This is a genomic window from Delftia sp. DLF01, from assembly GCF_014852125.1.
Lineage (GTDB): Bacteria > Pseudomonadota > Gammaproteobacteria > Burkholderiales > Burkholderiaceae_C > Comamonas > Comamonas acidovorans.
This window is the reverse complement of the sequence record NZ_JACVAZ010000004.1, coordinates 339,320-567,281: the sequence shown is the minus strand read 5'-3', so window position 1 is coordinate 567,281 and position 227,962 is coordinate 339,320. Positions and strand designations below refer to the sequence as shown.

At 66.4% G+C, this 227,962-nt stretch carries 195 protein-coding genes and 1 pseudogene (2 of these 196 cut by a window edge); 84 read left to right on the top strand and 112 right to left on the bottom strand.

Annotated features, from left to right (window positions below):
- Both IB269_RS23555 and IB269_RS23550 read right to left on the bottom strand, forming a co-directional pair.
- Positions 1-433, bottom strand: partial view of a transposase gene (locus IB269_RS23555; protein ID WP_192368470.1) — the 5' portion only. Its footprint begins 278 nt before the window's first position; only the first 433 of its 711 coding nucleotides appear in the window; the start codon lies at positions 431-433; its stop codon lies off the left edge, out of view.
- Positions 434-488: 55 nt separating this feature from the next.
- On the bottom strand, positions 489-1,328 hold the full coding sequence (locus IB269_RS23550) for an IclR family transcriptional regulator C-terminal domain-containing protein (protein WP_043782847.1): 840 nt from the start codon (positions 1,326-1,328) through the stop codon (positions 489-491).
- Between the two features lie 86 nt (positions 1,329-1,414).
- On the opposite strand from IB269_RS23550, the gene IB269_RS23545 reads away from it, so the two are divergent.
- The 5 genes from IB269_RS23545 (at position 1,415) to IB269_RS23525 (ending at position 5,993) form a co-directional block, all read left to right on the top strand.
- On the top strand, positions 1,415-2,116 hold the full coding sequence (locus IB269_RS23545; protein WP_012207359.1) for a 3-oxoacid CoA-transferase subunit A: 702 nt from the start codon (positions 1,415-1,417) through the stop codon (positions 2,114-2,116).
- 26 nt (positions 2,117-2,142) lie between these two features.
- On the top strand, positions 2,143-2,802 hold the full coding sequence (locus IB269_RS23540) for a 3-oxoacid CoA-transferase subunit B (RefSeq protein WP_192368493.1): 660 nt from the start codon (positions 2,143-2,145) through the stop codon (positions 2,800-2,802).
- Positions 2,803-2,874: 72 nt separating this feature from the next.
- Positions 2,875-4,086 carry a 3-oxoadipyl-CoA thiolase gene (pcaF, locus tag IB269_RS23535; protein ID WP_192368469.1) on the top strand — a complete coding sequence of 404 codons (1,212 nt, stop codon included), beginning with the start codon at positions 2,875-2,877 and terminating at the stop codon, positions 4,084-4,086.
- Between the two features lie 7 nt (positions 4,087-4,093).
- Positions 4,094-4,834 carry an SDR family NAD(P)-dependent oxidoreductase gene (locus IB269_RS23530; RefSeq protein ID WP_192368468.1) on the top strand — a complete coding sequence of 247 codons (741 nt, stop codon included), beginning with the start codon at positions 4,094-4,096 and terminating at the stop codon, positions 4,832-4,834.
- A 151-nt stretch (positions 4,835-4,985) separates the two neighbouring features.
- The gene (locus IB269_RS23525) at positions 4,986-5,993 is read left to right on the top strand and encodes a Bug family tripartite tricarboxylate transporter substrate binding protein (protein ID WP_192368467.1); all 1,008 of its coding nucleotides are present in this window, start codon (positions 4,986-4,988) and stop codon (positions 5,991-5,993) included.
- Positions 5,994-6,214: 221 nt separating this feature from the next.
- On the opposite strand, the gene IB269_RS23520 is transcribed toward IB269_RS23525, so the two are convergent.
- The 3 genes from IB269_RS23520 to IB269_RS23510 form a co-directional block, all read right to left on the bottom strand.
- Entirely contained in the window at positions 6,215-7,009 is a 795-nt protein-coding gene (locus tag IB269_RS23520; protein WP_225614266.1) for a hypothetical protein, read from the bottom strand.
- Between the two features lie 99 nt (positions 7,010-7,108).
- Complete coding sequence (locus IB269_RS23515; protein WP_063328266.1) at positions 7,109-8,626, bottom strand: alkaline phosphatase; 1,518 nt, start codon at positions 8,624-8,626, stop codon at positions 7,109-7,111.
- Between the two features lie 206 nt (positions 8,627-8,832).
- Positions 8,833-10,248 carry an alkaline phosphatase gene (locus IB269_RS23510; protein WP_071956756.1) on the bottom strand — a complete coding sequence of 472 codons (1,416 nt, stop codon included), beginning with the start codon at positions 10,246-10,248 and terminating at the stop codon, positions 8,833-8,835.
- Positions 10,249-10,440: 192 nt separating this feature from the next.
- On the opposite strand from IB269_RS23510, the gene IB269_RS23505 reads away from it, so the two are divergent.
- Positions 10,441-11,538: an MBL fold metallo-hydrolase gene (locus tag IB269_RS23505; RefSeq protein WP_192368465.1), complete on the top strand. Its 1,098-nt coding sequence runs from the start codon at positions 10,441-10,443 to the stop codon at positions 11,536-11,538.
- Between the two features lie 20 nt (positions 11,539-11,558).
- Here IB269_RS23505 and IB269_RS23500 read toward each other — a convergent pair whose 3' ends face one another.
- The 11 genes from IB269_RS23500 to IB269_RS23450 form a co-directional block, all read right to left on the bottom strand.
- Complete coding sequence (locus IB269_RS23500) at positions 11,559-12,440, bottom strand: class I SAM-dependent methyltransferase (RefSeq protein ID WP_192368464.1); 882 nt, start codon at positions 12,438-12,440, stop codon at positions 11,559-11,561.
- Positions 12,437-13,057, bottom strand: a complete 621-nt coding sequence (locus IB269_RS23495) for a DUF1415 domain-containing protein (protein WP_012207370.1) — start codon at positions 13,055-13,057, stop codon at positions 12,437-12,439. The genes IB269_RS23500 and IB269_RS23495 overlap by 4 nt, the downstream gene beginning before the upstream one ends.
- A 138-nt stretch (positions 13,058-13,195) precedes the next feature.
- Positions 13,196-14,374 carry a deoxyguanosinetriphosphate triphosphohydrolase gene (locus tag IB269_RS23490; protein WP_123690408.1) on the bottom strand — a complete coding sequence of 393 codons (1,179 nt, stop codon included), beginning with the start codon at positions 14,372-14,374 and terminating at the stop codon, positions 13,196-13,198.
- Positions 14,375-14,438: 64 nt separating this feature from the next.
- Complete coding sequence (gene aroB, locus IB269_RS23485; protein ID WP_192368463.1) at positions 14,439-15,557, bottom strand: 3-dehydroquinate synthase; 1,119 nt, start codon at positions 15,555-15,557, stop codon at positions 14,439-14,441.
- Between the two features lie 130 nt (positions 15,558-15,687).
- On the bottom strand, positions 15,688-16,233 hold the full coding sequence (locus tag IB269_RS23480; protein ID WP_012207373.1) for a shikimate kinase: 546 nt from the start codon (positions 16,231-16,233) through the stop codon (positions 15,688-15,690).
- Positions 16,234-16,241: 8 nt separating this feature from the next.
- Positions 16,242-17,738 (bottom strand): hypothetical protein, encoded by a 1,497-nt coding sequence (locus IB269_RS23475; protein WP_192368462.1) that lies wholly within the window; start codon positions 17,736-17,738, stop codon positions 16,242-16,244.
- Positions 17,739-17,875: 137 nt separating this feature from the next.
- A complete protein-coding gene (pilQ, locus tag IB269_RS23470; protein WP_192368461.1) occupies positions 17,876-20,023 on the bottom strand; it encodes a type IV pilus secretin PilQ in 2,148 nt (715 codons plus the stop codon).
- Positions 20,020-20,568, bottom strand: coding sequence for a pilus assembly protein PilP (locus IB269_RS23465; protein WP_043822226.1), 549 nt, complete (start codon positions 20,566-20,568; stop codon positions 20,020-20,022). Before IB269_RS23465 ends, pilQ begins: the two co-directional genes overlap by 4 nt.
- Positions 20,568-21,245 carry a type 4a pilus biogenesis protein PilO gene (locus IB269_RS23460; RefSeq protein ID WP_192368460.1) on the bottom strand — a complete coding sequence of 226 codons (678 nt, stop codon included), beginning with the start codon at positions 21,243-21,245 and terminating at the stop codon, positions 20,568-20,570. Before IB269_RS23460 ends, IB269_RS23465 begins: the two co-directional genes overlap by 1 nt.
- Positions 21,245-21,856 (bottom strand): PilN domain-containing protein, encoded by a 612-nt coding sequence (locus tag IB269_RS23455; RefSeq protein WP_192368459.1) that lies wholly within the window; start codon positions 21,854-21,856, stop codon positions 21,245-21,247. Before IB269_RS23455 ends, IB269_RS23460 begins: the two co-directional genes overlap by 1 nt.
- Positions 21,853-22,932 carry a pilus assembly protein PilM gene (locus IB269_RS23450; RefSeq protein WP_043795715.1) on the bottom strand — a complete coding sequence of 360 codons (1,080 nt, stop codon included), beginning with the start codon at positions 22,930-22,932 and terminating at the stop codon, positions 21,853-21,855. The genes IB269_RS23455 and IB269_RS23450 overlap by 4 nt, the downstream gene beginning before the upstream one ends.
- A 371-nt stretch (positions 22,933-23,303) precedes the next feature.
- On the opposite strand from IB269_RS23450, the gene IB269_RS23445 reads away from it, so the two are divergent.
- Positions 23,304-25,628 carry a penicillin-binding protein 1A gene (locus tag IB269_RS23445; RefSeq protein ID WP_192368458.1) on the top strand — a complete coding sequence of 775 codons (2,325 nt, stop codon included), beginning with the start codon at positions 23,304-23,306 and terminating at the stop codon, positions 25,626-25,628.
- Between the two features lie 79 nt (positions 25,629-25,707).
- Here the strand turns inward: IB269_RS23445 and cyaY are convergent, their stop codons facing one another.
- The gene (gene cyaY, locus IB269_RS23440; RefSeq protein WP_012207381.1) at positions 25,708-26,046 is read right to left on the bottom strand and encodes an iron donor protein CyaY; all 339 of its coding nucleotides are present in this window, start codon (positions 26,044-26,046) and stop codon (positions 25,708-25,710) included.
- A 12-nt stretch (positions 26,047-26,058) separates the two neighbouring features.
- On the opposite strand from cyaY, the gene lptM reads away from it, so the two are divergent.
- Together lptM and IB269_RS23430 are read left to right on the top strand one after the other, a co-directional pair.
- The gene (gene lptM, locus IB269_RS23435; RefSeq protein ID WP_080518227.1) at positions 26,059-26,340 is read left to right on the top strand and encodes an LPS translocon maturation chaperone LptM; all 282 of its coding nucleotides are present in this window, start codon (positions 26,059-26,061) and stop codon (positions 26,338-26,340) included.
- A 91-nt stretch (positions 26,341-26,431) separates the two neighbouring features.
- Complete coding sequence (locus tag IB269_RS23430) at positions 26,432-27,259, top strand: MBL fold metallo-hydrolase (protein WP_012207382.1); 828 nt, start codon at positions 26,432-26,434, stop codon at positions 27,257-27,259.
- Here IB269_RS23430 and IB269_RS23425 read toward each other — a convergent pair.
- The 12 genes from IB269_RS23425 to IB269_RS23370 all read right to left on the bottom strand — a co-directional run bounded on the left by IB269_RS23425 (position 27,256) and on the right by IB269_RS23370 (position 41,196).
- The gene (locus IB269_RS23425) at positions 27,256-27,876 is read right to left on the bottom strand and encodes a sulfite oxidase heme-binding subunit YedZ (protein ID WP_192368492.1); all 621 of its coding nucleotides are present in this window, start codon (positions 27,874-27,876) and stop codon (positions 27,256-27,258) included. The genes IB269_RS23430 and IB269_RS23425 overlap by 4 nt on opposite strands.
- A gap of 13 nt (positions 27,877-27,889) precedes the next feature.
- A complete protein-coding gene (gene msrP, locus IB269_RS23420) occupies positions 27,890-28,870 on the bottom strand; it encodes a protein-methionine-sulfoxide reductase catalytic subunit MsrP (protein ID WP_192368457.1) in 981 nt (326 codons plus the stop codon).
- A gap of 182 nt (positions 28,871-29,052) precedes the next feature.
- Entirely contained in the window at positions 29,053-30,393 is a 1,341-nt protein-coding gene (gene ccsB, locus IB269_RS23415) for a c-type cytochrome biogenesis protein CcsB (protein WP_012207385.1), read from the bottom strand.
- The gene (locus IB269_RS23410; protein WP_013800755.1) at positions 30,390-32,573 is read right to left on the bottom strand and encodes a cytochrome c biogenesis protein ResB; all 2,184 of its coding nucleotides are present in this window, start codon (positions 32,571-32,573) and stop codon (positions 30,390-30,392) included. The genes ccsB and IB269_RS23410 overlap by 4 nt, the downstream gene beginning before the upstream one ends.
- A 139-nt stretch (positions 32,574-32,712) precedes the next feature.
- On the bottom strand, positions 32,713-33,363 hold the full coding sequence (locus IB269_RS23405) for a c-type cytochrome (protein ID WP_192368456.1): 651 nt from the start codon (positions 33,361-33,363) through the stop codon (positions 32,713-32,715).
- Between the two features lie 276 nt (positions 33,364-33,639).
- Positions 33,640-34,572: an AraC family transcriptional regulator gene (locus tag IB269_RS23400; protein WP_016450966.1), complete on the bottom strand. Its 933-nt coding sequence runs from the start codon at positions 34,570-34,572 to the stop codon at positions 33,640-33,642.
- Positions 34,573-34,626: 54 nt separating this feature from the next.
- The gene (locus tag IB269_RS23395; protein WP_192368455.1) at positions 34,627-35,571 is read right to left on the bottom strand and encodes a carbohydrate kinase family protein; all 945 of its coding nucleotides are present in this window, start codon (positions 35,569-35,571) and stop codon (positions 34,627-34,629) included.
- 5 nt (positions 35,572-35,576) lie between these two features.
- Entirely contained in the window at positions 35,577-37,001 is a 1,425-nt protein-coding gene (gene dalD / locus IB269_RS23390; RefSeq protein WP_192368454.1) for a D-arabinitol 4-dehydrogenase, read from the bottom strand.
- A gap of 64 nt (positions 37,002-37,065) precedes the next feature.
- Positions 37,066-38,124: an ABC transporter ATP-binding protein gene (locus IB269_RS23385; protein ID WP_192368453.1), complete on the bottom strand. Its 1,059-nt coding sequence runs from the start codon at positions 38,122-38,124 to the stop codon at positions 37,066-37,068.
- Positions 38,125-38,169: 45 nt separating this feature from the next.
- Positions 38,170-38,988 carry a carbohydrate ABC transporter permease gene (locus IB269_RS23380; protein WP_012207392.1) on the bottom strand — a complete coding sequence of 273 codons (819 nt, stop codon included), beginning with the start codon at positions 38,986-38,988 and terminating at the stop codon, positions 38,170-38,172.
- A 7-nt stretch (positions 38,989-38,995) separates the two neighbouring features.
- Complete coding sequence (locus IB269_RS23375; protein WP_192368452.1) at positions 38,996-39,889, bottom strand: carbohydrate ABC transporter permease; 894 nt, start codon at positions 39,887-39,889, stop codon at positions 38,996-38,998.
- Complete coding sequence (locus tag IB269_RS23370; protein WP_043822208.1) at positions 39,886-41,196, bottom strand: ABC transporter substrate-binding protein; 1,311 nt, start codon at positions 41,194-41,196, stop codon at positions 39,886-39,888. Before IB269_RS23370 ends, IB269_RS23375 begins: the two co-directional genes overlap by 4 nt.
- 241 nt (positions 41,197-41,437) lie before the next feature.
- Between IB269_RS23370 and IB269_RS23365 the strand changes: the two genes are divergently transcribed.
- Complete coding sequence (locus tag IB269_RS23365; RefSeq protein WP_016450960.1) at positions 41,438-42,340, top strand: SMP-30/gluconolactonase/LRE family protein; 903 nt, start codon at positions 41,438-41,440, stop codon at positions 42,338-42,340.
- A 35-nt stretch (positions 42,341-42,375) separates the two neighbouring features.
- Here the strand turns inward: IB269_RS23365 and pgi (IB269_RS23360) are convergent, their stop codons facing one another.
- On the bottom strand, positions 42,376-43,938 hold the full coding sequence (gene pgi, locus IB269_RS23360; protein WP_192368451.1) for a glucose-6-phosphate isomerase: 1,563 nt from the start codon (positions 43,936-43,938) through the stop codon (positions 42,376-42,378).
- Positions 43,939-44,080: 142 nt separating this feature from the next.
- Between pgi (IB269_RS23360) and zwf the strand changes: the two genes are divergently transcribed.
- The 3 genes from zwf (at position 44,081) to IB269_RS23345 (ending at position 47,458) form a co-directional block, all read left to right on the top strand.
- Entirely contained in the window at positions 44,081-45,535 is a 1,455-nt protein-coding gene (zwf, locus tag IB269_RS23355; RefSeq protein ID WP_192368450.1) for a glucose-6-phosphate dehydrogenase, read from the top strand.
- Positions 45,536-45,748: 213 nt separating this feature from the next.
- Positions 45,749-46,501, top strand: a complete 753-nt coding sequence (yihA, locus tag IB269_RS23350; RefSeq protein WP_013800744.1) for a ribosome biogenesis GTP-binding protein YihA/YsxC — start codon at positions 45,749-45,751, stop codon at positions 46,499-46,501.
- A gap of 45 nt (positions 46,502-46,546) precedes the next feature.
- The gene (locus IB269_RS23345; protein ID WP_180318855.1) at positions 46,547-47,458 is read left to right on the top strand and encodes an alpha/beta fold hydrolase; all 912 of its coding nucleotides are present in this window, start codon (positions 46,547-46,549) and stop codon (positions 47,456-47,458) included.
- Here IB269_RS23345 and IB269_RS23340 read toward each other — a convergent pair.
- Together IB269_RS23340 and IB269_RS23335 are read right to left on the bottom strand one after the other, a co-directional pair.
- Positions 47,452-48,318 carry a lysophospholipid acyltransferase family protein gene (locus IB269_RS23340; protein ID WP_192368449.1) on the bottom strand — a complete coding sequence of 289 codons (867 nt, stop codon included), beginning with the start codon at positions 48,316-48,318 and terminating at the stop codon, positions 47,452-47,454. The genes IB269_RS23345 and IB269_RS23340 overlap by 7 nt on opposite strands.
- Positions 48,315-49,166, bottom strand: a complete 852-nt coding sequence (locus IB269_RS23335) for a lysophospholipid acyltransferase family protein (protein WP_080649839.1) — start codon at positions 49,164-49,166, stop codon at positions 48,315-48,317. Before IB269_RS23335 ends, IB269_RS23340 begins: the two co-directional genes overlap by 4 nt.
- A gap of 136 nt (positions 49,167-49,302) precedes the next feature.
- Here IB269_RS23335 and metK point away from each other — a divergent pair, with 136 nt between their 5' ends.
- The 5 genes from metK to IB269_RS23310 all read left to right on the top strand — a co-directional run bounded on the left by metK (position 49,303) and on the right by IB269_RS23310 (position 57,666).
- A complete protein-coding gene (gene metK, locus IB269_RS23330) occupies positions 49,303-50,484 on the top strand; it encodes a methionine adenosyltransferase (protein WP_012207402.1) in 1,182 nt (393 codons plus the stop codon).
- A 234-nt stretch (positions 50,485-50,718) separates the two neighbouring features.
- Complete coding sequence (locus tag IB269_RS23325; RefSeq protein WP_192368448.1) at positions 50,719-52,725, top strand: tetratricopeptide repeat protein; 2,007 nt, start codon at positions 50,719-50,721, stop codon at positions 52,723-52,725.
- A 12-nt stretch (positions 52,726-52,737) separates the two neighbouring features.
- A complete protein-coding gene (locus tag IB269_RS23320) occupies positions 52,738-54,579 on the top strand; it encodes a glycosyltransferase (RefSeq protein WP_192368447.1) in 1,842 nt (613 codons plus the stop codon).
- A 79-nt stretch (positions 54,580-54,658) separates the two neighbouring features.
- Positions 54,659-55,354 carry an acetyltransferase gene (locus IB269_RS23315; protein ID WP_192368446.1) on the top strand — a complete coding sequence of 232 codons (696 nt, stop codon included), beginning with the start codon at positions 54,659-54,661 and terminating at the stop codon, positions 55,352-55,354.
- Between the two features lie 5 nt (positions 55,355-55,359).
- Positions 55,360-57,666, top strand: coding sequence for a glycosyltransferase (locus IB269_RS23310; protein ID WP_192368445.1), 2,307 nt, complete (start codon positions 55,360-55,362; stop codon positions 57,664-57,666).
- A gap of 108 nt (positions 57,667-57,774) precedes the next feature.
- On the opposite strand, the pseudogene IB269_RS23305 reads toward IB269_RS23310, so the two are convergent.
- The 9 genes and pseudogenes from IB269_RS23305 to IB269_RS23265 form a co-directional block, all read right to left on the bottom strand.
- Positions 57,775-58,538: pseudogene (locus tag IB269_RS23305) on the bottom strand (IS5 family transposase).
- A 178-nt stretch (positions 58,539-58,716) separates the two neighbouring features.
- Entirely contained in the window at positions 58,717-59,361 is a 645-nt protein-coding gene (locus IB269_RS23300) for a NeuD/PglB/VioB family sugar acetyltransferase (RefSeq protein ID WP_192368444.1), read from the bottom strand.
- Positions 59,362-59,384: 23 nt separating this feature from the next.
- Complete coding sequence (locus IB269_RS23295; RefSeq protein WP_016445509.1) at positions 59,385-61,025, bottom strand: glycosyltransferase; 1,641 nt, start codon at positions 61,023-61,025, stop codon at positions 59,385-59,387.
- A gap of 81 nt (positions 61,026-61,106) precedes the next feature.
- Entirely contained in the window at positions 61,107-61,904 is a 798-nt protein-coding gene (locus IB269_RS23290) for an ABC transporter ATP-binding protein (protein WP_225614264.1), read from the bottom strand.
- Positions 61,856-62,638: an ABC transporter permease gene (locus IB269_RS23285; protein WP_016445507.1), complete on the bottom strand. Its 783-nt coding sequence runs from the start codon at positions 62,636-62,638 to the stop codon at positions 61,856-61,858. The genes IB269_RS23290 and IB269_RS23285 overlap by 49 nt, the downstream gene beginning before the upstream one ends.
- Before the next feature lie 175 nt (positions 62,639-62,813).
- Positions 62,814-63,905 carry a DegT/DnrJ/EryC1/StrS family aminotransferase gene (locus IB269_RS23280; RefSeq protein ID WP_016445506.1) on the bottom strand — a complete coding sequence of 364 codons (1,092 nt, stop codon included), beginning with the start codon at positions 63,903-63,905 and terminating at the stop codon, positions 62,814-62,816.
- 9 nt (positions 63,906-63,914) lie between these two features.
- A complete protein-coding gene (gene gmd / locus IB269_RS23275; RefSeq protein WP_016445505.1) occupies positions 63,915-65,006 on the bottom strand; it encodes a GDP-mannose 4,6-dehydratase in 1,092 nt (363 codons plus the stop codon).
- A gap of 150 nt (positions 65,007-65,156) precedes the next feature.
- On the bottom strand, positions 65,157-66,620 hold the full coding sequence (locus IB269_RS23270) for a mannose-1-phosphate guanylyltransferase/mannose-6-phosphate isomerase (protein ID WP_192368443.1): 1,464 nt from the start codon (positions 66,618-66,620) through the stop codon (positions 65,157-65,159).
- On the bottom strand, positions 66,617-66,988 hold the full coding sequence (locus IB269_RS23265; RefSeq protein WP_034399602.1) for a DUF2304 domain-containing protein: 372 nt from the start codon (positions 66,986-66,988) through the stop codon (positions 66,617-66,619). The genes IB269_RS23270 and IB269_RS23265 overlap by 4 nt, the downstream gene beginning before the upstream one ends.
- Positions 66,989-67,283: 295 nt before the next feature.
- Between IB269_RS23265 and IB269_RS23260 the strand changes: the two genes are divergently transcribed.
- From IB269_RS23260 to IB269_RS23240, 5 genes are all read left to right on the top strand, one after another.
- Complete coding sequence (locus tag IB269_RS23260; RefSeq protein WP_192368442.1) at positions 67,284-68,117, top strand: cysteine hydrolase; 834 nt, start codon at positions 67,284-67,286, stop codon at positions 68,115-68,117.
- Positions 68,118-68,173: 56 nt separating this feature from the next.
- The gene (pncB, locus tag IB269_RS23255) at positions 68,174-69,373 is read left to right on the top strand and encodes a nicotinate phosphoribosyltransferase (protein WP_012207404.1); all 1,200 of its coding nucleotides are present in this window, start codon (positions 68,174-68,176) and stop codon (positions 69,371-69,373) included.
- 39 nt (positions 69,374-69,412) lie between these two features.
- Positions 69,413-71,113, top strand: a complete 1,701-nt coding sequence (locus tag IB269_RS23250; RefSeq protein WP_192368441.1) for an NAD+ synthase — start codon at positions 69,413-69,415, stop codon at positions 71,111-71,113.
- A 46-nt stretch (positions 71,114-71,159) separates the two neighbouring features.
- Positions 71,160-72,278, top strand: coding sequence for a bifunctional nicotinamide-nucleotide adenylyltransferase/Nudix hydroxylase (locus tag IB269_RS23245; RefSeq protein ID WP_097204976.1), 1,119 nt, complete (start codon positions 71,160-71,162; stop codon positions 72,276-72,278).
- Positions 72,279-72,342: 64 nt separating this feature from the next.
- A complete protein-coding gene (locus IB269_RS23240; RefSeq protein ID WP_034397032.1) occupies positions 72,343-72,834 on the top strand; it encodes a GNAT family N-acetyltransferase in 492 nt (163 codons plus the stop codon).
- Between the two features lie 20 nt (positions 72,835-72,854).
- Here the strand turns inward: IB269_RS23240 and IB269_RS23235 are convergent, their stop codons facing one another.
- The 7 genes from IB269_RS23235 to IB269_RS23205 form a co-directional block, all read right to left on the bottom strand.
- Positions 72,855-73,793, bottom strand: a complete 939-nt coding sequence (locus IB269_RS23235) for a CysB family HTH-type transcriptional regulator (protein ID WP_043822171.1) — start codon at positions 73,791-73,793, stop codon at positions 72,855-72,857.
- Positions 73,794-73,880: 87 nt separating this feature from the next.
- Positions 73,881-74,369, bottom strand: a complete 489-nt coding sequence (locus tag IB269_RS23230; RefSeq protein ID WP_192368440.1) for a VOC family protein — start codon at positions 74,367-74,369, stop codon at positions 73,881-73,883.
- 111 nt (positions 74,370-74,480) lie between these two features.
- On the bottom strand, positions 74,481-75,146 hold the full coding sequence (locus IB269_RS23225; RefSeq protein ID WP_013800725.1) for a methionine ABC transporter permease: 666 nt from the start codon (positions 75,144-75,146) through the stop codon (positions 74,481-74,483).
- The gene (locus tag IB269_RS23220; protein WP_192368439.1) at positions 75,124-76,260 is read right to left on the bottom strand and encodes a methionine ABC transporter ATP-binding protein; all 1,137 of its coding nucleotides are present in this window, start codon (positions 76,258-76,260) and stop codon (positions 75,124-75,126) included. The genes IB269_RS23225 and IB269_RS23220 overlap by 23 nt, the downstream gene beginning before the upstream one ends.
- 13 nt (positions 76,261-76,273) lie before the next feature.
- Positions 76,274-77,086 carry a MetQ/NlpA family ABC transporter substrate-binding protein gene (locus IB269_RS23215; RefSeq protein ID WP_012207412.1) on the bottom strand — a complete coding sequence of 271 codons (813 nt, stop codon included), beginning with the start codon at positions 77,084-77,086 and terminating at the stop codon, positions 76,274-76,276.
- A 61-nt stretch (positions 77,087-77,147) separates the two neighbouring features.
- A complete protein-coding gene (locus tag IB269_RS23210) occupies positions 77,148-78,251 on the bottom strand; it encodes an isopenicillin N synthase family dioxygenase (RefSeq protein ID WP_192368438.1) in 1,104 nt (367 codons plus the stop codon).
- 35 nt (positions 78,252-78,286) lie between these two features.
- The gene (locus IB269_RS23205; RefSeq protein ID WP_192368437.1) at positions 78,287-79,702 is read right to left on the bottom strand and encodes an O-acetylhomoserine aminocarboxypropyltransferase/cysteine synthase family protein; all 1,416 of its coding nucleotides are present in this window, start codon (positions 79,700-79,702) and stop codon (positions 78,287-78,289) included.
- A 218-nt stretch (positions 79,703-79,920) separates the two neighbouring features.
- Between IB269_RS23205 and IB269_RS23200 the strand changes: the two genes are divergently transcribed.
- The 4 genes from IB269_RS23200 to IB269_RS23185 are packed head-to-tail and all read left to right on the top strand — an operon-like array spanning position 79,921 to position 84,139.
- Positions 79,921-81,027, top strand: a complete 1,107-nt coding sequence (locus IB269_RS23200) for an ABC transporter substrate-binding protein (RefSeq protein WP_099752941.1) — start codon at positions 79,921-79,923, stop codon at positions 81,025-81,027.
- Complete coding sequence (locus IB269_RS23195) at positions 81,024-82,085, top strand: ABC transporter permease (protein WP_192368436.1); 1,062 nt, start codon at positions 81,024-81,026, stop codon at positions 82,083-82,085. Before IB269_RS23200 ends, IB269_RS23195 begins: the two co-directional genes overlap by 4 nt.
- Positions 82,079-82,915 carry an ABC transporter ATP-binding protein gene (locus tag IB269_RS23190; RefSeq protein ID WP_012207417.1) on the top strand — a complete coding sequence of 279 codons (837 nt, stop codon included), beginning with the start codon at positions 82,079-82,081 and terminating at the stop codon, positions 82,913-82,915. Before IB269_RS23195 ends, IB269_RS23190 begins: the two co-directional genes overlap by 7 nt.
- 12 nt (positions 82,916-82,927) lie before the next feature.
- Complete coding sequence (locus IB269_RS23185; protein ID WP_192368435.1) at positions 82,928-84,139, top strand: c-type cytochrome; 1,212 nt, start codon at positions 82,928-82,930, stop codon at positions 84,137-84,139.
- A gap of 4 nt (positions 84,140-84,143) precedes the next feature.
- Here the strand turns inward: IB269_RS23185 and IB269_RS23180 are convergent, their stop codons facing one another.
- From IB269_RS23180 to IB269_RS23140, 9 genes are all read right to left on the bottom strand, one after another.
- On the bottom strand, positions 84,144-85,865 hold the full coding sequence (locus IB269_RS23180) for an ABC transporter ATP-binding protein (RefSeq protein ID WP_192368434.1): 1,722 nt from the start codon (positions 85,863-85,865) through the stop codon (positions 84,144-84,146).
- Positions 85,862-87,604 (bottom strand): ABC transporter ATP-binding protein, encoded by a 1,743-nt coding sequence (locus IB269_RS23175; protein ID WP_192368433.1) that lies wholly within the window; start codon positions 87,602-87,604, stop codon positions 85,862-85,864. Before IB269_RS23175 ends, IB269_RS23180 begins: the two co-directional genes overlap by 4 nt.
- Positions 87,601-88,428 carry an ABC transporter ATP-binding protein gene (locus IB269_RS23170; RefSeq protein ID WP_192368432.1) on the bottom strand — a complete coding sequence of 276 codons (828 nt, stop codon included), beginning with the start codon at positions 88,426-88,428 and terminating at the stop codon, positions 87,601-87,603. The genes IB269_RS23175 and IB269_RS23170 overlap by 4 nt, the downstream gene beginning before the upstream one ends.
- A gap of 2 nt (positions 88,429-88,430) precedes the next feature.
- On the bottom strand, positions 88,431-89,522 hold the full coding sequence (locus IB269_RS23165) for a FecCD family ABC transporter permease (RefSeq protein ID WP_192368431.1): 1,092 nt from the start codon (positions 89,520-89,522) through the stop codon (positions 88,431-88,433).
- Entirely contained in the window at positions 89,519-90,661 is a 1,143-nt protein-coding gene (locus tag IB269_RS23160; protein WP_192368430.1) for an ABC transporter substrate-binding protein, read from the bottom strand. The genes IB269_RS23165 and IB269_RS23160 overlap by 4 nt, the downstream gene beginning before the upstream one ends.
- Positions 90,662-90,812: 151 nt before the next feature.
- On the bottom strand, positions 90,813-93,014 hold the full coding sequence (locus IB269_RS23155; protein WP_192368429.1) for a TonB-dependent siderophore receptor: 2,202 nt from the start codon (positions 93,012-93,014) through the stop codon (positions 90,813-90,815).
- Positions 93,015-93,120: 106 nt separating this feature from the next.
- Complete coding sequence (locus tag IB269_RS29275; RefSeq protein ID WP_051940991.1) at positions 93,121-93,969, bottom strand: helix-turn-helix transcriptional regulator; 849 nt, start codon at positions 93,967-93,969, stop codon at positions 93,121-93,123.
- Between the two features lie 69 nt (positions 93,970-94,038).
- On the bottom strand, positions 94,039-94,323 hold the full coding sequence (locus tag IB269_RS23145) for a type II toxin-antitoxin system RelE/ParE family toxin (RefSeq protein WP_192368428.1): 285 nt from the start codon (positions 94,321-94,323) through the stop codon (positions 94,039-94,041).
- The gene (locus IB269_RS23140) at positions 94,320-94,601 is read right to left on the bottom strand and encodes a CopG family ribbon-helix-helix protein (protein WP_043822143.1); all 282 of its coding nucleotides are present in this window, start codon (positions 94,599-94,601) and stop codon (positions 94,320-94,322) included. Before IB269_RS23140 ends, IB269_RS23145 begins: the two co-directional genes overlap by 4 nt.
- Before the next feature lie 252 nt (positions 94,602-94,853).
- Between IB269_RS23140 and IB269_RS23135 the strand changes: the two genes are divergently transcribed.
- Both IB269_RS23135 and IB269_RS23130 read left to right on the top strand, forming a co-directional pair.
- Positions 94,854-95,327 (top strand): (2Fe-2S)-binding protein, encoded by a 474-nt coding sequence (locus IB269_RS23135; RefSeq protein WP_012207419.1) that lies wholly within the window; start codon positions 94,854-94,856, stop codon positions 95,325-95,327.
- 14 nt (positions 95,328-95,341) lie between these two features.
- The gene (locus IB269_RS23130) at positions 95,342-97,609 is read left to right on the top strand and encodes a xanthine dehydrogenase family protein molybdopterin-binding subunit (RefSeq protein WP_192368427.1); all 2,268 of its coding nucleotides are present in this window, start codon (positions 95,342-95,344) and stop codon (positions 97,607-97,609) included.
- 34 nt (positions 97,610-97,643) lie between these two features.
- Here the strand turns inward: IB269_RS23130 and IB269_RS23125 are convergent, their stop codons facing one another.
- From IB269_RS23125 to IB269_RS23075, 11 genes are all read right to left on the bottom strand, one after another.
- On the bottom strand, positions 97,644-98,615 hold the full coding sequence (locus tag IB269_RS23125; protein ID WP_192368426.1) for a LysR family transcriptional regulator: 972 nt from the start codon (positions 98,613-98,615) through the stop codon (positions 97,644-97,646).
- An 84-nt stretch (positions 98,616-98,699) separates the two neighbouring features.
- Entirely contained in the window at positions 98,700-99,590 is an 891-nt protein-coding gene (locus tag IB269_RS23120; protein ID WP_065345511.1) for a DMT family transporter, read from the bottom strand.
- A complete protein-coding gene (locus IB269_RS23115) occupies positions 99,587-100,594 on the bottom strand; it encodes a LysR family transcriptional regulator (protein ID WP_192368425.1) in 1,008 nt (335 codons plus the stop codon). Before IB269_RS23115 ends, IB269_RS23120 begins: the two co-directional genes overlap by 4 nt.
- Positions 100,591-101,571, bottom strand: a complete 981-nt coding sequence (locus IB269_RS23110; RefSeq protein ID WP_192368424.1) for a quinone oxidoreductase family protein — start codon at positions 101,569-101,571, stop codon at positions 100,591-100,593. The genes IB269_RS23115 and IB269_RS23110 overlap by 4 nt, the downstream gene beginning before the upstream one ends.
- A gap of 130 nt (positions 101,572-101,701) precedes the next feature.
- Complete coding sequence (locus IB269_RS23105) at positions 101,702-102,829, bottom strand: porin (protein ID WP_192368423.1); 1,128 nt, start codon at positions 102,827-102,829, stop codon at positions 101,702-101,704.
- A 78-nt stretch (positions 102,830-102,907) separates the two neighbouring features.
- Positions 102,908-103,906: a tripartite tricarboxylate transporter substrate binding protein gene (locus IB269_RS23100; RefSeq protein ID WP_012207426.1), complete on the bottom strand. Its 999-nt coding sequence runs from the start codon at positions 103,904-103,906 to the stop codon at positions 102,908-102,910.
- Positions 103,907-103,952: 46 nt separating this feature from the next.
- Complete coding sequence (locus tag IB269_RS23095) at positions 103,953-105,041, bottom strand: CobW family GTP-binding protein (protein WP_099752460.1); 1,089 nt, start codon at positions 105,039-105,041, stop codon at positions 103,953-103,955.
- A complete protein-coding gene (locus IB269_RS23090) occupies positions 105,038-105,427 on the bottom strand; it encodes a hypothetical protein (protein WP_192368422.1) in 390 nt (129 codons plus the stop codon). Before IB269_RS23090 ends, IB269_RS23095 begins: the two co-directional genes overlap by 4 nt.
- Before the next feature lie 8 nt (positions 105,428-105,435).
- Complete coding sequence (locus IB269_RS23085; RefSeq protein ID WP_046239863.1) at positions 105,436-107,226, bottom strand: hydantoinase B/oxoprolinase family protein; 1,791 nt, start codon at positions 107,224-107,226, stop codon at positions 105,436-105,438.
- Positions 107,223-109,319: a hydantoinase/oxoprolinase family protein gene (locus IB269_RS23080; RefSeq protein ID WP_192368421.1), complete on the bottom strand. Its 2,097-nt coding sequence runs from the start codon at positions 109,317-109,319 to the stop codon at positions 107,223-107,225. The genes IB269_RS23085 and IB269_RS23080 overlap by 4 nt, the downstream gene beginning before the upstream one ends.
- A 14-nt stretch (positions 109,320-109,333) precedes the next feature.
- On the bottom strand, positions 109,334-110,194 hold the full coding sequence (locus IB269_RS23075; protein ID WP_192368420.1) for a fumarylacetoacetate hydrolase family protein: 861 nt from the start codon (positions 110,192-110,194) through the stop codon (positions 109,334-109,336).
- A 155-nt stretch (positions 110,195-110,349) separates the two neighbouring features.
- On the opposite strand from IB269_RS23075, the gene IB269_RS23070 reads away from it, so the two are divergent.
- Complete coding sequence (locus IB269_RS23070) at positions 110,350-111,294, top strand: LysR family transcriptional regulator (protein WP_192368419.1); 945 nt, start codon at positions 110,350-110,352, stop codon at positions 111,292-111,294.
- An 86-nt stretch (positions 111,295-111,380) separates the two neighbouring features.
- Here IB269_RS23070 and IB269_RS23065 read toward each other — a convergent pair whose 3' ends face one another.
- Positions 111,381-111,776, bottom strand: coding sequence for a RidA family protein (locus tag IB269_RS23065; RefSeq protein ID WP_016445482.1), 396 nt, complete (start codon positions 111,774-111,776; stop codon positions 111,381-111,383).
- Positions 111,777-111,932: 156 nt separating this feature from the next.
- On the opposite strand from IB269_RS23065, the gene IB269_RS23060 reads away from it, so the two are divergent.
- The gene (locus IB269_RS23060; RefSeq protein WP_065345505.1) at positions 111,933-112,823 is read left to right on the top strand and encodes a LysR substrate-binding domain-containing protein; all 891 of its coding nucleotides are present in this window, start codon (positions 111,933-111,935) and stop codon (positions 112,821-112,823) included.
- A gap of 17 nt (positions 112,824-112,840) precedes the next feature.
- Here the strand turns inward: IB269_RS23060 and IB269_RS23055 are convergent, their stop codons facing one another.
- A complete protein-coding gene (locus IB269_RS23055; RefSeq protein WP_192368418.1) occupies positions 112,841-113,821 on the bottom strand; it encodes a 2-hydroxyacid dehydrogenase in 981 nt (326 codons plus the stop codon).
- Positions 113,818-114,231 carry a VOC family protein gene (locus IB269_RS23050; RefSeq protein ID WP_012207434.1) on the bottom strand — a complete coding sequence of 138 codons (414 nt, stop codon included), beginning with the start codon at positions 114,229-114,231 and terminating at the stop codon, positions 113,818-113,820. Before IB269_RS23050 ends, IB269_RS23055 begins: the two co-directional genes overlap by 4 nt.
- Positions 114,232-114,362: 131 nt before the next feature.
- Between IB269_RS23050 and IB269_RS23045 the strand changes: the two genes are divergently transcribed.
- Complete coding sequence (locus IB269_RS23045) at positions 114,363-115,217, top strand: LysR substrate-binding domain-containing protein (RefSeq protein ID WP_192368417.1); 855 nt, start codon at positions 114,363-114,365, stop codon at positions 115,215-115,217.
- A gap of 148 nt (positions 115,218-115,365) precedes the next feature.
- Here IB269_RS23045 and IB269_RS23040 read toward each other — a convergent pair whose 3' ends face one another.
- Positions 115,366-116,274, bottom strand: a complete 909-nt coding sequence (locus IB269_RS23040) for a LysR family transcriptional regulator (RefSeq protein ID WP_192368416.1) — start codon at positions 116,272-116,274, stop codon at positions 115,366-115,368.
- A 125-nt stretch (positions 116,275-116,399) separates the two neighbouring features.
- Between IB269_RS23040 and IB269_RS23035 the strand changes: the two genes are divergently transcribed.
- Positions 116,400-117,152: an SDR family oxidoreductase gene (locus tag IB269_RS23035; protein WP_192368415.1), complete on the top strand. Its 753-nt coding sequence runs from the start codon at positions 116,400-116,402 to the stop codon at positions 117,150-117,152.
- 174 nt (positions 117,153-117,326) lie between these two features.
- Entirely contained in the window at positions 117,327-118,004 is a 678-nt protein-coding gene (locus IB269_RS23030; protein ID WP_225614261.1) for a glutathione S-transferase family protein, read from the top strand.
- Positions 118,005-118,083: 79 nt separating this feature from the next.
- On the opposite strand, the gene IB269_RS23025 is transcribed toward IB269_RS23030, so the two are convergent.
- The gene (locus tag IB269_RS23025) at positions 118,084-118,968 is read right to left on the bottom strand and encodes a LysR substrate-binding domain-containing protein (protein ID WP_192368414.1); all 885 of its coding nucleotides are present in this window, start codon (positions 118,966-118,968) and stop codon (positions 118,084-118,086) included.
- A 133-nt stretch (positions 118,969-119,101) separates the two neighbouring features.
- On the opposite strand from IB269_RS23025, the gene IB269_RS23020 reads away from it, so the two are divergent.
- The 6 genes from IB269_RS23020 (at position 119,102) to IB269_RS22990 (ending at position 127,336) form a co-directional block, all read left to right on the top strand.
- Positions 119,102-120,376, top strand: coding sequence for a ribulose-bisphosphate carboxylase large subunit family protein (locus tag IB269_RS23020; RefSeq protein ID WP_192368413.1), 1,275 nt, complete (start codon positions 119,102-119,104; stop codon positions 120,374-120,376).
- Between the two features lie 8 nt (positions 120,377-120,384).
- Complete coding sequence (locus IB269_RS23015; RefSeq protein ID WP_192368412.1) at positions 120,385-121,794, top strand: four-carbon acid sugar kinase family protein; 1,410 nt, start codon at positions 120,385-120,387, stop codon at positions 121,792-121,794.
- Between the two features lie 18 nt (positions 121,795-121,812).
- Positions 121,813-122,832, top strand: coding sequence for a TRAP transporter substrate-binding protein (locus IB269_RS23010; RefSeq protein WP_012207442.1), 1,020 nt, complete (start codon positions 121,813-121,815; stop codon positions 122,830-122,832).
- 5 nt (positions 122,833-122,837) lie between these two features.
- Entirely contained in the window at positions 122,838-124,709 is a 1,872-nt protein-coding gene (locus IB269_RS23005) for a TRAP transporter large permease subunit (protein ID WP_097201388.1), read from the top strand.
- A 29-nt stretch (positions 124,710-124,738) separates the two neighbouring features.
- Positions 124,739-125,509 (top strand): SDR family NAD(P)-dependent oxidoreductase, encoded by a 771-nt coding sequence (locus IB269_RS23000; protein WP_012207444.1) that lies wholly within the window; start codon positions 124,739-124,741, stop codon positions 125,507-125,509.
- A gap of 408 nt (positions 125,510-125,917) precedes the next feature.
- The gene (locus tag IB269_RS22990) at positions 125,918-127,336 is read left to right on the top strand and encodes an RtcB family protein (RefSeq protein ID WP_192368411.1); all 1,419 of its coding nucleotides are present in this window, start codon (positions 125,918-125,920) and stop codon (positions 127,334-127,336) included.
- Between the two features lie 15 nt (positions 127,337-127,351).
- Here the strand turns inward: IB269_RS22990 and IB269_RS22985 are convergent, their stop codons facing one another.
- Positions 127,352-129,307, bottom strand: coding sequence for a sigma-54-dependent Fis family transcriptional regulator (locus tag IB269_RS22985; RefSeq protein WP_192368410.1), 1,956 nt, complete (start codon positions 129,305-129,307; stop codon positions 127,352-127,354).
- A gap of 322 nt (positions 129,308-129,629) precedes the next feature.
- Between IB269_RS22985 and IB269_RS22980 the strand changes: the two genes are divergently transcribed.
- Entirely contained in the window at positions 129,630-131,153 is a 1,524-nt protein-coding gene (locus tag IB269_RS22980; RefSeq protein WP_012207447.1) for an aldehyde dehydrogenase family protein, read from the top strand.
- 67 nt (positions 131,154-131,220) lie between these two features.
- Complete coding sequence (locus IB269_RS22975; RefSeq protein WP_034398973.1) at positions 131,221-131,595, top strand: DUF779 domain-containing protein; 375 nt, start codon at positions 131,221-131,223, stop codon at positions 131,593-131,595.
- 18 nt (positions 131,596-131,613) lie between these two features.
- On the opposite strand, the gene IB269_RS22970 is transcribed toward IB269_RS22975, so the two are convergent.
- From IB269_RS22970 to IB269_RS22955, 4 genes are all read right to left on the bottom strand, one after another.
- Positions 131,614-132,201 carry a peroxiredoxin gene (locus IB269_RS22970; RefSeq protein WP_141835351.1) on the bottom strand — a complete coding sequence of 196 codons (588 nt, stop codon included), beginning with the start codon at positions 132,199-132,201 and terminating at the stop codon, positions 131,614-131,616.
- A 76-nt stretch (positions 132,202-132,277) separates the two neighbouring features.
- Positions 132,278-135,346, bottom strand: coding sequence for an efflux RND transporter permease subunit (locus IB269_RS22965; protein WP_192368409.1), 3,069 nt, complete (start codon positions 135,344-135,346; stop codon positions 132,278-132,280).
- Complete coding sequence (locus IB269_RS22960; RefSeq protein WP_192368408.1) at positions 135,339-136,508, bottom strand: efflux RND transporter periplasmic adaptor subunit; 1,170 nt, start codon at positions 136,506-136,508, stop codon at positions 135,339-135,341. The genes IB269_RS22965 and IB269_RS22960 overlap by 8 nt, the downstream gene beginning before the upstream one ends.
- Positions 136,509-136,585: 77 nt before the next feature.
- The gene (locus IB269_RS22955) at positions 136,586-137,203 is read right to left on the bottom strand and encodes a TetR/AcrR family transcriptional regulator (protein WP_012207452.1); all 618 of its coding nucleotides are present in this window, start codon (positions 137,201-137,203) and stop codon (positions 136,586-136,588) included.
- An 89-nt stretch (positions 137,204-137,292) separates the two neighbouring features.
- On the opposite strand from IB269_RS22955, the gene IB269_RS22950 reads away from it, so the two are divergent.
- Positions 137,293-138,792 carry an efflux transporter outer membrane subunit gene (locus tag IB269_RS22950; RefSeq protein WP_192368407.1) on the top strand — a complete coding sequence of 500 codons (1,500 nt, stop codon included), beginning with the start codon at positions 137,293-137,295 and terminating at the stop codon, positions 138,790-138,792.
- A gap of 142 nt (positions 138,793-138,934) precedes the next feature.
- Positions 138,935-139,261 (top strand): hypothetical protein, encoded by a 327-nt coding sequence (locus IB269_RS22945; protein ID WP_097201382.1) that lies wholly within the window; start codon positions 138,935-138,937, stop codon positions 139,259-139,261.
- A 71-nt stretch (positions 139,262-139,332) separates the two neighbouring features.
- On the opposite strand, the gene IB269_RS22940 is transcribed toward IB269_RS22945, so the two are convergent.
- Positions 139,333-139,800 carry a DUF1348 family protein gene (locus IB269_RS22940; protein WP_046240238.1) on the bottom strand — a complete coding sequence of 156 codons (468 nt, stop codon included), beginning with the start codon at positions 139,798-139,800 and terminating at the stop codon, positions 139,333-139,335.
- Between the two features lie 85 nt (positions 139,801-139,885).
- Between IB269_RS22940 and IB269_RS22935 the strand changes: the two genes are divergently transcribed.
- Entirely contained in the window at positions 139,886-140,464 is a 579-nt protein-coding gene (locus IB269_RS22935) for a TetR/AcrR family transcriptional regulator (RefSeq protein ID WP_192368406.1), read from the top strand.
- Between the two features lie 31 nt (positions 140,465-140,495).
- On the opposite strand, the gene IB269_RS22930 is transcribed toward IB269_RS22935, so the two are convergent.
- The 5 genes from IB269_RS22930 to IB269_RS22910 all read right to left on the bottom strand — a co-directional run bounded on the left by IB269_RS22930 (position 140,496) and on the right by IB269_RS22910 (position 148,286).
- A complete protein-coding gene (locus tag IB269_RS22930) occupies positions 140,496-142,475 on the bottom strand; it encodes an ABC transporter permease (protein ID WP_318652180.1) in 1,980 nt (659 codons plus the stop codon).
- A complete protein-coding gene (locus tag IB269_RS22925) occupies positions 142,472-143,689 on the bottom strand; it encodes an efflux RND transporter periplasmic adaptor subunit (protein WP_192368404.1) in 1,218 nt (405 codons plus the stop codon). The genes IB269_RS22930 and IB269_RS22925 overlap by 4 nt, the downstream gene beginning before the upstream one ends.
- A 66-nt stretch (positions 143,690-143,755) precedes the next feature.
- Positions 143,756-146,257, bottom strand: coding sequence for a TonB-dependent siderophore receptor (locus tag IB269_RS22920; RefSeq protein ID WP_192368403.1), 2,502 nt, complete (start codon positions 146,255-146,257; stop codon positions 143,756-143,758).
- A 281-nt stretch (positions 146,258-146,538) separates the two neighbouring features.
- Positions 146,539-147,612: a FecR family protein gene (locus tag IB269_RS22915; protein WP_192368402.1), complete on the bottom strand. Its 1,074-nt coding sequence runs from the start codon at positions 147,610-147,612 to the stop codon at positions 146,539-146,541.
- Positions 147,609-148,286, bottom strand: coding sequence for an RNA polymerase sigma factor (locus IB269_RS22910; RefSeq protein ID WP_225614260.1), 678 nt, complete (start codon positions 148,284-148,286; stop codon positions 147,609-147,611). Before IB269_RS22910 ends, IB269_RS22915 begins: the two co-directional genes overlap by 4 nt.
- 552 nt (positions 148,287-148,838) lie before the next feature.
- On the opposite strand from IB269_RS22910, the gene IB269_RS22905 reads away from it, so the two are divergent.
- Complete coding sequence (locus IB269_RS22905; protein ID WP_012207457.1) at positions 148,839-149,129, top strand: co-chaperone GroES; 291 nt, start codon at positions 148,839-148,841, stop codon at positions 149,127-149,129.
- A 46-nt stretch (positions 149,130-149,175) separates the two neighbouring features.
- A complete protein-coding gene (groL, locus tag IB269_RS22900) occupies positions 149,176-150,819 on the top strand; it encodes a chaperonin GroEL (RefSeq protein ID WP_013800679.1) in 1,644 nt (547 codons plus the stop codon).
- Between the two features lie 112 nt (positions 150,820-150,931).
- Here groL and IB269_RS22895 read toward each other — a convergent pair whose 3' ends face one another.
- The gene (locus tag IB269_RS22895) at positions 150,932-152,209 is read right to left on the bottom strand and encodes a PLP-dependent aminotransferase family protein (protein WP_192368400.1); all 1,278 of its coding nucleotides are present in this window, start codon (positions 152,207-152,209) and stop codon (positions 150,932-150,934) included.
- Between the two features lie 112 nt (positions 152,210-152,321).
- Positions 152,322-153,737, bottom strand: coding sequence for a VOC family protein (locus IB269_RS22890; RefSeq protein ID WP_192368399.1), 1,416 nt, complete (start codon positions 153,735-153,737; stop codon positions 152,322-152,324).
- A gap of 166 nt (positions 153,738-153,903) precedes the next feature.
- Here IB269_RS22890 and IB269_RS22885 point away from each other — a divergent pair, with 166 nt between their 5' ends.
- Complete coding sequence (locus IB269_RS22885; protein ID WP_012207461.1) at positions 153,904-154,824, top strand: LysR family transcriptional regulator; 921 nt, start codon at positions 153,904-153,906, stop codon at positions 154,822-154,824.
- Here the strand turns inward: IB269_RS22885 and IB269_RS22880 are convergent.
- From IB269_RS22880 to IB269_RS22850, 7 genes are read right to left on the bottom strand one after another with little or no spacing between them, the layout of a single operon-like run.
- Positions 154,799-155,773 carry a CobW family GTP-binding protein gene (locus IB269_RS22880; protein ID WP_192368398.1) on the bottom strand — a complete coding sequence of 325 codons (975 nt, stop codon included), beginning with the start codon at positions 155,771-155,773 and terminating at the stop codon, positions 154,799-154,801. The two genes, IB269_RS22885 and IB269_RS22880, sit on opposite strands and share 26 nt — an antisense overlap.
- A gap of 1 nt (position 155,774) precedes the next feature.
- On the bottom strand, positions 155,775-157,439 hold the full coding sequence (locus IB269_RS22875) for an amidohydrolase (protein ID WP_192368397.1): 1,665 nt from the start codon (positions 157,437-157,439) through the stop codon (positions 155,775-155,777).
- 19 nt (positions 157,440-157,458) lie between these two features.
- Complete coding sequence (locus IB269_RS22870) at positions 157,459-158,481, bottom strand: ABC transporter ATP-binding protein (protein ID WP_192368396.1); 1,023 nt, start codon at positions 158,479-158,481, stop codon at positions 157,459-157,461.
- Entirely contained in the window at positions 158,478-159,506 is a 1,029-nt protein-coding gene (locus IB269_RS22865; RefSeq protein WP_192368395.1) for an ABC transporter ATP-binding protein, read from the bottom strand. The genes IB269_RS22870 and IB269_RS22865 overlap by 4 nt, the downstream gene beginning before the upstream one ends.
- Entirely contained in the window at positions 159,506-160,414 is a 909-nt protein-coding gene (locus IB269_RS22860) for an ABC transporter permease (RefSeq protein WP_192368394.1), read from the bottom strand. Before IB269_RS22860 ends, IB269_RS22865 begins: the two co-directional genes overlap by 1 nt.
- A 4-nt stretch (positions 160,415-160,418) precedes the next feature.
- Positions 160,419-161,396: an ABC transporter permease gene (locus tag IB269_RS22855; protein WP_099753083.1), complete on the bottom strand. Its 978-nt coding sequence runs from the start codon at positions 161,394-161,396 to the stop codon at positions 160,419-160,421.
- 17 nt (positions 161,397-161,413) lie between these two features.
- Entirely contained in the window at positions 161,414-163,009 is a 1,596-nt protein-coding gene (locus IB269_RS22850) for an ABC transporter substrate-binding protein (protein WP_192368393.1), read from the bottom strand.
- A gap of 242 nt (positions 163,010-163,251) precedes the next feature.
- Here IB269_RS22850 and IB269_RS22845 point away from each other — a divergent pair, with 242 nt between their 5' ends.
- A complete protein-coding gene (locus tag IB269_RS22845) occupies positions 163,252-164,778 on the top strand; it encodes a PLP-dependent aminotransferase family protein (RefSeq protein WP_192368392.1) in 1,527 nt (508 codons plus the stop codon).
- On the opposite strand, the gene IB269_RS22840 is transcribed toward IB269_RS22845, so the two are convergent.
- The 3 genes from IB269_RS22840 to tal all read right to left on the bottom strand — a co-directional run bounded on the left by IB269_RS22840 (position 164,763) and on the right by tal (position 168,474).
- Complete coding sequence (locus IB269_RS22840; protein WP_012207470.1) at positions 164,763-165,662, bottom strand: transporter substrate-binding domain-containing protein; 900 nt, start codon at positions 165,660-165,662, stop codon at positions 164,763-164,765. The genes IB269_RS22845 and IB269_RS22840 overlap by 16 nt on opposite strands.
- A 231-nt stretch (positions 165,663-165,893) precedes the next feature.
- A complete protein-coding gene (gene pgi / locus IB269_RS22835) occupies positions 165,894-167,516 on the bottom strand; it encodes a glucose-6-phosphate isomerase (RefSeq protein WP_192368391.1) in 1,623 nt (540 codons plus the stop codon).
- A gap of 4 nt (positions 167,517-167,520) precedes the next feature.
- Positions 167,521-168,474, bottom strand: a complete 954-nt coding sequence (tal, locus tag IB269_RS22830) for a transaldolase (protein ID WP_034397078.1) — start codon at positions 168,472-168,474, stop codon at positions 167,521-167,523.
- A gap of 208 nt (positions 168,475-168,682) precedes the next feature.
- Here tal and IB269_RS22825 point away from each other — a divergent pair, with 208 nt between their 5' ends.
- Positions 168,683-169,528: a MurR/RpiR family transcriptional regulator gene (locus IB269_RS22825; RefSeq protein WP_016448717.1), complete on the top strand. Its 846-nt coding sequence runs from the start codon at positions 168,683-168,685 to the stop codon at positions 169,526-169,528.
- Between the two features lie 28 nt (positions 169,529-169,556).
- Here IB269_RS22825 and fabF read toward each other — a convergent pair whose 3' ends face one another.
- Positions 169,557-170,882: a beta-ketoacyl-ACP synthase II gene (fabF, locus tag IB269_RS22820; protein WP_192368390.1), complete on the bottom strand. Its 1,326-nt coding sequence runs from the start codon at positions 170,880-170,882 to the stop codon at positions 169,557-169,559.
- A 206-nt stretch (positions 170,883-171,088) separates the two neighbouring features.
- On the opposite strand from fabF, the gene IB269_RS22815 reads away from it, so the two are divergent.
- Positions 171,089-171,691 (top strand): TetR/AcrR family transcriptional regulator, encoded by a 603-nt coding sequence (locus IB269_RS22815; RefSeq protein ID WP_012207475.1) that lies wholly within the window; start codon positions 171,089-171,091, stop codon positions 171,689-171,691.
- A gap of 15 nt (positions 171,692-171,706) precedes the next feature.
- Here IB269_RS22815 and IB269_RS22810 read toward each other — a convergent pair whose 3' ends face one another.
- From IB269_RS22810 to IB269_RS22800, 3 genes are all read right to left on the bottom strand, one after another.
- The gene (locus IB269_RS22810; protein WP_034397080.1) at positions 171,707-172,933 is read right to left on the bottom strand and encodes a M20 aminoacylase family protein; all 1,227 of its coding nucleotides are present in this window, start codon (positions 172,931-172,933) and stop codon (positions 171,707-171,709) included.
- A gap of 134 nt (positions 172,934-173,067) precedes the next feature.
- A complete protein-coding gene (locus IB269_RS22805; RefSeq protein WP_013800664.1) occupies positions 173,068-174,216 on the bottom strand; it encodes a porin in 1,149 nt (382 codons plus the stop codon).
- Positions 174,217-174,398: 182 nt separating this feature from the next.
- Positions 174,399-175,454 (bottom strand): porin, encoded by a 1,056-nt coding sequence (locus IB269_RS22800; protein ID WP_013800663.1) that lies wholly within the window; start codon positions 175,452-175,454, stop codon positions 174,399-174,401.
- Positions 175,455-175,785: 331 nt separating this feature from the next.
- Between IB269_RS22800 and coq7 the strand changes: the two genes are divergently transcribed.
- Positions 175,786-176,403: a 2-polyprenyl-3-methyl-6-methoxy-1,4-benzoquinone monooxygenase gene (gene coq7 / locus IB269_RS22795; protein ID WP_192368389.1), complete on the top strand. Its 618-nt coding sequence runs from the start codon at positions 175,786-175,788 to the stop codon at positions 176,401-176,403.
- Between the two features lie 108 nt (positions 176,404-176,511).
- Here coq7 and IB269_RS22790 read toward each other — a convergent pair whose 3' ends face one another.
- Positions 176,512-176,964 (bottom strand): OsmC family protein, encoded by a 453-nt coding sequence (locus IB269_RS22790; protein WP_012207481.1) that lies wholly within the window; start codon positions 176,962-176,964, stop codon positions 176,512-176,514.
- A 367-nt stretch (positions 176,965-177,331) separates the two neighbouring features.
- Between IB269_RS22790 and ilvA the strand changes: the two genes are divergently transcribed.
- From ilvA to IB269_RS22775, 3 genes are read left to right on the top strand one after another with little or no spacing between them, the layout of a single operon-like run.
- Positions 177,332-178,885, top strand: a complete 1,554-nt coding sequence (gene ilvA / locus IB269_RS22785; RefSeq protein ID WP_013800662.1) for a threonine ammonia-lyase, biosynthetic — start codon at positions 177,332-177,334, stop codon at positions 178,883-178,885.
- A 30-nt stretch (positions 178,886-178,915) separates the two neighbouring features.
- On the top strand, positions 178,916-179,728 hold the full coding sequence (locus IB269_RS22780) for an adenosylcobinamide-GDP ribazoletransferase (RefSeq protein ID WP_192368388.1): 813 nt from the start codon (positions 178,916-178,918) through the stop codon (positions 179,726-179,728).
- Positions 179,725-180,327, top strand: coding sequence for a histidine phosphatase family protein (locus IB269_RS22775; RefSeq protein WP_192368387.1), 603 nt, complete (start codon positions 179,725-179,727; stop codon positions 180,325-180,327). The genes IB269_RS22780 and IB269_RS22775 overlap by 4 nt, the downstream gene beginning before the upstream one ends.
- Positions 180,328-180,333: 6 nt before the next feature.
- Here IB269_RS22775 and IB269_RS22770 read toward each other — a convergent pair whose 3' ends face one another.
- Complete coding sequence (locus tag IB269_RS22770; RefSeq protein ID WP_034397087.1) at positions 180,334-180,807, bottom strand: type II secretion system protein N; 474 nt, start codon at positions 180,805-180,807, stop codon at positions 180,334-180,336.
- Positions 180,808-180,829: 22 nt separating this feature from the next.
- On the opposite strand from IB269_RS22770, the gene gspG reads away from it, so the two are divergent.
- The 17 genes from gspG to IB269_RS22685 all read left to right on the top strand — a co-directional run bounded on the left by gspG (position 180,830) and on the right by IB269_RS22685 (position 196,046).
- Positions 180,830-181,306 carry a type II secretion system major pseudopilin GspG gene (gspG, locus tag IB269_RS22765; RefSeq protein ID WP_012207486.1) on the top strand — a complete coding sequence of 159 codons (477 nt, stop codon included), beginning with the start codon at positions 180,830-180,832 and terminating at the stop codon, positions 181,304-181,306.
- Between the two features lie 82 nt (positions 181,307-181,388).
- The gene (locus tag IB269_RS22760) at positions 181,389-181,844 is read left to right on the top strand and encodes a GspH/FimT family pseudopilin (protein ID WP_192368386.1); all 456 of its coding nucleotides are present in this window, start codon (positions 181,389-181,391) and stop codon (positions 181,842-181,844) included.
- A complete protein-coding gene (gspI, locus tag IB269_RS22755; protein ID WP_063328348.1) occupies positions 181,841-182,239 on the top strand; it encodes a type II secretion system minor pseudopilin GspI in 399 nt (132 codons plus the stop codon). Before IB269_RS22760 ends, gspI begins: the two co-directional genes overlap by 4 nt.
- Positions 182,240-182,947, top strand: coding sequence for a prepilin-type N-terminal cleavage/methylation domain-containing protein (locus IB269_RS22750; protein WP_013800656.1), 708 nt, complete (start codon positions 182,240-182,242; stop codon positions 182,945-182,947).
- Entirely contained in the window at positions 182,944-183,921 is a 978-nt protein-coding gene (gene gspK / locus IB269_RS22745) for a type II secretion system minor pseudopilin GspK (RefSeq protein ID WP_192368385.1), read from the top strand. The genes IB269_RS22750 and gspK overlap by 4 nt, the downstream gene beginning before the upstream one ends.
- 44 nt (positions 183,922-183,965) lie before the next feature.
- Positions 183,966-185,210, top strand: coding sequence for a type II secretion system protein GspL (gspL, locus tag IB269_RS22740; protein WP_192368384.1), 1,245 nt, complete (start codon positions 183,966-183,968; stop codon positions 185,208-185,210).
- Positions 185,207-185,773, top strand: a complete 567-nt coding sequence (gene gspM, locus IB269_RS22735) for a type II secretion system protein GspM (protein WP_192368383.1) — start codon at positions 185,207-185,209, stop codon at positions 185,771-185,773. Before gspL ends, gspM begins: the two co-directional genes overlap by 4 nt.
- A gap of 2 nt (positions 185,774-185,775) precedes the next feature.
- Positions 185,776-186,579 (top strand): type II secretion system protein N, encoded by an 804-nt coding sequence (gene gspN, locus IB269_RS22730; protein ID WP_065346788.1) that lies wholly within the window; start codon positions 185,776-185,778, stop codon positions 186,577-186,579.
- Between the two features lie 3 nt (positions 186,580-186,582).
- Complete coding sequence (gene gspD / locus IB269_RS22725; protein WP_192368382.1) at positions 186,583-188,958, top strand: type II secretion system secretin GspD; 2,376 nt, start codon at positions 186,583-186,585, stop codon at positions 188,956-188,958.
- A 14-nt stretch (positions 188,959-188,972) separates the two neighbouring features.
- Positions 188,973-190,334 carry a GspE/PulE family protein gene (locus tag IB269_RS22720; protein WP_013800651.1) on the top strand — a complete coding sequence of 454 codons (1,362 nt, stop codon included), beginning with the start codon at positions 188,973-188,975 and terminating at the stop codon, positions 190,332-190,334.
- Positions 190,335-190,397: 63 nt separating this feature from the next.
- Complete coding sequence (locus tag IB269_RS22715; RefSeq protein ID WP_223275171.1) at positions 190,398-190,682, top strand: hypothetical protein; 285 nt, start codon at positions 190,398-190,400, stop codon at positions 190,680-190,682.
- 85 nt (positions 190,683-190,767) lie between these two features.
- Positions 190,768-191,769 carry an LLM class flavin-dependent oxidoreductase gene (locus IB269_RS22710; RefSeq protein WP_192368381.1) on the top strand — a complete coding sequence of 334 codons (1,002 nt, stop codon included), beginning with the start codon at positions 190,768-190,770 and terminating at the stop codon, positions 191,767-191,769.
- A gap of 4 nt (positions 191,770-191,773) precedes the next feature.
- On the top strand, positions 191,774-192,463 hold the full coding sequence (locus IB269_RS22705) for a helix-turn-helix transcriptional regulator (RefSeq protein WP_013800648.1): 690 nt from the start codon (positions 191,774-191,776) through the stop codon (positions 192,461-192,463).
- 88 nt (positions 192,464-192,551) lie between these two features.
- Positions 192,552-193,196, top strand: coding sequence for a glutathione S-transferase family protein (locus tag IB269_RS22700; RefSeq protein ID WP_013800647.1), 645 nt, complete (start codon positions 192,552-192,554; stop codon positions 193,194-193,196).
- 144 nt (positions 193,197-193,340) lie between these two features.
- Positions 193,341-194,567, top strand: a complete 1,227-nt coding sequence (gene gspF / locus IB269_RS22695; RefSeq protein WP_013800646.1) for a type II secretion system inner membrane protein GspF — start codon at positions 193,341-193,343, stop codon at positions 194,565-194,567.
- Positions 194,568-194,583: 16 nt separating this feature from the next.
- The gene (locus IB269_RS22690; protein ID WP_012207501.1) at positions 194,584-195,504 is read left to right on the top strand and encodes a 5'-nucleotidase; all 921 of its coding nucleotides are present in this window, start codon (positions 194,584-194,586) and stop codon (positions 195,502-195,504) included.
- A gap of 62 nt (positions 195,505-195,566) precedes the next feature.
- Complete coding sequence (locus IB269_RS22685) at positions 195,567-196,046, top strand: EF-hand domain-containing protein (RefSeq protein ID WP_013800644.1); 480 nt, start codon at positions 195,567-195,569, stop codon at positions 196,044-196,046.
- Positions 196,047-196,070: 24 nt separating this feature from the next.
- Here the strand turns inward: IB269_RS22685 and IB269_RS22680 are convergent, their stop codons facing one another.
- The 3 genes from IB269_RS22680 to IB269_RS22670 form a co-directional block, all read right to left on the bottom strand.
- Positions 196,071-196,505 (bottom strand): hypothetical protein, encoded by a 435-nt coding sequence (locus IB269_RS22680; protein ID WP_012207503.1) that lies wholly within the window; start codon positions 196,503-196,505, stop codon positions 196,071-196,073.
- 155 nt (positions 196,506-196,660) lie between these two features.
- Positions 196,661-197,164 carry a DUF1854 domain-containing protein gene (locus tag IB269_RS22675; RefSeq protein ID WP_063328358.1) on the bottom strand — a complete coding sequence of 168 codons (504 nt, stop codon included), beginning with the start codon at positions 197,162-197,164 and terminating at the stop codon, positions 196,661-196,663.
- 3 nt (positions 197,165-197,167) lie between these two features.
- Positions 197,168-199,462 carry an ABC transporter transmembrane domain-containing protein gene (locus IB269_RS22670; RefSeq protein ID WP_063328359.1) on the bottom strand — a complete coding sequence of 765 codons (2,295 nt, stop codon included), beginning with the start codon at positions 199,460-199,462 and terminating at the stop codon, positions 197,168-197,170.
- A 218-nt stretch (positions 199,463-199,680) separates the two neighbouring features.
- Between IB269_RS22670 and cphA (IB269_RS22665) the strand changes: the two genes are divergently transcribed.
- The 3 genes from cphA (IB269_RS22665) to IB269_RS22655 all read left to right on the top strand — a co-directional run bounded on the left by cphA (IB269_RS22665) (position 199,681) and on the right by IB269_RS22655 (position 205,145).
- Positions 199,681-201,873: a cyanophycin synthetase gene (gene cphA, locus IB269_RS22665; RefSeq protein ID WP_192368380.1), complete on the top strand. Its 2,193-nt coding sequence runs from the start codon at positions 199,681-199,683 to the stop codon at positions 201,871-201,873.
- Positions 201,874-201,939: 66 nt separating this feature from the next.
- Positions 201,940-204,519 (top strand): cyanophycin synthetase, encoded by a 2,580-nt coding sequence (cphA, locus tag IB269_RS22660; protein WP_192368379.1) that lies wholly within the window; start codon positions 201,940-201,942, stop codon positions 204,517-204,519.
- A gap of 116 nt (positions 204,520-204,635) precedes the next feature.
- Positions 204,636-205,145: a CreA family protein gene (locus IB269_RS22655; protein ID WP_225614259.1), complete on the top strand. Its 510-nt coding sequence runs from the start codon at positions 204,636-204,638 to the stop codon at positions 205,143-205,145.
- 6 nt (positions 205,146-205,151) lie between these two features.
- On the opposite strand, the gene IB269_RS22650 is transcribed toward IB269_RS22655, so the two are convergent.
- Positions 205,152-206,057: a LysR family transcriptional regulator gene (locus IB269_RS22650; RefSeq protein ID WP_071956838.1), complete on the bottom strand. Its 906-nt coding sequence runs from the start codon at positions 206,055-206,057 to the stop codon at positions 205,152-205,154.
- Between the two features lie 132 nt (positions 206,058-206,189).
- Between IB269_RS22650 and IB269_RS22645 the strand changes: the two genes are divergently transcribed.
- The 4 genes from IB269_RS22645 to IB269_RS22630 all read left to right on the top strand — a co-directional run bounded on the left by IB269_RS22645 (position 206,190) and on the right by IB269_RS22630 (position 210,489).
- The gene (locus IB269_RS22645) at positions 206,190-207,275 is read left to right on the top strand and encodes a YeiH family protein (protein ID WP_096914032.1); all 1,086 of its coding nucleotides are present in this window, start codon (positions 206,190-206,192) and stop codon (positions 207,273-207,275) included.
- A 155-nt stretch (positions 207,276-207,430) separates the two neighbouring features.
- The gene (locus IB269_RS22640) at positions 207,431-207,892 is read left to right on the top strand and encodes a MarR family winged helix-turn-helix transcriptional regulator (protein WP_012207511.1); all 462 of its coding nucleotides are present in this window, start codon (positions 207,431-207,433) and stop codon (positions 207,890-207,892) included.
- Positions 207,889-209,874 carry an FUSC family protein gene (locus tag IB269_RS22635; RefSeq protein WP_192368378.1) on the top strand — a complete coding sequence of 662 codons (1,986 nt, stop codon included), beginning with the start codon at positions 207,889-207,891 and terminating at the stop codon, positions 209,872-209,874. Before IB269_RS22640 ends, IB269_RS22635 begins: the two co-directional genes overlap by 4 nt.
- A gap of 81 nt (positions 209,875-209,955) precedes the next feature.
- Positions 209,956-210,489 carry a GNAT family N-acetyltransferase gene (locus IB269_RS22630; RefSeq protein ID WP_180318776.1) on the top strand — a complete coding sequence of 178 codons (534 nt, stop codon included), beginning with the start codon at positions 209,956-209,958 and terminating at the stop codon, positions 210,487-210,489.
- A 57-nt stretch (positions 210,490-210,546) separates the two neighbouring features.
- On the opposite strand, the gene IB269_RS22625 is transcribed toward IB269_RS22630, so the two are convergent.
- Entirely contained in the window at positions 210,547-211,989 is a 1,443-nt protein-coding gene (locus IB269_RS22625; protein ID WP_012207514.1) for an NAD-dependent succinate-semialdehyde dehydrogenase, read from the bottom strand.
- Between the two features lie 203 nt (positions 211,990-212,192).
- On the opposite strand from IB269_RS22625, the gene IB269_RS22620 reads away from it, so the two are divergent.
- Entirely contained in the window at positions 212,193-214,121 is a 1,929-nt protein-coding gene (locus IB269_RS22620; protein WP_192368377.1) for a trypsin-like peptidase domain-containing protein, read from the top strand.
- A gap of 76 nt (positions 214,122-214,197) precedes the next feature.
- Here IB269_RS22620 and IB269_RS22615 read toward each other — a convergent pair whose 3' ends face one another.
- Genes IB269_RS22615 through IB269_RS22605 form a run of 3 tightly spaced genes read right to left on the bottom strand, consistent with a single transcriptional unit; the run spans position 214,198 to position 219,660 of the window.
- Positions 214,198-217,050, bottom strand: a complete 2,853-nt coding sequence (locus IB269_RS22615; RefSeq protein ID WP_192368376.1) for an Hsp70 family protein — start codon at positions 217,048-217,050, stop codon at positions 214,198-214,200.
- A 58-nt stretch (positions 217,051-217,108) separates the two neighbouring features.
- Positions 217,109-218,974 (bottom strand): Hsp70 family protein, encoded by a 1,866-nt coding sequence (locus tag IB269_RS22610; RefSeq protein ID WP_192368375.1) that lies wholly within the window; start codon positions 218,972-218,974, stop codon positions 217,109-217,111.
- A 2-nt stretch (positions 218,975-218,976) separates the two neighbouring features.
- A complete protein-coding gene (locus IB269_RS22605; protein ID WP_043782922.1) occupies positions 218,977-219,660 on the bottom strand; it encodes a DUF2760 domain-containing protein in 684 nt (227 codons plus the stop codon).
- Between the two features lie 196 nt (positions 219,661-219,856).
- Here IB269_RS22605 and IB269_RS22600 point away from each other — a divergent pair, with 196 nt between their 5' ends.
- The 3 genes from IB269_RS22600 to IB269_RS22590 all read left to right on the top strand — a co-directional run bounded on the left by IB269_RS22600 (position 219,857) and on the right by IB269_RS22590 (position 221,842).
- Positions 219,857-220,006 carry a hypothetical protein gene (locus IB269_RS22600; RefSeq protein WP_013800628.1) on the top strand — a complete coding sequence of 50 codons (150 nt, stop codon included), beginning with the start codon at positions 219,857-219,859 and terminating at the stop codon, positions 220,004-220,006.
- Between the two features lie 155 nt (positions 220,007-220,161).
- On the top strand, positions 220,162-221,037 hold the full coding sequence (locus IB269_RS22595; RefSeq protein ID WP_026062924.1) for a hypothetical protein: 876 nt from the start codon (positions 220,162-220,164) through the stop codon (positions 221,035-221,037).
- Positions 221,038-221,137: 100 nt separating this feature from the next.
- Positions 221,138-221,842, top strand: coding sequence for a riboflavin synthase subunit alpha (locus IB269_RS22590; protein ID WP_192368374.1), 705 nt, complete (start codon positions 221,138-221,140; stop codon positions 221,840-221,842).
- Positions 221,843-221,855: 13 nt separating this feature from the next.
- Here IB269_RS22590 and IB269_RS22585 read toward each other — a convergent pair whose 3' ends face one another.
- Positions 221,856-224,375 (bottom strand): heavy metal translocating P-type ATPase, encoded by a 2,520-nt coding sequence (locus IB269_RS22585; RefSeq protein ID WP_192368373.1) that lies wholly within the window; start codon positions 224,373-224,375, stop codon positions 221,856-221,858.
- 148 nt (positions 224,376-224,523) lie between these two features.
- Between IB269_RS22585 and IB269_RS22580 the strand changes: the two genes are divergently transcribed.
- Positions 224,524-226,434: a bifunctional metallophosphatase/5'-nucleotidase gene (locus tag IB269_RS22580; protein WP_192368372.1), complete on the top strand. Its 1,911-nt coding sequence runs from the start codon at positions 224,524-224,526 to the stop codon at positions 226,432-226,434.
- Positions 226,435-227,199: 765 nt separating this feature from the next.
- On the opposite strand, the gene IB269_RS22575 is transcribed toward IB269_RS22580, so the two are convergent.
- Positions 227,200-227,962 carry the 3' end of an acetyl/propionyl/methylcrotonyl-CoA carboxylase subunit alpha gene (locus IB269_RS22575; protein ID WP_013800623.1) on the bottom strand. 965 nt of this gene lie beyond the right edge of the window, so only the last 763 of its 1,728 coding nucleotides appear in the window; the start codon falls outside the window, past its right edge; it ends in the stop codon at positions 227,200-227,202.

The following is a 227,962-nucleotide window of genomic DNA, read 5'->3' as shown; positions in this document are numbered from 1 at the left end:
CGTTGTGCGCGTAGCTGGACCAGGGCCAGTCGGCCGGCCGCTGGACCAGGCCGGCGCGCACGGGGCTGTCGTCCATGAAGACCATGGTGGGCAGCAGCCAGCTGGGCTGCAGCACCGTGCCGCGATAGCGGCCTTCCCACAGCGTGCCGCTGCGGCCGTGTCGGTCGTTGAAGTAGCGCACATAGCGCCGGCCCACGGCCTGCATGAACTTCGGCAGGCCATCGCCGGTGCGGGGCGTGGCCAGCAGGTGGAACTGGCTGGGCAGCAGCACGTAGGCATGCACGGCCAGCTCGCAGCTGCGCGCCATCTCGCGCAGCAGCCCCAGCATGGTTTCCCGGTCCTGGGCATCGATGAAGATGTCCCCGCCGTTGTTGCCGAGCTGGATGATGTGGTGCGGCAGATCCGCAAGGGTGAGTCGGGGCAGGCGGGCCATGGTGCGAGTGCGGGGCGTGGATCGGCAATTATGGAGCGCTGCGCCGCCCGCCGCCCTACAGGGAAAGCCGCGATGAGGCCCGCAGCAGCTGGCTCACCAGCTGCGTAGCGGCCAGCAGCCGGGGCAGGAGTTGCCCGCGCATCATCTCGGCGCTGTTGCGGTTGGCCTGGCCGCTGATGTTGAGCGCAGCCACGGTGCGCCCGGCCGCGTTCTTCACGGGCGCCGCGATGGAGATCAGGCCTTCGGCCAGTTCCTGGTCCACCAGGGCCCAGCCCTGGGCGCGCACCTCCAGAATGCGCTGGCGCAGGCGCTCGTCGTCCTGCTCGGTCAGGGCCGTGAACTGCCGGCGCTCGCGCGCATCCAGCAGGGCCTGCAGGGATTCATCGCTCTCGCCAGCCAGCAGCACGCGCCCCATCGAGGTCCAGCAGGCCGGCAGGCGCGAGCCCACGCCGAGGTTGGTGCTCATGATCTTGTGGGTGTGCACGCGCAGCACATAGACGATGTCGCCCCCATCGAGCACGGCGGCCGAGCAGGACTCCTTGACCTCATCGACCAGGTTTTCCATCACGGGCTCGGCCAGGTTCCAGACCGGGGTGGAGCTGAGGTAGGCAAAGCCCAATTCCATGATGCGCGGCGTGAGCTGGAACAGCTTGCCGTCGCTCTTCACATAGCCCAGCGTCTGCAGCGTCAGCAGGATGCGCCGGGCCCCGGCACGCGTGAGCCCCGTGCGCGCCGCCACCTCGCTGAGCGTCTGCGCAGGCGCCTCGGCACTGAACGAGCGGATCACGCCCAGGCCGCGCGCGAAGGACTGCACATAGCTGTCGCCGGGGCGCGGCGTGCCGCCCTCTTCTTCGGCCCCACCTGTGGAAATTACGGAAGCAGCATTTTTTTCCATGGCTCTATAATTCTTTCTGCGAACTTTTGTTCTACATACGAACATTTTAGCGCAGCGCCAGCGGCCTGCATACCGGAGACAAGCAAGTGATCAACAAAATCACCGACACCATCGCCGAGGCGTTGTCGGGCGTCCAGGACGGCTCCACCGTGCTGATCGGGGGCTTCGGCACCTCGGGCAATCCCACCGAACTCATCGACGGCCTGATCGCCCAGGGCGCACGCGAGCTGACCGTGGTCAACAACAACGCGGGCAACGGAGACCAGGGCCTGGCCGCGCTGCTCAAGAGCGGCCAGGTGCGCAAGATCATCTGCAGCTTCCCCCGCCAGGTGGACAGCTGGGTGTTCGACGACCTGTACCGCAGCGGCAAGATCGAGCTGGAACTCGTGCCCCAGGGCAACCTGGCCGAGCGCCTGCGCGCCGCCGGCGCCGGCATCGGCGGCTTCTTCTGCCCCACGGCCTATGGCACGGAGCTGGCCAACGGCAAGGAAACGCGCGAGATCAACGGCAAGCACTATGTGCTGGAGCATCCCATCCACGGCGACGTGGCACTGGTCAAGGCCGAGAAGGGCGACCGCTGGGGCAACCTGACCTACCGCATGTCGGCCCGCAACTTCGGGCCTGTGATGGCCACGGCGGCCAAGCACACGATCGCCACCGTGCACGAGATCGTGGAGCTGGGCGCGCTGGACCCCGAGGCCGTGGTCACGCCCGGCATCTACGTGAGCCAGATCGTGAAGATCGACCGCGTGGCCACCCAGGCCGGCGGCTTCAAGAAAACCGCATGAGCGCCCCAACCGCCGAAAGCAAGAGCATGAGCAGCTACCAGAAACGCAGCAAGCAAGAGCTGGCCCGGCGCGTGGCCGAAGACATCTTCGACGGCGCCTATGTCAACCTGGGCATCGGCATGCCCACCCAGGTGGCCAACCACATCCCGGCCGGCCGCGAGGTCATCCTGCAAAGCGAGAACGGCATCCTGGGCATGGGCCCGGCGCCCGCCGAAGGCCAGGAGGACTATGACCTGACCAATGCCGGCAAGCAGCCCGTCACCCTGCTGCCGGGCGGCTGCTATTTCCACCATGCCGACAGCTTCGCCATGATGCGCGGCGGCCACCTGGACATCTGCGTGCTGGGCGCCTTCCAGGTCTCGGCCACGGGCGACCTGGCCAACTGGAGCACAGGCGAGGCCGGTGCCATTCCCGCCGTGGGCGGCGCCATGGACCTGGCCGTGGGTGCACGCCAGACCTGGGTGATGATGGACCTGCTGACCAAGACCGGCGAATGCAAGGTCGTCGAGGCCTGCAGCTATCCGCTCACGGGCCTGTCCTGCGTCAAGCGGATCTACACCGACCTGTGCACGCTGGAATGCACGCCCGACGGCCTGCGCCTGATCGACACCGTGCCCGGCCTCTCGCACGCCGAGCTGCAGTCCATCGTGGGCCTGCCCATCAAGGACGCGACGGCCACGGCCTGATCCTTCAGCTCCCCCCAGTGGGTGCGCTGCGGCGCACCCCGGCACCTCTTCATTCTTTTCCCAGGAGACACCATGAGCCAGTCCAACCAGGCCTTCATCTGCGACGCCATCCGCACCCCCTTCGGCCGCTACGGCGGCGCCCTGTCCCCGGTGCGTGCCGATGACCTCGGCGCCGTGCCGATCAAGGCGCTGATGGAGCGCAACCCCGGCGTGGACTGGACGGCCGTGGCCGACGTGCTCTACGGCTGCGCCAACCAGGCCGGCGAAGACAACCGCAACGTGGCACGCATGTCCGCCCTGCTGGCCGGCCTGCCCATCGATGTGCCGGGCGCCACCATCAACCGCCTGTGCGGCTCGGGCCTGGACGCCGTGGGCACGGCCGCGCGCGCCATCAAGGCGGGCGAGGCCCGCCTGATGATCGCGGGCGGCGTGGAAAGCATGAGCCGCGCGCCCTTCGTCATGCCCAAGGCCGAAAGCGCCTTCAGCCGCAGCAACGCCGTGTATGACACCACCATCGGCTGGCGCTTCGTCAACAAGCTGATGAAGCAGCAGTACGGCGTGGACTCCATGCCCGAGACGGCCGAGAACGTGGCCGACGACTTCAAGATCGAGCGCGAAGCCCAGGACCGCATGGCCCTGGCCAGCCAGCAAAAGGCCGCCGCCGCCATCGCGGCCGGCTACCTGGCCAAGGAAATCGTGTCCGTCTCCATTGCCCAGAAAAAGGGCGACGCCATCGTGGTGAGCCAGGACGAACATCCGCGCGCCACCACCATCGAGGCGCTGGCCAAGCTCAAGGGCGTGGTGCGCCCGGATGGCACGGTGACGGCCGGCAATGCCAGCGGCGTGAACGACGGCGCCTGCGCCCTGCTGCTAGCCAACGAGGAAGCCACCAGGCAATACAACCTGGTGCCGCGCGCCCGCGTGGTCGGAATGGCCGTGGCCGGCGTGGCCCCGCGCATCATGGGCTTCGGCCCCGCGCCCGCCGTGCGCAAGGTGCTGGCCCTGACCGGCCTGACGCTGGAGCAGATGGACGTGATCGAGCTGAACGAAGCCTTTGCCGCACAGGGCCTGGCCGTGCTGCGCGATCTGGGCATTGCCGACGACGACCGCCGCGTCAACCAATGGGGCGGCGCCATTGCGCTGGGCCATCCGCTGGGTGCCTCCGGTGCCCGCCTGGCCACCACGGCCGTGAACCAGCTGCACACGCTGGGCGGCCGCTACGCGCTGTGCACCATGTGCATCGGCGTGGGCCAGGGCATTGCCGTGATCCTGGAAAAGGTCTGATACTGCGATGAGCACCGTGGATAACAAGACACCCGTCACCGTGGTCAGCGGCGCCAGCAACGGCATCGGCCGCGCCATCGCCGAGGCCCTGCTGGGCCAGGGCCGCGCCGTGGTCAACCTCGACTACGTGCTGCCCGAATGGAGCCACCCTCTGCTGGTGAGCTACCAGGCCGACCTGACCAGCGAGCAGGCCACCGCCGAGGCGGCGGCCCGCATTGCCGCCGCGCACAACGTGGTGGCCCTGGTCAACAACGCGGGCGCCACGCGCCCCGGCACCATCGACAACGCCAGCACCCAGCATCTCGACGACGTGGTGGGACTGCACCTGCGCGCGCCCATGCTGCTGGTGCAGGCCTTCCTGCCCACGCTGCGTGCCTGCGGCGAGGGGCGCATCGTGAACATGTCCTCGCGCGCCGCGCTGGGCAAGCCGGACCGCATCGTCTACTCGGCGACCAAGGCGGGCCTGATCGGCCTGACGCGCACCCTGGCCATGGAACTGGGCCGCGACCGCATCACGGTCAACGCCCTGGGCCCCGGTCCCATCGCCACCGAGCTGTTCACCAAGAGCAACCCCGAAGGCGCGCCGCAGACCCAGCGCATCCTCAACAGCATTGCCGTGGGCCGCATGGGCACACCGGAAGACGTGGCCCGCGCCGCGCTGTTCTTCCTGTCGCCCGACAACGGCTTCGTCACCGGCCAGGTGCTCTACATCTGCGGCGGCACCACGCTGGGCGTGGCGCCCGTCTGACCGAACGCCTTTCCAGGCACAACACCCTTCAAGAAGAACCACTGGAAGCGCCCGCCTGCACAGGCGGGCGCCACACAGGGCCTTGCCCTGGCCCAGCCCGGCGTTGCCGGGCTGGGTCATCCACCTTATTGCCGAATCAGGAGACCTCTCGATGTCCGATCAAACCACCCACTTCACCCGCCGCCGTGGCCTGCAGGCGCTGGCCGCCGCATCCCTGACCGCGCTCGGCGCCCTGTCCGGCACCGCCGCCCTGGCCCAGGACGGCTTCCCCAGCAAGCCCATCACCATCCTCGTGCCCTTCGCCGCTGGCGGCACCACCGACATCCTGGCGCGCATCGTCGCCCAGGCGCTGCAGCAGGAACTGGGCCAGACCGTGATCGTGGACAACAAGCCCGGCGCGGGCGGCAACATCGGCGCCGTGGCCGCCGCGCGTGCACCGGCCGACGGCTACACGCTGTTCATGGGCACCGTGGGCACGCATGCCATCAATGCCGCGCTCTACGCCAAGCCCGGCTTCGACCCCATCAAGGACTTCTCGCCCCTGACGCGCGTGGCCAACGTGCCCAACCTGCTGGTGGCCCACCCCAGCCAGCCGTTCAAGACCGTCAAGGAAATGATCGCCTACGCGCGCGCCAATCCCGGCAAGCTGAACTACGGCTCCTCGGGCAGCGGCAGCTCCATCCACCTGTCGGGCGAGCTGTTCCGCTCCATGACGGGCCTGGACATGGTGCACGTGCCCTACAAGGGCAGCGCCCCGGCCATCACCGACCTGCTGGGCAACCAGATCGCCATCATGTTCGACAACATGCCCTCGGCCATCCAGCATGTGCGCTCGGGCAAGCTGCGTCCCATCGCCGTGACCACGGCCAAGCGCTCGCCCGAACTGCCCGATGTGCCCACCGTGGCCGAAGCCGGCGTGCCCGGCTACGAGGCCACTTCGTGGTTCGGCCTCTGGACCCAGGCCAAGACACCCGCCGCCGTGCAGCAGCGCCTGTACACGGCCATTGCCAAGGTGCTCAAGGACCCGGCCGTGGTCAAGAAGATCAACGACCAGGGCGGTGATGTCGTGATCGACACGCCGGCCGAATTCCTCGCCTATATCAAGGCCGAATCCGCCAAGTGGAGCAAGGTCGTCAAGGACTCCGGGGCGCAAGTCTGACCTTCGTTTCCGTATAAAAGAGCTGCTGCGTGCAGCTCTTTTTCATTGGAGCACCGACCTATTGCTAAGCACCGCCCACATCGCACGAACGAGCGCGGCCCAACTCAGGGACACCGAGGAAGGGCCTGAGCCGGCCGCGCCGCCCCGCACCGAGGGTGTCGTCCCCCTTCAGGGGCGCCGTGCAACGGGGAAGGCGCGAAGCGACTCAGGGGGTAATCATTTCAATCCAGCAGATCGGAGTAGTCGCCCTTGTCGTAGCCTTCGATGGCCTTCCAGGGCTGGGCCAGCGGGGCGGGCAGCTTGGTGGCGGTGACGACGATGCGCTCGATGCCGTGGGAGTCGCTGCGTTCCACGCGGCGGGCGAACTGGTTGGCCACGTCCCAGTCGATGACGGTGGTCTGCTCGCCTGCCGTGCCGCGGTAGCGCTGCACGCCGTTGTGCGGCTTGCCCACGCGTTCCATGCCCTGCAGCGCGGTGGGAGGCACGATCCAGTACACGTTGTCGAAGGAGCCGCCGTAGCCCACGTTGCCGTGGTGGGCCAGGTCCACGCTGATGACGCGCCGCAGCTTGGCCAGGATGACTTCCACGCCGACCTTGCCGTCATCGGCGCGGCGGATGGACAGGGGTGCGGCGCGGGCCTCGTCATGGGCATGGCCGGCGTGCGGGCCATGGGCGTGGTCATGGCCGTGGTCCTGGCTCTGGCGCAGGGCGGCGGGCATTTCGCGCTCTATCCACAGCTGGGCCTTGCGGCGGTAGACGCGGTTGGTATAGACGCTGCTGCGCTGCACGCCGTCGCTGCCCACGCTCATGGCTTCGTAGGTGATGCGCAGGTCGGCTTCGGGCGTGGCCTGCACGGCGGCCGTGGTGCGGGCCACGGAATCAGCGGGGACTGCGGCCGTGGGTACGGATGCCGCCGCCTTGGCCGGCTCGGCGGCCCATGCTGCGGTGACGGAACAGGCCAGCAGCGCGGCCGCGTAGATGTGGCGCGCCGCGCGCGGCGCCGGAAGGGAAAGCATCATGGAATCCAGCCAATGCGAAAAAAACCGGGGCCGGGCACACGCATGTGCCACGGCTCCGGCCAGGGGTTGGCAAGCAGCCAACGAAGGAAGAAACAATTACAGGCCAGCGGCTTCGCGGACCTTGGAGAACACCTTGGTGTTGTCCATCGTGCCCTTGAAGATCTTGGCGCCCGCGCCGCCGGCGAACAGCATCACGTCGCCGCCGCCATGGGTCTCGGAGCCCGGCGTGCCCAGGTTCAGGCCGACTTCCTGCAGGTAGTTGTCGTCCGTGGTGTCCACGGCCGTCACGTCGTCGCGCGAGGCGCCGCGTGTGGGAGCGATCCAGGGCTTGTTGCCATCTTCGGCATTGACCTGGCTGGAGGCCGTGGCGTTGGGACGTCCGCCGTTGCCGAAGGCCAGCGTGGTGTAGGGCTTGCCGTCCTGGGCCTTGGCCATCTGGCCAGTCTGGTAGTCCTGCACCTTGCCCAGGATGGGGTTGCCGATCTTGGAGTAGCCGTTGAACACCATGTTGTGGTCGTGATCGGCCGTGACCACGATCAGCGTGTTCTTCAGGCCCGGGTCCTTCTTTTCCATGTAGGCCATGGCGGTCTCGATGGCGCGGTCGAAGGCCAGCGTGTCTTCCAGCGCGCGCTTGGCATTGGTGCCGTGCAGTGCGTGGTCGATGCGGCCGCCTTCCACCATCAGGAAGAAGCCCTTGTCGTTGCGGCTGAGCACGTCCAGCGCCTTGCCGGTCATGTCGGCCAGGCTGGGCTCATCCAGCTTTTGCTTGACGCGGTCCAGCTCGTAGGCCATTTCGCTTTGCGTGAACAGGCCCAGCAGCTTGGGAGCCTTGGTCGCGTCCAGGGCCGACAGCTCGCTGCCCTTGGCGACATAGGCGTAGCCCTTGGCCTTCATCATGTCCACGAGGTTGGCCGTGTCCGTGCGCTTGCTGCTGGGGTTGACCGACTTGGGCAGGTAGTTGCGCTGGCCGCCCCCCATGAGCACGTCGATGCCGTCGCCCAGCTTGGCGTTGTAGTTGGCATGGCCGGGCACGGACTGCTCGGCAATGCTGTTGTAGCCATTGCGGTTGCAGATGTGGGCGTAGGTGGCCGCAGGCGTCGCATGGCCCACGCGCGTGGTGGAGATGGCGCCCACGGCGCGGCCCTTGGCCTTGGACAGTTCCAGCAGGGTCTGGGCGGGCTGGCCGTTGCCGGCCGGGCAGGTGGTGTCCTCGCCGTTGATGTACTGCTGGCCGTTGGCCGCATAGGCCAGGGTCTCGGCCGACATGGAGATGACTTCGTTGTTCATCTTCACGCCGGTCATGTAGGCCGCCATCGAAGGCGCGCTGTCCGTGGTCTGGCCATCGCGCGAGAAGGTCTTGACGCGGCTGGCGTAAGGCAGGGACTGCATGGTCAGCGTGGCGCGCTCGCTGCTGGTCAGTGCCGTGGGATTGGCAGCCAGCTGCTTCTCACCCTTGTAGATGCGCGCGGCGGTCACGGTGACCGGGCCCATGCCGTCGCCGAGGAAGAAGATGACGTTCTTGGCCTCGCCAGCCGCATGGGCGGCAGGTGCCAGCAGCGCCAGCGCGCCGGCCGCAGCCAGGGCGAGGGAAGTCTTTTGGAGGATCGGATGCATGTGGAATTCCTTGAATACTTTGAATGCCTTGATTGCGGTACAAGACCCTGGTCGTACAGCGTGCTAGGACCGCATGAAACCGGCGTGGCCCAGGCGGCGGACGCCGAGCAAGGGCCGCCCCGCAGCGAGGGCGTCGTCGGCTGCCCGCACGCCCCCCTCCCGCGAAGCGAGAGAGGGGGAAGCGACGCAGTCGCTCAGGGGGTGTTTCATTGCAAGCCGATGCTCTTCTTGATCAGCGTGAAGACGGTGGTGTTGTCGATCACGCCCGAGAACGTATCGGCACCCATGCCTTGCGCGCCCAGGAACACGTCGCCGCCGCCGTGGGTTTCGGAGGCCAGGGGCACCACGGCCTCCTGCAGGTAGTCGGGGCTCTCCAGCGAAGCCGCGTCGATGGGACCCCGCGTGGCCAGGCGCTTGGGACCGTTGCCGAAGCCCAGGATGGTGTAGGGATTGCCATCCACATCGGTGGAGGCCTTGCCGTCCACGTAGTTCTTGACCAGGCCCAGCACGCCGGGCTTGCCGGCCTCGGTCTTGCCGGTGCGCGCGGCATAGCCGTTCAGGTGCAGCGTGTGGTCATGGTCGGCGGTGACGACGATCAGCGTGTTCTTCAGGCCCGGATCAAGCTTGGCCATCTTGTCCAGCGCGGTCTGGATGGCGTTGTCGAAGGCCACGGTGTCCTGCAGCGCGCGGCGCGCGTTGGTGGCGTGCAGCGCATGGTCGATGCGGCCGCCTTCCACCATCAGGAAGAAGCCCTTCTTCTTGGCCGACAGTGCGTCGATGGCCTTGCCCGTCATCTCGGCCAGGCTCGGTTCCTTGGTCGCATCGCGGTCCAGGTCATAGGCCATGTGGTCCTTGGTGAACAGGCCGGCGATCTTGCTGCCGTCCACGGGCAGCTTGTCGAACTCGCTCTTGTTGGCGGCGTAGCTGTACTTTTGCGTCTTGAACTCGGCGATCAGGTTGCGGCTGTCGTTGCGGCGGCCGCCGTCGGCCTTGGGCGTGAAGTAGTAGGAGCCGCCACCCAGGATCACGTCCACGCCGTCACCGAGCTTGCTGTTATAGCCGGAGCCGCCGGGCACCAGGGCCGCGGCAATGGTGTTCTCCGCATCGCGGTGGCAGACGTGCGAGTAGGTGGTTGCCGGCGTGGCATGCGTGATGCGCGCGGTGGAGACCACGCCAGTGCCGTAGCCGGCGGACTTCATCTGCTCGAGCAGCGTGGGAACGGCCTGGCCGTTGCCGCTGGGGCAGGTGCTGTCGTAGTTGGTGTGATAGGCCTTGCCCGCAGCGTCCGTGGCCTTGGTGTCGGGCGTCATGGAGATGACTTCGTTGTTCATCTTCACGCCGGTCATGTAGGCGGCCATCGAGGGCGCGCTGTCCGTCACCTGGGCGTCGTTCGAGAAGGTGTGGACGAAGGCAGTCTCGGGCAGCTTGTCCATGGTGAGCTCACCGTCTTCACCCACGCTGTAGATGCGTGCGGCCGTCATGGTGGTGATGCCCATGCCGTCACCCAGGAAGAACAGCACGTTCTTGGTCGGAGCGGCTGCGGACGAACCGTCGCTGCCGCCACAGGCGCTCAACAGCAGCGAGGCACCAGCCAGCGCGCTGCACAACATCTTCAATTTCATGCGGATATCCCTCTGTAGGCAGGGGACCCCGCAGCACGGCCGCGCCCTCCCCCTGTTGATTGACCCGTGCACTGTAGGAGCGGCCTGTGACGAGCCCGTGACAGCAAGGCAGCAGCGGCAGGCGTATCGTTGCGGGGATGCGCTGCCAGCCGGGGAGCACCCGGCCACCCCAGCGACTGAACAAGGAACCCCATGGACCAGAAAGCCCAAGCCCCGAACGCCTCGCACGCCACGGATGCGCCGCCCAAGCCGGTGCTCGACTACCCGTTCGAGGCGCCACCGCAGCGCGGGCAGACGCTGGAGGTCGCACCCGGCGTGCTCTGGATACGCATGCCCCTGCCCTATGCGCTGGATCACATCAATCTCTGGGCCATCGATGACGGCGAGGGCTGGGCCATCGTCGATACCGGTGCGCGCACCGACGAAGGCGTGGCCACCTGGCGCGCGCTGTTCTCCCAATCCACGGACGGCCGCTCGCTGACACGCGTGCTGGTCACCCACATGCACCCCGACCATGTGGGCCTGGCCGGCTGGCTGACGCGCAAGTTCCATGTGCCGCTGTACATGACGCGCCTGGAATATCTGAACTGCCGCGTCGTGGTCTCGGACTGCAGCCGCGAGGCGCCGCCCGACGCCATCGCCTTCTACCGCCGCGCAGGCTGGAGCGACAGCGCGCTGGAGTCCTACCGCGCCCGCTTCGGCAACTTCGGCAAGCACATCCACGCCCTGCCCGACAGCTACCGCCGCCTGCACGACGGCGAGGAACTGCGCATAGGAAAGCACCTGTGGCGCGTGGTGGTCGGCAGCGGCCACTCGCCCGAGCACGCCAGCCTCTACTGCCCCGATCTCAAGCTGTTGATCTCGGGCGACCAGGTGCTGCCGCGCATCTCGTCCAACGTCTCGGTCCATGCCATGGAGCCCGACGCCAACCCCATGGCCGACTGGATGGATTCTCTGGAAAAGGTCAGGCGCGAAGTGCCCGACGATGTGCTCGTACTGCCCGCGCATGGCGATTGCTTTCGCGGACTGCATGCACGGATCGATTCACTGGCCGCAGGCCAGGAACGCGCCAACGCCCGCTTGCTGGCCGCACTGGCCGAACCGCGTCGCGCCGTCGATGTCTTCGGCGCCCTGTTCTCACGCCCCATCAGCGAATCCAGCCCCGCCCTGCTGGGCATGGCCACGGGCGAAAGCCTGGCCTGCCTCAACCACCTGATGCATGCAGGGCAGGTGGAGCGCAGCATTGATGCCGATGGCATCGCCTGGTACCACGCCGTGGCGGGGGTCTGAGACTGCTGCAGGCAGACGGCTCAGGCCGCCTGCAGCAGCGGATAGCGTTGTGCCATCGCGTCCTGCAGGCCGAACTCCGCCAGGATGGCGCGCATGCGCTCGACCGCACTGCGCTTTTTATGGCCCGTATAACGCGCAATGATCAGCTCGTTCTTCATGCTGTGCTCCCAGCCGACCAGCTCGGTCACGGTGACCTGGTAGCCACAGGCTTCCAGGTACAGGCAGCGCAGCACGTTGGTGAGCTGGCTGCCCATTTCGCGCGTGTGTATGGGATGGCGCCACAGTTCGGCCAGCGGCGTGCGCGTCAGGCTCAGCGCCTTGGTCTGGCGCAGGCAGGCAGCGACCTCGGCCTGGCAGCAGGGCACCAGCACCATGGCCTTGGCCTTTTTCTCCAGGCCGAAGGCGATGGCATCGTCGGTGGCGGTGTCGCAGGCGTGCAGGGCCGTGACCACGTCGAATTGCGCAGGCATGAAGTCGGCATGCGTGGATTCGGCCACCGACATGTTGAGGAAGCCCATGCGGTCGAAGCCCAGCTCGGCGGCCAGCTTCTGCGAGGCTTCCACCAGCGGCGCGCGCGTCTCTATGCCGTAGATGTGGCCGCGTCCCAGCGGCTTGAAATACAGGTCGTAGAGGATGAAGCCCAGGTAGGACTTGCCGGCACCGTGGTCGGCCAGGGTGACCGCATGGTCGTCGGCCGACAGTTCTTCGAGGATGGGGGCGATGAACTGGTACAGGTGGTAGACCTGCTTGAGCTTGCGCCGCGAATCCTGGTTGATCTTGCCTTCGCGTGTGAGGATGTGCAGCGCCTTGAGCAGTTCGATGGACTGGCCGGGCTTGAGGCCCAGCTGCTCGGTCACATCCTGCTCGGGTTTCGCGGCAGGCTTGCCTTGGCGCGCCTTCATTCGGCTGCGCCCGGCTTGGCTGCATGCGCCACGGGGCAGCGCGCGCCCACGCCCATGTCCAGCCAGCCTTCGATGCCGATCTTCTCCAGCGTCTCCATGTTGCGCTCGTAGATGGACTCCGCCTCGGGGAATGCTTCGACCGCCTTGTCTATGCTGTCCTCGCGCAGCAGGTGCAGCGTGGGATAGGGCGAGCGGTTGGTGCAGTTGGTGACGTCGTCGGCTTCGGTGCCCTCGAACTGGAACTGCGGATGGAACGAGGCCACCTGCAGGATGCCTCCCAGGTCCAGCTCTTCGACCATGGCGTCGGCCACTTCGAGGAAGTCGTTGAAGTCCAGGAACTCCTGCAGCGCATGGGGCAGGATCAGCAGCGTGGTGTCGCGCTTCTCGGGCGAGGCCTCGGCCAGCGCCTCCAGCTCGCGGTGCAGATCCGCCGCCACGCCCTCGGCGTCGGTGGCCTGGCTGACCGTGTAGTGGATCTGGCCCTTGATGTGCACGCCCTTGGCGAAGGGGCACAGGTTCAGGCCGATCACGGCCTTTTCGAGCCAGTGCACCGTATCCTCGATCACGGTGACAGGCGGAAACTCGGCCGCGCGAATCTCGTGGTTGGTATCGGTCATGGCTGTGCCCTTCAAAAATGCGAACGGGGGCACTGCGCCCCCAGACATTGCGAAACCGTCCAGGAACCCTTCCCTGCCCTGTCACGCAGGGTCCGCATTCTAGCCGCGCCGCCCGGGCGATGCCGGTGCTCGGATTTCTCAGCCCAGCACGCGCAGGCCTGTCAGCAGCTCATGCTCCCGGGCCGCGTAGCGGTCCGTCATCCCGGCGATGAAGTCGGCCACCACCCGCGCACGCGCCGATACGTCCTCGGCCAGCATGGCCCGCTGAACAAAGCGCGGCTTCATGCGATCGGGCTCCACCATGTAGGCCGCAAACAGCTCGGCCACCACCTGCTGCGCGCCGTCCATGGTCTTCATCACCTGTTCATGGCGATAGAGATTGCGGAACAGGAACTGCTTGAGCTGCAACGACTGCTGCCTCATGGTATCGCTGAAGCCCACCAGGGGGCCAGCCTGTGCGCGCACCTCATCGACCGAACAGGGCCGTGCCTGAGCAATGCGTTGCTGCGTGGCGGCGATCACGTCATAGACCTGGTCGCTGAGCATGCGGCGGATGCTTTCGTACAGCAGGCGCCGCTCGGCCAAAGGCATGCCCAGCTGGGGATGCTCGGCCAGCGTTGCATCGTGATAGCGCGCGAACAAAGGAACGGCCTCGCGCAGCTGGGCCATGGTGATCAGGCCGGAGCGCACGCCATCGTCCACGTCATGGGCGTTGTAGGCAATGGCATCGGCCAGATTGCACAGCTGGGCCTCCAGCGAAGGCTGCCGGCCCAGCAAAAAGCGCTGGGCCACGCCACCGGGCTCCCGCGCTTCCAGGTGCTCGGCATTGGTGCGCGAGCAGTGCTTGAGAATGCCCTCGCGCGTCTCGAAGCTCAGGTTCAGGCCGTCAAAGGCCGGATAGCGCTCCTCCAGCCGATCCACCACGCGCAGGCTTTGCAGGTTGTGCTCGAAGCCGCCGTGCGGCTGCATGCAGGCATTGAGCGCATCCTGGCCCGCATGGCCGAAGGGGGTGTGGCCCAGGTCGTGGGCCAGGCAGATGGCTTCGACCAGATCCTCGTCCAGTTGCAGCGACCGGGCGACCGAGCGGCCCAGCTGGGCGACTTCCAGCGAGTGCGTCAGGCGGGTGCGGAACAGATCGCCTTCATGGTTGACGAAGACCTGGGTCTTGTAGACCAGCCGCCGGAAGGCCGAGGAATGGACAATGCGGTCCCGGTCGCGCTGGTAATCGCTGCGCGTGGGCGCAGGCGCCTCCGGGAAACGCCGCCCCCGGCTGAACGCCGGGTTGCAGGCATAGGGGGCCAGGGCCTGTTTCTGCATTCGATCGCCTCATCATGCTGACAAGGGCACTCTAGCAGTTCCGGCTTGCCCCCGGCGCCGCGCGTCAGGCGCAGCAGGCGTCTATGACTTCGCGCACCAAGGCATCGGGCGCCGAGCGCATGACGGCCTTTCCCGGCCCGTCAATGAGAACGAAGCGGATCTCGCCCGCCTCGGACTTCTTGTCCACGCGCATCAGCTCCAGATAGCGGCCAGCGTTGTCACGCGCATCCAGCACGGCGCCGCGCACCGGCAGGCCCGCACGTTCGATCAGCACGCGCAGCCTTTGCACAAAGGCGGCATCCACCAGGCCAAGGCGCTGCGACAGCTCGGCCGCCATGACCATGCCGGCGCCCACGCCTTCGCCGTGCAGCCAGTTGCCATAGCCCATGCCGGCCTCGATCGCATGCCCGAAGGTGTGGCCGAAATTGAGAATGGCGCGCAGCCCAGCCTCTTTCTCGTCCTGCCCCACCACCCAGGCCTTGATCTCCACGCTGCGCTTGATCGCGTGCGCCAGCGCACTACGGTCGCGGGCGAGCAAGGCATCCATGTTCTCCTCCAGCCAGGCCAGGAAGTCCATGTCGGCGATCGGCCCGTACTTGATGACCTCGGCCAGGCCGGCGCTCAGCTCGCGCACGGGCAGCGTTTCCAGCGAGGCCAGGTCGCAAACCACCAGCTGCGGCTGGTAGAAGGCGCCGATCATGTTCTTGCCCAGCGGATGGTTGATGGCGGTCTTGCCGCCCACCGACGAATCCACCTGCGACAGCAGCGTGGTGGGCACCTGCACGAATGGCACGCCGCGCATGTAGCTGGCGGCGGCAAAGCCGGTCATGTCGCCGATGACGCCACCGCCCAGCGCGAACAGCACGGTCTTGCGGTCGCAGCCGCCGGACAGCAGGTCGTCAAAGATCAGGTTCAGCGTCTGCCAGTCCTTGTGGGCCTCGCCATCGGGCAGCACCACGGTACGCACGCTGCGGTAGCGTTGTTCCAGCACGCGGCGCAGTGCGGGCTCATAGAGCGGTGCGACCACATCATTGCTGACGATCACGGCCTGGGCCGCAGAAGGCAGGGCGGCATAGGTCGCGGCCTGGTCCAGCAGACCGGTGCCGATGGTGATCGGGTAGGAACGGTCGCCCAGGTCGATGGTCACGACCTGGGCGGCAGGCAAGGAGGAAGCGGTGGGCAAGATGGTGTCGCTCCAAGGCAGAAAGAGTGAAAGGAATTGCGCGACACGGCAGCGCGCCCGGCAACCGCCGATCTTAAAGAAAAAGGCCCCGGCAAGTGCCGAGGCCTTTGGTGTTCCAGCGGGCTGCCGCTCAGGCCAGTTCCGCCTGCATGCGTATGCGCTGGGCGGCCTGCGCCACAGACAGACCCGATGTCTGGATCACGAAGTGAGCCGTCTCCAGATAAAGCGGCTCGCGTTGCAGCAGCAGCTCCCGCAGGCGCAGTGCCGGGTCTTCCACCTGCAGCAAGGGCCGCGTCACATCGTTGCGCAGCCGCGCGGCGATGGCCTCTGGCGTGCAATCCAGATAGAAGACCTGGGTGCGCGCATGCAGATGGCGGCGGTTTTGCTCCCGCAGCACCACGCCACCGCCCGTGGACAGCAGCAGGCTGGATGTGGAGGCGGACAGCTCATCAATGACCTGCGACTCCATGTCTCGAAAAGCCTGCTCCCCCTCGCGCTCGAAAAACTCCCGGATGCTGCAGCCCAGGCGCTGCTCGATCACATGGTCCGAATCCACAAAACGCATCGACCACAGGCGCGCCAGCTGGCGCCCTATGGTCGATTTGCCGGAGCCGGGCAGGCCGATCAGGGCCACCACCGGCGCACGGAGCGAGGCAGGACCTTGATCGGAATTCACCGGCGTGTTCACTCGGGCAGGCAGACGGATGTCACTCCGTAAGGCGAGGTCAGGAAGGAGCCGTTCTTCTGGTCACCTTCGACGAACGAGGTAAGGAAGATGCGCTCGGCACGACCTTCGGAGCCGGCAGCATTGGAACTGACGGTCAGCTTGTACAGCAGCCAGGTGGCAACGTTCTGCGGATATTCAGTCTGAACGATCAGACGGCCATTGGCTCCTGTTTTTCGTCCGTTGAAATAGGACACCACAATATCGGCCTTGGGGGGTGTCAAGCGGCCATCTCCATTGGCGTCTTCACCGCTGTCCAGATTTCCATTGCGATTGATGTCCTCATTCAAGCAAAAACCGGATCCAGCGACGTGTGCATTCTTGACGTTGTCATAGCTTCCAAATCCGTATCGCAGAATATCCACACTTACTGAAACATCCGCATCCGCAACTGCCTCACCAGCAGCATTGGCAACGGCCACATCAAACTTCTTGATATAGGTAAGGTTATTGGCGCCTTTTTCCAGCTCATTGTTGTCGCCAATAGTGATGGAGACAGGTTCGCTGGCAACAGTCAGCGTACTGACACGCGAATTGGGGCACTTCCCATTGGACACAGCTGCGTCAGAATTTCCATAGCACATGCGGATGCTGACCCCATCTGTCGGGCTGATACGCGTGCCAGGAATATATTGCGCCAAGGCAACGCCGCTCGCATTGGATATCACGGATTGGCTGCCTGTCGAGATAGCCTCTCCAGAACCCAGTCCAGGCGGAACGATCTCAAAGCGGACCCGCATATTGGAAATGGCGCGGTTGTCCTTGTCCAGGAACAGGGCTCGCAATTGCGCCATATTGGTACGACCGCCATCCAGATTAGGCTTGACGGTATTCGGCACAATGGACAAGCTCGCCGCACTGACCACACCCACCGCGTCTGGGACTTGGGCAGCGCCGCCTGCCACAGTGATCTGCTCGTTTGAGACCACTCCTGAAGCCTTGGCCTGCAAGGAGTAGACCTGGGCAGCGCCTGGTGCATTGAATGCCGCAAACTTGGCTACGCCAGACGTGTCCGTCTGGGCCGTCACCGCAGCACTGAGAACCGATCCGGAAAGCACAACAGGAATGCCAGAAATTCCTGCGCCATTCGCATCCGAGATTTTTGCCGTGACCTCCACTGGTTGCCCCGGAGAAGGAGCAGAGGGAACCACAGTCAATGCGATCTGGCTGCCGGTGACAGCCACAACACCTGTACCCGACTGATTACCAGCCTTCAGATTGAAGCGGATATCCCGGTTGGAACGATCACCACCGATCTCTATCTTTCCGTTAACACGGCCAGAGGCATCCGTCACGTTGGCGTTGGGTGTAAAAACACCTGAATCCAGCACAACGGAGACAGGTGCATTGGCGACAGGATTCCTGCTTGCGGACAGTGCTGTGACCGTCAAGGTGGCGGAGTCGCTTCCCGAATTGGCGACAACAGTCTTGTCAAGAAGGAACTCGACACTGGCCACATCCGGTGTCGTACCACCCCCCGTACCTCCTCCAGGTGTCCCCGGATTCCCGCCTCCCCCCCCGCACCCAACCAGAGCAAAGGCCGTCAAAGTAGCCAACCACATTTTCTTCATCAAATATCTCCCTAAATTTTCACTCAGCGTTTTGCAGCGCTATCAGAAATCATTTTTGGCGTAATGAATACCAGCATTTCTCTCTTGGAAGAGGCCCTGGAGCGGCTCTTGAAAAGATTACCCAGTACAGGCACATCACCCAACAACGGAATCTTGTTCTCCTGATTGGTTTCTTCCAGTTCAAAGATGCCACCAATCACCACGGTGCCGCCGTTTTGCACCAGGATCTGCGTCTTGATATGCTTGGTATCAATAGCTACACCTTGGGTCGTTGTTTCACCGCGAGAATCCTTGTTGATATCCAGATCCAGGATGATATCGCCTTCAGGAGTTATTTGCGGCGTCACTTCCAGCTTCAACACCGCCTTCTTGAAGGCTATGGTGGTCGCTCCGTTAGGTGCAGTGACTGAATATGGGTATTCAGTGCCCTGCTCGATCAGCGCCTTGGTCTGGTCAGCGGTCATGAGACGAGGGCTTGAAATGATCTTGCCTTGCCCATCGGCTTCCATCGCCGAGAGCTCCAACGTAAGGAAGCGATTGGCTGCTGCATTGAAGATGGACATGGCAAACGTGCCAGATCCTGAAACTCCTGACACGGATGCAGGAAGATTCACAAAGCTGCCCGAAGTATTGACGGTACCTCCTGCACCTGCAGAGGCATTTGCGTTATCGAATCCCGTACCGAAGACAACACGATTGTCACCGCCGATACCGTAGCCGCCATCACCACCGCGCTGGGCACGCAAGTCCCCGCCGCCGAGGCGCACACCCAGCGCACGTCCGAACGTGTCACGCGCTTCCACAATACGCGCTTCAATGAGCACTTGACGCACTGGCACATCCAGCGTGGCCAGCAATGCCTTCATCGCCTCAAGCTTGGCGGGAGTGTCCGTCACAAAGAGTTGGTTGGTCCGGGGCTCAGAGATTGCAGATCCACGCTCGGACAGAAATCTCGTCGCATTTCCGCCAACGCCGGCAGAGCTGGTGTTCGTCGTGATTTGCAATAGAATATCGGCCGCCTTCGCATAGTTCAGCTGAAAGCCCTGGGTGCGCAGCGGCTCCAGTTTCTGGATTTCAATCGCGGCTTCATAGTCACGCTTGGTGCGCGCATCGATCTCATCCTTGGGTGCTATCCAGAGCACCGAACCCGACTTGCGCATGCCAAGGCCCTTGGCATCCATGATGATCTGCAGCGCCTGATCCCAGGGAACATCCTTGAGACGCAGGGTCAACGCCCCGGAAACCGTGTCCGAGGTCACGATATTGAAGTTCGTGAAGTCGGCGATCACCTGCAGCAGCGACCGCACTTCGATGTTCTGGAAATTGAGGGAGAGCTTTTCACCGCTGTAGCCGGGTCCCTGCGTGAGCTTGCTCACATCCACCTTTTTCTGGCGGACCTCGATCACAAACTGGCTGTCGCTTTGGTAGGCGCTGTGCTCCCAGTCGCCGACGGGAGCGATGCGCATGCGCACCGACTCACCCTGCTGCACCGAAGAGATTGTCTGCACCGGCGTTCCGAAATCCGCAACATCCAGTTTGCGACGCAATCCTTCAGGCAGGGAGGAACGCAGAAAATCGACCACCAGCTCCTTGCCTTCGCGGCGCAGATCCACGCCGACCTGGCTATTGCTCAGCCCCACGACGATGCGGCCAGAACCATCACTGCCACGACGGAAATCAACATCCCGAATGGGTTGGACATCACTGCCAACAGCTGTCTTGGCTTCAAACACGCCCTGCTGCGTAGAAGGCTTTACTGTGGCAGACGTTGCCACCGGATCCAACAGGATCAGCAGCGCCTTGCCTTGGCGTTCAGTGCGGTAGGACGTCGCAGACTTCAGATTCAGTACCAGGCGGGAGCGGCCGGATGCCTCCACGATATTGATGGAGCGCAGGTTGCCCTGGTTGAGCTCGACCATCGATTTACCCGTGGCATTGGTTGCGCCAGGGAAATCCAGTGCGATTCGTGCAGGCGACTGGATTGCAAATCCGGTCGGGTCCGCAGCCAGCGCTTCGGAAAGCTCGATGCGCACCACCTCAGTGCCTCCTTGAATCGAGCCGGAGACCGACTCTATCGCGGACTGCGCCCATGCCAAGGAGCCAAGCAGCCAACCGCCTACGGCGATTCCCCAGCGAGCCTTGTGCAACATGCTTCGATGTGTGCCCATCATTTTCTTCCCTCCTGCAACTCCAGTGTGCTATTTCTCTCTATCCAGTCGCCGCTGCCGTCCTGGACGATTTCCCGCAACTGGATGGACGTCTCGGTGATCCGGGTAACCTTGCCGTAGTTCTGCCCCAGGTAATTTCCTGCCCGAACCTGGTACAGCAAAGCCCCCACCCTGACAAGCGCCGTAGGCACGCCTTTTTTGTCCAGACTGCCGACCATGGTCATTGCATCCAAAGGCTCGGCCTCCAGCGGTTCCTTGCGGCGATTGAGTTCGGAAGCAATCAGGGTGGTATTGGCGCTAGTCTGTGCAGACTCCCTGCGCAGCACCTGCATCAGCTTCATGGGATTGAAAGGATCCATGCCATCAGAACCAAGATAGGCCTGGGGCGTGAAGATCTTGGGCTCTTCCAAAGGCTTGACACGGGGCCTGGCATTGGCTCTTTCCTGGGCCATCCAGGTCTGCAGCTCTTCCTGATCAGAAGAAGAGCAGCCTGAGACGGCCAAGCAGGCTGCCAGCGTGAGCCAGCCGCTGAAACGCATGTGTCTCATTATTTCTTGCCCTTCCCTGCAGCCGCGCGTTGCGCCTGCACCTCGTCGGCATCCAGGTAGCGGAAGGTCCGTGCCGTCGCCTCCATGCTCAAGACTTCGCTGCCTTCCTTGCCCACGGGGACGATCGAGAGATTGTTCAAGGTCACGATGCGTGACAGGTAGGCCACATCGGACGCAAAGGATCCAATGTCATGGAAGCGGCCCGTGACCTTCAACGCAATGGGCAACTCGGCGTAGTACTCCTTGACCACCATCGCACCAGGCCGGAAGGTTTCAAACTGCAGGCTGCGGCCCAGCCCTGCTTGATTGATATCCGAGAGCAGCGCCGCCATTTCCGCCTTGCTGGGCAATTGCTTTTCCAGTTGCGTCACATACTGCTGGACCTGTTCACGCTGCTTCTTCAGGCCATCCAGGCTGACGGCCTTGGACAGCTTCTGGCTGAAGTCCTGGCGCAGCGTGACTTCGGTATTGCGCTCCTGCTCCAAGGTGTCTTCGTAGTCCTTGATCAGCACATACCAGAGCACGGCGGCCACAGCCAGCGCGATGGCCACACACAAAAGCGCCCGCGGCAACACAGGCCACCGCGACGGGTCATTGGGATCAAGACTACGGAACTGGCGCTGGATGTTCTCCTGCAGTGCGGAGAAGTCGATGTCTTTCTTTTTCTTCTTGGCCATCACTGGGGCTTTCCTGGGTTGGCCGGCGTCGAAAGGCTCTTTTCCGCCACACTGGCGCGCGTCAGTTGAAAGCGCAGATTGAACGCAGCAGCGCGGCGCTGGTCCTTGGGCGTGACATTGACCGTCCTGGCCACGATCTCCACCAGATCCGGCTTGGAGATCCAGGGCGTTCCTTCGGACAGATTGCGCAGCATTTCGGAAACCCGCTCATTGGACTGCGCCGTACCCTGCATGGTCACAGACAGGCCTTCCTGCCTGATGCTGGTGATGTAGACGCCATCGGGCAACTGCGCCACCAGCTCGTTGAGCATGTGCACCGGAAGATTGCGGTCGGACTGCAGATCTTCCACGGCCTTCTGACGTGCACGCAGGGCCGTGATCTCATCCTCCAGCCCGGCAATTTCCTTGATCTGGGACTCCAGTACGGTAATCTCTGCGCGCAGCATGCTGTTCTTTGCCTGCTGGGCCTCGATCATCATCTGATACCACCAGTACACCGCGCCAATGATCAAAAGCCCCACCAGGGCCGACAGGACCATGGTGGCCTGGAATGCCTCCTTGCGGCGCTTTCGCGTTGCTTCTCTGTGAGGAAGCAGATTGATCAGAATCACGAGACAAACCTCCGCATGGCCAGTCCGCAGGCGGTCAGGTAGGCGGGGGCCTCGCGCGACATGCGCTTGAGGCGTACGCCGCTGCCGACTTCCATTCCATCAAAGGGATTGGCAAGGCTGCAGGCAAACCCCGTTTGCTGCGTGATGGCCTCGGACAGGCCGGAAAGTGGGGCCGAGCCGCCTGCCAGCAGGATGTGGTCTATGCGGTTGTGGGGCGTGCTGGTGAAAAAGAACTGCAGTGCGCGAGACACTTCCTGCGTCATGCTTTGCACAAAGGGCTTGAGCACGGCGGACGCGTAGTCCTCCGGAAGTTCACCGCTGCGCTTCTTGGACTCGGCCTCTTCGAGCGAGAAACCATATTGGCGCGCGATCAGTTGCGTCAGCTGTGCGCCGCCAAAAGCCTGGTCCCGGTCATACAGCACCTCGTCGTCGCGCAGTATCTGCATGCTGGTCGTCATGGCGCCCAACTCGAACAAGGCCACAAGGGCGTTGTTGCCCTGATTGGGCAGGCGCTCGATCAGCCGTGCAGCCGCCATGCGGGAGGCGTGGGGCTCGATGTCGATGACCGTCGGCTTGAGGCCAGCCGCCTCGGCCAGTCCCTGGCGGTCCTGGACCTTCTCGCGGCGCGATGCGGCAATGAGCACGTCCACGTCGCCGGGTGAATTCGATGACGGGCCTATCACGCAGAAGTCCAGACTCACTTCATCGAGCGAGAAAGGAATGTACTGATTGGCCTCGGATTCGACCTGGACCTCCAATTCCTGCTCGCTCATGCCGTCCGGCAGCGAAATCTTCTTGGTGATCACGGCCGAGGCCGGCAAGGCCATGGCCACGTTTTTGGTCCGCGTGCCGCTTTTTTTGACCAGTCGCCGTACAGCCTCTGCCACTTCATCGAACTTTTCGATGTTGCCGTCCGTGATCCATCCCCGCTCCAGCGGTTCGATGGCACAGCGCTCCAGCAACAGTTCGCCCGACTTGGCACGAGACAGCTCAACGAGCTTGGCGCTCGAAGAACTGATGTCGATGCCTAGCAAAGGTGCGGGCTGGCGACTGAATAAGGATCCCATAGCAATCAACTTGCCCTCCCTCTTCTTGTGTATGTAAAGAACGCAACAAACCTTCACATATAGGTTGAATGCTATCAGCAAGACTGCGCGCAGCTCACCATGCCAGCCGGAGCACGCTAGGCGCTAGTGGCCAAAAACAGACATTATTGCGGGCCATCAAATGCGACATGAATGCACCCCTGCTTGCATGTCGGCCTGCACGCCTGGCTTAGGATGCGTGGCTTGCGGCCATGCTGGCAACTGTGTGCAGCCGTCTCCTACCGTCCTTCTGGGGCACGCATTTTTATAATGCGGCACTCCTCAGCACTCCCTGCGACATGCCGTCTTCAGACTCCCGAGAACCCCAGGCTGCAAAGCCTCGCTCCGCCCCATCCAAGCCCATGCACTGGTTTCCCAAGGCCTTGCTATGGCTGGCGGGCATCTCCGTTGCCGGCGCGCTGGCTTTGATGCTGACCGTGGCCGTGGCCCTGGCCATGGCCTACCCCAACCTGCCCGACGTGTCCGAGCTGGCCGACTACCGGCCCAAGCTGCCGCTGCGCGTGTATTCCAGCGAAGGCGCCCTGCTGGGTGAATTCGGCGAGGAGCGGCGCACGCTGACCCCCATCCAGGACATCCCCAAGGTGATGACCGACGCCGTGCTGGCCATTGAAGACACGCGCTTTTTCGAGCATGGCGGCGTGGACTACAAGGGAATGGCCCGCGCCGCGCTGGCCAATCTGGGCCGCGTGAAAAGCCAGGGCGCATCGACTATCACCATGCAGGTGGCGCGCAACGTCTATCTGTCTTCCGAGAAAACCTTTACACGCAAAATTTACGAAGTCTTACTGACTTTTAAGCTAGAGCATCTGTTGAGCAAAAACCAGATTCTCGAGATCTACATGAACCAGATTTATCTGGGAAATCGGGCCTATGGCTTTGCTGCTGCCTGTGAAGCCTATTTCGGCAAGCCACTGAAGGACATCACGGTGGCCGAGGCGGCCATGCTGGCAGGCCTGCCCAAGGCACCATCGGCCTACAACCCGATCAGCAACCCCAAGCGCGCCCGCTCGCGCCAGCTCTACATCATCGAGCGCATGGAGGAAAACGGCTTCATCACCTCCGCCCAGGCCACTGAAGCCAAGGCCGAGCCGCTGAAGATCCGCACGGGCTCCTTCAACACCCGCGTGCATGCCGAATACGTGGCCGAGATGGCACGCCAGCTGATCTTTGCCCAGTACGGCAACGAAGCCTATACGCGCGGCCTGAACGTCTACACCACCATCAATGCCGGCGAACAGGAAGCCGCCTACGCCTCGCTGCGCCGCGGCATCATGGACTACGAGCGCCGTCAGAAGTACCGCGGCCCCGAGAAGTTCGTGGCCCTGCCGGCCGACGCCGAAGACCGTGAAGACGCCATCGACGACACCCTGGCCAACCACCCCGACAACGGTGATGTGCTCGCCGCCGTGGTGCTGGATGCCAATCCGCGCAAGATCCTGGCGGCACGCGCCGACGGCGAACAGATCGAGATCACGGGTGAAGGCCTCAAGCCCGCCGAATCGGGCCTGAACCCCAAGGCACCGCCCAACATCAAGATCCGTCCCGGCGCCGTGATCCGCGTGGTCAAGACGCCCAAGAACACCTGGGAAATCACGCAGCTGCCCGAAGTGGAAGGCGCCTTCGTGGCCCTGGTCCCCCAGACAGGCGCCTTGCGCGCCCTGATCGGCGGCTTCGACTTCCAGAAGAACAAGTTCAACCACGTGACCCAGGCCTGGCGCCAGCCCGGCTCGGCCTTCAAGCCCTTCATCTACTCTGCGGCACTGGAAAAAGGCTTCTCGCCTTCCACCATGATCAATGACGCGCCGCTGTTCTTCAGCGCCGGCGTGACGGGTGGCCAGCCATGGGAGCCCAAGAACTATGACAGCCGCTACGACGGGCCGATGACCATGCGCACGGGCTTGAACAAGTCCAAGAACATGATCTCCATCCGCCTGCTGCAGGCCGTGGGACCCAAGCAGGGACAGGAGTGGGTCACGCGCTTCGGCTTTGACGCCGCCAAGCATCCGGCCTACCTGACCATGGCGCTGGGTGCCGGAGCGGTCACGCCGCTGCAGTTGGCTGCCGGCTACTCCGTGTTCGCCAATGGCGGCCACCGCGTCAACCCCTGGCTGATTGCCCGTGTCACCGATCACAAGGGCCGCATCCTGTCCGAATTCACGCCGCCCCCGGTGCAGGAACTGCCCCAGGCCATCGACGCGCGCAACGCCTTCATCATGGACAGCCTGCTGCAGGACGTGGCGCGCGTGGGCACGGCAGCACGCGCGCAGTCCACGCTCAAGCGTCCCGACCTGTACGGCAAGACGGGCACGACCAACGACTCGGTGGATGCCTGGTTCGCAGGCTTTCAGCCCACGCTGGCCGCCGTGTCCTGGATCGGCTACGACACGCCGCGCAACCTGGGCAGCCGCGAGACGGGCGGCGGCCTGAGCCTGCCCATCTGGATCGGCTTCATGCAGCATGCCCTCAAGGGCGTGCCGGTGGCAGAGATGCCTGTGCCCCCTGGCGTCGTGAACATGGGCGGCGAGTGGTATTACGAGGAAAACGCGCGCAACGGCGGCGTCAGCAGCCTGGGCATGGACAGCGCCTCCACGGGCGGCGCTGCAGGCGCCACGCCCCCGCCCGCCACCGAGGAGCGCAACCGCATCCTCGACCTCTTCCGCAACTGACCGCCACACAAGCGGTTGACCACGCAAGAAAGCCCGGCCATGCCGGGCTTTCTTCATGGAGCCTGCCGATAACGGCGGATCAGCGTGCCGAGAACTGCAGCGCCAGGCCCGACTGCTCGGTGGCGTAGCGGCTCAGGTTGGCGAAGAACTCGCCCGCGCCCTTGGTATCGAGCCAGGCGCCCTGCGCCGCGTCGTAGCGGTAGTGAAAGCCACCGGCCTTGGCCGCCAGCCAGATCTCGTGCAGCGGTTTTTGCTGGTTGATCACGATCTGGCTGCGGTTGGCAAAGACCAGGGTCACCATGCCACCCACGCGCTGGGCATCGAGGTCGGCATCGGTTTCATCGTTGATGCGATCGCAGTCCTGCTCCACCGCCAGCAGCAGTCGTTCGGCAAGGTCCAGAAATTCTTGGTCGGTCATTACAATTCGCTTATGTTGAAAGCCTCGCAAATTCTAGTCAGGTGCATTGCCCTTGGCGCCTGTGCGGCGTCCCTGGCCGCCTGCGGCCAGAAAGGCCCGCTGTTTCTGCCCAGCTCGCCTGCGGCCAGCCACCGCGCCACACTGCCGCAGACCCTGGGCATTTCCAGCCCGGCCGAGCGTGCAACGCCCGCGCCTGCACCCACCACCTTGCCCGCAGGCCCGTCAAGTGCCGCCGTCGAGGAAAGCTCGACACCCACCGGCACCACGGACTCCCGCAAGCAGCAGGCCGACTGAGTCGGCAGCCGCGCCGCGGCTTGATGCACATCAACACCGCGGCCAGGCATGGCGCTTAGAGTGACTTTCTCTTGTCCCTCGACAACCCGCCATGCCCGTAGAGCTCTACCGAGACAAAAACCACGCCTGCCTGATGTTCACTGACCTCATCGAGGAAGATGGACAGGCCATACAGGCCAATCAGTTCCTCATCGTCGATGACGACACGGGCGCGATCATCGACCCGGGCGGCAATCTCGCATTCAACGAGCTGTTCATGGGCATGTCGCGGCATTTCGCGCCGCACAAGCTGTCCTATCTGATCGCTTCCCACGCCGATCCCGACATCATTGCCTCGCTGGACCGTTGGATGACCAGCACCAAGGCACAGCTGGTGATCTCGCGCATCTGGGAGCGCTTCGCGCCCCACTTCACCAAGGTCGGCAAGACTGAAAACCGCGTGATCGGCGTGCCGGACGCCGGTGGCCGGCTGCCGTTGGGCCGCCATGAGCTGCACCTGCTGCCCGCCCACTTCCTGCATGCCGAAGGCAACTTCCACTTCTACGACCCGGTCAGCCGCATCCTCTTCACGGGCGATCTGGGCGTGTCCCTGATGAACGGCATCGAGGCGCAGGTGCCCGTGACCGACCTCGTGCCGCACATCGCCCGCATGGAAGGTTTTCACCGCCGATACATGGTCTCCAACAAGATTCTGCGGCTGTGGGTGCAGATGGCGCGCCAGCTGCCCATCGACATGATCGTGCCCCAGCACGGCGCGCCCATCATGGGCGCCAAGGCGATTGCCGACCTGTTCAACTGGCTCGAAGGACTGCAGTGCGGCATCGACCTGTTCGACCAGCGCAACTACCAGCTGCCCATGGCGGACATCGACCCCGTGACCCGCCAGCTGCGCCCTGCCCTGCGCGCCGTCGCGGGCTAGCTCCTGGCGCGCCGGCGGCGCAGTGCATGGACCACGCGCCAGGCCAGCAGCAGCGCAAGAATGGCGGCGTACACGCCGACCTCGGCAAAGTTGTTCTTGCCTGCGCGCATCCAGAAGAAATGCAACAGGGCCAGCGGCGCGACCGCATAGATACAGCGGTGCAGCCACTGCCAGCGCCTGCCGCCCATGGCGCGCATGACACGGTGCGGTGAAGTCACTGCCAGAGCGGTCAGCAAGAGCAGCGCCGCAAAGCCCACCAGGATGAATGGGCGCTTCGGGATGTCGAGCACGATCTCGCCCCAGTCCAGCCCCATGTCGAACCATGCATAGCACAGCAGGTGCAGCAGCGCGTAGAAGAACACGTACAGGCCCAGCATGCGCCTGAAGCGCGCCAGTGCCGTCAGTCCCAGCGCCTGGCGCAGCGGTGTCACGGCCAGCACCACGCACAGAAAGCGCAAGGTCCAGTCGCCGGTGGAGCGCAGCAAGGCCTCGGCCGGATTGGCGCCAAGCGTGTTCAGGATGGCTCCAGCCAGCAGCCACGCAAACGGCAGCAGGCACACAAGAAACACCAGCGGCTTGGCCGTCCGGTGCAGCAAAAAACGCTGCACCGCCGTCATTGCATGGGCCACATCAATAGAACTTCTTGAGGTCCATGCCCGCGTAGAGCTGGCCCACCTGGGCTTCGTAGCCGTTGAACAGCTGCGTCTTGCGCTTCTTGGCGAACAGGCCGTCTTCGCCAATGCGCCGCTCCGTGGCCTGGCTCCAGCGCGGGTGCGGCACGTCGGGGTTCACATTGGAATAAAAGCCGTACTCGTTGCGCGCCGCCTTGTTCCAGGCCGTGCCCGGCTCCTTGTCGGTCAGGCGGATGGCGACGATGCTCTTGGCGCTCTTGAAGCCGTACTTCCACGGCACGACCAGCCGCACGGGCGCGCCATTCTGGTTGGGCAGCACCTCGCCATACATGCCAAAGGCCAGCAGCGTCAGCGGGTGCATGGCTTCATCAAGGCGCAGCCCCTCGGTGTAAGGCCAGTCCAGCACGCCGCTGCGCAGGCCCGGCATCTGCGCCTTGTCGGCCAGGGTCACGAATTCCACATACTTGGCACTGCCCAGCGGCTGCACCTTGCGCAGCAGCTCGGCCAGGGAATAGCCCACCCAGGGAATCACCATGGACCAGCCCTCCACGCAGCGCAGCCGGTAGATGCGCTCTTCCTGTGGCGCGAGCTTGAGCAGCGCATCCAGGTCCAGCGTCTGCGGCTGCTGGACCAGGCCCTCGATCTTCACCGTCCAGGGGCGGGTCTTGAGCGTGTGGGCGTTCTTGGCGGGATCGTCCTTGTCCAGCCCGAATTCGTAGAAGTTGTTGTACTGGGACACATCGGCATAGGCCGTGACACGGTCCATGGTGTTTGCGCCCACTACCTGGGAAGGCACGGAGGCCAGTGCCGCCAGCTTGCCGGGGCGCTGCACGCCCGCCGCCCAGCCGGGCAAGGCCGCGCCCGCCGAGCCTGCGGCCAGGTACTGCAGCCAGGCACGGCGCTGCAGGTAGCCGACCCGGGGCGTGATCTCGCTGCCTTGCGGGTGTTGGAAGCCGTTGTCGTGGGAGCGGATCAGCATGGGAATCTCCTGGTGTGCCGGCGGGCACGGGGCGCTATTGCTGGCGATATGGCGATTGGGAGCCTCGCAGGCGCGCGCAAGTTCCCTGCGGCACCGATGCGATGGTGCACGAAAAAGCGGCATGCGCCTGAACGCATGCCGCTGCCCTTATCTTGCCACTGTCACTCTGCCACTGCCATGGCTCAAAGCTCGCCGTAGCTGTGCAGCCCCGACAGGAACATGTTCACCCCCAGGAAGGCGAAGGTGGTGATGGCCAGTCCACCCAGCGCCCACCAGGCGGACACCGTGCCGCGCAGGCCCTTGACCAGGCGCATGTGCAGCCAGGCCGCGTAGTTGAGCCAGACGATCAGCGCCCAGGTTTCCTTGGGGTCCCAGCTCCAGTAGCCGCCCCAGGCCTCGGCCGCCCACAGCGCGCCCAGCACGGTGGCGATGGTGAAGAAGGCAAAGCCCACGGCGATGGATTTGTACATCACATCGTCCAGCAGCTCGAAGCTGGGCAGGCGCTCGGCGATGCGCTTGCGCGCCAGCAGGATGCCGGCCACGATCAGCGCCGAGATGCCGAAGTAGACCATCCAGTAGCTGCCGCCGTTCTGGGTCGCGCCCTGGCGGAAGACGATGGGCTCGAAGCACAGCACCACACCCAGCATCCACAGCGGCGCGAGCTTGTACCAGCGGGTCTCCGTGGCCTGCTGCTTGATCAGGTAGGCAAAGGAGACCATGGCTGCCAGCGCAAAGGTGCCGTAGCCGATGAAGTTGGCCGGCACGTGCAGCTTCATCCACCAGCTCTTGAGTGCCGGCACCAGCGGCTGGATCTCGTGCGCCTCGCGCACCAGCGTGTACCACAGCAAAAAGCCCACGGCCGCGCTGACCACCAGCATCACGAAGCCGCCCAGGGCGCGCGTGTCGTAGTGCTGTTCGTAATAGAGATAGAAAAGCGCCGTCATCCAGCAGAACATGACGAACACTTCATAGAGATTGCTGACCGGGATGTGGCCCACATCGGGGCCGATCAGGTAGCTCTCGTACCAGCGCACCATGGTGCCCACCAGCGCCAGCGTCACGGCCAGCCAGGCCAGGCGCGAGCCCAGCAGCGACAGCGCCGTGCCCTCGCCCCGCGCAAACATGCCGATCCAGTAGAAGACGGTGCTCATGAAGAACACCATGCTCATCCAGAGGATGGCCGACTGGCTGGACAGGAAGTACTTGAGGCCGAACACCGTGTCCGAGCGCGCCAGTTGCGCCCCTTCAGGCCCCTGGTAGAGCCCGATGGCCAGCAGCGACAGCCCGGCCACCACCAGCATCAGCCCGCGCAGCGGGCGCCAGAACCAGCCCAGCCAGATGGCCGAGGGAATAGTGCCGACCAGGATGCACTTTTCGTAGACATCCATGTACTCGCCATAGCGCTGCAGCGCATACAGCAGTCCCGCCGCCACCAGGGCCGCGAACACCCAGTCGAACCAGTTGCGGCGGGCGAAGAAGCCCTCGTTGAGCGTCAAAGTCGTCGTGGTAGTGGCGGTGTTCATGCGGAACCTCCGGGGGATTTCTTGTGGATGGGCTCGGCGCCTATCAGCTTGCCGGCCAGCATGGCGAATTCTCTATCACCATCGAGTGTCTTGCGATTGGTGGACAAGGCCATTTCGGCATGGCTTTCCCCATCGCGGGGCGTGAGCCAGATCCAGAGGCGGCGGTCGCGCACGTACAGCATGCAGAACACGCCGATGATGAGGAACAGGCAGCCCAGATACACCACGTTCTTGCCCGGGGCGCGCGCCACCTGGAAGACGCTGGCCTGCACCTGCTTGAAGTCCTGCAGCATGAAGACCATGGGCATGGGGTAGAACTGCGCATCGCTGAGCGAGAACACGGCCTGGGTCATGAAGGACTGCGTCTGCTCGCTGGGCTCCAGGGGCGCCTGGCCCGCCTGCGTGCGCACGATCTGGGCCAGCTCGAACAGCACGCCGTTGAGAATGCGCACCAGCACCTCGCCCGCGCGTTCGCGCTCGGCCGCAGGCACATTGCTTTCCATGAAGTCCGAGATGGCCTGCAGCCCGCCCAGCGGCTTGCCGTCCGGCCCCTTCTTGTCGGTCTGGCCCGCGAACAATTCCAGCGCCTTGGTGGCCGACTGCGCCAGCGCGCCACTGAGTTCGGAACGCGAGGCGTCGATGGCCTTGGCCACATAGGCCTTGGCCGCCTGCTCGCGCAGCCTGGGGTCCTGCAGCGCGCTGCGCAGGCGCAGGAAGGTGTCCATCTCGCTTTCGGGATCGGCGGGAATGCGCAGGTAGCGCATGGCATCGGCCTGGTTGTCGCGCACGCCCAGCAGGAACACGCGCTGGCCGTCGCCCGTGTCCACGGGCAGCATGTAGTTCTGGAACTCGCGCGCCTGGCCCGAGGCATCGCGCAGCTTGTAGCGGATGCTGGGACCGATGTTGCGCAGCTCCTTCTTGGTCACGGTCTTGTGGGCCGCGCCCAGGCGCTCGTCGATGGCCTGCTTCAGGTCCACCTTGCGCACATCGGTGCCGCTGCCATTGGCCCCGCCGCCACCGCCGAAGTTCTCCACGTTGATGGTGCGCAGTTCGGCAAACTCCAGCGTCACTGTCTCGTCCTTGCCGTCCGGAAGCTTGCGCACGAACTGGTCCGATCCGCCGATCACGCCCTCGACATCAAAGGGCTTGGCTCCCGCCTCCAGCGGCACGGCGCGCAGCTTCACCGACGAGCCGCCGTCGTCAAAGCTGGACTGGTAGATCTCGATGCCACGGTAGCTGGCCGGGTGGTTGACCTCGATGCGCTTTTCCAGCTTTTCGCCCGTGGCCTTGTCGTGGATGACGACCTCGCTGGCGAACAGCTTGGGCATGCCCGTGGAGTAGTACTCCACGATGAATTTCTTGAGCTCCACCGCAAAGGGCAGCTCCTGCAGCAGCACGCCGTCGGACTGCGACAGGATGGCCGTGCCTGCCGTGCCGCCCTCGGTCACCAGCAGGTTGCCTCGGAAGGTGGGGTTGCGCTCGCTCAGCCGGTGCTGCTCGGACACCTCGGAGATCAGGCCACCGCCGGTATAAGGTGTTTTGCCTCCCAGCCACATCTGCGCGCGCACGATGAGGTCGCCATCGAACAGCCCGCCCAGGCAGATCAGCACGATGGCGCTGTGGGCCGCGATATAGCCCAGCTTGTGGGCCGCGCCCGCCTTGGCCGCCAGCATCCACCCCGTGCCGGGACCGGCCGCCGTATCGCGCTGCTGCAGCCGCACCTTCCAGCCGCCCGACACCAGTTGCTGGCCCAGGCGCCTGGCGGCCTCTTCGGTGCTGCCGGGCACCACGTTCTGCGCACGGTGGCCGAATGCCTTGAGGCTTTGTTCGCGAACGTTTTCCTTGTAGCTGCGCAGATCGGCCAGGTACTTGGGTGCATGGCGTGCCACGCACAGCGAGGTGCTGATCACCAGAAAGGCCAGGATCAGCAGGAACCACCAGGCGCTGTAGACCGCATTGAGCTTGAGCGCGAGGAACAGCTGGGCCCAGAAAGGCCCGAACTGGTTGACGTAGTTGCCCACCGGCTCATGCTGCTTGAGCACGGTGCCGATCACCGAGGCAATGCAGATGACCGTCAGCAGCGAGATCGCGAAGCGCATCGATGCCAGCAGCTCCAGGGTCGCGCGCGCGGCCTGCGGGCGGGAGGGAGCAAGAGCGGCACCGGAAGAGTTGTCTGACATGAAGAACGAAAAGCCAAAACCCGAATGAAAAAAGCGGGACCATCTGCATTCATGCGATGGACCCGCCTGGCTTGGGGTGTCTATAAAGCAATAGGTTCCCGGTGATTACCCTGGGAACCGCGTCGGCCCCGGGATCGCATCAACGCAGGCCAGCGATGTAGTCTGCCACGGCCTTGATTTCGCGATCGTTAAGCTTGGCAGCAACCTGCGTCATCTGAATGCTATTGCCGCGCTTGCCGTCACGGAAGGCCGTGAGCTGGGTCGTTGTGTAGTCGGCATGCTGACCCGCCAGGCGCGGGTACTGGGCTGGAATGCCGGCGCCGTTGGGGCTGTGGCAGCCCGCGCAGGCAGCAATGTTGCGCTCCTGGATGCCGCCGCGGTAGATGCGCTCGCCCATGGCCACCAGATCCTTGTCCTTGGCAAAGCCGTCCTTGGGCTTTTGCGTGTGCAGCCAGGCGGCGATGTTCTTCATGTCAGGCTCGCTGAGCATGCTGGCAAAGCCCTTCATCACGGGGTCCTTGCGCTTGTCGCCCTTGAACTCCAGCAACTGCTTGACCAGGTACTCGGGATGCTGGCCGGCCAGCTTGGGCTGCAGCGGGATGGTGGAATTGCCGTCGGCCGCATGGCATGCCGCGCAGACGGCGGTGTAGCTGGCCTCGCCCTTCGCCAGGTCGGCCTTGGCCGCCTTCGGCTGTGTCGAGGCAGCAGGTGCCTCGCCAGCGGAGAAAGCGGGAAAGGCGGGGGCTGCAGCAAGAATGGCAGCCGTCAGCAAAGAGGCAAGCAACTTCATATCGAGGGCGTGGTTCTGTTGTTGAAAGCGCAAAATTCGGCGGATTCTACAATGGGGTCCCCTGTGATTGATATCGTCAGGAACCCTGGTTTCGCCCCTGCGCACAGAGGAAAACATATTCCTTGATCGTGGTCACAAACTGGCCACGGATTCGGTACTGAACATATGTTTTTCGCAGCCCAGCATATCGATCTGTGCCAGCGCGGCAATAAGGGCTCTACCCATGTGGCGCGCAATACCACACCCGTGCGCGCCAGATTCCGCTTCCCCGTCGCTTCAACCCGCGCCGAAGCGGCTGTCCGCCTGGCGGCGGAACTCCGAGGGCGTCATGCCCTTGATCTCCAGGAAGCGCCTGTTGAAGTTGGCCACGTTGTTGAAGCCCACCTGGTAGCAGATGTCGGCGATGAAGCTGTCGGTCTGCATGAGCAGGTGGCATGCGCTGTTGATGCGTACCCGGCTGACGAAGTCGGTGAAGCTGTTGCCCGTGGCCCGGCGGAAAAAGCGGCTGAAGCGGCTTTCGCTCATGCCCAGCTCGGCCGCCACGTCGGCCAGGCTCAGCGGCTCGCTCACGCGCGCCATGATGCGGTTGACCACCTCGTTGATCTGATCCACCTGAGCCTCGCCCTGGGCGCCCTGCATCTGCACGGCTGACAGCAGCCGGTAATCGGTGCACTCGGCCAGATCGGACAGCAGCGCGCAAAAGGCCGTGAAGCGGCGCATTCCGCGCGCACTCCTGACCGCATCCCAGTGCGCGCGCGCCGTCTGCGCCAAGCCGAAGAACTCGATGCCATGGCGCGCACGGTCCAGCAGTTGAAGCACCTCGCGCATCTCCGGGATCTGCTCGGCCGCACGGGCGATGGGGTCGTGGTTGAAAAGGATCACGTAATCGCGTGCAGGCGAGCCCCCATCGGGCGCATCGAACGAGATCCAGTTGTGCGGCAGGCGCGGGCCGCACAGCACGAGGTGGCCGGGCTCGAAGGGGCCTATCCAGTCTCCCACGAAGGCGCGGCCCGAGGTGTCGGTGATGAGGTGCAGCTCGTACTCCTCATGGAAATGCCAGCGCACCAGGGGGCTTGGGAAACCATGTGCCAGGCAGCGCACCAGGCCGCTGCCCTCCATATCCTCATAGCCCAGCGCGGGCGTCCGCACGAAATCGCGCTCCAGTTCAGGGTGACGCTGGCGGGGTGTGCGGCGGCGTGGGCTGGTCATGGCGGCGTGAAGGTTTCTGGAGAGGCCATGGGCAAACAGTATCACCAGCGGCGGCTATCCACCGCAATGGGCTGCCAGCGCGGCATCGAGTTCCGCGCGCCGGGGCGGCTGGGCACCGGCGCGCGTGCAGTTGAGCGCTGCGGCCGTTGCGGCAAAGCGCAGCACCTGGCGCCACGCGCTCTCGGGCAGTTTCTGCAACTGGCCCGGCTGCTCGACTCCCTGCTCCAGCAGCGCAACCGACAGCGCCGCGCCAAAGGTGTCGCCCGCGCCGATGGTATCCACCAGTTGCACGGCCGGCGGCTGCACCGACACAGGCGCCTGTCCTGCACGCAGCAAGGTCGCGCCGGCCGCTCCGCGCGTGAGCACCACGGCCCGGGGACCCAGCGCCAGCCAGCGCCCGGCGGCCTCCAGCACCGGAACGCCGGGCGCGATAAAGGCCAGGTCCTCATCGCTGAGCTTGACCAGGTCTGCCTGGGCCAGCCAGCCCAGGCAGTCGCGCCGGAAGGCCTGGGCATCGCGGATCAGCGTGGGCCGCACGTTCGGGTCGAAGACGATGATGCGCCGTCCGCGCTCAGCCGCCACCAGGTCCAGGATGCGCGGCCCGACAGGGGTGTGCAGCAATGCGATGGAGCCGAACTGCAGATAGCGGCATTCGGGCGGCAACTCGGGCAGCTCGGCAGGTGCCCACAGCGTGTCCGCCGTTGCCTGCGTGTAGAAGGCATAGCGGTTGGTGCCTTGCGCATGCTCGACAAAGGCCAGCGTGCTGGGCGCATCGCAGCGCTGCACCAGGCGCATGTCCACGCCGTTGCCCTGCAGGTGCGCGAAAAGGCGCTCGCCGAAGAGATCGCGCGACAGTTGCGAGACAAAGCCCGTGGCCTGTCCGAGCCGCGCGGCGGCCACGGCACAGTTGGCGGGCGCGCCTCCTTCATGGCCCTGGAAGGCCAGGCCGCCCGTGGCGGTGAAATCGATCAGGGCTTCGCCCGCGATGGCTATGCGCATGCGTTCTACCTCGCTGCCTGTTGGACAAAAGCATGGACACGGTCTGTGGCACGACGGACCGCCTCCACCAGATGCGGATGGCCCGCGGCCTCACCCCACAAGGGCACTTCGGCACACAGCGCGGCCACGGGGTCGGCGGCGGCGCAGATGGCGTGTGCCACTGCGGGGTCCATGGCCTGATCCTGGTAGGAATAAGGCAGTGTGTCATGGTGCCAGCGCTGCAGAAAAACCAGGAACAGCGCCGGCAGCATGGCCACGGCATCCATGGACGCGCCCTGCGCGATGCGCTCGCGCACCGTGGGCGCGATGAAGCCCGGGATCTTGGCAAAGCCGTCGGCCGCCACGCGCTGGTTGGTGTCGCGTATCGCAGGGTTTCCGAAGCGTTCCAGCACGGTGTCGCGGTAGGCCGGCAGGTCCAGGGCCGATGCCTTGCCGGGTGTTGCAAGGCAGGGAATCACATCCTGGGTCACATAGTCCCATGCCATCTGACGTATCGCCGGCACGGCACTGCCTTCGTGGATGAAGCGCAGGCCCACCAGCGTGCCGGCCCAGGCAATGCAGCTGTGGCTGGCGTTGAGGATGCGGATCTTGGCCTCCTCGTAGGGGGCCACGGAAGACACCATCTCCACGCCCACGCGCTCCCAGGGCGGACGGCCTGCGACGAAGCGGTCCTCTATCACCCACTGTGAAAAGCTTTCAGCCGTCACGGCGGCCGCATCGTCCCAGCCCGTCGCGGCCTGAACGCGCTCGCGCAGCTCCGGCGGCGGGCGCGGGGTGATGCGGTCGACCATGGCATTCGGGCAGCTGATGTTGTGCCCTGCCCACTCGGCCAGTTCCTGCAGTTGCGCCAGTTGCATGAAGGCCAGCAGGCCGGCCAGCAGGCGATCGCCGTTGTGGCGCAGGTTGTCGCAGCTCAGCAGCGTGACCGGGCCGGCATGTGCACAGCGGCGCAACTGCAGGATGGCGCACAGCACGCCATAGATCGTCTCTCCGACCTGCCCCTGTCGCATGCGGCCGATGTCGGCTGCAAGCTCCGGGTTGCCGGTGTCCAGCACGCCGCTGCCATCGAGGTAGTAGCCAGCCTCGGTCACGGTGAGGGAGATGACACGTGTGCAGGGGCTGGCTCCGCGCGCGATCACGGCGGCCAGCCCGGGCGCATGGGGGATCACTTCGCGCAGGGCCTCGATGCGTTGGTAGCGCACCGATCCGCCAGGAGCAATCGTCTCCAGTGTGTAAGCCCCTCCCTGGCGCGCCAGCGCCTCCAGCGTCTGCGCCATGTCGGAGCGCAGGTTGGCCCCCACCAGGTCCCATTGCGTGTCCCCTGCATCGATCAGCCGCTGTTGATAGGCGGCCTGATGCGCACGGTGAAAGGAACCCAGGCCCAGGTGCAGCACCGTGGGTCTGGAAAGATGCGGAACAATCGCGTTCATGGTGACCAGAGGGAGATGAGGAAGAAAGGATGACTGCGCCGGGCAGCCTCTCGGAGCGAAGCGCTCAGGCGCCTGCCAGCGTGCGTCCCTGGCGGTCGAACAGGTGCAGTGCGCACCCGGTGTCCAGCGCGACGGACACCACGTCGCCCACGGCCAGTGGCGTGCGCTCGGCCTGGCGCGCGATGAGCTGCGCCCCGCCCACGCTGACATGGATCAGCGTGTCGGCGCCCAAGGCCTCGATCAGGTCCACGCGGCCCATGACCTGTCTCTGTGCAGCGGCATCGGTTGCGACCTGCGCTCTGGCCACGCGCAAGGCCTCGGGGCGTATGCCCAGCGTGCCGTCGGCGGGCAGTCGGCCCTGCGTGGCCCCGGAGAACACGGGCAGTGCCTCGGCGGCGATCAGGTTCATCGACGGCATGCCGATGAACTGCGCAACGAACTGGTTGGCCGGATGGTCGTAGAGCGCCAGGGGCGCACCCACCTGTTCGATGCAGCCATCGCGCAACACCACCACGCGGTCGGCCAGGGTCATGGCCTCGACCTGGTCATGGGTGACATAGATGGTGGTGGCGCCCAGCGCCTTGTGCAGCTTGTGGATTTCCACCCGCGTGTTGCCCCGCAGCGCCGCATCGAGGTTGGACAGCGGCTCGTCGAACAGGAACACCTTGGGCGCACGCACGATGGCCCGGCCTATGGCCACGCGCTGGCGCTGCCCCCCGGACAGATCGCGCGGCTTGCGTTCCAGATAGGGCGTGAGGTTGAGCGTCTCGGCCGCCTGCCCGACCTTTCGGCGTATCTCCTCTTTCGGCACGCCGGCCAGGCGCAGCGCGAAGGACATGTTGTCGTACACGCTCATGTGCGGATACAGCGCATAGCTCTGGAACACCATTGCCAGGTCGCGCTCGCCCGATGGCGCATGCGTGATGTCGCGCCCGTCGAGCAGCAGCTGCCCCGAAGTGATGCTCTCCAGCCCAGCAATCAGGCGCAGCAGCGTGGACTTGCCGCAGCCCGAAGGCCCGACGAAGACGATGAACTCGCCGCGCTCGATGGCGAGGTCCACGCCGCGGATGATCTGCGCCTCTCCGAAGCGCTTGCGTATGTCCTGAAGTTGCAGATAGGCCATGGTTTTCCTTGTGCAGCACAAAGCCGCGAAATGGATGCCGGACGGCTACTTGACGGCGCCAAAGGTCATGCCCTGCACCAGTTGCTTCTGGCTGAACCAGCCAAACACCACGATGGGGGCGATGGCGATCAGCGAAGCGGCCGAGAGCTTGGCCCAGAACAGCCCTTCAGGGCTGGCATACGAGGCGATCAGCGTGGCCAGCGTGCCGGCCCGGGCGCTGCTCAGGTTCAGCGACCAGAAGGCCTCGTTCCAGCTCAGCACCAGGCACAGCAGCCCGGTGGAGGCAATGCCGCCCACAGCCAGCGGCAGCACCACATGGCGGAACTCGGCCCACAGGCCTGCGCCATCCATGCGCGCCGCTTCCAGGATCTCGTTGGGGATGTCCTTGAGCGCGCTGTAGAGCATCCAGACCATGATGGGCAGGTTGGACAGCGTGAAGACGATGACCAGCACGGTGAGCGAATCCAGCAAGCCCGCCCCTTGCGCCAGCACATAGATGGGCAGCAGGGCCCCCACGGCCGGCATCATCTTGGTCGAGAGCATCCACATGAGCACGTCGCGCGTGTGGCGGCTGCGAAAGAACGCCATGGAGTAGGCAGCAGGCACGGCGATGGCCAGGCCGATCAGGGTCGAGGCCAGACTGGTGATCAGCGAATTGCGCGCATACAGCAGGTAGTCGCTGCGCTGCTGCACTTCGCCAAAGTTGGCCAGCGTGGGCTCGAACACGAACAGCGGCGGCACGGCAATGGCCTGCAGTTCCGTCTTGAAGGCCGTCAGGAACAGCCAGGCCAGCGGAAAGAACAGCAGCAGTGCCACGGCCCATGCCGCAGCGGCGCGCACCAGGGTGGAGGAACTTGTTTTCATCATGCCCTCAGTCCAGGCTCTTGCCCACGATGCGGATCAGGAAGAGGGAGACGATGTTGGCCAGCACCACGGCAAACAGTGCACCGGCCGAGGCCACGCCCACGTCGAAGTTCATCAGCGACTGCTTGTAGATCAGGTAGGTCAGGTTGGTGCTCTCGTTGCCGGGCCCGCCCGCCGTGGTGATGGCGATCTCGGCGAACACGCTGAGCAGGAAGATCATCTCGATCATCACCACCACCGCCATGGGCCGCGCCAGATGGGGCAGCGTGAGGTAGTAAAAGCGCTGCAGGGCGTTGGCGCCATCCATGCGCGCCGCCTCCATCTGCTCGCGGTCCAGCGACTGCAGCGAGGTGATGAAGATCAGGCAGGCGAAGGGCAGCCATTGCCAGGACACCATGACGATGACGGACAGCAGCGGCATCTCGGTGAGCCAGTCCACGGGCTGCAGTCCGACGGCCCTCCACAGGCTGGCCAGCACGCCATAGATCGGGTTCATCATCATGTGTTTCCACAGCAGCGCATTGACCGTGGGCATCACGAAGAACGGCGAGATCAGCAGCACCCGCACGACGCCGCGCCCCGGAAACGGCTCGTTGATCAGCAAAGCGATCAGCACGCCCAGCACCAGGGTGATCAGCACCACGCTGGCCAGGAAGTTCAGCGTGTTCCACACGGCGGGCAGGAAGTCCGGATCGGTGATGAAGAAGGCGTAGTTGCCCCAGCCGGCGAAGCGGTGCTCGCCCGGCTGCATGAGGTTGTAGTTGACGAGCGAGAAATAAATCGTCATCAACAAGGGCACGAGCATCCAGCACAGCAGCACGGCCACGGCGGGCGCCATCAGGGCGCGGGGCAGCAGGCGCCTGGCGGACGCCGCCCTGTCGGGAGTCCTATCGGCCCTCATTTGTAGTAGCCGCTTTTCCTCATCTCGCGTTCGGCCAGCGTCTGCGAGGTACTGAGCGCCTGCTCCACCGTGACCTTGCCCGACAGTGCGGCGCTCATCTGCTGTCCCACGGCAATGCCAATGGCCTGGAACTCTGGAATCGCGACGTACTGCACGCCGGCATAGGGCGACTTGGGCTCGGTCGCATCGGTCAGGCTCACGCTGTCGATGGCCCGCTTCTCGGCTGCGGCAAAGCCCGCCACCTTCTGGAACTCGGCATTGGCATAGGTGGACTGGCGCGTTCCTGTGGGCACGGCACGCCAGCCGTGCTCCTGCGCTACCAACTGCACATACTCCCTGGAGGTGGCCCACTTCACGAAGACCTGGGCCGCATCGGCCTTCTTCGAGCTGGAGGGAATGGCCAGGTTCCAGGTCCACAGCCAGGTCGATCCCTTGGGCGTGCTGGCCACGGGTGCAGCCGCATAGGCCACCTTGTCGGCCACCTTGGATTGCTTGGGGTCGCTCACGAAGGAGGCGGCGATGCTCGCATCCACCCAGGCGCCGCACTTGCCCTCGTTGAACAGGGCCAGGTTCTCATTGAAGCTGTTGGCCGAGGCGCCCGGGGGGCCATAGGCCTTCATCAGGTCCACATAGAAACCCACGGCCTTCTTCCAGGCGGGTGTGTCGATCTGCGGCTTCCACTGCATGTCGAACCATTGGCCGCCGAAGGTATTGGCCATGGTGGTGATCAGGGCCATGTTGTCCCCCCAGCCCGGCTTGCCGCGCAGGCAGATCCCGTAGACCCCGGCCTTGGGATCGTGGACCTTGGAGGCGAACTCCCGGACCTGCTCCCAGGTGGGCTTGTCGGGCATCTGAAAACCCGCCTTGTCGGCCAGGTCCTTGCGGTACATGAGCATGGAGCCTTCGCCATAGAAGGGCGAGGCATAGAGCTTGCCTTCGTAGGATAGGCCTTCGCGGATGGTGGGCAGCAGATCGGCCGCGTCATAGGCGGCATCGGTGGCAATGGGCTGCAGCCAGCCCTTCTTCGACCAGATCGGCACCTCGTAGATGCCCACGGTCATCACATCGAACTGGCCGCCCTTGGTGGCGATGTCGGTGGTCACGCGCTGGCGCAGCACGCCTTCTTCCAGCGTCACCCATTTGAGCGTGATGTCGGGGTGGGCCTTCTCGAACCGGGGGGTGAGCTTTTGCATCTCGATCATGTGGCCGTTGTTCACGGTGGCGATCACGAGTTCGGTGCCGGCGAGTGCGCCCGCTGCGGCAGTGGCCATGGCCCATGTGAGGCTGGCCTTGAGCAAGCTGTGCATTTTTTGTCTCCTTGTTCCCTGGTCTTCGAATGCTGGATCACCGCGCCTCCCATCCCGGCTGCGGATGAGGCATTGTGGCGACGGCCTCGTGCCCGGACTGGTACGACAGATGCGCCTTTCGATACTTTTATGCGCAGCCAATCCGGTGATATCCCTTAGCCGATGCATCAAACCATTTGCCGCTGCTGCGGTGCGTCCCGACCTCCTAGAATTCCGTTCATCCGCATCTCCGAGGCAGACCATGGCCGTGCAGCGCATCCCTGTTCCACCGAGTGCACTCGGCGAGTCCCCCTTCTGGCACCCGCAGGAACACCGGCTCTACTGGTGCGATATCCAGGACCGGCACATCCATTCCTGGGAGCCCGCCACAGGCCTGCACCGCAGCTGGGCCACGCCCAGCGAACCGGGCTGCTGCGCTCCCACGGACCGGGGCCGCATCGTGGTGGGGCTGCGCGATGGCTTCGGCCTGCTGGACACCGCCACGGGACACACCGAAATGATCGCCCGCCTGGACCATGATCCGCAGCAGCTGCGGCTCAACGACGGGCGCTGCGACCGCGCCGGGCGGCTGTGGGCGGGGTCACTGTTCTCGCCCAAGACGGCGCCCGATGCCGCGCTGTGGTGCCTTCGCGCGGACGGCGCCGGAGGCTACGCCGTTCAGCGCATGGCAGGCGACTGCACCACGGCCAACGGCTTGGCCTTCAGCCCCGATGACGCCTGGATGTACTGGGCAGACACGCCAGCCCACCGCATAGACCGCTTTGCCTTCGACCTGGAATCCGGCACGCTGGGCACGCGCTCGCTGTGGAAGGCCTTCGCACCCAAGGCCGAGGGCAGGCTCTATGGCGGCCGCCCCGACGGCGCCAGCGTCGACGTCCGGGGCAACTACTGGGTGGCCATGTACGAAGGCGGCTGCGTGCTGCAACTGAGCCCCGAGGGCGATGTGCTGCAGCGCCTGGACACGCCCGTGCGCTGCCCCACCATGGTCTGCTTTGGGGGGGAGGACCTGCGCACGCTGTACATCACCTCGGCCGGACACGGCCGGCCCGATCCGGAGCGATCGGCGCAGGTGCCTGCCGGCGCACTGATGGAGTGCCGTGTTGATGTGCCGGGCCTGCCGGTGAACAGCTTCCGCGAAGCCTGAGCCTGCACAGCCCCGGCAACGTGTTGCCAGGGGCGTCAGGCCCGCATGCGCTGCAGCAGTCCTGCGGTCGATGCATCGAGCTCCGCCACATCCCCGCTGGCCAGGCGCTGCTGCAGGTCGCGCGCCAGCAGCTTGCCCAGCTCCACCCCCCATTGGTCGAAGCTGTTGAGGCCCCACAGCGCGCCCGCCACGAACACGCGGTGCTCCTGCAAGGCGATCAGCGCACCCAGCGCCGCCGGCGTGAGCGCATCCAGCAGTACGAAGGTACTGGGCCGGTTGCCCGGGAAGTGGCGATGGCCATCATCGCAGGAACGCCCCTGCATCAAGGCCTGGGCCTGGGCCAGGGCGTTGGCCAGCAGTTGCTCATGGTGGCCCTGCAGGCCGTGCGACGGCCGCTGCACGGCGATGATCTCCAGCGGCACGATGTCCGTCCCCTGGTGCAGCATCTGGAAGAAGGCATGCTGCCCATCCGTACCCGGCTCGCCCCAGAGCACGGGGGCTGAGCCCAGCGCCAGCGGCCGGCCCTGGCGGTCCACGCGCTTGCCATTGCTCTCCATCTCCAGTTGCTGCAGATAGGCCGGCAGGCGCCTCAGGCCTGCGTGGTAGGGCGCAATGCAGCGGCTGGCAAAGCCCAGCAGATTGCGGTTCCAGACATCGAGCAGGCCCAGGCGCACGGGCAGATTGGCCTGCAGCGGTGCCGTGCGGAAGTGGTGGTCCATGGCATGCGCGCCGGCCAGCAGGTCGCGGAATGCCGCTACTCCCACGGCGAGGGCCACGGGCAGCCCGATCGCCGACCACAGCGAATAGCGACCGCCCACCCAGTCCCAGAAACCGAAAGTGGTGGTGATGCCCATCTGCGCAGCCGCCGAGGCATTGGTGGTCAACGCCACGAAATGCCGCGCCACATCTTCACCGCCCTGCGCATGGAACCATTGCAGCGCACTGCGCGCATTGGTCAGCGTCTCCTGCGTGTTGAAGACCTTGGAGGCCACGATGAACAGCGTGCTGCGCGGCTGCAGCCCATCGAGCACCGATTGCAGCTCATGCCCATCCACGTTGGAGACGAAGTGCATGCGCCGCCGTGCGTCGCACATTCCCTGCAGCGCCTGCACGGCCATCTGCGGCCCCAGGCCCGATCCGCCGATGCCCATGCACACCACATCGGTGATGCCGGCATCGGCCCTCACGCGCTCGGCATAGGCCAGCATGGCATCCAGCGTTTCGTGCACCTGGGCCAGGGCCCATGCCAGGCCCGGCGGCGACTCGCCGCGCGGGCAGCGCAGTAGCGCGTGCAGCACGGCGCGGCCCTCGCTGCCGTTGACGTGCTCTCCGGCGAACATGGCATCGCGCTGCTGCTCTACTGCGCACTCGCGCGCCAGACGCAACAGCAGCGCCTCGGCTGGTGCATCCCAGAGGTTCTTGGACAGGTCTGCAAAACAGTGTGGCGCCTCCTGGCTGAAGTGCGCGAACCGGCCGGGATCATCGGCAAAGGCGTGGCGCAGATCGAAGCCCTTGCGCAGGGCCAAGGCATGGTGGTGCAGCGCAGGCCAGACAGTGGCATGGTCGCAGCGCGGGGGCTGGGGAATGACGGACAGCATGGGATGAAAGTAATCTGATTACCAAATCGACAACACATCTCTGGAATAAAACCTCAATACCTTCCTATAATTTATCCGATTCCTCAAAATTTTGGTAACCAAGTTACCAAAAAAAATAGACACACCAACTTGTGGAGACAGCATGGGTTTCGATCTGGTTTTGTTCGGTGGCACGGGTGATCTCGCATGGCGCAAGCTGATGCCCGCGCTGTTCCAGGCGTTCCGCCACGGCACCCTCCCCGAGGGGGGACGCATCCTGTGCGTGGGTCGCGATGATCTGAGTGACGACCAGTACCGCGCGCTCATCCAGGGCCGCTTCGAAAAGGTGGAACTGTCCAAGCGCCCCAGTCCGGAGGAGTTCTCGCGTTTCGCGGCCCTGCTGCACTACCTGCGCATGGACCTGTCGCAACCCGCCGACTACGAGCGCCTGGCCACGGCGCTGAACACGCGCGGCGCCGAGACGGTGGTGATGTACCTGGCCACTGCGCCCAGCCTGTTCACCACGGTTTGCGAGCAGATTGCCGCCGTGGGCCTGAATGGCCCGCAGACGCGCGTGGTGCTGGAAAAGCCGCTGGGCCACGACCTGGCCTCCAACCAGGCCATCAACGCCACGCTGCGCAAGGTCCTGTGCGAAGAGCAGGTGTTTCGCATAGACCACTACCTGGGCAAGCCCTCGGTCCAGAACCTGCTGGCCCTGCGCTTCGGCAACGCCCTGTTCGAGCCGCTGTGGCGGCGCGAGACCATTGCCAACATCCAGATCACCATTGCCGAGGAACTGGGCGTGGAAAGCCGTGGCGCCTTCTATGACCAGACCGGCGCGCTGCGCGACATGGTGCAAAACCATGCCCTGCAACTGCTGTGCGCCATCGGCATGGAGCCGCCGATCAACGCCTCGGCCCACGCCATCCGCGACGAAAAGCTCAAGGTGCTGCAGTCGCTCAAGCCCTGGACGCCGGAAACCCTGAGCCAGCACGTGGTGCGCGGCCAGTATCTGGCCGGCGCCAGCCAGGGCCAGCCCGTGCCCGCCTACCAGCAAGAGAAAGGCGTGGCGGCCGGCAGCCAGACCGAGACCTTCGTCGCCCTGCGCACCGAGATCTGCAACTGGCGCTGGGCCGGCGTGCCCTTCTACATCCGCACCGGCAAGCGGCTGGCAGGACGGGATGCGCGCATCGTCGTGAACTTCCGGCCCGTGCCCCATCCCATCTTCCGCTCGCCCCTGTCCGAAGCCAACCGCCTGGTCATCAACCTGCAACCCAAGGACGGCCTGGAGCTGCACCTGCTGGCCCAGGGCGCCACCCAGCAGCAGGCCGAGCCTTCGCTGGCTCCCGTGCACCTGAACCTGGACTTCGACCAGCGCTTCGGCGCCAAGCGCGTGGGCGCCTACGAGCGCCTGCTGCTGGACGTGATCGCCGGGCGGCTGAACCTGTTCGTGCGCAGCGACGAGCAGGAACAGGCCTGGCGCTGGGTGGAACCCATACTGCAGCACTGGCGCAACGATCTCTCGGGGCCGCGCGGCTATGCGGCTGGCAGTTGGGGGCCCAGCGCGGCCAGCGCCATGATTGCGCGGGATGGGTTTTGTTGGAGCGAGGAGGTTTGAGGCTCCCCCTGAGGCGCTGCGCGCCTTCCCCCTCTCTCGCTACGCGGGAGGGGGACGACAGCATCGCTGCGGGGCGGCCCTTGCTCGCTGTCCCTGGCGCTGGGGCGCGCCGGCTTCAGGCGACGCGCTCGGCCTGCAACGCAGCCTATAGCCCGCGGGGGGCGCTGGATCATGGGGGAACCTACAATGAGGCCCCGAGAGACTGACCACACCATGAATCCTGCTGCGCCGGCTGCCGATGCCGCCCCCACTTCCTCCCTGATCGATCCCAAGCTCGCCATGGGATGGATGCACACGACGCGCTTTTTGACGACGGCTGCGCAACTGCACCATCTTCCCAAGGTCGATGTGCCCGAGATCGCGTTCGTGGGCCGCTCCAATGCCGGCAAGTCCACCTGCATCAACACGCTGACGCAGCAAAAGCAGCTGGCCTTCGCCTCGAAGAAGCCCGGCCGCACGCAGCACATCAACCTGTTCTCCCTGGGCAAGCAGGGCGTGACCGACGCCGTGCTGGCCGATCTGCCCGGCTACGGCTACGCCGCCGTGTCGCGCACGGACAAGCAGCGCTGGCAGCGCGTGATGCTGAACTATCTGGTCAGCCGCGAGAGCCTGACGGGCATCGTGCTGCTGTGCGATCCGCGACTGGGCCTGACCGAACTCGACGAAGCCTTGCTCGATGCCCTGCGCCCGCGCGTGCAGGAGGGCCTGAAGTTCCTCGTGCTGCTGACCAAGGCCGACAAGCTCACGCGCGCCGAGCAGGCCAAGGTGCTGTCCATCACGCGGCTCAATGCCGGCGGTGGCGAGGTGCGCATGTTCTCCGCGCTCAAGAAGCAGGGTGTGGACGAGGTGGCCCAGCTGCTGTGGCACTGGAGCCATCCCGAAGGGCTGGCCCAGCCGGCAGCCGCTGCACCGCAGGCGGACGTCGCAGCCGCGACGCCCGGCGAGAGCGACAGCCCCCAAGATTAGCGCCCGGAGGCGCTCGTGTAGCCAGCGCCCCGCAAGGAGCGCAACATGGTGACCACCTGCATTCGTGAGCTGCCTCACGGCATCCATCTGCACTGCCGCGTCAGCGGCGAACCCGGCCGGCCGCTGCTGCTGTTCCTGCACGGCTTTCCCGAGGGCAGCTTCATCTGGGAAGGCATGCTGGAGCAGTTCGGCACGCAATGGCGTTGCGTCGCACCCGATCTGCGGGGCTTTGGCCATTCCAGCCAGCCGGCCGGCGTGGAGCAGTACAAGGCCAAGCACCTGCTGCAGGATCTGGCGGCGCTGATCGCCATCGAAAGCCCTGGCGCACCAGCCGCCTGCGTGATCGCCCACGACTGGGGCGGTGCCCTGGCCTGGGGTCTGGCCAATCGCCATCCCGGGCTGATGCAGCGGCTGATGATCCTCAACGCCCCGCATCCAGGCGCCTTTCTGCGCGAGTTGCTGGACAACCCCGTGCAGCAGGCCGCAAGCCAGTACATGCATTTCCTGCGTCGCCCCGACGCGCCCGCCCTGCTGGCCGACAACGGCTGGCAGCGCATGCTGGGATTTTTCCGCACACCGCAGGGCGAGTTGCCCGGATGGCTCACGCCGCAGTTGCAGCAGCGCTACCGCGAGCACTGGGACCTGGGCGTGCAAGGCTCCTGCCACTACTACGGCGCCAGTCCCCTGGTGCCGCCCCGGCCCGAAGATCCGGACTCAGCCGACGCACTGCGCAACCTGAGGCTGCCGCCCGAGATGCTGGACATCGGCGTGCCCACGCATGTGCTCTGGGGCGACAGCGACCCGGCGCTGCAGCCTGCCCTGGTCGAAGGTCTGGAGCCGTGGGTGCCGCGCCTGACGGTGCAGCACCTGGCAGGCACTTCGCACTGGGTCGTGCACGAGCAGCCCGATGCGGTGCGGCAAGCGCTGGAGCAGTTCCTGTCCCGCCCCGTTCAGTAGACCGAGGTTTCGCCCTCGGGCCGGGTCTTGAAGCGCCTGTGCACCCAGTAGTACTGGTCGGGCATGGTGCGAATCGCCGCTTCCAGCTCGCGGTTCATGCGTGCCGTGTCGGCCTCGGCATCGTCGGTGGGAAAGTCCGTCCAAGCCGGCGTGATCTCGGCCACGTAGCCCGTGGGCGTCATGCGCGTGTACATGCCCAGCACCTTTGCCCGGCCCAGGCGTGCAAAGCGCGACAGCGAGGGGATGGTGGCCGCGTTCACGCCGAAGAAGGGCACGAAGACCGAGTCGTTGCGGCCGAAGTCCATGTCGGGCAAAAGGTACAGTAGCCCACCCTTGCGCAGGCTGGAGATGATGGGCTTGACCCCGTCGGCGCGGTTGAGCATGCGAACGTCGCCAAAGCGCTGGCGCCCTGACATGAACCACTCATCGACCGCAGGGTCCGGGTGGGTGGAGAAGATCGAGGTGAAAGGCCGCGTGGTGTGCAGCGGCAGCGCCAGGCCACCCGCGTCCATGCTGTAGAAATGCGGCGCGAACAGGATGGTGGGCGTATCGCCGTCGAGCTCATGCACGGCGCCCTGCAGCTTCACGCGCTCGGCCACCACCTCGCGCGGCGCGGCCCACAGCCAGCTGCGGTCCAGCCAGGTCTGGCAAAAGACGATGAAGTTGCTGCGCGCCAGGTCCACGCGCTGCGCCTCGGTCAGCTCGGGAAAGCACAGCGCAAGATTGCGCAGCGCCACCTTGCGGCGCGGCGCCGCCAGCACGAACAGCACACGCCCCAGAAACGCACCCAGCCCTCGCAGCCACGGCAGCGGCATCCAAGCCAGCGACCGCATCAGCCACACGCCGATGCGCCCGCTCATGCATGCACCTCGTTGGCAGGTGCTTCACGGCGCGGCTGCTTGTAGCGCGCATAGCCCCACAGGTACTGCTGCGGGCATTGGCGGATGGTGTGTTCCATCGCCTCGTTGATCTGCTGCACCGCAGCTTCCAGATTCTCGGACAAGGGCACGGGCAACTCCTCAAGATACAGCGCATAGCCCCGCCCCCAGGACAAGCGCTCACAACGGGCCACGATCACAGCGGCCCCCGTCTGCAACGCCAGGCGCGCCGCCAGCGTCATCGTATAGGCATCACGGCCGAAGAACGGCGACCAGACACCCTGCCCCTCGGGCGGAACCTGGTCTGGCAGCAGCCCCACAGCCGCGCCCTTGCGCAGCGCCTTGATCATCTGGCGCACGCCGGCCAGCGTGGTCGGCACGGCCTGCACGCCGGGGCGGTTGCGCGCCGTCTCCATGACGCGGGCCAGCCAGGGCTGGCGCGCGGGGCGGTAGAGAATAGTGATCTCGCCATGCTCGGCCGACCATTGCCGCGCCGCATGCTGCACCGACAGCTCGAAGCAGCCCAGGTGCGGCGTCAGAAAGATGATGCCGCGCCCGGCAGCGTAGGCCCGGCGCACGCATTCCTCGTTGTGCATCTCGCAGCTCGGCTGCCTGCCCATCCACATGCGCGGCAGCTCCGCCACCATGCGCCCCGCATGCCCCACGGCCGGCGCCACGGCGCCGAGGCCGTAGCCGGCCTGCCGGGCGTTGGCCAGAAAGCGGCGCCGGTACGTGGCCGAAGCGGCGAACGCCACCCAGCCCATGAGCGCGCCAAGGGGGTGCAATAGCCACAAAGGCAGTGCAGCAAACAGTCGGAACAGGGATGGCATTAAAATGATGGGTGTCGCTGAGTTAACTGAGCAACTTGCAGAGCGACGTTAAACAATTTCTGCTAAAGCGTTCGCCAGAGCTCCTGCAGCTTGGGCAGCGCCCAGCAAAAAAGCTGCAACCAAGGAGTTTATTCATATGGCGAACGACTTTCTTTTCACCTCGGAATCCGTCTCTGAAGGCCATCCGGACAAGGTGGCCGACCAGATCTCTGACGCGATCCTGGACGCCATTTTCGCCCAAGACCCGTACAGCCGCGTTGCGGCCGAGACGCTGACCAACACGGGCCTGGTGGTTTTGGCAGGTGAGATCACCACCGGCGCAAACGTCGACTACATCCAGGTCGCACGCGACACCATCAAGCGCATCGGCTACGACAACACCGACTACGGCATCGACTACAAGGGCTGCGCCGTGCTCGTGGCCTACGACAAGCAAAGCCAGGACATCGCCCAGGGCGTGGACAAGGCCAGCGATGACGAGCTCAACACCGGCGCCGGCGACCAGGGCCTGATGTTCGGCTACGCCTGCGACGAGACGCCCGAGCTGATGCCCGCGCCCATCTACTACGCGCACCGCCTCGTCGAGCGCCAGGCCCAGCTGCGCAAGGACGGGCGCCTGCCCTTCCTGCGCCCCGACGCCAAGAGCCAGGTGACCATGCGCTACGTGGACGGCAAGCCCCACAGCATCGACACCGTGGTGCTGTCCACCCAGCACAGCCCAGATCAGTCGGAAACCGCCACCAAGATGAAGGCCAGCTTCACCGAAGCCATCATCGAGGAAATCATCAAACCCGTGCTGCCCTCCGAGTGGCTGCAGGACACCAAGTACCTGATCAACCCCACGGGCCGCTTCGTTGTCGGCGGCCCCCAGGGCGATTGCGGCCTGACCGGCCGCAAGATCATCGTCGACACCTACGGCGGTGCCTGCCCCCATGGTGGCGGCGCCTTCAGCGGCAAGGACCCGACCAAGGTGGACCGCAGCGCCGCCTACGCCGCGCGCTACGTGGCCAAGAACATCGTGGCCGCCGGCCTGGCACGCCAGTGCCAGATCCAGGTGGCCTACGCCATCGGCGTGGCTCGCCCGATGAACATCACGGTCTACACCGAAGGCACGGGCGTCATCCCCGATGCCGAGATCGCCAAGCTGGTGGCCGCCCACTTCGACCTGCGCCCCAAGGGCATCATCCAGATGCTGGACCTGCTGCGCCCCATCTACAGCAAGACCGCCGCCTACGGCCACTTCGGCCGTGAAGAGCCCGAGTTCACCTGGGAGCGGACGGACAAGGCAGCCGTGCTGCGCGCTGCGGCCGGCCTGTAAGCAAAACGCCAGGGGCACTAGCCCCACCTGATGGCCTCCCGGCCCCATGCCGCGCCTGCCGCGACATGGGGCTTTTTTCATCGCGGGCCTTCTCACAACACTCACATCACTTGACGCAGCAGGTGCAGTAACCGGGTTTCACGGCTGTTAAACTGCCTGCGCTTTTCCCATGAGAGGCCATTTGCAAGGCCAACCCATCCAAGCTCCGCCACATCCGAGACAAGACAAGAAGCAATGGCTGCCTCCCCCAAAGCGATCTACTGGTTCAGTGCCCTTCTTTTGCTGGCCATATTGGGCGTTTACCTGCCCGGCCTGAACAACGGGCTGTTATTCGACGATATGCGCCTGACGGATGGAACGATCTTCGGCAACTATGGCAGCCTGCTGGATTTCAAGCAGCGCACGCTGTCGTATGGCAGCTTCGTCTGGATCGAACAGCTCTTTGGAGCCGGCTGGTGGAAGCAGCGCGTCTTCAATATCGCCTTGCATCTCGCGACCGTGGCGGCTCTGTATGCACTGTTCAAGGCCCTGCTGACGCAGACGCACTTTCCGCATGACATCGAAGAGCAGCCCCATTTCCTCGCGTCGCGCGATGCAGCCCTGCAGTTGGGCCTGATCCTTTTTGCACTGAACCCCGTCGCGGTCTACGCCGTTGGATACCTGCTGCAGCGCTCCATCGTCATGGCAACGCTCTTTGCCGTGCTGGCATGCTGGGCCTTTGTGCGTGGACTTCAGAGCGGGCGCGCCCTCTGGCATGTCGCGGCATTCATCTGCTATGTGCTTGCCGTACTGTCCAAGGAGCATGCTTTTCTGACAGTCGCCATGGTGGTGCCGCTCTATATCTTTGTGCGGCGCCCCGGCCTGAAGGCTGCCATGGTCATTGTGGGAATGGCCTTGCTGCTGCTGGCCGTTGCCTCGGCGGCAGTCTTTCATTTTTTCGGCAGTCTGGTGGGTCAGATTTTCGATGAGCAATCCCAGGGCTATGCAAGGCAATTGGAAGCCCTTCAACCCGGCATCACCTCTCGGATCTATCCCCTGAGCATCCTCAACGAGGCAGCCCTTTTCTTTGCCTATGGCTTTCTGTGGATCGTTCCCTATGCGGGCTGGATGTCCATCGATCTGCGACCGGCATTTCCTCTCGGCTTCGGCTCGATCTGGCACCTAGCCGGCGCGCTCGGTTACCTGGCCCTGCTGGCCTGCTCGATCTGGGCCGTGCTCAGGCGTCCCGGTGTCATTGGCCTGGTCGCGCTCTGCCTCCTGTTTCCCCTGCTCTGGTATGCGACCGAATTCGCCACGGTCTGGCTGCAGGACCCCTTCGTTCTGTATCGCAGCTATCTGTGGGCTGTGGCCATCCCGGGATTGGCGGCCATTGCGCTGACGGGGGTCAAACCACGCACCATCTACATCGTCGGCATCGTCATCGGCGTGGTGTTCGGAGCCCTCGCTTTCGAACGCGTGCTCTCTCTTCAGGATGTAGGCACATCCTGGGCCGATGCCGCTGAGAAAATCGACAAAAAAGCCCCCGCCAATGCCGTGGGACGTGGCCGTGCCTTCCTGAACGTAGGAACAGCACACGCAGACAAGGGCATGCTCGACCAGGCTCTGCAGGACTTCGCCACGGCCAACGCACTTGGAGACTTGGGAGGCAATGCGCTGTTCAATATGGGGGCCGTTCTTTCTCAGCAAAAGAAATTCCCCGAAGCCCTCAATGCCTTTGCCGCGGCCCAGGCCAAGGGTTTCAATGGCCAAGCCTTGTATTACCAGAAAGCCGAAGCGTTGATGGCAACTGGCCAGTTGCGTGCAGCATTCGAGGAATACTCACGCGCCCTGGGCGAGCCCACCGAAGACAGTGCCAACGCCAAGCAAATGGAGCAGACCCTGCGCTTGAAACGCGCAGAGGCAGCCATAGGTGCGCAGCAATACAAAGTTGCAGCCGACGACTTCCGAACTCTGCTGCAGACCTCGCCAAACGCGCCTCGCCTGATCGTCGGATTGGGGCTGGCCCTTGTCGGCCAGGGTGATAGTGCGCAAGCCAAAGAGCTGCTGGAACCACTGGTTGCTCGCAGCCCCAGCGCGCCCGCTTTTTACGGGCGTGCAATGGCCTATCACGGCCTGGGCAATCTGCCGGAGGCGCTGAAGAACCTGGACCAGGCCATACGCCTGGAGCCGCAGAATCCGCAGTACCGGCAAGTCCGCAATCAGCTGAGCCCAGCTACCGCAAAGCCTCAGGCGGCGAAGTAGGTGCTGTCCGCCATGGCCCTGCGCATACTTCACGTCGGCAAATTCTTCCCGCCCTACCGAGGCGGCATGGAAGTCTTTCTTGCCGACCTCATACACGAGCAACGGCGCCAGGGAATAGATGCACATGCCTTGGTCCATGGCGATCCAGAGCTGGATGACCCGCCATGGCTGGAGCGTGTGCCCGTCCAGTTCAATCTGGTCTATGCGCCAATAGCCATGGGCTTCCGCAGTGCCCTTGGCCGGGCCATTGAACGCATCCAGCCCGACGTACTGCACCTGCACCTGCCCAACAACTCGGCCCTGTGGGCGCTCACCCTGCCCATCGCACGGCGCGTGCCCTGGGTCATCCACTGGCACTCCGATGTGGTGGTGTCCAACATCAAGTGGTCCGTGGCATTGGCCTACATGCTGTACCGACCGTTCGAGCAGGCATTACTGGAACGCGCCCAACAGGTATTCGCAACGTCGCCGCCATATCTTGAGGCCAGCAATGCCCTGCGCACCTGGCGCAGCAAATGCGCCATAGTCCCTCTTGGACTGGACCTGCGAAAACTCCCGGCTTCCGTAGCGCTGCGATCTGACCAAGGATGGCGGCCACAGACTGAGCTCCGGCTGCTCTCAATAGGTAGGCTAACCTACTACAAGGGATTTGAGACCCTGATTCATGCCGTATCCGCCCTTCCAGGAGTAGAACTTCTGATTGCCGGCGAGGGCGAATTGAATAAATCCCTGACTGAATTAATCCGGCAACACACTCCTATTGGATCCACCCCTGCCATCCGATTGATAGGGCCTGTTTCGGAAGAGGAAAAGCATGCACTGCTCGCGCAGTGCGACGTCTTCTGCCTAGCCTCCCGTGAACGTACAGAGGCCTTCGGGATAGTACTGCTGGAAGCTATGTTGCATGGCAAGCCCTGCTTGATCACCGACCTGCATGGCTCCGGTATGCCATGGATCGTGGCTCAGGCACACTGCGGCCTGCACATCCCATTTGAAGACATAGATGCATGGCGTACAGGAATTGCCCGTCTTAAACATGACCAATCATTGCGGCAACGCCTAGGACAGGCCGGCCAAAGAGCTCTGCATCGTCACTTCAGCATTGGCCCTTGTGAGCGCGGTATTGCTCGCCACTACAGTGGTCTTGCTCCCCACACGAGACGCCCACAGCTTCGGAACGATTTGCTGGTAGTCATATCCACGCACAACAACGAATCAGATATTGCTCATCTGATACGTCGAGTGCATTCACTAGTTCAGGCACATGTCATTGTTGTAGACAATCGCAGCACAGATGCCACTTGCCATCTCGCCGAGAAAAACGGGGCACGCGTGCTGCGCCCTTTGCTCTCCATGACAAGTTGGGGGAGCCTGCAAACAGGAATTCGCTATGCCCAAATCCAGGGATTCAGCGCTGTAGTGACCATTGACGCCGAAAGCAAATATGAGGTAGAGGAATTACCCAAATTCCTTGAAGCTCGCCACCAAGCCGACATGGTAATCGCCCATTTCAAAATCCCCGAAAGTTTCATTCGGCGCATGACATGGAATTGGTTTCGATGGCTGACTGGTTTCTGGCACGCGGACTTTGTGTCTGGTTTCAGAATATACAATCGTCGCGCCATGGAGGTTGCGGCATCAGCCGAAGCAACTCTTCTGGATTATCAAGACCTAGGCACTTTGCTTCTTATTCGCCGAAAAGGTCTTCGCATAATGGAGGTTTCCTTGTCCATGCATACACCGAAGTTGGACCGATCCAAGATATTTCTATCATGGGCAAATGCCCTGAGATATGTAGTATTCACGTCCTTACTCAGTGTCGCACACATGAAAGACAAGGGCAGGGGAAAATAATAATGGAGAAAATTTTCTCAAAAAAGCCCTCAGCTCCATTTACTTTAAATTAACCATCAACAATCTTATAAAGTATTAAATGAAAATCTACGGAATAGTGGGATATGGCGGATTCGGTCGCGAAGTCATGCCAATAGCTTTTCAGATGTTGAGCACGCAAATCAAAGAAGAACATTTTGAATTGGTTTTCGTCGAGAAAGATCCGACTGAGATTTCCATCAACGGCCACCGCGTCATGTCAGAAGATGATTTTTTATCTTCAAACGCAGAAAAATATTTCAATATAGCTATCGCGGATTTTAATCTGCGCGAAAAAATAGCCAAAAAATTTGAATCTCTTAATATAAAACCTTTCTCTATTATTGCATCGAATATTTCCATTCTTTCAAACAATGAGATTGGAGAAGGAGCAATTCTCTGCCCTTTTTCAACAATTACATCGAATGCAAAAATTGGCCGTCACTTCCATTGCAATATATATTCATATGTTGCGCATGACTGCATTATAGGCGACTACGTCACATTTGCTCCCGACGTGCACTGCAATGGACATGTGGTAATTGAAGACAATGCATACATTGGAACGGGTGCCATCATAAAACATGGAAGCCCTGATAAGCCACTGGTTGTTGGCCGAGGCGCAATCGTTGGGATGGGTGCCGTAGTTACCAAAGATGTACCGCCTAACGTAACTGTCGTTGGAAATCCAGCAAAAATCTTCGAAAGAACGCCTTCTAGCTTTAGCACATTCCCCAAGCTTGGCGAAACCATATAGTTAGTATGAGCAATAAACGTCTTCGGGCCATGTGGTTGCTGAACCACACATCGGCACGCAAGTTTGAAATACCCATGCTGAAACAGGCGGGTATCGACGAGATCTATTTGCCCAAAATAGTGCCATCGTCATTTATGTATCGATCTGCCTCCGTAGACTATTCGGAGGACAAAAATCTCAGCATTCCAGAAGAAGATTTAAAAAAACTAAATGAATTCGACTGGTATGAAGGAATTACACCCGAGGCCATCGAACTCGCAAACAAGTACTTTCAGATGGCTTTTTTCATAGCTACACCGGCTATGACGACAATGCTCGCCAGATACTTCAAAGGAGCAATAATTCTGCGGGCATATGGATTGGATCGGGATAACACGTATCACAATGTCATGAGCCATGTTACCGATGGCGACAGCGAAAAACTCATCAAATCAATGGGAAATCGCTTCTGGTTCGGTCAAGTTTTCCAGAATCTCGCAGAGGTCGAGCCATGGTATATAAAAAACCGAAGATTATTTCTTCCTCTCGGCACGTTCAAACAGATAGAAGAAGGAAAATGGAGAGGCTCTGATAAAACAATCTTCTTTGTTTGTCCGGATATACAGCTCAACGAATACTACAAGAAGACTTACGAAGATTTCAAGACAACATTTAGGAATCTTCCGTATAAAATTGGTGGTATACAGCCCATGATGCCACCGATGGACGCCAACGTCCTTGGTTTTGTATCTCGCGAGCAGCATGAGAGAAACATGCGTGAAATGAGGGTCATGTACTACCACAGTACCGAACCTAGGCATTTACACTACCATCCGGTGGAGGCCATCCAAGCAGGCATGCCACTTGTTTATATGGGCGGAGGCGTGCTCGATGATATGGCAGGAGAAATATTGCCAGGTCGTTGCGAAACACCCAAGGATGCACGGCAAAAAATCACTAAAGTCCTGAATGATGATTGGCGCCTCATTGAAGCAATCAAGGAATCTCAGCCTAAAATACTGAATGCCATCGATCACGAACGATGTGCGGATGCTTGGCGAAAATCTATTGAAATGGTCAGAGAGTCACTGAGCGAAAAAATCCCAGAACGCCCTCAAATAATTCGCAAGAAAATTCATAGAGTTGCTGTGATACTTCCCCACGGATATCGAGGAGGTACACTGCGGGCGGCCAAGCTGGCAGCCACGGCCATTTTCCAAGGCAGCCGGAATGCCCGTCAAAACATCGAGGTGGTCTTCGCTCATCTCGATCACGATGACCTTTATAGCTCAGCAGATTTTGCAGACCTACCGTCTGAAATAAAGCTTCGCTCCTTTCGTTGGAAAATGCTCGACAGCAAGGCAAGTAAGCGGGCAATGACGTACTCGGGTCGGGATGAGGCATCCATCATTGACATGCCGCATTTCGTAATTGATGATGGCATTTGCAACCTCACTGATTGTGATGCTTGGATATTCATAAGCGACAGAGTCCCCGGCGTCATATTACCTCTGCGCAACTATTACTGCATAGTATATGACTACATCCAAAGATATGAGAATAATGTTCCTTTGCATTGGGACGATATTTTCATTGGAATGGTCAATCGCGCAAAGCGCGTAATGGTGACTACGAAGTTTACCGAACGGGATGCCATTCAATATGCAGGCGTACCCAAAGAAAAAATTGTACTTTTACCCAATCTCATGTCCATCAAAAAAAATCTCAGCAGAGATATAATAAAAACGATGGAATCCACACCGTATTTTTTATGGATAACCAATTCTGCGCCTCATAAAAATCACAAGAACGCCATTGCCGCATTACTCAAATACTACGACATTCTCAAGGGAAAATTAGAATGCCACATCATTGGTGTTGATTCACAGAAAATAATATGCTCAACCCTTGATCATCTGAAAAACATAAACTCCATGATCAATGGAAGTCAGCGTGCATCAAGAAATATCAAATGGATGGGAGAACTCCCAGAGGACGATTATGAAAACGAACTTTCCGGCGCAAGCTTCTTGTGGCATCCAGCGCGGATAGACAACGGAACTTATAGTGTTGTCGAAGCTGCCAGCGTAGGCGTGCCGTCACTGGCAAGTGACTACCCACCGATGCGAGAAATTGAAGAGCAATGTGCAATTGGCATGAAATGGATGAACGCAGAAGATCCGGATGACATGGCAAAAAAACTCAAATGGATGGAAGAGAATCATCAAACTCAAAAGAACCACCTGCCATCTTTTGAGAATTTGATGAAGAATAGTGCAGAGCATCATGCAGCAGCATATTGGGAAGTGATAGAAGATACACTTCTTCTGTAATTTTTTGATATACTTGGAAGCGCCATTATGAGATCGGCGTTCTTTCTACAAAGATCGCTGATCAAATACTTCAAGCCAAATTTTCCAGAGCATATCCCCTAAGGGTGGTTAACACCACCTATCCACGATAGCGTACTGCCGCCAATTTCAGCAGTGTTTCGTGGATATCCAGCCGTCATTCAAGGCGGATTCGCAGTTTGCCAAAGCCAGCAAACCATCCGTGCGTCCGCTCCACCACCCGCCGGTGCAGCCGTGCGTTGCTGTCAACGCCTCATCTGGCAATGCGGCCGGGGATACCCCGTCGTCTCAAGTGCGCACGGCAACGCTTGTAGTTATAGCCCTTGCCGGCGTGCAGCTTCGGTGGTCTTTTGCGGGGGTGCCTTGGCAAGCCTGCAATCGTAGGAATAGCGTCCACGCACCTCTCGAACATCTTGGAGTCGTGACTGTTTGCGCCGCTGACCAAGACCACCAGCGGGACGCCTCTGGCATCTACAACGATCTGTCGTTTGGATCCGAGCTTGCCTATGTCCGTCGGATTGGGCCCCGTTTCCTGGCCCCCCAGGGGCTTGGTACCGAAGAGCCATCAATGCTGCCCCGGCACCAATCGATTTGGTCATGTCTACGCAAGCGAGCAGCATGGCCTGGTGCAACTGTTCCCAAACAACAGCGGCGTTCCAGTCGCGCAGGCGCCGCCAGCAGGTCATGCCGCTGCCGTACCCAAGAGATTGGGGAAGGTCTTCCCATGGAATGCCTGTTTGCAGCACGAACAAGATGCCGTTGAGGGTGGCCTCATCGCTGACTACGAGCTTGCGCGCACCGCCTTAGGAAGAAGGCACGAAGGCCGGGATGAGGGGTTGTAGCTGTCGCGACAGTTATTTGCTTACGGGACGTCGTCCCATGAGGGCAGCGAGCATAACCGCTCTGAGGAGCCCTCTGGTGCAGTGGTGTTAGCCACTCTAATAGGGGGCCTGAATAAGCTTCCGAGGCGTTTGGAACGTTACTAAAATTCAGTTAATCTTTGTATATTGGCTGGTAATCAGCTACAGAAAATTAGTCACTTTGCCTTTTTTCTACCAGTGACTTTATCCTTTTGGCTGGGATTCCCACATAAATGCCACTTTCAAGGATTGAACGGTGCACCACGGCTCCAGCGCCAATACTGACATAATCAGTCACCGATATTCCATCAATCACCGACGCACCAATTCCAAGCAGAGAGTATTTCCCTAGAGAGCTTCTGCCTGCAATACTCGAATTAACAGAAACATGAGCATAGGCACCTACGCTTGATTCGTGCTCAACAATGGCTCCGGTATTAACAATTACTCCATCTTCGATGGATGCCATTGGACCGATATGAGCATGGTGACCCACAAAACATCCAATCCCTATGGATGCGCCCAAACCAATGCTTGCATGGGGGGAGATAACATTCACCAAATTCAGGCCTGCTTCCAAAATCATTTGGCATTGCTTGGCACGTCGTAAATTATCTCCAGCTGCCGAAATTGCATCACAACCTAATTCGAAAAACCCTTCCATTGAAGGTATCACTGGATAATTTAGAAATCGCTCACCTGGCTTTGCATTCTTATCAAAAAAAACGAAATCATCATAGCCGCTGGAAAAGGCCACATCGGCCACACTACGAGCATGACCTCCATAATCCATAACTATCAGTTTCTTATGGGTCATCGCCTCATGCTCTGTTGATATATTTATGAAGAAATACGCATCAGAACGTTTAAGTGCTCATTAACCACATCTGACCAGCTCCGATCACTCAGTTTCATGTAGCTTCTACGCTGTATGGTCAAGAGCTCATCCCTGTTCTGGAGCGCCCACTCAATACGATTCGCACAATCGTTCCAATCATAAGGGTCAAAGAAGGTCACTCGCTGTAGTTCTTCGTCAGTAAGTATCTCTTCTGCAACAGATATCCTTGCCATAACAACAGGCGTCTGCACAGAAAGCGCCTCCGTAAAAGTAAAAGGACATCCTCCCTCGCTCAGGCTCGGATTGACGGCCAAGGTAGCGAGGGAATAAACGGCAGCCAACTCTGCAACGCTCAATTTTTCAAGAAATACGATGTCTCTTTCCAAACCATTTTCCGAAACATATGCACCTATCTCAGGCATGACAGAAGGATTTCCGGTCAATACAAGTTTTATACCCAAATGACGGCTCCGCAAAAGATGCTTATATGCCCGCAGAAGGGTCAATACATTTTTGCTGGGCCTAAACTGGCTTGCGTAAAATAGATATTTAAATCCATCATTTTTTAGAGCAGCGCCATATATAGGATTCTTACTTCTTTGCAAAGCAGATCGCATCAAAGACAAACTATATTCGCGAGATATTTCACCGTCTCCTCCCGCTCCACTCAACTCCAACCACGAGTTCAATGCATTTGGAGCATGCGGGATTGTAGTCACGTTATCAGGAGAAATCCCGTAGCCGTCGACCAATGTATTCCACTTAACGGTATCGCTATATGTAACAAAAAACTTGTTATTCAATATTGTTTTTTCTATTTTCTTGAAGCTCATCATAGTCCAGTCACCCCCGATAGTTGAGAATCCAACGGGAAAACTGGACAGGACCACATCGGGTACACAGATCAGCTTGGGAGACTCAATGTTATTTATTGCCGGCCAGAAGGCTGTAGGACAATACCAAGCTTTTATAGAAGGAAGTTGCTCGATAACCTTCTGCATCCTGGTAGCCTCGACCTCTTGCATCTGATCAAAAAGCTTAAGAATCCACCCTTGCTTTTCCGGCTTGGAGATGGATATCGAAGTATGTGAGATCCCGTTTTTAAGCCAGTGAGGTTGTAAGCTGAGCAGCTTTCCAATCACTCGAGTCATCACATTTTTTACATTCTTTATCAGGAGAACTGGTAGCACAAAAAGAGACAGCGGCAACAAAATTGCCACCAATCCTATCCCTTGCAGAATAAATGACAGTAGTGACTGCAAGCTATGCACTGACACGGCACGCAGAATGAATCTATCCCATGATGCTTGAAACAAATTCAAAGCTCCATACATGAGCCGCCGTATCAATTCTCCAAATTTATTTCTTTTTCTCCGGTAACCATTCAGAGCCTCAAAAATTTTTAAAGCATAGGGCTTACCTTTTGGAGAGTCGATGATGAAAGTGTCGGTAGAAACCTGTTCGCTTTCGAAAAGTTCTTGCAGAGTTTTCTGAGACCAACTGGGGCAGACGATCGTAAATTTCAGGTTACCTAATTTTTCTGCCCCTTTAAGAAACATGGCAAGATGACGGCCTAATCCTTCGGCCCGCAGATCCACCGTTGGTGGATAAGCCAAATAGATACCATATTTTATTTCTGACATTTTCTATTTTCTATAGCCAATTTATGAGCCCATACTTACCCAAGGAAACTCCGGACTGCGAAAACCACATAATAAAAATCATCAACCTATATTATTTATTCTTCTATATTCGAAGATGGCTTCACTCATTTCACCATCAAAAACAAGTTCACCCCGGTGTAATACCAAACCACGCTCACAGAGTCGCTTCAAGGAAACAAAATCGTGAGATGCCAAAACAAGAATATCTGCCTGCTCGACCAGATCAGTAATACGTCGTTTGGCTTTCTCCATGAAGTTGGCATCACCTGCTCCAATAACTTCATCAAGCAATAAAATATCTCCACCCACTGTGGTGGATATGGAGAATGCCAATCTAACTTGCATCCCGGCAGAATATGTCTTCATCGGATAATCGATAAATTCCCCGAGTCCTGCAAATTCCACGATTTCAGCCTCTTTCTCCCGCATGAATGCAGGAGAAAGCCCTAGTAAAAGTCCACGGTAGAGAATATTTTCCCGACCTGTCGCATCAGGTTCAAAGCCAAGGCTGAGATCAAAAAGTGATCGGACCTGACCTTCCACTTGAACATTTCCACTGGAGATAGGATACAGGCCAGCTGCAGTTTTTAGAAATGTACTCTTCCCGGCGCCATTATGGCCAAGCAAACCTACACGCTCGCCTTCCTTAATTGTGAGTGAAATATTCTTCAGTGCATGAACGTCTTGAACATCCGCTTGCTTTCTTTTTCCCTGAAGCACATGGGACAACAAAGCTTTCAATGAGCGCTCTTTAAAAGCCACGGAAGAATACTGCAGATTTACAGATTCAAAGACAATACTAGGATGCTTCATAGGTAAAAAATCACTTTCGCTTCGGACTTTCTTCCCATCAGCCATGCGATCAGCGAAAAAGCCAAAGCAAGCAATATAGAATACATATAATTCTCCCAAGTGGGCCATTCTCCCTGAAGCAAAGGAGCTCGAATTAATTGCAATATATGATATACAGGATTGTAATCCACAAGGAAATCCATACCGCCTGAGCGAAACATCTTTGCCTCAAAATAAACAGGCGATACGAACCAAAGTGCCTGAAGAGCCAATCCTGCTGCATGAGGAATATCTCTAAAACGCACACCTATATATGCCAGCAGAGTTGCCATCGGCCAAGCAATAACCAAAACCATGGGAAATATGGTCAAAGATGCCAGCCAAGTCCATCCTATGTTCTCTGGCATGACAATTATGACCCACCCGTAAAGTGCCAGGCTTGCCATAAATAGAACAGCCGAACTACCGAGCACTGTACGCAATGTATAAATAGCTAACGGATGCCTGCATTGCTTTATGTAGGCATCAGCTTGGACAAAAGATAATGATCCACCCGTTACACTGGCTGCAATAAACTCCCAAACAATGATCCCTGACAATACGTAAGGTGCATAGGTCGTGATGTCAGTATTGAACATCTTGCTGAAAACGATAGCCAAAAGCGCCGTCATCCCAAGCGGCTGAATTATTGACCACAATGCACCAAGAAAGGATCTGCGCCAGCGCGATCTCAGATCAGATAACGCCAAATGCATCCAAAAATATCTGGATCGCCAAATTCCCGAAAAATAACGAAACATTTTTGTTCCTATAAAAATTCAGCATTTTCCGCATCAGCTCGATCACATTCAGAAAATTTTAATAAACTCTATATCTATTTAAAAATCCATGTAAAAATACCTGGTTTTCAATATTGAAAATGTCCAGGTATTTTTACGCAATCCACTTTAATGCAAAAATTTGCTGATTAAATTTTTATAAATCCCCACTAAAGAAATCAGAAATTTTATTGCAAATAAATACAACCTCATTCTCTGACAAAGCGGGATAACTTGGCAAATTGATCCCTGACGCAGAAATTGCTTCGGCTATAGGGAAAATATCAGAAGTATGGCAATGAGGCATCGCATTCACCAAATGAAAAACGGGACGCGTCTCAATACCCTCCTGCCTCAAATACTCCCTCAAGGGATTACGATCGCCTGAATTATTCACGGCAATTGAGCACATCCAGAAGGAGTGTCGAGTATTCTTCATTTCAGAATGAAAGCTGACCGGCAGACCCGCTAATCCTGACTCGTACCAAGAAGCAATCTGGCGCTTTTTATACAGAATTTCATCTGCCTTTTCAAGCTGCGCCAAACCTATGGCTGCGCAGATATTAGTCATCCGGTAGTTGTAAGCTACGATATCGTGCCAGTATTCCCGCTCCTTGGAAACACCTTGATTCTTGAGATGGAATGCACGATCTATGAGCTCCGAATTATTCGAAACGACCATGCCTCCTTCGCCAGTGGTGATCGTTTTGTTTCCAAAGAAGGAGAACGTCGCGATATCCCCAAATGTACCGACATGCTGGTCTTTATAAAAAGAGCCAAACGCTTCGGCACAGTCCTCGATCAAAAGCAGATTGTGTTTCTTGCACAATTCAACAATAGGGTCCATATCGCAAGGCAGTCCATATAAATGAACAACCATTACCGCCCTGGTTCTCTCATTTATTTTCCTAGCAATATCCGCCGGATCTACTTGCCAACTACCAGGCAAAGAGTCGACATAGACAGGCGTCGCACCGGTCTGAATAATGGTGTTGACAGAAGCAATATATGTCAATGCCGGAACGATGACTTCATCACCGACTTTCAACCCCAGAGCTTCAAGAGCCAGATGTATTGCCACCGTACCATTATTTACGCTGGTGGCTTTTTTTACGCCGATATACTTCGCAAACTCATTCTCAAATCTACTGATGAATTCACCCTTGGAAGAGATCCAAGTAGAGTCCAGGCACTGATTGACATAGTTTTTTTCTTGGCCTGTCAAATATGGCTGATAAACCGGAATCATCGGCAATCCTTATTCGTTGTAATTAAAATACTTGAATCCGTTCTGCTTGGCCATTTCGTCGCGCTGCGCCTCCTTCAGATCTTCTCGCATCATCTCCGCAACAAGCTCTGGGAATGTAGTACGCGGAACCCAGCCCAATTTTTGCTTTGCCTTGGAAGGATCTCCCAGCAAGGTTTCAACTTCGGCAGGGCGGAAATATCGCGGGTCAACAGCGACGATACATTTACCCGTTGCTATCTCATATCCCTTCTCGTCAATACCCTGCCCCTCCCAGCGGATATGTATATCTACTTCCTTGGCGGCAAGTTCGACGAACTCCCTGACGGAGTGCTGCTCTCCGGTAGCAATAACAAAGTCCTCTGGCCGATCCTGCTGCAACATCAACCATTGCATTTCTATATAGTCGCGTGCATGGCCCCAGTCACGCAAGGCGTTCATATTGCCCAAATACAAGCAATCCTGCAGACCGAGCTTGATCCGTGCCAAAGCCCGCGTGATCTTACGTGTCACGAAGGTTTCACCACGAATGGGCGACTCGTGATTGAACAATATCCCGTTACATGCGTACATACCGTACGCTTCTCTGTAATTGACCGTGATCCAATAGGCATACATCTTGGCCACTGCATACGGAGAGCGCGGATAGAAGGGCGTAGTTTCCTTTTGAGGGATTTCTTGAACTAAGCCATACAGTTCAGATGTGGACGCTTGATAAAATTTTGCAGTATCCTTTAATCCAGCGATACGTATTGCCTCCAGCAATCTGAGTGTCCCCAAGGCATCCGAATTGGCTGTATATTCTGGCTCCTCAAACGAAACTGCAACATGGCTTTGAGCCGCAAGATTGTAAATTTCGTCCGGTTTGACCTCTTGCACTACACGGATAAGACTGGAAGAGTCCGTCAAATCCCCATAATGCAATGTCAAGTCATAACCTTTGTTATGCGGATCATGGTACAGATGATCAATACGATCCGTATTGAACAAAGAAGCCCTGCGGCGTACGCCATGAACCTCATAGTCCTTCTGCAATAAAAACTCGGCCAGATATGCACCATCTTGACCAGTAATTCCAGTAATCAACGCAATTTTCTTTTTCACTTTAAAATCCTACCCAATCAATATAAAACAGCAATGTTATCTATAAAATAATCTACCACAGCTATTATTCAAATTTGTTTTTTATTATTTTTAATAAATTCTTAGATAACTGCTCATAAATAGATCTTATTCATTTCCGATGCTCCTCCATCAAGCCAGCCTTTGGACACGCCCATAGGTATCTTCAAACCTGACGATATCGTCTTCGCCTAGATAGCTCCCCGACTGTACTTCAATGATTTCCAGTGGAACCTTTCCAGGGTTTGCCAGCCTGTGCACATGGCCGAGCGGAATGAAAGTCGATTCATTCTCCCCAAGGAGAAATGTTTTTTCGCCATTGGTCACTTCCGCAGTACCTTTGACCACTACCCAATGCTCGGCTCTGTGGTGGTGCATTTGAAGGCTCAGGCTTGCTCCGGGATTGACCACGATGCGTTTGACCTGAAAGCGCTCTCCATTGTCGATGCTGTCATACCATCCCCAAGGTCGATGCACCTTGCGATGCGAGTGCGCCAGCGCGTGACCGCTCTGGGCAAGATGGCTGACGATTTTCTTGACATCCTGGGTTCGGCTCTTGTCCACAACCAGCACCGCATCCGGCGTTTCCACCACCACCACGTCCTGCAGCCCTACGCCCGCGACAAGCCTGCTGCTGGAAAGCAGCAAGGAATTGGCACAGCCGTGCTGCACAGCATCACCCATGAGCGCGTTGCCCTCATCGTCCTGATCGCGCACATCCCACAGCGCGTCCCAGGCTCCGACATCCGACCAACCGGCTTGCAATGGCACCACTTGCGCAGGGATCCCCAGTTGCGGCATGGCGGGCAGGCGCTCCATCACTGCATAGTCAATCGAGTCCGACGGGCAGGCGGCAAAGGCTGCCGCGCCGGGACGGATGAAATCCAGGTCGCGTTGCGCCGATTGCATGGCACTGCGGCAGGCGTCCAGGATATCCGGCCGGCAGTGTTCCATGGCCTTGATCCAGACACTGGCGCGTACCATGAACAGGCCGCTGTTCCACAGATAGTTGCCCGCCTCCAGGTAGTGCCTTGCACGCTCCACATCGGGCTTTTCCGCAAAGCTTTCCACGCGATGCACGCCTGGCTCGCCAGATTCGCTGAACTGGATATAGCCGTAGCCTGTCTCGGGGCGATCGGCCACGATACCGAAGGTCGCCATGCTTCCCTGGCAGGCCTGCACATAGGCTTTGTGAACAGCACCGTGGAAGGCTTGGCGATCGGCCACCACATGGTCGGCCGGCATGGCCAGAAGGATGGGATCTGCCCCATCCGCGCATGCGTGCAAAGCTGCCAGCGTCAGCGCAGGAGCCGTATTGCGGCCTGCAGGCTCCAGCAGTATTGCAGCATCCCGGATCCCCACGTGCATCAGCTGGCTGGCAGCCAAGAATCGATGCTCCACGTTACACACCAGAAGCGGTGCCAGTGCCTGGGGAACTTGGGCCGTCAGGCCGTGCAACCGCGTCGCCGTCTGCTGGAGCATCGTCTGGCTGTCAGCCAATGCCAGAAATTGCTTGGGATAGGTTTCGCGGGAGAGCGGCCACAGACGGGTGCCGGAACCTCCACACAAAATGACGGGGAGCAAAGGTGAGTTCATGATGAAGAAGCGTTGGAAGAAGCTGTGCTGCGCAAGGTTTCGGTATCCGCCTCCAGCATGGCAAGCCGCTGATTCAGCCGGCGTACGTCGCGCTCAATGCGCGTGTTCATCATGTCGGCATGCAGAGCCTTCAGAAACAGTACGACACAGGCCAGCAGCAGCAGGATGGCTGGCGGATAGCTGATACCCAGCACAGCGGCGATGCGGTCAACCAGCCCCGGCCAGACACCCAGCACCACGGCAGCCACGGCGACGACGACCCAAAAAAGCCCGTGCATGAGGTAGAGATGGTCGCGGCGGATCAAGTACAGAATCAGCGCGGCCAGCCCTATGCCCATGAAAGTCGTCGTTACTTGAAGGGATGCCATATTGATAATCAGAAGCTACCGAATATACCCAGTCGGTTGATGAACGGTATTCCTGAATCCAATCGCATTTTCCCTTGCAAATTTGGCGCGATTCGTCTCAGGAATACGTAAAACTCACTATTGTAAGTTGCGTATCCGCATCTGCGCCGCACCCCATCGGTTCACCGCTTTTTTGCCCCAGGCGCTACGAGACATGCTCTTGATGGATGCTTGCACCCGCGCACTACACTGAGGCCTTCAGCCTATTTCATCAGTAGCCGTACCGCCCGCAGGCTTCACGCCCGGCCGCCTTTCCATGCCAGCATCCTCCACCCACCTCCTGCTCATAGACCCCCAGAATGATTTCTGCGATCTCCCTGATGGATGGTGCCCGGGCAGCCTGCGCCCCCGCCTGCCCGTGGCCAGCGCACATGACGACATGCAGCGCCTGGCCCAGTGGATCCGGCGTGAAGGCGAGCAACTCGACGCCATCACGGTGACGCTGGACTCGCACCAGCGCTACGACATTGCCCATCCGGCTTTCTGGCAACAGGGCGATGGCGACGACAGCGGCGATGTGGCGCCGTTCACCCCTATCACGGCGGCGCAGGTGCGGGCGGGGGTGTTCCGGCCGCGCAACGCCGGGGCGCTGCAGCGCAGCCTGGACTATCTGGATGCACTCGAAGCCAACAGCCGCTACACGCTGATGGTCTGGCCCGTGCACTGCGAGGTGGGCAGCTGGGGCCACGGTATCCACGCCGATGTGCTGGAGGCCTGCGGCGACTGGCAGCAGCAGCGCCAGCGCGCCGTGTACAACGTTTTCAAGGGGCTCAATCCCTGGACCGAGCATTACAGCGCCCTGCAGGCCGAGGTGCCGGACCCTGCCGATCCGGCGACCCTGCTGAACACCGGTTTGCTGGAGCGGCTGGACCGCGCCGGGCTGCTGGTGGTCGCGGGCGAGGCGAGCAGCCACTGCGTGCGCTCCACGGTCGAGCATCTGGTCGAGCACCTTCCCCATCCTGAGCGCATCGTGCTGATGCACGACGCCATGAGCCCGGTGCCGGGCTTCGAGTCCGCGCACCGTGATTTCCTGGCAGCCATGCAGGCCCGCGGATTGCGGCTGGCCTCCAGCCAAGAACTCCACCTGTAGGGGCCGGACCGCCGTCCCGCGCGCAGCCCCCTTTCCTGTTTCCCCAGCATCGCACCATGGCTCCCATCATCACCAGCCTGCTCGACACCGATCTCTACAAATTCACGATGTGGCAGGCCATGCTGCACCGCAATCCCCAGACCGAGGCCGAGTACGAATTCGTCTGCCGCACGAAGACGGCCTTCCCGCTGGCCGAGCTGCTGCCCGAGGTGGAGCGCGAGCTGGACGCCCTGTGCGCGCTGCGCTTCACGCCCGAAGACCTGGCCTACCTGGGCGGGCTGCGCTTCATGAAGAGCGACTTCATCGACTTTCTGCGCATCTTCCAGTTCCAGCGCGCCTTCATCCGTGCCTGGGCCGATGGCGACACCCTGCACATCGAGGCCAAGGGCCCCCAGGTCCATGTGATGGGCTTCGAGATCTATGTGCTGGCCATCGTCAACGAGCTGTATTTCCGGCGCTTCGACGCGGAGGCGGCGCTGGCCGAAGGCCGCAGGCGCCTGGCCGGCAAGATCGAGCGTCTGCGCCACCTGGCCTGCGAGGCCAGGCTGCGCAATCCCTTCGAGCTGTTCGACTTCGGCGTGCGCCGGCGCTTCTCGGGCGCCTGGCAGCGCGAGGTGGTCCAGGCCTTTGCCACGCAGACGGCGCAGTGGTTCAAGGGCACGTCCAACGTGCTGCTGGCGCGCGACTTCGGCATCGTGCCCATCGGCACCATGGCCCATGAGTACCTGCAGAGCTACCAGGCCCAGGGCGTGCGCCTGCGCGACTTCCAGATCGCCGCGCTGGAGGACTGGGTGCAGGAGTACCGGGGCGACCTGGGCGTGGCCCTGACCGACACCGTGGGCATGGATGCCTTCCTGGCCGATTTCGACATGTACTTCGCCAAGCTCTTCGACGGGCTGCGCCACGACTCGGGCGACCCGTATGCCTGGGGCGAGAAGGCCATCGCCCACTACCAGAAGCTGCGCATAGACCCCCAGGCCAAGCGCCTGGTGTTCTCCGACGGCCTGGACCTGGACACGGCCCTGGCCCTGTACCAGCGCTTTGCCGACCGCATACAGCTGGGCTTCGGCATCGGCACGCGGCTGACCAACGACATGGGGCTGGAGACCATCAACATCGTGATGAAGCTCACCCACGCCAACGGCCAGCCCGTGGCCAAGATCTCGGACTCGCCGGGCAAGACGCTGTGCAACGACGAAACCTATCTGGCCTATCTGCGCCAGGTCTTCGGCCTGGCCCAGCCTGTCGCCGTCTGACACCGCCTGACACCGCCTGACACCGCCAAGGCTCCATTCATGCTGCGCATCACCATTGCCCAACTCAACCCCACCGTCGGTGACATCGCCGGCAACGTGGCCCGCATGGCCGAGGCCGCTGCCCGCGCCGCGCACGCGCAGGCCGACCTGCTGGTCTTTCCCGAGCTGTCGCTGTGCGGCTACTACCCTGGCGACCTGCTGGACGAGCCCGCCTTTCGCGAGCGCCTGGAGCAAGGCTTGCAGCAGCTGCTGCAGGCCACGCGCCAGTGGCCGCAATTGCACTGGGTCATCGGCGCACCCACGCGCGCCAGCGGGCCCGGCAAGCCGCTGCACAACAGCCTGCTGGTGCTCAAGGACGGCGCCGTGCGCCTGCGCTACGACAAGCAGCTGCTGCCCACCTACAACATCTTCGACGAGCGCCGCCACTTCGAGCCCGGCCCCGACGCGGCCAAGGTGCTGCGCATAGGCCAGGCCCAGGTGGGCTTTCTGGTGTGCGAGGACGGCTGGAACGACGCCGGTGCCGACTACGCCACCAACCCCTTCGCGCGCATGGCCGACGCCGCGCCCGACCTGGTGGTCAGCATCAACGCCAGCCCCAGCCACCTGGGCAAGCGCGAGCAGCGCCACGAGATCTTCGGCCAGGCGGCCACGCGCCACGGCCTGCCCATCCTCTACGTGAACCAGATCGGCGGCCAGGACCAGATCGTGTTCGACGGCGCCTCGTTCGCGGTGGAGCCCGGGCGCGGCGTGGTCTTCGAGGCCGAGCGCTTTGTCGAAGACCTGCGCACGCTGCAGTTCGACGACGGGCGCTTCCTCGACGCAGCCGGCCAGCCCTGCATGAGCGTGACGGCCGAAGGCCTGCCCACCATGGAGTTCTACCGCCGCCAGATCGTGCTGGGCCTGCGCGACTATGCGCGCCGTTGCGGCTTCACGCGCGCCGTCGTCGGCAGCTCGGGCGGCATCGACAGCGCGCTGACCCTGGCCCTGGCGGCCGAGGCCCTGGGCGCGGACAACGTGGTGGCAGTCACCATGCCCTCGCGCTTTTCGTCGAGCGGCTCGGTCGATGACTCGGTGATCCTGTGCCGCAACCTGGGCATCACGCTGCATGAGCACCCGATCCGCGAGCTGGTCGACGGCTATGCGCGCCAGTTCGAGGCCAGCTTCGGCCAGCCGCTGCAGGGCCTGCCGCTGGAGAACCTGCAGGCACGCATCCGCGGCACCACGCTGATGGAGTACTCCAACGCCTTCGGCCACCTGCTGCTGACCACGGGCAACAAGTCCGAGATCTCGGTGGGCTACTGCACGCTGTATGGCGACACCAACGGCGGCCTGGGCCTGCTGGGCGATCTGTACAAGACCGAGGTCTTCGAGCTGTCGCGCCACATCAACCGCAGTGCAGGCCGAGAGCTGATTCCCCAGGCCATCATCGACAAGCCGCCGTCGGCCGAGCTGGCGCCCGACCAGAAGGACGAGGACAGCCTGCCGCCCTATGCTGTGCTGGACGAAATCCTCAAATACGCCATCGAGGGCCGGCACCTGTCCACCGCCGAATACGGTACGGCCGAGCGCTTTGTGACCCAGCTGCTGGGCCAACCCGGCGGGGCCGAGCTGGTTGACCGCGTCAAGCGCATGATCTTCCGCAGCGAGTACAAGCGCCGCCAGGCCCCGCCCATACTGCGCGTGCGCCCGCGCGCCTTCGGCACGGGCCGCCAGATGCCCATTGCCGCCCACTACGAATGAAGCCAGAGTGAAGCCACCGAGCCTGTTTATGCAAGAGACTGCCGCCATGGACGCCCCCACCGAAACCCCGGCCACCAGCGAGCGCGTGCACACCGCCGTGCTGATCGGGCGCTTCCAGCCGCTGCACAACGGCCACATGGCACTGCTGCGCGCGGCGCTGGAGCGTGCCGAGCAGATCGTCGTCGTGCTGGGCAGCGCCTGGCAGGCGCCCAATCCCAAGAACCCCTTCAGCTGGCAGGAACGCGCGCAGATGCTGCGCGAGGCGCTGCCGCCCGCGGACGCGGCCCGTCTGCACTGCGTGCCCGTGCGCGACTACTACAACGAGCCGCTGTGGGTACAGGCCGTGCAGCAGGCCGTGCAGTCCTGCGTGCCCGAAGGCGCCAGCGTGGCCCTGGTCGGCCATTTCAAGGACGCGACCAGCGGCTACCTGGCGCGCTTTCCGCGCTGGCAGCTGATCAGCCTGCCGCGCCTGGGCCAATTTGACGCCACGCCGCTGCGCGACATCTACTTCGGCGAATCCGGCGTGGACTTCGAGGCCCTGGCCGCCCAGGTGCCTCCCGCCACCCTGCAGTTCCTGCGCCAATGGGCCACCACGCCAGTTCATGCGCAGATGTGCGAGGAATGGCGCATGCTGGCCCGGTACCGCCAGGCCTGGGCTGCAGCGCCCTACCCGCCCGTCTTCGTGACCGTGGACGCACTGCTGCGCTGCCGTGTGCCGCACGAAGACGCGCAACAGGACCACATCCTGCTGATACGCCGCGGCCATGCCCCGGGCCTGGGCCTGTGGGCCCTGCCGGGCGGCTTCCTGGAGCCGCGCGACACGCTGTGGCAGTCCTGCCTGCGCGAGTTGCGCGAGGAGACCTGCTCCACGCTCAGCGAGGCCGATCTGCAGGCCGCCCTGCAGTCCGTGCAGGTCTTCGACCACCCCGACCGCAGCCTGCGCGGGCGCACCATCACCCATGTGCACTACCTGGACCTGGGCGTGCTGCCCTCGCTGCCGCCCGTGCAGGGCGGCGACGATGCGGCACTGGCGCGCTGGGTGGCCGTCTGCGACCTGCCCGCCATGGAAAGCGCGTTCTTCGAGGACCACTTCCAGATCCTGCGCCAGTTCCTGCCCCTTCCGGTGCAACAGCCCCTGGCGGACACGGGCGCGAAAATCGGCTAAAACCGGAGATTGCGGCGCCATCTTGCGCCGCAATACCGTGTTTCCCGTGTTCCCCCGCGTTTGAATGACTACCACCCTACAGATCCGACCCGCCACCCCCGATGACGCCGAGCTCATCGTCCGCTTCGTGCGCGAACTCGCCGTCTATGAAAAAGCCGAGCATGAAGTCCTGGCCACGCCAGAGCATGTGAAGCGCACCCTGTTTGCCGACAACCCCGCCGTCTTCGGCCTGATCTGCCTGCATGGCGACCAGCCCGTGGGCTTTGCGGTCTACTTCTTCAATTACTCGACCTGGCAGGGCCGCCACGGCCTGTACCTCGAAGACCTCTACGTCACGCCCGAGGCGCGCGGCCTGGGCGCGGGCACGGCGCTGCTGCGCCGCCTGGCGCAGATCGCCGTCGAGAAGGACTGCGGCCGCTTCGAGTGGAGCGTGCTCGACTGGAACCTGCCCTCCATCGAGTTCTACGACCGCCTGGGCGCCCTGCCCCAGACCGAGTGGATCCGCTACCGCGTGACCGGCGACACCCTGCTGGAGATGGCGCGCGAGCCGGCCTGAGGCCGGCCCCCTTCGTCTGCCTACTCGGGCTCCACGCCCTGGCGCACGGCCTGCTCGACCACCTCGCGCGTCAGCGTGGGCACGAAGGTCTCGATGAAGGCATAGGCATAGCCGCGCAGCCAGGCGCCCTTGCGCAGGCCCAGCCGCGTGGTGTTGACCTCGAACAGGTGGCCGGCGTCCAGCGTGCGCAGGCCCTGGTCGCGCTCGGCATCCAGCGCCACCGAGGCGACGATGCCCACGCCCATGTCCAGCTCCACATAGGTCTTGATCACGTCGGCATCCATGGCCGTGAGCACCACGTCGGGCTCCAGGCCCTCGCGCGCAAAGGCCTCGTCGATGTGGGCGCGGCCCGTATAGCCCTGCTCGTAGGTGATGATGGGAAAGCGCGAAAGCGCCTCCAGCGTCAGCGCATGCTGCGACTGCAGCAGCGGGTGGCCGGGCGGCACGACCACGCCATGCGTCCAGCGGTAGCAGGGCAGCGCGACCAGGCCTTCATAGCCGGCCAGCGCCTCGGTGGCCACGCCGATGTCGGCCTCGCCGCTGCGCAGCATCTGCGCCACCTGTTCGGGCGAGCCCTGGTGCAGGTGCAGGCGCACCTGCGGATAGCGCTGGCGGAAGTCACGCACCACGTGGGGCAGCGCATAGCGGGCCTGGGAGTGGGTGGCGGCAATCGACAGCCGGCCCTGCTCGCTGGCGCTGAAGTCGGCGCCCACGCGGCGCAGGTTGTCGGCCTCCAGCATCAGGCGCTCGACGATGGGCAGCAGCGCTTCGCCGGGCGGCGTCAGCCCGGTCAGCCGCTTGCCTGCGCGGATGAAGATCTCCACGCCCAGTTCTTCCTCCAGTTCGCGGATCTGCCGGCTCACGCCGGGCTGGGAGGTGTGCAGCGTGTGGGCCACCTCGGTCAGGCTGTAGCCGCGGCGCACGGTTTCGCGCACATAGCGCAGTTGCTGGAAGTTCATGGGCAAGGCTCCGCCCGGGGCCGGTGCGGCCCGGGCCTGTGGAAGGCAAAAGCAGAAAGGAAAGAGAGAGGGGAACGGCGAGAGGCTTCAGGCCGAACAGGCCACGGCCGGCTCATCCGGGGCATCGGCCGCTGCCTCGCGGGGCAGCTCCAGCAGCTCGATCAGATTGCCTGCGGGGTCGCGCGCATAGCAGCGCCGGCCCTCGCTCACGGGCGCCACCTCCAGCGCCAGGCCGCCGTACACCAGCAACTGCTGGCGCAGCGCATCCACGTCGCTGACCGTCAGCGCCAGGTGTACCAGGTTGCCCGCCGCGCGCTCGGTGCCGCCGGACTGCCCCTTGTAGGGCACCAGATCGATGCGCTGCCCGCCGGCCAGAAAGCTCAGGCCCGGACGCCCGGCAACGGTCAGGGCAGACAGGCCCAGCACTTCGCCATAAAAGCGCTCCATGGCCGCCTGGGCGCGCGCCGGGAAGGACAGCTGGACATGGTGGACGCCACAGACGATGGCCACGCCCGGCTTCATGGCAGTGCGGCCGGCAAGAGGGGAAGGCCAGGCGGGGCGTGTGGTGTGGGTCATCGAAGCGTCTCGGAAAAGAATCAGCAGCCCGAATGCTGCTGCAGGCCATTGTCGAGACAAGTCGAAAAAACCAAAAATAATAAAAATTCAGTCTGTTATTTCTAAATCATCTCAAGAGATCGAACGCCGGTGGTCGGCACGGCGCGCCAGCCACTCGCCGCCGAACTGCAGCACCGACACCAGGGCCACCAGGATGACGATGACCTCGAACATCACGCGCGTCTCATAGCGCTCGTAGCCGTAGCGGATGGCCAGGTCGCCCAGGCCGCCCGCCCCCACGGCGCCCGCCATGGCCGAGGCATTGACCATGGCGATCACACTCACGGTCATGCCGCCGATCAGGCCCGGCAGCGCCTCGGGCAGCAGCACCTGGCGCACGATCTGCGGGCGGCGCAGGCCCATGGCGCGCGCCGCCTCCACCAGGCCGCCGTCCACCTCGCCCAGGCTGACCTGGGCGATGCGCGCAAAGAACGGAATCAGGTTGGCCGATAGCGGCACCACCGCCGCCCAGGTGCCCAGCGTGGTGCCCACGATGGCGCGCGTCACCGGCAGCAAGGCCACCAACAGGATGATGAAGGGAATGGCCCGGCCGATGTTCACCGCCGCCGACAGCCCCCGGTACAGGCGCGGCCTGGCGTAGAGCCCGCCCGGCGCCGTGGTGTGCAGCACGATGGCCAGCGCCAGCCCGGCAACGATGGCGATCAGCGAGGACGCGCCCGCCATCAGCAGGGTTTCCAGAAAGGCCTGCAGGTATTTATCGAGCGGGGGCAGGGACATGGCCAAGCAGTTGCAGTGAATCGGCGCCCAGCGCCTGTTGAAGGGAAGACAGCGCGGCCGGCGAGAGCGGGGAGAGTGGCGACGGCAGATCCTGCACCGGCACGCCCACCAGCAGGCGGCCCTGCGAACGCCCGCGCATGCAGTCCAGCCCGCCCTGCAGCAAGCGGGCACGCGGGCCCAGCACCTGAAGCTGCGCCAGCGGCAGGCCCTGCTGGCTGCCGCCGTCGGCCCATCCGATGGCCAGCACGGCGACGGCATCCGGGCCATCGGCCTCTGCCACCAGTTCCAGGTCCGCCGCCAAGGCCTGCCGCAGCGGCCGCAGCAGCGCACGCGCAGCCTCCGAGCGCGGTGCCGCAAACAGCTTCCAGACCTCGCCGATCTCCTGCAGCCGGCCCTGGTCCAGCACCAGCACGCGGTCGCAGACCTCGCGAATCACGGCCATGTCGTGCGTGATGAGCACGATGGTCAGCTGCAGCTTGCGGTTGATCTCGCGCAGCAGCTCCAGGATGGACTGCGTGGTCTCGGGGTCCAGGGCCGAGGTGGCCTCGTCGCACAGCAGGATCTCGGGCTCGTGCACCAGCGCGCGCGCAATGCCCACGCGCTGCTTTTGCCCGCCCGAGAGCTGGGCCGGATAGGCGCCGCTCTTGTCCGCCAGCCCCACCAGAGCCAGCAGCTCGTCCACCCGCGCGCGCACGAGCGCGGGCCGCCAGCCCGCGGCCTGCAGCGGCAGGGCCACGTTCTCGTACACCGTGCGCGAGGACAGGAGGTTGAAGTGCTGGAAGATCATGCCGATGCGCCGGCGCAGCGCCACCAGCGCGTCCTCGTCCAGCGTGGCGACATCGGTGCCGTCCACCAGCACGCGGCCGCTGCTGGGCCGCTCCAGCGCATTGATGGTGCGCAGCAGCGTGGATTTGCCGGCGCCGCTGCGGCCGATGATGCCGAACACCTCGGCACGCGCCACCTCGAAGCTCAGCGCCTGCAGTGCGTGCACGGGCTCGCCCGCGCCCCTTCCCGTTCCCGGGTAGTGCTTGCGCACGCCCTCGAAGACGATGTGCGGCCGCTGCAGCGCATCGATTGCATGGGGCTCGCCGGCCGCCGCCTGTTCCACCTTCATTGCCTTACACGCCTCAGAAGGCCGGCAGCACCGAGCCCTGGTACCTGCTCACGATGAACTGGCGCACGGGCTCGGACTGGTAGGCGCGCAGCAGGGCCGCGACCCAGGGTGCAGCGCGGTCGCGCTCGTGCACGGCAATGATGTTCACGTAGGGATTGCGCTCGCGCCTTTCGACGGCAATGCCATCGCGCGTGGCGATCAGCCCGGCCTGGTAGGCAAAGCTGTTGACGATGGCCGAGGCATCGAGATCGTCCAGCGAGCGCGCCAGCACCACCGAGGCCGCCTCCACCAGCTGCACCTTCTTCTGGTAGCTGGCGATGTCGGCCAGGCCCGCCGTGCCCTTGAAGGGGTCGAAGCCCTCGCGCAGCTTCAGGATGCCCTGGTCCTGCAGCACCACCAGCGCGCGCGTCTGGTTGCTGGGATCGTTGGGAATGCCCAGGCGCGCGCCAGCGGGCAGGTCGGCCAGGCGTTTGTGCTTTTTCGAATAGAAGGCGATGGGCGAGATGTAGGTGTCGCCCGCCGCCACCAGCCGGTAGCCGCGCTGCTGGTTCTGGTCGCGCAGGAACGGCACATGCTGGAAGGAGTTGGCCTCGATGTCGCCGTTGTTCAGCGCCTCGTTGGGGCTGGCCGCGCCGCTGATGACCACGGGCTTGACCTGCAGCCCCTGCTCGCGCGCCACGCGGGTCACCACCTCCCAGATTTCCTCGTCCACGCCGCCGCGCACGCCCACGCGCAGCGGGCCGGCCTGCGCGGCCCGGATGGCGCCTGACATCGCCGCCACCGAGGCCCCCGCCGCCAGTCCCCGCAGAAATACTCGCTTGTCCATCGCACAGTCCTTTCAAGAATCAACAGGCACCCATCAACAGGCACCGATCAACAGGAATCGATCAATAGGCACCGGGGTGCAACTCACGGCCGGCGGCGCGGGCCTGGGCCTGCAGGCGGGCGAAATGCTCGGGATAGAAGCGCTGGGCCACATCCAGGTGGGAGCGCACGCGGCCCTTGAGCGCGTTCTCGCCCACATGGCTGAACAGCGGGTTGTCCGGGTCGCTCTGCGGCCCCGTGGCCAGCACGGCCAGCTCGGGCGGCAGGGTCAGCAGCGGGACCTGGCCCAGGTCCAGGCGCGGCGCCAGGAAGTAGGCGATGGAGTAGCGCTGCACGCCCGCGCGCGGCACCAGCACGCGATGCACGTTGGCGCGCAGATAGCCGTTGGTGGCCAGCTCCAGCATCTCGCCGATGTTGATGACGAAGGCCCCGTCGCGCGGCGGCACATCGACCCAGCCGGCTGGCGTCTCCACCTGCAGCCCGCCCACCTCGTCCTGCAGCAGCAGGGTCAGCAGACCACCGTCCTTGTGCGCGCCCACGCCCTGGCCTGCTGCGCCCAGCTCGCTGCCCGGGTAGTGGATGATCTTGATGCGATGCGCAGGCAGGCCGTTGACCAGGGCGTCCAGCGCGCCCTCGGGCAGCTGCAGCGCGGCCACGAAGTGGCGCAGCAGCTCCAGCGCCACGCCATGCGCTGCAGCCTGCCAGGCCAGCACCTCCTCGCGGAACCCGGGCAGGGCCTGCGGCCACTGGTTGGGGCCTTGCAGCCCCTTCCAGTCCGGCACGCCGGGGCCTGCGGGAATCTCGGGCGATTCCTCCCCCAGGTCGATCTGCTCGCGCTGGTCGGGCCGCTGGCGCGTGATCTCCATGCCCACGGCCGTATAGCCCCGGAAGTGCCGCGTGTTGGCAATGGCCAGCGCCTGCTTGTCCGCCAGCGGCTGCGCAAAGAATTCGCGCGCGCGCCGCTGTATGCCCTGCCATGCGTCCCGGCCTATGCCGTGCCCTTCCAGGTAGAAGAAGCCGGTGTCGCGTGCCGTGCGCGCCAGCTGGCGCAGCGCCTGGGCCTGCGTGGCCGGGTCGCGCAGGGCCTGCAGATCGATGACGGGCAGGGCCGGGGTTGCCGCTGTGGCGGCGGGCGCGTCGAGAGTGGATGCTGTCAAGGTGCTCATGCTGTGCTGCCAGGGAAGTGGGAAGGAAGGGGCGCTCAGGCCGCCAGGCGCTGATCGCGGTCTTGCTCGCGGTTTTGTTCGCGGTCTTGTTCGCGTTCGGCAGCCAACACCGCATGGCCCTGCGCCTGCTCCAGCGCCTGCGCCAGGTCGGCCAGCAGGTCCTGCGGGTGCTCAATGCCGATGGACAGGCGCACCAGCCCGGGCGCAATGCCCACGCGCGCCAGTTCCTCGTCGCTGAGCAGGCTGTGCGTGGTCTCGGCAGGAATGGCGGCCAGCGACTTGCTGTCGCCGATGTTGACCAGGCGCAGGAACAGGCGCAGCGCGTCATAGAAGGCGCGCGCCGCCAGCCGGCCGCCGCGCAGCTCGAATCCCAGCAGCGCCGGCACATGCCCGCCGCGCAGCTGGCGCAGGGCCAGCGCGTGGTCGGCGTGGCCGATCTGGCTGGCGTGGTGTATGCGCTCCACCAGAGGATGAGCCTGCAGGAAATCGATCACGGCCAGCGTGTTGCGGCTGGCGCGCTCCTGGCGCAGGCCCAGCGTCTCCAGGCCCTGCAGCAGCAGGAAGGCGCTGTGCGGCGCCAGCGCCGCGCCGCAGTTGCGCAGCAGCACGGCACGGGCCCGCGCGATGAAGGCGCGGTCGGGAAATTTCTCGGTGAAGACAAAGCCCTGGTAGGCCGGCTCGGGCGCGCTGAACTGCGGGTAGCGCCCCGCGTGCGCCACCCAGTCGAAGCGGCCGCTGTCCACGATCAGCCCGCCCAGCACATTGCCGTGTCCGCCGATGGCCTTGGTGGCCGAATGCACGACGATGTCGGCGCCCCAGTCGAAGGGCCGCAGCAGCAGCGGCGAAGCCACGGTGTTGTCCACCACCAGGGCCACGCCCGCCGCATGGCTGATATCGGCCAGCTGGCGCAGGTCGGCAATGCCGCCCGATGGATTGCCCACGGACTCCACGAACACGGCCTTGGTGCGCGGCCCTATCGCCCGGCGCAACGCCTGGAAATCATCCTTGGCCACGGCCGTGCTCTGCACGCCGCGCGAGGCCAGCACGTGGGCGATGAAGTTGTGCGTGCCGCCATACAGCTGCGAGGCCACGACCACATGGTCGCCCGCACTGGCCAGCGTGGCCAGAGCCACATCGATGGCCGCCATGCCCGAGGCCAGGGCCAGCGCGGCCACGCCGCCTTCGAGAGCCGCAATGCGCTGCTCCAGCACCGCCAGCGTGGGGTTGGCCGTGCGCGAGTACACATCGCCCTCCTCCACCAGGCCGAACAGGTTGGCGCCGTGCTGGGCGCTGTCGAACACGAAGGAGGTGCTCTGGTAGATGGGCACGGCAGCGCTGCGCTGCTGCTCTCGCCCCCGGTAGCCGGCGTGCAGGGCCTGGGTGTCCTGCTGCCACAGCGCATCGCTGGCTGCGTCGTGCGGGGCGGACTCGGTGCCGGTCGCTGAGGTCATGCATGGACTCCGTATGAGTGGTCGATGCAGCCCATTATTCGAAGCCCGCGCCCTGCGCACTACGAAGAAAAACGCGTTCGCTTATTCGGTTTGCGCATGTCGCCGGGCCGTTGCTTTCCTAGTTGCCACGCACATATGGATGCGCGTTTTGCGTCGTTGGAAACACGGCACTCAGCGGACAGCATCGGCAGTCCCGAAACTGCTTTGGAGGGAGTTCCATGACCCGCAAGACCCAGACCGAGATCGACAGGACCCAGGACAGCCGCTGCGCCCATGGCGCCGATTGCGGTGCTTTCGGGGCGCTCGATGCTCCCGAGGCGACCGAGCCCTCGCTCTCGCGCCGCGCCCTGATCCGCGCCGGCGCCGCAGCCGGCGCGCTGGGCTCGGCCGCCTGGTTCAGCGGCCGCGCCGGGGCGCAGCCGCGCCAGAAGATCACCTTTGCCTGGAGCCAGGCCAGCTTCTGCCATTCGCCCATTCCCGTGGCGCTGGAGCGCGGCTTTTTCGAGCGCAACGGCCTGGACGTGGAACTGCTGAACTGGGGCGGCTCGGCCGACCAGTTGCTGGAGGCGCTGGCCACGGGCAAGGCCGATGCAGGCGCGGGCCTGATCCACCGCTGGATCAAGCCGCTGGAGGCGGGGCTGGATGTCAAGCTCATCGGCAGCGTGCACGGCGGCTGCCTGCGCCTGGTGGGACTGAAGTCGGCCGGCGTCACGCTGGACCCCAGCACGCTCAAGGGCAAGACCATCGGCGTGGCCGATCTCAACAGCCCGGCCAAGCAGTTCTATTCCATCCACCTGGCCAAGCGCGGCCTGGATGTGGACAAGGACATCGAATGGCGCGTCTACCCGGCCGACCTGCTGGATGTGGCCGCCAAGAAGGGCGAAATCCAGGCCATTGCCGACGGCGACCCGAATCTCTACCTGATCGAGAAACGCAACCCCGGCACCTTCCTCGAACTGGGCAACAGCGCCAAGAACGAGTACGCCGAAAGCATTTGCTGCGTGATCGGCGCAGGTGCAAAGTTCGCCCGGGCCAACAAGCCCGCTGCGGCCAGCGTGGTGCGCGCGCTGACCCAGGCCTCGGACTACATCGCCGAGAACCCCAACGAAACGGCGAAGATCTTTGCCAAGTACTCGCCCAAGGTGCCTGTCGAGGACCTGCAGCGCCTGCTGGCCGAGCTGACCTTCAAGCACCATCCGCACGGCAAGCCGCTGCGCGACGAGGTCCAGGCCTTTGCGGCCGACTTCCGCACGGCCGGCGTGCTCAAGAAGCAGACCGACCCTGGCCGCTTTGCCAGCCACATCACGCTGGACGTCCTCGCATGAGCACCGCAAGACCACGCTGGCGCCTGGGCGCCACGGATGCCGCACCCGGCCTGGAACGGGAACGGGAACAGGCGCAGGGCACGCGCAAGGCAGGCCCCTGGCGCACCGGCCTGCTGGCCGCCGCCGCCTGGGCCGGCCTGGGCATGCTGACCCTGCTGTGGCCCAACAAGGAGATCGGCTTCAGCGAATGGGCATTCACGCAGGAGTTCGGCATTGCCGCCCTGGCCGTGTCCCTGTTGCTGCTGGCATCGGCCGTGCTGCCTGTGCGACCCGTACGGGCAGCACGGCGCATCGACCGCTGGCTGCGCCCGGCCGGTGCCTGGCTGGTGGCGGCGCCGCTGCTGCTGGCGCTGTGGGAGACGCTGACGGCCAAGCTCGGCGCGCTGCCGCCGCCCTTCTTTGCACCACCGCAAAGCCTGATCGACGTTGTCCATGAGGACTGGCAGCGCCTGGGCCTGTCCACGCTGTATTCGCTGCGGCTGCTGCTCAACGGCATCGTGTTCGGCGCGGTGATCGGGTTTCTCACGGGCGTGTGGATAGGCTGGTCGCGCATCGCGGGCTACTGGGTGCATCCGCTGCTGCGCTTCCTGGGGCCGGTGCCCGCCTCGGCCCTGCTGCCGCTGGCCTTTTTCTTCGCGCCGTCGAGCTACTCGGCAGCCGTGTTCCTGGTGGCGCTGGCCACGTTCTTTCCGGTGGCCGTGCTGACCTGGTCGGGCGTGGCATCGGTCAGCAAGAGCTACTACGACGTGGCGCGCACGCTGGGCGCATCGCCCTGGTTCCTGGTGCTGCGCGTGGCCATCCCGGCCGCCCTGCCCCAGGTCTTCGTGGGCCTGTTCATGGGGCTGGGCGCCTCGTTCTCGGTGCTGATCACGGCCGAGATGATGGGCGTGAAGGCCGGCCTGGGCTGGTATCTGCAGTGGGCCCAGGGCTGGGCAGCCTACGCCAACATGTACACGGCGCTGCTGGTCATGGCCGTGCTGTGCTCGGGCCTGATCACGCTGCTGTTCACCGTGCGCGACCGCACGCTGTCGTGGCAGAAGGGAACCGTCAAATGGTGATTGCCGCAGAACACGCCGCCAACGCCGCAGCCACGCCCGCCATCGCAGGGGCGGCCCTAGCAGGGGCGGCCCTAGCCGGCGCGGCCATCGATGTGCAGGCCGTCAGCCACTGGTTCGGCCAGGGACAGGGCGCGCTGCAGGTGCTCGACGAGGTCAGCCTACAGGTGCGGCCTGGCGAGTTCGTCGCCCTGCTGGGCCCCAGCGGCTGCGGCAAGTCCACGCTGCTGCGCCTGGTGGCCGGGCTGGACGCGCCCACGGCCGGCGCCGTGGCGCAGGACGGCACGGCCATCACCGAGCCCGATCCCTCGCGCATCGTCGTCTTCCAGGACCCCACGCTGTTTCCCTGGCGCACGGTGCGCGGCAACGTGGCCCTGGGCCTGCAGGCACGCGGCCTGCTGGACAGCCAGGCCCACCGCATCGACGAGGCCCTGCGCCTGGTGGGGCTGGAGGATTTCGCGGACAGCCATCCCCACCAGCTGTCGGGCGGCATGGCCCAGCGCGCGGCCCTGGCGCGCGCCCTGGTCAACGACCCGCGCCTGCTGATCCTGGACGAACCGCTGGGCAAGCTCGACTCGCTGACGCGGCTGGCCATGCAAAGCGAGATCCTCAAGATCTGGCAGCGCGCAGGCTTTTCCGTGCTGCTGGTTACGCACGATGTGGAAGAGGCCCTCTTCCTGGCCCACCGCGTGCTGGTCTTCAGCCAGCGGCCCGCCCGCATCGTGGCCGAGATCGATGTGGACCTGCCCTACCCGCGCCAGCGCGGCCACGCCCGCCTGTCCGAGTTGCGCCACGAGGCCCTGCGCCACCTGGGCCTGGACCAGACCTGGTAGCGCCCGCCTCCGATGCAACGCAGCGACTCCCCCGACTGGCTCAACCCCTTGATCGGCGCCATGCAGCAGGCCCAGGTCGGCCTGCTGCAGCTGCTGCATGGCCTGGGCCTGGCCGGCACGGTGGATGGGCAGCCCGCCTGGCCCTGGGCCCTGCGCCTGTCCGGCGAAAACCTGCTGATCGACCTGGGCCAGGCCCGGGGCCTGATGTGGTCGCTGGCGGCCGTGGCCACCGCCATCGTTTTGCTGGTGCTGGCCCTGGTTCTGCGCCGCATCCGCCTGCCGGCCCTGGTGCTGACCGCGCTGGCCGCGCTCGCCCTGCTGCTGGCCCCCTGGCCGCGTGCCGACCTGATCCTGGTGCCCGCGCATGCCACCAGCTTCCATGCCTCGCCCACGGGCTTCAGCGTGGAGAGCATTGCGCGCGGCGGCGCCGTCTATGCCCAGCACTGCACGGCCTGCCACGGTGCCGATGGCCGGGGCCACGGCCCGCTGGCCGCCAGCCAGCCGGTCTGGCCCCCCAACTTCACCAGCCCGCTGTTGTGGCGCCGCGCCGATGGGGAATTGCTCTGGGCCATTCTTCATGACCGCCGCCCCGTGGAGTCTGGCGATGGCGCACGGGCACACGGCCAGGCCGACCGGCTGTCCAGCGACGACGCCTGGGCCCTGATCGACTTCATGAAGGCCCGCGCCGCAGGCCAGATGCTGCAGATCGCCGGCAACTGGCCCTATCCCGTGGGCCTTCCCGACATGGCCGTGCAGTGCGCAGGCCAGCCCGCACGCCGCCTGAGCACCTGGCAAAGCCGCCAGCAGCGGTTGAGGGTGGTGGCAGGCAGCGGCCCGGTGCAGGAAGACCCGCGCCTGGTCAGCCTGCAGCTGTCGCCCGATGGCGGCAACCGCACCGCCAGCGCACTGGACTGCACCGTCAACGACCCGCGCGCCTGGCAGGCCATGGCCCTGCTCAGCGGCTCGGAGCAGCTGCAGGGCATGCAATGGCTGGGCGACCGCAGCGGCTGGCTGCGCGCGCTATCGCGTCCGGGCGCCCAGGGCTGGTCGGAGGACGACCTGGTCTGCCGCACGGACACGCCCGCGAGGACGACGGTCGAGGCGACGACGGCCGCTGCGGCAACCGCCGGCCCGTCCGATGGCTCATCCGATGGCCTCGGGGCCCTGATCGCTCGCATGGATGCCGAGCCCGTGCGGTTCATCAAGGGTGGGTTTGTGCACTGAGGGATCAGGCATCCGCCGCCATGAGGCTGGCATAGGCGCCCTGGCGCGCGAGCAGCTCCCGGTGGGTGCCCTGCTCCACGATGCGGCCGCCCTCCAGCATAGCCACGCGGTCGGCGCGGGCCAGCATGGCGGGCCGGTGGGCGATGAGCAGCACGGTACGGTGCTCGCGCAAGGCGTCCAGCGCACGCAGCAGGGCTTGCTCGCTTTCGCTGTCGAGATGGGAGGAAGCCTCGTCCAGCACCAGCACGGGGGCACCGGTCAGCAGAGCGCGCGCCAGGGCGATGCGCTGGCGCTGGCCCCCCGACAGGCGCATGCCTTGTTCGCCACAGCGCGTGGCATGGCCTTGCGGCAGCCCGCTGATGAAGCCATGGGCCTGCGCCAGCATGGCAGCCTGCTGTACCTCGTCATCGCTGGCGTCAGGCCGGCCCAGGCGGATGTTGTCGGCGATGGAGATGTCGAACAAATGCACCTCCTGGCGGACCACGGCAAGTTGCTGCCGCAGCACGGCCAGCGGCATTTCACGAATGTCCATGCCGCCCATGCGCAGGCTGCCGGCGTCGGGCTCGCCCAGGCGTTGCAACAGCTGCACGCAGCTGCTTTTGCCGGCGCCGGACGCGCCGGCCAGGGCCACCATTTCGCCAGGCCGCAGGGACAGGTCCAGTCCGCGCAGCACGGGTACGCCGCCACGCTGCCAATGCACACCGCAGAAGTCCAGCGACGCCGTGGCCGGCGCCTCACGGGTTCCGCTGTCCGCAATGCGCCGGGGCTGGCGCAGCAGTTGCACGATGCGGTCGGCACCAGCCTTCACATCGCCCAGCCTGCGCGCGGCCTGCGCCACTTCGGCCAGCGGCGCCAGCGCCATGCCGGCCAGTACCACCACGGCCGGCAGCCAAGCGGCATCGATATGCCCCTGGTCCAGCAGCCAGGCGGCCACGGCAGCCATGGCCAGGGCCGACACGGCCGGCAACGGGTCCGCGGCGGCCAGTTGGCCCGCAGCAAGCGACGCATGCCTGCGCACCTGCGGGGACAGCGCCGCAGCCTTGGCACGCATGCGTGCCAGCCAGCGCGGGCCAGCCTCCAGCAGCGCCAGTTCACGCAGCCCGCGCAGGCCTTCCACCACATCGGCATTGAGTTCGCCCTGGGCCGCTGCCAGCGCCCTGGCCTGCCGCTGCGCCTTGCCGGCCAGCCACCAGGACACCAGCACCGGCAAGGCAACAAAGGGCAGCCAGGCCAGGGCGAGCAGCGGATGCAGCCAGGCCAGCAGGCCCAGTGCCACCAGCGGCACGCACAGGGCGCCGGACAGCTCGCCCAGCATGTGGGCGTAGAAGTGCTCCATCAGCTCGGCGTCGGCCGTGGCCGTGGCGGCGATGTCGCCGCTGCGCTGCGGGCCGGCCGCATTGCCTGCGCCCCGCTCCAGCCCGTCGTAGATGCCCAGCTGCAGTGTTTCTATCAACGCAAACGCCAGTGCATGGGAGGCATGGGCCTGCCACCATTGGCTGAGCGCGGTCACCAGCGCCGTCAAGGCCAATGCGCCCAGTGCCGGTTGCAGCGCAGTCCACGGCGCGCCCATGGCGGCCTGTCCGGCAATCCAGGCAGCCAGCACCCAGGCGCCGACCACGGTAGCCTGCGCCAGTGCGGCGGCCAGCAACGCCGCTGCCAGCAGGCGCTTGTGCGACGCCACCGGCGCCAGCAGGCCGGCCCAGCTGCGGGATTCATCGCGGATCATGCGGCCTCCTCCGTCGTCCTCTTGGCCTGCGACGCCGCCCAGAGCCGTGCATAGCGGCCGCCGCGGCGCAGCAGATCATCGTGCGTGCCCTGTTCGGCCACCCGGCCGTTTTCCAATACCACGATGCGGTCCGCCTCGCGCGCCGTCTCCAGGCGGTGCGCGGCCATGACGAGAGTGCGGCGGCCCCGCAATGGCCGCAACACCTGCAGCAAGGCCTGCTCCGTGCGTGGATCTGCGCTGGATGTGGGCTCGTCCAGCAGCAGCACGGGCGCACGCCTCAGCAACGCACGCGCCAGGGCCAGCCGCTGGCGCTGCCCGCCCGACAGGTGCGCGCCGAATTCGCCCACCTCGGTCTGCAGGCCTTGGGGCAGGCTGTCCACCAGATCGGCCAGTTGCACATCACGCAGGACAGCCTCGATGTCGCGGAGGCAGGCCTGGGGGCTGGCCATGCGCAGGTTGTCCTCCAGGCTGCCGCTGAACAGCAGCGTGTCCTGGGCGACCAGGGCGACCCTGGAGCGCAACTGCGCCAGGCTCAGCTCCCGCAGGTCCCGGCCGCCCAGGCAGACCATGCCGCGCCGGGGATCGGCGGCGCGCCACAGCAGCGACAGCAGCGTGGACTTGCCGACGCCCGAAGGCCCCACCAGCGCCACCCATTCACCATCGGCGATATCCAGGTCCAGCCCGCGCAGCACCTCGGGCCGCCCCGGCTCCTGCCCCTGGTCATGGGCAAAGCACACCCCACTCAGCGAGATGCGGCCGTCTGCAGGAGCAGGCCCGGGCCGCTGCGGCTCAGGCACGGGCAGCGGCGCGTGCAGCAGCGCGTCGATGGCATGCAGGCCGTCGCGCGCGGCCCAGGCCGCATGAAAGGCTTTCTCCAGCCGCTCCAGCGGCCTGAAGGCCTCACGCGACAGCAGCAGCACGGCCAGCAGCGATGCCGCATCCAGCCGGCTCTGGCCCAGTTGCCAGCTGCCCCACCCCAGGACACTGGCCATGCCGGCCAGGCCAACGAAACGCGTCAGGCCGGTGCGCAGCAAGGTGGCGCGCAGCGTGTGCATGGACTCGGCACGCAGGCGAGCGGCCTGTTCGGCCAGACGCATGCGCCAGCGCGCCGAGGCGCCAAAGGCCCATAGCGTCTCCATGCCGCGCAGGCTGTCCAGCAGCTGCGCCCCAAAGGCAGCCAGGGCCGCCATGACGCCGCTGGCCCCGGGCATGTGCCGGCGCAGCCACAGCCGGTCCAGCAGCGGCTGGCCCAGCACGAACACGGCCAGCAGCAGCGCGCAGCCCGCGTCCACCCATGCCAGGGCGCCCAGCGCCAGCGCGCAGCCGAGCACGGCTCCCAGCAGGCTGGGAACATGGCGGCTGGCATGGACCTGCACGGCATCGACCGCCGCAAACAGCGTGGCCTGCAGCTCACCCGTGGGGCGGGCCTCAGCCCAGGCCGGCCCCAGGCGCATCAACCGGGCCAGCAGGCGTTCGCGCAGCACGGCGCGCGTGCGCATGCCCACCTGCTGCGCCCACCACTCTTCCAGCCACACCAGAACGCCGCGCAGCACCAGGGCCGCCAGACCGATCGCCAGCCAGGGATGCAGCGACGCACCCTCCATGGCCTGGGCCAGCAGTCGAGCAAGGCACAGCGCGTGCACCACCAGCATGGCCTGGGCCAGCAGCCCGCAGGCCACCGTGGCCGCCAGCTGCGCGCGCGAGCGCGATACCATCCAACGTTCCAGCGAGGTGCTCATGACGGCTCCTGCCCACGGCCGCCCAGCGCGTGCCTCACGGCGACCAGACGCCGGCCGTTGACCGTTTCCACGACAGCCTGCACGCGGTAGACCTCGTGCAGCAGGGCGCTGTCCACCACCTCGACAGGGCTGCCGGCACGCACCACGCGGCCCTGGTCCAGCACCATGATCCGGTCTGCCCAGCCCATGGCCAGGTTGATGTCGTGCAGCACGGCCAGCACCACCAGTTGCCGCTCGTGTGCGATCTCGGTCACCACGTCCAGCACGCGGTGCTGGTGGTAGAGGTCCAGGGCGCTGGTCGGCTCGTCGAGCAGCAGCAGGCGCGGACGGCGCACCAGGGCCTGGGCCAGACCCACCATCTGGCGCTGGCCACCCGACAGCGCAGCCAGCGGCCGGTCGGCCAGGGCCGTCAGCTCCAGGCGCTGCAGCACCTGCTCCACGGCGGTCTCGGCCTCATGCGTGCCGGCCAACGGCCAGCCACGGGCCGCCTGTGCGGGCTCGCCGGCCATGGCCGCGCTGAGCACGGACTCGAACACCGCCAGTCGCGAGCGTTCGGGCAGGCTTTGGGGCACATAGACCACTTGGCGCGCGCGCTGCACCGGCGGCTGGGAAGACAGCAGCGCCGTGCCCAGGCGGACCTCGCCGCGCATGCGCTGCAAGCCTGCAATGCCGCGCAGCAGCGTGGATTTGCCTGCGCCATTGGGCCCCACCAGCGCATTGACCGAACCCGCAGCCAAGGGCCCCAGAGTGGCACCGCGCAGCACGGGTGCTGCGCCATAGCCCATGTGCACATCGCTGACATGCAGCGCGTCGCGGAATGGCATGCTCAGCGCTCCTGCCGGCCCGTGCGGGCAACGATGGCCATGAAAAAGGGAATGCCCACCAGCGAGGTCACGATGCCCACGGGCACCAGCACGCCCTCGATCAGCGTCTTGCTGGCCACCGAGGCCATGGACAGGATCAGTGCCCCCGCCAGCGCCGAGGCCGGCAGCAGCACGCGGTGGTCGTCGCCCACCAGCATGCGCGCGATGTGCGGTGCGATCAGCCCCACGAATCCTATGGTGCCCACGAAGGAGACGGCCACGCCCGACAGCAGGCTGATGCGCAGCAGCGCCCAGCCTCTCAGCGCCGTGACCGGCACGCCCAGGCTGCGCGCGCGGTCCTCGCCCAGCGTGAGCGCGGTCAGCGACCAGCTCTGGCTCCAGGACCAGGGCAGGCACAGCGCCAGCACGGCGGCCATGACGGCAATCCGGTCCCAGGAGGCGCGTGCCAGGCTGCCCAGGGTCCAGAAGACCAGCTGCTGCAAGGTGTTCTGGTCGGCCACGAACTGCAGCAGTGCCACCAGGGCGTTGAAGCTGAACACCAGGGCGATGCCGAACAGCACCAGGCTTTGCACGCCAAATCCGCGCCACATGGCCAGCCCGTACAGCAGGCCCACCGACAGCAGCGCGAAGAGGAAGGCGTTGAGAGACACCACGTACTGCGCCGGCACGCCCGGCACGCCCAGTCCCAGCACGATGGCCAGGGCCGCGCCAAAGGCGGCGGCCGCCGACACGCCCAGCGTGAACGGGCTGGCCAGCGCATTGGCCAGCACGGTCTGCATCTCCGCGCCAGCCAGCGCCAGCGCCGCACCCACCAGCACGGCCATCAGCGCATAGGGCAGGCGCACGTTCCAGACGATGACGGCCTCCACGCGCGACACGCTACCCGGATCGCCGAGCACCTGCCACAGCCGTGCCAGCCCCATGCCCGACGGGCCGGTGGCCACGTCCAGTGCCAGGCTGGCCAGCAGCGCCAGGGCCAGCAGCGCCAGCACCAGCCCGTGGCGGGCATGGCGGCGGCGGTAGCGCTGCGCGGCACCGGCCGCCGCAGCGCCCGCCTCTGCCGCCACGGCACTGGCCTCCATGGCCGCGCTCATCGGCCGGCCCCGGAAGGCAGGTCGGTCAGCAGCACGCCGGTCATCGGAATCGGCATGAAGCGCTCGTACAGCTCACGCCGCGTGCGCAGCGGGTCGATGTCGGCAAAGAGTTCGGGATGCAGCCACTTGGCCAGCGCCTCGACGGCAATCACATGCTCTGGCGAGTCGTAGAAGATGTGCCACAGGCCGTGCACGCGCCCCTTTCGGACGGCGGACAGCTCGCGCGTTTGGGCACGCTGCGCCACCGTCGCCAGGCTGGCCTGCGCCTGGGCAGGCGTGGCCTGGTAGCCCAGCGTCACGCCGCCCTGGCCACTGGCGAAGACGCCCGTGGCCACATAGACGGCAGGATCGCGCGACAGCACATATTCGAGGTTCAGCGTACCGATGGGACCGGGAATGCGGCCGGCGCCGATGTTGTCGCCACCGGCCAGCTCCACCATTTCCCCGAAATTGCCCTTGCCCGGCGAGCCGCAGCAGTCGCGCAGACCGGCCAGCATGTCGATGAAGATGGCGGGCCGCTGGAATCCGTCCTTCTGGCGCGCCGCCGCGACTCGCTGGCGCACGCGCTCGATGCGCTGCTCGTAGAAGGCGATGAAGTCCTCGGCGCGCTGCTGGCGGCCCAGCACCTGGCCCATCAGGCGCAGGCTGGGCACGGTATGGGTCAGCGGATGCTGGCTGAAATCCACAAAGACCACAGGCACGCCCGCCGCCTGCAGCTGGCGCACGGCCTCGCTGTCGGGCGCGGGCCCGTGACCGCCCGAGACGGCCATGAAGGCCACGTCGGGACGCACGGCCAAGGCCTGTTCCACGTTGAAACTTTCGGGCGTGGCGCCGCCGACCAGCGGCAGTTTCTCCATGGCAGGAAAGGCCTTGGAGAAAGCCGCATAGCCCTGGGTATCGAGCAGGCGGAAATCCCCCTGCCAACCCGCCACGCGCTCCACCGCCTGCCGGCCTTCCAGCAGGGCCATGGTGTAGACCATGCGCCCCTCGCCCAACAGCACGCGCTGCACGCGGTCCGGCACCTGCACGCTGCGCCCCGCCATGTCCGTCACGGTCAAGGCCTGGGCCAGCCCACTCCAAAGCGCCAGCGCCGCCACCGCAGCGCGCAACCCGCGCCGCATTCCTGTCCGTATTTGCATATGTTTTCTTCTCTCAGTCGTTGCCGGCATACCCAATGCAACCGGCGCGCCCCAAAGCCTGGGACAGCAAGCAAGGGCCTGAGCCGGCCGCAACGCCCCGCAGCGAGGCTGCCGTCTCCCTCAGGGGGACGCCACAAAGCGGCTCAGGGGGTCAAAACCGGCCGCGCAAGCTCACCTGCACATTGCGCGGCTCGCCATAGACATTGCCGAAGTTGGCCGGCCCGAATCCGCCGCTGCCCAGGCGCGTGTAGTAGCTGCGGTCGAACAGATTGCTGACGTTCAGCGCCGCACTCCACTGCGGGCTGATGCGGTAGCCCACGCGCAGGCTGGCCGTGGCGTAGCCGCCCTGGGTGGCTCGAACAAGGGGCTTGCCGCCCTCGCTGTAGGTGCCGCTTTGGACGTTGATGCCGCCGCCCACATCCCAGGCGTTGAGCGCGCCCGGCAGCCGGTATGTGGTCCACAGCCGCAGCAGATGCCGGGGGCTGAAGGTCCTGAAGGACTGGCCCTGATAGCTGGGATCGCGCTTGTATTCGCTGGTGTTGTAGGTGTAGCCGGCCATGGCCTGCCAGCCCGGGGCGATCTGTCCCGCCAGCTCGGCGTCGAAGCCCTGGCTCTGCACCTTGCCCTGCGCGGCGTAGCAGCAGCTGTCCACGATGACGGGCGACACGGCCACGGCGCGGTTGCTCTCGACGATGCGGAAGGCCGCCAGCGCCACCTGCAGCCGGCCATCGTTGAGCGAGCCCTTGATGCCGGCCTCGTAGTTGGCGCCGACCACGGGCGGCAGTCCGCCGCCATCCTCGCCCCGGTAGTTGCTCTGCACGCGGAAGATGTCGGCATAGCTGGTGTAGAGCGACCAGCGGGAGTCCAGATCGAAGACCAGGCCCGCGTAGGGCGTGAAGCGGCCGTCCTGCCGGTAGTCCGCCGTCTGCGCGCCCGTGCGCTGGTTGACGGAGTCGGTGCGCCACCAGCTCCAGCGCCCCCCCAGCAGCAGGGTCAGCGGATCGGCCAGCTTCAGCCGCGCGGCGCCATAGATGCCGTACTGGCGCGTGCGCGATCGCGAGTCCGATGTCCACTGCACGGCGCCCGGATCGGCGTAGGCGGCCGGGTCGAAGTCGAACACATTGACGGGAATGCCGCCAAAGCCCGGGAGGCTGCCACCTTGCGAGCGCGCGTCGCGGTCGTACCAGTTGGCGCCCAGCACCACCTCGTGGCGCCGGCCCCAGGCCTGCCAGGCCCCGCTGAGCATGGCGTCCAGCGACAGCTGTTCGTTGTCGTAGTCATTGGCGCCGCCCATCAGGCGGGGACCCAGGCCCGTGGCGCGGTCCACCGCGCCCGAGACATAGGCGTACTTGAGCGCGCTGGACTCGCAGTCGGAGACCGCCGCCAGCTTGAGCTGCCAGTCGGCATTGATGGAATGGCTGAGGTCTGCGAAGACCTGGGTGGTCTCGAAGTCCCAGTGCGTCCAGGGCGTGCTCAGGAAAGTGCTGCGTGCCAGCCCCAGGTCGCCGCCGTCGGCGTAGCGCGGCACGCCCATCATGGGCGGCACCCAGTCGCGCGTCTGGTGGCCGGCGCCCAAGGAGACGGTGGTGGCCGATCCCAGGTCGGCCTCGACGATGCCGTACAGCGAATCGCGCCGGCTGCTGGCATAGCGCACATGGGAGTCGCGCTGGTCGTGCGCGGCCGCCAGGCGGGCACGCACCGACCCATCGGCGTTCAGCGGGGTGCTGTAGTCGATCTCGGCACGGGCCGCATTCCAGGAGCCCAGGCCCAGCGAGCCCGTGAAGCGCCGGTCGCCCGTGGGGCGCTTGCGCACCAGATTGATCACGCCGCCGGGCTGGCCCGCGCCATTGAACAGGCCCGCAGCGCCACGCAGCGTCTCCACATGGTCGAACATCACCATGTCAGGCTGGCTCCAGGAAGCGCCGCCTGTCTGCACGGGAAGGCCGTCGTACTGGAAGTACTCGATGGGATAGCCGCGCGCATAGAAGGCGGGAATGACGCCCGTGCCCGACAGGTCCACAGTCACGCCGGGGGTCTGCGCCATGATCTCGTCCAGCGTGTGCAGGTTCTGGTCCTCGATCTGCTGGCGCGTGATGACGGAGACCGAATGCGGCGTCTCTCTGAGCGTGGCAGGCAGCTTGGTTCCCACCGAGACGCCCGGGGCCGCGTAGCCGCCCGTCAGCTCGGTGGGCCGGTCCTTGACCGCCTGGCCCGTGACCTGCACCTCGGGCAGCCTTTCCTCGGCCGCCCGGGCCAGGGCGCACGGGCCCAGGACGCAGACGGCCAGCGCGATCGATGTGATGGAAAAACGGGGCGGGCCGGCATCCCGGTCCGCAGAATCTGGCAGCGACATTCAACCCTCTCGAAGCAAATGAAAATCAATTGCATTCGACTGTAGGCAAGAGGAAGGCTCGCCGCTTTCGCTGGCCGGAGTTTGGCTTTCGCTAGCCGGAGACGGCTCAGCGCAACAACTCGCTGGGCACGATGCCGAAGCGCTTGCGAAAGGCCGTCGAGAAATGCGCAATGCTGTAGCCCACCTCCAGCGCCACCTGCGTGACCGAGCAGCCGCCCGAAGTCAGCAGGCCGTAGGCCTGCTCCAGCCTGTGCTGCTGCAGGTGCTCGAACACGCTCATGCCGAACAGCTGGCGAAAGCCGGCCGTGAGCTTGCGCTCGTTGATGCCGGCCTCGCGCGCCAGCTCGGCCAGCGACAGGGGACTGCGAGCGTGCGCCGTGGCCACCTCGCGCGCATGCCAAAGCCGCTCCACATCGGCGCGTGACAGCTCGGCGCCAGCCCCCTGCGCGCCCGCCGCCGGCAGGCACTGCTGGAGCACGGCAGCCGACAGTTCCAGGCTCTTGGCATTGAGGAACAGATCACGCATGGGCCCCTGATAGGGGCAGACCAGAATCTGTGTGGCCAGCGCACGCGCCGTGGCCGACAGCCCCTGGCGCAATACCAGCAGATCGTTGTCGTTGAAGCAGTGGTGGCCGCTGCGCGCGATGAGATCGAGCCCGAAGCCCTGGCGCTCCGCCGCCTCGGCGTCAAAGCCTATGCGCACATAGCGCTGAAGGCTGTGGGATTCATAGCGGTCCAGTCCCTCATGCAGGCCCGTGGCCAGCACCAGGTAGACCCCGGCATCGGACACCTCCATCAGACGGCCGTTGACCCCGGCCTGCACCTTGCTGTTGAGGGCCACGATGATCTGCAGGCCCTGGAACACCGGCGCGCGGACCTCCACAGGCTCCTGCGTCATGCGGCAGCCGGCCGCAAGGCACAGCTGGTTGTCGAATCTGGAATTCCACTGGAACACGTTGCAAATCTATGAATGAGAATTATTCTCAAATCATACGGTCAACAGCCAAGACCTTGCACCGCCTCGTCAATCCTCCAACGGCGGCCACTGGCGCGCGGTGTGCACCAGGGCCAGCACCCAGACCGTCGTGCCATCGATCTCATAGACAAGGCGATAGCTTTCATGGGGGATCAGCTCGCGCGTGCCGGCAATCCTGCCCGCTTTGCCCATATTGGGATACGCGGCCAACCGGGCCGCTGCGTCGCTGAAAAGCAGGTCCATGCGCAAGGCTGCGCGAGGATTGTCAGCTGCGATGTAGTCCCAGATATCGGCGCGATCCTGCTGCGCCTGCGGCGTCCAGATGACTTTCACGCACGGTCTGCCGCAACCTGACGGCGCCGGGCAGCGAACTCGGCCTCGACTTCCTCATTCGAGCGGCCAAGTCCAGCGCGCATGGAGGCACGTCCCTCCTCGACCTTGCGCTGCAGATAGCCGTCATATTCACGGGCCTTGCGGCGCTGCTCAATGTAGTCGCGCATCAACTCCCGCATGACCTGGGATGCGGGCCGGTCCTCGCCTGCGGCTTCGGCCATGAAGTCTTCGCGCAGCTCGGCTTCCAGTTTCATGGTGAAAACGGCTTCCTTGGGCATGATTGACTCCTGTGAAGATACCAACAAAGTATATACATCGTCAGTACCAAACACTCCAGAGACTCAACCGCTTCACCCCATTCGCAACTTGCACTTGCCAATGCATCAAGCAAATCAGGACTAGTTGCAAGCAAGGCCTCTTTCTATATTCGCGCCTCGACGGCGCCCGGCTTCCATGGGCCGCCGCTGCGCACGACACTACTGCGGGGACCCCACCCCTGCCTGACTGACCCACAACAAGGAGAGACTGCGATGACCGATCTCACCATCAACGGCAAGACCGTTTCCATGGACCTGGACCCCGAGACGCCCATTCTGTGGGCCCTGCGCGACACGCTGGAGATGACCGGCACCAAGTTCGGCTGCGGCGCGGCGCTGTGCGGCGCCTGCACGGTGCACATGAATGGCCAGGCCATACGTTCCTGCGTGACGCCGATCTCGGCGGCCGCGGGCCAGAAGATCACCACCATCGAGGCCATGACCTCGGGCTCCGACCGCGTGGGCACCGCCGTGCGCGATGCCTGGGTGCGCCACGACGTGGCCCAGTGCGGCTACTGCCAGAGCGGGCAGATCATGAGCGCCACGGCCTTCCTCAAGTCGCTGCCCAAGGGCAAGAAGCCCAGCGGCGAGGAGATAGACGCGGCCATGGCCGGCAACATCTGCCGCTGTGGAACCTATGCACGCATCCGCACGGCCGTGGCCGATGCCGCGCGCACCCTGGGCTGAACGGAGAACGCCGCATGCTGACCACCTTCAACCCCGCCGAACTGCCCCGCGCCCTGCAGCACATCCTGGACCGTGACGAGGCCGCTGCTGCCATCGCCGACGCGCCCACCCTTGCACAGATCCCCCGCCGCAGCTTCCTCAAGATCGCCGGTGCCGGTTCGCTGGCCCTGGGCGTGTTTCCCGCCATGGCGCAGGCGCCGGGCAAGGGCGAGGCCGCCGGCCTCAAGCCCACCGAGCAGCCCGCCTCCTTCGTGGAGATCTCGCCCAGCGGCGAAGTCACCGTGGCCATCAACCGCCTGGAATTCGGCCAGGGCGTGCACACCGCCCTGCCCCTGGTGCTGGCCGAGGAGCTGGACGCCGACTGGAGCAAGGTCCGCGCCCGCCTGGGCGGCAACGATGCGGCCTATGCCGATCCGCGCTACGGCATCCAGATGACGGGCGGCTCCACCGCCCTCAAGCACAGCTACACCCAGTACCGCGAGCTGGGCGCCCGTGCGCGCGCCATGCTGGTGGCCGCCGCCGCCGCGCAGTGGAAGGTGGACGCCGCCACGCTGCGCACGCGCGAGGGCTTCGTGCTCGGCCCCAACGGCAAGAAGCTGTCGTATGGCGAGCTGGCCCAGGCCGCCATGGCCCAGCCCGTGCCGGCCACCGTCGTGCTGAAGAATCCCAAGGACTTCCGGCTGATCGGCAAGCCCACGGGCCGCATCGACGCCCGGGCCAAGAGCAGCGGCCAGCAGAGCTTCGGCATCGACATGCACCTGCCGGGCCAGCTGACGGCGGTGATTGCACACCCGCCCGTGTTCAAGGCGCAGCTGGCCTCGCTGGACGACGCTGCGGCGCGTGCCGTGCCCGGCGTCAAGGCCGTGCTGCGCGTGCCCGTGGACGGTGGCGGCGAAGGCGTGGCCGTGATCGCCACCGGCTACTGGCCAGCGCGCAAGGGCCGCGAAGCGCTGAAGGCGCAATGGAACACCGACGCCGTGGAGAAGGTGGACAGCGAACGCCAGCTGGCCCAGTACCGCGAGCTGGCCGCGCAGCCCGGCGCGCGCCACTTCGACGCCGACATCTCGGCGCTGGACAAGGCGCCGCGCCATATCGAGGCCGAGTTCAGCTTCCCCTACCTGGCCCATGCGCCCATGGAGCCGCTCAACTGCACGGTGCAGATGGGCGAGACCGGCGAGGCGGGTGCCGACCTCTACCTGGGCACGCAGTTCGCGGGCGTGGACGGCATGGCCGCCGCGCGTGTGCTGGGCCTCAAGCCCGAGCAGGTGCGCGTGCACGTGCAGATGGCCGGCGGCGGCTTTGGCCGCCGGGGCGTGGGCACCAGCGACTATGTGGTCGAGGCCTGCCAGGTGGCGCTGGCCGCGCGCCGCGCCGGCCTGAACGCTCCCGTGCGCATGGTCTGGAGCCGCGAGGACGACATCAAGGGCGGCTACTACCGCCCCATGCACCTGCACCGCGCGAAGATCGGCTTCGACGAACGCGGCAAGGTGCTGGCCTGGGACCACGCCATCGTGGGCCAGTCCATCACGGCGGGCACCATGTTCGAGGGCGGCATGATCAAGAACGGCATCGACGCCACGGCCGTGGAGGGCATGCGCGAGCCCTATCCGCTGCCCATGCGCCTGACCGTGCACCACCCCAAGGTCAACGTGCCCGTGCTGTGGTGGCGCAGCGTGGGATCGACCCACACGGCCTTCGTCATGGAAACGCTGATCGACGAGATCGCGCGCAGCAGCCGCCAGGACCCCGTGGCCTACCGCATGCAGATGTTCGGCGACAAGCACCCGCGCCATCGCCTGGCCCTGCAGCTGGCCGTGGACAAGAGCGGCTACGGCAAGCGCCAGCTGCGCGCGGGCCGCGCCTGGGGCGTGGCCGTGCACGAGTCCTTCGACACGGTGGTGGCCTATGTGGTGGAGGCCTCGGTCAAGGACGGCCGCCCGGTGCTGCACAAGGCCACGGCCGGCGTGCACTGCAACCTGGCCGTGAACCCGCGCACCATCGAGGCGCAGGTGCAGGGCGCGGCGCTGATGGGCCTGTCCATGTGCCTGCCCGGCGCGGCAATCACGTTCAAGGACGGTGTGGTGGAGCAGAGCAACTTCGGCGACTTCGCCGTGCCGCGCATCACCGACATGCCCGAGATCGCCGTCCACGTCGTGCCCAGCGCCGAGCCGCCCACGGGCATGGGCGAGCCCGGCCTGCCGCCGCTGGCCCCGGCCTTCGCCAACGCCGTGGCACAGCTCACGGGCAAGCCCGTGCGCAAGCTGCCGTTCGATCTGGCGTGATCGAGCTGGCCTGAACGGCCGGACCTGATCCCGGTCAGCCCCCGGAAAGGGCGGCGGCACCTGCGGCCGCCGCCCTTTCCAGTTCTTCCATGGACAGCAGATAGTCCGGGCAGTCCTGCAGCCGCTGCACGGCCAGGTCGATGAAGGCACGCACGCGCCGGGGCAGCGCGTCGCGGCTGCCGTAGTAGACATGCAGGCCGATGTGCTCGCTGACATGCGCCAGCAGCACGGGCACCAGGCGCCCCGCGCGGATGTGCGCGGCCGCGCAGATGTTGGACAGCTGGCCCATCACCTGGCCGGCCAGCACGGCATGCAGCTCCAGCTCGGCATCGTTGGTGGACAGGGCCGGCTGCAGGTAGCGGTGCGTAAGCTCGCCATCGACCGGCAGGTACCAGGGCATCACCGTGTCCGTGGCCGCATGGCGGAACATGCTGCAGCGGTGCGCGGCCAGCTCGTCCAGCGACCGGGGCACGCCATGGCGCTGCAGGTACTGCGGCGCCGCGCAGACGATGAGCTGCACGGGAAACAGCCGCCGCCCGATCACGCTTTCATCGGGCGAGGCGCCGATGCGAAACCCCGCATCGACCCGGTCCAGCACCCAGTTGCCTATGCCGTCGTCCAGCCGCACATCGGGGACGATGCCCGGGTGCAGGCGGCAGAACTCATCGAGCAGCGGCATCAGCACGGGCGCAAAGCAGGACTTGGGGCCCACGATGCGCAACGGCCCCGCAATGCCCTCGCGGCTGTCGCGTGCCAGGTTCAGTGCGCGGTCCAGCGCGGCCAGCGCCGGCTGGGTGTCCTGCAGGAAACGCTGGCCCTCCTCGGTCAGCGCCAGGCTGCGCGTGGTCCGGTGCAGCAGGCGCACGCCCAGGTGCTGCTCCAGATGGGCCACCGCCTGGCTGGCGGCCTGGGGGCTCACGCCCTGGGACAGCGCCGCCTGGCGCAGGCTGCCCAGCTCGACCGCCTTGGCAAAGGTGGCGATGGCGCGCAGTTCATTGATGGGCATGGTGCGGAAATCCGGTATTCGTGGGCTGACAGTGCCGCAGTATCCCGCCTTTGCGCATGCCCTGCCCGCGGCTTGCGGGGCAAGCTAGCGCCCCTGGCGCGCCAGCCACACGCCGGCTGCCGTCAAGGCCATGCCCGCCAGCGCCAGGCCGCCCAGCGTCTCGCCGAACATGGCCCAGGCGATCAGGGCCGTGGCCGGTGGCGTCAGGTAGAACAGGCTGGCCACGTGCACGGCGCCGCCGCGGCGTATCAGCAGGTTGAGCAGGCTGACCGCGCCCACGGACAGCACCAGCACCAGCCAGCCCAGCGCAAACAGGAACTCGCCGCTCCAGCGCACCTGCATGGTTTCGGTGGCCAGGGCCAGCGCCCCCGTCGCCACCAGGCAGGGCAGGTACTGGATGACCGAGCCCGTGCGCAGATCAAACGATGGGCAGAACCGCTTCTGGTACAGCGTGCCGGCCGTGATGCCGGCCAGCGCCACCACGGCCGGCACCAGCATGGCCAGCAGGGCATGGACCGGCACCGAGGCGATCTTGCCCGCCACCACCAGGGCCACGCCCGTGAAGCCCAGCGCCAGCCCGGCCCACTGCCGGGGCCGCACGGACTCGCCCAGCAAGGTGCCGGCCACCAGGGCCGTGATCAGCGGCTGCAGCCCCACCACCAGGGCCGTCACGCCCGAAGGCAGGCCGTGGGCGATGGCCGTGAACACCCCGGCCAGGTACACGCCATGCACGAACAGCCCTGACACGCCAATGTGCAGCCACTGGCGTGCCGAACGCGGCCAGGGCGCGCGCAGCACCAGGGCCACCGCCGCCATCAGCACCAGGACGATGGCATAGCGCAGCGTCAGAAAGGTCAGCGGCTCCACATAGGGCAGGCCGAACTTGGCGCCGATGAAGCCCGTGCTCCACAGCAGCACGAACAGCCAGGGAAGCAAGGCGGCCGCCATGGCGGGCGGCGAGGGTTTTTGGGTCATGGAGCGGATGCGGAAAAGGGCGGGGGCAAGGGTGGGGGCGGCGCCAGTGTGTCATGCCCCGTGCGCCAGGGGCTGCGCGTGGCAAACCACCGCACCAGGCAGTCGCGCAGCGCCGTCATGGCCGCGCTGCTGAACGCCGCCGAGGGCCGCACGAAGTAGATGCCCGAGGCGCCATCCAGGCGCCATTGCGGCAGCACCCGCACCAGCCGGCCTGCGGCCATGTGCTCGCTCATCAGCCAGTCGCCGCCGGCCAGAATGCCCACGCCCATGACGGCGGCCGTGAGCAGGGCCTCGCTGTCATTGCTGACCATGGGGCCGCGCACCAGCACGGTGTGCCGGGCCTGGCCTTGCGGTACATCGCCCGATGCGCCACCGTGCACCAGCTCCCATTGCGGAAACGACTGCAGCCCCGTGAAGCCCAGGCAGCGGTGCGCTGCCAGGTCCTCGGGGTGCACCGGCGTGCCGTGGGCCTGCAGATAGGCGGGCGCGGCGCCCAGGATGCGCTGGTGCCCGCCCAGCCGCAGCGCCACCAGCCGGCTGTCCGCCAGCCGGCCTATGCGCACCGCCGCGTCGAAGCGCTCGCCCACGATGTCCACGAAGCGGTCCGCATACTCCACCTCCAGCACGATCTGCGGATGGGCCAGCGCAAACTCGGCCAGCAGCGGGCTGAGCCAGCGCCGTCCCATCGCTGCCGGCAGCGACAGCCGCAGCCGGCCCCGGGCCTGCGAGGCGCCCTGGGCGGCCTCCTTCTGGGCATCGGCAATCAGGCCGGCCGCCTGGCGCACCTTGTCCACCAGGCGCAGGCCCTCGTCGGTCAGGTGCAGATGGCGTGTGCTGCGCTCCACCAGCCGCACGCCCAGCCGGGTCTCCAGCGCGTTCAGGCGTTTGGACAGCACGGACGGATGGCGCAGCAAGGCCCGCCCCGCCGCAGCGAAGGAGCCTTGTTCATGCAGCGCCACCAGGGCCGCCAGTTCATCGGCGTGCTGGCTGTCCAGAAGGTTCATGGGGTCAGGATGATCGCACCTTGGGAGCGTCCCTGCTCCAGATCGCCATGCGCCTGCGCCACCTCCGCCAGCGCATACCGGCGCCAGACGCCGGGCACGATGATGCCGGCCGCCACGGCGGCCAGCACGTCCCGTGCGCGCTCCTGGTACTCGGCCGCCGTGGCCGTGTGCGCGGCCAGCGAGGGGCGCGTGAGGAACAGCGAGCCCTTGGCATTGAGCGTGGCCACCGAGATGGGATCGGGCAGGCCGGAGGTCGCGCCGAAGGACACCAGCAGGCCGCGCGGGCGCAGGCAGTCCAGCGAGGCGCCCAGCGTCGTGCGGCCGATGGGGTCGTAGACCACGTCGGCCTTCAGGCCCCCGGTGGCCTGCAGCACCTGGCCCGGCAGCGTGGCCGCATCGAACACGAAGACCTCGTCGCAGCCGGCCGCCCGCGCGCGCTCCACGCTGGCTGCCTTGGACACCACGCCGATCACCAGCGCGCCCAGGTGCCTGGCCCAGGCGCACATCAACTGGCCCAGCGCACCGGCGGCGCCATAGATCACGATGCGGCTGCCGGGGCCCACGGCATGGGTGGTCTTGAGCAGGTACTGCGCCGTGATGCCCTTGAACAGCACGGCCGCCGCCGCGTCGTCAGGCAGCGCATCGGGCAGCTTCACCAGGCGCTCGGCCGGATACAGGCGGGCGCTGGCATAGGCGCCCAGCGGCCCCGTGGCGTAGCCCACGCGCTCGCCCACGGCCACATTCGTCACGCCCTCGCCCACGGCGGCCACCCGCCCCGCGCCCTCCAGCCCCAGGCCCGAGGGAAAGGCGATGGCGACAGCGCCCTTGCGCTGGCTCACGTCCAGCGGGTTCACGCCGATGGCCGTCTGCTCCAGCCAGACCTGGCCGGGGCCGGGCGCCTGCACCTCGACCGGCTCCAGGCGCATGGCGTCGGGGGCGCCTGCGGCGTCCATGCGGACCTTGATCAATGGATTCATCTCGCTGCTCCGTGAAATGGGTGCAGCGTAGAAGAAGCGATTGACGGCAGCAATAGGCCGGCGTGCAGTTCACTGCTGCATGGGGTGCAGCAATGACCACGAACCAGCGCGCACGCAGCCCACGCCCCCGTCAGAAGTCGTGCCGGATGCCCAGCTCGAAGGCCGTGGAGGCGCGCCCGCCAAAGTAATTGGCCGCGGCCGGATTGCCGCTGACAGCCGCACCCCCGGCAATGGCGAAGGCCGCCCCATTGCGGTTGGACATGCGGGCCGCATGCGCGTACAGCGCCGTGCGCCGCGACAGCGAGTGCACATAGCCCAGCGCCCACAGGTCGGCATCGCTGGCGCTTTGCGCCGCCGTCGCGCCCGTCTGGTCGGCCTTGACGTAGCTGAGCTTGACCACGCCGCTGCCCACGGGAACGCTCATGCCCACCAGGGTGTTGACCGTGCGGTCCACGCCATGGACCCAGCGGCGCTGGGCCAGGCTGGCCTTGAGCCAGCCGAAGTCGTAGGAGACGCCGTAGCTCTGGTCCTTGAAATGGATGCCGCTCAGGGTGTTGCGCGTGATGAACTGCGCGCCCGCCACGTTCCAGCCCGCGCCCGCCCAGCCCAGCCGAAAGCCGTTGCCGCGCGTCTGGCCTGCCGCCGTGGCGCCCTTCTCGCCCAAGGTGGCGATCAGGCTGCCCGACACGCCCTGCAGCCCGCCCAGGCCGGCCAGGCCGGCCGGCAGGAAATACTCCACCGCATTGCTCACGCGCAGCGTGGGATTGGCAGCCTGCGACTCCGGCGCCGTGCCGAAGGCCTGGCCCAGCGCGCGGGAAGCCGTGAACGAGCGAAAGCCATTGGCGCTGCCGATGCCCAGCGTGGCAAACGGATCGAAGCCGCTCCACACCAGGTGCGTGGGTACCCAGTCCCGCCCCAGCCGCAGCTCGCCCCATTGCCGCGAGGCCAGGCTGACCGTGGAGCGCCGGTCCCAGAACGGGCCGCTGGCACCCATGGCGCCGGTGTCGGCCAGCAGGCTGCCGTCCAGGTAGAAGCCCGCGCTCAGGCCGTCGCCCAGGTCCTCCTGCCCCCGCAATACCAGCTTGCTGGTGGAGTTGGCGCCGCTGGCCTGCGAGGTGACGGTTCCCAGGCCCTGGTTGCGCACCTGCCTGACGCTCACATCGACGGTGCCCGAGATCGATACCGAGGACTGCGCGCCCGCATGCGCGGCGGCCAGCCCCAGCGAGGCGGCCAGGGCCTGGCGTATGAAAACCTGCATGTTGTCTCCTTGTGGTTTTTTGCTTTGCTTTGCTCTTTGCTCTTTGTTTTTCTCGGGCGTGTGCCCGGGTCTGCCCGGCTACTCGGGCTTGAAGCCCGCGCCCTTGAGCAGCGCGGCGCTCTGCGCCACATCGGCGGCGATGAAGCGCTTGAACTGCTCGGTGCTCTCCGAAACCGTGTCGATGCCCAGGCTCGCGAAGGCGCCGGACCTGGCCAGCTCGGCCACCGCCGCGTTGGAGGCCTGGTTCAGCCGCTGCACCCGGTCGGCAGGCGTGTCCTTGGGCGCCCACAGTCCGTACCAGGACGTGTAGGCAAAGCGCGGCAAGCCGCTTTCCTGCATGGTGGGCACCTCGGGCGCCAGCGGACTGCGCTTGCCGGAGGTGATGGCAATCGGCCGCACCTTGCCGGCCTTGGCCAGCGGCAGCACGGAGACCATGGAGTCGAGCAGCAGGTCCACATGGCCGCCGCCCACATCCACCAGCGCGGGCTGCGTGCCCTTGTAGGGCACGTACTCGAGGCGCATACGGCCCTGCTGGGCCAGCAGCAGCGTGGCCAGGTGGCTGGGTGCGCCCACGGCGGGAATGGCCGCCGTCCATGTGCTCTTGGCGCCTGCGGCCAGCACCTCGCCCAGCTTGCTGTGGGGCAGCTGCGGCGAGATCACCAGCATCAACGGCGCCTCGCCCACGCGCGCCACGGGGACAAAGTCGGTCTGCGGGTCATAGGGCGGATGGGCCAATACCTGCTTGGCCAGCACATGCGTGGCGGCCGAGAACAGCAGGGTGTAGCCATCGGGGGCAGCCGCCAGCACCGCACGGCCGCCCACCACGCCACTGCCGCCCACGCGGTTCTCGACGATGACCGTCGTGCCCAGCTGCTTGCGCAACTGCTCGGCAAACAGCCGCGCCGCGCTGTCCACGCCGCCGCCCGCCACGAAGGGGACGATGACCTTGACCATCTTGCCCGGCTCGGGAAAGGCGGCGGGCGCACTGGACGAGGCCATGCTGGCGATGGGCAAGGCAGCCAGCGCACCCAGTAAGGCGCCCAGCACCGGCCCCTTCAGCCGTGTCAGAGTTTTCATGCTTTGTCTCCTGTTTCTTTTGAAAATGGGCCGGCCGTTGCGTGGCTCAGCCCGGGTCCTGATTCGGCGCATGCCGCCTGTGCCTGCGCACCAGCACGCTCAGCGTGTCGTCCAGGGCCTGGGCATCCAGCCCCCGCGTGATGAAGACGATGCGCGTGCGCCGGTCGGCACCCGGCCAGCGGGGCAGCGTCTGCGGCGGGGCGAACAGGTGCTGCACGCCATGGATGACCAGGGGCTGGTCCGGGTGCTCCTGCAGGTGCACGAAGCCTTTGACGCGCAGCAGGTCATCGCCGCGCATGGCCGTGACCCAGTCCATCCATTCGCCAAACGCCTGCGCGGGCAGGGGCTCGTCGCGCTGCAGCACAAAGGACGAGATGCCGTCGCGGTGCGTGCCTGCCGGCGCTATCGCCGGAGCCATCAAAGGCTGGGCCATGGCCCGGTAGCCGGGTGCCTGGAGCATGCCCGCAGCGGCGTCCTGCTGCCCCGTCGCGCCTTCCGACATCAGCCGCTGCAGCAGCGCCACATGGTGGGCGGGGTCCATGCCTTGCGGCGCCTCGCCGTTGATGGCCTGCACCTGGGCCAGCAGTTGCGCAGCGGGCTGTGCGCCGCCCAGCAAGTCTGTCTTGGTCAGCAGCACCAGGTCAGCCACAGCCAGCTGCCGCACGGCTTCGGGATAGCCTGCCAGCGTGGCGCTGCCCAGCATGGCATCGACCGTGCAGGCCACGCCGGCCAGCGCATAGCGCGCGCGCACGGCGGGCTCGCCCAGGAAGGAGCGCAGTATCGGCCCCGGGTCCGCCAGGCCGCTGGTTTCGATCAGCACGCGGCGCGGCGCGCCCTGTTCGCGCAGGGCCAGGCGCTCCAGCGCCTCCACCAGATCGCCGCGCACGCTGCAGCACAGGCAGCCATTGGCCAGCAGCACCGTGTCCTCGCAGGCCAGGCTGGTCAGGTCCTGGTCGATGCCGACCGCACCGAACTCGTTGACGATGACGGCCGTCCCGTGCAGGTCCGGCAGCGCCAGCAGCCGGTTGAGCAGCGTGGTCTTGCCGCTGCCCAGAAAGCCCGTGAGCACGGTGACCGGAATGCGCTGCCCCGCCGCTTCGGGCAGGGCCAGCAGGCTGGAGAAATGCCCGCTCATGACGCCACCCCGCCGTGCACCCCGCCCTGCACCCCACCATGCACCTCGGCGAACGAACGCAGCGTGCGCTCCAGCCGCGCCAGCGCCCACTGCGCCACGGCCTGCGGCACCTCGTCCGAGCCCAGCGCATCGAGCAGGCCGCGCAGCGGCTGCGCGCCCTGCCCGGGTGCGGGCCGGGCACGGAACCAGGCCGCCACCTCGGGCTGCTCGCAGCGCTCGCCCCCGTCCTGCAGGTAGTCCACGATGTCCAGCTCGAAGTCCTCCAGCCGCAGGCTGATGCCGCCCGCCCCGCAGGCGCAGGCACCGCCCAGGGCGACATGGCGCAGCGCCAGGGCGCACCACAGGTCCCAGAGCCGGCCGGCCTGCAGGGCGTGGTCGGAGGCCATGGCCGTGCTCACTGCCCGTCCCAGGCCACGGCTGATGTTGCCGCTGCGGCCGACGGAGACCTGCCGCTGCGCAGCGCCTGCGTGCCCTCGTGGTCCACCTGTCCCTGGCCATCCAGCGCCACGCGGTAGACCTCGCGGGCCACCTGGGCGCTCACATAGCCTTCGCGCACGTCCTCGGCCACCTTGTCCAGTTCGCGCGCCAGCGGGTCGCCAAAGCCCCCGCCGCCGCCCGACAGCATGCGATAGGCATCGCCGCGTTCCAGGCGCACGTTGAAGATCTTGGCGTTGGCATGGTCGGTCTTCCACTCGCCCTTGTGGCGCACGGCCAGGCCGTTGCCCATGGCGTCGCCGCCGCCCTCCAGGCCCCAGGGCTTGCAGTGCACGCGGTCGATGCGCGTGGTGACGGTGAAGGGCGACAGCGCCTGCACCACCATCTCCGCGCCCAGGCCGCCCCGGTACTGGCCCGCGCCGGCCGAGTCCTGGCGGATCTCGTACTTCTCCACCAGCACCGGGTACTTGGCCTCGAGCTGCTCGGTGGGGCTGTTGTGGGTGTCGCCGTCATTGATGCAGACGGTGACGGACACGCCGTCCTCGCGGCTCTTGGCGCCCCAGCCGCCGCCCAGCGGGCCGATGCCGACGATGAACAGCCGCCCGTCCTCGGGCGAGATGCCATGGATGTTGGGAAACACCAGGTCCGCATGGTGGCCCGCGATGGAGCGGTCGGGAATCGCCGGCGCCAGGGCCTTGAAGATGGTGTCGATCACCGTCATGGGGAAGGTCATCCACACGCGCATGGGATACGGCCTCTCGGCGCTGATCACCGTGCCCATGGGCATGATCACCTTGAGCGGCCGAAAGCTGCCGTCGTTGACCGGGTAGTCGGTCGGCGTGGTGAGGCATTTGTAGGCCACCTGCGCGCAGGCGATGCCCGTGGTGAAGCCCGAGTTGTAGAAGCCGCGCACCTGCTTGGAGACGTCCGACAGGTCCACCGTCATCTCGTCGCCCTGCACCGTGACCTTGACGCGGATGGGAATGCGCTTGCCGATGTCCAGCCCGTCGTCGTCCATGAAGGACTCGGCCTCGTACACGCCATCGGGAATCGACAGCGTGTTCTTGCGCGCCACGGCCTCGCTGGAATCCATGATCTGCGCGATGGCGCCGTTGACCGCATCCACGCCATAGCGCTGCAGCAGTTCCACATAGCGGCGCTCGCCCGTGGTGATGGCCGTGATCTGCGCGCGCAGATCGCCCAGGGCCCGCTCGGCCAGGCGCACGTTCATCGCGATGATGTCGATCAGGTCCTGGTTGACCTCGCCCTGGCGCTGGTACTTCATGATGGGGATCTGTATCCCCTCGCTGAAGATGTCCGTGGTGACGTTGCCCAGCGTGCCGCCCACGTCCAGCCAGTGGGCCATGCAGCAGGTGAAGCCTTCGAGCCGGCCCTCATGGAACACCGGCATGGTGAACGTGAAGTGGTTCAGGTGGCTGCCGGTGGTGTAGGCATCGTTGGTGACCAGGATGTCGCCGGGCAGGATGTTCTCGTAGCCGAAGTGGCGGATCTTGGCCTTGACCGTCTCCGACATGCCGCGGATGAACATGGGCAGGCCCAGGCCGATGGACACCGTGTCGCCCTCGCGCGTGAACAGGCCGACCGTGAAGTCCAGCGCCTCGTAGATGATGAGGTTGTAGGCCGTGCGCGTCAGGTTGGTCTTCATCTCCTCCGTGACGGCGTACAGGCCGTTGCGGATGATCTCGACGGTGACCGGATCGACGGGCCTGGAGTCAGTGGGGTGGTTCATGTGCGGTCGCTCCCGATGTCGATTTGCAGATTGCCCAGTTCGTCCACGCGCAGCCGGTCGCCGGGCTGCACGACGGTGGTGGATGCGTGTTCCTCGATCAGCGCGGGCCCCGCGATCTCGTTGCCCGCCAGCAGGCGCTCGCGCAGATGCACCGGCGTGTCCACCCAGCCGCTGGAGCGGAAATAGACGGGCTTGACCGTGCGCACGGAGGCACGGCTGGGCTCGGCACTGCCGCGCTCCACGCTGTGCCGGGGCGGTTTCTTCATCGTGCCCAGCACGGTGACGCGCAGGCTCACGAGGTCGGCCGGCTCCTGCGGGGCCGAGGTGCCGTAGCGCACCTTGTGCAGCTCGTCGAACTGGCGCTTGATGGCCGAGCGGTCCCGGCCCTCGAAGAAGGCCATGGGCAGGTCCACGGTCACCGCATGCTCCTGGCCCACGTAGCGCATGTCGGCGGCGCGCTCGATCACGATGCCGTCCGGCGCGATGCCGGACTGCGCCAGCGCGGCGCGGCCCTCGTCCTCCATGCTCTGGTAGGCGGCCTCGATCTCCTCGAAGGACACCTCGCCCAGCTTGCGGAACACCGAGCGCACGTAGTCGTAGCGCAGGTCGGAGAACAGCATTCCGTAGGCCGAGAAATAGCCGGGCGCATAGGGAATCAGCACCTTGCGGATGCCGATCTCGCGCGCAATGGCCGAGGCGTGCAGCGGCCCCGCGCCGCCGTAGACGACCATGGTGAAGCTGCCCGCATCCAGGCCGCGCTCGGTGGTCACGGCCTTGACGGCATGCGACATCTGCGTCACGGCGATGCGCAGGATGCCGTCGGCCGCCTCGGTGGGCTCCAGGCCCAGCGGGGTCGCCACGCGCTCGGCCATCTGGCGCTGGCAGGCGTCCATGTCCAGCTGCAGCTCGCCGCCCAGGAAATGCTCCGCGTCCAGCCGGCCCAGCACCAGGTTGGCGTCGGTCACCGTGGGCTCCAGCCCGCCACGGCCATAGGCCACGGGGCCGGGGATGGAGCCGGCGCTCTGCGGGCCCACGCGCAGCGCGTTGCCCGTCTCCACGCGGGCGATGGAGCCGCCGCCCGTGCCCACTTCGTGGATGTCCATCATCGGGATCTGTATCGGCAGGGCCTGCTCATAGCCGCCGATCAGCGCCGAGCCCGTGGTCAGCGGCCGGCCCTCGCTGATCACGCCGGCCTTGGCCGTGGTGCCGCCCATGTCGAAGGCGATGGCGTCGCCCATGCCCAGTTGCGCACAGATGGCCTGGGCGCCGATCACGCCGGCCGCCGGACCCGATTCGAGCATGCGCACGCAGCCCACCTTGGCATGCTCGACCGGGAACAGGCCGCCCGTGGACTGCACGATGTAGAAATCGCCCTCGAAGCCCTTGCCGCCCAGGTGGCTCTCCAGCTGGCCCAGGTACTGCGACACGCGCGGCCCCACATAGGCATTGGCCACGGCGGTGGACACGCGCTCGAACTCGCGGTACTCCTGCGACAGCTCGTGCGAGGCGCAGACAAAGGCGCCCGGCATCTCTTCCTGCAGGATCTGCTTGACGCGCTGCTCGTGCGCCGGGTTGCGGTAGGAATGCAGCAGCAGCACGGCCACGGCCTCCACGCCCTGCCCTGACAGCTCGCGGGCCAGCTCGCGCACGGCCGCCTCGTCCAGCGGCTTGTGCAGGCTGCCGTCGGCGCGCAGGCGCTCGGACACCTCATGGCGCAGCGAGCGCCGCACCAGCGGCTGGTGCTTGTTGAAGAACAGGTTGTAGGCATCGGGCCGGTTCACGCGGCCGATCTCGTAGATGTCGCGAAAGCCCTCGGTGATCAGCAGCGCGGTGTGGGCGCCATTGCGCTCCAGCAGCGTGTTGATGGCAATGGTGGAGCCGTGCAGGAACAGATGGCCGTCGCGCCAGTCGATGCCCGCGCTGTCTATCGTGGCCTGGATGCCGTTGACCAGCTCGCCATGCGTGGACAGGGCCTTGCCGAACAGCAGCTGGCCGCTGGCCTCGTCGAACGCCGCCATGTCGGTGAAGGTGCCGCCGATATCGACGGCAATGCGCAGCCGGGGCCGCTGCGAAATCGCTTGTTGGTTATCCATGAATTTCTCCGGAGTCAGACGGCAGCGCTATCAGTGCCGATACGGTTGCGCAGCACGCCCAGCCCAGTGATCTCGACCTCGACCACATCGCCATGCTTCATGTACAGAGGCGGCTCGCGGCGGTCGCCCACGCCGCCCGGCGTGCCCGTGGCGATCACGTCGCCGGGCGACAGCGGCGTGAAGCGCGACACATAGGACACGATGGTGGGGATGTCGAAGATCAGGTCGCCCAGGCTGGCCTGCTGCACCACGCTGCCGTTCAGGCGCGTCTGCAGCGCCAGGCTGCGCACGTCGGCCACCTCGTCGCGCGTGACCAGCCAGGGGCCGAAGGGCGCCGTGCCGGGAAAGTTCTTGCCGGGCGTGAACTGGTGCGTATGGCGCTGCCAGTCGCGCACGCTCACATCGTTGAAGCAGGCATAGCCAGCGATGTGGTCGAAGGCATCTTCCTTTGCAATGTGGCGCCCGCCCCGGCCGATGACGAAGGCCAGCTCGCCCTCCCAGTCGAAACGCTCCGAGAAGGCCGGGCGCAGCAGCTCGTCGCCATCGGCGGCCAGGCTGTCGTTGAAGCGCAGGAACAGAGACGGGTGCTCGCTGTCAGCGCGCCGCGTCTCGGCCACATGGGTCTTGTAGTTCAGGCCCACGCAGATGAGCTTGCCGGGGTTGGGGATGACGGGCAGCGCCTGGGTCTGCGCCGCATCGACGGGCACGGCGCCGGCCTGCAGGGCCTGCTCCAGCTCGCCCAGCGCCTGTGCGCGCAGCACGGACAGCAGGTCGGGATGGCGGGCGAGAAAGTCGGCGGGCGGCTGCAGGAAGCGCTCGGCCAGAACCTGCCCGTAGCGGGGCTGTCCGGCATGAATGAAGCTGGCGAGTTTCAACGGATTTTCCTTAGGTTCGGTGTCTGGAAAACCTGCCACGGCAAGGCCGCTGGCAAGGCATGACTGCACTGTAGAAATCCCGTTGATATCTGGATAGATAGAATTTCAGGCTTTCAGAATTGCCTCATAAGGCATACCTCAACCGGGTAACCACCATGCACCTGCCCAGCGTCAAGCTCTTCCTCGAGGTCTCCGAAGCCGGCAGCATCAGCAAGGTCGCGGCACGGCGGCACACCGTGCAGTCGCACATCAGCCGGCAGATCAGCGAGTTCGAAGCGTCTCTGGGCGGCCCCTTGCTGCGGCGCACGGGCCGGGGCGTCACGCTGACGCCGCTGGGCGCGCGGGCCGCGCTGCGGCTGCGCAGTTGGCTGCAGGAAACCGAGCAATTGCAGGAAACACTGCGTGCGGACGCAGGCCAGCTATGGGGCGAGGTGCGGCTGGGCATCGTGCCTTCGGCCGCGCACCCGCTGATGACGCATGTGTTCGACTGGCTGCAGCGCGAGCACCCCGGCATACGCCTGAACATCACCGAGGCCCAGGGCACGGAGCTCGACGCGCTGCTGGACAGCGGCGCCGTGGACCTGGCCATCCTCTTTCGCTTCGCGCGCCCGGCCGGCGGCGACGAGCGGCTGCTGAGCACCGCGCACAGCTATCTGGTGTCGCGCCCAGGCGGCCCCTTGACCCTGGCGCCCACCACGGAGTTCGCCGCGCTCGACGGCCTGCAACTGGTGCTGCCGCGACGCCCCAGCCATTGGCGCGACGCGCTCGATGAGGCCGCGCACAGCCACGGCTTTCGGCTCGCGGCTGCCGCCGAGGCCGACTCGCTGACCGTACAAAAGGAACTCGTGGCCCACGCGCCCGGCCTCTACTCGGTGATCGGCCCGTATTCCATCGATGCCGAACTGCGCCAGGGCCGGCTGCAGGCCAGCCGCCTGGTCAACCCCGGCCTGGTGCGCCATGTGACGCTGGCCCTGCCCCGGCACGGCAAGCTCACCCAGGCCTGCCGCGTGGTGGGCGATGCCATCGAGGCCTTGACGCAGGCCTGGGGACAGCAGCTGTCGCCGGGGCCGCTGAGCACCTCGGGACTGCTCGGCGGTTGAAGGCATCAGATATCGGCCCCATCGGCTCCAGTCGTCGGCCATGCACGCCGTGGCCAGGCCATCGGAACAGAACGGCCGCAACCATGTCAGCGCGCCTGGCCATCACGCACGGCTGCAATGGCCTCGATCTCGATCATGGCCGCCGGGTCGTACAGCGCCTGGATCTGGGCAATCGTGTCGGCCGGATAGGGGGCGCCGAAGAACTCGCGGCGCAGGGCGACCACCTCGTCGAAGTGGCCCATGTCGGTGACGAAGATGGTGACCTTGATCACGTCCTTCAGGCTGGAGCCGCCCGCCTCCAGCGCGCGGCGCAGATTGGCAAACGCCTGCCGGCCCTGGGCCAGGAAGCCGCCCGGCACGATGCGGCCATCGTCTCCGGCGCCGGCCTGGCCGGAGATGAACAGCAGCTCGCCAAAGCGAATGCCTTGCGACAGCAAAAACGGCTCGTAGGGGTCGGGTTGCGTGGTGACACGGTGCAGCATGGTTTCATTTCCTTCATCCATCCCCGGCAGGATCGCGCTTGGGGCATGGGTGGACGATAGGCAAGTCGGATGATTGCGACAAAGGTTCATTTGTCAGGCATAAGATGAGTTTTCCTCACCCCATTCCTCACCCGACCCTTGCGTCCTCCAGCCCTCATGCAACGCAATCAGCTGCCGCTTTCCGCACTGCGCGCCTTCGAGGCCGCCGCCCGCCTGGGCAGCTTCAAGCAGGCCGCCGACGACCTGGCCGTGACACCCACGGCCATCAGCCACCAGATCCGCGCGCTGGAGGAGCAGCTGGGCCTGGCGCTGTTCGATCGCCAGGTACGCAAGGTGGTGCTGACCGAGGCCGGCGCCCAGCTCTATCCGGTGCTGCGCGATGGTTTCGACGCCTTTGCCGCCACGCTGGAGCGCCTGCTGCAAAAGCGCCTGCGCGCCCAGGTCAGCATCTCGGCCACCAATGCGTTCACCGTGAAATGGCTGGTGCCGCGCATGGCCAGCTTCCGCGCGATGCACCCCGAGGTGGACCTGCAACTGCAGGCCTCGGACGATGTGGTGGACCTGCGCTCCCATGCCGTCGATATCGCCGTGCGCTACGGGCGCGGCCCCTATCCGGGCCTGGTGGCCGAGCCCCTGTTCAGCGACCGCTTTGCGCCCGTGGCCAATCCCCGGCTGGGCGTGCTGGGTCCGGCCGACCTGGCCCGCCTGCCGCTGATCCGCTTTGACTGGAAGACGGCGCACGCCAGCAATCCCACCTGGGAGCGCTGGTTTGACGAGGCAGGCCTGGCCTGGAATTCACCGGCGGGGCAACTGCGCTTTTCCGATGAGGGCCATGCCATCCAGGCGGCCATTGCCGGCCATGGCATTGCCCTGTTGAGCCTGGCCCTGGTGGCCGAGGACATTGCGGCCGGCCACCTGCTGCAGCCCTTCGGCCCCTCGATCACCGGCCATACCTACCATCTGGCCGTGGGTGAGCAACGGAAGCCGGGTCCCCATGTGCGCGCCGTCATGGACTGGCTCAGAAGCCAGTCCATGACCGTGCCATAGCCGTACCGTAGCCGCCCTCAGTAGCCCCGTGCCGCGTCCACCGCCTGCGGCAGCTCGCCGCTGGCGCGCCAGCGCCGGATGTTGCCCGCCACGATGGCCGATGCCGTCGCGCGGTCCGTGGGTGCCGAGATGTGGGGCAGCACGGTCACGGCGGGGTGCGCCCACTGCCAGGACGATTCTGGCAGGGGCTCCTGCTCGAACACGTCCAGCACGGCATGGGCCAGGCGGCCGCCGTCCAGGGCGGCGCGCAGCGCGGCATCGTCCACGATGGGGCCGCGCGCAAAGTTGATCAGCGAGGCATGGGCAGGCAGCGCGGCCAGCGCCTGCGCGCCGACGATGCCGCGCGTCTGCGGCGTGAGCGGCAGCAGGCACACGAGGATGTCGGTCTGCGCCAGCATGGCGGGCAGCTCGGCATCACCCGCATGGCATTGCACGCCTTCCATCTGCCTGGGCGTGCGGCTCCAGCCGCGCACCTGGAAGCCTGCCGCCAGCAGCCGCTGCGCGGCGGCCTTGCCCAGTGCGCCCAGGCCCAGCAGCGATACCGTCCTGTCCTGCGCGCGCACGCCGTCATGCGCCAGCCATTGGCGCGCGGCCTGCTGCCGGGCATAGCGCGGCATGTCGCGGTGCAGGTACAGGGTCCAGGCCAGCACGGCCTCGGCCATGGTGTCGGCCAGTTGCGGGTCCACCAGGCGGACGATGCGCAGGTCGGTATCGCCCAGGTCGGCCACCAGGCGCTCCACGCCAGCCCAGACGCTGTGCACCCATTGCAGGCGCGGCAGCGTGCGCAGGTCGGCGGGCTGGGGGTTGGCGACGATGGCGACCTCGCAGGCCGCGCGCTGGTCCGCATCCAGCGTATCGAGCGCCACCACGCGCTCCTCTGGCAGGGCGGCCTGCAGGGCCTGCAGCCAGGCTTGGGCTGCCGGGTAGCCGGGTGCGCAGAGGAAAGGGAGCGGGGGGAGCGGGGGGAGCGGGGGGAGCGGGGGGAGCGAACCGCTCATTTGGCGAAGACCTTGTCCAGGTCGGCGAAGCCCTTGACCTCGATGGGATTGCCGCTGGGGTCGCGGAAGAACATGGTGGCCTGCTCGCCGGGCTCGCCCTCGAAGCGGATGCCGGGCTGCAGCACGAAGTCCACCACGCCGCCCGACAGCCGCGCGGCCAGGGCCTTCCAGTCGTCCATGGCCATCACCAGGCCCAGGTGGGGCATGGGCACCATGTGGTCGCCCACGCGGCCGGTGTTCGTGACCGGGAAGGGCTCGCCCAGGTGCAGCGAGATCTGGTGGCCGAAGAAGTCGAAGTCCACCCAGGTCTCGGTGCTGCGGCCTTCCTGGCAGCCGAGCAGCGTGCCGTAGAAGGCGCGCGCTTCGTCCAGATCGCGGACATGGTAGGCAAGGTGGAAGCTGGTGCGCATGGCTGATCCTTTGGTTGTGCTTGTGGTGCAGGCAGGTTCGCAGGCCGTGGCCTGCCGTGGGTGGCGCGAGCCTAGCAGAGGCTTTTCAAAAGTGATAGCGTTGATTTCTTTGCAATCCCCAAGGAAATCTTTTGGAGACCCGCTATCTCAAGAGCCTGATCGCCGTGGTGGACAGCGGCTCCATCGCCGATGCGGCGCGCGCCGAGCACCTGACCGCCGCCGCCGTGGGCCAGCGCGTGCAGGCGCTGGAGCGCGAGCTGGGCTTTGCCCTGCTTTCGCGCAGCGGCCATGCGGCCCGCCCCACCCAGGCCTGCCTGGCCCTGCTGCCGCGCGCGCGGCGCCTGGTGCGCGAGGCCGCGCTGCTGGGCAGCGATGCCAGCGCCGATGGCCTGGCCGGCACGCTGCGCATCGGCGCCATCTCGACCGCGCTCACGGGCATGCTACCGGCTGCGCTGCGCAAGCTCACGCAGGCGGCGCCGCAGTGCCGGCCCGTCATCGTGCCGGGCACCTCGCGCGCACTGTTCCAGATGCTGCAGGCCGGCGAGCTCGATGCCGCCGTCATCGTGGCGCCCCCTTTTGAACTGCCCAAGGCGCTGCGCAGCGTGCAGCTGCGCAGCGAGCCGCTGGTGCTGCTGGCCCCGCCCCAGGCACGCGGCCGGCCGGCCACGCTGCTGCGCAGCCTGCCCTACATACGCTACGACCCCGATGCCTGGGGAGGCCGCCATGCGGCCGACTGGCTGGCCGACCAGGGGCTGGAGCCCGCGGTGCTGTGCGACCTGGACGCGCTGGAGGCCATCGCCATGCTGGCCGCCGACGGCATGGGCGTGGGCCTGGTGCCGCACTGGACGGGCCTGGAACGCTTCATGGGCGACTGCCGCATGCTGCCCATTGCGGGCGCCGCCTATGAGCGCGCCATCTGGCTGGTGACCAGCGCCGATCCCGACCTGCCGCGCATGGCCGAGCTGCTGGAGGGCGCACTCGCTTAGGGAATGTCTCGCATGGACTTCTCAAGAAAAGCAAGATTCGGCAGAGCAAGGGGCTGAAGGGTTTGCAGTCTCACATTCGGCCTGTCGATGCAAGGTGTTCGTACTGCTCGCCCTGATGGCATTCGCGGGTGACCGACGAACGAAACATTTATAGATTCGGCAAAGGAGTGCGGCCATTCAAGGCAGGAATCCTCGAAAACAACTCACCCATAAAGTCCATGAACACGACAGCCCGCGTGGGTAGCAACCTGTTGGCCACATAGACGATCTGCACCGGTACGGACGGAGCCGCATGATCCGTCAGAATGAACTGCAATCGGCCGCTGTTCAGCCCGCCCTCAAACAGCCACGCAGGTCCTTGTGCTACGCCCAGGCCTGCCGTGACCGCGGCACTCACTGCGTCGGGCGAGTTCACCCTGAGCCTGCCGGAAACCGGGATGTCCGCGTCGCGGAATCGCCAGATCGCCCCGGACGACAACAGGGTGTAGATGATGCAATCGTGATCGCGCAGGTCATCTGGAGTCTGCGGAACTCCACGTTTGGCCAGGTAGTCCTTGCTGGCCACGAAGACGCGGTCGTACCATCCAAGACGCCGGGCCCGCAAGCTACTGTCCTCCAAGTGTCCGATGCGAATGGCGATTTCGGTCCCTTCGTTGACCAAGTCCACGTATCGATCGTTGAATTGAAGATCCAAGGTCAATTGGGGATAGCGTTCCAAAAAGGTCGGCACGTGTGGCAACACAAATGCGTGTGCGAGAGCCGTTGGGCAGGCTACGCGCAAGAGCCCTGATGGCTCGACGTTGTTCCTGAAGGACGATTCGGATTCATCTACCGCATCCAGGATTCGCCGGATGTCCGCGTAGTAGCGTTCGCCCTCCGGCGTCAAAGATAGCTTTCGCGTGGACCGGTGGAGCAGGCGCGCCTGCAAATGATCTTCCAGCGCCGCCACATAGCGACTGACATTGGGTTGCCCCAGGCCCAGATCACGCCCCGCAGCAGAAAAGCTTCCAGTTTCTACGGCGCGCGCGAAGCAGTTCATCAAAAGAAATCGGTCCATTACTCACCTCAATTCATGCAGTTTCAGCATGAATCTTATACATAAGTCATATCTTATGTATTTTTTTGCATGGATGCATCATTCCTGCGGTCGACCTGGTCGGTCGTCGTTCTCAGGAGAAATCAATGTCGCGCTTGCAAGGTAAACGTACTCTCATCACTGGCGGCACGAGTGGCATCGGGCTGGAAACCGCAAAGCAGTTTCTGGAGGAAGGCGCCCGCGTCATCGTCACGGGCGTAAATCCCGATTCGATCGCAAAGGCACAAGCCGAACTGGGCCCCGAAGTTCAGGTGCTGCGCGCCGACTCGGCCAGCGTTGCTGCCCAAAAGGAATTGGCACAGATCATCAAGGAGCACTACGGCCAACTGGACATTGCCTTCCTCAATGCCGGCGTATCTGTCTGGCTGCCCATCGAGGAATGGTCGGAAGAGATGTTTGACCGCTCTTTCGACATCAACGTCAAGGGCCCCTACTTCCTGATGCAGGCACTGCTCCCGATCTTCGCGAATCCCGCCTCCGTCGTGCTCAACACCTCCGTCAGCGCGCATGCAGGCGCAGCCCGCTCGTCCGTGTATGCCGCCACGAAGGCCGCATTCTTGAACATGTCGAAGACGCTTTCGACTGAATTGCTGGGACGTGGCATCCGTGTCAATGCGGTCAGCCCCGGACCGATCGAAACGCCGCTGTACGACAAGCTCGGGATTCCGGACGCGCACCGCGAGCAGGTCAACAAAGATATTGCGGCGAGCATTCCGCTTGGGCGCTTCGGCACGGCCGACGAGGTGACTAAAGCCGTGCTGTATCTGGCTTCCGACGAGTCGCGTTGGACGGTGGGCTCTGAAATCGTCGTTGACGGCGGCCGCCTGCTCAATGGCTAAGCGCGCAGCCCAGGAGGTCGGCGAAAGCGTGTTGGCTCGGGCAGAGTCAACGAGGCGCTGACGGCCTGCTTCAGCGCTGCGTGACAGCTCCTCCACTCCAGGCAAAGGAAACAGCGGTACGTGGCCCCATGCCGCTGTTTCCCCTGCACAAACCCTCCAGAGCCTCACATCACTATGACTGCACTTACCCTGATAAGCCACCCGCTGTGCCCCTTCGTCCAGCGCGCCGTGATCGTGCTTCTTGAGAAGGGTGTGGAATTCGATCGGATAGACGTCGATCTGTCAGCCAAGCCAGACTGGTTCTTGGCACTTTCACCGACCGGCAAGGTGCCGGTGCTCAAGGTGCGCCAAGCGAATGCCGAGGACGCGATCCTGTTCGAAAGCGTCGTCATCTGCGAGTACCTCAATGAAACGCAAGGCGGTGCGCCGATGTACCCCGTTGATGCATTGCCTCGTGCACAGCACCGCGCGTGGATCGAGTTTGCCGCCCAGGCCTTCGCCGAAGGCTGGCAGTTCCTCCACGCTCGCGACTCTGCAACCGCCGATGCCAAGCGCGCTGCATTTCGCGAACGGCTGGGCAAGCTGGAGTCAGAAATGGATACAGGGCCATTTTTCGCAGGCGAGGCCTTTGGCATGGTCGATGCGGTTTACGCCCCGCTGTTCCGATACTTCGACATCACCCCCGCGACGGTCGCGTATCAGGTCTTCGACGGCCTTCCGCGCATTTCAGCGTGGCGATCGGCGCTTGCGGAGCGCCCCAGCGTGAGGCATGCCGTCGTCGAAGACTATGCCGATCGTTTCCAGAGGCATCTGCGCGAGCAAGGCTCATTCATCGCTGTTTCCTCACGGTAACGATCAACCAGCCCAAATCTTCCAATCAGGAGTCAAAAACATGCTCCTCCATCAAAGATCCGCACTGACCGCAGATCATCTACGGCTCCGATGCGCGCAACTCATCGTGCAACCAGTCGACCAGCTTCACCACATCAGGTCTGCGGCTAAGGTGTGGAGCAGTCCAGATCGCTAGTCGGTTGGGGCCACACACAAAGCCCATGGGAGCAACCAAGGTGCCGCTCATCAGATCATCTCGGACCAGCATATGGGGCACATTCGCCATACCCAGACCACAACGGGCGCCTTGGATAAGCAGGTAGAAGTGGGCGAATGACTCATCTACGCGCAACTCCGGGCTCATTTGCCCACTGCAACTGGCCCAGTCGGCCCAGGCTGTTGGTCGGGTGAGCGAGATCATCAGCCGTGCTCGAGCGAGATCTTCGAAGGACTCGATGCGGTGGTTCTGCAGATACCCAGGTGAGCATACCGGCCCAATCCATTCATGAGCCACATCCGCTCGGACAGCCTCCTTTGGGGGGTCAATCGATGACAGACGAATGGCCACACTGACCTTGTCATAAGCGAAGTCGATCGGACCATGGCTCATGTTGAAGCGAAGCTCCACCTCGGGGTTGATCTCCTTGAAGCGATTCAGCCTGGGAATGAGCCAGTACATCATGATCGACTCCGAACATGCCAATGTGAGCGGGCCAGGCTTGAGTTGCTCGACACTTGACTGAATCAGACCAAAGGCCGTAGAGAGGCCTTCCGCCAAGCGCAACCCTTCGTTTGTTGGCGTCGCACCTTGCGCTGTGCGTTGCAGAAGCGCCAGGCCCAGCGAGTCTTCAAGCGTGCGGATATGGCGACTCACCGCGCCATGCGTCACCGAGAGTTCTTCAGCTGCCGCGCTGAAGCTGCGCAAACGCGCTGTCGCCTCAAAGGCGCGCAATCCGTTGAGCGAAAGTCGATGGGGCGTGGCCATGGCGAGTTTTTGATCTAGGGTCAACCCGTACGTTTTGTGAGTTTATATCACAGCCATTCGAAATTGAATCGTTTGCCTCATTGGTTTGTGACGCCTACCCTTCGGTCTATCAAAGACAGAAGCTCACAGCCTCATGAACAACATCGCCCCGCGTAAAGAGTTCACCGCCCGCTATTTCGTCGAAAGCTCGGTCGCCTCCGAAAAGATCGCGCAGGTGATCTCCGGCGAACAGTCCAGCGGCACCTTCCTTTCACTGCCCGGTGAGACCGATGAACTGAAAGAGCGGTCCCGCGCGCGGATCGCCAGCATCAAGCCACTCGCACCCGGGCTTCAGCCGACGCTTCCAAGCGCCTATGTCGGCCGGCATCCGCACGGCGGCGTCTTCCACCGCGCGGAGATTGAGATCGCGTTCCCTGTCGCCAACGTCGGAGCCAATCTGTCGAGCATGCTGGCCACCATCGCGGGCAACCTGTACGAGCTCGGTGAAGTCACCGGCCTGCGCCTGCTCGACCTTGATCTCGCCCCCGAATACGCCGCGCAGTTCGCCGGCCCCGCCTTCGGCATCCCCGGCACCCGGCGTCTCGCCGGCGTCCATGGCCGGCCGTTGATCGGCACCATCATCAAGCCCAGCATCGGTCTCACGCCCGCACAGACCGCCGAATTGGTCGACAGCCTCTGTGCAGCCGGCATCGACTTCATCAAGGACGATGAACTGATCGCCGACCCGCCGTACGCGCCGTTCGACGAGCGCCTGCGCGCCGTCATGCCGGTGTTGCAACGCCATGCCGATCGCCTCGGTCGCATGCCGATGTACGCGATCAACATCTCGGGTTCGGTCGACGAGATGCTGCGCCGCCACGACGCCGTGCTCGCCGCAGGCGGCAGCTGCGTGATGGTGAGCATCAACTGGGTCGGATTCAGCGCCGTCGAACACCTTCGCCGCCACTCGCAGTTGCCGATCCATGGTCATCGCAATGGCTGGGGCGCGTTCACGCGCCATGGAGGGCTCGGCTTCTCGTTCCAGGCCTACCAGAAGCTGTGGCGCCTGGCCGGCGTGGATCACCTGCACTGCAACGGCATCCGCAGCAAGTTCTGGGAGCCGGACGACTCGGTGATCGCCTCCGCGAAGGCTTGCCTGGCGCCCTGGGCGGGACTGCAGCCGCTGATGCCGGTGTTCTCGTCGGGTCAATGGGCCGGCCTGGCGCCCGACCTGTACGGCGCGCTCGGCGCGGTGGACCTGATGCACCTCGCGGGCGGCGGGATCATCGGCCACCCCGACGGCATCGCCGCAGGCGTGGCAAGCATGCGCGAAGGCTGGGAGGCGGCGGTGGCCGGCGTGAGCCTGGAGCACTATGCCGATGCGCACCCAGCGCTACAGCGCGCGCTGGTTCATTTCGCCAACCTGTAGGAGCCGGTATGAAGCTTGCCTTCTACGGTGACGATTTCACCGGGTCTACCGATGCACTCGAAGTGCTGGCGTTCGCCGGCCTGAACTGCGCACTGTTCCTCGACGTGCCCGACGAGCAGACGCTGGCCGAGTTCGGACCTTTCGACGCGATCGGCGTGGCGGGCGCGAGCCGCGCGATGTCGCCGGCCGAGATGGACGCGCAACTCGCACCCGTGCTTGCAGCGATGTCCCGCCTGCCTGTGCCGCTGGTGCACTACAAGGTCTGCTCGACCTTCGACAGCTCACCAACCATCGGCAGCATCGGGCGGGTCATGGACCTTTCTCGCACGGCCTTCGGTGACACCGCGATTCCCATCGTTGCCGCCACCCCCGCGCTCGGCCGCTACTGCGCCTTCGGCAATCTGTTCGCGCGCTCCGGCACCGACGACCGTGTGCATCGCATCGATCGCCACCCAATCATGAGCGTGCACCCTGTAACGCCGATGCACGAGGCGGATCTGGCGCGCCACCTCGCAGGGCAGACCGCGATGCCTGTCACCGGCTTCACGCTGCCGCAACTCACACTCGACCGCACCGAGATGGCGGGCGAGTTGCAGCGCCTGGTTGACGCCACGTCGGGCGGCGCGGTGCTGCTGGACGGCACCACGACTGAGCACTTGACCGAGACCGGCCGGCTGCTCGATGGGCTCGCTGGTGCGGCTCAGGGCCGCCAGACACCCTTGTTCTGCATCGGCGGTTCGGGTCTCGAATATGCGCTGACGCAGTGGTGGCACGAGACCGGCGCCCTGCCATCCATCCCGACTACGCACGACCGCTTCGACGGCGTGCCGCAGGTGCTGGCCGTCTCAGGCAGCGCTTCGCCGCTGAGCGCGCTGCAGATCGACGCAGCCGTTGATGCGGGCTTCGTCGAGTTGCCGGTGGACGCTGCCGCGTTGGTCGCAGCGAGCGATCCCGCAGCGGAACTCGCCCGCCTCGTCGATCAGGCCCTGCTAGCGCTGCGCGCCGGCCACAGCGTGATGCTGCACAGCGCGCGCGGCCCGAAGGACCCGCGTATCGAAGCGATGCTGTCCGCGCTCGCCAAGCAAGGCATCAGCCGGGAGCAGGCCCGCCACGAAGGCGGCCGCCTGCTGGGACACCGCTTCGGCGACCTCGTCGATGCGCTGCTGCGTGCGCATCCTCTCAAGCGCCTGCTGCTGTCGGGTGGCGACACCTCCAGCCACGTCACGCAGCGACTAGCCCCGCAGGCTCTGCGCGTCGTCGCCCGGTTGGCGCCAGGCGCTCCGCTGTGCCGCGCCATCTCGCGCGAGCCGCACCTGGCACAGCTCGAAATTGCGCTCAAGGGCGGCCAGATGGGCCAGCCCGACTATTTCGTCAAGGCGTTGCTCGGCACGGCCGACGCCCACCTCTCACTTCCATAAACAACAGGAGACATAACCATGAATTCGATCGACCGCCGACGTGCCATCGTGACTGGCGCCGCACTGATCAGCGCACCGGCATTGGTGCTGCCGCGCTTCGCGCGCGCCGCCGAATTTACCTACAAGTTCGGGACCAACCTGCCGGCGACACATCCCCTCAACGTGCGAGCGATGCAGGCCGCTGAGCGCATCCTGAAAGACACGGGTGGCCAGGTTCAGATCAACGTCTTCCCGAACAACCAACTCGGCAACGACGCCGACATGCTCTCGCAGCTGCGCGCAGGCGGGCTCGAGTTCTTCACCGTCTCGGGCGTGAACGTGCTGTCGCAGCTCGTGCCCGTCTCATCGATGTGGGGGCTTGGATTCGCCTGGGCGAACGACGAGGCCGTCAACAAGGCGCTGGACGGTGATCTCGGCAAATTTCTGCGCGCGCAGTTCCCCAAGGTCGGCCTGATGGCGATGGACACCGTGTGGAGTTCCGGCTTCCGGCAGATCACCAACAGCGTCCGTCCGATCAACACGCCCGACGACCTCAAGGGCTTGAAGATTCGCGTACCGGTTAGCCCTCTGTGGACCTCGCTGTTCAAGCATCTCGGCGCCGCACCCACTTCTATCAACTTCGCGGAGACATATTCGTCTCTGCAGACGAAGGTGGTCGATGGTCAGGAGAACCCTTTGGCGATCATCTCGATCGCCAAACTCTACGAGGTGCAAAAGTACTGTTCCATGACCAACCACATGTGGGATGGCTATTGGTGCATGACGAACCAAAAGGTCTGGAGCCGCATGCCCGAGAAGGTAAGGCCCATCATTGCCAAGCACCTGAACCAGGCTGCGCTCGACATGCGCGCCGATGGCGCGAAGCTCGACGCCTCGTTGCGGCCCGAGCTGACTTCCAGGGGGCTGGCCTTCAACGACCCGGAAATCGGGCCGTTCCGTGCGCGGCTTCTTGCGTCAGGCTTCTACGCCGAGTGGAAGAAGAAGTATGGCGATGAGGCCTGGGCCTTGCTCGAGAAGCACACCGGCAAGCTGGGCTGACCGAGATGCACGCCACACCCATCTCCGAAGACGGCCCGCAGCGCGGCGTCGTCGCTGCCTGGGCGCAGCGCGCCCATCAAGCGCTGGGACACCTGCTCGGCTTACCCGTCGCGCTGCTGGTGGCCACCGAAATCGCCGTGCTGCTGGCCGGCGTGGTCGCGCGCTACATGTTCCACTATCCGTTGATCTGGTCGGATGAGGTCGCCTCGATCCTGTTCCTGTGGCTGGCGATGCTGGGCTCTGCGGTCGCCTTCCAGCGCGGCGAGCACATGCGCATGACGGCAGTGGTGGGCAAGCTCGCGCCCGAAGCGCGCGCCTTCCTTGATGTGCTTGCCACCGCAGCGGCGCTGGCATTCCTGCTGCTGGTGCTGCCGCATGCATATGAATACGCGGTGGAGGAGGCGATGATGCGCACGCCAGCGCTGGATCTGCAGAATTCATGGCGCGCGGCCGCGATGACCGCAGGATTCGGGGCGATGGCGCTGCTGGCCGTACTGCGGCTCGTCGCGGTGGGGCGGCCGCGCCAAGTGATGGCCGCCGTCGGCTTGGTCGTCGCCCTGATGGTCGTGATGACGCTGCTGCAACCGGTGTGGCGACAGCTCGGCAACGCCAATCTGGTGGTCTTCTTCGTGGTCGTCGTCGCTGGGGCAGTGTTCGCCGGCGTGCCGATTGCCTTCGCCTTCGGCCTTGCAACGCTGGGCTATGTGATGCTGGCGACGAACACGCCCGTTCTGATCGTCGTCGGTCGCATGGACGAGGGCGTCAGCCACCTGATCCTGCTGTCGGTGCCATTGTTTGTCTTCCTGGGCCAACTGATCGAGATGACGGGCATGGCGCGTGCGATGGTGGCGTTCCTCGCCAGCCTGCTGGGGCACGTGCGCGGGGGCCTGCATTACGTGCTGCTTGGCGCGATGTATCTCGTCTCCGGCATCTCAGGTTCGAAGGCCGCAGACATGGCAGCCGTGGCACCGGTGCTGTTCCCCGAGATGAGGAAGCGCGGCGCCAAGGAAGGCGACCTGGTCGCGCTGCTGTCGGCCACCGGGGCACAGACCGAGACCATTCCGCCATCCATTGTGCTGATCACGATAGGCTCGGTCACCGGCGTGTCGATCGCCGCGTTGTTCACCGGCGGCCTGCTGCCAGGCCTCGTGCTGGCCGTGACGCTGATGGCGGTAGTGTGGGCCCGCTATCGGCATGAAGACCTGAGCGGCGTGCAGCGTGCCAGCCGGCGTGAGATCGGTCGGGCATTTCTGATTGCGCTCCCGGCCATCGCGCTGCCGTTCATCATCCGCGCCGCTGTGGTGGAAGGTGTCGCGACTGCCACAGAGGTCTCCACCATCGGCATCGCCTACGGCGTGCTCGCCGGCCTGTTGATCTACCGGCAGTTCGACTGGAAGCGGATCTATCCGATGCTGGTGGATACCGCAAGCCTGTCAGGCTCGATCCTGCTGATCATCGGTGCGGCCACCGCGATGGCCTGGGGCCTGACGCAATCGGGCTTCTCGAACACGCTGAGCCAGGCCATGCGTGAGCTGCCTGGCGGGGCTGCAGGCTTCATGGCGGTATCGGTCGTCGCCTTCATCGTGCTGGGAAGCATGCTCGAGGGCATCCCCGCGATTGTGCTGTTTGGCCCATTGCTGTTCCCGATTGCCCGCACCGTGGGCATCCATGAGGTGCACTACTCGATGGTGGTCATCCTCGCGATGGGCCTCGGCCTGTTCGCGCCGCCTTTCGGTGTGGGTTACTACGCCGCTTGCGCGATCGGCCGCGTCAACCCCGACGAAGGCATCCGACCGATTGGCGCCTACATGCTGGCCTTGTTCGTCGGCCTCGTGATCGTCGCGGCGGTGCCGTGGATCTCGATCGGCTTCCTTTGAACCCTTCTACCTTCTTATTGGTACCCGACATGACCACCATTTCCGAATCACGTGTCGCGCTCGTCACCGGCGGCGCCAAGGGCATCGGCGCAGAGGTGTGCGCCCGTCTGGCGGTCCTCGGCCACCATGTCCTCGTGGCCGACCTCGATGTCGATGCGGCGACGGCGACGGCACTCGAGCTAAGTGCTGCCGGCGGCCGGGCCACCGCGCTGCGGCTGGACGTCGGCAAGCCCGAGGCTATTGCCACGGCGTTCGAGCAGGTCGAGCGCGAGCACGGGCGCTGCGACATCCTTGTCAACTCTGCCGGCATTGCGAAGGTCTTCCCCTTCATCGACTTCCCGCTCGACAACTTCGTCGCGACGATGAACGTCAACGTCACCGGCACGCTGCTGTGCGCGCAAGCGGCGGCTCGGCTGATGGTGAAGCAGGGCTGGGGCCGCATCGTCAACATCGCGTCTGTTGCCGGCATGCGCGCAGTGGGGAGCGGCCGCACCGCCTACGGCACGTCCAAAGGGGCGGTGATTGCGCTGACGCGGCAGATGGCCGTGGAACTGGCCGAGCACGGGATTACCGCCAACGCGGTGGCTCCAGGCCCCGTCGATACGCCGATGACGCAGGCGCTGCACACCGCGCAGTTCCGCGCCGAATATTCGAAGGCCATTCCGATGAACCGCTACGGCACCTGTGGGGAGATCGCCTCGGCCGTGACCTACTTGGTGTCCGAAGACGCTCGGTACGTAACCGGCATCGCGATGCCCGTCGATGGCGGCTTTCTCGCGTCAGGCGCACGCGGCATATAAGGCCCCAAAACCTCCAAGGGCACCATGCGCGGTCTTCTCCACGCCACGCTCGGCCCTTGGGCTGCGACCTTTCCATCATCCGCGCCCTGTTGCACGCTGGCGCTGGCGCCTTTCGCCCGAACTTCAGCCACGCAACCCACACCCAGCACCAGGAAAGGCTGGACCTGATCTGCCGCGTCGAGCGCGAGACTGGCCGGCCGACCGGCCGATCGATCGGCGTGCTGCTCAAGCTGCAAGAACCGAAGCCGCAGACGATTCGGAAATCTGCCGCTATACTGCGCCCCTTCTTTCTTGAACGAGCTGCTGCAGGAAAGACGTTTTCCGGGCCTTTGCCGCCCGGGTGTCTTTCATCGTCCGTACACCCATCGGACGCGGCGAGCGCCAACCAGGCCTCGCGGATCTGCAGCCATGAGCACTCCTCAACGACTCCAGCGTGCCTTTGCACGCACGGGCGTCTCCCTCGACTATCGCGACGGCATCTACCACGTGCGCGATGGCCTGGCCGAGGCCCATATTCTTCTTCCCGACAGCCTTCCCCTGGAGGACAAGGCCGTGCGCCAGCTGCTGGCCTTTGCAGCCGTGCGCCGGCATGACGGCCAGGGCAGCCACGGCGCCGTCTGCCGCGCCTGCGCCACGCCCGACTTCCATCCGGGCACGGTGGCGCCCGTGGGCAGCGTGGTGGCCACGCCATCGGACTTCGTCATTCCGGCCGCCATCGGCACGGACATCAACTGCAGCGTGCGCCTGCTGACCACGGGCGCCCGGCTGGACCAGCTGGCGCCGCACAAGGGCCGGCTGGTGGAACTGCTGACCGCCAGCCTGCTGGGCAGCGGGCGCGACGTGCCCGTGACCACGGCCGCCTTCCGCGCGCTGTTCGACCACGGGCCGGCCGCCTTTGTGGACCGGCTGAACGGCCAGGGCCTTTGGGGCCATGTCGACAGGGACCGCCTGCACCGCGAGCTGGCCGCCTGCATCGGCCTGGACAGCTTCGCTGGCAGCGCCCGCCACGCGCCCCATGCCTATCTGCAGGAGCGCCATGCCGTGTTCCGCGACCCGTGCCTGGGCACGGTGGGATCGGGCAACCATTTCGTGGAACTGCAGGTGGTCGACGAGGTGCTGGACCGCCACGCGGCCTACCGCGCCGGACTGCGCGCGGGCGACGTGGTGGTGATGATCCACAGCGGCTCGCGCGACCTGGGCTTTTACGTGGGCCAGGCCTGGATGGACCGCGCCCGGGCCGAGTGGCCGCAAGGCGTGAAGCACCCTGCCAGCGGTCTGTACGGCCTGTCGGGTCCGCTGGCCGGCGAGTACCTGCAGGCCATGGGCGTGGCGGCGCGCTATGCCTGGGCCAACCGCGTGGTGCTGGCCGAGCTGGTGCGCAAGGACCTGGAGCAGATCGTGGGCGCAGCGGATTCGCACCTGGTGGTCGATGTGCCGCACAACGTGGTCCTGCAGCAAGGCGGCATGAACATCCACCGCAAGGGCGCCACGCCGGCCAACGAGGGCGACTTCGCGCTGATCCCGGGGTCCATGGGCGATGCCTCGTACCTGGTCACGGGCCTGGGCGCGGCCGATTGGCTCTGGTCCTGCAGCCATGGCGCGGGGCGGCGCATGCGCCGCCAGGCCGTGCGCGCGCTGCGCCCCGAGGCCCGTGCAGGCCATGCGGCCGAGCAGGGCTGGCAATGCGTGACGCTGCGCGAGGAGCGCCGCATCGAGGAGGCGCCCGAAGCCTACAAGCCCATCGGCCCGGTCATCGAGTCGCAGGAGGCCGCCGGCCTGATCCACGCCGCCGTGAAGCTCAGGCCCTGGATCACCTTCAAGGCCTGAGCACCGGCAGGCGCCTCACTGCAGCCGCAAGCCGTCCGCCACACGGTCCTGGGCCAGCTTGCGGTACAGCGTCTGGCGGCTGATGCCCAGCATGCGCGCGGCCTGGGTGACATTGCCCCGGCAGTTCTCCAGCGCCTGCCGCACGGCCGAGCGCGAGAGTTCATCCAGGCTCTGCGGCGCAGCGTCGAGCCGGGGGCCGCTGCGGGCGGTCTGCGCCAGCTCGGCCTGGAAGTCGTCGGGCAGGTGCTGCCATTGCAGGCAGTCCTCATGGGGATCGAGCATGGCGCAGGCCGTTCTCAGCACGCTGGCGCACTGGCGCAGATTGCCGGGCCAGCCATGGCCGGCCAGCTGCGCCAGCAGGGCCGGTGCCATGCGCAGCGGGCGCGCGGGTTCGATGTCGGCCAGCATGCGCGCGGCCAGCGCCTCGAAGTCGCCGCGCTCGCGCAGCGGAGGCAGCTCCACGGCCAGGCCGTTGATGCGGTAGTACAGGTCGGCACGAAAGCGCCCCTGGTCGGCATCCTCGCGCAGCCTGCGGTTGGAGGCGCTGACCAGCGCGAAATCGACCGCAACGGGCGTGCCGCCGCCCAGCGGCACCACCTGCCGCTCCTGCAGCACGCGCAGCAGCCGGGTCTGCAGCGACAGCGGCATGTCGCCGATCTCGTCCAGGAACAGGGTGCCGCCGTGCGCCTGGCGCAGCAGGCCCGCCTGTCCTTCGCGCCGCCCGCCCGTGAAGGCGCCCTGGCGGTAGCCGAACAGCTCGGCCTCGATCAGCGACTCGGGCATGGCCGCGCAGTTGATGGCCACGAAGGGGCCGTCGCGGCGTGGCCCGCTGTCGTGGGCCGCGCGTGCAAACCATTCCTTGCCCACGCCGGACTCGCCCTGGATGAGCAGCGCAATCGGCTTGCCCAGCACGCGCCGGGCCTTGTCGGCCGCCGTGCGCCAGCGCGCATCGCCCGTGTCCAGCCGCGCCAGCGCATCGCGCGCCGGCTGCTGCGGCGCCTGTTGCTGTTGTTCTGCAACCCGTTCCACGACCGAGGACCGGACCGTGCGCCGGTCCGGCACCAGCTGGCCGAACAGCGCCGTGCCGTCATGGCGCCGCAGCGGCTGGGCCGCATCGGGCTGGCGGTGCTGGCGTGACAGCAACTCCTCCAGGCCCGCGTCCAGCACCTGCTCCAGCGACACGCTGCCCAGTTGCCCCCGCGACAGGCGCAGCAGGGCCAGCGCGGCGCGGTTGGCGCCCACCAGCCATCCGTCCGCGGAGATCAGCGCAATGCCTTCGGCCACCGTGCCAATGCCTTCGGGCCGCGCGTGCAGGTGCAGGCGGATGTGGCGCTGGCCGTCGCAGGCCATGAGGCGGTTTTCGATCATGCGGGCCGCCGTGCCGACCAGGCCCAGCGTGTGCGGGCTGCCCCGGCCATGTTCGCTGGAGATGTCCAGGATGCCCAGCAGCTGGCCCGTGCCCGACAGGATGGGCGCCGCCGCGCAGGTGAGAAAGCCGTTGCGCTCCAGGAAATGCTCGCCGCCCTGGATTTCGATGGAGTCCATCTCGGCCAGTGCCGTGCCGATGGCATTGGTGCCGCGCTGCGCCTCATGCCAGGACGCGCCGCTGGCCAGGGCCACGCGCTCGGCCTTGCCCAGAAAGAAAGGGTCGCCGCAGGTATCCACCAGGGTGCCGCAGGGGCCGGCCAGCACCACCACGCTCTGGCTGCCGCGCACTTGCTCGGACAGGTATTCCATGACGGGCCGTGAATGCGCCAGCAGCGCATGGTGGCGGCTGCGCAGCACGCCCAGCGCGTGCTGCTCCAGGTTGTCGGCGGCGCCCAGGCGCCCGGTGGGACGCAGTCCCTGCTCGATGCAGCGCTGCCACGAGCGCGCCAGGCGCTCGTCCACCAGGCCGCTGGGGCACAGGCCTGACTCCATCAGGCTGTGACGGGCCTGGCGCAAGGCCACAAGGGAGGCTCTCGATTGCATGCTGTCTCCTGCTCGGGCGTCATTGCGCCGCGTTGCAGACCAGTATGCGGGGCCGGCGGGCACCGGGCAAGCCAAGTGGCAGGCCAGGCGCCCGACTGTTCCATTTCTGGACAGTTGTCCTGTTGCGCAACGTCACGGCACAGGGCGAACGCGCACGGGAATACCCGCAGCAGCCACGTCCCGCGTGCCTTTGCGGGCACCTGCCCTGCGGCCTGCAGGCTGGCACGGCTTTTGAATCATGTCTGCCGTCCGGCCAGGGCCGGATATCCCGATCCACACCCGATCACAACAGACCCATAAGCATCCTCAGGAGACAAGCAGCATGACCGTCTACGCAGCACCCGGCGCCGCTGGCGCCAAGATCGCCTACAAGGCCCGCTACGACAACTTCATCGGCGGCAGGTTCGTACCTCCGGTCAAGGAGCAGTACTTCGACGTGGTCACCCCCATCAGCGGCAAGGTCTACACCCGCGCCGCGCGCTCCACGGCCGAGGACATCGAACTGGCGCTGGACGCCGCCCATGCCGCCAGCGACGCCTGGGGCCGCACCAGCGCGGCCGAGCGTGCGAACGTCCTGCTGAAGATCGCCGACCGCATCGAGGCCAACCTGGAGCTGCTCGCCTATGCCGAGACCGTGGACAACGGCAAGGCCATCCGCGAGACGCTGAATGCCGACATCCCGCTGACCGTGGACCATTTCCGCTATTTCGCGGGCTGCGTGCGCGCCCAGGAAGGCGCGCTCAGCCATATCGACGAGACCACGGTGGCCTATCACATCCAGGAGCCGCTGGGCGTGGTGGGCCAGATCATTCCCTGGAACTTCCCCATCCTCATGGCGGCCTGGAAGCTGGCGCCCGCGCTGGGTGCGGGCAATTGCGTGGTGCTCAAGCCGGCCGAGTCCACGCCCATCAGCATCCTGATCCTGGCCGAGCTCATTGCCGACCTGCTGCCGCCCGGCGTGCTCAACATCGTCAACGGCTTCGGCCGCGAGGCCGGCATGCCGCTGGCCACCAGCAAGCGCATCGCCAAGATCGCCTTCACGGGCTCCACCTCCACGGGCCGCGTGATCGCCCAGGCCGCGGCCAACAACCTGATCCCGGCCACGCTGGAGCTGGGCGGCAAGTCGCCCAACATCTTCTTCGCCGACGTGATGGACAAGGACGATGCCTTCCTCGACAAGGCCGTCGAAGGGCTGGTGCTGTTCGCCTTCAACCAGGGCGAGGTCTGCACCTGCCCCAGCCGCGCGCTGATCCACGAAAGCATCTACGACCGCTTCATGGAGCGCGTGCTCCAGCGCGTGGCCGCCATCCGGCATGCCAACCCGCTGGACACCGACAGCATGATGGGCGCGCAGGCGTCCAAGGAGCAGCTCACCAAGATCCTGTCGTACCTGGACCTGGGCAAGCAGGAGGGCGCCGAGGTGCTGGCCGGCGGCGGCCAGGCCCATCTGGGCGGCGACCTGGAAGGCGGCTACTACGTGCAGCCCACGCTGTTCAAGGGCCACAACAAGATGCGCATCTTCCAGGAGGAGATCTTCGGCCCCGTGCTGGCCGTGACCACCTTCAAGGACGAGGCCGAGGCCCTGGCCATTGCCAACGACACGCTCTACGGCCTGGGCGCCGGCGTGTGGAGCCGCAACGGCAACGTGGCCTACCGCATGGGCCGCGCCATCAAGGCCGGGCGCGTGTGGACCAACTGCTACCACGCCTACCCGGCGCACGCGGCCTTCGGCGGCTACAAGGAATCGGGCATCGGCCGCGAAACCCACAAGATGATGCTGGACCACTACCAGCAGACCAAGAACCTGCTGGTCAGCTACAGCGAGAACAAGCTGGGCTTCTTCTGAAGTTCTTCCCAGGTGAATGCGGCCGGCGGCGCACAGCGCGGCCGGCCACCCAGGAAAGGACCAACCCATGGTTGACAAAGTGACTGCCACCGACGCCGCCCTGGCGCTGATCGCCGACCTGCAGGCGCAGCACGGGCCGGTGTTCTTCCACCAGTCCGGCGGCTGCTGCGACAACAGCGCCGCCAACTGCTACCTGCCCGGCGAGCTGACGATAGGCGCCCAGGACGTGCTGCTGGGCCAGGTGGGCGGCGCGCCCTTCTACATCGGCAAGTCGCAGTACGAATACTGGAAGCACACCCAGCTCATCCTCGACGTGATCGAGGGCCAGGGCGGCACCTTCTCGCTGGAGGGCAGCACGGGCAAGGCCTTCCACACACGCTCCAGGCTGTTCACGGACGAGGAATACGCCGAGATCCTGGCCAGCGAGGGCAACGGCCCCTGACAGGGGCCGCGCGGCGGGCTACTTTCCGGTCAGCCGCTTGACCGCGGCCTCGGTCTGGCGCACATGCTCGTCCGGGTCAGAGCCGATGTGCACGAAGCGGACCTTGCCGTCCTGGCCGATCACGTAGGAGATGCGGTCGGCGCGCTGGGGATCGGCGGCGGCGGAGGCGTCGTAGGCGCGGATGGTCTGCGCCTGCGGGTCCGATGCCACGGCGAACTGGTCGCGGCAGGCCTCGGTGGAAAAGCGCTTGAGCGTATCGATGTCGTCATGCGACATGCCCACCACCGTGGCGCCCATGGCCGCGAAACGCGGCGTGGCCTCGGCAAAGGCGTGGGCTTCCATGGTGCAGCCCTGGGTGAAGGCCTTGGGGAAGAAATACAGCACCACCGGCCCCTTCTTGAGCGTGGCGGCCATGTCGAAATCAAAGGCCTTGCCCGCCACCGCAGCCGGCGTGGTGAAACGCGGCGCGGTGTCGCCCACCTTGAGCGCGGCCTGGGCCAACGGCGACAGCAGCAGCGCCGCCAGCAGGGGAGCGGCGGCACGCGCGCAGCGGCGGCCCAGGGATGCGCGTGGGTGGGTGGAATCGCCGCAGCGGATATCGGACATGCATGGCCTCCTGAGCCTGGAACGGGATGCCCCATTGTGGCCAATCGGCCAAAGCCCTGGGCGCGTGTGCCGTGCATCAGCGCCCTGCTTCGCCGGGCCTGATCCTGAACCAGATCGAGTACATGGCGGGCAGGAAGACCAGCGTCAGCACCGTGCCGGCCAGCATGCCGCCGATCAGCGTATAGGCCAGCGTTCCCCAGAACACCGATTGGGTCAGCGGGATGAATGCCAGGATCGCCGCCAGCGCGGTCAGGATCACGGGCCGGGCGCGCTGGACAGTGGCCTCCACCACCGCCTGGAACGGCGCAAGCCCCTCCCGCTCGTTGTGCTGGATCTGCCCGATCAGGATCAGCGTGTTGCGCATCAGGATGCCCGACAGCGCGATCAGCCCCACCAGTGCATTGATGCCGAAGGGCTGCTGAAAGACGATCAGCGTCGGCACCACGCCGATCAATCCCAGGGGGCTGGTCAGGAACACCATGACCATGGCCGATATCGACCGCACCTGCAAGATGATGATGATCAGCGTGATGGCGATCATGATCGGGAACAGGGGCAGCATGGCCGTCATGGCCTTGCCGGATTCCTCGATGGAGCCGGCCTCGTCGATGCGGTAGCCCGCAGGCAACGCCTTCCTGATGGGCTCCAGCTGCCGGGTGATGGCCGCCGAGACATCGGGCGGCTGCAGGCTGTCATCGATGTCTCCGCGAACCGTGATGGTGGGCATGCGGTCGCGGCGGCGCATGACGGGCTCCTCCATCTGCACGGTGACCTCGCCCAGCTGCGACAGCGGTATGCGCTGGCCAGTGGCGTTGGTGAGCGTGAAGTCGCCGACCCTGGCCACATCGTGGCGGGTGCCGCCCGCAGAACGCGCCATCACCTGCACGGTGCGGATGTCCTCGCGCACGGTGGTCACGGGCACGCCGCTGAGCAGGAACTGCAACTGCTGCGCGACCGCCGCAGAGGTCAGGCCCATGGCCTGCAGCCGGTCCTGGTCCAGGGTGAAGCGCATGACAGGGGTGCGCACCCCCCAGTCGGAGTTCACGGTCCGCATCATCGGGCTGTCATGCAGCACCTTGTGCACCTGGCCGGCAATGTCGCGCAGCCGCTGCGGGTCGGGGCCGGAGACGCGATACGCCACGGGGAACGGGGAGTACGGCCCGAACACGATCTGCGATGCGCGCACCTGCGCCTGCGGAGCCAGTCCCTGGGCGATGGCCTCGCGCAGCCTCAGTTTGAGTGCGTCGCGCTGCGCCTGGTTGGCGGTGCGCACGACGATCTTGGCGAACGAAGGGTCGGGCAGCTCAGGCGAGATGGCCAGAAAAAAGCGCGGTGCGCCCTGGCCGATATAGGCGGTCACGATCTCCGATTCGGGCTGCTGCAGCAGCCAGGCTTCCACCTTGCGGGTGGTCTCGCTCGTCTGGCCGATGGAGGTGCCGTAGGGCATCTGCACCTCGACCATCACCTCGGGCCGGTCGGAGATGGGAAAGAACTGCTTCTTCACGATGGACATGCCCAGCACGGAAGCCACCATGAGCCCGCCCACGACTGCGGCCACCATGCCCTTGCGGGCGATCACCTTGCCCAGCACGCGCCTCAGGCGCTCGTAGCGGGGCGTGCCATACATCGCCGCATGTCCGCCTTCGACCTTCTTGAGAGGGGGCAGCATCTTCACGCCGAGATAGGGCGTGAACACCACGGCCACCACCCAGGACGCGATGAGCGCGATGCCGACGATCCAGAACATGTTGCTGGTGTACTCGCCTGCAGCGGAGCGGGCGAACCCGTTGGGCATGAAGCCCACCGCCGTCACCAGCGTTCCGGACAGCATGGGCGCCGCGGTATGGCTCCAGGCGTAGGCGGACGCGGCCACGCGGTCGTAGCCCTCCTCCATCTTCACCACCATCATCTCGATGGCGATGATGGCGTCGTCCACCAGCAGGCCCAGCGCAAGGATCAGCGAGCCGAGCGTGATGCGGTCGAAATTCTTTCCCGTGGCGGCCATGATGATGAACACGGCCGCCAGCGTCAGCGGCACGGCCGCAGCCACCACCACGCCAACGCGCCAGCCCATGCTGGCGAAGCACACCACCAGCACGACCAGCAGCGCGGCCAGGAACTTGAGCATGAACTCATCGACGGAGGCGCTGATGTTCACGGCCTGGTCCGTCACCTTGGTCAGGCCCATGCCCAGCGGCATGTCTGCATTGATGGCGCCCACCTCCCGGTCCAGCGCCTTGCCCAGGTCCAGCCCGTTCCAGCCGTCGCGCATGACGACGCCCAGCAGCAAGGCCGGCTCCGCACCGTTGCGGATGATGAAGGTCGAGGGGTCTTCGTAGCCGCGCTGGACGGTGGCGATGTCGGACAGCTTGACCGTGCGGCCCTGGGCCACGATGGGCGTGTCGCGGATCTTCTGCAGCGCGTCGAACGCCCCGTCGATGCGGATGAACACCTGGGGTCCCTGGGTCTCCACCGACCCGGCAGGCGTGAGTGCGTTCTGGTTGTTCAATGCCGCGAAGACGTCCTGCGGGCTGATGCCCAGCGTGGTCAGGCGCTCGTGCGAGAACTCCACGTAGATCCGCTCGGATTGCTCGCCGACGATGTTGACCTTCTTGACGCCCGGCACATGCAAAAGACGCTGGCGCAAGGCTTCGGCATCGCGCACCAGCGCCCGGGGCTCCTCGCCGCGCGCCTTGAGGGCGTAGATCGCAAAGGTCACGTCGGCGTACTCGTCGTTCACCATCGGGCCGATCACGCCCGCCGGCAGGTTGCGGGCTTCGTCACCGAGCTTCTTGCGGGCCTGGTAGAACTCCTCCTGCACCTCGCCGGGGGGCGTGGAGTCGAGCAGGGTCAGCGTGGTGAAGGCCAGCCCCGGCCTGACGAAGGTTTCGGTGCGGTCATACCAGCGCAGCTCCTGCAGGCGCTTTTCCAGCTTCTCTGCCACCTGGTCCTGCATTTCCTGCGGGGTGGCGCCAGGCCAGGCCGTGATGATCGTCATGACCTTGACGGTGAAGGCCGGATCTTCCGCCCGGCCCAGCTTCAGGAAGGCAAAGACACCCGTCAGCGAAATCAGCAGGATCAGGAACAGCGTGATGGAGCGCTCACGGACGGCAAGCGCCGATAGGTTGAAACGGCCTTCACTCACGGGACGCTCCCGTGGACACGGAGGACGCCGTGGACGTTGTTGCCGTTGAAGGCGCCGGCGCCTCGCTGTCCAGTCGCACCTGCGCGCCCTCGCTCAGCAAATGCGCGCCGAGCGCGACGATCCGCTCCCCCAGGCCCAGCGCACCCACCACCTGGGCATTGCCGTCCTGCACCTGAACCACGGTGACGGGCTGGCGCCTGACCTGATCGCCCTGCACCACCCAGACAGCGGCGCCCTTGCCCTCATCGAGGATGGCGCCGATGGGGACCTGCAGGGTTGACTTGCCCGCTGTCGATGTCGATGTCGCCGTCGCTGTCGATGCCCCGCCAATCCTGAGCGTGACCGTGCTGCCCAGCGGGGCGCTGGCCGCCGCGCCGGCGTCCAGCACATAGCGGGCCTCAAAGGTGCGGGTGGCCCGGTCGGCCACATCGGACAGCTGGCGCAGTCTGGCGGGGATGACCACATCCTCCCTGCCGAACAGGCGGGCCTGGGCGGTCGAGCCCAGCACGGGGCGCAGTGTTTCGGGCAACTGGACGACTGCTTCGCGCCTGCCGGCATGGGCGAGGCGCACGACCACCTGGCCGGCACTGACCACCTGGCCAGGCTCGGCAAGTGTTTCCATCACGATGCCATCGGCATCGGCCAGCAGTTCGGCGTAGCGGCTGGCGTTCAACGCTGCGGCGGCCTGCGCTTCGGCCGCCCTGAGCTGGGCGCGGGCGGCATCTGCGGCTGCCTTGATCTGTTCATGGACCAAGGCCGAAACGGCACCCGTTCCCTGCAGGTCACGGTAGCGCTGCTCCTCGTCGCTGGCCTGCTGCGCACGTGCCCTGGCGGCTGCGACGGCCTCCTGCTGGGCATTGGCGGCCAGCTTCAGGTCCACCGGGTCGAGGCGCAGCAATGCCTGGCCGCGCCTGACCGTCTGGCCTGTATCCACCAGGCGCTCGAGCACCTTGCCGGCCACGCGAAATCCAAGATCGCCCTGCACCCTGGCCGCGATGGTGCCGGTGAAGACGCGCTCGGAAGCATTGCCTGGCGCTATCAGGGTGGTGCGAACGAGGGGTGGCTGGGTGCGCGGATCCGGCGGCGGGCTTTTGCCGCAGGCAGCGAGTGCAAGTGACAGTGCGCCGACAGCGGCGATGGACAGATGGCGGTGCCGAAGCATGAGGGGGTCCCGATCAATGAGCAGGACCCGATTCTGTGATTGGTGACCATTTATGTCAATGGTCACAACTGCGGATTTTAAGGTGACAGGCTTCTCAGCACCAATCCGGCCAGTTGTGCAGGCGCCTCGTCCGCATGGTCGAGGCTGTGCTGCAGCATCACCGGGTTCAGGTAGGGGAGCATGACCAGGAAGATGGCACGCCCGGTTTCATCCAGTGGCGTCTTGCGCTCGAAGTCGCCCCGCTGGCGCCCGGCATCGAGTATCTGCAGCAGCAGCTGATGCATGCGTTCCTCATAGGCCTGCGCTGCCTGCCAGCGCTCGGCCGACGCCGAAATGGCGATCTCGTACAGCTTGCGGTCTTCGGAGAAAAGCCGCAGCGTGACAGCGACGATCGCCTTGAACAGGCGCCGCAGCTGCTCGGGAGGCGCATCCGTGCTGGCGACGGCCTGGCGGATCTCCGCCTCCATCTCCATCAGGCAGTTGGAACAGATCATCTCGCCGATGACCTGCTTGGACTCGAAGAACTTGTAGATGTAGGCCTTGGAAAAGCCGATGGCCTTGGCAAGGTCGGACACCGTGGTTTTCTCGTAGCCGTAGCGGCTGAAATGCTCTTTCGCCGCAGTCACGATCTGTTGCCGGACATCGTGTTCGACCGGGCCGCGCGCAGAGGTCGGATAGACGTTGGTGGTGCTCATGCGGCCTAGCTTACTCCATCAAAAAAATACTATGCAAGTGACCATTTTGGAATATAGTCACAGCGTCACCACGCTTCTGACTGTTGAACATGCCGCGTCTTGCCGCCCCCGTCTTTCTGATGCTCGCCAGCCTCTGTGCAGGGTGTGCGGTAGGCCCTGACTACCAGCCGCCCGCCACGGCCCTGCCCCAGGCCTACATGGGCAGCCGCGTTCTGGGTGAGACCAAGCCGCCCTCGCCGGCCTCCTCCACGGACCTTGCAGCCTGGTGGGCAGCCTTTGGCGATGCGCAGATGGCGCGCCTCGTCACGGCGGCACTGCAGCAAAACCTGGATGTTGCCCAGGCCGCTGGCCGCGTGCTTCAGGCACGCGCCGGGCTGGATGCGGCGGCAGCCGCCCTGCTGCCGTCGGCCCAGATCTCGGCGCAAACGGCCAGGAGCTATCAGTCGGTCGAGACTCCGCTGGGCCGGGTGCTCGACTCCATGCCGGGGTTCGATCGCTACGGCAGCGCCCAGGAGGCCAACCTCGGAGCCAGCTGGGAGCTTGATCTCTTCGGCGGCCTGCGCAGGGCCAGGCAGGCCTCCCTGGCCGAGTACCAGGCATCGGAAGCCGGCGCCACTGCCGTGCGGCTCGCGGTGGCCGCACAGACTGCGGACACCTATATCCAGATTCGCGGCCTGCAGGCGCGGCTGGCAGTGGCACGCTCGCAAGTGCAAACCCAGCAGCAACTGCGCTCCATCGTCGAACTCCGGTTTGGCAAAGGCCTGGCACCGGAGCTTCAGCTGCGCCAGGTCGAGGGAGCGCTCGCACGGGCACAAGCCACCGTCCCGCCGCTGGAAAATGCGCTCGAGGCCGCCCTCAACGCCATGGACGTGATGCTGGCCACGGCACCCGGCACGCACCGGGCCGAACTGGCCGATCCCCGCCCCGTCCCCGTATTGCCAACCCTTTCCCTGGCGGAGGCACCCGGCGATCTGCTGCGGCGACGCCCGGACCTCATCGCGGCGGAGCGGCGCCTGGCAGCGTCGAACGCACGCATCGGCGTGGCGATCGCCGAGTACTACCCGAAGCTGTCGATCAGCGGCCTGATCGGCAGCGCCACCTCCATCTCCGCAGGCAATCTCTTCAGCGCCGGCGCGTCGCAGGCCAGCGTTGTGGGCGGCCTGCGCTGGCGGCTGTTCGACTTCGGTCGCATCAACGCCCAGATCCACCAGGCGCAGGCACAGGAGGCGGAAAGCCTTGCCGCCTACCGGCAGTCGGTACTGCGCGCCACGGAAGAAGTGGAGAACGCCCTGGTCTCGCTGGACAGGCGGCAGGAGCTGATGGCCGTGCTCGCCAGGGGCGCGGATGCGCTCACGCGGGCCCGGCAGGCCGCAGGCGCCGCCTACGACAGGGGCGTGGTCAGCCTGATCGAGGTACTGCAGGCGGATGAAAGCCTGCTGGGCGTGCTCGATGCACAGGCGCAGGCCCGGATGGAGTCGGCGCGCTCGACGGTGGCGATCTTCAAGGCGCTGGGCGGCGGCTGGACGCCGGAGCCTTCCAGGGCATTGGCAGCCGCCAGCCACGGTCTTCCCGCCAGCGTTGCCCCCTGAACCTGCCACTTCCCGAAAGGAGCCCCCTTTCCACACACAGCAAAGCAACCGAACACCCCTGCGGGACACGCGGCCCAGGCAACCTGCCGAAGCAGGCAGCCGAAGCCATGGCCCGGCTCCACCCACCCCCATCTGTCAAACCATGTCAAACACAACCCCCTCCCCCACCGTTGCTGCAGCCGCACGCATCCTGAAGCCGGCGCTTGCAGCCATCGCCTTCTCGACCTGCTTCGCAGCCCATTCGCAGCCGCAAGACGCCTCGGCAGCCACATCGGACGCAGCGCTTTCCCGCGCCGAAGTCATCGCCGATCTCGCACTCTGGCGCCGCGCCGGATTGGACCGCCATGCGGAGATATCGATCTCCTACGGAGTCGAAACGCAGGAATATCGGGCCGCATACCAGGAGTACCTGCGCCTTCGCAACAGCGAGGCGTTCCAGGAGGAGGTCCGCAAGGCGCTGAGTCGGTAAGGCGGAGCGCCTTCCCGCCAAGGCCATCGCTGCAGCGGCTGGCTGCCTGGGGACGTGGCCCGGGGCTTTGCCTACAGGCCCAGGTCGGACAGACCGGGGTGGTCATCGGGGCGACGCCCCAGCGGCCAGTGGAACTTGCGCTCCGACTCCTGGATGGGCATGTCGTTGATGCATGCGAAGCGCCGGCGCATGAGACCGTCGGCCTCGAATTCCCAGTTCTCGTTGCCGTACGACCGGAACCAGTTCCCGGCATCGTCGTGCCACTCATAGGCATAGCGGACTGCGATCCGGTTTTCCGCGTACAGCCAAAGCTCCTTGATCAGCCGGTAGTCCAGCTCCTTCTTCCACTTTCTCTCAAGAAGGGCCTGGGCCTCGGCGCGGCTGTTGGCGAACTCTGCCCGGTTGCGCCATTTCGTGTCGAGGGTATAGGCCATCGCGACCTTGGCCGCATCGCGTGTGTTCCACCCATCCTCGGCCAAACGGACCTTTTGAACGGCGCTTGCGAGAGAGAACGGGGGCAGGGGTGGGCGAGTTTCCATGATGTGACCTTTTGAAGAGATGTAGAACGATCTGTCTACATGCATCACTCTAACGGAGGTGGAACGATCTGTCTACAATGTCTTCATGAAAACTCCCGAGCCATCCTTCGAGTCATTGCCCCCCCGCGAGCGCATCCTGGTGGCCGCCCACGGCCTCTTCTACGCAGAGGGCATCCGGGCCACGGGCGTGGACCGGATCATCGAGCGGTCGTCGGTCAGCAAAGTCACCTTCTACCGCCAGTACGCCAGCAAGGACGACCTGATCCGCGCGTACCTCGACTACCGCCATGAGCGGTGGATTTCCTGGTTCCAGGCCAGCCTGGCGCAGGCGACCGCGACGGGCTCGTCCGCGTTGGATGCCCTGTCCGCCACCCTCAGGAGCTGGTTCGGCCAGCCCGACTTTCGGGGCTGCGCCTTTCTCAATGCCGCTGCCGAACTGGGCTCGTCCGACCATGAGATCCTGGCAACGGTCCGGCGGCACAAGCAGGAAATGTCGTCCGTGCTGGATCGCCTGTTCGGTGGCCATCCCGTGTCCGTGGGCGCTGCGCTCACCCTGGTGGCGGACGGCGCCATCGTCCATGCGCAGATGGGTCAGCCGATCGATGAAGTCATGGACAACTTCAAGGCAGCGGCAGCGGGGGTTGTGAGCCGCCCCGGGTCTTGAGGAGGTTGCGCAAGTTCCGCACCGGGCCTCGTTACTCCCCTGCCAGCGCAACGACAGGATCGAGCCTTGCCGCCTGCCGGGCCGGCATGAAGCCGAACACCAGGCCCGTCGCCACCGCACAGCCGAAGGCCAGCAGCATGGCTCTCACCGAGAAGACCAGTTCGCTGCCCCAGACGATGAGACCCGCCCCGATGGCCAACCCCGCCACGACGCCGGCGGTTGCGCCGACCATGGTCACCAGCACGGCCTCGGTGAGGAACTGTCGCTGGATGTCCCTTTGGCGCGCCCCGGTGGCCATGCGGATGCCAATCTCGCGCGTGCGCTCCTTCACCGCCATGAGCATGACGTTCATCACGCCGATGCCGCCCACCAGCAGGGACACGGCGGCGATCAGGCTGAGCATCGTCGTCATCGAATCCTGTGCCTGGGCCTGCGCCTGCAAACGCGCGGCTGCGTTGGCGACGAAAAAATCCTCGCGTCCGTGGCGCAAGCGCAGCAACGCCTCGATGGCCGCCTGCGCCGGCAGCACGCTCGGCGAATCCCGCGCCTGGACCACCGTGTAGTGCGGATCGAAGCTGCGACCGTTCGGAAAAACGCGCAGGATGCCCGAGCGGTAGGGCACCACCACCAGGTCGTCTTGCGAACTGCCGCCATCGCCAGCGCCCTTGGCCGCCATGACGCCGACCACCTGGAACGGCGTATTGCCGATGAGAAGTTGCCTGCCCAGCGGCGATTCATCTTCGAAGAACCGCTCGCGCACCTTCTGCCCGATCACGACCACCGGCGCCAGCTGTTCGTCCTCCGCCTCGGTAAAGAACCGGCCTTCTGCCACCGACCAGTGATGGATGGACGGCCATGCATGGGTGGCCGCGATGGTGTCCGCCTGCCAGGCCAAGTTGCCATGTCGCAGCATGGCCGGGTCGCGCGCCACGGGCATGGCGTGCGCCACTTCCGGCAGCTTCTTTATCTCTTCGAGGTCGGCCAGGGTCGTCACGCCCTGCGGACCACCCTGCGGTGGCGGGCGGTTGTTGATGTACATGACGGTCGAGCCCATCGCGCCCAATCGCGCGACCACATCCTCGCGCGCTCCCATACCCACGGCCAGCATCACGATGACCGAGGCCACGCCGATGACGATGCCCAGCAAGGTCAGTGCGGTGCGCGAGCGGTGAATGCGCATGGAGCGCCAGGCCGATCGCAGCGCCTCGCGCAGGTCAGACAGCAGCGGCGTGCCCGGCTCCAGCCGCGCCCTTGCCGCGCCGGGCGCGGGGATGGCGGCGAGCGCGAGGTCTGACGGGGCCTGGCCTATCGCGGCGCGGCCTTCCCGGACATCGCCGACGATGCGCCCGTCGCGGATCTCCACGACGCGCCGGGCCTGTGCCGCCACCTCGCGGTCGTGGGTGATCAGGATGATGGTGTGGCCGGCATCCGCCAGCTCGTGCAGCAGCGCCATGACCTCGGCGCCGCTTTGGCTGTCCAGCGCGCCCGTGGGCTCGTCGGCCAGGATGATGCGCCCGCCATTCATCAGCGCCCGGGCGATGGAGACGCGCTGCTGCTGTCCTCCGGACAGCTGGTTGGGTCGCAGGTGCAGCTTGCCGGCAAGCCCCAGACGTCCCAGCAGCGCGCCTGCACGTTCTGCGCGCTCGGCCCCGGTCTTGCCGGCGTAGATCGCCGGCATCTCCACGTTCTCCTGCGCGGAGTCGGTGGCGATCAGGTGGTAGCCCTGGAACACGAAGCCGAAGGCCTCGCGTCTAAGCCAGGCCAGCTCGTCGGCGACCAGGTCGGCCACGTCACGGCCGTTGAAGCGGTACGTGCCTTGACTCGGCCGGTCCAGGCAGCCCAGCAGGTTCATCAGCGTGGACTTGCCCGAGCCGGACTGGCCGACGATGGCGACGAATTCCCCGGCATGGATGGCCAGGTCGATGCCGTGCAGCACCTCCACCACGGGGCGCCCCGTGGTGGCGCCGCCATAGCGCTTGCGGATGCCCCGCAGTTCGATCAGCGGGGTCACCACCGCAATCTCCTGGGGCCCGCGGCCGGGGCCGTCTCACCGGTGATGATCCGGTCCCCTTCGGCCAGCCCTTCCAGCACCTCCGCCTGAAGGCGGTCCTTCACGCCCAGACGCACACGGCGGACTTCCACGACCTGGTCGGGTGACCGCTCGGCAAGCAGGCGGACCTCGTGCGTCTTGTCGGTGTGCGGGTCGCTGGCGGTCTTGAAGGCGGCCAGCGGAGCGACAAGCACCCCCTGGGCCGCCGCAGCCACCACGGTAGCTTGGGCCGTCATCTGCGGCATCAGGGCGCCGTCGGGATTGTCCACGTCGAACAGCACGGTGTACTGCACGGCCTTCATGGCGGGCGCCGCAGCAGCGCCGCTGCCACCGGCGGCACCGGCACCGGATTGCACGGGCGGGGCCGGCAGCACCTGACGCACCTTGCCGCTCCATCGGCGCCTGTCCCCTCCGAGCGTGGTGAAGTAGGCAGCCTGGCCCACCTTGACATGGCGGATATCGGCCTCGGACACCTCGGTCCACACCGTCATCCGCGAAAGGTCGGCAATGCGCAGCACCGCGGGCGTCTGGTAGGTGGCGTTCAGCGTCTGGCCTTCCTTGACGTCGATGCCTGTCACCACGCCTTCAATGGGTGCGTAGATGCGCGTGTAGCCCAGCCGCGCCTCGTCGGCGCGCAGACTGGCAGCCGTCTGGCGAATCGTGGCCTCGTACTGCGCCACCTTGGCCCGCGCCGAGCGCCGCATGGCGGCGGCCGTCTGCACGTCCTCCAGCCGGGTGGCTCCATCACGCGCCATCTGCTGCTGGCGGCTGTACTGCTGGCCGGCCAGCTCCGCCTGGGCCTGTGCATCGTCCAGCTGGGCACGCAGGCTGGCAATCCGGGCCTGTCCGGCCTCCACGGTGGCCGCCAGCACGCTGGCGTCGATCTCGGCCAGCAACTGGCCCTTGCGGACCGTATCGCCCGGCTGCACGTGGATATGGGTGATCTGGCCTGATACCTGGGCGCCCACGTCCACCGAACGCACGGGTTGCAAGGTGCCGATGGCCGCGACGCTCGATTCGATGTTGCCGCGGCCGACCGTGGCCGTCTGCCATCGCGGCGATGAATCCGGCCGCAGCAGGAGCCAACCCGCGGCAGCGGCCACCGGAATCAGGATCGCCAGGGCGAGCCTGCCCGCGCCGGGCCGCCACCGGCGCTGCGTGGAGTGCGGCGGCATCACCGGGCAGCCTCGCAACTCGATGTGGCGTTACGGCGCATGTCGTCGTGCTTTCCGTCCCGCCGGTCAGTAGTCATAGCGCAGGGTCACCGCGAAGCTGCGTGGCGTGCCGGCGAAGACGCCACCGTAGTTGTTGTTGGTCGGGATGGTCTGGTAGTAGTGCTTGTCCAGTGCGTTGCGAACGTTCACCTGCAGCCGCAGGCGGCTGGTGAACTGGTAACCCGCATGCAGGTTCAGCAGCGTGTAGCCGCCCTGCTGGATGCGAAACCCGGCACCGTCGTGCGACATGGCGCTCTGTGCCTGCACGCTGCCGCCCACACGCCACCGTCCACCGGGCAGGCGGTAGTCGGTGGACAGCTTGAAGACCTTGCGCGGCAAGGTGGTGTTGTAGTGCTTGCCCGCATTGGGGCCGGCCACGTACTTCGGGTCGCTGAAGGTGAAGCCGGCGGCAACGTTCCAGCCTGGTGCGGGCGAGCCCGTGACCTCCAGGTCGATGCCACGGTTGCGTACCTTGGCGCCCTCTGTGTAGCAGCGGGCGCCGCCACTGAGCCCGCAGGTCGAGGCCATGCTCAGGGCCACCGGCAGGTTCAGCTGGTCGGTCTGGAACACGGCCAGCGCAGTTTGCAGGCGGCCGTCGAAGAACTGGCTCTTCACTCCGGCTTCGTAGTTCTTGCCCTTCACCGGGTCGAGCAGGCCGCTCGGGCTGTAGTACTGCTGGATCGAATAGATGTCGGTGTAGCTGGCGTAGAGCGCATGCGCAGGACTCAGGTCATGGACCACGCCCGCATACGGAATGAACTGCCGGCCGGAGTCGAACGATGCGGTGGTGTACGGGCTGCGGGAGGAATAGCCCGACCAGCTCAACCGGCTGCCGACGATGAAGCTCAGCGCCTCTGTGGCGCGCAGACGGGTGGCGATGGAAGCGCCCTTCTCGTTGCGCTCCAGCGCATAGACGGAGGGCGTGCTGCTGAAGCCCGGCGCCCGGATCGAGGAGAAGTCGAAGCCGGTGACGTCTATCGTCTGCGAGCCCCGGGGCGCGTAGATGTCGTAGTCGAAGTTGTCCCTGCGCGTGCTCAGGCCCAGCATGAGCTGGTGCTGGCGGCCGAACAAGGTGTAGGGGCCTGTGGCATGCAGGTCGAAGGCGAACTGCTTGTCGGTGTACTCCGCGTCCACCCAGGTCAGGGCATGGCTGTCGCCCGAGATCCGTGCGGGGTAATTGGCAACGAAGCTGGCCTTGGAACGCACCGCGTTGAAGGCGGCAGCCAGGTTCCAGCCGTTGCCCAGGCGGTGCTTCACGTCGCCGAAGACGGTGTAGTTGTCCCGGTTCAGATGCGCGTCGGGACCTGCTTGCGAGGCCGAGCGGTCCAGGGGGTAGAACGAGCCATCTTCCCGCGTGTTGAAGCCGCCCCAGTCGTAGCCCTGGTGGTTGTCGCGCTGCGCGCTGAAGCCGAGGCTGGCCGTCGTGGCGGCGCCCAGGTCGGTCTCCACGATGGCGTAGAGCATCCGGTTGTCGGCCTCGGCGCCCTGCCTGAAGCTGTTGGACTGGTTGTTGAGCAGCACGGCGCGGCCGCGCACGGTGCCTTGGGCATTGAGCGGGCCGGATACGTCGAACTGCGCCCGGTAGTCCGCCCAGGAGCCGGCGCCGACCTCGGCACTCATCTGGAACTCGCGCGTCGGCCGCTTGCGCACCAGGTTGATGACGGCCGACGGGTTGCCCGAGCCCTGGAGCAGGCCGTTGGCGCCGCGCACCACCTCCACCCGGTCGTAGATCGCCATGTTGTTGAGCGACATGGCGTCGGCCGAAAAGCTCTCGGCCATGCTGGTGGACAGGCCATCAATCTGCAGGTCCGTGACCTGGAAGCCCCTGGAATAGAAGTACGAGCGCTCGGTGCCCAGCTGGCTGTAGGTGACGCCCACAAGGGCATCGGTCACGTCGTCGAGCGACTGCATGTTGGCATCGCGCATCTGCTGCTGCGTCACCACGCTGACCGATTGCGGCGTCTCGCGGATGGACAGGTCCAGTTTGGTGGCAGTGCGCACCCGGTCCGCGGTGTAGGAGCCGGTGCCTTCGGTCGCTCCATTGGCATCGGCTTGCGCCGTCACCGTCACTTCCGCCAAAGTCACCTTGGAAGCAGCAGCCGCTGCTGTCTGGATGGTGAAGGTGCCGGGCTGCGTGCTGACGGCGGCCAAGCCCGTTCCAGCCAGCAGTCTTGCCAAGGCTTCGCGTGCACTGAGATTGCCGCTGACTGCTGCGCCTTGGCGTCCTTCGACCAGCCCGTCATCAAAGAGCACCTGCGCTTGCGTCTGGCGGCCAAATGCCTTGAGGGCTTCAAGCAGGGGCTGGGCCGCGATGTGAAAGGGCTGGCGGGTTTCCATGGCGGCGGCGGGCTGGGCCAGCGCCTCGCCGGGGCTGACGGCCATCACGGCTACCGCTGCCGACACGAGCACCGCCACCAGGCTGGGCCGCAGCACAGGGCCGCACTCCTGTGTGCGGACAGACCGCGCACGGTGCACGGCCAGCTTCCCATTGTTGTTCTCGAAACGTTCCCTCGACTGACCTTGGTACATGACCTGTAGCTCCTGGATTCCTTGTGCGTACGACGACGACGGCAGGCCCAGGGCAGGAAGGCGGGTACGCCCGCTTGCCAGATCAGGCGGGGGCGTAAAAGACAGCCAACTGCGCGGGGATGCCGCTTGCTTGCGGCCGTTGGCTGGGAATCAATCAGAAAGCGGTGATTGCTCATTTCCGTGGCTGGCAGCCCCGGGGCGCAGAAATTCCTCGCCCCTACCCATGAAGAAGCAGGAAAAGGCAAAACCAGAGAACCCGACAAAATGAAACAATTTGTATCTCAACGAAAACCGATCAGCCAGCCACCCTCGGCGCGCCGCTGCACGCGCACGCTGGCTACGCTGGGCAGGGCCAGGAGGAAGCGTTCCGGCTCCTCCAGCGCAATCAGGCCCGAAACAGTCACGGCCTGGAGCGCAGGGCTCTCTATCTCCACCGGCTGGCCGAGGTAGCGCGACAGTTCATCCGCCACATGCCGAAGCGTGGCGCGCTTGAAGTAGATCTGCCCGGTCCGCCATTGCGCAACGTCTTGCGTTGCCACTGAAAGGCTGCGGCGGCGCCCGCTGGCGGGATCGATGGCCACACCCGCACCCGGGCCCATGGCGAGCACGGGGGCTTCGGGATGGGTCTTTGAGCGCACCTCGACGCGCCCTTCCTGCACCTGCACCACGAATTCCGGCGGGGCTGCCCGCACATTGAATGCGGTGCCGACGACGCGCACCTGGCTGCCGCTGCTGTCCACGGTGAAGGGCTTGCCGGCATCCGCCGCGACCTTGAAGAAGGCCTCGCCCTGGTCGAGTACGGTTTCGCGCCGGCGGGGGTAGTAGCGCACCTGAAGGCGGCTGTTGGCATTGAGCGCCACCTGCGATCCATCGGGCAGGTCGATGCGGCGAAGTTCGCCGGGAGCGGTGGCGATATCGACCGCATAGCTGGCGGTGTTGTCCCAGCGGTGCCAGCCGTACCCGGCGGCGACCACGGCGAACAGTGCTGCGGCGAAGGCCGATGCCATGGCGGGTCTGCGCGGCCGGTCCGCGGCCCCTGCAGCACTGCTTGGCTGCGGCGCCGGCCTGCCGGCGCGCGGTGCTTCGCGAGCGGCAGCCGCTGGCGGGTTGCTCCCGTAGACCGCCGGGAACATGGCCTTGAGTTGCTCCGCTTCACGCCAGGCGCGGCCGACACCGTCCATGGCCTCGCGATGGGCCGGGTCCTGCGCCAGCCACTCGTCGAGAGCGCGCTCGTCCGCGCCCGACCAGCCGGGCTGCTGGCGACGCACATACCACTCGCCCGCGCGATGGTTGAGCCCAAGCACCTGCTCGGGCGGGAGGTCCTGCAACCGGGAATGGCCTGGCTCTGCGCTCATGCTCTTTTGCCCTGCGCCGGTGGGGCGGCGCATTCGTCGTCGTTGTCTTCTTCGGCATCCAGTGTGCCCTGCAGGGCCTGCAGGCGCCTCATCTGAGTGGCACTTGCGAACAAGATGCGCGTCTCGCAATAGCCGACGGCCCGGCCCAGGTGCTTCACCACCATCCGTGTACTGATCCCCATGCAATCGGCGGTTTCCTCAACGGTGCGCCCCTCGATCCGTTGAAGAATGAAGGCTTCGCGCTGCCGTGGCGGCAGTTCCTGGATCGCCTCGTGCAGTCGCGTCAGCCGCTGGCGGCTCTCGGCTTGACGCTCGGTGTCTCCGAAGCCCTCGGCAGAGATGGCAAGCAGCTCTTGCTGGCAGTCGTCATACGGAACACTCTGGAGCCCTTGCGCCTCCGGGCCCTTTTCCCAGTCTCGCGCCGCCACGCTGCGCACGGTCTGCCGCAGATAGGGCTGCTCCTGCCCGGGCTCGAGATTCCTGCCCGTGGCGGCCACCCGCGCGAACACTTCCTGCGCCGCGTCCTCGACCGCTGCAGTGGTTCGAAAGTGTCGGCGCAACAGGCGCATCACAGGCGTGCGCCAACGCGTATAGAGCGCAACCAGGGGAGCCTCTGGAGTCTGGCGCCCAGGTATCGGCTCACCCCGCGCTGCGGAGACCGGATCGCGTTTCATCCCCTAGCCTTTGCGCACGGGAGGAATGCAGCAGCCGACCGTGAACCCGCAAGGGCACTGCATTCGTCAGTGATGAAAGTCTGGAGGTGAGGCACAACGCGCAGATGGGCAACCGATCCGTGGCGCCGGGGACCCCCACGCATCGGATGGACAACGACGGGGAGGGGCGCCCTGGCCATGTGCGCAGATCGCATGGATGAATGAGATTCATTCCCATTCTAGCGCCTGGACGTCCTGCAATCAGGACTCTGGCCCCCAGCGGCGCGCCGCAGGAACTCCATCGGCGCGGGCTCCGCAGATGCCACGTCTTGCCATAGTGCTGGCCGAGCGATGAGCCAACACCCACCGGGAATCCGTGGCGCAAAAGCATGTGAGGCGTCGTTACACACTGCGGCACATCGACCCTACCCCTTGAATCCTGGCCGAATTGCCTTATTATTAGCACTCGTTGGGTATGAGTGCTAACAGTCCTCTGTCCCACATTGCTTCGAATGCCGGCCCGCCGGGCCGGCAAGTCTTTGTTTCAACTTTGTTGATGATTTAGGAGTTGGTATGAACCTGCGTCCCCTGCACGATCGCGTGATCGTGAAGCGCCTCGAGAACGAAACCAAGACGGCTTCGGGCATCGTGATCCCCGAGAATGCCGCCGAGAAGCCCGACCAGGGCGAAGTGCTGGCAGTGGGCCCCGGCAAGAAGAACGACAAGGGCGAAGTGATCGCTCTGAACGTGAAGGTCGGCGACCGCGTTCTGTTCGGCAAGTACAGCGGCCAGACCGTCAAGGTCCATGGCGACGAACTGCTGGTGATGAAGGAAGACGACCTGTTCGCAGTCGTCGAAAAGTAATCCGCGCTTCGAAACCGCACTTTCCAACTGAATCCGGAGAATTGAAATGGCAGCAAAAGACGTAGTTTTCGGCGGCGAAGCACGCGCCCGCATGGTTGAAGGCGTGAACATCCTGGCCAACGCGGTCAAGGTCACCCTGGGTCCCAAGGGCCGCAACGTGGTGCTGGAGCGCTCCTTCGGCGCCCCCACCGTGACCAAGGACGGTGTCTCGGTCGCCAAGGAAATCGAACTCAAGGACAAGCTGCAGAACATGGGCGCCCAGCTCGTGAAGGAAGTGGCCTCCAAGACCAACGACATCGCCGGTGACGGCACGACCACCGCCACCGTGCTGGCACAGGCCATCGTCCGCGAAGGCACCAAGTACGTGGCCGCCGGCCTGAACCCCATGGACCTCAAGCGCGGCATCGACAAGGCTGTCGCCGCCCTGGTGGAAGAGCTGAAGAAGCAATCCAAGGCCACCACCACCTCCAAGGAAATCGCCCAGGTCGGCTCGATCTCCGCCAACTCCGACGAATCCGTGGGCAGCATCATTGCCGAAGCCATGGACAAGGTCGGCAAGGAAGGCGTGATCACCGTTGAAGAAGGCAAGTCGCTGGCCAACGAACTCGACGTCGTCGAGGGCATGCAGTTCGACCGCGGCTACCTGTCGCCCTACTTCATCAACAACCCTGAAAAGCAGGTTGCCCTGCTGGACAACCCCTTCGTGCTGCTGTTCGACAAGAAGATCAGCAACATCCGTGACCTGCTGCCCACGCTGGAAGCCGTGGCAAAGGCCGGCCGTCCCCTGCTGATCATTGCAGAAGACGTCGAAGGCGAAGCCCTGGCAACGCTGGTGGTCAACACCATCCGCGGCATCCTGAAGGTTGTGGCTGTCAAGGCTCCTGGCTTCGGCGACCGCCGCAAGGCCATGCTGGAAGACATCGCCATCCTGACGGGCGGCAAGGTCATCGCTGAAGAAGTGGGCCTGGCGCTGGACAAGGTGACCCTGGAAGACCTGGGCCAGGCAGTGCGCATCGAAATCGGCAAGGAAAACACCACCATCATCGACGGTGCTGGCCAAGCTGCTGAAATCGAAGCCCGCGTCAAGCAGATCCGCATCCAGATCGAAGAAGCCACCAGCGACTACGACCGCGAAAAGCTGCAAGAGCGCGTGGCCAAGCTGGCTGGCGGCGTTGCCGTGATCAAGGTTGGCGCTGCCACCGAAGTCGAGATGAAGGAAAAGAAGGCCCGCGTTGAAGACGCCCTGCACGCTACCCGCGCTGCTGTGGAAGAAGGCATCGTGGCCGGCGGCGGCGTGGCTCTGCTGCGTGCCAAGCAAGCCGTGGGCGACCTGAAGACCGGCGATGCCGAGCAAGACGCCGGCATCAAGCTGATCATGAAGGCCATCGAAGCGCCCCTGCGCGAAATCGTGGCCAACGCTGGTGGCGAGCCCTCGGTGGTGGTCAACGCCGTGCTGAACGGCTCGGGCAACTACGGCTTCAACGCTGCCAACGACACCTACGGCGACATGCTGGAAATGGGTATCCTGGACCCGACCAAGGTGACGCGTACGGCCCTGCAGAACGCCGCTTCCGTGGCATCGCTGCTGCTGACGACCGAAGCCATGATCGCCGAGTCTCCCAAGGCTGAAGGCGGCCCTGCCATGCCCGACATGGGCGGCATGGGTGGCATGGGCGGCATGGGCATGTAATTGCCCGCCGCAACCGGGCAGGCCTTGCGCCATGCCCGGTTTGCCCAGCAAGACAAAGGCCGCCCTCGGGCGGCCTTTGTCATTGCATGAATGCTTTTTTTGCCGATGTCTTTCAGGACACGGCCTGGCCCCAGGCCCGGCCCAGGCGCGCCACGGCCTCGGTGATCTGGGGCACGGTGGGCGCCGCATACGACAGGCGCATGCACAGGCCGGCCTTGTCTGCCTCGTCGGCCGGGAAGAAGGCCTTGCCCGGCACATAGAGCACGCCCTGCTCCACCGCTGCCGTGAACAGCGCACGGGCCAGGGCCTGGGAATCGCCCGCAAGCCGCTGCGGCGGCAGCAGCTGGGCCCACACGAACATACCGCCCGCAGGCCGCACGAAGCGGATCTGATCGTCCAGCGTCGACTGCATGCCAGAGCACAGCGCATCCATGCGCGCCGCGTACTCGGCGCAGGCCTGGGCCAGCTGGGGCGCATAGCGGCCCGAGCGCAGATAGTGCGCGGCGATCATCTGCGCCAGCGGCGAGGTGCACAGATCGGCCGTCTGCTTGGCGATGGTGCAGCGGCGCAGCAGTTGGGCGTCGGCCAGCATCCAGCCGATGCGCAGCGCAGGCGCCACGGTCTTGGACAGGCTGGACAGGTAGACCACGGGATTGGCCTGGGCGCCGCACAGCGCCAGGCCCGTTTCGTAGATCGACGGTTCGCGCTGGCCAGTAAAGCGCAGCTCGCCATAGGGGTCGTCCTCGACGATGACAAAGCCATGCTCGCGTGCCAGCGCCACCAGGGCCGTGCGCCGCGCCGCGGGCAGCAGGGTGCCGCCCGGGTTGGAGAAGTTGGGCACGGTATAGAGCAGCTTGGGGGCACGCGCATGGGGCCACTGCGCCAGCAGGCGGGCCAGGGCCTCGGTGTCCAGGCCCTGCTCGTCCGTGGGCACGGCAACGACCTGTGCCTGGGCCAGCTTCAGGGTCTGCAGCGTGGCCGGGTAGGCGGGCACCTCGACCAGCACCGGATCGCCGGGCTCCACCAGCACCTTGACCAGCAGGTCGAAGGCCTGCTGCGAGCCCGTGGTCACGATCATGTCGGCCGGCGTGCAGGCAATGCCGCGCGTGGCGCACAGCGCGGCCAGGGCTTCGCGCAGCGCAAGCTGGCCTTCGCTGGCGCCGTACTGCAGGCTGGTGGCGGCATCCTGCTGCAGCGCGGCCATGGCGGCCTGCTGCAAACCTTCGGCATCGAACAGGCTGGGCGATGGATAGCCTCCGGCCAGCGAGAGCATGCCGGGACGGCTCAGGTAGGGAAACAGCTCGCGGATCGGCGAGCCTTCGGGCTGTGCGAACAGCGGGTTGAACAGATGGGCGGTGGGCGACGACGCGCCCTGGTCTGCGGTGCTCATGAAGGCCTCCGGCAAATGGCAAAAACAAAGGGGCGCACGCGCAGGCCTGGCGCCTGTGCATGCGCCCCGGGGAAGGGGATCAACGGTGGCCGGGCTCAGCCCGGGTCGGCGCCTATGCGGCGACCTTGGTGGCCTGGCCGCGCAGCGCGCTGCGCAGCTGGTCGATGGATCGCTGCTGGGCCTGCTCGTACAGCGCGATCTCGTCATGCACGCGGGCACCCAGGTCGGCCTCGAAGGCCTGCTGGGCCGCATGGGCCGCGTACTGCTTTTGCTCTTCGCCGCCCAGGTTGGACTGGAAGATGCCGGCCGCGCTCACGGGCAGGAAGTCTTCGTAGACGATGGGCTCGGCCTGGGCCAGGCCGCGGGCGATCAGGGCGTCCAGGTCCGAGGCGGCGGCCGCTGCGGCCTCGCCTGCGGCCAGGGCGGCTCCCTCGTCGCTCAGCGTGAAGCGGTAGAAGGCCAGGTCTTGACGGCGCAGCTGCTCATGGGTGTCGGGGAAAGCCTCGAAGACCTGGGCCAGGCGGCTGCCGTAGTCGGGTGCGGCACTGCCTGCGCTGCCCATGTCGCGCACCTGGGCCAGCAGCTGGTCGTAGAGCGCGCGGCCCTTGCGCGTGAGCGCCACGCCGCGCTGCTCGATCTCGCCGAAGCGCGCCGTGTGCGAGCCCGCGCCCGTGGCATCGCCCGCAAAACGCACGGTCTCCTTGAGCGCCTTGAAGCTGGTCTGGCGCAGCAGGATGGGGCAGGCGCGGCGCGGCGGGCCTTCGACCACGTCCTTGGCGTCCATGCCGCGCTCGGGCATGGCGGCCTGGGCGGCATCGATGTCCAGCGTGCGCGGTGTCAGGTGGTTGATGTGCGGGCCCTTGAAGCAGACCACGTCGGCGATCAGGCGGTGGGCCTTGTGCAGCGCGTCGTAGGTGGTGCCGTCCACGGTGGACTCGCTGTGCCAGCGGAAGGTCTCCAGCGCCTCGCGCACGAATGCGTCGGCATCGGCGTCGGCCAGGCCGCCATGGGCTTCGGCCTGGGCGATCAGCGCCAGCGCGCGTTCGGTGAAGATGCTGCGTTGCGCCAGGATGGCGCCCGCCTGGGCCCGCAGCGCCTCGTCGGCAATCAGGTCCAGGCGAAGCAGCGAGGTGAAGACGCGGAAAGGATTGGCCAGCAGCGCCGCATCGCCCACGGGGCGGAAGGCCGTGGAGTGCACGGGCACGCCGGCCACCGACAGGTCGTAGTAGCCCACGGGCTCCATGCCCATGATGGCGAACAGGCGGCGCAGCATGGACAGCTCGGCCGCCGTGCCCACGCGGATGGCACCGTGGCGCTCCACGCCCAGGCGGGCCAGCTCGCCGCTGCGCTGCATCCGGGCCAGCAGCACGGGCTCGGCCTGCAGCGTGCGCTGGTTGATGTCGGCCACGAGTTCGATCAGCGTGCCGTACTGGGGCACTTCATCGCGGTACATCTCGGACATGGCGCTGGAAAACCGTGCGCGGATCTCGTCGGAGGGCACGAAGGTGTGGGCAGGCGTAGAGGACATGGTGCTCGTGGGGACTGAAGTTGGAGCCACAGGGCAGCCCTGCGGCGGGGTGGATTCCTGGCACGCATGCTAGGTCTGCGCCTTGAGCCTGGTCAAACGATAATCAGGCCCATAGGTCATTCCCAAACAGAATGCCCCTCCCACGATTGCCCCACCGCCCTCTGCCATGCTGCTGTCCCGCCGTTTCCTGCCCCCCATGTCCCTGCTGTGCGCCTTCGAGGCGGCGGCCCGGCACCAGAGCTTCACGGCAGCTGCGGCCGAGCTGCACCTGACGCAAAGCGCCGTCAGCCGCCAGATCCGCGCGCTGGAGGAGCGGCTGGAGGCGGAGCTCTTTGTGCGCGAGCGCCAGACCGTGCGGCTCAGTCCGGCCGGCCAGGCCTATGCCCAGGAGATACGCGGCGCGCTGATGCGCATCTCCACCGCCACGCTGGGCTTTCGGGCCAACCCGCGCGGCGGTAGCCTGAACCTGGCCATCCTGCCCACCTTCGGCACGCGCTGGCTGGCGCCGCGCCTGCCGCAGTTCTTCAGTGCCCACCCGGGCATCACCATCAACCTGACGACGCGGCTGTCCCAATTCGACTTCCAGCTCGAAGCCGTGGACGCCGCCATCCATTTCGGCCTGCCGCACTGGCCGGGCGCCGAGCTGGCCTTTCTGATGAGCGAGACCGTGGTGCCTGCCTGCAGCCCCGCCCTGCTGGCCCAGCATGGCTTTGCCCAGCCCCAGGACCTGCTGCAGGCGCCGCTGCTGCACCTGGCATCGCGCCCCGATGCCTGGCAGCGCTGGCTGTCCGTGCACCATGCGCCCATGGCCGAGGGCCAGGGCATGCTGTTCGACCAGTTCGCCACCGCCGCCCAGGCCGCCATCGCCGGCGTGGGCGTGGCCTTGCTGCCACGCTTTCTGATCGAGCGGGAACTGGCCCAGGGCGATCTGGTGCGTGCCCTGCCCCATCTGCCCGAGATGGAAAGCGCCGAGCGCTACTACCTGGCCTGGCCCACGAGCCGCGGCAACTACCCGCCGCTGCAAAGCCTGCGCGAGTGGCTGCAGCAGGCAGCCCAGGATTTCATGCGGGACGGCCCGCAGCCCTGACGCCCGCAGCGCCTGCCACCAGCGCCTGCAGCGCGGCCACCGGCAACTGCCCGGCCAGGCCGATGGCCACGATGGCGGGCACCTGCTGCTGCGCGGGCGCGGGCGCGGGCGCGGGCGCTGATGCGGCGCGCAGCCGGCCGCTGCGCCCGGCAAACTGAAGCTCGCTCCAATGGCCCGCCCCGGTCTGCACCACGCCCTTGAGCCGCAGCACGCCAGCCGGCATGGCCTGCAGCCACGCCTGCAGGGCCGTCTCGGACAGCATCCCGGGCGGCTGGCAGGACCAGGTCTCGAACTGCCGGCCATGCATGGGGCGCGCAGTGCCGGCACCCCATGAGACCTCCCGCACGCCACGCAGCAGGGCTGCGCCGCTGAGCAGCTCCACGGGCACCCGGGCTTCGTGCACATCGCAGCGTTGCGCGGCTGGCGCGTGGCTGGCTATCCAGCCGTGCACGCGCTCCAGGGTCCGGGCATCGGCCAGATCGGTCTTGTTGACGATGACCAGGTCGGCCCGGGCCACCTGGCGCTGCAGCGTGTCGGCCAGCAGCGGATCGGCCGCCTGCCCGGGCAGGGCAGCGGCATCGACGACCACGATGACGCCGTCCAGCGCCAGTGCGGGATCGGCCAGGCCCAATTGGGCAATGCGCCAGGGGTCGGAGACGCCGCTGGCCTCGACCACCACGGCGTCGAAGCGCTCGCGCTGCTGCAGCACGCCGATCAGGGCCATGGAGAGGTCATCGCCGATCTGGCAGCACACGCAGCCATTGGTCAGCGCGATGGTGTCGCCGCTGTGGGCCTTGATCAGGCCTGCATCGATGTTGAGCGCGCCGAAGTCGTTGACCAGCACGGCCAGCCGCTGGCCATCCGCATGGCGCAGCCAGTGGTTGAGCAGCGTGGTCTTGCCGGCGCCCAGGAAGCCGCCGATGACCGTGAACGGCAACCGCTGCCCCATGTCATGCCGCCTTGAAGACACGCCCCGACAGCACCGTGCCCCAGACCCGGAGGTCCTTGAGCACCATGGGGTCCAGGGACAGCGGATCGTCCTCCAGCACGCAGAAGTCGGCGCGCTTGCCGCATTCGATGCTGCCGATCTCGTGGTCCAGCTTCAGTGTCCAGGCCGCGCCCAGCGTGACCGCATGCAGGGCCTGGGCCACGGTCAGGCGCTCGGCCGCGCCCAGCACGCGGCCCTTGGGCGTGATCCGGTGGACCGCGCACCAGGCGGTGAACAGCGGCCCCAGCGGCGTGACGGGCGCATCCGAGTGAATGGCCAGCGGCACGCCGGCGGCCAGCGCGCTGGCGCAGGCATCGAGCCGCATGGCCCGGTCCGGCCCCATGGTCATCTCGTAGTGCTGGTCGCCCCAGTACCAGAGGTGGTTGGCGAACAGGTTGGCGCACAGGCCCAGCGCCGCCATGCGGCGAAACAGCGGCGCATCGATCATCTGGCCATGCTGCAGCGTGTGGCGGTGGTCGGGCCGGGGCGCGCGGGCCAGCACGCGGCCTATGGCGTCGATGGCGGCTTCGCTGGCCTCGTCGCCATTGGTGTGCGTATGGATGAGCAGGCCTGCGCGGTGGTAGGTCTCGAAATCGGCCTCGTACTGCGCGGGCGCGGTGACCCAGATGCCGTTGGGCGCGCCGTTGTAGTGACCGGGCCAGCGCAGGCGCGCCGAAAAGCCCTGGATGGAGCCGTCCAGCATCATCTTGACCAGGCCGTAGCGCAGGCGGTCGGTGTTGCGCGCCATGAGCGTGCGCACATGCTCGGCACCGGCCTCGGCGCCATGCGTGCCGTGAAACGCCTGGAAGGCCGGCAGGATGCGGATGGGCACCTGGTCGTCGGCCAGCGCGGCCTCCAGCACGCGGCAGTCCTGCTCGCCCAGCCTGTTGACCAGGTCGGTGGCCGTGGTCACGCCCTGGCGGCAGGCCAGGCGCGCAAAGGAGCGCACGCCAGCCTCGGTCATGGGCGCCAGCAGCCCGGCGTTGCCGATCTTGCGCAGCACCAGGAACATGGCGGCCGGCTCCTGCAGCTCGCCCGTGGGCTCGCCGGCCAGGGCGTGGCCGGGCGCAAAGCGCACCACGCCCTCGACCTCGTTGTCGCGCGTGATCTCGGCCAGGCGCAGCATGGCGCTGTTGACGTTCATCAAATGGCCGTTGGCGTGCGAGATCACGATGGGACGGCCTCCTGCGGCCCGGTCCAGGTGCTCCACCGTCATGCGCTCGCCGCCAAAGTAGATGGGATCGAACCCCCAGGCGATCAGCGGCTGCCCGGGCGGCAGGCCCTGCGCATCCATGCGCGACGCCACCTCAGCCAGGCGGTCCACCACGGCATCCATGGAGCGAAGGCCGGGCCAGGTCTTTCCGTCGGGGTCGCGCCGGTCGAACCAGCCCGTGTATGTCCAATCCCACATGCTGCCTTCCTTGAGGTGGCAGTGGCCCTCCACCAGGCCGGGCAGCAGCACCTGGTCGGCAAAGCGCTCGTCGATGCGGCACTCGCCCCAGGCCGTGCAGCGCGCCAGGTCCCCGACAGCGAGGATGCGCCCGTCGCGCACGGCCACGTGCGTGGCCTCGGGCTGCATGGGGTTCATGGTGATGATCTTGCGGGCGGCGTAGACGGTGATGCTCATGGTGGCGGGTGCTCCGGGTTCACAGGGCCAGCGGCGCGCGCGGCACGCCATCGATGTGGTCCACGCGGATGCAGCGCACCCAGTGGCCTGGCGCGGCTTCGCGCAGCGGTGGCGCCTCGGCCGAGCACGCAGGCACGGCCACGGGGCAGCGCCCGGCGAAGCGGCAGCCTGCGGGCGGGTCGATGGGACTGGGCGGATCGCCGGCCAGCCGGATGCGCCGCGCCGCGCGCTCACGCCCGCCGCGCACCGTGGGCACGGCCGACATCAGGGCCACGCTGTAGGGATGCAGCGGCCGCGCGAAGAAAGCCTGGCGCGGTGCGCGCTCCACGATCTGGCCCAGGTACATGACGGCGATGTCGTCGCAGATGTGCTCGACCACGGCCATGTCGTGCGAGATGAACATGTAGCTCAGGCCCAGTTCGCGCTGCAGCCGCGCCAGCAGGTTGAGGATCTGGGCGCGGATGGCGATGTCCAGCGCCGACACGGGTTCGTCGCAGACCACGAGTTCGGGCCGCGTGGCCAGGGCGCGCGCGATGTTGATGCGCTGGCGCTGGCCGCCCGAGAACTGGTGCGGGAACAGCTGGCGCTGCTCGGGCCGCAGGCCGACCTGGGTGAACAGCTCGGCCACGCGCGCCTCGCGCTCGGCCGGCGTGCCCACGTCCATCAGGTCCAGCGGAGCGCGCACCGCATCGCCCGCGCGCTGTCGCGGATTCAGCGAGGAAAACGGGTCCTGGAACACGATCTGCATGCGCCGCCTCGCCTGGCGCAGGGCCTCGCCCGACAGGCCGCCCAGGTCGGTATCGCCCAGCTGCATGCGGCCCGCCGTCACGGGCGCCAGGCGCATCACGGCCAGCGCCGTGGTCGTCTTGCCCGAGCCCGACTCGCCCACCACGGCCAGCGTGCTGCCGCGCCGCAGGCTGAAGGACACGCCGTCCACAGCCTTGACCACTTCGGGCCTGCCGAACAGGCCCTTGCCCGGGCGCGGAAAGTGGACCTGGAGATCGTCCACCTGCAAGAGGGTATCGTCCATGCGTGCGTTCATGCCAGGGTCTCCGTGTGGGCGCGGATGCGGGAAGCGGGAGCGTGCAGCCAGCAGGCCACGCCGTGGGATGGATCATCCAGCGCGGTCAGCGGCGGAGCTTCGCTGGCGCAGCGCGGCTGGGCCTCGCGGCAGCGCGAACGAAAGGCGCAGCCGCTGCCCAACTCCCAGATCGAGGGCACGACGCCGGGGATCTCGGGCAGCTCGGTGCGCCCGCCTGCCTGGCTGCTGCCCAGCTCGGGCAGGCAGGCGATCAGGCCGCGCGTGTACGGATGGGCGGGCGCCGACAGCACCTGCTCGCAGCGGCCCTGCTCGATCACGCGGCCCGCATACATGACCATGACGCGGTCGGCCATCTCGGCCACGGCCCCCATGTCATGCGTGATCAGCACGATGGCCGTGCCCTTGTCGCGCTGCAGCTCACGCAGCAGGTCGAAGATCTGGGCCTGCACGGTCACGTCCAGCGCCGTGGTGGGCTCGTCGGCGATCAGGATATCGGGCCGGCACGCCAGGGCCATGGCGATCATCACGCGCTGGCGCATGCCGCCCGACAGCTGGTGCGGGTACTCGTGCACGCGCCGCTCGGGCGCGGGGATGCCGACCTGCCGGAGCATTTCCACGGCGCGTTGGCGCGCGGCGGCCGCGTCCAGGCCGGCGTGCAGGCGCAGCGGCTCGGCGATCTGCTCGCCCACGGTGAGCACCGGGTTCAGCGAGGTCATCGGCTCCTGGAAGATCATGGAGATGCGGTTGCCGCGCACCTGGCGCATATGGGCCTCGCCGGCGGCCACCAGGTCCTCGCCCTGGAAGCGCACCTGCCCGCCCGTGATGCGGCCCGGAGGCGAGGGAATGAGGCGCAGCAGCGCCAGCGCCGTCATGCTCTTGCCGCAGCCGGATTCGCCGACCACGCACAGGGTCTCGCCCGCGCGCAGATCGAAATCCACGCCGTTGAGCACCGTGGCCTGGCCGCGCCGGCCCTGGAAGGCCACGCGCAGGCCGCTCACTTGCAACAGGGGGGTGTCGGTGTCCATCAGCGCTCCCTCAGCTTGGGGTTGAGTGCATCGTTGAGGCCATCGCCGATCAGGCTGAAGGCCAGCACGGTGACGAAGATGGCGGCACCGGGAAAGGCCACGGCCCACCAGCACGACAGCAGGTACTGGCGGGCCGACCCGATCATCAGGCCCCAGCTCATCTGGTTGGGGTCGCCCAGGCCCAGGAAGGACAGGCCGGCCTCGAACAGGATGGCGGCGCCCACGGCCAGCGTGGCCGACACCACCAGCGGCGGCAGCGCATTGGGCAGGATCACCTTCCAGATGATGCGGCCGTGGCGCGCGCCGATGGCGCTCTCCGCGCGCACGAATTCAAGCTGGCGGATGCGCATGAACTCGGCCCGCGTGAGCCGCGCCGTGGCCGGCCAGCTGACGCTGCCGATGGCCAGCGTGACCGTCACCAGCGAGGGCGAGAACAGCGTGACCACCACCATGGCGAACAGCAGCGCAGGCAGCACCTGGAAGAACTCGGTCACGCGCATCAGCAGGGCATCGACGCGGCCGCCGTAGTAGCCGGCCATCGCCCCCAGCGTCACGCCGATGCACACCGACAGCAAAGCCGCGAAGGCGCCCACCATCAGCGTGGCGCGGCCGCCGTGGATGATGCCCGTGAGCACGTCGCGCCCCAGCTGGTCGCTGCCCAGCCAGGCCTCCTCGCTGAACGGCGGGCTCAGCGGCATGGTGCGGATCTCGAACGGGTCCGCAGGCCAGATCCAGGGGCCGGCGATGGCCACCAGCAGCACGATGAGCAGCATGGCCATGCCGGCAATGGCCGAGGGGTTGCGCAGGAACATGCGCAGCGCTTCGCGCGCCGGGTGCTCGGCATGGGCTGCGGCCTGCGGCGCGGCGACGCTCGGCACGGGCACGGAAGGTGGTGTGATGGCATTCATGGTCTCAGGCCGCCTTGATGCGGGGATCGATCAGCCGGTAGCACAGGTCGGTGACGAGGTTCATCACGACCACGACGATGGAGGAGAACAGCAGCACGCCCAGGATGGTCGGGTAGTCGCGCCGCAGCACCGAGTCGAAGGCCAGCCGGCCCAGGCCCGGCCAGTTGAAGACCGTCTCCACGATGATGGCGCCGGCCATGACGTTGCCGAACTGCAGGCCCAGCATGGTCACCACGGGCAGCAGCGCGTTGCGCAGCGCATGGCGGTAGAGCACCACATGCTCGGCCAGTCCCTTGGCGCGCGCCGTGCGGATGTAGTCGGCGCCCAGCACGTCCAGCATGGACGAGCGCGACAGCCGGCTGTACTGCGCCAGGTAGACCAGGGCCAGTGTCAGCGCAGGCAGCACCAGGTGCCGGGCCACATCCAGCAGGTCGGCAAGGCCCGCGCCGCCTGCGGCATCGGCCGAGCGCATGCCCGACACCGGCAGCACGGGCCACCAGGAGGCAAAGGCCAGCACCAGCAGCATGCCGGTCCAGAACACGGGCGCCGCAAAGCCCACCAGGGACAGCACGGTGATGCACTGCGACAGCAGGCCGTTGGGCCGGCGCGAGGACAGCACGCCCAGCAGCGTGCCCACCACGAAGGCCGTGAGCACGGCGGCCAGCACCAGCAGCAAGGTGGCGGGCACGCGCTCGGCAATCATCTGCGCCACCGGCAGGTTGAAGAAGTAGGAATAGCCCAGATCACCACTGGCCACGCGCGCCAGGTAGATGCCCAGCTGCACGGGCAGCGGCCGGTCCAGCCCGTAGCGTGTGCGCAGCTCGGCCATGAGCTCGGGCTCCATGCCGCCGCTGGCGCCGGCAATGGTTTCCACGGGATCGCCGGGCGCCGCATGCACCAGCATGAAGTTCAGCACCACCACGGCCAGCACCAGCGCCAGGCCCTGCAGCAGCCGCTTGAGGAATGTGCGAAGAAAAGCCATGGACTGCACCTCCCCGACTACTTCAGAAAGATCTCGTCATAGGGCGAGGCCGGCCCCCAGACCGTGGTCGGCAGGTTGCCCACGTTCTTGCGCGCGGCCGTGTGGTAGGGCGAGTTGTTGATGAAGATCACGGGCAGCTCATCGGTCACGGTCTTCTGGAAGGCCGCATAGAGCTTCTTGCGCTCGGCCGTGTCCAGCGTGCTGCTGGCCGTGTTCAGCAGCTCGTCCACCTTGGGATTGCGGTAGGACTGGGTGTTGGTCCAGACCACGGGCTTGATGTTGGTGGACAGGTAGCTGCGGTGCACGCCGATGACCGGGTCGCCCCAGTTGAAGACGATGTCCATGGACAGATCGAAGTCATGCGTGGCCAGGCGCCGGGCCCAGGCCGGGAAGTCGGCCGAGGCCCGCACCTCGACCGCGATGCCCACCTTCTTGAGCTGGGCGCGCACGTACTCGGCCACGTTCTTTTGCTGCTCGTCAGTGCCCGGCAGGTAGTCGATGGTGATCTTGAAGCGCTCGCCGTTGGCGCCGGGCTTGAGACCGGCCTCGTCCAGCAGGGCCGCCGACTTCTTGAGGTCCAGCGGATAGCGCACCAGGTCGGCCGAGGCAAAGGGGCTGGCCGCCACGATGGGGCCGTCGGCCACGGTGGCGAAGCCGCCCATCAGCGCCTTGGTGATGAAGTTCTTGTCGATGGCATGCGCAATGGCCTTGCGCACGCGCACATCGTCCAGCGGCTTCCTGTCGGTGTTGATGGCCAGCCAGTTGATCGAGCCTATGCCCTCGAAGCCCTTGCCGGTCAGCGTGATCTGGGGATTGGTGGACAGGCGCTTCAGGTCGATGGAGGCCTGCAGGTAGGGCACCATCTGCACGTCGCCGCGCTCCAGGCTCAGCAGCAGGCTGGAGGAGTCGGGCACGATGTTGAAGACCAGCTTGTCCAGGTAGGGGCGGCCGGGCAGGAAGAACTTGTCGAAGCGCTCCATCACGATGCGCTGGCCCGCGCGGAACTCGGTCAGCTTGAACGGCCCCGAGCCCACCACGTCGGCGCTGTTGCGCGCATGGGTCTTGAGGTCGGCACCATCGCCATAGATGTGCTTGGGCAGTATGGGCGCCAGCGCCGGGCTCATGGCCAGCAGGATGGCCGGATGCGGCGCGTTCATGCGGATGATGGCCGTGTAAGGGTCGGGCGTGTCCACCTTCTCCACGGGCCCCAGCATGGTCTGGAACGGGTGGTTGGCCTTGATGGCCATGATGGAGAAGGCCACGTCGGCCGAGGTGATGGGCTTGCCGTCGTGGAACACGGCATTCCTTCGCAGGTTCAGGGTCAGCGACTTGCCGTCCTCGGCCAGCTTCCAGGATTCGGCCAGGTAGGGCTGGGGCTTCCACTGATCATCGAAGCGCAGCGGGCTGGCGAACAGCTGGGTGGAAGGCATGGCCGTGGCAATGCCCGATTGCACGGCGCCGTTCAGGTGCCGTGGCACCTGGGTGCTGCCCACGATCAGGGTGCCGCCGCGCTGCGGCTCCTGGGCCTGCAGCGGCGTGGCCGCCAGGCCCGCCAGCGCGCCGGCCAGGGCCAGGGCCGCCAGGGCGCGGCGTCGGAAAGTGATGGTGTGCATGGACTGTCTCCCTCGTTGGATCGCCAGGCCGCGCGGCTCGCTGCCTTCAATCCAGAATACGCAACAAGGGCGCGGGCCGCGGGGGCCACAGCCGTCCAAACGTAGGAGCCAGAGGCCCGGTGTTTACCCGCGTCGGCCGGCCCAAACCTTTACTTGCCCGCACCCGCACCGCAACATGGCGCCGACCGCGCGCCCTCTGCCCGGCCGCGCCAAGAACGCCCCCCGATTGCCTCCGTTGCGCCATGAGCACCCCTTCCGCCACAGACCCACGCCACCAGTGGGCCCGCCTGTTCGCGCTGCCCGAGCAGCCCGGCCTTCCCCTGAAGGACCGCCTGCGCCTGGCCCTGGTCCAGCCCATACTCGAAGGCCGCCTGCCGCCCGGCGCGGCCATGCCACCCTCACGCGAGCTGTCGCGCCTGCTGGAGGTGTCGCGCAATACCGTGACCACGGTCTACGAGCAGCTCGTGGATGAAGGCTTTCTCGAGGCCCGCCCGCGCAGCGGCGTGTTCGTGGCCCGGGATTCGCGCCTGGCTGGTGTGGACGGCGCCGTGGCCCTGCCTGCGACAAGTCCCGGGGAGCCCGCGCCGGACTGGTCTGCACGCGTGCTGCGCTCGCTGACGGACAGGCACACGCTGTCCAAGCCGCTGCAGTGGCGCGAGTACCCCTACCCCTTCGTCTACGGCATGCACGATCCCGCGCTGTTTCCCACCGAAGGCTTCCGGGAATGCTGCACGCGCAGCCTGGCGCGCGCCCAGCTGCCGCACTGGACGCCGGACTTCGAGACCGACGACGTGCCCGACCTGATCGAGCAGATCCGCCTGCGCCTGCTGCCCCGGCGCGGCGTGTTCGCGCTCAAGGAAGAGATCCTGGTCACCGTGGGCGCGCAGCAGGCCTTCTACCTGCTGGCCGACGCGCTGCTGGCCCCCTCGCAGCGCCTGGGCTTCGAGGAGCCCGGCCACCCGCATGCGCGCAACACCTTTTCGCTGCGCCGCCCCCACTGGGTGCCCGTGGCCGTGGACGAGGAAGGCGTGGTGGTCGATGGCCTGCCGCCGCTGGACTATCTGTTCGTCACGCCCTCGCACCAGAGTCCCACCACCGTGACGCTGAGCCTGCAGCGGCGCGAGCAGCTGCTGCGCCGCGCCGAGCAGGGCGATTTCGTGATCATCGAGGACGACTACGAGGCCGAGAACCTCTACCAGGGCACGCCCATGCCCGCGCTCAAGAGCCTGGACAAGAGCGGGCGTGTGATCTATGTGGGGTCGCTGTCCAAGAGCCTGTCGCCCGCGCTGCGGCTGGGCTATATCGTCGCGCCGCGCGCGCTGATCGACGAGTTGCGCGTGCTGCGCCATGCCATGGTGCGCCACCCCAGCGCTTTCCTGCAGCACGCCTATGCGCTGTTCCTGTCGCTGGGCCACCATGAGGCCCATGCACGCCGCGTGAACCAGGCCATGCTGGAGCGCGTGGCGCAGGTGGACCGCTCGCTGCGCGCGCACCTGCCGGATTTCATCTTCCGCCAGCCCCAGGGCGGCGCATCGCTGTGGGTGCAGGCACCGGCGTGGCTGGACGCCGATGCGCTGGCCGCCGTGGCGCGCCGCCACGGCGTGCTGATCGAGGCAGGCAGCGCGTTCTTTGCGACGCCGCGCCAGCCCTGCCCCTTTTTCCGGCTGCGCCTGTCCTCCATTGCCATCGATCAGATCGATGCCGGCATCCAGGCGCTGGCGCGGGCGGTGATGGAGCTGGACTCAGCCCGCAATCACTGCTGCGCGTAGGATTCCAGCGGCTTGTCGTTGGGCTTTTGCAGCAGCTGCTTGAGCAGGTCGCTCATGGGCAGGTTCAGCGGGGCATTCTTGGGCGGAATGGGCTGCACGAACCACTTGTCGTAGATCTTCGCCACTTCGCCCGAGGCCATCATTCCCACCAGCACGTCGTCCACGGCCTTCTTGAAGGCGGGGTCATCGCGGCGGAACAGGATGGCGATGGGCTCGGAGCCCAGCACCTCGCCCACGATCTTGAAGCCTGCAGGGTTCTTGGAGTTGGCGATGACGCCGGCCAGCAGGTTGTCGTCCAGCACGAAGGCATCGGCACGGCCCGATTCGAGCATCAGAAAGCTCTCGAAATGGTCCTTGCCCAGCGAGGTGGGCAGGTTCACGCCATTGTCGCGCCCGTACTTGCGCAGCAGCTGCACGGCGGTCGTGCCGGCCGAGGCCGCCACGGGCTTGCCGTCGAGCTGCTTGAAGGAGGTGATGCCCGAGTCGGCACGCACGGCCATGCGCACCTGGCTCACGTAGGTGGTCACGGCAAAGGCCACCTGCTTTTGGCGCGCGAGGTTGTTCGTGGTCGGGCCGCAGCCGATGTCCACGGTGCCGTTCTGCACCAGGGGCATGGTGTTCTGCGAGGTCAGGGCCATGTACTCGATCTTGGCCTTGGGCACGATCTGGGCCAGCACCTTCTCGCACAGCTCCACGTGGTAGCCCACGTACTTCTGCGTGGTCCCGAAGGCATAGGCCATGGGCGCCGAGCTTTCGCGCACGCCCATCACCACCTTGCCTGTGCTCTGGATCTTGTCCAGCGTGCCGGCCGCCTCCTGTGCATGGGCAGCGCCAGTTGCCGCCACCACACATGCCATCGCCACATGGGCCAGTACGAATCGCATCGAGGGTCTCCTTGGATAGTTGTTGCAGGTCCGAAGGCGCGCTGCGCCTCCACCCTGCCGTGCCGCCGTCACGGGCTGCCTCCAGGCAGGGCCGCCGTCAAGGCGATTGCATCAACTATCGAGCAATCAGGCGCCTGTGCATAACGATGAAATGGAAGAAGGTCATGCTCCACCCACATGACCCGGCACCCTGCTGGTGCGCCGCGGTGGCCCCAGGCCCGCCGCGCCCGGTCAGCCGGCCGACCCTGCCGCAAGCCGGTGCATGAGGCCCTGCGTCGAGGCATCGACGCCCTGCCAGTCGCCACTGTCCTGGCGCGCATGCAGCTGGCGCGCCAGGTGCTTGCCCAGCTCCACGCCCCATTGGTCGAAGCTGTTGATGCCCCAGACCGCACCTGCCGAGAAGACACGGTGCTCGTACAGCGCGATCAGGGCGCCCAGCGATGCCGGGTCCAGCTGCTGCAGCAGCAGGAAGCTGCTGGGCCGGTTGCCCGCGCAATGGCGCTCTGCCCCTTCTTCGCCGTGGCGCCCCTCCATCAGGGCCTGGGCCTGGGCAATGGCGTTGACGACCAGGCTCTGGTGGTGGGCGCCCAGGTATTTGCCGCCGTCGCGCAGCGCGATGAACTCCACGGGAATCACGTCCTGGCCCTGGTGCAGCATCTGGAAGAAGGCATGCTGGCCATTGGTGCCGGGCTCGCCCCAGATCACGGGCGCCGTGCGCACGGGCAGTGTCTGCCCGTCGCGCGTCACGCCCTTGCCGTTGCTCTCCATCTCCAGCTGCTGCAGGTAGGCGGTCAGCCGCCGCAGGCCATGGCTGTAGGGGGCAATGCAGCGGCTGGAGAAGCCGCAGAAATCGCGGTACCAGACGTCCAGCAGGCCCAGGCGCAGCGGCAGGTTGCCCTCCACGCCCGAGGAAAAGAAATGCGCATCCATGGCATGCGCGCCGTCCAGCAGCGCACGGAACTGCGCCGCGCCAATGGCGATGGCCACCGGCAGGCCGATGGCCGACCACAGCGAAAAACGCCCGCCCACCCAGTCCCAGAAACCCAGCGTGCGGCGGATGCCGAAGTCGGCTGCGGCCTGCACATTGGTGGTGAGCGCCACGAAGTGCCGGTCGATGGAGCACGCGGCCTGCGGGTCCTCGCTGCCGCCCTGCTCCAGGAACCACCGTCGCGCCGAGTGCGCGTTGAGCATGGTCTCGGCCGTGGTGAAGGATTTGGAGGCGATCAGGAACAGCGTGCTGTGCGGGCGCACGCGGCGCAGCACATGGCCGAGCTCATGGCCATCGACGTTGGAGACGAAATGGAAGTTCTTGCCCACATCGACCCAGTCCTCCAGCGCATTGACCACCACTTCGGGGCCCAGGTGCGAGCCGCCGATGCCGATGTTCACGATGTCGGTGATGCCCTCGTCGCCACGCACCTGCTCGGCCAGGGCCAGCATGGCGTCCAGCGTCTCGTGCACCTGGCCCAGCGCCTCGTGCATGGCCGGCTGCCACTGCTGCACGGTGGCGCAGTGGCGCAGCTGGCCGCCGTCGCGCGGCATGCGCAGCAGCCAGTGCATGACGGCACGGCCTTCGGTGCAGTTGACGGGCTCGCCGGCCAGCATGGCGTCGCGCTGGGCCAGCACGCCGGCCTGCTGCGCCAGCTCGCGCAGCAGCTCTTCGGTGCGCTCGGTCCAGAGGTTCTTGGACAGGTCGGCAAAGACATGGGGCGCCTGCTGGCTCAGCGCGTCCAGCCGGCCCGCGTCCGCGGCAAAGGCTTGGCGCAGATCCAGGGTCTGGATGTCTTCGTGGAAATGGCTTTCAAGTGCCGGCCATGCCGGCAAGGTATTGCACAGAACGGGCAAGATCTTCATCCAATCAGTCTGCGGCCTGCTGCATCAATGCTTCGAGCTTGCGCGTGTCGGCAGCAAAGGCGCGAATGCCTTCGGCCAGCTTTTCGGTGCCCATGGCGTCCTCGTTGAGGGCCAGGCGGAACCCGGCCTCGTCGTAGTGCACGGGATCGAGCTCCAGGGTCCGCGCCGCCTCAGGGTCCAGGGCGCGCGCCAGGGGCGCATCGCTGGCGCCCAGCTGGGCCAGCAGTTCGGGGGCGATGGTCAGCAGGTCACAGCCGGCCAGTGCCACGATCTGGCCCGTGTTGCGAAAGCTCGCGCCCATGACCTCGGTGGCGATGCCGAAGTGCTTGTAGTGCTCGTAGATGGCGCGCACGGAACGCACGCCGGGGTCGTTGGCGCCGGCCATGGCGGCCTCGTCCCACTGGGCGCCGGCCTGCTTCTTGTACCAGTCGTAGATGCGGCCCACGAAGGGAGAGATCAGCTGCACCTTGGCCTGTCCGCAGGCCACGGCCTGGCAGAACGAGAACAGCAGCGTGAGGTTGGTGTGGATGCCGCGCAGCTCCAGCTGGCGCGCCGCCTCGATGCCTTCCCAGGTGGAGGCGATCTTGATGAGCACGCGGTCGATGTGCACGCCTTCGGCCTGGTACAGCTCGATCAGGCGCTCGGCACGTGCCACGGTGGCCGAGGTGTTGAACGACAGGCGCGCATCGACTTCGGTGGAGACACGGCCCGGAATGGTGTTCAGGATCTCGCAGCCGAAGCGCACCAGCATGCGGTCCATGACCTCGTCGAGGCTGCGGCCCTTGTACTGGGCCACGGTGGCACGCATCAGCGGTGCGTACTCGGGCTTTTGCACCGCCTTGAGGATGAGCGAGGGATTGGTGGTCGCATCCCGCGGCTGGAACTGGGCCAGTTGGTGGAAGTCGCCGGTATCGGCCACCACGGTCGTGTACTGTCGAAGCGCATCAAGCTGGTTCATGGAACATCCTTTGGGCGGGAGCCTGGCGAGGGGCGGCATCGCACCAGGGCGGTGCGGTTGTACCGGCAAATCCTCCGAGTGTATGCGCGCGCATGGTTTGCATCGGCGTCAGGAAAGTAAGCGAAGGCTGCCGCTCATGCAAAATGCGCGCTGGACCTGCCTTGCGGCAACCGCTTCCCTTCACCCACAGAACAACGCCCACCGCCTAATGCTGGACCGCATCACCGCCTCGCTGCCCTCGCTTGCTCCCGCCGAACAACGCGTGGCCCGCCTGGTGCTGGCCGATCCACGGGCCTTCGCACGGCAGCCGGTGCGCGAACTGGCCGAGCGCGCCCATGTCAGCAAGCCGACGGTGGTGCGCTTTTGCCGCAGCATGGGCTACGACGGCCTGGCCGACTTCAAGCTCAAGCTGGCCGGCAGCGTCAGCGAGGGTGTGCCCTTCATCCACCGCAGCGTGGACACCGACGACAAGACCAGCGACGTGATGGTCAAGGTGGTGGACAACGCCGTGGCCGCCTTCCTGCAATACCGCAATGCCGCCAGCACCACGGCCATAGAGCAGGCGGCGCAGGCCATCGCCTCGACCTGGCAGACGGGGCGGCGCATCGAGTTCTACGGCGCAGGCAATTCGGGCATCGTGGCGCAGGACGCGCAGCACAAGTTCTTTCGCCTGGGCGTGACCAGCCTGGCCACCAGCGACGGCCATATGCAGGTGATGAGCGCCACCCTGCTGGGGCCCGGCGACTGCGCGGTGATCATCTCCAACTCGGGCCGCACGCGCGACCTGATGGACGCCGCCGACATCGCGCGCAAGAACGGCGCCACCACGATTGCCATCACCGCCAGCGGCTCGCCCCTGGCCTCGGCCTGCCACATCCATCTGGCCGCCGACCATCCCGAGGGCTACGACCGCTACAGCCCCATGGTGTCGCGCCTGCTGCACCTGCTGGTCATCGATGTGCTGGCCACCTGCGTGGCGCTGCGCATCGGCCCGGCCCTGCAGCCTGCGCTGGAGCAGATGAAGAACAACCTGCGGGCCAAGCGCTACACGTAGCACCGGCCCCCAGGCCCGCCCGCCTCGTTCAGCCCTGCCAGCGCCGGAGCACCAGCGAGGCGTTGACACCGCCAAAGCCGAAACCGTTGACCAGGGCATGCTCCATGGCCCAGGGCCTTGCCGCGCCGGCGATCAGGTCCAGCCCCTGGGCCAGGGGATCGGGCTCCACGAGATTGCGCGTGGCCGGCGCCATCTGGTCGCGCAGCGCCAGCACCGTGAAGATGGCCGCCACCGCGCCCGCCGCGCCCAGCAGATGGCCCGTGGCCGACTTGGTGGAGCTGATCGCCACGCCGCTGCCCTCGCCAAACAGGGAGCGCATGGCCGCCAGCTCGCCCCGGTCGCCCACGGGCGTGGAGGTGGCGTGGGCATTGAGGTACTGCAGCTGATCCGGCGACAGCCCGGCCATGGCCAGCGCCTGCGCCATGCTGCGGCGCGCGCCGTCGCCATCCTCCGGACCCGAGGTGATGTGATAGGCATCGGCGCTGGTGCCGTAGCCCACCACTTCGGCCAGCGGCACGGCGCCGCGCGCCAGGGCGTGGTCCAGCCCCTCCAGCACCAGGGCGCCCGCGCCCTCGCCCATGACAAAGCCGTCGCGGCCTGTGTCGAAGGGGCGCGAGGCCTCCTCGGGCCGGTCGTTGTATCCCGTGGAAAGGGCCTTGGCCGCCGCGAACGCACCCAGGCTCACGCGATCGATGGCTGCCTCGGTGCCGCCGCACAGCGCCACATCGGCCTCGCCCGAACGGATCATGCGCAGGCCGTCGCCCACCGCCTGAACGCTGGCCGCGCAGGCGGTGACCGGCGCACCCAGCGGGCCCTTGAGTCCATGCCGTATCGACACATGCCCGGCCGCGAGATTGACCAGGAAAGACGGCACGGTGAAGGGCGACAGGCGCGACACCCCCCGGCTGTCCGTGGTGCGCACGGCCTGGGCAATGGCGCCAAAGCCGCCGATGCCCGAGGCAATGATGCAGGCCGTGCGCGTGCGTTCCTGCTCGCTGGCCGGCTGCCAGCCGGCCTGGGCCAGGGCCTGGTCCGAAGCGTCCAGCGCCAGCGGAATGAAGCGGTCCATCTTGCGCTGGTCCTTGGGCGAGACCACGGCATCGATGTCCCAGCCGCCTTCCGGGTCCCGGGCCAGGTCGGGCACCTGGCCTGCCACCTGGCCCGGCACATCGGGCGCCAGATCCTCGGGCAGCCGGCTCAGGCCCGATGCGCCGGACAGCAGCCGGCGCCAGGCCAATTCAGTGCCGCGCCCCAGCGGCGAGACCATGCCCATGCCCGTGATGACCACGCGGCGAGGCAGGTGGGCCGCCGTATGAGACGTCTGGGACGTCCGGGACGTATGCGCCGTATTCATGAGCCGCTCCTGGCACACCGTGCGGAGGTCGGAGCGGGCCCAGGCAGCAGGCTGCGCAGAAGTGAACAGGCATTCATCGGTTCTTCCCTGTAGAGTGCACAGCCCCTGCAGAACATGGCGCACAGGCCATGGCAGGGGCTGATTTATGATGATGGCCGTCATCATAAACGTGTTTTGATAACGACCACAATCATTGGACAGCGCACATGAAAGTCACGAAAGCCCAGGCCGCGCAGAACCGGCAGGACATCCTCGAAGCCGCCGCGCGGCTGTACCGCGAGCACGGGCTGGACGGCGTCGGCGTGGCCGAGGTGACGCGCGGCGCGGGGCTCACGCACGGTGGGCTCTATCGCCACTTCGAATCCAAGGATGCGCTGGTGCGCGAGGCCTGCGCACGCGCCTTCGACTGGTCCATCGCGCCGCTGGACGGCCTGCAGGGTGAACAGGCCGGCAGCCTTGCCGCGCGCGTGCAGTCCTATCTGTCGCCGCAGCACCGCGACAGCCCCGGCGAGGGCTGCCCCGCCGCAGCATTGGCCGTGGACGTGGCCCGGGCAGGCGGCGATCTTTCAGCGGTGTTCGCCGAAGGGGTGGAACGCAACATCGGCAGATTTGCGCGCGTGATAGGCACACTTGGCGACGATCAGGCACCCGATGCCACACAGCGCGCCCAGGCCATGGCCATGCTCAGCAGCATGGTGGGCGCCCTGGTCCTGGCACGCGCCACGGTCGCAGCCAATCCAGCCTTGTCCGACGAGATTCTGAAAACGGTGCAGGCCCACCTTCTTGCGCCCGAGAGCCAGGCCCGTTGACCCGCTCCGCCTGCGCTATACGTCCTGCGAATGCAGCGGCATGGCCTGCTCGATCAGGCTGGCGTGCAGGGCAGCGCCCAGCGGCAGCACTTCGTCGTTGAAGTCATACCGGCTGCTGTGCAGCGGCACCCCGGGCTGGGCGCCCGTGGATTGCCCCAGGCGCAGGTAGGCACCGGGCTTGTGCTGCAGCATGAACGAAAAGTCCTCGGCACCCATGCTGGGCTCCAGGTGCCGGTCCAGGTTCTCCACCCCCACCAGCGACTGGGCCACATCGGCAGCAAAGGCGGCCTCCGTGGGGGAGTTGATGGTGGCGGGATAGATGCGCTCGTAGTTGACCTTGGCCGTGGCACCCAGCCCCAGCGCCACCGCGCTGCACAACTCCTGCAGGCGCTGCTCGACACGGTCCTGCACGGCGGGGTCGAAGGTCCGCACCGTTCCCACCAGCGTTGCCGTGCCCGGCATCACGCTGAAGGCGCCCAGGTCCCCGGCCTGCACGGCGCACAGGCTGATGACGGCACTGTCGATGGCGCGCACATTGCGCGAGACGATGCTCTGCACCGCCGTGGTGATGTGCGCGGCCGCCAGCACCACATCCACCGTCTGGTAGGGATGCGCACCATGGCCGCCGCGCCCCGTGATCTCGATGGTGATGCGGTCGGCCGCCGCCATCATCGCGCCCATGTTGATGCCCACCGTGCCCGCACGCATGGCGGGCCAGTTGTGCATGGCGTACACGGCCTGCATCGGAAAGCGGTCGAAAAGACCATCGGCAATCATGGCCCGCGCGCCGCCGCGCCCTTCCTCGGCAGGCTGAAAGACCAGCACGGCCGAGCCATCGAAGCGCCGCGTCGCGGCCAGGTAGCGGGCGGCGCCCACCAGCATGGTCGTATGGCCGTCATGCCCGCAGCCGTGCATCAGCCCCTGCTTGCCGGACTTCCAGGGAAATTCGTTGTGCTCGACCATGGGCAGTGCGTCCATGTCGGCACGCAGGCCCACCATGGCACCCGAACTGTGGCCCTGCCCGCGGATAACGGCCACCAGGCCCGTGGTGCCCAGGCCTTCATGGATCTCGTCCACACCGCACTGGCGCAAGGCCTCCTTTACGCGCGCCGCCGTGAAGCGCTCCTCGAATCCCAGCTCCGGATGCGCATGCAGCTCGCGGCGCAGCGCCGTCAGCTCCGGGTGGTACTGGGCGATCTGGGCAAAGGCCCGACCGCCTGCCTTGTATCGAGTGGCTTCCATAGCCTTGGTTCTTTCGCTTCGTTGGCCTGCGCATTACCTTAACGCAGGAAATCGCGCCCGCCCACCGTCAGCCCATCGACAGGAAACAAAAAGGCCTCCCGAAGGAGGCCATTCGTTGCGCAGACGCCGCGTGCTCAGAAGCGATGGCGCAGGCCGACGGTGAAGCCCGTGCGCTTGGTGGCGCCATTGGCGTCCAGCATCACGCCCGAGCCACCGCTGGTCTTGGTGTGGTCCAGGGCCACATAGGCATCGGTACGCTTGGAGAAGGCGTAGTCGACCACCGCCACCAGGAAGTCTGCCTTGCCATTGAAATTACCCGTGCCCGAGCCCGACTGCTTGGCATGGTAGTAATGCGCGCCCACATTGATCTGGGGCGTGATCTGGTAGCCGAAGCCCATCTTGTACATCTGGCGCTTGTTGGCGTCGCCGGCCACGAAGCCGCCGTTGGACGAGCCTGTCCAGAAGGAATTGAGGATGGCCTGGTCGAATCCACCGCCTGCGGTTGCCGCCGGGAACGCGTCCTTGCGCTTGTTCAGGCCGTAGCCCAGGTTGACGTACCAGGGACCCACACGGTACGAGCCGCCCAGGGTATAGGCATCGACCTTGGTGCCGGCCGGCAGCGTGGTGCCCAGGTAGCCGGCGCCTGCGGAGATGCCGCTTTGCGAATAACGCAGATAGCCGCCGGCCGTCTTGATGGCGCCACCAGGGGCCACGCCGGTGCCGACCTTGTCGAAGGTGTTGTTCTCGTCGAACGAATACTGCAGGGCGCCGCGCACGGGGCCGAACTCGGCCAGGTACTTGACCATGTTGCTGGCGCGCGCGCCCATGGACATGCCGATTTCAGGCTTGTAGGCCTCCATGTACGGCGAGTACGGGAAGGAGGCATAGGTGGAGGTCACCAGGTCGAACAGCATGTTGTACTGGCGGCCCAGGGTGACCTGGCCAAAGCTCTTGCTGCGCAGGCCCACCCAGGATTGCTGGAAGTAGCTGGCTGCAGCCTGCTCGCCGGTGTCGGTGAGGAAACGGGCTTCCAGGTTGGCAATGGCTGCCAGACCGCCGCCCAGGTCCTCGGTGATGTTGATGCCCCAGCGGCTTTGCGACATGCCGCCGCCGATCATCTGGGTCTTGCCGCTCTTGGTCGGGCCTTCATTGGTGGTGTGGCGCACGCCGGCATCGACGATGCCGTACAGCTGCACGCTGCTTTGCTGGGCGAATGCTGCCAAGGGTGCCGTTGCTGCCAACACCGCCAGTGCCACGCTCTTTTTCACGAATGAAGAATTCATTGTGTTGTCTCTCTCTTGTTAACGATTGGTTGGTGGAAATTTCATTCTAGAAACGCTTTTCCCGCCTCGTCACCGTTGGCACAAGCACAACACAGGTCTTTCCCTAGCACAAAACAAAAGAGCCAGTCCGAAGACTGGCTCTTTTTTGCTTCAAATGGCAACTGGCTTACGCCAGCCGTTCATTAGAAAGCGTGGCGGATGCCGACTTGCACGCCAGTCTGGCTTTCGCCAGCTTGCACGCCACCAGCGTACACGCCCTTGGCTTGCAGGCCCAGGGTCGACAGATCCTTGTTCTTCAGGAACGCCAGGTTGCCGTACAGAGCGGTGCGCTTGGACAGGTTGTGGACGTAGCCCAGAGTGATCTGGTGAGCCTTGGAGTCGATGGCCTTTTGGTCGTACAGAGCGTATTGCAGCTTGACTTCGCCCACGCCGCCGACGGGAGCCGAAGCGCCCAGCATGTAGGAGTTGGTCTTGATGTCGCCGCCGATGTCACGCTTGAACTTGGTCTGTTGCAGCAGGCCGCTCAGCTTGGCAACGCCGAAGTTGTACGAAGCACCCAGGGTGATTTCGTCACGGTCGGTAGCCAGGCCGCCAACGGCAGTCTTTTGCTGGGCCAGGCCCAGGCTGGCGCTCAGGGGGCCGTTGTCGTATGCAACGTAACCGCCGATGTAACGGCCGACGCTGTCAGCAGTACCGATGGTTTGCTTTTCGTCGAAAGCGTAGCCAAAGCCGGCGTTGAAACCGCCGAAGTTGGGGGTGTAGTACGAGATCAGGTTGTTAGCGCGGATGCCGTTGTCGTCGGCGCCTTGGCCAGCTGCCCAGTTACGGAAGCCCATGAATTGGCCGATACCGGTGGCGCTGAACAGGTCGTAGGAGGTCAGCTTTTGGAAGGTCGGGACTTGGTCACGGCCCAGGCGCACTTCACCGAAGTTGCCCGACAGGCTCACGGTGGAACGACGCTTGAAGTTGAAGCCGCTGGCGTTGCCATCGTCACCGAAGATTTCGCCTTCCAGCCAGAAGCCAGCCTTCAGACCACCACCCAGGTCTTCCGTGCCGCGCAGGCCCAGACGGCTCGTGGAAGCGCCGCTGGTGCCCAGGCCGTAACGGCTGTCGCCAGCTGCGTCCTTGTTCACGTAGGCAACGCCAGTGTCGACGATACCGAACAGGGTCACGGAGGATTGAGCCATTGCGGCGCCGGAAGCAGCCAGCACTGCCAGGGCAATCAGAGATTTTTTCATTACGAGTTACTCCAAGGTTTAGAAGGGCGCCGGTCGTGAGGAAGAGAGGCTTGGCCTGATGCTCCACCGGTTTCCCGCGCCAACCTCCTGGTGGGGAAGTTAGGGCCTATTGCACCAGACCACCGCTGCCCATGCAAAGAAATTCACCCACAAACGGGCATTACCCCCCGTTTTTCGTTGCACTGCCGCAACAAACCTGCAAGCCAACACAATCAGGCCCAACCCGAACATCGCGCCGGCCTTGTTGCGCTTGCACAAAGAGAGGGCATGGCGTCCTGGTGTACCGTTCAGACCCTGAATTTGCCAAGATTTTCCGCTCTAGGGACCGCCCATGGACAAGATACTGACTGCCGCCGATGCGGCGCTTCGCACCCTGTTTGCACAGCCTTCCGCCGCCGAACGCTCCCCGGCCGCCGGCATCGCGGAGGGAGAGCTGACCGAGGCACAGCGTCGGCTATCGGGCGCCTTGATGCGCGTCAATCACGTCGGAGAGGTCTGCGCCCAGGCGCTGTACAACGCCCAGGCCATGGTGACGCGCGACATGGTGCTGCGCGAGCACCTGCTGGAGGCGGCGCGCGAGGAGACCGACCACCTGGCATGGACCCGCGACCGGCTCAACGCCCTGGGCGACCGGCCCAGCCTGCTGAACCCGCTGTGGTTTGCCGGCGCCTTCGCCATTGGCGTGGTGGCCGCCAAGATCAGCGACGCGGCCAGCCTGGGGTTTGTGGTGGAGACGGAGGAGCAGGTGTCCGCCCATCTGGAAAGCCATCTGGGCCTGTTGCCCGAGGAAGACCGCGCCTCGCTGGCCGTGGTGGCCCGCATGAAGGATGACGAGGAACGCCATGCCGCCGCTGCGCGCGAAGCCGGTGCCCTGGAATTGCCGCCCCCCGCCCGCGCCTTGATGCGCCTGGCAGCCAAGGTGATGACGACAACCGCCCACCGCATCTGAACCTTCAGAAACATCTGAAACAGCATTCCATCCAAAAAAAGCGGGCCTTGCCCGCTTTCTTCATTTCAGGAGGGCCGCGCCGAGGCGCAAGCCCAGCCATCTGCGGCATCAGGCCTCGACGATGTCGAATCCCGTGGTGATCTCGGCCGTCTTGCCCAGCATGATGGTGGCCGAGCAGTATTTGTCATGGCTCATGGCGATGGCACGTTCCACCGCACCCGTGGGCAGACCCGTGCCGCTGACGGTGAACTGCATGTGGATCTTGGTGAACACCTTGGGGTCCGCATCGGCGCGCTCCGAGGTGAGCTTGACGCTGCAGCCTTTGACGGCATGCCTGCCGCGCTTGAGGATCAGCACCACGTCATAGGCCGTGCAGCCACCGGCGCCGGCCAGCAGCATCTCCATGGGGCGGGGGGCCTGGTTCTGCCCTCCATTGGCGGGGTTGGCCGCATCCGGCGCCCCATCCATATTGACCACGTGGCCGCTGCCCGTTTCTGCCACGAAGCCCATGCCCGAGCGCATGCCGGTCGTGCCGCCTGTCCAACTCACTGTGCATTCCATTGTTGCGTCCTCAAAAAACTGTTGCTATTTTGCATCAACTACACAAAAACCCTGATTTTGTTGCAACGCAGCACCTGTCGTGCATACAATGCACCCAAGCGTTATCTGAAGGGTTAACCCGGACACTCCTCCAGATGGACTGCAGATTGTGAACCAACTTCGCTCTGCATCGCACCAGTTGTCTCCTCCACCTCCTCTATTGGTGGATTCAGCCCCCGGCTTTACAGCCTGGGGCTTTTTTTTTGGTTTCGTCGCTCCCGGCCTGTGCAGGACGCTGCACTGCAGCATGATTCACAAGCGCCTATGATGGCCGCCTGACACCGACGGGCCGCCTCCCGGCCTGCTGCTCTCCAGCCTTTCGCCGACGATGAACCACCCCCTGACCCCTGCCGACTACCTGACCAAGATCCTTACCGCGCGCGTCTATGACGTGGCCGTGGAGTCGGACCTGGAGCCCGCCAAGGCGCTGAGCCGCCGCCTGCACAACAAGGTGCTGCTCAAGCGCGAGGACCAGCAGCCGGTGTTCAGCTTCAAACTGCGCGGCGCCTATAACAAGATGGCGCACCTGTCGGCCGAGCAGCTGGAAAAGGGCGTGATCTGCGCCTCGGCCGGCAACCATGCGCAAGGCGTGGCCCTGGGCGCACGCAAGCTCGGCTGCCGTGCCGTGATCGTGATGCCGACCACCACGCCCCAGGTCAAGATCGATGCTGTGCAGGCGCTGGGCGGCGAGGTGGAACTGGCCGGTGAAAGCTATTCCGACGCCTACAAGCACGCCGTCAAGCTGCAAAAGGAAAAGGGCCTGACCTTTGTGCACCCCTTCGACGATCCCTACGTGATCGCCGGCCAGGGCACGATTGCCATGGAAATGCTGAGCCAGCTGCAAAAGCTGGGCAGCCCGCGCCTGGACGCGGTCTTTGTCGCCATCGGCGGCGGCGGCCTGATCTCGGGCGTGGCCAACTACATCAAGGCCGTGCGCCCCGACGTGAAGGTGATCGGCGTGCACACCAAGGATTCGGACGCCATGCTGCAGTCCGTGCGTGCCGGCCACCGCGTGGAGCTGGCCGACGTGGGCCTGTTCGCCGACGGCACGGCCGTCAAGCTGGTGGGCGAGGAGACCTTCCGCATCGCCCAGGGCCTGGTGGACGACTACGTGGTGGTCGATACCGATGCCGTCTGCGCCGCGATCAAGGACATCTTCGTGGACACGCGCTCCATCGTCGAGCCGTCCGGCGCCCTGGCCGTGGCGGCCATCAAGCAGTATGTTGCCAAGCACAAGACCAAGGGCGAGACCTATGCCGCCATCCTGTGCGGCGCCAACATGAACTTCGACCGGCTGCGCTTCGTGGCCGAGCGGGCCGAGGTGGGCGAAGAGCGCGAGGCCCTGTTCGCCGTGACCATCCCCGAGGAACGCGGCAGCTTCAAGCGCTTTTGCGAAGCGGTGGGCAAGCTGCCCGGCGGCCCGCGCAACGTGACCGAATTCAACTACCGCATCAGCCACGAGAACAAGGCCCATGTCTTCGTGGGCCTGACCACGGCAGCACGCGGCGAGTCCGAGAAGATCGCCAGGAACTTCGAGAAGCAGGGCTTCGAGGCGCTGGACCTGACCTTCGACGACATGGCCAAGGAGCATCTGCGCCACATGGTCGGCGGCCATTCGCCGCTGGCGCAGGAAGAGCGCCTGCTGCGCTTCGTCTTCCCCGAGCGCCCCGGCGCATTGTTCAAGTTCCTCAGTCTGATGGCGCCGACCTGGAACATCTCGCTGTTCCACTACCGCAACCAGGGCGCCGACTACGGCCGCATCCTGGTCGGCATGCAGGTGCCCGCCAAGGATGGCAAGAAGTTCGACGCCTTCCTGAGCAATCTTGGCTACCCCTGGGTCGAGGAAACCGCCAACCCGGCCTACCAGCTTTTCCTCAAGTGACGGACCTGGCGGGCCGGCACTGACACGCCCATGCAGCCGCTTCGCCACTTTGTCCTGGCCGTCCAGTTCTTCAGCCGCATCCCGGTGACGGGGCGGCTGGCCGCTTGGGCTGGCTGGAGCCCCCAGCTGCAGCATGCCAGCGTTGCCCATCTGCCCGGCATCGGCTGGCTGGTGGGCGCATGGGGCGCAGCGTGCCTGATGGCAACGGGCTGGCTGCTGGCGCCCAGCCCCTGGATGCCGCTGGTTGCCGCCGTTCTTTCCACCGTGGCCACGCTGTGGCTGACCGGGGGACTGCACGAAGACGGATTGGCCGATGTGGCCGACGGCCTGGGCGGCTTTGTCCCGCCCGAGCGCGCGCTGGAAATCATGAAGGATTCGCGCCTGGGCGCCTACGGCGCCATGGCCCTGGTGATGGCGCTGCTGGCCAAGCTATCCCTGGTCGCGCTGCTGGTCGACATCCGCGTGCAATGGGCGGCCTTGCTGCTGTGCAGCATCCATGTGCTGTCGCGCATGGCGCCGCTGGCCCTCATGCAATGCCTTCCCTATGTGGGCCAGGCCGCCCACTCCAAGGCCTTGCACGCCGCGGGTCGGCCATTGGCTGCCAGGGGCCTGGGCGCGGCAATCCTCTGGTGCCTGCCCGCCCTGGCGCTGACAGGCTGGCTGGGCGGCCTGCCGCTCGTCATCGGCCTGGTACTGCCCGGCGCCCTGGCCACGGCCGCCATGGTGCGCTGGCTGCGCCGCCGGCTGGGCGGCATGACGGGGGATTGCCTGGGCGCTGCCCAGCAGGTTTGTGAACTGGCCATGCTGCTGGGGGCTGCCGCCGTACTGGTGCGCGTGCCATGAACTCCGCCTGCGCCAACCCGGCACCACGCCTTTGGCTGGTACGCCATGCTCGCCCGCTGGTGGCGCCCGGCATCTGCTATGGCCGACTCGACATGCAAGCCGACGCCCAGTCCACGGCCGATGCGGCGCAGGCCCTGCACCTCGCCCTGCCTGCGGATTGCCTGCTGGTGCATTCGCCCCTGCGCCGATGCCGTCAATTGGCCTGGGCCCTGCAGGCACTGCGGCCCGGCCTGGCATCGGCGGCGGACAGCCGCCTGCTGGAGATGGATTTCGGCGAGTGGGAAGGCCAGCCCTGGGATGCGCTGGACCGCAGCGCCATCGATGACTGGGCGGCAGACCTTGCCGGGCACGCGCCAGGCCGGGGAGAGTCCTTGGCGACCATGCTGCGCAGGGTGGATGAGGCCTTGCAGCAGGCGAGCAGGGGTTCGGTGGGTGACGGCGCCGCACGCGACACCGTCTGGATCACCCATGCCGGCGTGGCGCGCTGCGTGCAATGGCTGATGCGCGAAGGCAGCGCCCTGCCCCAGGCGGCCCAATGGACGCTGCCCGCGCCTGACTTTGGCGGCTGGCTGGCGCTGGACCTGCCGTTGCCGCGCTGACCGGGATCAGCGCTTGTCGGGCAGGGGAATCTGCAGCGTGATGGAAGCCGGACCATCGACCCTGGGCCCCAGGCGCGCCTCGCGGCCCGACACCGACTGCAGCACCACGCCGTCTTCCACGGCGCGCCCCACGCGGAAGGGTTTGGCCGGCTGGTTGCCCACGGCGATGACCGCCGCGCCGCCGCCGCTGTCGCGCCCGGCCAGCACACCGACCAGCGCATAGCGCGAGACCACAGGCGCTGCAGCGGGGGCGACGGCGCCCTGCGCGGCCGCCACGCCTCCCAGGGCCTGCGCCAGCGCGGGCGCATCGACCTGCAAGGGCTCGGCGGGCGCGGGTGGCACGGGCGCTCCCGCGCCGCCGTTGCCCAGGCGCATGGCCCAGAAAGCCACGACGCCGGCAGCCAGCAGCCAGAGCACGAATGTGGCCGCCTTGACATGCCAGGTCCGGGCCTGGCCGCGGTTCAATGAAAGTGTCACCATCGCGCGATTATGATGGAGCGATATGTCCAATTTGCTGCACCGTTCCATGACCAGCCTTCCCCGCCGTCCGTTGCCTGCCCTGCGCACTGCCGTCCAGCGCGGCTTCACGCTGATCGAGCTGATGGTGGTCCTGGTCATCATCGGCGTGCTGGCGGCCCTGATCGTGCCCAATGTGCTGGACCGCGCCGACGATGCCCGCGTCACGGCTGCACGCACCGACATCACCAACATCTCCCAGGCGCTCAAGCTCTATCGCCTGGACAACCAGCGCTACCCCACGGCCGAGCAAGGCCTGCAGGCCCTGATCGTCCGCCCCACGAGCGGACCGCTGCCCAACAACTGGAAGCCCTACCTGGAAAAGCTGCCCAACGATCCCTGGGGCCGCCCCTACCAGTACCTGAATCCTGGCATCAAGGGCCCCATCGACATCATGTCCTTTGGCGCCGACGGCCAGGCCGGCGGAGAGGGCAAGGATGCCGACATCGGCAGCTGGCAATAAGTCGATGGCCCGGGCGACGGCCCGCAGGGGCCGCGCCGCACCGCACCACAGGCCCGCACTCCCAGCGGGCCTGCCTGCTCTCATGCCCCGCCAGACCGCTCCCTCCTCCCCGTCCACCCCTTCGCGCGGCTTCACCCTGCTGGAGCTGATGGTCGTCATCAGCATCATGGCGATTGCCGCCGCAGGCGTGAGCCTGTCGCTGCGCGACAGCGGACAGGCACAGCTGGAGCGCGAGGCCGAACGCCTGGCCGCGCTGCTGGAGTCGGCCCGCGCCCAGGCCCGTGCCAACGGCGTGCCCGTGCGCTGGCGGCCCATGCCGCAGGGCTTTCGCTTCGAAGGCCTGCCGGCCAGCGCGCAATTGCCTTCCCAATGGCTGCAGCCCGGTGTGCAGGCGCAGCCGGCCACGCCGCTGGTGCTGGGCCCCGAGCCACTGATTCCGCCCCAGTCCGTCACGCTGACGCTGCGCGACTCCACCAGCCCGCCGCTGCGTGTGGCCACGGATGGACTGCGGCCCTTTGCCGTGCAGTCCCTGCCATGACAGCCCTCCACGGACCGCGCCGAAAGCACGGTGCCCCCAGGCGCCCGGCACGCGGCTTCACGCTGATCGAGGTGCTGGTGGCCCTGGGCATCGTGGGCATTGCGCTCATGGCCGGTCTGCAGGCCACATCGGCCCTGACACTCAATGCCGAGCGCCAGTCCGAGGTGCTGCTGGCCCAGCTGTGCGCGCAAAACGAGCTGGTGCGCATGCGCCTGTCGCGCCAGATGCCGCCCGTGGGCGACAACAGCCTGACCTGCGAGCAGGGCGGCCGGCAACTGCAGGTCCGGCTCAGCGTGCGGCCCACGCCCAATCCCAGCTTCCGCCGTGTCGATGCCCTGGTGGTCACGGCAGAGCACCCCGTGCTGCGCGTATCCACCATCGTGGGACGCTTCTGAATGCGCTTGCGCCATCCCTCCCGCACGCACGGCTTCACCCTGGTGGAGCTGATGGTGGCCATCGCCGTCATGGCCCTGCTGGCCCTGGTGAGCTGGCGCGGACTGGACAGCATGGTGCGCTCGCAGGAGACCATTCGTGCCCGCAACGAGCAGCAGATGGTGCTGCAGACCGTCATCGCCCAATGGAATGCCGACCTCGAAGCGCTGATGCCGCTTGAAAACACACAGGTCATCGACTGGGACGGCCAGGTGCTGCGCATGACCCGCAAGAGCAGCGCCGCCGTGGACGACGGCGCCGTGGTCGTCGCCTGGGCGCGCCGCCAGACGGCCGGACGCGACCAGTGGCTGCGCTGGCAGTCGCCGCCGCTGCGCACGCGCGCACAGTGGCGCGATGCCTGGAACCAGGGATCGCAATGGGGGCGCAACCCCTCGGACGACCAGCGCCGGCGCGAAACCGTGCTGATGCCCCTGGACCAATGGCGCCTGTACTACTACCGCGACAACGCCTGGAGCAATCCGCAGTCCAGCGGCTCGGACAACGGCACGGGCACGGTCAACCCGCCGTCCGGCGGCACCAACAGCAGCGCGCAGCTGCCCACGATTCCCGACGGCATCCGCGTCGAACTGACCCTGCCGCCCGACAGCGCCATTCCTGGCCGCGTCACCATGGACTGGGTCAACCCCTTGCGCTCCAACAGCCGATCATGATGCGCGCACCCCGCCCCCTGCCCGGCCGCCGCCGCCACCGTGGCGTGGCCCTGCTGGCCGCCATGCTCACGGTGACCCTGGTGGCCACGTTCGCCGCCACCGCGCTGTGGCAGCAGTGGCGCAGCGTGGAGGTCGAGACCGCCGAGCGCAACCGCATGCAGGCCGCCTGGATCCTGCTGGGTGCGCTGGACTGGTCGCGCGTGGTGCTGGCCGAGGATGCGCGCACCAGCCTGCAGGTGGACCATCTGGCCGAACCCTGGGCCGTGCCGCTGCAGGAGGCGCGCCTGTCCACCTTTCTGGCGGCGCAGAACAACGTCAGCCAGGTCGATGACGGCATGGCCGACATGCAGGACGCCTTTCTCTCGGGCCAGATCATCGACCTGCAGTCGCGCCTGAACCTGCGCAACCTGCTGAGCGCCCCCGACAAGCCCGAAACCCTGCGCCCGCTGTCCCGCCTGCTGGAGCGCCTGAACCTGCCCCCTGCCTATGCCACGCAGATCGTCCAGGCCCTGCGCGCAGCCGCCACCCTTGGCGAGGGCGCGCAGTTCCTGATGCCGCGCACGCTGCGCCAGTTCGGCTGGCTGGGCCTGCCGCCCGAGGTCGTCGCGCGCCTGGAGCCCTACATCACCCTGCTGCCCGAGAACACGCCCGTCAACCTCAACACCGCCAGTGCCGAAGTCATCTGGGCCAGCGTGGAGGACCTGACCTGGTCCCAGGCCAGCCAGTTGGTGCAGCTGCGCGCATCGCGCCCGCTGCGCAGCCTGGCCGATGCCTCCAACGCGCTGGGCCTGCCGCAGAAATTCGAAGGACAGAACCTGTCGGTGGCCACCAGCTTCTTCGAGGCGCGTGGCCGCATGCGCCTGGGCGAGATCGTGGCCAGCGAACGCTCCATGTTGCGTCGCAACAACATGACAGTCACTACCATCTGGCGTGAGAGGGGGGACTGGGGATTGCCCGAAGCTCCCGCGCCATGACAGATGGCTGTCACACTCGCCCCCTACAATGCCCGCTTCCGCCCATGAGCACCTTGATTCTTCATCTGCCTGCGGGCCCCGCTGGCGAATACGCCTACGCACTCAGCAGTGACGGCCTGCGCGCCGACCGGCATGGCCACGCCGCCGCAGGCCTGCTGCCCGATCCTGGCCGCACCGGCCAGACGGTTGCCGTGGTGCCGCACCAGGCCTTGTCCTGGCATCTGGTCAGCCTCCCCCATGGCGTGCCTACGGGAAGCCGGCGCGGACATGTGCGCCTGCGCGCCGTGCTCGACGGGCTGCTGGAAGAGCGCCTGCTCGACGAGCCCTCCCAATTGCACCTGGCCCTGCAGCCGCAGGCACGTGCAGGCGAGCCCTGCTGGGTTGCCGCCTGCAACAAGGCCTGGCTCCATGCCCACCTTCAGGCCCTGGAATCCGCAGGGCGGCCCGTGGGCCGCATCGTGCCGGAATGTCCGCCCCAGGCCATGCCCCAGCTCTGGGCCGTGGGCTCACCCGAATCGGCCTGGCTGCTGGCCACCGGCCTGAGCACCGCCCCGCAGGGCATGGACTCGCTGGCCTGCCTGCCGCTGCGCACCGACAGTGCCGACCCCGCCATGCTGGCAGCCCTGCTTCAGGCCCTGCCCCCTGACACCCCGATCCAGGCCGACCCGGCGCTGGCCCGTGCCGCCGAGGCCCTGCAGCGCCCCGTCAGCCTGCTCACGGATGCCCAGCGCGGCCTGGCGGCCCGCGCACAAAGCTGGGATCTGGCCCAGTTCGACCTCGACCTGGGCGGCGGCAGCCGCACACGGCGGCGCATGCTCGACGGCTGGCAAAGCTTTCTGCGCGCGCCGCAATGGAAGGCCGCGCGCTGGGGCGCCGTGCTCGCCCTGCTGGCCCAGGTAGTGGGCCTCAATGCCTGGGCCTGGACCGAGAACCGCGCCATCGCGGCCAAGCAGGTCCAGGTGCGCTCCACGCTGGCCACCAGCTTTCCCCGCGTGCCCGTCATCGTCGACGCGCCCGTTCAAATGCAGCGCGAAGTCGCCACGCTGCGCCAGACCGCCGGCGCGCTGACGCAGGGCGACCTGGAGCCCCTGCTGGCCGCCGCATCCCGGGCCCTGCCCGCTGGACAGTTGCCCCAGGCCATGGACTACCAGGACCGGCAGCTGCGCCTCAAGGGCGTCTCGCTGGAGGCCGAGGCACTGGAGCAGGCACAACAACACCTGGCCGGCAGCGGCCTGCGACTGCAGCGTGACGGCGCCGACCTGCTGCTTGCCCAGGAGGCCCGGCCATGAACATGCGCGCATCCCGCCAAAGCCTGGCACCCCTGCGCGCGCGCTGGAATGCCCTGGCGCCGCGTGAACAGAACATGACCCTGCTGGCCGGTGGCGTGGTGGCACTGGCCCTGCTGTGGTGGGTGGCCCTGGCCCCCGCCCTGCACAGCCTGCGCACCGCGCCCGAACGCCATGCCCAGGCCGACCGCCAGTTGCGCCAGATGCAGCTGCTGCAGGCCGAGGCCGAGCAGCTGCGCGGCAACGCACGCCCCGTGGTCGGCGATGCCAAGGCGCTGCTGCAAAGCTCGCTGTCCGCCGAACTGGGCGCCTCCGCCCAATTGAACTGGATGGGCGACCGTGCACAGATCACGCTCAAGGCCGCACCCGCCGCCGCGCTGGCGCGCTGGCTGGCCCAGGTCCGCAGCAACACCCACGCCGTTCCGGCCGAGATGAAGCTGGCCCGCAGTGCATCTGCAAGCACTGCCGCCGCCTCGGGCGCAGCAGGCGCAGGCGCTGCCGATGCCGTGCGCTGGGATGGCAGCCTGGTGCTGGACCTGCCCGTCGATCCGTCGCGGACGCCTTGAGCATGCAACGCAAGCCCCGCTCCCAGCCGGCCCTGCGCGCACCGCGCGGCTGGGCGCTGGCCGGTGCCCTGTGCGGCCTGGTGGCCACCACCGTCGTCTGGGCGCCCGCCGCCTGGCTGGCGCGCGGCGTGGATTCGGCCACGCAGGGCCAGGTGCTGCTGCAGCAGCCGCGCGGCACGCTGTGGAATGGCTCGGCCTCCCTGGTCTTCACCGGAGGCGCCGGCAGCCGCGACCGCACGGCCCTGCCCACGCGGCTGGAATGGACGCTGCGCCCGCGCCTGGACGGTGCCCGCATTCAGCTGCGCAGCGAATGCTGCACACCCACGCCCGTGGTGCTGGACCTGCTGCCGCGCTGGCAGGGCCTGAGCGCCGTGGTGCACGACAGCGACACGCGCTGGCCCGCCTCCCTGCTGTCCGGCCTGGGCACGCCCTGGAACACGGTGGACCTGCAAGGCCAGCTGCGGCTGGCCACGCAGGCCCTGCAACTGCAGCTGCTGTGGCAATCGGGCCGCTGGCGCAGCGAAGGCAGCACGCGCCTGGAGGCGCTGGCCGTATCCTCACGCCTGTCACCGCTGCGCCCGCTGGGCAGCTACCGGCTGGACATCCTCGGGGGCGACAGCCCGCAACTGCAGCTCAGTACCCTGACCGGCGACCTGCGCCTGAGCGGCCAGGGCCAATGGGTGGGCCAGCGGCTGCATTTCCAGGGCGAGGCCTCGGCCAGCCCGGAGCGCGAAACCGCGCTGTCCAACCTGCTCAACATTCTGGGACGGCGCCAGGGGCCCCGGTCCATCATTTCCTTTGGTTGATCCATGACTCAGCAGCATACGACCCCGTTCTGGCGCAACACCCTGCACACGCTGGCCGTCAGCGCCATGCTGGCCTGCACCGCTGGCACCGCCCAGGCCCAGCAGACCAATGCCCCGGCCGGCACCACGCCCAGCCTGCGCCCCGGCGAGCCTGTGACACTGAATTTCTCGGGCGCCGACATCGAGGCCGTCTCGCGCGCCATCGGCGCCATCACCAACCGCAACGTGGTGGTCGACCCCCGCGTCAAGGGCCAGATCACGCTGTTGACCGACAGGCCCGTGCCGCCTGCCACCGCCTACCAGCAGTTCCTGGCCGCGCTGCGCCTGCAGGGCTTCACCATTGTCGAATCGGCCGGCCTGTACAAGGTCATCCCCGAGGCCGACGCCAAGCTGCAGGCCAGCGAAGTGGCCGTGGGCGCGAGCCGCAGCAGCGCGGGCAGCCAGATCGTCACCCAGATCTTCAAGCTCAACTACGAGAACGCGGCCAACCTGGTGCCCGTGCTGCGCCCGCTGATCAGCCCCAACAACACCATCAACGTCAACCCGGGCAACAACTCGCTGGTCATCACCGACTACGCAGACAACCTGCAGCGCATCTCGCGCATCGTGGCGACCATGGATGTGTCCAACGCCACCGATGTCGAAATCATCCCGCTGCGCCATGCCGTGGCCACCGACATGGTGGCCCTGGTCTCGCGCCTGATCGAAGGCGGCACGGCCAGCCCCGGAGGCCTCACCGTGACCGCCGGCGGCGCCAATATTCCGGGCCAGAGCGACAACGCCTTCAAGACCTCGCTGATGGCCGAGCCGCGCAGCAACTCCATCGTGCTGCGCGCGGCCAACCCCGCACGCCTGGCCCAGGTGCGCTCGCTGATCGCGCGGCTGGACCAGCCCGCCATGAACGGCGGCGGCGACCAGGGCAACATCCACGTGGTCTACCTCAAGAACGCCGACGCCGTGGCGCTGGCCGCCACCTTGCGCGCGGCCATAGGCGCCCAGGCCACGGCCGCGGGCACGGCCAGCGGTCAGCCCGGTGCGGGCGGCACCACGCCGCAGGGCGGCGGCATGTCCTCCATTCCCACCTCGCAGCCCGTGGTCTCGCGCGACTCCAGCGGCACGGCATCCATGGGCATGGGCTCGTCCTCGGGCCTGGGCAGCAGCGGTGGCGGCGGCGCGCTGGGCGTGGCCCAGCAGCCGTCCACGGGCGGCATGGTCCAGGCCGATCCGTCCACCAACTCGCTGATCATCACCGCCCCGCCGCCTATCTACCGCCAGATGCGCGCCGTGATCGACAAGCTCGACGGCCGCCGCGCCCAGGTGCTGATCGAAAGCCTGATCGTCGAGCTCAAGGACAACCGCCTGGCCCAGTTCGGCGTGCAGTGGCAGGCCATCCTCAGCAACAACGGCAAGGTGCTGGGCAGCATCGGCAACAACTCCAGCGTGGCCGGCGCCAACATCCTGAGCCTGCTCAATGCCTTCAACAAGGACGGCAGCATCAACACCAGCACGGGCGGCATCACCGGCGACACGGTGAGCAGCATGCGCGGCACCAACCTGGGCTTCACGCAGAGCGTCAACGGCAACACCACGCTGGGCTTTCTGGCCAACTTCCTGCAGAACAGCGGCGACGCCAACATCCTGTCCACGCCCAACCTGATGACGCTGGACAACGAGGAGGCGCGCATCATCGTGGGCCAGAACGTGCCCATGGTCACGGGCTCCTACGCCAGCAACTCCACGGGCGGCACGGTCAACCCGTTCACCACGGTGGAGCGCAAGGACGTGGGCCTGATGCTGCGCGTGCGCCCGCAGATCAACGAGAACGGCACGGTGAAGCTGGCCGTGTTCCAGGAAGTCTCCTCGGTGGACGAGTCCACGCGCAAGGACACCAACGGCCTGACCACCAACAAGCGCTCCATCGAATCCAACGTGCTGGTCGAGGACGGCAACATCATCGTGCTCGGCGGCCTGATCGACGACAACTACTCCCAGGCCGAGGACCGCATTCCCCTGCTGGGCGACATCCCCGTGCTCGGCAACCTGTTCCGCAACACCAACCGCAAGCGCAACAAGACCAACCTGATGGTCTTCCTGCGCCCCGTGGTGATGCGCGATGCGGCGGCCACCAATCAGGTCTCCTCCGAACGCTACGAAGCCATTCGTGCCCAGCAGCAAGGCCTGCAGCCCGAGCAGAACGTGCTGCTGCGCTCGGTCAATGCCGCACCCGTGCTGCCCACGCTCACGCCCCAGCCTGACCCCGGCACGTTCACCAACCCGGCCGCCATCGTCAACGTGCCGGGCGCAAAGCCCGAGCTGATCGACTTCACCCAGCCGCAGCCCGCCGCTCCCGCCGTGCCGGCAGCCCCCGGCGCGCTCTGAGGCAGGAAGGCCCCATGCGCTATCCCCTGCCCTATTCGTTTGCGCGCACCAGCCAGCTGCTGATCGAGGACGACGGCCACGAGCCCCTGCTCTGGCACGGCCCCTCGCCCGACTGGCAGGCCCTGTCCGAAGTCCAGCGCAAGCATGCGGTGCAGCGCTGGCAGATGCTGGATGCGGGCACGCTGGCGCACCGCATCAGCGCCGCCTATTCGCAGGGCGAGTCCAGCGCGGCCCTGGTGGTCAGCGAGGTCGAGTCCGACGCCGACCTCTCGCGCATGATGCAGGAGCTGCCCGCCGTCGAGGACTTGCTGGAGACTGCGGACGACGCGCCCATCATCCGCATGCTCAACGCCCTGCTCACGCAGGCCGCGCGCGACGGCGCCAGCGACATCCACATCGAGCCCTACGAGCGCCACTCCAGCGTGCGCTTTCGCGTGGACGGCGACCTGCGCGAGGTCGTGCAGCCCAACCGGGCCCTGCACGCGGCGCTGATCTCGCGCCTGAAAATCATGGCCGACCTGGACATCGCCGAAAAGCGGCTGCCCCAGGACGGCCGCATCAGCCTGCGCCTGGGCACGCGCGCCATCGACGTGCGCGTCTCCACCCTGCCCAGCGCCCATGGCGAGCGCGCCGTGCTGCGCCTGCTGGACAAGAGCGAGAGCAAGCTCAGCCTGGAGGCCGTGGGCATGCAGGGCGAGACGCTGAGGCGGTTCACCCACATGACGGCGCAGCCCCACGGCATCGTGCTGGTCACCGGCCCCACGGGCTCGGGCAAGACCACCACGCTGTACGCGGCGCTGTCGCGCATGGACGCCAGCCACAGCAACATCATGACGGTGGAAGACCCCATCGAGTACGAGCTGGCCGGCGTGGGGCAGACCCAGGTCAACGCCAAGATCGAGCTGACCTTCGCCAAGGCCCTGCGCGCCATCCTGCGCCAGGACCCGGACGTGATCATGATCGGCGAAATCCGCGACTTCGAGACCGCGCAGATCGCCATCCAGGCCTCGCTGACGGGCCACCTGGTGCTGGCCACGCTGCACACCAACGATGCATCCAGCGCCGTCACGCGCCTGATCGACATGGGCGTGGAGCCGTTCCTGCTGTCGTCCTCCCTGCTGGGCGTGCTGGCACAGCGCCTGGTGCGCAAGATCGACACCACCGAGCCCAGCGGCTACCGGGGGCGCACCGGCATCTTCGAGATGCTGGTGGTGGACGACACCATCCGCGCGCAGATCCACCGCCAGGCCAGCGAGGCAGAGATCCGCGACACCGCACTGGCCTCGGGCATGCGCCTGATGCGCGACGACGGCGAGCGGCTGGTGCGCGAGGGCATCACCACGCCCGAGGAAGTGCTGCGCGTCACGCGCGACTAGGCGCAGGCGGCCACGCCCGACCCTGCGCAGCACGGGGCATCCCCGTTTGCCACAATGGTCGGCATGTTGGAATCCCTACGCGCCTGGAGCGCTCCCTATGGCGGCGACCTGTTCCTGTGGGTCGCCACGCTGAGCCTGATCAGCTACATCGCCCTGTGGTGGTTCAAGTCCCGGCTGTCCACCAGCCAGCTGCGCCGCGTCATCCGCCTGTCGGCGCTGGTGGCGCTGCCGCTGTCCTGGCTGGCTATCCAGCAGGGCGAGAACCATCTGGCGGCTGCCATCCTCCCCCTGGTCTGGTGCGTGGTGCTGGGCATCACCTGCGCACGGGAAATGTCCAGAAGAAACTGAGTGCGCGAACGCGCACCAGGAATGCCCTGGCGCGGCAAGGCCCGCGCCGCCCCCACCCACCGTGAACTGGAAGTTGGAACCTGCCATGACATCATTCAATGAAGTCCGTCTGTCCATGCTCGACCTCGTGGCCGTGCGCGAAGGCGGCACCGTCGCCGAGGCCCTGGACATTGCGCTGGCCACGGCCCGCAAGGCCGAGGCACTGGGATTCGAGCGCTACTGGCTGGCCGAGCACCACAACATGCCCGGCATCGCCAGCTCGGCCACGGCCGTGCTGATCGGCCATATCGCAGGCGGCACCTCGAAGATCCGCGTGGGCTCGGGCGGCATCATGCTGCCCAACCATGCCCCGCTGGTGGTCGCCGAAGCCTTCGGCACGCTGGCCGAGCTGTACCCGGGCCGCATCGACCTGGGCCTGGGCCGTGCGCCAGGCACCGATGGCGCCACCATGCGCGCCCTGCGCCGCGACCGCGTCGAGACCGAGGAAGACTTCCCGCGCGACGTGATGGAGCTGCAGCGCCTGCTGGGCCCGGCCACGCCCGAGCAAAAGCTGGTGGCCACGCCGGGCGCGGGCACCAACGTGCCGATCTGGCTGCTGGGCTCCAGCCTGTTCTCGGCCCAGCTGGCCGCCCACCTGGGCCTGCCCTATGCCTTTGCCTCGCACTTCGCGCCGCGCATGCTCTACCAGGCCGTGCAGCTGTACCGCAGCCTGTTCAAGCCGTCGGCCCAATTGGCCAAACCCTACGTGATCGTCGGCGCACCCGTGATCGCGGCGCCCACCGATGACGAGGCCGAGTACCTGGCCAGCAGCACCTACCAGCGCGTGCTGGGCATCATCACGGGCCGGCGCGGACTGCTGCCGCGCCCCATCGAGAACTATGTGGCCCAGCTCGGCGAGCAGGAGCGCCGCGCCATCGGCGACTTCCTGGCCGTGGCCTCCATCGGCGGCCCGGACAAGGTGCGCACGCGCCTGCAGAAGCTGCAGGCCGACACCGAGGCCGACGAGCTGATCCTGGTCAGCGACGTGTATGACCGCGACCTGCGCCTGCGCTCGCTGGAGATCACGGCCGGCGTCATGGGCCGCTGAAGGCATGAGCCGCTCCGCCCGGCTGCTGCAGCTGATTGACCTGCTGCGCCGCGCGCGCCTGCCCCAGGCCGGGCCGGTGCTGGCCCGGCAGCTGGACGTGAGCCTGCGCACCCTCTACCGCGACATTGCCACCCTGCGCGAGCAGGGTGCCGCGATTGCGGGCGACCCGGGCGTGGGCTATGAGATGCGGCCCGGCTTTCTGCTGCCGCCGCTGATGTTCACGCCCGATGAGCTGGAGGCCCTGCTGCTGGGCGCGCGCTGGGCCAGCCGCCAGGCCGACCCCGAGCTCGCCCAGGCCGCCACCGCCGCGCTGGACCGCATACGCAGCGCGCTGCCGCTGGAGCTGCGCATCGAGGTGGACACCAGCGGCCTGCTGGTGCCGCCCATCTGCCACGAGTCCGTGACCGAGCCCTGGCAGACCGCGCTTCGCCTGGCGATACGGCGCCAGCACCGGGTGCTGCTGCACTACACGGATGAGAAGGGCCAGCCGACCGAGCGCCAGATCTGGCCTTTTGCCATGGCTTTCTTCGATCAGCGGCGCATTCTTGCGGCCTGGTGCGAACTGCGCCAGGACTTCCGCCATTTCCGCGCCGACCGCGTGCGCTCCGTCACCGATCTGCAGGAACGCTATCCCGACCACCGCAGCGGCCTGATCGAACGCTGGTCGCGGCAACTGGGCTACACGGTCCGCTGACAACACTGCTGACAAAAACTGTCAGCATGGCCTCCTACAGTCGCTCCCATGGCCTTCTCGCCATGCATTCGAACCACTGGGAGCCTTCATGAACGACTCGATCAAGCCGCTGCGCTTTTACTTCCACCCCCGCTCGCGCGCCGTCATCGCGCGCTGGATGCTGGAGGAATGCGGCGCCCGCTATGAGCCCGTGCGGCTGGAATACGGCAGCACCATGAAGGCTGCCGACTACCTGGCCATCAATCCCATGGGCAAGGTCCCCGCGCTGGTGCACGGCGAGACCGTGATCACCGAACAGGCCGCAATCCTTGCCTATCTGGCCGACATCTTCCCCGAACGAAGGCTCGCGCCGGCCGTGGACAGCCCGCTGCGCGGCGTCTACCACCGCTGGATGTTCTTCCTGGCCGGCCCCGTCGACGCCTTGATGACTGCCAAGAGCCAGGGCCACCTGGAGCAGCAGACGGCCGACCAGGCAATGTCCGCCGGCTATGGCCGCTATGACGACGTGGTGCAGACGCTGCGCCAGGCCGTGGCCGGCAGGCGCTACCTGTGCGGCGACCAGTTCACCGCGGCCGACGTGCTCATGGCCAGCTACCTGCGCTGGGGCACGATGATGAAGCTGCTGCCCGCGCTGCCCGAATTCAGCGATTACGGCCAGCCGCTGATGGAACGCCCGGCCTCGCTGCGCTCCATCCAGCTCAACGAAGCGGACCTCGCGGCCCAGCCGGCATAAGGACCAGGCAGGGGCTGCCGCCGACCGCGGCGGCGGCCTCGCCATCCAGCCGTCACCGGCAGCGGCTACCATCGGGGGTTGGATCGCCGCCTGGCGTTTCCTGGACGCCATCCCTTCCCCAGCCCTTCCCGACTCCCGCCGCGCATGCCTGCCTTTTCCTTCGAAGCCCTGGATGCACAAGGTCAGACCCGCAAGGGCACGATCGAAGCCGACAACGCGCGCGCCGCGCGCAGCCAGCTGCGGGCCCAGGCCCTGGTGCCCATGGCCGTGGAGATCGTGGCCTCGGGTTCCGCGTCCGGCCCGCAGGGCGGCGCCTCGCGCTGGCTGACCCGTCCCGTCCTTGGCTCCACAGGGCTCACCGTGTGGACACGCCAGATGGCGGGTCTGGTCGGATCAGGCCTGCCCATAGAGCGCGCCCTGGCCGCGCTGTCCGAAGAAGCCGACGACCCGCGCCAGCACCACCTCGTGGCCGCGCTGCGCGCCGAGGTCAACGCAGGCTCCACCTTTGCCCGCGCCCTGGCCCAGCACCCGCGCGAGTTCTCCGACATCTACTGCGCCGTGATCGGCGCCGGCGAGGCCAGCGGCAGCCTGGGCCCGGTGCTGGAGCGGCTGGCCGACGACCTGGAATCGCGCCAGGCCCTGCAGTCCAAGCTCATCGGCGCAGCCCTGTACCCGGCCATCGTGACCCTGGTGGCCATCGTCATCGTGCTGTTCCTGGTCAGCTACGTGGTGCCCCAGGTGGCCAGCGTGTTCGCCGGCACCAAGCGCGCCCTGCCCTGGCTCACCGTGGCCATGCTGGCGCTCAGCGACTTCGTGCGCAGCTATGGCTGGGCTGCGCTGGTCGCCCTGGTGCTGGGCGCCGTGGGATTCCGGCTGTCCATGAAGAACCCCGTGCTGCGCGAGCGCTTCGACGCCTGGTGGCTGCGCCTGCCGCTGATCGGCCGGCTGGCGCGCAACTACAACGCGGCACGCTTTGCCGGCACGCTGGCCATGCTGGCGGGCGCAGGCGTGCCCATTCTCAAGGCCTTGCAGGCCGCAGCCGAAACGCTGGGCAACCGCGCGCTGCGCGCCGATGCCATGGACGCGCTGGCCCTGGTGCGCGAGGGCGCGCCGCTGGCCTCGGCCCTGGCGCAGAAAAAGCGCTTCCCGGGCCTGATCTCCATGTTTGCCCGCCTGGGCGAGCAGACCGGCCAGTTGCCCGTGATGCTGCAGCGCGCCGCCAACCAGCTGTCCACCGAGGTGCAGCGCCGTGCCATGCACCTGGCCACCATCCTGGAGCCGCTGCTGATCGTGGCCATGGGCATGGTCGTGGCCCTGATCGTGCTGGCCGTGCTCATGCCCATCATCCAGCTCAACCAGTTCGTCAAATAGCGAAAAGCGCCAAGCCATGCCCGTGACCCTGCAAGACAAGCTGGTCGTCGCCATCTCCTCGCGGGCGCTGTTCGACTTCGAGGAGGAGAACCGGCTGTTCGACGCCGGTGACGAGCAGGCCTACATGCGCCGCCAGCTGGACCTGGTGCACCAGCCCGCACGCCCGGGCATCGCCTTCCCGCTGGTGCGCAAGCTGCTGGCCTTCAATACGCCCGAAGTGCAGCGCGTGGAGGTGATGATGCTGTCGCGCAACGACCCGGCCAGCGGCATGCGGGTCTTTGCCTCTGCCAAGGCGGCCGACATGCACATAGAGCGCGGCGTGTTCACGCGCGGGCGCGATCCGTTTTCCTACCTGCGGCCGCTGGGCGCGCACCTGTTTCTCTCGGCCAACGAGGTCGATGTGCGCAGGGCGCTGTCCATCGGCTTTCCTGCCGCGCGCGTGATGGTCGATTCCACGCCCGCAGGCGACCGCTATCCGCAGGAGGTGCGCATCGCCTTCGACGGCGATGCCGTGCTGTTCTCCGACGAGGCCGAACGCGTCTACCAGCAAGGCGGGCTGCCGGCCTTTCTGCGCCACGAGGTCTCCCATGCCGCCACGCCGCTGGCGGAAGGGCCGTTCAAGCCACTGCTGGTGGCGCTGCACCGGCTGCAGCAGCAGGCGGACTCGTCCCAGACCATGCGCATTCGCACGGCCCTGGTGACGGCGCGCAGCGCACCGGCGCACGAGCGTGCCATCCGCACGCTGCTGGAATGGGGCATTGCGGTGGACGAGGCCATGTTCCTCGGCGGCCTGGAAAAGGGCCCGTTCCTGCGCGAGTTCGAGCCGGACTTCTTCTTCGACGACCAGACCGGCCACGTCAACTCGGCCGCGCGCCATGTGCCGGCAGGCCACGTGAGCAGCGGCATCTCCAATCCGGACGCCGATCCGCCGAAGTAAACAATTGCAAAGGGCGGGCCGGCCGTGCTTGCAAATGCCGGTTCCGTGCCCAAATAAAGCCAATGCATTTTCCCCTCATGAACCGCTCTGCCCTGCTGCGCCGGCCACCGCTGCTGCAGGCCGCCGTCGTCGTGCTGCTGACCAGCGCCTTCATGCTGCCCGCCGCGCGCGCGCAGGCGGCAGAAAACGCAGCCACCGAGCAGGCAACGGCCAGCCCGGCGCCGCTGACCAAGGGAGAGATCAAGGCCCAGCGTGAATTCAAGATGCTGGACTTCAACAAGGACGGCAAGCTCAGCCGTGCCGAAGTCGCGCTGTTCCCGCGCCTGTCGGCAGCCTTCGACGAGGCCGACACCGACAAGGACGGCTACGTCTCCTATGCGGAAGTGCAGGCCTTTGCCGTCAAGTACCGCGCCGAACGCGACAAGGCAAAGGCCAAGGCGCAGGCCGAAGAGGCAAAGGCCGCCGAGCGTGCGGCAGCCGAGCATGCCGCAGCCGCACCCGCTGCCAGGGACAAGAAGGAAGGCGAAGGCTCAAAGGACTGAGCCTTCTTGCCCGGCCCCTGACACTCAAAGACCGCCGGTACGCTTGACCTTGGGTTCCGAATAGGTCAACGGTTCGTCGCGCACCTGCATCTTGTTGCGAGCCACATCGTCGGCCTTGCTGACCTCCTGGGCCTGCTCCACCGCCATGGCGCTGGCACGCCACATGGACTGGATGAACTCGATGAGCTGCTTGGAGATCGGCTCCTTGGGCGGCTCCTCGACCTCTTCCTTTTGCTTGATCTCTTCGGCCAGCGTCCAGTCGCGGTTTTCCTGGTCCACCACGGACGGCTTTTCAGGATCGCGCACCACCCGGCCTTCGCCGATGCGGTCCGTGGATTCGACGGCGTTGGTGGCGTTCACAGGACGCACGGGCACCGCGCCCGACGCACCGGTGGAGTACAGATCGGCGCTTTGCGGGCGCCACGGTATGGGTGATCGGTCAACAGGTGGAATTGGCATGGCTCGACCCTCTTGCTGGATGTGTGCTGTGGGCGGGAATTTCCCGCCGTCGCCTCATCATCGACAGAAGCTGAAAGAACTGAAGCGCTTTTTTTGAAAGACGCTTCGGCCTGCCTCAAACCAAGGGTAAACCCCTTGTTCACCTCGACCAGGCGCTAGAGGAAGCGCTCCAGCAGCTTGCGCGAGGTGCGGTCCAGCGCCGTGCTGTCGGGCACGCTGAACTGCACGCCGTCCTGGCTGGTGATCATCAGATGCGTGCGGCCCGACAGGCGCCGGATGTCCTCCTCGGCCTTGAGCACGAGCTGCACGGGCCCCCGGTCGGTCTCCAGGTCCCAGGTGCTGGGCGTGGAAAAGCCGGACACCTTGTGGATGCGCTGGATGACGGGCACGAACTCGCGCACGGCCAGGTCTTCCTCGATCAGCATGCGGGCCTGCGCCGGCAGGTGGTCCATGTGGTCCACCCACAGCGCCTCCTTGCCATCGACGGAGACCAGGGACAGGCCTTCCAGCGGTGCGGCAATCGGAAAGGCGCGCACGGGCACCACGGATTCGTGGCGCGTGCCGTCGGCCAGGATCAGCACCAGGCGGCCATGGGCGTTGCGCTCCATGCGCACACCGCTCAGATCGGCGCCGGCAGCGGAATGTTGGGCGTTGGACATGGCTTACTCCTCGATGGTGGTTGCGGCCAGGGTCAGGCCTGCGGCCTGGGCATCCTCTTCGGCGCGCCGCGCCTGGGCCTGGTACAGGCGCCAGTAGGCGCCCTGCTTTTCCATCAGCTCGTCGTGCGGACCCACTTCCACGATCTCGCCCCGGTCCATGACCACGAGGCGGTCGGCCTTGCGCAGCGTGGACAGGCGGTGGGCAATGGCAATCGTCGTGCGGCCCTGCACCAGGTTGTCCAGCGCCTTCTGGATTTCCTTCTCGGTCTCGGTGTCCACGGCCGAGGTGGCCTCGTCCAGGATCAGGATGCGCGGGTCGATCAGCAGTGCGCGCGCAATGGAGATGCGCTGGCGCTCGCCGCCCGACAGGCCCTGGCCGCGCTCGCCCACCAGGGAGTCGTAGCCATGCGGCAGGCGCAGGATGAATTCATGGGCGTGGGCAGCGCGGGCCGCCGCCACGATTTCCTCGCGCGTGGCATCGGGCTTGCCGTAGGCGATGTTCTCGGCAATGGTGCCGAAGAACAGGAAGGGCTCCTGCAGCACCAGGCCGATGTTGCTGCGGAAGTCCGAGACCTTGAGCCGGCGGATGTCCACGCCGTCGAGCTGAATGGAGCCCTCGCTCACGTCATAGAAACGGCTGATCAGGTTGACCAAGGTGCTCTTGCCCGAGCCGCTGTGGCCGACCAGGCCGATCATTTCACCCGGGCGAATCTGTAGATCCAGGTTCTTGATCACGGCGCGGCTGCCGTAGCGGAAGCTCAGGTTGTCCAGCGTGATGGCGCCCTGCACGCGCGGCAGCTTGACCGGGTTGACCGGGTCGGGCACGTTGCTCACGTGGTCGAGGATGTCGAAGATGCGCTTGGCGCCGGCCGCCGCCTTCTGCGTGACCGAGACGATGCGGCTCATCGAGTCCAGGCGGCTGTAGAAGCGGCCGATGTAAGCGATGAAGGCCGTCAGGATACCGACCGTGATCTGGCCGCCAGCCACCAGCCAGATGCCGAAGCCCCAGACCACGAGCAGGCCGATCTCGGTCAGCAGCGTCACCGTGGGCGTGAACAGCGACCAGGTCTTGTTGACCTTGTCGTTGGCCTGCAGGTTGACCAGGTTGGCCTGGGCGAAGCGGTCGGCCTCGCGCTTTTCCTGGGCGAAGGCCTTGACCACGCGGATGCCGGGGATGGTGTCGGCCAGCACATTGGTCACTTCGGACCAGACGCGGTCGATCTTCTCGAAGCCCGTGCGCAGGCGGTCGCGCACCAGGTGGATCATCCAGGCGATGAAGGGCAGCGGCACCAGGGTGACCAGGGCCAGCCACGGATTGATGGAGAACAGGATGACCGAGGTCATCACGATCATCAGCACGTCGGTCGCGAAATCCAGCGCATTCAAGGATAGAAACAAATTGATGCGATCTGTTTCCGCCCCGATGCGCGCCATCAGGTCGCCCGTGCGCTTGCTGCCGTAGTAGTCCAGCGACAGCGTCAACAGGTGGTTGTAGGTGGTGGTGCGCAAGTCCGACCCTATGCGCTCGGACACTTTGGCCAGCACGAAGGTGCGCGCCCAGCCCAGGCCCCAGGCCACCAGCGCCGCCGCCAGCAGCCCGCTCAGGTAGAAGACCACGAGGCTGCTGTCGATCTGCTGCCCGTTCTGGAACGGGATCAGGATCTTGTCCACGATGGGAATGGTCAGGTAAGGCGCCACCAGGGTGGCGCCCGTGGAGGCCAGCGTCAGCAAAAAGCCCAGCAGCAGCTGGTGCCGGTAGGGATGGGCAAAGCGCCACAGGCGCAGCAGCACCCAGGTGGAGGTCTGCGGACCCTGCTGGCGCGCGCAGGCCGGGCATTCGTCGGCCTCGGGCGGCAGCTCGGCCTGGCAGGCCGGGCAGCGGGGCACGTCGTCCTCGGGCTCGGCGAAGTCCTCGCCGCGTGCCAGGCGCTCGCGCTCATGGTCGAACTGCTGCAGCAGGCGCAGCACGGCCGCCTGGTGGCGCAGCGTGAAGCGCCACAGCGCCAGCCGCGCCGCAGGGCCATGCAGTTCGAGGTTGCCCACGCCGCCGTGGTCCAGCGTGCGCAGATTCTGATCAATGGATAGTGCCCACTCACTCCACTGCTGATCTGCAGGATCACAGGCGAGGAGCCGCTGGTTGGTCAGCACAACCCAGCCTTCGCCGAAGCGCATATCGAGGGTCAGGTCAACCGGGACGAGGGCCAGCACGTTTTCATTGGAAGCGAGCCTGGCTCGCAGCCCAGCCCCGCGGGGGCTGGCAAGGAAGGCCGAAACGTCCACAGAATGGTGTTCTTGCATGTTGAGTTGTTTTTCCCGCCCCTGGCGGCTCCTGGTGTCATGCGGGCAACCGCAGCTCCCCGGTGGATATCCCGCGCTTTGCACGGCATACCCTGCTCAACGCGCCAACCCTGGTTTAGGCTGACAGCACTGCGCATGGGCTTTCTGAGCGCACAATCCTCTCCCATTCTCCGGCGATCCGCACCCGGGTCGTCGCTCACGCTTACCCGTTGATCGACATGGCGAAATTCAAAGACATCCAACTCTTGCGCACCACCTACCTGCGTGGACCCAGCGTCTGGACCTACCGTCCCGTGCTGGAGGTCTGGCTGGATCTTGGTGAGCTGGAGGACTATCCCTCGAACAAGCTTGACGGTTTCAACGAGCGCCTGACGGCCTGGCTGCCCGACCTGATCGAGCACCACTGCGGCGTGGGCGAGCGCGGCGGCTTCATCCAGCGCCTGGAAGGCGGCACCTGGTGCGGCCATGTGCTGGAGCACATCATCATCGAGCTTCTGAACCTGGCGGGCATGCCGGCCGAATTCGGCCAGACGCGCGAGATTTCCCAGCGCGGCATCTACCGCATGGTCTTCCGCTGCCCCGAGGAAACCGTGGCGCGCACGGCCCTGGCCTACGGCCACCGGCTGATCATGGCAGCCATCAACGACGAGCCCTTCGACCTGAAGGCCGCCGTCAAGGCCATCAAGACCGAGATCAACGACCGCTACCTGGGCCCGAGCACGGGCTGCATCGTCGATGCCGCCGGCGAGCGCCGCATTCCCCACATCCGCCTCAATGACGGCAACCTCGTGCAGCTCGGCTATGGCGCCGCGCAGCGCCGCATCTGGACCGCCGAGAGCGACCAGACCAGCGCCATTGCCGAAGGCATTGCCCAGGACAAGGACTTCACCAAGCGCCTGCTGGCCGCCTGCGGCGTGCCCGTGCCCGAAGGCCAGATCGTCAACAGCCCCGAAGAAGCCTGGGAAGTGGCGCAGGACATCGGCTTTCCCGTCACCGTCAAGCCCTCGGACGGCAACCACGCGCGTGGCGTGACGCTGGACCTGCGCGACGAGGCCGACATCAAGACCGCCTTCGCGCTGGCCCAGCCCGAAGGCTCCGACGTGATCGTCGAGCGCTTCATCGACGGCACCGAGCACCGCATCCTGGTGGTGGGCGGCAAGGTCGTGGCGGCCTGCCGTGGCGAGACCGTGAGCGTGGCCGGCAACGGCAAGTCCACGCTGCGCGAGCTGGTCGCCGTGGTCAACCAGGACCCGCGCCGCGGCCCCGAGCAGGAATACCCGCTGGACTGGATCAACCTCGAAGCCCCGGCCGTGAAGCTGGAGCTCAAGCGCCAGGACGTGACGCCCGACAGCGTTCCCGCCCAGGGCACCAGCGTGCTGCTGCAGCGCAACGGCAACATGGCCATCGACTGCACGGATGAAGTCCACCCCGAAGTGGCCTACATGGCCACGCTGGCCGCCAAGATCGTGGGCCTGGACATCGCGGGCATGGACATGATCCTGCAGGACGTCTCGCGCCCCATGAAGGAGCAGGGCGGCGCCATCCTCGAAGTCAACGCCGGCCCCGGCCTGCTGATGCACCTGAAGCCCACCAGCGGCGCGCCGCGCCCCGTGGGCATGGCCATCGCCGACCACCTGTTCCCGCGCACCGAAGAGGGCACGGGCGCAGGCCGCATCCCCCTGGTGGGCATTGCCGGCACGCGCAACAACGGCTTCACGGCCCGCCTGGTGGGCTGGCTGCTGCAGCTGTCGGGCAAGCTCACGGGCGTGGCCAGCAGCGAGGGCATGTTCCTGTCCAACCGCCAGACCCAGAAGACCAACACCGCCAATTGGGCCGGTGCCCACCGCCTGCTGACCAACCGCCTGGCCCAGGCCGCCGTCATCCAGACCACGGCCCGCTCCATCCTGGAGGAAGGCCTGGCCTACGACCGCTGCCTGGTCGGCGTGGTCACCGACATGGACGGCTTCGAGCAGTTGCCCGACCATGACGTGCACGAGCAGTCGCAGATGACGCGCGTGATGCGCACCCAGATCGACGTGGTGCTGGACGAAGGCGCGGGCGTCCTCAATGCCGACATCGAGCAGGTGGCCGACCTGGCCCGCCTGTGCGACGGCGAGGTGCTGTTCTATTCGATGCAGGCCGACAGCCCCGTGGTCGCGGCCCACCGTTCCGAGAGCGAAGGCCGTGCCGTCTTCGTGCGCGGCAACCAGGTAATCCTGGCCACGGGCGCTGCCGAGCGCGTGCTGGGCACGCTGGACGCACTGAGCCTGCCCGGCGGCCTGCGCCCGGACACGCCGGCCCTGCTGGCCGCCATTGCCGCCGCGTGGTCCATGGACATTGCCCCCGACCTCATCGTCGCCGGCATCAAGACCTTCGACTACACGCCGGCCGCCGCAGCCACCGCCGCCTGAGCCCGACCACACGATGACATGCAGGCAGGCCCGGCGACGCGGGCCTGCCCTCCGAAAGAAGACACTATGCAGATCACCCGCATCCGAGCCCTGCGCGGCCCCAATCTCTGGACCCGCAGCACCGCCATCGAAGCCATCGTGCAATGCGAGCCCGGCGAGTGCGACTACTCGGCCCTGCCCGGCTTCGAGGACCGGCTGCGCGCGCGCTTTCCCAAGATCGGCACGCTGCAGCCGCACGGCGCCGACCAGCGCCTGTCGCTGGCTCAGGTGCTGGAAGTCGCGGCCCTGTCGCTGCAGGCCCAGGCCGGCTGCCCGGTGACCTTCAGCCGCACGCATGAAACCGTGGAGACCGGCACCTACCAGGTGGTGGTGGAGTACACCGAAGAGGCCGTCGGCCGCCTGGCCATGGAACAGGCCGGCGAGCTGCTGCAGTCGGCCCTGGCCGATACGCCCTTCGACGCCGACAAGGTGGTGGCCCAGCTGCGCGAACTCGACGAGGACGAGCGCATCGGTCCCTCCACCGGCTCCATCGTCGATGCGGCCGTGGCGCGTTGCATTCCCATCCGCCGCCTGACCTCGGGCTCGCTGGTACAACTGGGCTGGGGCTCCAAGGCGCGCCGTATCCAGGCCGCCGAGCTGGACCAGACCAGCGCCGTGGCCGAGTCCATCGCCCAGGACAAGGACCTGACCAAGCGCCTGCTGCACGCCGCCGGCGTGCCCGTGCCGCTGGGCCGCCCCGTCAAGGATGTGGAAGAAGCCTGGCTCGTGGCCCAGGAAGTGGGCCTGCCCGTGGTGGTCAAGCCCCAGGACGGCAACCAGGGCAAGGGCGTGGTGGTCAACATCACCACGCACGAGCAGCTCAAGGCCGCCTTCGCCACCGCCTCGGAATTCGGCGACGACATCATGGTCGAGCGCTTCCTGCCCGGCCATGACTTCCGCCTGCTGGTGGTCGGCGGCCAGCTGGTGGCCGCTGCGCGCCGCGAGCCGCCCCAGGTGCTGGGCGACGGCCAGCACACCATCCGCGAGCTGGTGGACATCGTCAACCAGGACCCGCGCCGCGGCTCGGGCCACGGCACGGCGCTGACCAAGATCCGCCTGGACGACATCGCCATCGCGCGCATCGCCACCGAAGGGCTCACGCCCGAATCCGTGCCGGCCCAGGGCCAGCGCGTGGTGCTGCGCAACAACGCCAACCTGTCCACGGGCGGCAGCGCCACCGATGTGACGGACGACGTGCACCCCGACATCGCCGCGCGCGCCGTGGAGGCCGCCCAGACCATCGGCCTGCACATCTGCGGCGTGGACGTGGTCTGCGAGACCATGCTGCGCCCGCTGGAAGAGCAAAACGGCGGCATCGTCGAAGTCAACGCCGCACCGGGCCTGCGCATGCACCTGGCGCCGTCCTTCGGCAAGCCCCGCAACGTGGGCGTGCCCATGGTCGATGAGCTGTTCGCGCCGGGCCAGGACGGCCGCATCCCGCTGGTGGCCGTCACCGGCACCAATGGCAAGACCACGACCACGCGCCTGATCGCCCACCTGTTCACCTCGCATGGCTGGCGCACGGCCATGACGAACACGGACGGCGTCTACGTCAACGGCCGCCAGATCGACAGCGGCGACTGCTCGGGCCCGCGCAGCGCGCGCAACGCCCTGGCCCACCCCGAGACCGATGCGGCCGTGCTCGAATGCGCACGCGGCGGCATCCTGCGCGAAGGCCTGGGCTTCGACCGCTGCCAGGTGGCCGTGGTCACCAACGTGGGCGCGGGCGACCATCTGGGCCTGAACTACATCACCACGGTGGAAGACGTGGCCGTACTCAAGCGCGTCATCGTGCAGAACGTGGCCACCGACGGCTATGCCGTGCTCAACGCGGCCGATCCGCTGGTCGCCGCCATGGCCTCCACCTCGCCGGGCAAGGTCATCTATTTCGCGGCCGACCGCCACCACCCCGTGATGGCCACGCACCGTGCCCAGGGCAACCGCGTGGTCTACGTGGACGGCGACAGCATCGTCGCGGCCGAAAGCTCGTGGCGCGAGACCATTGCGCTGCGCGAGATCCCCATCACGCGCAACGGCACCATCAGCTTCCAGGTGGAGAACGTCATGGCCTCCATCGCCGCCGCCTGGGGCGTGGGCATGCCCTGGCAGACCATCCGCCGCGGGCTGGCCGGCTTCGTCAACGACAGCGACAACGCGCCGGGCCGCTTCAACGTCATGGACTACCGTGGCGCCACGCTGATCGCCGACTACGGCCACAACCCCGACGCCATCCGCGCCCTGGTCCAGGCCGTGGACGCCATGCCGGCCCAGCGCCGCAGCGTGGTCATCAGCGGCGCGGGCGACCGCCGCGACCAGGACATCACCGAGCAGACCCAGATCCTGGGCAAGGCCTTCGACGACGTCATCCTCTACCAGGATGCCTGCCAGCGTGGCCGCGCCGACGGTGAAGTCCTGGCCCTGCTGCAGCAAGGCCTGCAAGGCGCACCGCGCACCGACTACGTGACCCAGATCCAGGGTGAGTTCAACGCCATCGACCATGCGCTGGCGCGACTGACGCCCGGCGACCTGTGCCTGGTGCTGGTGGACCAGGTGGAAGAAGCCCTGGAGCACCTGCGCCGCCATGTGGCGGGTGAAAACACCCCCTGAGGCGCTTTGCGCCTTCCCCCTCTCTCGCTTCGCGGGAGGGGGACGACACCCTCGGGGCGGGGCGGCCCTTCCTCGGTGTCCCTGAGTTGGGCCGCGCCACTCTCTTACGCAACGCCATGATCAAACCCAGTGTGAAGTATTTCCCGCAAGGCCGGGCCTTGCTCACAGCCGCCCTGTCCACGCTGCTGCTGGGCGCCTGCGGTGCGCGCGCCGAGCAGGTCGGCGCGGTGGACACGGTGTTCAAGTTCATAGGCCCGGACCACAAGATCGTGGTCGATGCCTATGACGATCCCAAGGTGGCGGGCGTGACCTGCTATGTCTCGCGCGCCAAGACCGGTGGCATCAAGGGCGGCCTGGGCCTGGCCGAGGACCGCGCCGAAGCCTCGATCAGTTGCGTGCAGACCGGACCCATCCAGATCCCTGCGCCGCTCAAGCAGCAGGACGAGGTGTTCACCGAGCGCATCTCGCTGCTGTTCAAGCGCCTGCGCGTGGTGCGCATGGTCGATGCGCAGCGCAACACCCTGGTCTACATGACCTACTCGGACCGCGTGATCGAAGGCTCTCCGCAAAACAGCGTCACCGCCGTGCCCGTGCCGCGCAGCACGCCAATTCCGCTGGGCAAATAACCCGCCTCAGTCCTGGGCGTGTTGGCGGCAGGCCTGCACAAAGGCCGCCAGCGCCGGCGAGCGGCGCTTGCCCGCCCGCTGCACCAGCGAGAAATCCCGCCACATGCGCGGCAGCGTGGTCGGCAGCACGGCCAGCTCTCCCGAGGCGACCAGGGCCTGCACCAGCACGCGCGACAGGCAGCTGATGCCCAGGCCCTGGGCCACGCAGCGCGCTATGGCCTCGGAGCTGCCCAGCGTGGCGGCGGCCGGCAGCTGGTGCAGATGCGGCAGCAAGGCATGCTCCACCATCTCGCGCGTGCCCGAGCCCGGCTCGCGCAGCAGCCAGCGCGCACCGCGCAAGGCGGCCACGCCCAGCGGGCGCTGGCCCGCAGCCTGCACCAGCGGGTCCTGTGCTGCAGCCACGATGACGAGTTCGTCACGCATCCAGGGCTCGACCTCCAGTCCGGGCCAGTGGCTGGTACCCTCGATCAGGCCCAGGTCCACGTCCAGCGATTCCACGGCCTGGCCCACCTCGCGCGTGTTGGCGATCTGCAGGTCCACGCTCAGGTGCGGATGACTGCGCGCCAGGTGCGCGAGCACGGCCGGCAGCGCATAGGTGCCTATGGTGGTGCTGGCTGCCACGCGCAGACGCACGGGCAGGCTGGCGGCCCGCACCGAAAACGCCTGCTCTATGCCCCTGGCCTGCTCCAGCAGCGCCAGTGCCTCGGGCAACAGGGCGCGCCCCGCGTCGTTGAGCGCCAGCCTCCGGCCCACGCGCTCGAACAGCTGGGCGCCCATGGCCTGCTCCAGCTGCTGCAGCGCGGCGCTGGTGGCCGACTGCGACAGGGCCACGGCGTCGGCCGCGGCCACGGTGGAGCCCGCCTGGGCGACGGCGCAGAAGATTTCAAGTTGGCGCAGGGTGAGGTGCAGCATGGCGTGCAGTCTGGACGAGGCATCAACCTGTTTCTCCGGTTGATGCTACAAAAACTATTCGTTATACGAATATAGCCAAGAAATCTAAAGTGCCTCCCATGCACCGCGCTCCTGACGCGGCGCGCAGGCACCATGAACACCACATCCCTCCCACGCCCCTCCCATCCGTCCGGCTGGCTGCGCCAGTTGACCGAGCTTGCGCCCGGCCTGCTGCTGGCCGGCGCCATTGCCGCAGCCGCCACCTGGGGCGCACGCCAGCCCCTGCTGGCCGGCTCGGGCCTGAGTGCGCTGACGCTGGCCATCTGCATCGGCCTGGTCATCGGCAACACCGTCTATCCGCGCCTGGCGCCCAGCTGCCATGCCGGCGTAGGCCTGGCCAAGCAGCGCCTGCTGCGCGCGGGCATCGTGCTCTACGGCCTGCGGCTGACCTTCCAGGACATAGGCCATGTGGGCATGGCCGGCGTGGTGGTCGATGCCCTGGTGCTGGGCAGCACCTTCTTGCTGGCGCAGTGGCTGGGCCGCCGCGTCTTCGGGCTGGATGCGCGCACCACGGTGCTGATCGGCGCGGGCAGCTCCATCTGCGGCGCCGCTGCCGTGCTGGCCACCGAACCCGTGATCAAGGGCCGCGCCGAAGACGTGGCCGTGGCCGTGGCCACCGTGGTGGTCTTCGGCACCGTGGGCACCTTCCTCTACCCCGCGCTGTTCCACTGGAACGCTGCCCACGGCTGGCTGGACATGTCGCCTGCGCAGTACGGCCTGTACGTGGGCTCCACCGTGCACGAGGTGGCCCAGGTCGTGGCCGCCGGCGAAGCCATTGCGCCCGAAGCTGCGGACGTGGCCGTGATCTCCAAGATGGTGCGCGTGATGATGCTGGCCCCCTTCCTGCTGCTGCTGTCCATGGCGGTGGCGCGCGGCAACCGCAGCAGCCAGGTGAGCGACGGCCAGCCGCGCCGCATCACCATTCCCTGGTTCGCGCTGGGCTTCGTCGCCATGGCCGGCGTGAACTCGCTGGGCGTGCTGCCTGCCGCCGTGGTGCAGGTGGGCGTGCAGCTGGACAACGCGCTGCTGGCCGTGGCCATGGCGGCCCTGGGCCTGACCACCCATGTCCGTGCCGTGCGTGCCGCAGGCACGAAGCCCCTGCTGCTGGCCGCCTTGCTGTTCGCATGGCTTCTGGTGGCGGGCCTGCTCTTCAACCGCTGGGTGCCCGGCCTGCTCTGAAGCTGTCCGCATCCATCGACCGGCCCTGCAAAGCATCGTCTTGCAGGGCCTTTTTCATGGACTACCCGCCCCTGGACAAGGGAATACCCTCAGATCGAATGCAGACACAATTAATTTGCAATGCAAATTAATTGCATTGCAAAGATAATCGAGGCATGTCCTTTGCCTCTGCCCCTCCCCGCGCCCGTCTCGGCTTTCTCATGGTCACCCTGGTACGCCAGTGGCGCCGCCAGGTCGAGGAGCAACTGCTGGCCGACGGCCTGACCGATGCCACCTGGGCGCCGCTGATCCACCTGCGCGCCTGGGGCGACGGCGTCACGCAAAAGGAACTGGCCGAGCGCGTGGGACTGGACGGCTCCAGCCTGGTGCGCCTGCTCGATATTCTGGAAGGCCACGGCTGGGTGGAACGCCGCGCCGACCCCGGCGACCGGCGCAGCAAGCGCATCTTCCTGACCGATGAAGGCAACGGCGCCGTGGACCGCGTGCGCGCCACCATGCTGCAGGCCGAGCTGGCCATGCTGCAGGACCTGGACGATGCCGAGGTCGAGGCCATGCTGGCCGGCATGGCCAAGATCCAGGCGCGCATGGCCGCGCTGCGCACTGAAGGCGCGCCATGAACGCCCTCCACGATGCCTATGGCCGCCTGCTGCAGGCCTCGGTCCGCTGGGGCTTCGACCCCGCGCGCCTGCGCCAGCACCTGCGCACGGCCTTTGCCGCCTGCCTGGCTCTGCTGGCCGCCTGGCAGCTGGGGCTGGAGCATCCGCAGTGGGCTGCCATGGCCACCTGGGCCGCATCCCAGCCGCTGCGCGGGCAACTGCTCGAAAAAAGCTTTTTCCGGGTCGCAGGCACCGTGGCCGGCACGGCCGTGGGCGTGGGCCTGGTGCTGCTGGCCCAGGGAAACCTGCTGTGGCTGGTGCTGGGCCTGGCCGTGTGGCTGGGCCTGTGCGCGGGCGTGGGCAATCTGCAGCGCAGCTTCGTGGCCTACGGCACCATGCTGTCCGGGTATTCGGCGGCCATGGTCGCGCTGCTGGACTTCGCCCATCCCGACCAGGTCTTCGCCCTGGGCTGGGACCGGCTGTTCACGGCGCTGACCGGCGTGTTCGCAGCCCTGCTCGTGGGCTGGCTGTTCACACCCAAGGGCAGCGGCATTCCCGGCAATGCCGAGGTGCGCCAGCTGTTCGCGCAACTGCTGCGCGATCTGGCCGACAGCCTGCAGGCGCGCGGCCGTTCGTCCCTGGGCTCGCAGGAGATCGCTGCCCGCCTGCTGGCCATGGCCGTGATCGAGGAGGGGCTGGACCCGCACGCCGCCGGTTCGCAGCGCTCACGCGAGGCCGTGCACGCGCTGCGCCGGCTCATGAATGCCCAGATCTCGGCCCTGCTGTGGCTGCGCGATGCACCATCGCAGGAGCCGCCTGCGGCCTTTGGCGAGGCGCAGGCCCTGGCCGCCGCGCAGGCGCTGCGCGAAGCCGCCCTGGCGCTGGAGACGCGCGTGCAATTGCACGAGGCCGCGGCGGCCCTGGTGCGCGCACGCGAGGCCGCCGTGGCCTGGCCCGGCGCAGCCGACATGCTGGCCCCGATGGGCTTTGCACTGCAGGCCCACCTGGCCGCCACCCATGACGTGGCCCTGCCGCCCGGCCACCGCGCCCGCCAATGGCCGGTGGTGCTGCACAGCGACTGGCTGGGCGCGCGCCGCGCCATGCTGCGTGCCAGCGCGGCCATCGCCATCGTGGGCCTGCTGTGGGTGGTGACGGGCTGGAGCGGCGGTGCCTACATGCTGCTGGGCATGTCCATCATGCTGACCGTGTTCTCGGGCTTCGAGAACCCGTCGGCCACCATGCGCCATGTGACCCTGGGCCAGGCCATGGGCGTGCTGGTGGCCCTGGCCTGCCAGTGGCTGGTCTGGCCGTTCGCCGACAGCCAGGCGGGCCTGGTGTGGCTGATGCTGCCCTTTGTCTACGTGGGCGCGCTGCTGTTCTCGCACCAGCGCACCGCGCTCTCGGGCTATGACTGCAACATGGTGCTGCTGCTCCTGCTGCAGCCCCACTACCCGCAGACGGCCAGCTTCGGCCATGCGCTGGCCCTGGGGCTGGCCGTGGTGTCCGGGCCGCTGGCCGGCTGGGCGGCCTACCGTTTCATCCTGCCGGTCACGCTGCAGGGCCGGCTGCAAAGCCTGCGCTCCATGATGGTCCACGAGCTGCAGGACATGGCCGCCACGCCCGGCCATGCGCGCAATGGCCGCATTTGGCGCGCCCGCCTGTACCACCGGCTGCTGCGCCTGGTGCGCATGTCGGAGCAGGCCGGAGGGCAGCTGGGTGCGCAGGCAGCGGAGTGCGGCCTGGCCGCCCTGCATGTGGGCCGCGCCATCCAGGCGCTGCACCAGCTGTCCGGGGAAGCGGCCCTGGGCGACGGCACCGCCCGCGCCGTGCGCGCCGCGCTGCTGCGCCTGCAGCGGCTGCAGCAGGCGCCCGGCCAGTGCCCGCCGCTTTTGCGCGCGCTGGCGCAGCGCGTGGCAGAACGCCATCCCGACCAGGCCCGCCAGCTGCGCCATGCCGCGCACGAGATCGCGCAGCACGAAGCCTTCTTCCGCAACGCCGGCTGAAGCACGGACCCATGCCAGAATGGCCAGCCCAGGCCGGCAGCGCCCCACGCTCTCTGTCCCCCTGTTGCAAGGAAAGCATCCATGTCGTGGAGCGAAACCACCATCACCTCACAGCGCCTGGCGCTGCGCCCCTTCACTGCCGCCGATGCCGATGAGGCCTTTGCCTGCATCACGCCCACGCTGACGCGCTACCTGTCCTTCGAGCCGGCGTCGACGCCTGCCGAGTTCGAGGCGGTCTGGCGCGGATGGCTGCAGGAGATCGCGGCCGGCACGGACTTCAACTTCACGCTGCGCGAGCGCACGTCAGGCCGATTCACCGGCCTGCTGGGCCTGCACCGCGCGCGCGACGCCGAGCCCGAACTCGGGATCTGGATACGCGAGGACGTGCATGGCCAGGGCTATGGCCGCGAAGCCGTGGCCGCGCTGGCAGCATGGGCCCGAGCGACCTTTGCGCCACAGTCCTTGCGCTATCCGGTGGCCGAGCCCAATACCGCCAGCCGGCGCATTGCCCAGGGGCTGGGTGGCGTGGAGGTTGAGCGCCAGAGCCTTTCAAAGTACGTGCTCGTCGTCTACCGCATACCAGGGGTCGCCACGTCGGGCGTTGCCGCCCCATGAAAACAAAGGCCGTCCCACGCGAGTGGGACGGCCTTGTCCATGGGGCAGATGCCTGTCTTACACCGCCGCGATCGACACGGCCTTGGCGACCAGATAGGCCTCCAGCGCCTCGGGGCCGCCCTCGGAGCCATAGCCCGAATCCTTGACGCCGCCGAACGGCATCTCGGCCGAGGCCACGGCCGGCTGGTTGATCCACAGCATGCCGGTCTCGACCTGCTGGGCCAGCTGGTGTGCCGTCTTGATGGAGCGCGTGAACGCATAGGCCGCCAGGCCGTAGGACAGGCGGTTGGCCTCGGCAATGGCCTCGCCCAGATCGTCAAAGCCGCGGATGGCGGCCACGGGGCCGAAGGGCTCCTGGTTGAAGATCTCGGCGCTCAACGGCACGTCGCCCAGCACCGTGGGAGCGAAGAAGTTGCCCGCGCCGCCCAGCGAGGCACCGCCCGTGAGCAGCTTGGCGCCCTGCTTTTGCGCATCCTCGATCAGATGGGACAAGGCCGTGACGCGGCGCGGATTGGCCAGCGGTCCCATCTGCGTGCCCTGGACCAGGCCATCGCCGACCTTGAGGCCTTCGGCATGGGCGACCATGGCGCGCGTGAATTCCTCGCGCACGCTGTTGTGCACCAGAAAGCGCGTGGGCGAGATGCAGACCTGGCCCGCGTTGCGGAACTTGGACGCGCCTGCGGCCTTCACGGCCAGGGCCACGTCGGCATCCTCGGCCACGATGACCGGCGCGTGGCCGCCCAGCTCCATGGTCGAGCGCTTCATGTGCTGGCCTGCCAGCGCCGCCAGCTGCTTGCCCACTGCGGTGGAGCCGGTGAACGTGACCTTGCGGATCACGGGATGGGCGATCAGGTAGGAGGAAATCTGGGCCGGATCACCGAACACCAGGCCCACCACGCCGGCAGGCACGCCGGCATCGACAAAGCACTTGAACAGGGCTGCGGGCGCAGCCGGCGTTTCCTCGGGCGCCTTGCACAGGAAGGAGCAGCCCGTGGCCAGCGCCGCGCCGATCTTGCGCACGATCTGGTTGACGGGGAAGTTCCAGGGCGTGAAGGCGGCCACGGGGCCCACGGGCTCCTTGATCACCAGCTGCTGCACCTCGGGGCGGCGCGAGGGCACGATGCGGCCGTACACGCGCAGCGCCTCGTCGGCAAACCATTCGATGATGCCCACGCCGGCCAGGATTTCGCCCTTGGCCTCGGCCACGGGCTTGCCCTGCTCCTGCGTCAGGAGCGCGGCGATCTCGTCGGCGCGCTCCTTGAGCAGGGCGGCGGCACGGCGCATGGCGGCGCCGCGCTCATGGGCCGAGACATTGCGCCAGACCTCGAAACCGCGTTGCGCTGCGGCCAGCGCACGGTCCAGGTCGGCCACGTCGGCATGGGCCACATGGCCGATGACTTCGCCGCTGGCCGGGTTGCGCACGGGAATCTTCCTGCCGCTGGCGGCGTCCTGCCATTGGCCGTCGATCAGGAGTTGGGTGTCGGAGTAGGAATGGCTCATGCTGGATCAGATCCTTGGTAGATGACAGGGGGCAGATGTGTGGGGCAGGCACGGTCCTCGCAGTGTCCGCACCCGGCTGCCGCTGCAGCGCAGCGACCATTCTAGGAAGCGCCGGACGGCGGTGCCGTCACCGGGATGTCACGCACACAACACCTAAAATGCCCGGGTTTCGCAATATCCACCAATCCGTTGAGAGGGAGCTCATGACCGATCTTTTCGACACCACTGCGCGCAGGGGTTTGCGCAGCGTCGCGCTGGCGCTCGCCCTGGCAGGCAGCCTGGGGCTGGCATGGGGGCAGGAGGGCGCCGCCGATGTGCCTCAGTTCATCCCTCGCATGAGCGTGGACTCGCGCGTCCAGCCGCAGGATACGCCTCGGGAGTTCCTGGCTTCACGCAGCCAGGCTGCAGCCACCGAGGTCACGCCGCTGCGCGTGGAGCTGGGCGCATGGAAGGAATACCGCGCCGCATCGGCACCGGCAGGCGGCGCAATGCAGGTGGGCGCCCAGCGGTTGAGTGCACAAACGGCCACGGTGGACGCACTGGCATCGCAACTGCAATGGAGCACCACCGCCTCCGGCGCACGCGTGGCGGCCGTCAGCGTGCGCTCGGAAGGCGCCTATGGCATACGCCTGGGCGTGGAAATGAACCAGTTGCCCGGCAACGCGCTGCTGCGCGTCTATGCGCAGCAAAACCGCGCAGGCGCCTACGAGATCGCCGGCCAGCGCATTCTGCAGGTTCTGCAGGCCAACCTGGACGCGGGCGACACAGGCACCGACGGCCGCACCTGGTGGACTCCCGACACGGGCGGCGACGAAGTGACGCTGGAGATCGAACTGCCCCCGGGCGTCCCGGCCGACACGCTGCGCATCGCCATCCCGCGTGTGATGCATGTGCATGAGAACCTCTCGCTGCCGCTGGAAGGCGAGATGCAGTTCTCGGCACAGCTCAACGAATCCCTGCCCTGCCAACTGGATTCCACCTGCTACGACGCATACAGCTCGCAACGCAACGCCGTGGCCCGCATGCTCTACATCAAGGATGGGATGGGCTATGTCTGCTCGGGCACCCTGCTCAACGACACGGCGAGCTCCGGCACCCCCTACTTCGTCACGGCCAACCATTGCATCAGCAGCCAGACCGTGGCTTCCACGCTGGAAACCTCATGGTTCTATCGCACGCCCTCGTGCAACAGCCGCACGCTGTCATCCGGGAACAAGGTTCTGCGCAACGGCGCAACCTTGCTCTACGCAACGGCAACCTATGACGGTGCCCTGATGCGCCTCAACGACACGCCTCCCGCTGGCGCAGTCTTCTCCGGCTGGACCACGCAGACGCTGACGAGCGGTGCCAGCGTCGTGGGCATACACCATCCCCGTGGCGACCTGCAAAAGATCAGCTTCGGCACGGTCTATGGCTCGGTCGCATGCGAGCCGTCGAGTGAAGGCACGATGCTTTGCTCCAACGACAGCAAGGGCAACGGCGGCTTCAACCTTGTGACCTGGAACCAGGGGCTGACGCAGCCGGGCAGCAGTGGCTCGGGCCTGTTCCTGCAGGGTCGGCTGGCAGGCACGCTCTATGGGGGTGACGACCAAACCTGCTCTGCATCTGGCGGCACCTCGATCTACGGGCGCTTCGACCTGCTGTACCCCGCCCTCCAGAAATGGCTGGCAGCCAGTGCGACCACGGCGCGCAGCCCTGTATACCGCTTCTACAACGCGCATACGGGCGCCCACTTCTACACAGGCAGCGTTGCCGAGCGCGATTACGTGATCGCCAAGCTCCCGGAGTTTCAATACGAGAACGTGGCTTTCTATGCCTCTGCCCAGCCCCAGCAAGACCTGAGCCCCGTCTTTCGCTTCTACAACCAGGATTCGGGAGCGCACTACTACACCATCAGTGAAAGCGTTCGCGACTACGTCCACCAGACCTTTGCCCGTTTCATCTACGAAGGCCCGACCTGGTACGCACAAAAGAATGCCGTCGCAGGCAGCGTGCCCGTCTACCAGTTCTACAACCTGGACTCCGGAGCCCACTTCTATACAGCCAACGCCAGCGAACGCGACTATGTGATCGCCACCTTTGCCCGCTTCCGCAACGAAGGCATCGCCTATTACGTCTGGCCATCGCAATAAGCCCAGCACTGCACCGCAGTGCGTCCCCAAGAAGAAGGCCCCGCACTGCGGGGCCTTCTTCTTGGGACAACAGCCCTCACCCCACCAGCACCAGCCCCGGCGGCAGACTATCCCCAAAGCTGCGCTTCGCATCCTGGGCGTCCATCCGCTGGACCTGTTCCACCAGGTCGATCCAGCGCTGCGGTGCACCGGCGCCGCGCAACCGCTCCAGCACCAGGGAGCGCTGGGCATCGGACAGGTCCAGCGCACGGTCGCCCGTCATGCGGGCCATCTGCACGGCGGCGAACATGGCGGTTTCATTGCGGCGCCAGTCCTGGGCCAGGGTGGCGTCCAGGAACTCCTGCGCAGCCTCGGGCGGCATGACGCGGTGGGCGTTGGCGGCCAGCGGCATGCGCGCGGCCAGGCGGCCTATGGCCCACCAGGTCTGCACGGATTCACCAGGGTGCTTCAGCCGCTGCAGCATCCACTGGCCCATTTCCTGGCGGTACTGCCAGGGCACGGCCTCCATGGCGGCGAACAGGCGCAGCATGTCGTCGTAGCTGCCATGGGCGGACTTGCCCTGGCTGCGCTGCGTGGACTGCTGCACGGCCTTTTGCATGTGGCCGGCAACCTCTTCCAGCAGCTCCATCTGCCGGGCCTCGTCCAGGCCCGCGGCCACGCGGCGCCAGAAGACCCACCATTCGGTGCGGTTGGCCGCCTCGCCGCCATGGCCCAGGCCCTGGTCATGCAGTTGCCAGACCTGCTGCATGCGCCAGCCGTCCAGCTCGGCGCCCACGCCGGGGCGCAGGCACCAGCCTGCCAGGTTCAGCCAGACGCGCTCGTGCTCGGCCGTGCGGCGGCGGCGCCTGGCGCGGGCCAGCAGGGCGTCGAACAGTGCGCGCAGCAGCGGCAGGTCCCAGTCCTCGCGCGGGCCCAGCCGTCGCTCCAGCGACTGGCGCAACTGGCGGACCTCCTTGGCCGTCACCTCCTGCGCCTGGCTGCCGAAGATGCGCTCGATCAGGGCCACGGCGTCGGCCAGCCGGCCCTGCCGGGCAGAACGATCGCCGCTGTCCTGCGCATCTGCGGCCAGCGCACCGCGCACACTGAACGGCAGCAGCCACTGGCGCTGCGCATCGTCGGCGGCCACGCAGCGCACCTCCAGCGTGCCGACCTCGGTCATGCAGGCCTGCAGTTGCACCTCGACCTGGGCCTTGTCACGGCCTTCGGGCGCAGGCAGCACGGTGGACAGGGCGGGCAGCTCGACCCAGCCCTCGCCGTCGAGCGCCGCGATGCGGCCGGCCTGCGCAGGCGCCGCCGCCAGGCTGTTGGCCACCAGGGAAAAGCGCACGGCCTGGCCCAGGCGCAGCGCAAAGCGCCGGCCGGAGAGCACGATGCGCACGCCCTCTTCCGTGCCGCGCGGCAGCAGGCAGATGCCCTGTGGTGCGGCACCCGCCTTCTCGGGCAGGACCAGCCAGTAGCTGCGCGGCGAGCCGCCGCCGATGCGCGGTACCGGGGCGGGCACCGTCCGGGCATCTTCCGATTCCGGCAGATCCTCAGACGGACGGCTCTGGACATGCATGGCCAGGCCATGCGCCACTGCGCCGCGTGCCACGGCCCAGTCGGGATGCGGGTTGTGCAGCAGGCGCAGCGGCTGGCCGCGCCAGGCCTGCAGTTGCGCCACCAGCCGCTGGGCCAGCGCATGGGCGTGGAAGACGCCGCCATTGAGCAGGACGGCATCGGGCAACTCCCCAGCCGCGTGCTGCGCGAGGAACTGCGCCAGGTGCCGCGTGATCGCCGCATCGGCAGGATATGGGAGGCCCAGGCCGCGCAAAGCGCCCTGGCGCCGGGTGGGCAGATCCTGCAGGCCGGCCAGCGGCATGAAGCCTTCGACCACGGCCTCGCGCACCTCGTCGCGGCGCAGCGTGGCCGTGCGCGTCTGCGCCAGCAGCTTCGATCCGCCGCCCAGCAGGGTCACGGCAACGGACTCGGGCGCATCGTCGGCCAGCAACTGTTCCTTGGCCATGCGGCAGCGCTGCACCAGTTGGGCGAAGCGTGCGGCGGGCAGGCGCTCGCCGGGCGGGGCGAACTGCGGCTCCAGCCGATGGGCCAGCGCCAGGTCCATGTTGTCGCCGCCCAGCATCAGGTGCTCGCCCACGGCCGTGCGTGTCAGCACGGGCAGGCCTCCAGCTTCAGCGGGCTGCACGCGGATCAGGGTCAGGTCGGTGGTGCCGCCGCCCACATCCACCACCAGCACCAGGCGGCAATGCGCCAGCTCGGCCGCCAAGTGCTCGCCCTGCAGCACCAGCCAGTCGTGGAAGGCAGCCTTGGGTTCCTCCAGCAATTGCACCGCAGGCAGGCCGGCCAGCTGCGCGGCCTCCAGCGTGAGTGCGCGCGCGCCTTCGTCGAACGAGGCCGGCACGGTCAGCACGACCAGCTGGTCCCGCAGCGGCGCGCCGGGGTGCGTACGGTCCCAGGCCTGCCGGACATGGTCCAGGTAGCTGGCCGAGGCCTGCAGCGGCGACAGCCGGGCCACCTCTTCGGGCGCGCCCCAGGGCAGGATGGCCGCCGTGCGGTCCACGCCCGCGTGCGAGAGCCAGCTCTTGGCGCTGGCCACCAGGCGCGACGGCACGGCCGCGCCCAGGTCACGCGCCCAGCGGCCATTGACGGCGGGCGCTTGCGCATCGGCGCCCAGTGCCACCCAGGGCTGCTGCCAGGCATCGCCCAGTTCGCCGGGCGCCGCCTGGTAGCGCGCCGAGGGCAGCAGCACCTGGGCCGCCACCTCGCCAGCCGAAACGCGCTGCGCCACAGGCAGCAAGGCGATGTCGGCCGCCGTGCCGCCTACGGGCACATGCGCCACCACGGTGTGGCTGGTGCCAAGGTCAATGCCCACGATGTGGGCGGCGTCGGGAGCGAAGGGGGCGGCGGAGGCGGGGGCGGCAGTATCAGGCATATCGGCAGTCATACAGGGCACGGTGCGCGGCCCGGACCGGGCCTGCCGCCGGGGCGGGCTACGCTACATCGGCCCGCACGTCGAACTCCACCTTCCAGCGTTCTTCGCCACCCACGGGCACGGCGTTGAGCTCCAGCGTGCCGATGTCGGTCACGCGTGCATGCAGGGTGACGGGCACGATCTCGCCGGGCGCACGGCCTTCGGCGGGCAGGTGGGCCTCGATCTCCTGCAGCTCGACCAGTTCCTCTGGGCCCCAGAAGTCCAGCACGGTGCCGACCTGGTCGGCGCGGCGCACGGAGGAGCCGAAAAAGCGCAGTCGCACGGGCTCGCCCACGACCAGGCCGAATTCCTGGGTGTCCAGCGCCACCTCGGTGCCCTCTTCCATGCCGAAGGGCGCCAGGCACAGGGCAGATATGGGCGGCTCCATGCCGGGGATGGCGGGCATGTTGCTTTCCACGCCCACGTAATAGCTCTGCGCCGTGCCGCCACGGATGCGCACGCCACGGCCCGCAGCCGCCACATGGCCGAAGTAGGCGGCGCCGCGCGCCACGGCCAGGTCCAGGTTGGCGCCATCCAGCAGGCGCGCGGGTTGCGCGCCCTCGCCGGCCAGCCAGCCGTTGACGACTTCCAGGATGCGCTGCTCGATCTGCGGCGCCTTGAGCACGCCGCCGTTGAACAAGATGGCCGAGGGATGCAGGAAGGACGCACCCTCGGGCTGCGTGCCCTTGAGGCCTTCGATCTGCTCGGTGGCGCCGGCCTGGCGCGAGAGGAAGGCCGCCAGATGGCGCGTGACGGCCGCATCCTGCGCATACGGCAGGCCCAGCTGGGTCAGCGCGGCGCGCGCGCGGGTCTGGGGCTTGTCGGAGACGGCTGCGCGCGGGAAGAAGCCTTCCACCAGCATCTGCAGCACTTCGTCACGCGTGACCTCGGTGCGGATGCTGCCGCCGATGAGCTTGCTGCCCCGGCTGGGCACGACCACGGGCACGGACTGCAGCGTGGCGTCGGCCAGCAACTGCTCCTTGGCCTGGCGGCAGCCATGGGCCAGGGCGCGGGTCTGCCAGGCGTCGAGCTGCTTGCCCTCCTGGGCCAGCTTGCGCGCCACGCCGTAGGCCAGGGCCAGGTCCATGTTGTCGCCGCCCAGCAGGATGTGCTCGCCCACGGCCACGCGCTGCAGCTCCAGGCCGCCGTCCTTTTCCAGCACGGCGATCAGCGACAGGTCGGTGGTGCCGCCGCCCACGTCCACGACGAGGATGATCTCGCCGCTTTGCACCTGCTTGCGCCACTGGCCGCCGCTGGCCTGGATCCAGCTGTACAGCGCAGCCTGGGGTTCCTCCAGCAGCGTGAGCTTCTGGAAGCCCGCCGCGCGGCAAGCCTCGGCCGTCAGCTCGCGCGCGGCCGGGTCGAACGAGGCGGGAATGGTCACCGTCACGTCCTGGGCGTCGAACGGCGCCTCGGGATGGGCCTGCTCCCAGGCCCAGCGCAGGTGCGACAGGTAGCGGATGGAGGCGGTCAGCGGCGAGACGCGGTGCACCTCCTCGGGCGCATCGGCCGGCAGCAGGGGCGAGCGGCGGTCCACGCCCGGATGGCACAGCCAGCTCTTGGCGCTGGAGACCAGCCGGATCGGCGTGGCCGCGCCGCGCGATCGCGCGAACTCGCCCACCACGAAGTCCTGGCTGGCGCCCCAGGGCAGGACCATGTCGGCCGCAGTCAGCTCGCTTTCATGCGGCAGGTAAAGGAAGGACGGCAGCAGCGGGCGCGCCTCCACGCTGGAGGGGCCGGTGAGCTGGGGAATGTCCAGCACGCCCTGCTCCACCTTCTCGCCATCGCTGGCCTGGCGGTCCACATAGGAGAGCGCGCAATGCGTGGTGCCCAGGTCGATGCCGATGCTGAAACGGGCCTGGGAGGATTGACGGGACTGGTCCATGCTCACAGCTCCACCTCGGCCTGGGCCACGATGGCGGCGGCCTTGTGATCGGTGAGCTGGGGCAGGCGCACATCGTCCACGCGCCAGCCGCGGTGGCCCAGCGTGCCCGTGAAGGGTGCCTGGCCGACCACGTTGCCCGTCAGGCGCACGGCGGCGGCATCAAAGCCTGCTGCCAGCGTGACGCGGCTGCCTTCGGCTTCGGCACGCACGGGGGCGATGCTGAAATGCTCGCGCAGCACCTTGCGGCAGCCCTCGTGCACCACGCGTGCTGCGGCGCCGATCTCGGCGTCGGCATAGCCGGCCACGTCTTCCTGCACGAAGTCCACGAAGCGCGCCTCGCGCTGCAGCAGGCCCAGCAGCTGCAGGGCGGCGGTGCCAGCGGGTGCGGCCGGCTCCACGATGGTCTTTTCGACGATCTTCTCGACCGGCACCTCGACACGCTTTTCAACCACTTTCTCGACCACCTTCTCGACAGGCACCTCGACACGGACCTCGACGATCCGGTCCACGGGCACCTCCACGCGCACCTCCTTGGGTGCGGGCGGCGGCACGTCGGCGGCCAGCGGCTCGCCGTCGCGCAGGCGGGACACATCGGCGGCCAGGCGGCCGTTGCCGAGGATGGCGAAGAAACTGCCGATCGCGATGGCGATGCGGCTCAGGAACGAGGGGGGAGTCTTGGAATTCATGGGCTTCTCTTGGCGAGAGGACCCTGCCGGGCCGATCGCCGCGCAGCAGGGCAACCGGGCGCCGATGGTCCTCCACCGGGCGCCCGCAGGGTCCGTGATGTTACCCAAAGCAACGAAGCCCCGTCCTGTACACGGCCCCATGCCCCCGTGCGCAAATGGCCTCGCGGCATAATCGCGGCTGCTCCTGCCCCTGTCCATGGCCCATACACGCCTTTTCCGCCACGCCCCGACCCGCTGCACCGCCTTGCGCGCGCAGCGGCCGCAGCGCGTGCACGGCGTGCCCACGGCCTTCATCAGCCTGTGCGGCTTCACGGCCCTGCTTTCCGCCGCCGTGCGGAAAGCCTGAGGTCCAACCCCAGCTTCCCGCACGGCCCCCGCAGCGAATCCCGCATGCGAAGCGCATGCCAGGAGCTGCCGGCCCACGCCCCGCACCTCCCTGGCCTGCACGCCCTTTCGGCCGCGCCGCCGCATGGCGCAGCCGCCTTGACCCCGGAGCCGATGATGGACATGGAACTCTCCCAAAACTTTCTGCGTGCCAAAAGCCCCTGCGCGGCGGGCTTTCGCTGGTTCGTGCGCAACCGCCATGACGGCAACGACTACCAGCGCGTGCTCGATGCCCTGGTGGGCGATGGCCGCGTCGAGGACGCGCGCTGGCTCATGAACCAGTTCGGCCCCACCGACGCCGTGCTGGAGGTCGATCACCTGGAGGCCGATGCCCTGGTGTTCTCGGGCAGCGTCGTCGTGCATGGCGAGCTGCGCGTACCCGGCCTGCTGGCCGTGGGCCGCACGCTGCAGGCCGGCGCCGGCATCCACGCCGGCCGCATCGAGGCCGGCCAGGACCTGCACAGCGGCGGCGCCATCTTTTGCAGCGGCCCGCTGCAGGCCGGCGGCCTGGTCAAGGCCGCCTGGAGCGTGGACGTGCACGAGGAACTGCGCGCCGAAGACGTGCGCGCCGGCTGGGAGCTGCGCTGCGGCGCCGACCTGCGCCTGGGCGGAGGGGCACAGGCCGGCCAGGACATCGAGGTGCAGGGCGCCATCCGCTGCGGCAAGGGCCTGCGCGCGGGCGGCAGCATCCGCGCCAGCGGCCTGATCGAGCTGGGCCATGGCCTGTACGCTGGCGCCGACGTGGAAGGCGGCAGCCATATCGAGGTGGACTGGGGCATGCGTGCGCTGGGCGACATCCGTGCGGCCTGCAGCATCCGCGCGGGCGAGACCCTGCATGCCGAAGGCGAGATCGCGGCCGGCCCCGGCTATGGCATCTATGCGGGCATGAACGTGCAGCAGGATGCCTGGCCGTCCTGTGCCTGGGTGCATGCGGCGCAGCGGCCCCCAGCCCTGCTCAGCGGCTGGTGGGAAGAGGCAGCGGCACCGGCCTGATGCCCGCAGGGACACGCCGGCCTGCGCCCCCGCAGCGCAGCGCCGCGATGCAAAATACCCGCTTCGCCGCCGCCCGGGCGGCTCCAAGGAATCCCACATCGTGTTCACCGGCATCATCCAGGCCGTGGCAAGCATTGCCGCGCTGCGCGACCAGAACGGCCTGCGCACCTTCACCCTCGACTTTCCCGAAGGCTTCTGCCAGGACCTGGCCATCGGCGCCAGCGTCTCCACCGACGGCGTGTGCCTGACGGTGACCGAGATCCTCTCGCCCACGCGCGCCACGTTCGATGTGATGCTGCAAAGCCTGAACATCACCACGCTGGGCGGCTATGTCGTGGGCGGGCGCGTCAATGTGGAGCGCGCGGCAAAGGACGGCGCCGAGATCGGCGGCCATCCGCTGTCGGGCCATGTGGATTTCACCTCGCCCGTGCTGGAAGTGGCCTCCAGCGACACCAACCACCGCATCCGCTTCGGCATTCCCGAGGGCTTTCGCCACTATGTGTTCGCCAAGGGCTACATCGCCATCAACGGCGCCAGCCTCACGGTGTCCGAGGTGGACCGCCAGGCCGGCTGGTTCGAGGTCTGGCTGATCCCCGAGACGCGCCGCATGACCGTGTTCGAGTCCAAGGGCGTGGGCGACCTGCTCAATGTGGAGATCGACCGCAGCACCCAGGTCGTGGTGGACACGGTGCGCGAGACCGTGCAGCAAAGCCTGGGCCGCCTGCAGCCCGTGCTCGAGGCCCTGCTGAAAGAAAAGGGCCTGAGCCTGGACGACTTCATAGACGTCCCCAAGCTGCCCGGCTGACGCCCTTCGTCGTTCAGCGCCCTGCCGCCAGCGGCGGATTGAAACGCCGCAGACGCAGCGCGTTGCTGAGCACGAAGACGCTGGACAGCGCCATGGCCCCGGCCGCGAACACGGGCGACAGCAGCGTGCCGTTGACGGGGTACAGCAGGCCAGCGGCCACGGGGATCAGGGCCACGTTGTAGGCAAAGGCCCAGAACAGGTTCTGCCGGATGTTGGCCATGGTGGCCTTGGACAGCGCAATCGCATTGGGTACGCCGCCCAGGTCGCCCGACATCAGCACCACGTCGGCCGCCTCGATGGCGATGTCCGTGCCCGTGCCGATGGCCAGGCCCACATCGGCCTCGGCCAGGGCCGGCGCGTCGTTGATGCCGTCGCCCACATAGGCCAGCGTGCCGTGCTCGGCCTTCAGGCGCTTGACGGCATCGACCTTGCCGCCGGGCAGCACCTCGGCCACCACCTCGTCAATGCCCAGCTGGCGGGCGATGGCCTCGGCCGTGCGGCGGTTGTCGCCGGTGATCATGGCCACCTTCAGGCCCAGGGCGTGCAGGGCGGCAATGGCGGCCGGCGTGCTGTCCTTGATGGGATCGGCCACGGCGATCATGGCGGCCAGGCGTCCGTCCACGGCGGCATACAGCGGCGTCTTGCCTTCGTCGCCCAGGCGCGCGGCCTCGTCTGCCAGCGTGTCCACCTGCAGGCCCAATTCGCGCATGAAGCGGTCGGCACCGATCTCCACGCGCACGCCGTCCACCTGGGCGCGCACGCCAAAGCCTGTCACCGATTCAAAGCGATCAACAGCACCCAGCGGCAGATCCTCGGCCTTGGCAGCATCCACGATGGCGCGTGCAATCGGGTGCTCGGAGCGGTCTTCCACGGCCGCCACCAGCGCCAGCACGCGGCTGCGCTCGCCCTCGAAGCCCGGGGCCAGCACCAGGTCGGTCAGTTCGGGGCGGCCGCGCGTCAGCGTGCCGGTCTTGTCCACGGCCACCACGCGGGCGTCCTTGAGGGTCTGCAGGGCCTCGCCCTTGCGCAGCAGCACGCCCATCTGCGCGGCCCGGCCCGTGCCCACCATGATGGAGGTGGGCGTGGCCAGGCCCATGGCACAGGGGCAGGCGATGATGAGCACGGCCACGGCATTGACCAGCGCAAAGCTCAGTGCGGGCGACGGCCCCCAGGCCAGCCAGGCGCCGAAGGTCAGCAGGGCCACGGCCATCACGGCCGGCACGAACCACATGGTGACCTGGTCCACCAGCGCCTGTATGGGCAGCTTGGAGCCCTGGGCCTGCTCGACCATGCGGATGATCTGCGCCAGCAGCGTGTCCGCGCCCACCTTGGTGGCGCGAAATGCCAGAGCGCCGTTCTGGTTCACCGTGCCGCCGACCAGTTCGGCACCCGGGGTTTTCTCGACCGGCACGGGCTCGCCGCTGATCATGGATTCATCGACGAAGCTGCTGCCCTCGATGACCTCGCCATCGACGGGAATGCGCTCGCCGGGCCGCACCTCGATGGTGTCGCCCGCACGCACGGCGGCGATGTCCACTTCCTGCACGGCGCCATCCTTGCGCACGCGCGCCGTCTTGGCCTGCAGTCGCACCAGGCGGCGGATGGCTTCGGAGGTATTGCCCTTGGCGCGCGCCTCCATGAAGCGGCCCAGCAGGATCAGCGCCACGATCACGGCCGCCGCCTCGTAATACACATTCACCGTGCCGGCCGGCAGCCACTGCGGCACGAAGGTGGCCACCAGCGAATAGGCAAACGCCGCCGAGGTGCCCACGGCCACCAGCGAATTCATGTCGGGCGCGCCGCGCAGCAGCGCGGGAATGCCTTTCTGGAAGAAGCGCAGGCCCGGCCCGAACAGCACAATGGCCGACAGCAGGCACTGCAGGTACCAGCTGTTCTGGGTGCCGATGGCCTGCCCCACCCAGTGGTGGAAGGCCGGCACCATGTGGCCGCCCATCTCCAGCACGAACACCGGCAGCGCAAACACCGTGGCCACGACCAGCGAGCGCTTGAGCGAGGCCCGCTCGCGCGCCTGGCGCTGCTCCGTGCCGTCTTCGGCCGGCGACTGCGCAGCGCCGCCTTCACTGGCCGGGTTCGCGCTGGCGCCCAGCGGCCGCGCTTCGTAGCCTGCCTTCTGTACCGCAGCCACCAGGGCCGCCATGTCCACGCTGCCCGCCAGCGTCACCAGCGCGCGCTCGGTGGCCAGGTTCACGCTGGCCGATTGCACGCCCTCCACCTTTTTCAGCGCCCGCTCCACGCGGCCCACGCAGGAGGCGCAGGTCATGCCCTCCACCTCCAGTTCCACGCTGGACTGGGGCACTTCGTAGCCGGCCTTCTCGATGGCGGAAATGGCGGCCGGCAGATCGGCCGCGCCCTCGAAGCGGATGCTGGCCTTTTCGGTGGCCAGGTTGACCACGGCCTCCTGCACGCCCGGCAGCTTCTTGAGCGCGCGTTCCACACGCCCCACGCAGGAGGCGCAGGTCATGCCCTGAACGGGCAGGTCTATGGCCATGCCGGCCTTGGTCGATGCATTCATTGCCTGACTCCTTTGTTCTCGCATGCAGGCACTTTAGAGATTGCCACCATGTCAAGGTCAAGCCCCCTGCAAGGCGATTTCATCGCCGTGTCATCAGCCTTGCCCAGCATCGGCGGCCGTGACAAACCGATACAGAGAGAACCCGTTCATGTCCTTGACCTCCCATCGCCCCGCCCTGCGCCCGCTGGCCGTGGCCCTGGCTGCCTCCGCCCTGATCGCCGGTTGCGGCGGCTCCGGCAACGACACGCCCGCAGGCCAGCCGCTGGAGCTGCGCATTCTGCACATCAACGATCACCACTCCACGCTGGAGTCCAAGAGCAAGACCCTGCAGCTGGACGCCGGCACGGGCAAGGCCGAAGCCGTGGCCGTGGACGCCGCAGGCTTTGCGCGCGTGACCCAGGCCATCGAGGAGCTGGCAGCGCAGTCGCCCAACGTGCTCAAGCTGCACGCCGGCGACGCGCTCACCGGCACGCTGTACTTCAACCGTGCAGGCGCCGACGGCGAGGCCGATGCCGCCCTCATGAACACCGTCTGCTTTGACGCCTTCACGCTGGGCAACCACGAGTTCGACAAGGGCGACAGCGGCCTCAAGTCCTTCCTGGACCGCCTGCGCGCCGGCACCTGCAAGACGCCCGTGCTCAGCGCCAACGTGCGCTTTGGCGCCAACTCGGCCCTGAACGCGGCCAAGGCGCCCGGCTATGTGAACCCCTCCACCGTGGTGGAGCGCGGCGGCCAGAAGATCGGCATCGTCGGCCTGACCATTGCGGGCAAGACCAAGGCATCGTCCAGCCCCGATGCCGACACCACCTTCGAGGACGAGGCCACGGCGGCCCAGCGCGAAATCGACGCGCTGCGCGCCAAGGGCATCAACAAGATCATCGTCATGAGCCATGTGGGCTATGAGTACGACCGCCAGATCGTGCCCAAGCTCAGCGGCGTGGACGTGGTCGTGGGCGGCGACTCGCACACCCTGCTCGGCCCCGACGTGCTCAACACCACGGGCGTGGGCACACCGGGCGGCGCCTACCCCACGCGCCTGACCGACAAGGACGGCAGCCCCGTCTGCGTGGTCCAGGCCTGGGAGTACGCCCAGGTCGTCGGCGACCTCAAGGTCCAGTTCGACGCCGACGGCCGCGTCACCCAGTGCACGGGCACGCCCCATGTGCTGATCGGCGACAGCTTCACCATCGCCGGCAAGGCCGCCACCGATGCGCAAAAGACCGCCCTCAAGGCCAGCGCCGCCGCCACCGGCGTGCTGCGCGTGACCACGCCCTCGGCCAAGGCAACCGCCGCGCTGCAGCCCTTCAAGGACAAGGTCGCCCAGTTCAACCTCAAGCAGGTCGCCACCGTGCCCCAGGAACTGTGCTCGCGCCGCGTGCCCGGCGGCGTCGGTACCATGAACTACAGCCAGTCCAGCGCCGCCTGCAATGCCGAAGGCAGCGTGAGCGTGCGCGGCGGCGACATCCAGCAGCTCGTGGCCCAGGCCTACCTGGAAGAAGCCAACCGCCACTACGGCGGCGCCGACATCACCCTGCAAAGCGGCGGCGGCGTGCGCATCCCGCTGCTGGGCCAGACCACGGCCGCCCAGGTCATCCAGGTCCTGCCCTTCGGCAACAAGCTGTTCCGCCTGGACATCACCGGCACGGAAGTCAAGGGCATGCTCGAGGACGGCCTGCAGGCCGTGTACGGCCCCAGCGGCACGACCGGCCCCTACCCCTACACGGGCGGCCTGCGCTTTGACGTGAATGCGGCAGCGGCGGCCGGCCAGCGCGTATCGGGCATCGAGGTGTATGACAACGCGAGCAAGACGTGGAAGCCGCTGGATACGGCGCGCACGTACAAGCTGTTCGTGCTGAGCTTCAATGCCACGGGTGGCGATGGCTACAAGACGCTGGCGGCCGTGCCTGATGCGCGCCGTCTGGACATTGGCGTGCTCGATTCCGATGTGTTCTTCAACTACATCGAGAGGCAGCCGGTGGATGCGGTGTCTGGTCTGCCGCTGCTGTCGCGGCTGCCGATGGATCTGTACAGCACGCGTAGTTTTCAGGGTGGGCGCTGAGTCTTCCTGATGGGTTCAGGGATCTGTTCTGATCCCTGCCGGGGGGTTGTTTTTCGAGGCCGGGTCTCGGCCCGGCGGCCGACCTACTTTCCTTTGTTTCGCCAAAGGAAAGTGGGCAAAGCAAAGGCGACCCGGATGTCCGCGACCCCTTCGCTTCGCTGCGGGGCAACCTGCGTCGTGGCGGTTGCGGGGTTCGCTGCGGAACTCGCTGCGTTCACTGCGTGAACTCCGCTCAGACAACCGCAGCGAGTCAGATCACGAAGCAGTCCTGTCCTTCGGCAGGACTGCAACCCCGCAACCACCACGCCGCAGGCGCTGACATACGGGGAGTTTGCCCGGGCCGTCGCTTCGCTCGGCCTCTATAAGAAAACAGCCGAGCGCAGCGGTGGCGCGTCGGCTGTTTGCATTTCTGGCCTTTGGCATTTTGCTGTTGGCTGTTGGCTACCCCAGCCCCCCCCTTCTGCCCACGCCTGCGTTGGGCGGGATGCGGGGTGGCAAGCCTGCCGAAGGACAGGCTTGCTTCGTCATCTGACTTGCCGCAGTTGTTTGAGCGGCGCGCGAAGCGCAAAGCGAGTTCTGCGGCACACCCCGCATCCCGCCCAACGCAGGTCGCCCCGTAGCGAAGCGAAGGGGTCGTGGGCAGTTTGGGGCGCGCTTCTTTGCCTACTTTCTTATCGCGCGATAAGAAAGTAGGTCGGCCGCCGGGCCGAAACCCGGCTCCTGCCGCCAGAGGCGCAACAAAATCAAAAACAGGTCAACCAGAAATCACCCAATCCGAGCAATCACAGCCCCCAGCACCTGCGCCTTCCCCGCCTCAGCCACCAAAGCCACCACCCCACTGCGGTGCGCAGTCACCTGCATCTCCATCTTCATCGCCTCCATGACGGCAATCACATCGCCCTCCTGAACGGTGTCGCCATCGGCCACCTTCCACGCATGCAGATTGCCTGCAATGGGTGAGGTGACGGCAGCAGGGTCCACGGCAGATTCGGCAGCCGGCGCGGCAGCCACACCGCCGCCAGCCGATGCCAGCCCCTGCAGCAGCACCGCAGGCAGGCCCAGCGACACCCGTCGCCCGTCGATCTCGACAGCGCAGCGCACCAGGCTGGCGTCGGGCAGCGGCTCGGCGCGCACGGCGGCGGCCAGGGGTTCGGCGAAGTCGGATTCGATCCAGCGCGTGTGGACCTTGAAGCCGTCGTTGCCCACGAAGTCGGCATGGCCGATGACGGCGCGGTGGAAGGGCAGGACGGAGGACAGGCCTTCGATGCGGAACTCGGCCAGGGCGCGGCGGGCGCGGGCCAGGGCCTGTTCACGCGTGGCGCCGCTGACGATGAGCTTGGCCATCAGCGAGTCGAAGCTGCCGGGCACGACCGAGCCGGTCTGCACGCCCGTGTCCAGGCGCACGCCGGGGCCCGAGGGCGGGTCGAACCGCACCACGGGGCCGGGCGTGGGCAGGAAGCCGCGGCCCACGTCTTCGGCGTTGATGCGAAATTCGATGGAGTGGCCCAGCGGCGCCGGGGTTTCGGTG

Bases quoted from the DNA above. Each gene is read 5' to 3' on its own strand.
- IB269_RS22690 (WP_012207501.1), top strand. From the start codon at position 194,584: ATGCCCGTGACCCTGCAAGACAAGCTGGTCGTCGCCATCTCCTCGCGG.
- IB269_RS23120 (WP_065345511.1), bottom strand. From the start codon at position 99,590: ATGACCCAAAAACCCTCGCCGCCCGCCATGGCGGCCGCCTTGCTTCCC.
- IB269_RS23540 (WP_192368493.1), top strand. From the start codon at position 2,143: ATGAGCAGCTACCAGAAACGCAGCAAGCAAGAGCTGGCCCGGCGCGTG.
- IB269_RS22780 (WP_192368388.1), top strand. From the start codon at position 178,916: ATGCAGCCGCTTCGCCACTTTGTCCTGGCCGTCCAGTTCTTCAGCCGC.
- IB269_RS22985 (WP_192368410.1), bottom strand. From the start codon at position 129,307: ATGCAATCGAGAGCCTCCCTTGTGGCCTTGCGCCAGGCCCGTCACAGC.
- IB269_RS23215 (WP_012207412.1), bottom strand. From the start codon at position 77,086: ATGGACAAGCGAGTATTTCTGCGGGGACTGGCGGCGGGGGCCTCGGTG.
- IB269_RS23175 (WP_192368433.1), bottom strand. From the start codon at position 87,604: ATGAGCACCTCGCTGGAACGTTGGATGGTATCGCGCTCGCGCGCGCAG.
- IB269_RS22800 (WP_013800663.1), bottom strand. From the start codon at position 175,454: ATGAAAAAATCTCTGATTGCCCTGGCAGTGCTGGCTGCTTCCGGCGCC.
- IB269_RS22610 (WP_192368375.1), bottom strand. From the start codon at position 218,974: ATGGACCAGTCCCGTCAATCCTCCCAGGCCCGTTTCAGCATCGGCATC.
- IB269_RS23210 (WP_192368438.1), bottom strand. From the start codon at position 78,251: ATGAGCACCTTGACAGCATCCACTCTCGACGCGCCCGCCGCCACAGCG.
- gspL (WP_192368384.1), top strand. From the start codon at position 183,966: ATGAGCACCTTGATTCTTCATCTGCCTGCGGGCCCCGCTGGCGAATAC.
- IB269_RS23235 (WP_043822171.1), bottom strand. From the start codon at position 73,793: ATGAACTTCCAGCAACTGCGCTATGTGCGCGAAACCGTGCGCCGCGGC.
- IB269_RS22960 (WP_192368408.1), bottom strand. From the start codon at position 136,508: ATGCTTCGGCACCGCCATCTGTCCATCGCCGCTGTCGGCGCACTGTCA.
- gspM (WP_192368383.1), top strand. From the start codon at position 185,207: ATGAACATGCGCGCATCCCGCCAAAGCCTGGCACCCCTGCGCGCGCGC.
- IB269_RS23055 (WP_192368418.1), bottom strand. From the start codon at position 113,821: ATGAGCGGTTCGCTCCCCCCGCTCCCCCCGCTCCCCCCGCTCCCCCCG.
- IB269_RS22840 (WP_012207470.1), bottom strand. From the start codon at position 165,662: ATGCGATTCGTACTGGCCCATGTGGCGATGGCATGTGTGGTGGCGGCA.
- gspG (WP_012207486.1), top strand. From the start codon at position 180,830: ATGTCCAATTTGCTGCACCGTTCCATGACCAGCCTTCCCCGCCGTCCG.
- IB269_RS23285 (WP_016445507.1), bottom strand. From the start codon at position 62,638: ATGTTTCGTTATTTTTCGGGAATTTGGCGATCCAGATATTTTTGGATG.
- IB269_RS23280 (WP_016445506.1), bottom strand. From the start codon at position 63,905: ATGATTCCGGTTTATCAGCCATATTTGACAGGCCAAGAAAAAAACTAT.
- IB269_RS22870 (WP_192368396.1), bottom strand. From the start codon at position 158,481: ATGAACGCACGCATGGACGATACCCTCTTGCAGGTGGACGATCTCCAG.
- IB269_RS23250 (WP_192368441.1), top strand. From the start codon at position 69,413: ATGCTGCGCATCACCATTGCCCAACTCAACCCCACCGTCGGTGACATC.
- IB269_RS23160 (WP_192368430.1), bottom strand. From the start codon at position 90,661: ATGCAAATACGGACAGGAATGCGGCGCGGGTTGCGCGCTGCGGTGGCG.
- IB269_RS23140 (WP_043822143.1), bottom strand. From the start codon at position 94,601: ATGCCCAAGGAAGCCGTTTTCACCATGAAACTGGAAGCCGAGCTGCGC.
- IB269_RS22990 (WP_192368411.1), top strand. From the start codon at position 125,918: ATGAGCACTCCTCAACGACTCCAGCGTGCCTTTGCACGCACGGGCGTC.
- IB269_RS23225 (WP_013800725.1), bottom strand. From the start codon at position 75,146: ATGTCCCTGCCCCCGCTCGATAAATACCTGCAGGCCTTTCTGGAAACC.
- IB269_RS22595 (WP_026062924.1), top strand. From the start codon at position 220,162: ATGGACATGGAACTCTCCCAAAACTTTCTGCGTGCCAAAAGCCCCTGC.
- fabF (WP_192368390.1), bottom strand. From the start codon at position 170,882: ATGAATACGGCGCATACGTCCCGGACGTCCCAGACGTCTCATACGGCG.
- IB269_RS22855 (WP_099753083.1), bottom strand. From the start codon at position 161,396: ATGGCTTTTCTTCGCACATTCCTCAAGCGGCTGCTGCAGGGCCTGGCG.
- tal (WP_034397078.1), bottom strand. From the start codon at position 168,474: ATGAACCAGCTTGATGCGCTTCGACAGTACACGACCGTGGTGGCCGAT.
- IB269_RS22860 (WP_192368394.1), bottom strand. From the start codon at position 160,414: ATGAATGCCATCACACCACCTTCCGTGCCCGTGCCGAGCGTCGCCGCG.
- IB269_RS23410 (WP_013800755.1), bottom strand. From the start codon at position 32,573: ATGTCAGACAACTCTTCCGGTGCCGCTCTTGCTCCCTCCCGCCCGCAG.
- IB269_RS22640 (WP_012207511.1), top strand. From the start codon at position 207,431: ATGTCCTTTGCCTCTGCCCCTCCCCGCGCCCGTCTCGGCTTTCTCATG.
- gspD (WP_192368382.1), top strand. From the start codon at position 186,583: ATGACTCAGCAGCATACGACCCCGTTCTGGCGCAACACCCTGCACACG.
- IB269_RS23050 (WP_012207434.1), bottom strand. From the start codon at position 114,231: ATGCGCACCAGCTTCCACCTTGCCTACCATGTCCGCGATCTGGACGAA.
- msrP (WP_192368457.1), bottom strand. From the start codon at position 28,870: ATGCTGATCCGCTCCCACGACAACGGCTTCCAACACCCGCAAGGCAGC.
- IB269_RS23335 (WP_080649839.1), bottom strand. From the start codon at position 49,166: ATGCCATCCCTGTTCCGACTGTTTGCTGCACTGCCTTTGTGGCTATTG.
- IB269_RS23395 (WP_192368455.1), bottom strand. From the start codon at position 35,571: ATGCGCATAGCCATCGCGGGCGAAGCCCTGATCGATTTCACCGCCACG.
- IB269_RS23030 (WP_225614261.1), top strand. From the start codon at position 117,327: ATGACTGCACTTACCCTGATAAGCCACCCGCTGTGCCCCTTCGTCCAG.
- IB269_RS23125 (WP_192368426.1), bottom strand. From the start codon at position 98,615: ATGCCCATCAATGAACTGCGCGCCATCGCCACCTTTGCCAAGGCGGTC.
- IB269_RS23510 (WP_071956756.1), bottom strand. From the start codon at position 10,248: ATGAAATTGAAGATGTTGTGCAGCGCGCTGGCTGGTGCCTCGCTGCTG.
- IB269_RS23490 (WP_123690408.1), bottom strand. From the start codon at position 14,374: ATGCAGAAACAGGCCCTGGCCCCCTATGCCTGCAACCCGGCGTTCAGC.
- IB269_RS23080 (WP_192368421.1), bottom strand. From the start codon at position 109,319: ATGGATAACCAACAAGCGATTTCGCAGCGGCCCCGGCTGCGCATTGCC.
- pgi (WP_192368451.1), bottom strand. From the start codon at position 43,938: ATGCTGTCCGTCATTCCCCAGCCCCCGCGCTGCGACCATGCCACTGTC.
- IB269_RS22915 (WP_192368402.1), bottom strand. From the start codon at position 147,612: ATGAGCGCAGAGCCAGGCCATTCCCGGTTGCAGGACCTCCCGCCCGAG.
- IB269_RS23430 (WP_012207382.1), top strand. From the start codon at position 26,432: ATGCCCGTAGAGCTCTACCGAGACAAAAACCACGCCTGCCTGATGTTC.
- IB269_RS22775 (WP_192368387.1), top strand. From the start codon at position 179,725: ATGAACTCCGCCTGCGCCAACCCGGCACCACGCCTTTGGCTGGTACGC.
- IB269_RS23200 (WP_099752941.1), top strand. From the start codon at position 79,921: ATGACCCGCAAGACCCAGACCGAGATCGACAGGACCCAGGACAGCCGC.
- IB269_RS23370 (WP_043822208.1), bottom strand. From the start codon at position 41,196: ATGCACAGCTTGCTCAAGGCCAGCCTCACATGGGCCATGGCCACTGCC.
- IB269_RS22750 (WP_013800656.1), top strand. From the start codon at position 182,240: ATGCGCTTGCGCCATCCCTCCCGCACGCACGGCTTCACCCTGGTGGAG.
- IB269_RS23295 (WP_016445509.1), bottom strand. From the start codon at position 61,025: ATGTCAGAAATAAAATATGGTATCTATTTGGCTTATCCACCAACGGTG.
- IB269_RS23000 (WP_012207444.1), top strand. From the start codon at position 124,739: ATGACCACCATTTCCGAATCACGTGTCGCGCTCGTCACCGGCGGCGCC.
- IB269_RS23290 (WP_225614264.1), bottom strand. From the start codon at position 61,904: ATGGCTGATGGGAAGAAAGTCCGAAGCGAAAGTGATTTTTTACCTATG.
- IB269_RS23105 (WP_192368423.1), bottom strand. From the start codon at position 102,829: ATGCAGGTTTTCATACGCCAGGCCCTGGCCGCCTCGCTGGGGCTGGCC.
- IB269_RS22700 (WP_013800647.1), top strand. From the start codon at position 192,552: ATGAACGACTCGATCAAGCCGCTGCGCTTTTACTTCCACCCCCGCTCG.
- IB269_RS23100 (WP_012207426.1), bottom strand. From the start codon at position 103,906: ATGAAAACTCTGACACGGCTGAAGGGGCCGGTGCTGGGCGCCTTACTG.
- IB269_RS22935 (WP_192368406.1), top strand. From the start codon at position 139,886: ATGAAAACTCCCGAGCCATCCTTCGAGTCATTGCCCCCCCGCGAGCGC.
- IB269_RS23320 (WP_192368447.1), top strand. From the start codon at position 52,738: ATGGCCCTGCGCATACTTCACGTCGGCAAATTCTTCCCGCCCTACCGA.
- IB269_RS23265 (WP_034399602.1), bottom strand. From the start codon at position 66,988: ATGGCATCCCTTCAAGTAACGACGACTTTCATGGGCATAGGGCTGGCC.
- IB269_RS23365 (WP_016450960.1), top strand. From the start codon at position 41,438: ATGGCCGTGCAGCGCATCCCTGTTCCACCGAGTGCACTCGGCGAGTCC.
- IB269_RS22925 (WP_192368404.1), bottom strand. From the start codon at position 143,689: ATGCCGCCGCACTCCACGCAGCGCCGGTGGCGGCCCGGCGCGGGCAGG.
- IB269_RS23065 (WP_016445482.1), bottom strand. From the start codon at position 111,776: ATGCTGCACCGTGTCACCACGCAACCCGACCCCTACGAGCCGTTTTTG.
- IB269_RS23190 (WP_012207417.1), top strand. From the start codon at position 82,079: ATGGTGATTGCCGCAGAACACGCCGCCAACGCCGCAGCCACGCCCGCC.
- IB269_RS22945 (WP_097201382.1), top strand. From the start codon at position 138,935: ATGTCAAACACAACCCCCTCCCCCACCGTTGCTGCAGCCGCACGCATC.
- IB269_RS23270 (WP_192368443.1), bottom strand. From the start codon at position 66,620: ATGAACTCACCTTTGCTCCCCGTCATTTTGTGTGGAGGTTCCGGCACC.
- IB269_RS23400 (WP_016450966.1), bottom strand. From the start codon at position 34,572: ATGACCAGCCCACGCCGCCGCACACCCCGCCAGCGTCACCCTGAACTG.
- IB269_RS23060 (WP_065345505.1), top strand. From the start codon at position 111,933: ATGCAACGCAATCAGCTGCCGCTTTCCGCACTGCGCGCCTTCGAGGCC.
- IB269_RS22805 (WP_013800664.1), bottom strand. From the start codon at position 174,216: ATGAATTCTTCATTCGTGAAAAAGAGCGTGGCACTGGCGGTGTTGGCA.
- IB269_RS22580 (WP_192368372.1), top strand. From the start codon at position 224,524: ATGTCCTTGACCTCCCATCGCCCCGCCCTGCGCCCGCTGGCCGTGGCC.
- IB269_RS22615 (WP_192368376.1), bottom strand. From the start codon at position 217,050: ATGCCTGATACTGCCGCCCCCGCCTCCGCCGCCCCCTTCGCTCCCGAC.
- IB269_RS23020 (WP_192368413.1), top strand. From the start codon at position 119,102: ATGAACAACATCGCCCCGCGTAAAGAGTTCACCGCCCGCTATTTCGTC.
- IB269_RS23135 (WP_012207419.1), top strand. From the start codon at position 94,854: ATGACCGATCTCACCATCAACGGCAAGACCGTTTCCATGGACCTGGAC.
- groL (WP_013800679.1), top strand. From the start codon at position 149,176: ATGGCAGCAAAAGACGTAGTTTTCGGCGGCGAAGCACGCGCCCGCATG.
- IB269_RS22600 (WP_013800628.1), top strand. From the start codon at position 219,857: ATGGCCCATACACGCCTTTTCCGCCACGCCCCGACCCGCTGCACCGCC.
- metK (WP_012207402.1), top strand. From the start codon at position 49,303: ATGGCGAACGACTTTCTTTTCACCTCGGAATCCGTCTCTGAAGGCCAT.
- IB269_RS23240 (WP_034397032.1), top strand. From the start codon at position 72,343: ATGACTACCACCCTACAGATCCGACCCGCCACCCCCGATGACGCCGAG.
- IB269_RS23165 (WP_192368431.1), bottom strand. From the start codon at position 89,522: ATGAGCGCGGCCATGGAGGCCAGTGCCGTGGCGGCAGAGGCGGGCGCT.
- IB269_RS23550 (WP_043782847.1), bottom strand. From the start codon at position 1,328: ATGGAAAAAAATGCTGCTTCCGTAATTTCCACAGGTGGGGCCGAAGAA.
- IB269_RS23520 (WP_225614266.1), bottom strand. From the start codon at position 7,009: ATGCTTTCCCTTCCGGCGCCGCGCGCGGCGCGCCACATCTACGCGGCC.
- IB269_RS23530 (WP_192368468.1), top strand. From the start codon at position 4,094: ATGAGCACCGTGGATAACAAGACACCCGTCACCGTGGTCAGCGGCGCC.
- IB269_RS23040 (WP_192368416.1), bottom strand. From the start codon at position 116,274: ATGGACCGATTTCTTTTGATGAACTGCTTCGCGCGCGCCGTAGAAACT.
- IB269_RS23115 (WP_192368425.1), bottom strand. From the start codon at position 100,594: ATGAACCTTCTGGACAGCCAGCACGCCGATGAACTGGCGGCCCTGGTG.
- IB269_RS23205 (WP_192368437.1), bottom strand. From the start codon at position 79,702: ATGACCTCAGCGACCGGCACCGAGTCCGCCCCGCACGACGCAGCCAGC.
- IB269_RS22685 (WP_013800644.1), top strand. From the start codon at position 195,567: ATGCATTTTCCCCTCATGAACCGCTCTGCCCTGCTGCGCCGGCCACCG.
- lptM (WP_080518227.1), top strand. From the start codon at position 26,059: ATGTTGAAAGCCTCGCAAATTCTAGTCAGGTGCATTGCCCTTGGCGCC.
- IB269_RS23345 (WP_180318855.1), top strand. From the start codon at position 46,547: ATGGTGACCACCTGCATTCGTGAGCTGCCTCACGGCATCCATCTGCAC.
- IB269_RS22770 (WP_034397087.1), bottom strand. From the start codon at position 180,807: ATGGTGACACTTTCATTGAACCGCGGCCAGGCCCGGACCTGGCATGTC.
- IB269_RS23130 (WP_192368427.1), top strand. From the start codon at position 95,342: ATGCTGACCACCTTCAACCCCGCCGAACTGCCCCGCGCCCTGCAGCAC.
- IB269_RS23315 (WP_192368446.1), top strand. From the start codon at position 54,659: ATGAAAATCTACGGAATAGTGGGATATGGCGGATTCGGTCGCGAAGTC.
- IB269_RS22680 (WP_012207503.1), bottom strand. From the start codon at position 196,505: ATGCCAATTCCACCTGTTGACCGATCACCCATACCGTGGCGCCCGCAA.
- gspF (WP_013800646.1), top strand. From the start codon at position 193,341: ATGCCTGCCTTTTCCTTCGAAGCCCTGGATGCACAAGGTCAGACCCGC.
- coq7 (WP_192368389.1), top strand. From the start codon at position 175,786: ATGGACAAGATACTGACTGCCGCCGATGCGGCGCTTCGCACCCTGTTT.
- IB269_RS23260 (WP_192368442.1), top strand. From the start codon at position 67,284: ATGCCAGCATCCTCCACCCACCTCCTGCTCATAGACCCCCAGAATGAT.
- IB269_RS23460 (WP_192368460.1), bottom strand. From the start codon at position 21,245: ATGGCCAAGAAGAAAAAGAAAGACATCGACTTCTCCGCACTGCAGGAG.
- IB269_RS23495 (WP_012207370.1), bottom strand. From the start codon at position 13,057: ATGACCGATACCAACCACGAGATTCGCGCGGCCGAGTTTCCGCCTGTC.
- IB269_RS22650 (WP_071956838.1), bottom strand. From the start codon at position 206,057: ATGCTGCACCTCACCCTGCGCCAACTTGAAATCTTCTGCGCCGTCGCC.
- IB269_RS22895 (WP_192368400.1), bottom strand. From the start codon at position 152,209: ATGAGCACCGCAGACCAGGGCGCGTCGTCGCCCACCGCCCATCTGTTC.
- cphA (WP_192368379.1), top strand. From the start codon at position 201,940: ATGCAGATCACCCGCATCCGAGCCCTGCGCGGCCCCAATCTCTGGACC.
- pilQ (WP_192368461.1), bottom strand. From the start codon at position 20,023: ATGATGGGCACACATCGAAGCATGTTGCACAAGGCTCGCTGGGGAATC.
- gspK (WP_192368385.1), top strand. From the start codon at position 182,944: ATGATGCGCGCACCCCGCCCCCTGCCCGGCCGCCGCCGCCACCGTGGC.
- IB269_RS22890 (WP_192368399.1), bottom strand. From the start codon at position 153,737: ATGTCCTCTACGCCTGCCCACACCTTCGTGCCCTCCGACGAGATCCGC.
- IB269_RS23445 (WP_192368458.1), top strand. From the start codon at position 23,304: ATGCACTGGTTTCCCAAGGCCTTGCTATGGCTGGCGGGCATCTCCGTT.
- pcaF (WP_192368469.1), top strand. From the start codon at position 2,875: ATGAGCCAGTCCAACCAGGCCTTCATCTGCGACGCCATCCGCACCCCC.
- ccsB (WP_012207385.1), bottom strand. From the start codon at position 30,393: ATGAACACCGCCACTACCACGACGACTTTGACGCTCAACGAGGGCTTC.
- IB269_RS23525 (WP_192368467.1), top strand. From the start codon at position 4,986: ATGTCCGATCAAACCACCCACTTCACCCGCCGCCGTGGCCTGCAGGCG.
- IB269_RS23090 (WP_192368422.1), bottom strand. From the start codon at position 105,427: ATGGCCTCCGACCACGCCCTGCAGGCCGGCCGGCTCTGGGACCTGTGG.
- IB269_RS22670 (WP_063328359.1), bottom strand. From the start codon at position 199,462: ATGCAAGAACACCATTCTGTGGACGTTTCGGCCTTCCTTGCCAGCCCC.
- IB269_RS23110 (WP_192368424.1), bottom strand. From the start codon at position 101,571: ATGAATCCATTGATCAAGGTCCGCATGGACGCCGCAGGCGCCCCCGAC.
- IB269_RS23340 (WP_192368449.1), bottom strand. From the start codon at position 48,318: ATGAGCGGGCGCATCGGCGTGTGGCTGATGCGGTCGCTGGCTTGGATG.
- IB269_RS22910 (WP_225614260.1), bottom strand. From the start codon at position 148,286: ATGAAACGCGATCCGGTCTCCGCAGCGCGGGGTGAGCCGATACCTGGG.
- IB269_RS22815 (WP_012207475.1), top strand. From the start codon at position 171,089: ATGAAAGTCACGAAAGCCCAGGCCGCGCAGAACCGGCAGGACATCCTC.
- IB269_RS22720 (WP_013800651.1), top strand. From the start codon at position 188,973: ATGCGCTATCCCCTGCCCTATTCGTTTGCGCGCACCAGCCAGCTGCTG.
- IB269_RS22880 (WP_192368398.1), bottom strand. From the start codon at position 155,773: ATGGGGCAGCGGTTGCCGTTCACGGTCATCGGCGGCTTCCTGGGCGCC.
- IB269_RS22905 (WP_012207457.1), top strand. From the start codon at position 148,839: ATGAACCTGCGTCCCCTGCACGATCGCGTGATCGTGAAGCGCCTCGAG.
- IB269_RS23180 (WP_192368434.1), bottom strand. From the start codon at position 85,865: ATGATCCGCGATGAATCCCGCAGCTGGGCCGGCCTGCTGGCGCCGGTG.
- IB269_RS22845 (WP_192368392.1), top strand. From the start codon at position 163,252: ATGAGCACCCCTTCCGCCACAGACCCACGCCACCAGTGGGCCCGCCTG.
- pncB (WP_012207404.1), top strand. From the start codon at position 68,174: ATGGCTCCCATCATCACCAGCCTGCTCGACACCGATCTCTACAAATTC.
- IB269_RS22635 (WP_192368378.1), top strand. From the start codon at position 207,889: ATGAACGCCCTCCACGATGCCTATGGCCGCCTGCTGCAGGCCTCGGTC.
- IB269_RS23005 (WP_097201388.1), top strand. From the start codon at position 122,838: ATGCACGCCACACCCATCTCCGAAGACGGCCCGCAGCGCGGCGTCGTC.
- IB269_RS23095 (WP_099752460.1), bottom strand. From the start codon at position 105,041: ATGAGCGGGCATTTCTCCAGCCTGCTGGCCCTGCCCGAAGCGGCGGGG.
- IB269_RS22710 (WP_192368381.1), top strand. From the start codon at position 190,768: ATGACATCATTCAATGAAGTCCGTCTGTCCATGCTCGACCTCGTGGCC.
- IB269_RS23195 (WP_192368436.1), top strand. From the start codon at position 81,024: ATGAGCACCGCAAGACCACGCTGGCGCCTGGGCGCCACGGATGCCGCA.
- IB269_RS23245 (WP_097204976.1), top strand. From the start codon at position 71,160: ATGGACGCCCCCACCGAAACCCCGGCCACCAGCGAGCGCGTGCACACC.
- IB269_RS22940 (WP_046240238.1), bottom strand. From the start codon at position 139,800: ATGGAAACTCGCCCACCCCTGCCCCCGTTCTCTCTCGCAAGCGCCGTT.
- IB269_RS22810 (WP_034397080.1), bottom strand. From the start codon at position 172,933: ATGGAAGCCACTCGATACAAGGCAGGCGGTCGGGCCTTTGCCCAGATC.
- IB269_RS23085 (WP_046239863.1), bottom strand. From the start codon at position 107,226: ATGAACCACCCCACTGACTCCAGGCCCGTCGATCCGGTCACCGTCGAG.
- dalD (WP_192368454.1), bottom strand. From the start codon at position 37,001: ATGAACGCGATTGTTCCGCATCTTTCCAGACCCACGGTGCTGCACCTG.
- IB269_RS23325 (WP_192368448.1), top strand. From the start codon at position 50,719: ATGGCTGCCTCCCCCAAAGCGATCTACTGGTTCAGTGCCCTTCTTTTG.
- IB269_RS23515 (WP_063328266.1), bottom strand. From the start codon at position 8,626: ATGCATCCGATCCTCCAAAAGACTTCCCTCGCCCTGGCTGCGGCCGGC.
- gspI (WP_063328348.1), top strand. From the start codon at position 181,841: ATGACAGCCCTCCACGGACCGCGCCGAAAGCACGGTGCCCCCAGGCGC.
- IB269_RS23505 (WP_192368465.1), top strand. From the start codon at position 10,441: ATGGACCAGAAAGCCCAAGCCCCGAACGCCTCGCACGCCACGGATGCG.
- IB269_RS22885 (WP_012207461.1), top strand. From the start codon at position 153,904: ATGCTGCTGTCCCGCCGTTTCCTGCCCCCCATGTCCCTGCTGTGCGCC.
- IB269_RS23385 (WP_192368453.1), bottom strand. From the start codon at position 38,124: ATGGCCTATCTGCAACTTCAGGACATACGCAAGCGCTTCGGAGAGGCG.
- IB269_RS22605 (WP_043782922.1), bottom strand. From the start codon at position 219,660: ATGAATTCCAAGACTCCCCCCTCGTTCCTGAGCCGCATCGCCATCGCG.
- IB269_RS22825 (WP_016448717.1), top strand. From the start codon at position 168,683: ATGCTGGACCGCATCACCGCCTCGCTGCCCTCGCTTGCTCCCGCCGAA.
- IB269_RS22585 (WP_192368373.1), bottom strand. From the start codon at position 224,375: ATGAATGCATCGACCAAGGCCGGCATGGCCATAGACCTGCCCGTTCAG.
- IB269_RS22975 (WP_034398973.1), top strand. From the start codon at position 131,221: ATGGTTGACAAAGTGACTGCCACCGACGCCGCCCTGGCGCTGATCGCC.
- IB269_RS23070 (WP_192368419.1), top strand. From the start codon at position 110,350: ATGCACCTGCCCAGCGTCAAGCTCTTCCTCGAGGTCTCCGAAGCCGGC.
- IB269_RS23500 (WP_192368464.1), bottom strand. From the start codon at position 12,440: ATGAAGGCGCGCCAAGGCAAGCCTGCCGCGAAACCCGAGCAGGATGTG.
- cphA (WP_192368380.1), top strand. From the start codon at position 199,681: ATGGCGAAATTCAAAGACATCCAACTCTTGCGCACCACCTACCTGCGT.
- IB269_RS23310 (WP_192368445.1), top strand. From the start codon at position 55,360: ATGAGCAATAAACGTCTTCGGGCCATGTGGTTGCTGAACCACACATCG.
- IB269_RS22675 (WP_063328358.1), bottom strand. From the start codon at position 197,164: ATGTCCAACGCCCAACATTCCGCTGCCGGCGCCGATCTGAGCGGTGTG.
- IB269_RS22625 (WP_012207514.1), bottom strand. From the start codon at position 211,989: ATGAGCCATTCCTACTCCGACACCCAACTCCTGATCGACGGCCAATGG.
- IB269_RS22655 (WP_225614259.1), top strand. From the start codon at position 204,636: ATGATCAAACCCAGTGTGAAGTATTTCCCGCAAGGCCGGGCCTTGCTC.
- IB269_RS23405 (WP_192368456.1), bottom strand. From the start codon at position 33,363: ATGAAGTTGCTTGCCTCTTTGCTGACGGCTGCCATTCTTGCTGCAGCC.
- IB269_RS22715 (WP_223275171.1), top strand. From the start codon at position 190,398: ATGTTGGAATCCCTACGCGCCTGGAGCGCTCCCTATGGCGGCGACCTG.
- IB269_RS22865 (WP_192368395.1), bottom strand. From the start codon at position 159,506: ATGGACACCGACACCCCCCTGTTGCAAGTGAGCGGCCTGCGCGTGGCC.
- IB269_RS23185 (WP_192368435.1), top strand. From the start codon at position 82,928: ATGCAACGCAGCGACTCCCCCGACTGGCTCAACCCCTTGATCGGCGCC.
- yihA (WP_013800744.1), top strand. From the start codon at position 45,749: ATGAATCCTGCTGCGCCGGCTGCCGATGCCGCCCCCACTTCCTCCCTG.
- IB269_RS22950 (WP_192368407.1), top strand. From the start codon at position 137,293: ATGCCGCGTCTTGCCGCCCCCGTCTTTCTGATGCTCGCCAGCCTCTGT.
- IB269_RS22875 (WP_192368397.1), bottom strand. From the start codon at position 157,439: ATGAGCATCACCGTCTACGCCGCCCGCAAGATCATCACCATGAACCCC.
- IB269_RS23170 (WP_192368432.1), bottom strand. From the start codon at position 88,428: ATGCCATTCCGCGACGCGCTGCATGTCAGCGATGTGCACATGGGCTAT.
- IB269_RS23380 (WP_012207392.1), bottom strand. From the start codon at position 38,988: ATGAAAACAAGTTCCTCCACCCTGGTGCGCGCCGCTGCGGCATGGGCC.
- IB269_RS23230 (WP_192368440.1), bottom strand. From the start codon at position 74,369: ATGACCCACACCACACGCCCCGCCTGGCCTTCCCCTCTTGCCGGCCGC.
- IB269_RS23375 (WP_192368452.1), bottom strand. From the start codon at position 39,889: ATGAGGGCCGATAGGACTCCCGACAGGGCGGCGTCCGCCAGGCGCCTG.
- IB269_RS22620 (WP_192368377.1), top strand. From the start codon at position 212,193: ATGACCGATCTTTTCGACACCACTGCGCGCAGGGGTTTGCGCAGCGTC.
- IB269_RS23465 (WP_043822226.1), bottom strand. From the start codon at position 20,568: ATGAGACACATGCGTTTCAGCGGCTGGCTCACGCTGGCAGCCTGCTTG.
- IB269_RS22760 (WP_192368386.1), top strand. From the start codon at position 181,389: ATGCCCCGCCAGACCGCTCCCTCCTCCCCGTCCACCCCTTCGCGCGGC.
- cyaY (WP_012207381.1), bottom strand. From the start codon at position 26,046: ATGACCGACCAAGAATTTCTGGACCTTGCCGAACGACTGCTGCTGGCG.
- IB269_RS23025 (WP_192368414.1), bottom strand. From the start codon at position 118,968: ATGGCCACGCCCCATCGACTTTCGCTCAACGGATTGCGCGCCTTTGAG.
- IB269_RS22630 (WP_180318776.1), top strand. From the start codon at position 209,956: ATGTCGTGGAGCGAAACCACCATCACCTCACAGCGCCTGGCGCTGCGC.
- IB269_RS23220 (WP_192368439.1), bottom strand. From the start codon at position 76,260: ATGAAGGTGGAACAGGCGGCGGCCGGCGAGCCCCATGCAATCGATGCG.
- pgi (WP_192368391.1), bottom strand. From the start codon at position 167,516: ATGAAGATCTTGCCCGTTCTGTGCAATACCTTGCCGGCATGGCCGGCA.
- IB269_RS22645 (WP_096914032.1), top strand. From the start codon at position 206,190: ATGAACACCACATCCCTCCCACGCCCCTCCCATCCGTCCGGCTGGCTG.
- IB269_RS23155 (WP_192368429.1), bottom strand. From the start codon at position 93,014: ATGTCGCTGCCAGATTCTGCGGACCGGGATGCCGGCCCGCCCCGTTTT.
- IB269_RS22850 (WP_192368393.1), bottom strand. From the start codon at position 163,009: ATGCACACCATCACTTTCCGACGCCGCGCCCTGGCGGCCCTGGCCCTG.
- IB269_RS22980 (WP_012207447.1), top strand. From the start codon at position 129,630: ATGACCGTCTACGCAGCACCCGGCGCCGCTGGCGCCAAGATCGCCTAC.
- IB269_RS23035 (WP_192368415.1), top strand. From the start codon at position 116,400: ATGTCGCGCTTGCAAGGTAAACGTACTCTCATCACTGGCGGCACGAGT.
- IB269_RS23015 (WP_192368412.1), top strand. From the start codon at position 120,385: ATGAAGCTTGCCTTCTACGGTGACGATTTCACCGGGTCTACCGATGCA.
- IB269_RS22790 (WP_012207481.1), bottom strand. From the start codon at position 176,964: ATGGAATGCACAGTGAGTTGGACAGGCGGCACGACCGGCATGCGCTCG.
- zwf (WP_192368450.1), top strand. From the start codon at position 44,081: ATGGGTTTCGATCTGGTTTTGTTCGGTGGCACGGGTGATCTCGCATGG.
- gspN (WP_065346788.1), top strand. From the start codon at position 185,776: ATGCAACGCAAGCCCCGCTCCCAGCCGGCCCTGCGCGCACCGCGCGGC.
- IB269_RS23300 (WP_192368444.1), bottom strand. From the start codon at position 59,361: ATGACCCATAAGAAACTGATAGTTATGGATTATGGAGGTCATGCTCGT.
- IB269_RS23010 (WP_012207442.1), top strand. From the start codon at position 121,813: ATGAATTCGATCGACCGCCGACGTGCCATCGTGACTGGCGCCGCACTG.
- IB269_RS22955 (WP_012207452.1), bottom strand. From the start codon at position 137,203: ATGAGCACCACCAACGTCTATCCGACCTCTGCGCGCGGCCCGGTCGAA.
- ilvA (WP_013800662.1), top strand. From the start codon at position 177,332: ATGAACCACCCCCTGACCCCTGCCGACTACCTGACCAAGATCCTTACC.
- IB269_RS22920 (WP_192368403.1), bottom strand. From the start codon at position 146,257: ATGTACCAAGGTCAGTCGAGGGAACGTTTCGAGAACAACAATGGGAAG.
- IB269_RS22705 (WP_013800648.1), top strand. From the start codon at position 191,774: ATGAGCCGCTCCGCCCGGCTGCTGCAGCTGATTGACCTGCTGCGCCGC.
- IB269_RS22970 (WP_141835351.1), bottom strand. From the start codon at position 132,201: ATGTCCGATATCCGCTGCGGCGATTCCACCCACCCACGCGCATCCCTG.
- IB269_RS23425 (WP_192368492.1), bottom strand. From the start codon at position 27,876: ATGACGGCGGTGCAGCGTTTTTTGCTGCACCGGACGGCCAAGCCGCTG.